Here is a 230,686-nt window from a genome sequence, read left to right on the forward strand (position 1 = left end):
ACCAGACCGTCACCCAGGCCATGCTGCGCAGCCTGGGCTTCACCGTCAGTGTCGCCACCGACGGCGCCCAGGCCGTGCGCAGTGCCGAAAGCCAGGCATTCGAGGCGATTCTCATGGATTGCCGGCTGCCGATCATCGATGGCTACGAGGCCACGCGCCAGATCCGCCGGTTGCCGGGGCGCGACGCAGTACCGATCATCGCCCTGACCGCCAACGCCTTGCAGGGCGACCGCGAAGCCTGCCTGGCCGCCGGCATGAACGACTACCTGGCCAAGCCGTTCAAACGGATTGACCTGCAGCAGATTCTGCAGCGCTGGATGGGCTAGGACCATCTGCGACTGGCGTGAAAGGCGAAAGTGCGGCAGTCTTAGGCACCCGAACATGCCTCGATTGGGGCTTGAATAAAAATTTCAGTGCACAGGTGTACATTCATTTCCCGTGTGCTGTGACTTTCACTACAACGCAATAGTCTATGAGTAGGCTGTCGATTCGAGGCATGACCGCTTCGATCGACCGGGAAGATTTGCCCCACCCTGCCGCAGGGGACTATTGAGGAGCTCGCATGACCAAACAAAACGCCTTTACCCGGGAAGATCTGCTGCGCTGCAGTCGCGGTGAGCTGTTCGGCCCAGGTAACGCGCAACTGCCCGCCCCGAACATGCTGATGGTGGATCGCATCACCCATATCAGCGAAGAGGGTGGCAAGTACGGCAAAGGTGAATTGGTCGCCGAGCTGGATATCACTCCGGACCTGTGGTTCTTCGCCTGCCATTTCGAAGGCGATCCGGTGATGCCGGGCTGCCTGGGCCTCGATGCCATGTGGCAACTGGTCGGTTTCTTCCTCGGCTGGCAGGGTCTGCCGGGCCGTGGTCGCGCCCTGGGTTCGGGCGAAGTGAAGTTCTTTGGTCAGGTCCTGCCGACCGCGAAGAAAATCACCTATAACATTCATATCAAACGCGTCCTCAAGGGCAAGCTGAACATGGCCATTGCCGATGGTTCGGTGGCCGTGGACGGGCGCGAGATCTACACCGCCGAAGGCCTCCGGGTTGGCGTTTTCACCTCCACTGACAACTTCTAAGGGTTATCCGCATGCGCCGCGTCGTTATCACTGGTCTGGGCATCGTTTCGTGCCTGGGCAATGACAAAGAGACCGTCACCGCTAACCTGCGTGCAAGTCGCCCTGGCATCCGGTTCAACCCGGAATACGCCGAAATGGGTCTGCGTAGCCAGGTTTCCGGCTCCATTGACCTCAATCTCGAAGAACTGATCGATCGCAAGATCTACCGTTTCGTCGGCCACGCGGCGGCCTACGCCTACCTGGCCATGAAGGACGCCATCGCTGACTCCGGACTGACCGACGAGCAGGTTTCCAACGTGCGTACCGGCCTGATCGCCGGCTCCGGCGGTGCATCGACCCTGAACCAGATGGAAGCGCTGGACATCCTGCGCGAAAAAGGCGTCAAGCGCGTGGGCCCGTACCGCGTCACCCGCACCATGGGCAGCACCGTTTCGGCGTGCCTGGCCACCCCGTTCAAGATCAAGGGCCTGAACTACTCGATCTCCTCGGCCTGCGCCACCAGTGCCCACTGCATCGGCACCGCCATGGAGCAGATCCAGATGGGCAAGCAGGACATCGTGTTCGCCGGCGGCGGTGAAGAAGAACATTGGAGCCAGTCGTTCCTGTTCGACGCCATGGGCGCCCTGTCCAGCCAGTACAACGACACGCCGGACAAAGCCTCCCGCGCCTACGACGCCAAGCGTGACGGTTTCGTCATCGCCGGCGGTGGCGGCATGGTGGTGGTCGAGGAGCTGGAACACGCCCTGGCCCGTGGCGCGAAGATCTACGCCGAAATCGTGGGCTACGGCGCCACGTCCGACGGCTACGACATGGTCGCGCCAAGCGGTGAAGGCGCCATCCGCTGCATGCAGATGGCCATGTCCACCGTAGACACGCCAATCGACTACCTGAACACCCACGGCACCTCGACCCCGGTCGGCGACGTCGCGGAAATGAAAGGTGTGCGCGAAGTGTTCGGCGACAAGGCCCCGGCCATCAGCTCCACCAAGAGCCTGTCGGGTCACTCCCTGGGCGCCGCTGGCGTTCACGAAGCGATCTACTGCCTGCTGATGATGGAAGGCAAATTCATGGCCGGCTCGGCCAACATCGACGAACTGGATCCGGAAGTGGCCGACATGCCAATCCTGACCAAGACGCGCGAAGACGCCACCATCGACACCGTGATGAGCAACAGCTTCGGCTTCGGCGGCACCAACGCCACCCTGGTCCTCAAGCGCTGGCAGGGCAAGTAAGCCCCACTGCTACGTCACACAGAAAAACGCCCCGACTGGTTCGGGGCGTTTTTTTATGCCGGCTGAACGCAGCGCAGTCCCGCTGTGGGAAGGGTGCATTCACAGCGATTCCCTGTGGGAGCGGGCTTGCTCGCGAAAGCGGTGCATCAGCTACAGACAGGCTGGCTGACACTCCGCCTTCGCGAGCAAGCCCGCTCCCACACTCCAATAGATGAATGGGTATCAGCGCACCACGAACCGCTGCTGCGTCAACAAGCGATCCCCTTGGAACACCATGAACCGCCACTCCCCCGGCACCACCTCATGGCTTTCGGTGAACTCATAGGCCATGACATCCTGTGGCGCACCAGGCACCAGCTTCTGCACGACTTCGAATTTGTCGTGACGCACGCCATCGGGGGTGCGGATCCCCGGAGTGAAGTACAGGAGCGTCAATGGCTGGTCATCCGCGACCTTGCCCGCCAACTGGTAACGCATGCCGAACTTGGTGCCCAGCTTGGCCGGTACGCTCTCGGTCTGGCGGATCTGCTCGTTGCTGCGACGCAGGACCCGCTCCCCCGATTGCAGTTCGGCCTTGGGCCCTTCGAACACGCCGTATTCCACCGGGCCTTCGACACGGACTTCGGCCTGCGCCAGGCCGCAGGTCAACAACAGCGCGACCAGTGCGCTTGAACGGGTGAGGTGCATAGTGCGCTCCTTGATTGAGATGAGCGCGAGGGTATGACGCCGTGGTGACAGGCTGATGACAAAAAGTCATTCTCCATTGCTACAACGCTTGCTCATTTGGGGACGGAGCGCGGCAACACCGCCAGGAAATTATCCCGCGCCACCTTCCTGGCCACGTCTTCCGGCAAGGCATCCAGGAACGGGTCGAAACTGCGCAGCTCCTTGCCCACCTTGTTGAAACGGCCCACCACGTCCGACCCCACCATGAACCGCTCTGGAAAACGCTCTACCAGCTCCACCCAGGCCTGACGGGGCTTGCCTGTCTCGTCCAGCAGATACGGCGTGAGCAGGCTCCAGGACAGGTCGATGTACAGGTTCGGGTAGGATTCCAGCAGCCGGGTCAGGGTCGGCAGGAGAAAATCCAACTGCTTCTGGTGTCGATGGATTTCCTTGCTGGTGCCGGCGTGGGCCCAGATGAAGCGCGTGTGCGGGTGATTGCGCAGCGGCTCTTCGATTTCGGCCAGGTAAAGCGGATTTTTCTCACGCTTGGAGGTGATGTTCGAATGCAGCATCACCGGCAGGTCGTTCTCGGCCGCCAGATGATAGATCCGTGTCATGGCCTCGTTGTTGGCGCGCGGCGTGTCGCCCGAGGTCAATGCCGTGAGGTCGTCATGGCGGGTGAACACTTCGCCGATGCCCTGCCACAGCCCCGGGTACAGGTCGAGCATGCGTTGGATGTGGGCGTCGGAATTCTTGTCGTTGGGGTTGAAGCCCGACAGGAACGGATGGAAATGCGGGCGTTGCTCGGCGGTCAGCTTGCTCACCGCCGCGGCCACGATCACATCGGTGGCGCTGTACCAGTAGGCGTCCGCATCGTCACCGGCGTAGTAGCGCGGGCGCTTGGGCTCGTCTTCGTGCCATTTCTTGGCCACCGGAATGCCGGAGATCATCACATGTTCGATGCGATTGTCGGCCATCGCCTGGAGCAGCTTGGGCATCCCGGCGGTTTCCTGGAAAAAATCGACATAGTGCAGGTGCGCATCGCTGTAGGCGTATTCGCGGGCCAAGACGGCGTTGCTGGACACCGCCAGCAACCCGGCAACCATCAGGCGGGACAAGGACACAGGCAGACTCCAAAGGCCATGAACAGCATAGACCCCTCTCGTCCCGCTCGGGTTCAGCCGCCTGTGCCGTGGAAGGCGATGGCGGGTTATGCTGCGAGCCTCCATTGCTCAACCTGGAAGCCCCATGACCGCCCCCCTGATCGTTCGCCCCCGCGCCGAAGATGTCGAAGGCCAGCCGATCCTGCGTCCGCTGCCGTCCGCCCAATGCCGCAGCGTCGGGCCCTTCGTGTTTTTCGACCACATGCTGCAGACCCGCTACCCGGCTGGTACAGGCATGAACATTCGCCAGCATCCCCACATCGGCCTGTCCACCCTCACCTACCTGTTCGAGGGCCAGTTACAGCACAAGGACAGCCTCGGCTCCGACCAGGTGGTGAACGCCGGGGATGTCAGCTGGATGACCGCCGGCAGCGCCATCGCCCATGTCGAACGCACTCCCGCCCCGTTGCTGGCCAGTGGTTTCAGCCTCCACGGCCTGCAAGTCTGGCTGGCTTCGCCCAAGGCCCACGAACAGGGCCCCGGGCACTACAGCCATCATCCGGCGCACAGCCTGCCGGTCAGCGACAACCTGGGTGTGCGCATCCGCATGATCGCCGGCTCGGGTTTCTGCCTGGAGTCGCCAGTGCCGGTGCTGTCACCGACGCTGTATGCCGAACTGAACCTGCAAACCGCGACGACCCTGCTGATCCCCACCGAACATGAGGAGCGGGCACTGTATGTGTTGAGCGGCGAGGCGCTGCTGGACGGCGAGCCGCTGGAGCCCCATGCGCTGGTGATCCTGCCGGCCGGGCAAACAATGACCCTGTTCGCCGACAGCGACTGCCATGCCGTGCTGTTCGGCGGCACGCCGCTGGACGGGCCGCGACGGATGAACTGGAATTTCGTCTCCAGCGACCCGGCCCGCATCGATGAAGCCCGCCGGCGCTGGGCGGCCGGGGACTGGCCGACAGTGCCAGGGGAAAACGAGCGGATCGAGTTGCCCTGAATCCCATGTTGGATGTCAGGCCCTCTTCGCGAGCAAGCCCGCTCCCACAATGATCGAGCTACCCATACCGTGTGGGTAAGCACAGATCCAATGTGGGAGCGGGCTTGCTCGCGAAGGGGCCAGCCTTGACACTAAAAACGTGCCAAGCCGGGCACAACATCAGCCCTTGAACACTTCGTCCAGCAGGTTATGCATCGACCTGAACGCGCGAGCGGCAACCTTGGCGTTGTACATCATCTTACCCGGGACGTTGGCGTGAGGGTCGGTGAACGAATGCACCGCGCCGCCGTAGCTCAGCAGTTGCCAATCCACACCGGCAGCGGTCATTTCGTCTTCGAAGGCCGGCAGTTGCTCTTTCGGCACCAACGGATCGGCCGCGCCGTGCATCACCAGGACCGCGCTCTTGATATTGTGCGCATCCGCCGGGTTAGGCGTATCCAATGAGCCATGGAACGAGACGGCGGCCTTGAGCGGTGCACCGCTGCGGGCCAGTTCCAGGGCGCAGCAGCCACCGAAGCAGAAGCCGAACGCAGCCAGCCTGGACGTGTCGACCTGCGCCTCGCCCTGGCTTTGCAGTTGCTCGAACGCCGCTTGCATGCGCTTGCGCAGCAGGGCGCGATCATTCTTGAGGGGCATCATCGCCGCCCCGGCCTCGTCGGCATTGCCCGGGCGCACCGTCTGCCCATACAGGTCGGCAATCAATACCACGTAGCCATTGGCCGCCACCGACCGGGCGATCTCTTCGGCCCCTGCCCCCACGCCCATCCAATTGGGCGCCATCAACAACCCCGGACGCGAACCCTGTTGGCTGACGTCGAAGGCCAGGCGACCTTCATAGGTTTGGCCTTCGATCTGATAGACCAGCGGACGAACCGTTACCTGACTCATGATCCACTCCTTTCTAAATGGAACACCAGAAATGAAAAAACCCGCCGAAGCGGGTTTTTCCTGCACTGCTTAAGCTGACAACTCAACCAACAGCTTGTTCAGGCGGCGCACATAGGCCGCCGGGTCCTTCAGGCTGTCGCCCGCCGCCAGGGCGGCCTGGTCGAACAGGATGTGGGAAAGGTCGCCGAAGCGCTCTTCGCTCTGTTCGTTGTCGAGCTTCTCCACAAGCGGGTGGGCCGGGTTGAATTCGAAGATCGGCTTGGAGTCCGGGACTTTCTGGCCGCTGGCTTCGAGGATCTGGCGCATCTGCAGGCCGAGGTCCTGCTCGCCGATGGCCAGGATCGCCGGGGAGTCGGTCAGGCGGTGCGAGACTCGCACTTCGCTGACGGCATCGCCCAGGGCGGTCTTGATCCGCTCGACCAGGCCCTCCTTGCTCTTGGCGACTTCCTCGGCGGCTTTCTTGTCTTCTTCCGAATCCAGGTTGCCGAGGTCCAGGTCGCCCCGCGCCACGTCCACGAAGCTCTTGCCGTCGAACTCGCTGAGGTAGCTCATCAGCCATTCGTCGATGCGGTCGGTCAGCAGCAGCACTTCGATGCCTTTCTTGCGGAAGACTTCCAGGTGCGGGCTGTTCTTGACCTGTGCATAAGTCTCGCCGGTCAGGTAGTAGATCTTGTCCTGCCCTTCCTTGGCGCGAGCCAGGTAATCGGCCAGGCCCACGATCTGCTCGCCGTCGTCACCCTGGGTCGAGGCAAAGCGCAGCAGGCCGGCGATTTTTTCCTTGTTGGCGAAGTCCTCGGCCGGGCCTTCCTTCATCACCTGGCCGAAGTTCTTCCAGAAGCTCTTGTACTGCTCCGGCTCGTTCTTCGCCAGCTTCTCCAGCATGTCCAGGACACGCTTGGTCAGCGCCGACTTCATCGAGTCGATGATCGGATCTTTCTGCAGGATTTCCCGCGAGACGTTCAGCGACAGGTCGTTGGAATCCACCACGCCCTTGATGAAGCGCAGGTACAGCGGCAGGAACGATTCGGCCTGGTCCATCACGAACACACGCTGCACGTACAGCTTCAGGCCGCGTGGCGCTTCGCGCTGGTACAGGTCGAACGGCGCGCGGGCCGGCACGTACAGCAGCGAGTTGTATTCCAACTTGCCTTCGACCTTGTTATGGCTCCAGCTCAGCGGGTTTTCGTAGTCGTGGGCGATGTGCTTGTAGAACTCCTGGTATTCCTCATCCTTCACCTCGGTGCGTGGACGGGTCCACAGGGCACTGGCGCGGTTGACGGTTTCCCACTCCACTTCAGGCTTCTCTTCGCCCTCGGCGGCGGTGACTTCCTTCGGCAGCTCGATGGGCAGCGCGATATGGTCGGAGTACTTCTTGATGATGTTGCGCAGGCGCCAGCCATCGGCGAATTCGTCTTCGCCGGACTTGAGGTGCAGCACGATGCGGGTGCCGCGATCAGCCTTGTCGACGGTGGCGACTTCGAACTCGCCCTCGCCCTTGGACGACCAGTGCACGCCTTCGCTCGCGGCGAGGCCGGCACGGCGGCTGAACACTTCCACGCGATCGGCAACGATGAACGCCGAGTAGAAACCGACGCCGAACTGGCCGATCAGGTGGGAATCCTTCTTCTGGTCGCCCGACAGGTTCTTCATGAAGTCGGCGGTGCCGGACTTGGCGATGGTGCCCAGGTGCGTGATCACCTCTTCGCGGCTCATGCCGATGCCGTTGTCTTCGAGGGTGACGGTCTTGGCGTCCTTGTCGAAGCTCACACGGATTTTCAGTTCGGCGCCACCTTCAAGCAGCTCAGGCTTGGACAGGGCTTCGAAACGTAACTTGTCGACGGCGTCAGAGGCGTTCGAGATCAGCTCGCGAAGGAAAATTTCCTTATTCGAATACAGCGAGTGAATCATCAGGTGCAGCAGTTGCTTCACCTCGGTCTGGAAGCCCAGGGTTTCCTTTTGAGTTTCCACGCTCATGGTCATCAAACTCCAAGTGGATGGTGGTGTCCGCCTCGCTGAGATTGGCGGCGGGATGTCCACAAGGTGGGGGCAACCCGGATGATTTCAAGGGCGATCGGCTTTCCCGGGCTCCTGGATCTTGAAATGCGCCCGAGCGGTGGCGATCGGTTCGGCCTCGACGTCCTGCCAGGCCGTGATCGCGACGTTGGCAACCCGGCGCCCCTGGCGCCAGACCTGGCACCGGGCGTACGTGTCGCGAAACTGGCCGGCGCGCAGGTAATCCAGGGAAAAATCGATGATCTTCGGCACGCTCGGCACGCCGGTGGCGATCAGCAGATGAACGGCCGCCGCCAGCTCCATGAAGCCGGCGATGACCCCACCATGGATCGCCGGGAGTAAAGGGTTACCAATGTTGTCCTGGTTGGCTGGCAGGCGAAACAGCAACCCGTCGCCCTCGCGCGAGCATTCGACGCCAATCAGCTGTGCGTAAGGGATCGAGGCCAGCAGCAGCGCGTAGTCGCCCTGCTCGCAGGCCTGGCGCAGGTGTTCGCGGGTGATCTCGCTCATGGCGTGCCCACCGCGACGGACGGGCTGCGCGGGGGGATGCCCCTGGCATGCTGGCCCAGGCGCATGAACGTGCCCACCACATGGGCGATGGGTTGCTCGGGATCGTCCTGGTAGGCGATTCCACGGGTGAAGATCACATCCGGCGTCACCCGATAGCATTGGGCAAAACCGTAGACGTCCTTGTGGGGTTCGGCGGCGTGCATATAGTCGATGCGCAGGTCCAGGGTCGGGCAGACCTCGAATTGCGGGAGCACGCACAGGGTCGACATGCCGCACGCGGTGTCCATCAGAGACGTCAATGCGCCACCGTGGATGATGCCGGTCAGGGGATTTCCGACGATTCGGGGGCTGAACGGCAGGATCACCGTCAAACCTTCAGGGCTGGCACTGTGCAGTTTCAAACCCAATACCTGGCAATGCCGCAGCGCCGACAAAAAACGTGTCGCACGCTCAAAAACGGGGTCTTCGGCCATGTGATTAATGCTCGGATAAGTGACGAAAGCTGATATCAGCCGTGACCGATAAAGTTCCATTGCACGGCAACGTTATATATCTGTGACAACGCTGGAACTTAATCTCCGGGGCTGTGCTCAAAAGGCCAGTAGTTATTTCCATAAGGAGAAACACCCCATGCGTAAGACTTTAGCTATTGCCTTGATGTTGGCCGCCTCCCTGGGTCTCGCTGCCTGCGATAAAAAATCCGAGGACAAAGCTCAAGATGCCAACCAACACGCTGAGCAAGCTCAGCAAGACATGAACAAAGCACAGGATAAAGTGAACGACGCCGCGAAAGAAAACGCCGAAGCTGCCAAAGATCAGGCCGAAGCGAACAAAGCCGCCGCGCAGGAACAAGCCCCCGCTACAGCGCCTAAAACCAACTGATCCGGTTTTAGCGGCAAAAGAAAACCCGCCTGGTGCGGGTTTTTCTTTGCCTGCCGTTCAGCGAACGAAACCGTTATGCCACGTCCTTGAGGACTTCCGGGGCCGGGACTTCAGTCGGCGTATAGACCATGACATCCAGTACATCGGAGTGAAACTCACGCTGATACAGCACAAACACCACGCCCGCACTCATCAACATGAATAACCAGGGGCTGACGAACCAGGCCAACATGGTCATGCCGAAATAATAAGAGCGCAGGCCGAAGTTGAACTGGTTGGCGGCCATCGAAATAACCCGCGCAGCCCGAAGGGCGAAGGCCTTGCGCTCCTGCTCCGACACATGGCGCTCGCCGATCATCGGCGCCGACCCTACCAAAACCGCCGCGAAGTTGTATTGGCGCATGCACCAGCTGAACGTGAAGAACGCATACACGAACACCAGCGCCAGGCACAGCAACTTGACTTCCGCCATGCCCTGGGACGCCTGCTGCACCATCGGCAGGTCCGCCAGCAACGACACCGCTCGGTCAGACGCCCCCAGGACAGTCAGGATGCCGGCGAGGATGATCAACGTGCTGGAGGCGAAGAAGGACGCGTTGCGCTCCAGGTTGCCGATCACGCTGGCATCGGCGATGCGGTTCTCGCGCAGCAGCATGCGGCGCATCCAGTCCTCGCGGTACAAGTGCATCACACTGGCCAGGCACGCGGTGTCGCGGGCCTTCCAGGTGGCATAGCGGGTATAGCCGGCCCAGCAGATGATGAACCAGGCGGCGGCAAGCAGATGGATCAGGTTGGCTTGGATGAATGACATTCGATTTCCTGTGTGTCCAAAAACATGACGTCTAAAGCCAGACGTATCTTGAAATGCCGACCTTGTGGGAGCGAGCTTGCTCGCGATTGCGGTCCATCAGACACATTGATGTTGGCTGATCTGGCGCTATCGCGAGCAAGCTCGCTCCCACAAGGTTGTGTGCAAGCCTTTCGAGACACTGCTTCGACGTTAGCCCACGAAAAAAGACACCGCACACAAAAAAAATGCCCCGTATCGATTGATACGGGGCATTTCGTCATTGGCGCAAGAGCCGGGTCAGGCCAGCGCTTCGCTGCGCTTGCCCAGCAGCCGGTCGCAGACCACGGCCACCGCCAGGGTCATCACCGACGGCACCAGCCAGGCCAGGCCCTGCTCGCTCAGCGGCAGGTGGGCCAGTTGGGCCGGCATCCAGTCCGCCAGCCCGGCGCCCTTGAGGGCGTCGATCAGGCCAAACAGGAACGACACCAGCATCACCGGGCCAACGATGCGCCCTTGCTCGTGCCAGAAGTCCTTGCAGAAGCTCAGCGCCACCAGCGCGATGCACGGCGGGTAAATCGCCGTGAGCACCGGGATCGAGAATGCGATCAGCTTGGTCAGGCCCAAGTTGGACACCAGCAGCGAAAACGCCGCCAGGATCACCACCAGGGTCTTGTAGGACAGTGGCAGGACGCGGCTGAAATACTCGGCACAAGCGCAGGTCAGGCCAACCGCCGTCACCAGGCATGCCAGGGAGATCAGCACCGCGAGGAAACCGCTGCCCAGGCTGCCGAACGTATGTTGCACGTAGGCATGCAGCACCGCCGCACCGTTGGTCGCCCCCGCCGCCACCTCATGGCTGCCCGAACCCAGGCGGAACAGGCTGACGTAGACCAGCGCCAGGCCCACCCCGGCGATCAACCCGGCAATGATGGCATAGCGGGTGATCAGGGCCGGGGACTCGACGCCCCGGGAACGGATCGCGTTGACGATGACGATGCCGAACACCAGCGCACCCAGGGTATCCATGGTCAGGTAGCCATTGATGAAACCTTGGGAAAACGGCGCCGCGACGTACTCGGGAGTCGCCACGCCGATGTCGCCCGCCGGCAAGGCGAACGCGGCGATGCCCAGCACGGCCAGAGCAATGATCTTCAGCGGCGCGAGAAAGCGCCCGACGGTGTCCAGCAGGCGGCCCGGGTAAAGTGAGATGAAGAACACCAGCAGGAAATACACGGCGCTGTAGAGGAACAACGCCAATGGGCTTTCGCCGGTCAGCGGCGCCAGGCCGACTTCGAACGAAACGGTGGCGGTACGCGGCGTGGCGAACAGCGGACCGACGGCCAGGTAGCACACCGCTGCCAGCAAGCCTCCGGCGATCTTGCCGATGGGGCTGCTCAAGGCATCCATCGCGCCGCCGACCTTGGCCAGGGCAACGACGGTGATGACCGGCAAGCCGACTGCCGTGATCAGAAAGCCCAGCGCCGCCATCCAGACATGAGGCCCGGACTGCAAACCGACGATAGGTGGGAAGATGATGTTGCCAGCCCCGACGAACAGGGCAAATGTCATGAAACCAAGCGCCAGGATATCCTGGCCTTTCAACACTTTCATTTAAGGAAACCACACTACTGAATCGGAATTTAGAGAGGGATTTCCCTTAGGGGTAGAGGGAAATGCTGCCGATCCGCATCAGACCGACCCGTTTAGTACGTCGCCGCCTTGTGGGCCGCGAGCGCAAAAATGGCTGCTAGCCTAACGAATTTGCCTGACAAACGCACTGTTACGGGGCGAAGTATCCGATACACGACATTTTTGTGTCGCGTTTACGTATCTATTTTTCGACTCGCGGCGCAGTCTTCAGGACCCAGCCTGCCCCGTGGCGAGGGAGCTCGCTCCCGCTGGGGTGCGGAGCAGCCCCTACAGGCGAGCGTATCTATCAGACGAAACGCATTGCCTGGTTTACGGCTGCTTCGCAGCCGAGCGGGAGCAAGCTCCCTCGCCACAGGAACCCGCCGCCACAGCACATGAATTCTCAAAGGCCGAAAACGACAAAGGCCACCCGAAGGTGGCCTTTGTTGCTGGAACGAATCAGTCAGCCGAAGCTTACTTCTTCATTTCCCAGCCAGTCAGCTCGGCCAGGGCCTTGCCGATGTCTGCCAGCGAACGCACGGTTTTCACGCCTGCGTCTTGCAGTGCAGCGAATTTCTCGTCTGCAGTGCCTTTGCCGCCAGAGATGATTGCGCCAGCATGGCCCATGCGCTTGCCCGGAGGAGCAGTCACACCAGCGATGTAGGAAACAACCGGCTTGGTCACGTTTGCCTTGATGTAGGCAGCCGCTTCTTCTTCGGCCGAGCCGCCGATCTCACCGATCATGACGATCGCTTCGGTCTTCGGGTCTTCCTGGAACAGCTTCAGGATGTCGATGAAGTTCGAGCCTGGGATCGGGTCACCGCCGATGCCGACGCAAGTCGACTGACCGAAACCGGCGTCAGTGGTCTGCTTGACCGCTTCGTAGGTCAGGGTGCCGGAACGGGAAACGATACCGACCTTGCCTGGCAAGTGAATGTGACCTGGCATGATGCCGATCTTGCATTCGCCTGGAGTGATCACGCCTGGGCAGTTAGGGCCGATCAGGGTGATACCCAGCTCGTCGCACTTGACCTTGGCTTCCAGCATGTCGATGGTCGGGATGCCTTCGGTGATGCAAACGATCAGCTTGATGCCGCCGAACGCTGCTTCAAGGATGGAGTCCTTGCAGAAAGGAGCTGGAACGTAGATCACGCTGGCGGTGGCGCCAGTCGCGGCTACAGCGTCCTTCACGGTGTTGAACACTGGCAGGCCCAGGTGCTCGGTGCCGCCTTTGCCTGGCGTTACGCCGCCAACCATCTTGGTGCCGTATTCGATGGCTTGCTGGGTGTGGAAACTACCTTGCGAACCGGTAATACCCTGGCAGATAACCTTGGTGTCTTTATTGATCAGGACGCTCATTATTTGCCCTCCGCAGCTTTGACAACTTGTTGAGCAGCGTCGGTCAGGCTGGTAGCAGCGATGATGTTCAAACCGCTTTCTGCCAGTACTTTAGCGCCCAGCTCAGCGTTGTTGCCTTCGAGGCGAACAACAACCGGGATTTTCACGCCCACTTCCTTCACGGCGCCGATGATGCCTTCGGCAATCATGTCGCAACGAACGATGCCGCCGAAGATGTTGACCAGTACTGCAGCGACGTTGGTGTCGGACAGGATGATCTTGAACGCTTCGGTTACGCGTTCCTTGGTAGCACCACCGCCTACGTCGAGGAAGTTGGCTGGCTTGCCGCCATGCAGGTTGACGATGTCCATGGTACCCATGGCCAGGCCGGCACCGTTGACCATGCAGCCGATGTTACCTTCCAGGGCCACGTAGTTCAGTTCGAACTTGGCAGCGTGCGCTTCGCGCGGATCGTCCTGGGACGGATCGTGGAAAGTCTTCAGCTTAGGCTGACGGTACATGGCGTTGGCGTCGATGTTGATCTTGGCATCGAGGCAATGCAGGTCGCCGTCAGCCTTGATCACCAGCGGGTTCACTTCCAGCAGCGCCAGGTCGTGGTCCTGGAACAGCTTGGCCAGGCCAACGAAGATCTTGGCGAACTGAGTGACTTGCTTGCCTTCCAGGCCCAGCTGGAAAGCCAGCTCGCGACCCTGGAATGGCTGTGCGCCAACCAGTGGATCGATGGTGGCCTTGAGGATTTTCTCAGGGGTGTCGTGCGCGATCTTCTCGATGTCCACGCCACCTTCGGTGGAGGCCATGAACACGATGCGACGGCTCGAACGGTCAACGACAGCGCCCAGGTACAGCTCTTTAGCGATATCAGTGCACGACTCGACCAGGATCTTGGTGACTGGCTGACCGTTGGCGTCAGTCTGGTAAGTCACCAGACGCTTGCCCAGCCACTGCTGTGCGAAGGCTTTGGCGTCTTCTTTGCTGCGAACCAGCTTGACGCCGCCCGCTTTACCGCGACCACCGGCGTGAACCTGGGCTTTGACAACCCATTCGCTGCCGCCGATTTTGTCGCAAGCTTCTGCTGCCGCTTCCGGGGTGTCTACCGCGTAGCCTGTGGATACTGGCAGGCCGTACTCAGCGAACAGCTGCTTACCCTGATACTCGTGAAGATTCATGCTTATTACCGTCTTCGTTAGGTACTGCGCATTCGGTGCTGCACCATTGAGTGCCGCACCACCTGTGACTGCTGCTTGCGTAGCGTTCCGGTCGCCCGGTTCGGCTACGCAAGACTGCGTCCAGCGGACATTCCGCGGTGAGTCTTGCTCGCAAGGCTCACGACGGGCCGAACCGCCGTGGTTTCTTATTGTTTATTAACGCTTCTTGCGGTTGGCCACGTGGATGGCGCCGCCATTCACGGCCAGGGCCGCTTCGTGCAAGGCTTCGGACAGGGTCGGATGGGAGAAGACCATCATGCCCAGGTCTTCAGCGCTGGTGCCGAATTCCATACCGATCGCGCCTTGCTGTACCAGCTCGGCAGCGCTTGGGCCAATGACGTGAACGCCCAATACGCGGTCCGTCTTGGCATCGGCGATGACTTTCACGAAACCGCCGGTGTCGTTGGCAGCCATGGCACGGCCACTGGCGGCGAACGGGAAGGTGCCGACGTTAACTTCAACGCCTTCGGCTTTCAAGGCCTGCTCGGTTTTACCGACCCATGCGATTTCCGGGTGGGTGTAGATAACCGACGGGATCAGGTCGTAGTTCATCTGGGCCTTGTGGCCCTTGATGCGCTCGACAACCATGATGCCTTCCTCGGACGCCTTGTGCGCCAGCATCATGCCGCGAACCACGTCACCGATGGCGTAGACGCCCGGTACGGTAGTGGCGCAGAAATCGTCAACCTGGATGAAACCACGCTCATCGATTTCAACGCCGCTATCGGCAGCCAGCAGATCGGTGGTCACCGGACGACGGCCGACCGCAACGATCAGTTTGTCGAAAGTGATGGTCTGTTCGCCATCGGCGTCGGTGTAGTTGACCACGACTTCTTCGCCGTTGACTTTCGAACCGGTCACGCGAGCGCCCAGCTTGATGTCCAGGCCTTGCTTGGTCAGGGTCTTCAGCGCTTCCTTGGAGACTGCGGTGTCGGCAGCCATCAGGAAGGTGTCGAGGGCTTCCAGCACGGTCACTTGCGCGCCCAGGCGCGACCATACCGAACCCAGCTCGAGGCCGATCACGCCGGCACCGATGACGCCCAGGCGCTTAGGCACGGACTGGAATTCCAGGGCGCCGGTGGAATCGACGATCACGTTCTGATCGACCGGGGCTGGCGGGATGTCGATCGGGCGCGAGCCCGGTGCCAGGATGACGTTCTCGGCTTCGATGACTTCAACCGAACCGTCTGGCTTGGTCACTTCGACCTTCTTGCCCAGCAGCAGCTTGCCGTGGCCCTGGATCGAGGTTACGCCGTTGGCCTTGAACAGGGTGGCAACACCGCTGGTCAGGTTCTTGACGATGCCAGCCTTGCGGCCAACCATCGCGGCGACGTCCATCTTCACTTCGCCGGTGGAGATGCCGTGGACGTTGAAGCTTTCTTTCGCTTCCTTGTATTTCCAGGAACTGTCCAGCAGCGCCTTGGAAGGAATGCAGCCGACGTTCAGGCAAGTACCGCCGAGGGCCTGTTTGCCCTCCGCGTCGGTGTATTTCTCGATGCAGGCAGTGCTAAGGCCAAGTTGTGCAGCCTTGATGGCCGCTACATAGCCGCCAGGGCCCGCACCAATCACTACCACGTCGAATTTCTGAGTCATGAGTCATTCCTTTTCGAATCAAACCGGACGGCCGCTTGTGGCGACCGTCGTGGGACGAGACCGATTGTTTCAGCAAGAGGCCGGTCGACAGACCGGCCCTCGCGGCGAGATCAGATGTCCAGCAGCAGACGAGCCGGATCTTCAAGCAGGTTCTTGATGGTTACCAGGAAAGTCACGGCTTCTTTACCGTCGATCAGGCGGTGATCGTAGGACAGCGCCAGGTACATCATCGGACGAATCACAACCTGGCCATTGACCGCCATCGGACGCTGGATGATGTTGTGCATACCCAGGATCGCCGCTTGCGGTGGGTTGACGATCGGGGTCGACATCATCGAACCGAATGTACCACCGTTGGTGATGGTGAACGTACCGCCGGTCATCTCGTCGATGGACAGCTTGCCGTCACGGGCCTTCTTGCCGAAGGTGGCGATGCCGCCTTCGATTTCGGCCAGGCTCATCAGCTCGGCGTTACGCAGCACCGGAACCACCAGGCCACGGTCGCTGGAGACCGCGACACCGATGTCGGCATAGCCGTGGTAGACGATGTCGGAACCGTCGATCGACGCGTTGACGGCCGGGAAGCGTTTCAGCGCTTCGGTGGCTGCCTTGACGAAGAACGACATGAAGCCCAGGCGCACGCCGTCGTGGGACTTCTCGAACAGGTCCTTGTACTTCGAACGCAGGGCCATGACTTCGGTCATGTCGACTTCGTTGAAGGTGGTCAGCATGGCCATGTTCGACTGGGCTTCGACCAGGCGCTTGGCCACGGTGGCGCGAACGCGGGTCATCGGTACACGCTTCTCGGTGCGGTCGCCGGCGGCAAACACAGGCGCAGCGGCGGCCGGAGCGGCAGCCTTGGCCGGAGCAGCGGCCGCTGGAGCGGCTTTCTTCGCGGCAACGGCAGCCACGACGTCTTCCTTGGTCACGCGACCGCCTTTGCCGGTGCCGGCAACGGAAGCGATGTTGATGCCGTTTTCTTCAGCGATCTTGCGGGCAGCCGGCGCAGCGACTGGATCGTCTTCGCCGTCGGCAGCCGGAGCAGCAGCCTGGGCGGCGGCCGGCGCGGCAGCAGCGGCCGGAGCAGCGGCGGCAGCGCCACCTTCAACGATCGAGCCCAGCACTTCGTCGGACAGAACGGTGTCGCCTTCGTTCTTGACGATCTCGCCCAGCACGCCGTCGGCGGTCGCCAGGACTTCCAGCACGACCTTGTCGGTCTCGATGTCGACGATCAGTTCGTCACGCTTGATGGCCTCGCCCGGTTTTTTGTGCCAGGTGGCAACGGTGCCATCGGCAACCGATTCCGGGAAAGTGGGGGCTTTGATCTCGATAGCCATTATCTGTGGTTCCTTAAATTCGGTTTCAGGTGCGCGAAGGCATTAAACAGTGAAGGCATCTTGCAGCAGTTTTTCCTGCTGCTCGGCGTGCATCGACGCATAACCACACGCAGGTGCAGCAGAAGCATCACGGCCGGCATATTCCAGGCCCAGGGCCTTGTTATGGTTGCCGATGCTGCGACGCAGGTGATGCTGGCTGCTGTACCACGCGCCCTGGTTCATCGGTTCTTCCTGGCACCACACCACGTGGGTGAGGTTGGTGTAAGGCGCGATGGCCTCCATCAGGTCTTCTTCCGGGAACGGATAGAGCTGCTCGATACGCACGATGGCGATGTCTTCGCGGCCTTCGGCACGACGTTTTTCCAGAAGGTCATAGTAGACCTTGCCGCTGCACAGGATCAGGCGAGTCACCTTGGCCGCGTCCAGCGTGTCGATTTCTGAAATAACGGTCTGGAACGAGCCTTCGGCCAGGTCCTCGAGCGTGGAGATCGCCAGTTTGTGGCGCAACAGCGACTTGGGCGTCAGCACGATCAGCGGCTTGCGCAGCGGACGGATGACCTGGCGACGCAGCAGGTGGTAGATCTGCGCCGGGGTCGTCGGTACGCACACTTGCACGTTGTGCTCGGCGCACAGCTGCAGGTAACGCTCCAGACGTGCCGAGGAGTGCTCCGGCCCCTGCCCTTCATAACCGTGTGGCAACAGCATGGTCAGGCCGCAGAGACGACCCCACTTGTGCTCGCCGCTGGTGATGAACTGGTCGACAACCACCTGGGCACCGTTGGCGAAGTCGCCGAACTGGGCTTCCCAGATCACCAGCGCATTCGGCTCGGTGGTGGAATAACCGTATTCGAACGCCAGGACGGCTTCCTCGGACAGCAGCGAATCGTACAGGTCGAAACGTGGCTGGCCCTTGTACAGGTGTTGCAGCGGAATGTAGGTGCTGGCGTCTTTCTGGTTGTGCAGCGCCGCATGGCGGTGCGAGAAAGTACCGCGGCCTACGTCCTGGCCGGTGATGCGGATCGGGTGACCTTCGAACGCCAGGGTCGCGTACGCCATGGTTTCGGCATAGCCCCAGTTGATCGGCAGGCCGCCGGCTTGCATCTTCTGACGGTCTTCGTAGATCTTGGCGACCTGGCGCTGGACCACGAAGCCTTCCGGGATTTCCAGCAGCTTGGCGGACAGTTCCTGCAAGGTCTTGAGGTCGAAACGCGTGTCGTGACGAGCGGTCCAGGCGTGGCCCAGGTAAGGACGCCAGTCCACGAACAACTCTTTGTTCGGCTCCTTGACCAGGCTTTTCACCACGTGCAGGCCATTGTCCAGGGCGTTGCGATATTCATCGACTTTTTCCTGGACGCGCTCGGCGTTCAGCACGCCGGCCTGGGTCAGGCGCTCGGCATACAGTTCACGGGTGGTGCGCTGCTTGGCGATCTGTTGGTACATCAGCGGCTGGGTGCCACTTGGCTCGTCGGCCTCGTTGTGGCCACGACGACGGTAGCAGACCAGGTCGATCACCACATCGCGCTTGTACTGCATGCGGTAGTCGATGGCCAGCTGGGTCACGAACAGCACGGCTTCCGGATCATCACCATTCACATGGAGGATCGGCGCCTGGATCATTTTCGCGACGTCGGTGGCGTACTCGGTGGAACGCGAGTCCAGCGGGTTGCTGATGGTGAAACCGACCTGGTTGTTGATCACGATGTGCACGGTGCCGCCGGTCTTGAAACCGCGGGTCTGCGACATCTGGAAGGTTTCCATGACCACGCCCTGACCGGCGAATGCCGCGTCACCGTGGATGGAAATCGGCAACACCTTCTCGCCGGTCGGATCGTTGCGACGATCCTGGCGGGCGCGAACCGAACCCTCGACCACCGGGGAAACGATTTCCAGGTGGGACGGGTTGAACGCCATCGCCAGGTGGACTTCGCCACCGGTGGTCATCACGTTGGACGAGAAGCCCTGGTGGTACTTCACGTCGCCGGAACCCAGCTCGACCTTCTTCTTGCCTTCGAACTCGTCGAACAGCTCGCGCGGGTTCTTGCCGAAGGTGTTGACCAGTACGTTCAGGCGACCACGGTGGGCCATGCCGATGACGACTTCCTTGGTGCCGTAGGAACCGGAACGCTGGATCAGCTCGTCAAGCATCGGGATCAGGCTTTCACCACCTTCCAGGCCGAAACGCTTGGTACCTGGGTACTTGGTGCCCAGGTATTTCTCCAGGCCTTCACCGGCCGTGACGCGCTCGAGCAGGTGGCTCTTGATGTCGGCGGAGTAGGTCGGACGGCCACGAACGCTTTCCAGACGCTGCTGGAACCACTGGCGCTGCTCGGAGTCGGTGATGTGCGTGAACTCAGCGCCGATGGTGCGGCAATATGTCTGCTGCAACGCTTCGTGAATTTCGCGTAGGCTCGCTTCCTCTTTGCCGATGAACAGGTCGCCGGCACGGAAGGTCGTATCAAGATCGGCATTGGTCAAGCCGTAATGAGTGATCGACAGGTCTGCAGGTGCAGGACGCTGCCACAGCCCCAGCGGGTCCAGCTGGGCTGCCTGGTGGCCGCGCATCCGGTAGGCCTGGATCAGTCGCAGCACTTCGACTTGCTTCTTCTCGTGCTCACTGCTCACGCTACCGGCAGATACCGGTTGGGCGCGGCGCTGGTTCTTCGCCAGCAGCACGAAATGATCGCGAATCGTCGAGTGCGAAACATCAGTGGCAGAGTTACCGTCAGCCGGCAACTTCTGAAAGTAGGTGCGCCATTCTTCTGGCACAGCGTTAGGGTCGTGCAGGTAGAGCTCGTAGAGCTCTTCCACATAGGCAGCGTTACCACCGGAGAGGTGGGCACTGTTCCACATGCGCTGCATCACGCTTTCTTGCATGCTTGGTCACCCTCGATTAGGGGAACACCACCGGCGAAAACACCGAGCAAACTTGCAGAAGTCCGAGTGCAGCGACTAAAACAAGCCACTTAGGATCACGCTGATAGTCCGGGTACCAGCCCGGATGCCCCTGCTTGTCTCATTTCTTCAAAATAAGAACCGCCGCTTTGTGAGCGGCTGTTCTGGTTATGCTACGACGCGGGTTGAAGCCCGCGCCCTAGCCTCTACGGGTACAGCGGTTCTACGGGTACAGCAGCTGAATCACACGCCGTTTTGCAGCAGCATGTTACGTACGTGACCGATGGCCTTAGTCGGGTTCAGGCCTTTCGGGCAGACGTTGACGCAGTTCATGATCCCGCGGCAGCGGAATACGCTGAACGGGTCATCCAGTGCGGCCAGACGCTCGGACGTCTTGGTGTCACGGCTGTCTGCCAGGAAGCGGTACGCTTGCAGCAGGGCGGCCGGGCCCAGGAATTTGTCCGGGTTCCACCAGAAGGATGGGCACGAGGTCGAGCAGCAGGCGCACAGGATGCACTCGTACAGACCGTCGAGCTTCTCACGCTCTTCCGGGGACTGCAGACGCTCGATGGCCGGAGCCGGCGTGTCGTTCTGCAGGAATGGCTTCACCTTCTCGTATTGCTTGTAGAAGATGCTCATATCGACGACCAGGTCACGGATCACCGGCAAACCTGGCAGCGGACGAACGATCAGCTTGTTGCCCTTCACAACGGCCGACAACGGCGTGATGCAGGCCAGGCCGTTCTTGCCGTTGATGTTCATGCCGTCGGAGCCGCAAACGCCCTCGCGGCAGGAGCGACGGTAGGAGAAGCCCTCGTCCTGTTCCTTGATCAGGGCCAGCACGTCCAGCACCATCAGGTCCTTACCACCGGTATCGACCTGGAAATCCTGCATGAACGGCGCAGCGTCCTGATCAGGGTTGTAGCGATAAACACTGACTTGCAACATAGCGGTCACCCTTAATAAGTCCGGACTTTTGGTTCGAAAGTCGGAACAGTCTTCGGCGAGAAGTTCACGGCACGCTTGGCGACGCGTTTTTCACCCGGGAAGTACAAGGTGTGGCACAGCCAGTTTTCGTCGTCTCGGTCTTCGTAGTCTTCGCGGGCGTGGGCGCCACGGGACTCTTTACGCACTTCTGCGGCGATGGCGGTGGCTTCGGCCACTTCCAGCAGGTTCTGCAACTCCAGCGCTTCGATACGGGCGGTGTTGAACGCCTGCGATTTATCGTTGATCTTCACGTTGGCGATTCGTTCACGCAATTGCGCCAGCTGGGCAATACCCTTCTGCATGTATTCGCCGGTACGGAATACACCGAAGTAGTTCTGCATGCAGCTTTGCAGCTCGCGACGCAGGGTGGCGACGTCTTCGCCATCGGTGCGCTCGTTCAGGGCGGACAGACGGGCCAGGGCCGCGTTGATGTCGGCGTCGGTGGCGTCGTCGTATTCGATACCGTCGCTCAGCGCCTTCTCCAGGTGCAGGCCGGCGGCACGACCGAAGACCACCAGGTCGAGCAGCGAGTTGCCGCCCAGGCGGTTGGCACCGTGGACCGATACGCACGCCACTTCACCCACTGCGAACAGGCCAGGGATGATCTGGTCGACGCCTTCGGCGTTCTGGGTGATTGCCTGGCCATGGATGTTGGTGGCAACGCCGCCCATCATATAGTGGCAGGTTGGAACGACCGGCACCGGCGCGACGACCGGGTCGACGTGGGCGAAGGTCTTGGACAGCTCGCAGATGCCTGGCAGGCGGCTGTGCAGCACTTCCTCGCCCAGGTGGTCGAGCTTGAGCATCACGTGGTCGCCATTCGGGCCGCAACCGTTGCCGGCGATGATTTCCTTGACCATCGAACGGGCAACCACGTCACGACCGGCCAGGTCCTTGGCGTTCGGAGCATAACGCTCCATGAAACGCTCGCCGTGCTTGTTGATCAGGTAGCCGCCTTCACCACGGCAGCCTTCGGTGACCAGTACACCGGCGCCGGCGATGCCGGTCGGGTGGAACTGCCACATTTCGATGTCTTGTACCGGCACGCCAGCACGCAGGGCCATGCCAACGCCGTCACCGGTGTTGATCAGGGCGTTGGTGGTGGAGGCGTAGATACGGCCTGCACCGCCGGTCGCCAGCACGGTGGCCTTGGAACGGATGTAGGTGGTTTCGCCGGTTTCGATGCAGATCGCGATCACGCCGACGAAGGCGCCGTCCTGGTTTTTCACCAGGTCAACGGCGTAGTACTCGTTCAGGAACGTGGTGCCGGCCTTCAGGTTGCCCTGATAAAGGGTGTGCAGCAGCGCGTGACCGGTACGGTCGGAGGCCGCGCAAGTACGGGCAGCCTGCCCGCCCTTGCCGTAGTCCTTGGACTGGCCACCGAACGGACGCTGGTAGATGCGGCCGGTTTCGGTACGGGAGAACGGCAGGCCCATGTGGTCCAGCTCGAACACCGCGGCCGGGCCTTCCTGACACATGTATTCGATAGCGTCCTGGTCACCGATGTAGTCGGAACCCTTGACGGTATCGTACATGTGCCAGCGCCAGTCATCGTTCGGGTCGGCCGAAGCGATGGCGCAGGTGATGCCGCCCTGGGCGGAAACAGTGTGCGAACGAGTCGGGAAAACCTTGGTGATCACGGCAGTCTTGTGACCGCCCTGCGCCAGTTGCAGCGCTGCGCGCATGCCGGCACCGCCGCCACCAATGATGATGGCGTCGAAAGAAATCGTAGGAATGTTAGCCATGAATCAGATACCCCAAAGAATCTGCACACCCCAGACGAAGTACGCGAACATCGCGACGCCGCATACCGCCTGGAAAAGGAAACGTATGGCAGTCGCCGACTTGCCGAACGCCATTTGCGTCAGGTAGTCGGTGGCGATGGTCCACATGCCGACCCAGGCGTGAGCGCCCAGTGCGACAAGGGCCAGCAGACTGAAGATACGCATCCAGTTGTTTGCGAACAGTTCATGCCATTGGGCATAGCCAAGGCCAGGGTTTGCCACGACATATCCGATCAGGAAAATGAAGTAAGCCGCGAGAACGACCGCAGACACACGCTGCGCCATCCAGTCATAAAGGCCCGAACGCGAGAGGTTCGTAACGTTGGTTACCATATCCAGACTCCTGCCAGAACAATCACCACCACGGAAACGGCGATAACGATTTTCGAGCCCAGCTTGCCGCCTTCCAGCGTTTCACCGATGCCCATATCCATGATCAAGTGGCGCACACCGGCAACCAGGTGATACAGCAAGGCGGACAGGATGCCCCAAATCACTAGCTTGGCTAGCGGACTGGTCAGACACGCTTTCACCTGACCGAAGCCTTCTTCCGAGTCGAGCGACTTGTCCAATGCGTAAAGCATGATGGCCAGGCTGACGAAGAGGATGACACCGGAGATACGGTGAAGAATGGACGTGTAAGCAGTGACTGGGAGTTTGATGGTCCTTAGGTCTAGGTTTACAGGTCGTTGGCTTTTCACGGCTTTTTTTTCACACTGAAGAGCCCCTAACAATCAGGGCAAAGTTGTTGCGGCGCGCACTGGTCAGGTACTCACCACCCAGGGAGTGACGACCCCCAAGAAAGCAGGCCCAAAAGCCCCTGGCGGTCGGTGGCCGAGTATAGACAGTTAGGCTACTAATGACAACGCGTTCACCTTCCCCTAATAGCGCATTGCACATACCAGACAAAAGGCGTAAACGGCAGGTAATTTCGCGGAAAAAGTCCGGTTAAAGCCTTCTGGAGCAAGACTTTAGGCAAATTGACTTTCGGATTTATCTCACTATAGTGGTGCGGGCCCTGCGTGGGGGGTCTGTCTGATGATTCCAAGCATTAATAGGAGGCCACATGGCTGACAAAAAAGCGCAGTTGATCATCGAGGGCGCAGCCCCCGTCGAGCTGCCCATTTTAACCGGCACCGTTGGTCCCGATGTAATCGACGTACGGGGCCTGACGGCCACGGGCCGTTTCACCTTTGACCCAGGTTTCATGTCGACCGCCTCGTGCGAGTCGAAAATCACCTACATCGACGGCGACAACGGCATCCTGCTGCACCGCGGCTACCCGATCGAGCAACTGGCTGAAAAATCGGACTACCTGGAAACCTGCTACCTGCTGCTCAACGGCGAGCTGCCAACCGCAGAGCAAAAGGCCCAGTTCGTCAGCACCGTGAAGAACCACACCATGGTTCACGAGCAGCTGAAGACCTTCTTCAACGGCTTCCGTCGCGATGCCCACCCGATGGCCGTCATGTGCGGCGTTGTCGGCGCCCTCTCGGCCTTCTACCACGACTCCCTGGACATCAATAACCCCCAGCATCGCGAAATCTCCGCGATCCGCCTGGTGGCCAAGATGCCGACCCTGGCGGCCATGGTCTACAAGTACTCCATGGGCCAGCCCATGATGTACCCGCGCAACGACCTGAACTATGCAGAAAACTTCCTGCACATGATGTTCAACACCCCGTGCGAGATCAAACCGATCAGCCCGGTGCTCGCCAAGGCCATGGACCGGATCTTCATCCTCCACGCCGACCACGAGCAGAACGCCTCCACGTCCACCGTACGCCTGGCCGGCTCGTCGGGTGCCAACCCGTTCGCCTGTATCGCCGCCGGTATCGCGGCACTCTGGGGCCCGGCCCACGGCGGTGCCAACGAAGCGGTACTGACCATGCTCGATGAAATCGGCGATGTCTCGAACATCGACAAGTTCATCGCCAAGGCCAAGGACAAGAACGATCCGTTCAAGCTGATGGGCTTCGGTCACCGGGTCTACAAGAACCGCGACCCGCGCGCCACCGTCATGAAGCAGACCTGCGACGAAGTGCTCAAGGAACTGGGGATCAAGAACGATCCGCAACTCGAACTGGCCATGCGCCTGGAAGAGATCGCCCTGACCGACCCGTACTTCATCGAGCGCTCGCTGTACCCGAACGTCGACTTCTACTCGGGGATCATCCTCAAGGCGATCGGCATTCCAACCAGCATGTTCACCGTGATCTTCGCCCTGGCGCGGACCGTCGGCTGGATCTCCCACTGGAAGGAAATGCTCTCCAGCCCGTACAAGATCGGCCGCCCGCGCCAGCTGTACACCGGCTACGAGTCGCGTGACATCACCAAGCTGGAAGATCGGCACTAAACCCCAGCCAGAAAAAACGGCCTCTTGAAGAGGCCGTTTTTTTTGGGCTGGGGTTTAGAGCTGCAAGCTGCAAGCTGCAAGCTGCAAGCAAAAAAAATACCCCTGCCTCTCAACAGGGGTATTTTCCTACGCTGCACCGCATCTAACTTGCAGCTTGAAGCTTGAAGCTCGCAACTGCTTCTTAGTGATTTACCGCCCCACTCGCCCCCAGGCCCGTCTGCGAACGCACGAACTGCGGGAAGAACAGCGCCCGCTCGTTGGCCGCTTCAGCCGACTTGTCGGTGATGGAGAAGAACCAGATGCCCACGAAGGCAATGGCCATCGAGAACAGCGCCGGGTACTCGTACGGGTAGATCGGCTTCTCGTGACCCATGATCTGCACCCAGATGGTCGGGCCCAGGATCATCAGGCCCACGGCACTGACCAGGCCCAGCCAGCCGCCGATCATGGCGCCACGGGTGGTCAGCTTCTTCCAGTACATCGAAAGCAGCAGCACCGGGAAGTTGCAGCTCGCCGCGATGGAGAACGCCAGGCCCACCATGAACGCGATGTTCTGCTTCTCGAACAGGATGCCCAGGGCGATTGCCAGCACCGCCAGGGCGATGGTGGTGATCTTCGAGACGCGAATCTCGTCCTTTTCGTTGGCCTTGCCTTTCTTGATCACGCTGGCGTACAGGTCGTGGGACACCGCCGAAGCGCCTGCCAGCGTCAAGCCGGCCACCACCGCCAGGATGGTCGCGAAGGCGACCGCCGAGATAAAGCCGAGGAAAATACTGCCACCCACCGCGTCGGCCAGGTGCACCGCCGCCATGTTGTTGCCACCGAGCAAGGCACCTGCCGCGTCCTTGAAGGCCGGGTTGGTGCTGACCAGCAGGATCGCGCCGAAGCCGATGATGAAGGTCAGGATGTAGAAGTAGCCGATGAAGCCTGTGGCGTACAGCACGCTCTTGCGCGCTTCCTTGGCGTCACTCACGGTGAAGAAGCGCATCAGGATATGCGGCAGGCCAGCGGTACCGAACATCAGCGCCAGACCCAGGGAGAAGGCCGAAACCGGATCCTTCACCAGGCCACCCGGGCTCATGATCGCTTCACCTTTAGGGTGAACCTTGACCGCTTCGGAGAACAGCATGTTGAAATCGAAGTTCACGTGCTTCATGACCATCAAGGCCATGAACGAAGCACCCGACAGCAACAGCACTGCCTTGATGATCTGTACCCAGGTGGTGGCCAGCATGCCGCCGAACAGCACGTAGAGGCACATCAGGATGCCCACCAGGATCACCGCGACGTGGTAGTCCAGGCCGAACAGCAGCTGGATCAGCTTGCCGGCGCCCACCATCTGCGCGATCAGGTAGAACGCCACGACCACCAGCGAGCCGCTGGCCGACAGGGTCCGGATCTGCTTCTGCCCCAGGCGATAGGACGCCACGTCGGCGAAGGTGTATTTACCCAGGTTACGCAGGCGCTCGGCGATCAGGAACAGAATGATCGGCCAGCCCACCAGGAAGCCGATCGAGTAGATCAGGCCGTCGTAGCCGGAAGCGAATACCAGGGCGGAAATCCCCAGGAAGGATGCCGCCGACATGTAGTCACCGGCAATCGCCAGGCCGTTCTGGAAACCGGTGATCCGGCCGCCAGCGGCGTAGTAGTCACTGGCCGACTTGCTGCGCTTGGACGCCCAGTAAGTGATGCACAGGGTCAGGCCGACGAAGGCCACGAACATGATGATGGCCGAGACGTTGAGCGGTTGTTTCTGCACGGCCCCGGTCAGGGCCTCAGCCGCCCAGGCACCCGGGGCGAACGCTGCAATGCTCGAGAGAGCCAGTAGACGCCGGATCATTGCTGAGCCTCCTTGAGAATCGCATTGTTCAGGTCGTCGAACTCGCCATTGGCACGTCGCACGTAGATACCGGTCAGGATGAAAGCCGAGATAATCAGGCCGACACCGATGGGAATGCCCCAGGTGATCGTCGACTCGGGCGCGATCTTGGCCCCGAGCACGTGTGGCCCGTAGGCAATCAGTAGGATGAATCCGGCGTACAGCCCTAGCATGATCGCCGAGAGAATCCAGGCGAACCTTTCCCTTTTTCTCACCAGCTCCTTGAAGCGCGGGCTGTTTTGAATCGAGAGGTAAATGCTGTCGTTCATTGTTTTTATCCTCGCAGCACAATTTAAGTTGGAACGACTCTACTCTATGCGGCCCAAGGCCAGGTTCCAGACGACCTTAGTATTAGAACGACATGACGGTTTTGCCAGTTTCCCGCAAACTTTTGCCATGGCTCTTCTGTGGGAGCGAGCTTGCTCGCGATTGCGGTCGCACATTCAATATAAATGCAAGCAGATATACCGCTATCGCGAGCAAGCTCGCTCCCACTGGAAATTGGCAAGACCGAAAGGTTGCAGACATAAAAAAACCGCATGACACGACGTCATGCGGCTTTCGGGATCACTGGATCAGGCGGATTACTTGCCAGTCCAATCCTTGACGCGGTCCGGGTGCTTGGCGACCCAGTCCTTGGCAGCGGCTTCAGGCTTGGCACCCTCCTGGATGGCCAGCATGACTTCACCGATTTCGTCTTTCGAAGCCCACTGGAATTTCTTCAGGAAGGCAGCCACTTCCGGCGCTTTGGTGTCCAGTTCCTTGCTACCGATGCTGTTCACGGTCTCAGCCGCGCCGTAGACGCCTTTCGGGTCTTCCAGGAAGCGCAGTTTCCACTTGGCGAACATCCAGTGCGGTACCCAGCCGGTCACGGCGATGGATTCGTTCTTCTTCTCGGCACGGGTCAGCTCGGCGATCATGCCGGCGCCGGAACTGGCCTTGAGTTGGTAGCCGGTCAGGTCGTAGTCCTTGATGGCCTGCTCGGTCTTGAGCATCACGCCTGAACCGGCGTCGATGCCGACGATGCGTTTCTTGAAGGAGTCGTCGGTCTTCAGGTCCTCGAGGGACTTGGCCTTGACGTATTCAGGCACGATCAGGCCGATCTTGGCGTCCTTGAAGTTGGGACCGTAGTCGACCACCTGGTCCTTGTTCTTGGCCCAGTAGTCGCCGTGCGTCACCGGCAGCCAGGCCGAGAGCATGGCGTCGAGCTTGCCGGTAGCCACGCCTTGCCACATGATCCCGGTCGCCACCGCTTGCAGCTTCACGTCGTAGCCCAGCTTCTGCTTGATGACTTCGGCCGCGACGTGCGTGGTCGCGACGCTGTCGGACCAGCCGTCAACGTAGCCGATGCTCAGGGTTTTGGTTTCGGCACTGGCCAGTGTGGAGCTGATCGCCAGTACCAGTGCGGCACCTGCGCCCAAGAGTCGTCGCATCTTCATCGTTACTTCCCCGAAAGTGCTGCGCCCGACGGATGCCGAGCAGCGTCAACGTGTTGTTATGGTCACAGCGCCCCCATCACGCTCGCTCACCCAAACCGGTTCGAACGCCAGTGGAGTACTGACGCGTCGATCATCAACCTGCGCCGATCCGTATCCTGCTCTGTCAGCGACCTCGATAAACCGAGAAACGACATCAGAACGCCAGCTGCGACACGCAGCGCCCAACTAGCCATCACCGGGGCCGAACGTGTATCGTCCCGCTACTATTGCACCCACTGCGCGCCTGTTTCGTGCCGATCATGGCACTTGGCTTCGCTTCGGTGGTCATAGGCTGCGAACCTCATTCGGCACCTTCCTCTTAGGGATCTCGTCATGCTCCGTTCCTTGCGCTTCGCTGCCCTCTTCGGCGGCCTTATCCTGAGTGCGTCCGCGCTGGCGGCAGATATTGACGCCGCCAGTTATGGCTACCCCTTGACCAACCCGTTCGAGGCGACCATTGCCACCACCCCGCCGGACCTGCGCCCGGAGTTGCCGCTGATCGAGGACATCAATCAGTCCGACCACAGCCTGAAACTGCGCCCGGAACGCGAGTTCATCCTGCCGGACAACTTCTGGCCGGTGAAAAGCCTCACCTACCGCCTGGCCACCCAGGACAAGCCGGCACCGCTGATCTTCCTGATCGCCGGCACCGGCGCGCGCTACGACAGCAGCCTCAACGAATACCTCAAGCGCCTCTACTACAAGGCCGGCTACCACGTGGTGCAGCTGTCATCGCCCACCAGCTTCGACTTCATGAGCGCGGCTTCACGCTTCGCCACACCGGGCATTTCCAAGGAAGACGCCGAGGACATGTACCGGGTGATGCAGGCCGTGCGTGCGCAAAACCCCAAGCTGCCGGTGACCGAGTATTACCTCACCGGTTATAGCCTGGGCGCACTGGATGCGGCCTTCGTCGCGCACCTGGACGAAACCCGGCGCAGCTTCAACTTCAAGAAAGTCCTGTTGCTCAACCCGCCGGTGAACCTCTACACCTCGATCACCAACCTGGACAAGCTGGTGCAGACCCAGGTCAAGGGCATCAACAGCACCACCACCTTTTATGAGCTGGTGCTGAACAAGCTGACCCGCTACTTCCAGCAAAAAGGCTACATCGACCTCAACGACGCCCTGCTCTACGACTTCCAGCAATCCAAGCAACACCTGAGCAACGAGCAGATGGCGATGCTGATCGGCACGTCGTTCCGCTTCTCGGCGGCCGACATCGCGTTCACGTCGGACCTGATCAACCGTCGCGGCCTGATCATCCCGCCCAAGTTCCCGATCACCGAAAGCACCAGCCTGACGCCGTTCCTCAAGCGCGCACTGCAATGCGACTTCGACTGCTACCTCACCGAGCAGGTGATCCCGATGTGGCGCGCGCGCACCGACGGCGGCAGCCTGTTGCAACTGGTCGACCAGGTCAGCCTGTATGCATTGAAGGATTACCTGCAGGCCAGTTCGAAGATCGCTGTCATGCACAACGCCGACGACGTCATCCTCGGCCCGGGCGACCTGGGCTTCCTGCGCAAGACCTTTGGCGATCGCCTGACGGTTTATCCACTGGGCGGCCACTGCGGCAACCTTAACTACCGCGTCAACAGCGACGCCATGCTGGAGTTCTTCCGTGGCTAAATATCTCCTGCTTATTGCGGCGCTCCTGGGGGCGGGCATGGTGCACGCCGACGACGGCAAGACCGCTGCGCCAGCGGTGGTGGACCCGGATGGCTTCAAGGAACCACTGACCAAGCTCAAGTTCAACCCGGGGCTGGACCAGCGCGAATTCGAGCGCTCGACCCTCAACGCCCTGAACGTGTACGACCCGCTGGAATCCTGGAACCGCCGGGTCTACCACTTCAACTACCGCTTCGACCAATGGGTGTTCCTGCCCGTCGTCGATGGCTACCGCTACATCACCCCGAGCTTCGTGCGCACCGGGGTCAGCAACTTTTTCAACAACCTGGGCGACGTGCCGAACCTGATGAACAGCCTGCTGCAGTTCAAGGGCAAGCGTTCGATGGAAACCACCGCGCGGCTGCTGCTCAACACCACCGTCGGCATTGCCGGCCTGTGGGACCCGGCCACCGCCATGGGCCTGCCGCGCCAGAGCGAAGACTTCGGCCAGACCCTGGGCTTCTACGGCGTGCCGGCCGGCGCGTATTTCGTGCTGCCGATCTTCGGCCCGTCGAACCTGCGCGACACCTCGGGCTTGCTGGTGGACTACACCGCCGAATCGGCGATCAACTTCCTGAACGTCGCCGAAGTCAGCGCCAACCACCCGGAACTGCTGCTCCTGCGAGGCGTGGACAAGCGTTACCAGACCAGCTTCCGCTACGGCCAGCTGAACTCGCCGTTCGAGTATGAAAAAGTCCGCTACGTGTACACGGAGTCGCGCAAGTTGCAGATTGCCGAGTAAATCCCGGTACACCTAAAACTACTGTGGGAGCGAGCTTGCTCGCGATAGCGGTCTTTCAGGCAACGAAGAAGTTGAATGTCAGGCCCTCATCGCGAGCAAGCTCGCTCCCACAGTTTTTGTTTTGCGTTGCCAGGTCTAGCCCTTCAACGCTTTCCAGATCTTGCCCACTGCCATCACCCCCGCCAACACCACCGCACCCGCCACGATCCCCGCCACCGCATTGAGCAACATCGGCACGATGAACCCCGCGCCGCCGGCGCTGGCCGCCACACCTTCGATCCAGTGGTGCACCACCGGCACACCGTGGGTGAGGATGCCGCCGCCCACCAGGAACATCGCCGCCGTGCCGATCACCGACAGGCTTTTCATCATGTAGGGCGCGGCGCGCAGGATGGCGCCGCCGATACGCTGGGCGGCCTGCCCCGGCTTTTGTGTCAGCCAGAGCCCCAGGTCGTCGAGCTTGACGATCCCCGCCACCAGGCCATAGACGCCGGCGGTCATGACAATGGCGATGCCGGAAAGCACGATCACCTGCTGGGTCAGCGTGGCATCGACCACCGTACCCAGGGTGATGGCGATGATTTCCGCCGAGAGGATGAAATCGGTGCGCACCGCGCCCTTGATCTTGTCCTTTTCGAAAGCCACCAGGTCGACCGCCGGGTCAGCCACTGCCTGGGCCAACTGCGCGTGTCCGGCCTGGTCCTCGGCGGGGCTGTGAAGAAACTTGTGGGCCAGCTTTTCAAAGCCCTCGAAGCACAGGTAGGCACCGCCCACCATCAGCAGCGGCGTCACCAGCCAGGGCACGAAGGCACTGATCGCCAACGCCGAGGGCACCAGGATCAACTTGTTGATGAACGAGCCCTTGGCCACGGCCCAGACCACCGGCAGTTCCCGCTCGGCACGCACGCCAGAGACTTGCTGGGCGTTGAGCGCCAGGTCGTCGCCCAGCACACCGGCGGTTTTCTTGGCGGCCATCTTGGTCATCAACGCTACGTCGTCGAGCACGGTGGCGATGTCGTCGATCAGTACCAGCAAACTGCTTCCAGCCATGGAGGGGCTCCTTGAACAATAATGCCGCGCAGCATACCGCGAGCCGCGGCCCTCGGGGCATTCTTGAGCGCCGCGCGAGGCCGGTGCTACCATGCGCCACCGCCAGAACAGGCAAGGAACCCCTGGGTTTATGAGCACTATCCGCGAGCGCAACAAAGAACTGATCCTGCGTGCCGCCAGCGAGGAATTTGCCGACAAGGGCTTCGCCGCGACCAAGACCAGCGACATCGCGGCCAAGGCCGGCCTGCCCAAACCCAACGTCTACTACTATTTCAAATCCAAGGAAAACCTCTACCGCGAGGTCCTGGAAAGCATCATCGAGCCGATCCTCCAGGCGTCCACCCCTTTCAATGCCGACGGCGTACCGAGTGAAGTGCTCAGCCACTACATTCGCTCCAAGATCCGCATCTCCCGCGACCTGCCCTTCGCCTCGAAGGTCTTCGCCAGCGAAATCATGCACGGCGCCCCCCACCTGAGCCCCGACCTGGTGGAACAACTCAACGCCCAGGCCCGGCACAACATCGACTGCATCCAGACCTGGATCAACCGCGGCCAGATCGCCCCCATCGACCCCAACCACCTGATGTTCAGCATCTGGGCCGCCACCCAGACCTACGCTGATTTCGACTGGCAGATCACCGCCATCACCGGCAAGGCGAAGCTGGATGAAGCCGATTACGAAGCGGCGGCGCAGACGATTACCCGGTTGGTGTTGAAAGGGTGTGAGGTGGGCTGATACATCGAGTCGCTGCCTATTCGCGAGCAAGCCCGCTCCCACAGGTGCTGATGGTTGATACGAAAGATATGGACACCGCAACCCCCTGTGGGAGCGGGCTTGCTCGCGAATGGGCCGACTCGATTCAAGCTCAAACCCAGATCGCATCCCACAAAGGATAGTCGCCAAACCGTTTGACCAAACCGGCCCGCAATGGGTTGGCCACGACATACCGGGCAAGCTTGACCAGATTTTCTTCCCGTCGCAGCGCCCGGTCATGGTAGCCCTGCTGCCAGAGACTCCCCGTTCTCCCAGACTTCTCGTTGACGCCCCTGACACTTAAAGATTTCACCTGACACATCAACTGCCCTAAAGAGCCGCGATGCAGTTGGATCAACCAATGAAAATGGTCAGGCATTACGACGAAAGCCAACGAGTCTGCAATGCCACATTTCTCTATTGCCCTGAACTGGTGGATAACTATTCTGCCCAGACCGTAGTCCCTGAAAACAGGTTCGCGCTCCAACGTGTTGGCTGTCAGCAGATAGATGCGATTTGGCTCTGCCCATCGACCGATGCGCAGGCGATGCGAAGCTGAACGTGCAGGCATTCCATCGAGTCCTTTCCTGGATGAAGTCCTGAAAGGCTAGCTTTGGAATTGGAGAATCCTGGGGCCAACCTTTAGCCGGATGTGTCTGGTCGATCGCCTTCGCGAGCAAGCCCGCTCCCACAGGGGGTTTCTGGTGTTCATACATTTTGTGTCCACTAACCTGTGGGAGCGGGCTTGCTCGCGAAGGCGTTCGTCAACTCACCACCGCATCAAGCGCTCATCCCCACATCCGCTCCCAACCCCAACGCCTCGACAGCTCTCACCGCGCACTGCTCATCCACATCCGAAACATCACCACTCACACCAATCGCCCCTAACACCCTCCCGTCCTGATCCCTGATCAACACCCCACCCGGAACCGGTACCACGCTGCCCTGCCCCAGGCTGTTCAGCGCGGCAATGAAGGCCGGGCGTTGTTGGGCGTCCTGGGCCAGCAGGCGCGAGCCCTTGCCCAGGGCGATGGCGCCCCAGGCCTTGCCGATGGCGATGTGGGGACGAAGCAGGCTCGCGCCGTCTTCGCGTTGCAGGGCGATCAGGTGGCCGCCGCTGTCGAGGATGGCGACGGTCAGGGGGGCGGCACTGATTTCGCGGCCGGCGGCAAGGGTTTGGCCGGCCAGGTTGACGGCGACGTTCAAGGTTAGAGCGCTCATGGGTGCTGTCCTTTTTTTGTGATGGGAGAGCCTTTCGGGTTTCACTTCAAGCAAAACCGAACACCACAAATAGAACACAACAAAATATATTTTTGTATACAATAATTATCACAAAGCCCCTACACTGACGAAAAACACCCTTCCCCGTGGGCTTTCGACGAATAAAACAGGCGCTTGAGAAAATGGATTGACCTGCGCCGCTTAGCGTGAATACACTCGACGCACAGCCACTTGTATACAATTACAAAACGTAAGAGGCACAAAACCATGAGCAAAATGAGAGCAATCGAAGCCGCCGTCCTGGTGATGCGCCGTGAAGGCGTGGACACCGCCTTCGGCATCCCGGGTGCGGCGATCAACCCGCTGTACTCTGCCCTGCAAAAAGTGGGCGGCATCGATCACGTCCTCGCTCGCCATGTGGAAGGTGCCTCGCACATGGCCGAGGGCTACACCCGCACCAAAGCGGGCAACATCGGCGTGTGCATCGGCACCTCGGGCCCGGCCGGTACCGACATGGTCACCGGTCTCTACAGCGCCAGCGCCGACTCCATCCCGATCCTGTGCATCACCGGCCAGGCCCCCCGCGCCCGCCTGCACAAGGAAGACTTCCAGGCCGTGGACATCACCAGCATCGTCAAGCCGGTGACCAAGTGGGCGACCACCGTCCTGGAGCCTGGCCAGGTGCCCTACGCGTTCCAGAAAGCCTTCTATGAAATGCGTTCCGGTCGCCCGGGCCCGGTGCTGATCGACCTGCCCTTCGACGTGCAGATGGCCGAGATCGAATTCGACATCGACGCCTACCAACCGCTGCCCCTGGCCAAGCCTGCCGCCAACCGCGTGCAGATCGAGAAGGCGCTGAGCCTGCTGAACCAGGCCGAGCGGCCATTGCTGGTAGCGGGCGGCGGCATCATCAACGCCGATGCCAGTGAGCTGCTGGTGGAGTTCGCCGAGCTGACCGGCATCCCGGTCATCCCGACCTTGATGGGCTGGGGCACGATCCCCGACGATCACCCGCTGATGGTCGGCATGGTCGGCCTGCAGACATCCCACCGCTACGGCAACGCGACGCTGCTCAAGTCCGACGTGGTGCTGGGCGTCGGCAACCGCTGGGCCAACCGTCACACCGGCTCGGTGGATGTCTACACCGAGGGCCGCACCTTCATTCACGTGGACATCGAGCCCACGCAGATCGGCCGGGTATTCACACCTGACCTGGGCATCGTTTCCGACGCAGCCTCGGCCCTGACCTTGTTCATCGAAGTCGCCCGCCAGTGGCAAGCCGCCGGCAAGTTGAAGGACCGCAGCGCCTGGGTGCAGGACTGCCAGCAACGCAAGGCGAGCCTGCAGCGCAAGACCCACTTCGACAACGTGCCGGTCAAGCCCCAGCGCGTGTACGAGGAAATGAACCAGGTGTTCGGCAAGGACACCTGCTACGTCAGCACCATCGGTCTGTCGCAGATCGCCGGCGCGCAATTCCTGCATGTCTACAAGCCGCGCCACTGGATCAACTGCGGCCAGGCAGGCCCCTTGGGCTGGACCATTCCGGCCGCGCTCGGGGTGGTCAAGGCTGATCCGAGCCGCAAGGTCGTGGCGCTGTCGGGCGACTATGATTTCCAGTTCATGATCGAAGAGCTGGCGGTGGGCGCGCAGTTCAAGCTGCCGTACATCCATGTGGTGGTGAACAACTCTTACCTGGGCCTGATTCGCCAGGCGCAACGCGGGTTCGACATGGACTACTGCGTGCAGCTGTCCTTCGATAACCTCAACGCGCCAGAGCTCAACGGTTATGGCGTGGACCACATCGCCGTGGCCGAGGGCCTGGGGTGCAAGGCGTTGCGGGTGTTCGAGCCGTCCGGCATCCAGCCGGCGCTGCGCCAGGCCCAGGCCATGATCGAGGAGTTCAAGGTGCCGGTGATTGTCGAGGTTATCCTGGAGCGGGTGACCAACATTTCCATGGGCACCGAGATCAACGCCGTCAACGAATTCGAAGACCTGGCGCTGGTGGGCAACGATGCGCCGACGGCCATTTCGTTGCTTGACTGACACTGACGCCTCCACAGGCACTGCTGTTCATGAAGGACATCACCGGACCTGTGGCGAGGGAGCTTGCTCCCGCTGGCTGCGCAGCAGCCCATTTTGTGAGTGCTTTGCACTCAAGCGGGAGCAAGCTCCCTCGCCACAAGGGTCCCTACACCTCTACAGGAGATTGTCATGCCGCGTTTCGCCGCCAACCTGTCCATGCTGTTCACCGAGCAGAATTTCCTCGCCCGTTTCGAAGCGGCCGCCAAGGCCGGTTTCAGCGGGGTCGAGTACCTGTTCCCCTACGACTACAGCAGCGCCGAACTCAAGGCGCAGCTTGACGCCCATGGCCTGACCCAAGTGCTGTTCAACCTGCCGGCCGGCGACTGGGCCAAGGGCGAACGCGGCATTGCCTGCCTGCCGGACCGGGTCGAGGAGTTCCGCGCCGGTGTCGACCTGGCGATCGCCTATGCCCAGGTGCTGGGCAACACCCAGGTCAATTGCCTGGCCGGGATCCGCCCGCAGAACTGTGACGAGGCCCTGGTGCAGAAAACCTTCGTCGCCAACCTCAAGTACGCGGCCGAGAAGCTGCAAGCCAAGGGCATCAAACTGGTGATGGAAGCCATCAACACCCGCGACATCCCCGGCTTCTACCTGAACAACACCGCCCAGGCCCTGTCGATCCGCGAGCAGGTGGGCAGCGCCAACCTGTTCCTGCAATACGACATCTATCACATGCAGATCATGGAAGGCGACCTGGCCCGGACCCTGGCCGCGCACCTGGGCGAGATCAACCACGTGCAACTGGCGGACAACCCCGGACGCCATGAGCCGGGCACCGGCGAGATCAACTATCGCTTCCTGTTCGAACACCTGGACAGCATCGGTTATGCCGGTTGGGTCGGCTGCGAATACAAGCCCCTGACCACCACCGAAGCGGGACTGGGCTGGCTGAAAACCCATAACGCGATCTGATGCCGCGCGAGCTTTTGTGGCGAGGGAGCTTGCTCCCGCTCGGCTGCGAAGCAGACGCATGATTTTACCCGGCACGATTTCTGGGGCCGCTTCGCGACCCAGCGGGAGCAAGCTCCCTCGCCACAGAAACACCGGGCCCTAGACAACAAGAGGATTTTCCCCATGGCTAAAATCGGATTCATCGGCACCGGCATCATGGGCCACCCCATGGCATTGAACCTGCAAAAGGCCGGTCACAGCCTGTTGCTGTCCCAGCACCACGACGCGGCCCCGGCCGACCTGCTGGCCGGCGGCGCGGTGGCGCTGGCCAACCCACGGGAAGTGGCCCAGGAAGCCGAGTTCATCATCGTGATGGTCCCGGACACCCCTCAGGTCGAGGACGTGCTGTTCCGCGCCGATGGCGTGGCAGCTGGCGTCGGCGCGGGCAAGGTGGTGATCGACATGAGTTCGATCTCCCCCACCGCCACCAAGGCGTTCGCGGCGAAGATCAATGAACAAGGCGCGCAGTACCTCGATGCGCCAGTGTCTGGCGGCGAAGTCGGCGCCAAGGCGGCCACCCTGAGCATCATGGTCGGCGGCGACAGCGCGGCGTTCGAACGCGCCCTGCCGCTTTTCCAGGCCATGGGCAAGAACATCACCCTGGTGGGCGGCAACGGCGACGGCCAGACCGCCAAGGTGGCGAACCAGATCATCGTCGCCCTGAACATCCAGGCCGTGGCCGAGGCATTGCTGTTCGCCGCGAAGAACGGCGCCGATCCGGCCAAGGTCCGTGAGGCCCTGATGGGCGGCTTCGCCTCGTCGAAGATCCTGGAAGTGCACGGCGAACGCATGATCAAGGGCACCTTCGACCCAGGCTTCCGCATCAGCCTGCACCAGAAGGACCTGAACCTGGCCCTGCAAGGCGCCCGGGAGTTGAACATCAACCTGCCCAACACCGCCAACGCCCAGCAAGTGTTCAGCACCTGCGCGGCCCTCGGCGGCGGCAACTGGGATCACTCGGCGCTGATCAAGGGCCTAGAGCACATGGCGAATTTCTCGATCCGCGATAACTGATCCACCACAAAACCCTGTGGGAGCGAGCTTGCTCGCGAAGGTGTGTCAGCCACACATATGCCGTCTGGCACACCGCCTTCGCGAGCAAGCCCGCTCCCACAAGGGTTTCGCGCTGAATTCGAATAACAAGAACTCCGGGAGCCCGCCATGTCGGTCGATCCGCAACAATTGCTGCGCGAGCTGTTTGCCACGGCCATCGACGCGGCGCATCCGCAGCACGTCCTTGAACAATACCTGCCCCGCGACCGCAGCGGCCGGGTGATCGTCATCGGTGCCGGCAAGGCTGCCGCCGCCATGGCCCAGGTGGTCGAGCGCTGCTGGGAGGGCGAGGTCTCGGGCCTGGTGGTAACCCGCTACGGCCATGGCGCGCCCTGCGAGAAAATCGAAGTGGTGGAAGCCGCCCACCCGGTGCCCGATGCAGCCGGCCTGGCGGTTGCCCGGCGAGTGCTGGAACTGGTCAGTCACCTGACCGAGGACGACCGGGTGATTCTCCTGCTGTCCGGTGGAGGCTCGGCATTGCTGGCACTGCCCGCGGCCGGCATCACCCTGGCCGACAAGCAATCGATCAACAAGGCCCTGCTCAAGTCCGGCGCCACCATCGGCGAGATGAACTGCGTGCGCAAGCACCTCTCGGCGATCAAGGGCGGGCGCCTGGGCAAGGCCTGCTGGCCGGCAACGGTCTACACCTATGCGATTTCCGATGTGCCCGGGGACCTCGCCACGGTCATCGCCTCCGGCCCTACCGTGGCCGATCCGAGCACCTCCGCCGAGGCCCTAGCGATCCTCAAGCGTTACCACATCGAGGTCCCCGCCTCCGTGCGCACCTGGCTGCAAAGCCCGGAGTCGGAAACCGTCAAGCCTGGCGACCCGAGCCTGGCCCGCAGCCATTTCCAGCTGATCGCCCGGCCCCAGCAGTCCCTCGAAGCCGCGGCCGTGAAAGCCCGTCAGGCCGGCTTCAGCCCGTTGATCCTCGGCGACCTGGAAGGCGAATCCCGGGAGGTGGCGAAGGTCCATGCCGGCATCGCCCGGCAGATCGCCCTGCACGGCCAGCCCTTGCCGGCCCCGTGCGTGATCCTGTCCGGCGGCGAAACCACGGTCACCGTGCGCGGCCATGGCCGGGGTGGCCGCAATGCCGAATTCCTCCTGAGCCTGACCGACAACCTCAAGGGGTATCCCGGCATCTATGCCCTGGCCGGCGACACCGACGGCATCGACGGCTCCGAGGACAACGCCGGCGCCCTCATGACCCCGGACAGCTATCGCCGCGCCGCCGAACTGGGCCTGAACGCCAGCGATGAATTGGACGACAACAACGGCTACGGCTACTTCGCCGCGCTGGACGGGCTGATCATCACCGAGCCGACCCGCACCAACGTCAACGACTTTCGCGCCATCCTGATTCTCGAGGCCCCCAAACATGACGCCTGACAAGAAGGTCAAGATCCTCGCCACACTCGGCCCCGCGACCCGTGGCATCGATGACATCCGCGACCTGGTGCAGGCCGGCGTGAACATCTTCCGCCTGAACTTCAGCCACGGCGACCACGCCGATCACGCCCAGCGCTACCGCTGGATTCGTGACGTCGAACGGCAGTTGAACTACCCGCTGGGTATCCTGATGGACCTGCAAGGCCCGAAACTGCGGGTCGGCCAGTTTGCCGACGGCAAGGTGCTGCTGCAACGCGGCCAGGCCCTGCGCCTGGACATGGACCCAACGCCGGGCGATCAACGCCGGGTCAACCTGCCCCACCCGGAAATCATCGCGGCCCTGGAGCCCGGCATGGACCTGCTGCTGGACGACGGCAAGTTGCGCCTGCGGGTGACGGCCCGACACAGCGACGCCATCGACACCGAAGTGCTCAACGGCGGCGAGCTGTCCGACCGCAAGGGCGTGAATGTGCCCCAGGCCGTGCTCGACCTGAGTCCGCTGACCCAAAAGGACCGGCGCGACTTGAGCTTCGGCCTGGAGCTTGGCGTGGACTGGGTGGCACTGTCGTTCGTCCAGCGTCCCGACGACATCCGCGAAGCCCGGGCCCTGATCGGGGACAAGGCGTTCCTGATGGCGAAGATCGAGAAACCATCGGCGGTGAACCAACTGCGGGAAATCGCTGAACTGTGCGACGCGATCATGGTTGCCCGCGGTGACCTGGGCGTCGAAGTGCCAGCCGAAAGCGTGCCGCAGATCCAGAAAAGCATCATCGGCACTTGCCGCGCCCTCGGCAAACCGGTGGTGGTCGCCACGCAGATGCTCGAGTCGATGCGGTTCTCGCCGGCGCCGACCCGCGCCGAGGTCACCGATGTGGCCAACGCCGTGGCCGAAGGGGCCGACGCGGTGATGCTCTCGGCGGAAACCGCGTCGGGCGACTACCCCCTCGAGGCGGTGCAGATGATGAGCAAGATCATCCGCCAGGTGGAAAACGGCCCCGACTACCCGGCGCAACTGGACGTCAGCCGGCCGAAAGCCGAGGCCACGGTGTCGGACGCCATCAGTTGTGCCATCCGCCGCATCAGCAGCATCCTGCCGGTGGCGGTGCTGGTGAACTACAGCGAGTCGGGCGCCTCCAGCCTGCGGGCGGCGCGGGAGCGGCCAACGGTGCCGATCCTCAACCTCACGCCGAATCTCGCCGCCGCGCGCCGCCTGACGGTGGCCTGGGGCGTGCACTCGGTGGTCAACGACCGGCTGCGGCAAGTGGACGAGGTCTGCTCCACCGCCCTGGAAATCGCCCAGGCCCAAGGCATGGCCCAGCGTGGCGACACCCTGCTGATCACCGCAGGCGTGCCGTTCGGGCAACCGGGGTCGACCAACTCGTTGCGTATCGAGACGTTGATCTAGCGCCTGTACTGGCCTCTTCGCGAGCAAGCCCGCTCCCACAAGGACGTCACCGCCCCGTGGTAAGTGATGGACCTTGAGTAAACAGCGTTACGCTCCGATAGGGGCTTGGTGAACGCTGCGGCGGGCTTGCTCGCGAAGGGATCACCCTGGTTTAGCAGACACACAACCATGCCCAACACCCACTGCCCCGACTGGGCCACCGCCCTGCTCAACGGCTTCAGCCAGATTTTCCTCCAGCGCCATCCCCTGTGCGGCCTGTTGTGCCTGCTGGCGATCCTGCTTGGCGCCCCGGCCTTGTTCGCAGGGGCGTTGCTCGGCGGCGTGGCCGGGTTGCTCACGGCCCAGCGGCGCGGCTACCCCAAGGCGGATCGGCAAGCCGGACTGTTCAGCTACAACGGCATCCTGCTGGGGTTGTTGTTGGGCCTCACCTTGCCCGGGTCCATCCTGTTGCCGCCGTTGGTCATCGCCGGCGGCGGTCTCGGCGCGATGCTGACCCAGCAATGGCTCAAGCGAACCCGCAGCCCCCGCAGCCTGCTCGCCTACACAGCGCCGTTCGTGGGACTGGGCTGGCTGCTGCTGGCGTTCGCCACGCCGCCAGCGTCGCCCCCCCCGGCGGCCCTGACGTTGCCCAACCTGCTGGCCGCGCCGTTGAACGGATTGAGCCAGGTCATGCTGCTCGACGGCCCATGGGCCGGGGCACTGATTGCCCTGGGCCTGTTGCTCGCCAACCGACGCGCCGCAGGCTGGGCCCTGTTCGGTTCGGTCGCCGGCCTGGGCGGCGCCCTGCTGCACCCTGACCACGCCGCCGCCCTGTCCGGCCTGGCCGGCTACAATCCGGCGCTGGTGGCTTTGGCCCTCAGCCCGCACCGCCGCCGGCCGTGGCTGCCGTTGACGGGCATCCTGCTGGCGATCCTGCTCACGCCGGGCTTCGGCGCCCTCGGCCTGGCGCCGCTGACGGCCCCTTTCATCCTGGCCTGCTGGCTGGTCCAGGCCAGCCGTCGCACCTGGCACCAGGCCCGTCTCGATGCTGCGCCTTGCGCTCTGCGGGGCAATCACCCTAGGCTTCGCTGATTCCGAGATCAGGCGATGGGTATGGACAGCAACAACAATTGGCGTGAACGCCTCTACATCATGATTTTCCAGACCGACACCGTGGCCGGCCGGCGTTTCGACAGCACCTTGTTGTTGATCATCCTCGCCAGCCTGGTGATCGTGATGCTCGACAGCATCGACAGCGTGCATCAGGACTATGCGTCCGTGCTGGCCGGCATCGAATGGGGCTTTACCTTCATCTTCATCGTCGAGTACGGCTTGCGCCTGTATTGCTCGCCCAAGCCGCTGCGCTATGCCTTCAGTTTCTATGGGCTGGTGGATCTGCTGGCGATCGTGCCGGGGATCCTGGCGCTGTACTACAGCGATGCCCAGTACCTGCTGATCATTCGTATCATCCGCATGCTGCGGATCTTCCGCGTGCTCAAGCTCAGCCCCTACCTCAAGCAGGCCAACTACCTGATGGCGGCATTGCGGGGCAGCAAGCAGAAGATCATCGTGTTCCTGGTCAGCGTCTCGACCCTGGTGACGGTGTTCGGCACCTTGATGTATGTCATCGAAGGCCCCGAGCACGGCTTCACCAGCATTCCCAAGGGCATCTATTGGGCTATCGTGACACTGACCACCGTGGGCTTCGGCGACATCGTGCCCAAGACGCCGCTGGGCCAGGTGGTGTCCTCCATGGTGATGATCACGGGTTACTCGATCATCGCCGTGCCCACCGGCATTTTCACCGCCGAACTGGCCACCGCCATGCGCGGCGATCAGCTCAAGCATGACTGCCCGGTGTGCAACAAGAACAGCCATGAACAGGCGGCGGCCTTTTGTGCCCGTTGTGGCAACGCGCTGTTCAAGAAATTGGAATAAGCAAAGTACTTTTAAATGCTTGAAGACCTATGCGCTTGCGGCTAGTTTGCCCGGCACTCCCCGTCCCAATAAAAAGGAATTCGCAGTGAAGAACTTCTTTGGCGCCTCCCTTCTCGCCGCCGGCCTGGCCTTCGGCAACCTGGCCCATGGCGCCCCGACCCTGCTCAACGTTTCCTACGACGTGATGCGCGATTTCTACAAGGACTACAACGCGGCCTTCCAGAAACACTGGCAAGCCGAGCACAACGAAAACATCGCCGTGCAGATGTCCTTCGGCGGCTCCAGCAAGCAGGCGCGCTCAGTGATCGACGGGTTGCCGGCGGATGTCATCACCATGAACATGGCCACCGACATCAACGCCCTGGCGGACAACGGCAAGCTGGTCCCGGACAACTGGGTCACCCGCCTGCCGAACAACAGCGCCCCGTTCACCTCGGCCACGGTGTTCATCGTGCGCAAGGGCAACCCCAAGGCGCTGAAAGACTGGCCCGACCTGCTCAAGGACGGCGTGCAGGTGATCGTGCCCAACCCGAAAACCTCCGGCAACGGCCGCTACACCTACCTGTCGGCCTGGGGCTATGTCCTCAAGAACGGCGGTGACGAGAACAAGGCCAAGGACTTCGTCGGCAAGCTGTTCAAGCAGGCACCGGTGCTGGATACCGGCGGCCGCGCCGCCACCACCACGTTCATGACCAACCAGATCGGCGATGTGCTGGTGACCTTTGAAAACGAAGCGGAAATGATCGCCCGGGAGTTCGGCCGCGACCAGTTCGAAGTGGTCTACCCCAGTGTCTCCGCCGAAGCCGAGCCACCGGTGAGCGTGGTGGACAAAGTGGTCGAGAAGAAAGGCTCCCGCGCCGCGGCCGAGGCCTACCTCAAGTACCTCTGGTCGCCGGAAGGCCAGGAAATCGCCGCCGCCAACTACCTGCGCCCACGGGACCCGGCCGTGTTGGCCAAGTACACCGACCGCTTCCCGAAAGTGGATTTCCTGTCGGTGGAAAAGACCTTCGGCGACTGGCGCACCGTGCAGAAGACCCACTTCAATGACGGCGGGATTTTCGACCAGATCTATAGCGGCCAGTAAAGCACCGCAAATCCCCGTGGCGAGGGAGCTTGCTCCCGCTGGAGCGCGCAGCGGTCCCCAGCTTTTTGGGGGCCGCTACGCAGCCCAGCGGGAGCAAGCTCCCTCGCCACGACGATCATCGACACCCGATCGGTCCGCCAGACGATTATCAACACCAGGCATGTCTGTTATCAGCCTCAAAGCCTGTCCCTGGGCGCCATAACGCTTTAGCCTCTCGCCATCCCACCTGTTGACTGACGAGTTTGCCATGAGTGCCCATCCCCCCACCCTGCACGCCGGCGCCAGCCTGACGCGAGGCATGGTCCTGCTCTTTGCCTTCTGCTGTGGCGCCATCGTCGCCAACCTCTACTACGCCCAACCCATCATCGAACTGATCGCCCCCGACGTGGGCCTGAGCAGCACCATGGCCAGCCTGATCGTCTCGCTGACCCAGATCGGTTATGCCCTGGGGTTGTTTTTCCTGGTGCCATTGGGTGACTTGCTGGAAAACCGCCGCCTGATGATCGTCACCACCTTCGTATCGATTGCCAGCCTGCTGGGCGCGGCGTTCACCGACCAGCCCAACGTGTTCCTGCTGGTCTCGCTGCTGGTGGGCTTCAGTTCGGTGTCGGTGCAGGTACTGATCCCCCTGGCGGCGCACCTGGCCCCGGAGCAAACCCGCGGGCGTGTCGTGGGCGGCATCATGGGCGGCTTGCTGCTGGGGATACTGCTGGCGCGGCCGGTGGCGAGCGTGGTGGCCGACCACTTCGGCTGGCGCGCGATGTTCATGATCGCGGCTGCCTTGATGGCAGCCATCAGCATCGTCCTGGCGCTGACCGTGCCCAAGCGCCAGCCCGACCATCGTGCCTCCTATGGTCAGTTGCTGCGCTCGCTCGGCACCCTGCTACGCCAGCAACCGCTGTTGCGCCAGCGCGCGCTTTACCAGGCCGGCATGTTCGCCACCTTCAGCCTGTTCTGGACCGCCGCGCCGTTGGAGCTGGCACGCAACCATGGCTTGTCCCAGTCCGAAATCGCCTTGTTCGCCCTCGTCGGTGCCCTGGGTGCCATCGCTGCGCCCATTGCCGGTCGCCTGGCGGATGCCGGCCATACCCGCGTGGCTTCGCTGCTGGCGATGCTGTTCGCCAGCCTGAGCTTCCTGCCGGCGTTCATCCATCCGCTCTACAGCGTCATCGGCCTGGCCGTCACCGGCGTGGTCCTGGATTTCTGCGTGCAAATGAACATGGTGCTGGGCCAACGCACCATCTACACCCTCGATGCCAAAAGCCGCAGCCGTCTGAATGCGCTGTACATGACCAGCATCTTCGTCGGTGGCGCGTTCGGTTCATCGATTGCCAGCGCGGTGTACGAACACGGTGGCTGGCTGTGGGTGGTGATTGTCGGCAGTGCATTCCCGCTGCTGGTGCTGCTGAGCTTCTTGAGTGCTTCGCGCAAGGCATCCCTGGCGACGGCTTGAGGATCGAGCGGCAAAAAAAATGCCCGGGCGCCATCGCGACCGGGCATTTTTCATCGAGGGTCAGACCCGTACATTGCCACGCGGCCCGGCGATCGCCCAGATGATCAGGCCCAGCACTGGCAACAGCAGGATCAGCAGCACCCACAGGACTTTCATCCCCACTTCAGCACCGCTCTTGAGCACATTGATGATCGCCCAGATATCGAGCGCCAGGATAATCAGGCCGATCAGGCCATTGAAGGTGGAACCCATGGTGTCGCTCCCTAATAGTGATAGCCACACTTAGGATAGCTGGGCCGCGCCAAGGGTTCCGTTTATTGCCTCAGACGTGGACCGCGACCTTGAGGGCTTCCAGGGCCGGCGCAGCGGCGATGCCCACTTGCGCGCACAATTGCAGCACCCGCGGCACGTCGTCGCCGAACACCAGCACCATCTGCAACTCATCGTCCAGCAGTTGGCTGAAGTTCATCAGCACATAGCCGCCGCTTTCCTTGCTCAGGCTGCTCATCTGGATCTGGATGCGGTTGAGGGCGGTCAGCGCCTCGGTTTTCGCCAGTTGCTTGGGCTTGAGGTTGAACGCCACGCCAGGGCCGAACGAGGCGACGATCTGTTCGAACAGTTCGACGTAGGTGTCGGCCTGGAACAGCACGGTATCCGGCAGGCTGCCCACCACGACCCACTCACCCAGCGGAATCGGGAAGGTGTCGTCGTAGTTGACGTCCGGATTGGCCGCCAGGAAAGCCGCCGGATCGGCGTAGGCCTGGGCCGCTTCGTCGGCGATTCGCGCAATGTCAGCCTCGCCGAGGCAGCCGGAGCTGATTTTGCTGATGAGTTCGACGAGGGCGGCTTTCATGGGGTGGGTCCTGTGGATGAGGGGATGCGAGGGCGCGCAGGATACTCCATCGCGTCCCTGGCGTCAGGCAGTTGTGGCGAGGGAGCTTGCTCCCGTTGGGCTGCGAAGCAGCCCTGGCGTCAGCGCTCGTAATCCAACAGAGGTGCCCCGTTCATTTGCGTTACGACTGCTACGCAGCCGAGCGGGAGCAAGCTCCCTCGCCACACAATCAACGGCCTGCGCCCCCAACCGCCAGTACCGTCCGAGGCGTCAGCCCAACAACTTCTCCAACTGCGCCGTCGTGTCCACCGCGCCCATGGTCCGGGCGGCGTCCAGGGCCGAGGCGCCGTTGGCGTCCTTGGCTCGCGGATCGGCCCCCTTGCTGATCAGGTAGTCGACGATTTCCACTCGATTGAACATCGCCGCCATCATCAACGCGGTGCGACCGTCGAAGGATGAGCCCTCCACCTGCGCGCCACCGTCCACCAGCGCCGACACCACGGCCAGGTCGCCCTTGAACGCCGCGCCGGCAATCGGGCTCTGGCCGTTATCGTTGCGCACTTCCGGGTCGGCCTTGTGTTCCAGCAAGACTTTTACCGTTTCCACATGCCCGTGGTAGGCGGCCAGCATCAGCAAGGTGTCGCCCTTGTGGTTGCGCAGGTTGGGCGGCAGGCCCTTGCTCAGCAACGCAGCCATCATGGCGGCGTCACCCTGGCGGGCGACGTTGAACACCTGCTCGGCAAACTCCGCAGCCTCTTCCGGGGTCATCTGGCGGCTTGTATCGGACATGGGTCACTCCCTTTGGGCATTCGCAAAGCGGCTAGTTTCCCGACGGACCCGGACCCTGTCATCCCTTTTTTCTCTGTACCGCCGATAGCCAGGATCAATAGCGCCATTGCCCGCCCTGGATCTGGTCGGCCAGCGACCGGTCCACCCGCACGTAGGTCGTGGTGCCGGGCAGCCACGCATAGACCGGCTCGTCACCGGTGACGCAAGGGTCGAACGCTTCAGCCTTGAGGCGAGTCTTCTGGTACTTGAAGGTGCAGGTGGTGTCCATTTTCACCTTGATGCGCAGGAACAGTGGCACCGCGTACGCCGGCAACTTGCCGTGCAGGAATTGCAGCAGCTCGCTGAAATCCAGGGTCGCCAGGGATTCGGACGGGGTAATCGCCGCCATGCCGGCCCGGCCGTTGGTACCCTGGATCTCCACGCCATAGGCCACCGCCTCGGCCACTTGCGGATGTTGCAGCAGCACGTTTTCCACTTCCGTGGTGGAGACGTTCTCGCCCTTCCAGCGGTACGTGTCGCCGAGGCGATCGACGAACTGCCCATGGCCGAAGCCGATGTTGCGCAGCAGGTCGCCGGTGTTGAAGTAACGATCGCCAGGCGCGAAGACATCCCGGTAGATGATCTTCTCGGTCTTGGCCGGGTCGGTGTAGCCGTCCAGCGGTGCCTTGTCGTCGATCCGTGCCAGCAACAGGCCCGGTTGGCCCTTGGGGACTTTCTGCATGCGCCCTTGCAGGTTGCGCAAAGGCAGGCCGCTGTCGTGGTCGTATTGCACCAGCTCCCAGCCCATCAGCGAGAAGCCGACCGTGTTGTCGAAATTCAGGACGTTGGTGAAGCCGATGTTGCCGTCGCTGGCCGCGTACAGCTCGCAGACGTGTTCGACACCAAAGCGCGACTTGAAGGTTGACCAGGCCCCCGGTCGCAAGCCGTTGCCGACCATTTTCTTCACCCCGTGCCGGCGGTCCTCGCTGCCGGCAGGCTGGTCGATCAGGTAACGGCACAGCTCGCCGACATAGCCCAGGGTGGTCGCCCGGTAACGACGCACATCGTTCCAGAACTGGCTGGCGCTGAACTTGCGCCGGATCGCCAGGGCCGAGGCTCCGCAGATCGCCGCGCCCCAGCACACGCACAGGCCCGTGGCGTGGTACAGCGGCAAGGTGCAATACAGGACATCGTCGGGCTGCATGTCCAGGGCAATCAAACCGAAGCTGGTGGAGGTGCGCATCCAGCGCCCATGGCGAAACACCCCGGCCTTCGGCAAGCCCGTGGTGCCCGAGGTGTAGAGATAGAAGCAAGGGTCGTTGAAGAACACCTGTCGACTGCACGCCGGGTTTTCGGCGCACGCGTCATTGCTGCCAGTCATCAGGTCGACGAACCCGGGCGCAACACCGGCGCTGTCCTCGTCCGCCACCCACCAGGTTCGAGCCTGCGGCAGCCCGACACGGCGGCGCACGTCGTCGAACGCCGCGACCCGTTCCTCGCCCACCACGATGGCGACGGGCGCAACGAGGGCCAGGCTGTGTACCAGGGCGTCTCCCACCTGGGCGGTATTGACCATGGCGCTGACTGCGCCGACCTTCGCCACCGCCAGCACGGTGATCAACAACTGGGGCCGGTTCTCGATGAACACCGCCACGCAGTCGCCCTTCCCGATGCCCTGCGCCAACAGGTAGTGGGCGATGCGATTGGCCTGCTCATTGACCTGTGCATAACTCAACACGGTATCGCCATACAGCAGCGCCGCGCCCCGGGGGTTGCGTTGGGCGGCCTGTTCGAAGCACCAGCCCAGGCCGCAAGGCTGGGTCGGGTCCTGGACGTTGGCCAACTTCATGCCCTTGACGATTCGCGGCACGACCCTGGCAATGGCGGGCAACTTGCGCAACATCATGCCCCAGGTGATGGCATCGCCGGTTGTCCGACTCATGGTGTTCTTCCCTGTCCGACCCTGTGGGCCTGTTTTTGTGTTGGCGGGGACTGCAGCTCGATTGCGCTCGAAAGTACGCCTGGGCTAGCGACGCTGTACATGCGGTTTTTGCAATGTTTTGTATCTGCAAAACAGCCGCAGGCGAAGCGGGAGCGCCGGGAGGGCAATTGGTTCCCAAAAAGTTGGTTCCACCCCGCAAAATGCAGGATGCACGATGGCTATTCATGCAAGATGCACGAAACCAAAAATCGAATATTTTTTTAAGCTGTTGTTTTTAAAGTATTTTTTAAATCAAGCGAGGCTGGCACAGACACTGCAACTACCCCTCCACGGTTTGCTAACAAGACCATGGAGCAGTCAAATATGAACATGATTCAAGAGAAGTTCGCGTCCCTGTTTTCCAACTATGAAGTGACCACCCAAGCCCGCCCGGATGGCGGCATCCTGCTGACCTTGCGCAACAGCGAAGGCAAACTGTTCAAGCGCACGATTTCCTATGCCCAGCTGCATGCCGGCGACCAGCTGTCTTGGGCCATCAGCGCAATCCGCCGCGACCTGGCCGAACAAGCCAGCGAGTTGCCACAGATTGCCATGCTGCAAAGCCAGCACCGTTTCGCCCTGCCGACCTATCACAGCGCCTGATCCTGGCCCCTCAGGAACCAGCAGAAACACCCCTTTGTGGGAGCGATCCCGCTCGCGAAGACGGAACATCAGCCAGCCTATCCGCCGACTGACCCACCGCTTTCGAGCAGGCTCGCTCCCACGGTTTTTTAGTCTTCCAGGCGCGGGAACCGGCCGGCAATGTCGTTGCCGGTGAATTGCGCATCGGCGCACTCGGCGTTCGCCAGGCGAAGCGCAATGAAATGCGGTTGCTCGCCCATGTCGAACCAGCGCGGCATTCCAGCCGGCAAGGTAATCAGGTCATTCTTTTCGCACAGCACGGCGTAGACGTAATCGTCGATGTGCAGAGCGAACAGCCCACGACCCGCGACGAAAAATCGTACTTCCTCTTCTGCCTGGCTGTGCTCGTCAAGGAACCGGGCGTGCAGCTCGGCGTCTTGCCGATCCTCACGGGTCACGCGCATGACCTGCACCGAGGCGTAGCCGCGCTCGGTCATCAGGGCATCGATCGAGTGGCTGTAGGCCGCGATGATGTCTTCCTGGCGAGCGCCGGGGGGAATGCTCGCCGCAGGCTGCCACCGATCGAAGCGAACGCCCTGTTCGGCCAGGGTCGCGACGATGTCTTCGAAGTGAGTCAGCACCTTGTTCGGCAGATCGGGGGTCGAGACGTGGTAGACGGACAGGCTGCTCATGACAATGGCTCCAGGAAAATAATGGTTCGAAGGCTCATGGCCGGTGCTCTTGCATGCGTGTCGCAATGATAACGGCAGCAGCAAGGGCAGCGAGACTGGCCAGGCTGAATGTCCAACTGGCGCCCAGGGCGTTCCAGCTGTAGCCGGAATACAAGGCACCCAATGCCCCGCCGGTGCCGGCCAACGCCGCATACAGCGCCTGGCCCTGGCCCTGCTGGCGAGGGCCGAAACTGCGTTGCACGAAATGGATGGCCGCGGCGTGGAAACTGCCGAAGGTCGCCGCGTGCAGCACCTGGGCGAACAACAGCACCCAGAGAAACTCCGCCAACGAACCCAGCAGCAACCAGCGCAACGCCGCCAACAGGAAACTGGCCAGCAGCACACGGCGCACCGAAAATCGCGCCAGGATCCGGCTCATCAGCAGGAACACCAGCACTTCCGCCACCACGCCGACCGCCCAGAGCAGGCCAATCAGCCCACGGCTGTAGCCCAACTGCTCCAGGTGCAATGTCAGGAAGGTGTAATACGGCCCATGGCTGACCTGCATCAGGCCCACGCAGATGTAGAACGCTAGCACGCCGGGGTTGCGCAATTGCCGCACGAAGCCCTCCCCCGCCACCCGCGGCCCCTGCAACGGCTGGGCGTTGGGGACCCAGAAGCTGGCGAGCACGATACCGGCCATGATCAGCACTAGCGCCACCGGGTAGATGTCCAGGCTCAGCCATTGGAACAACCGCCCCAGCAACACCACCGTGATGATGAAGCCGATGGAACCCCACAGGCGGATCTGGCTATAGCGCGAAGCCTGCCCGCTCAAGTGCGCAAGGGTGATGACTTCGAACTGCGGCAGCACCGCGTGCCAGAAGAACGCATGCAACGCCATCACCATCGCCAGCCAGGCGTAGCTTTTGTCGATGAAGATCAGCGAAAAGGCCAACAACGTGCAGAGGGCGCCAAAGCGCACGATGGCCAGGCGTCGGCCGGTGTAATCTCCCAGCCAACCCCAGATATTCGGCGCCACGCAGCGCATCAGCATGGGGATCGCCACCAGTTCACCAATGCGCGCCGCGTTGAACCCCAGGTGATCGAAGTACAGCGCCAGGAACGGCGCCGTCGAACCGAGCAACGCGAAATAGAACAGGTAGAAACTGGAGAGCCGCCAGTACGGCACTGCCGCCATGGTCGTCAGGCCACGGCGGCCGGCAGGTCAGCCATCAAAGCTGACCCAGCACCGGGGTGCTCACCCGTACATCGGCGTTCTGGCCACGATGGCGCAGCAGGTGATCCATCAGCACGATCGCCATCATGGCCTCGGCGATCGGCGTGGCACGGATGCCGACACAGGGGTCATGACGGCCCTTGGTGATGACGTCCACGGGGTTGCCCTGGGTGTCGATGGAGCGGCCCGGCGTGGTGATGCTGGACGTGGGCTTCAACGCCAGGTGCGCGACGATCGGCTGGCCCGAGGAAATGCCGCCGAGGATCCCGCCGGCGTTGTTGCTGAGGAAGCCCTGCGGGGTCAGCTCATCGCGGTGCTCCGTGCCCCGTTGGGCGACGCAGGCGAAACCGGCGCCGATCTCTACGCCTTTCACCGCGTTGATGCTCATCAGCGCGTGGGCCAACTCGGCGTCGAGGCGGTCGAAGATCGGCTCGCCGAGGCCGGGCATGACCCCTTCGGCCACCACGGTGATCTTCGCGCCCACCGAATCCTGGGCACGACGCAGTTGGTCCATGTAGGCCTCCAGTTCCGGCACCTTGTCCGGGTCGGGGCAGAAGAACGCGTTCTGCTCCACCGAGTCCCAGGTCTTGAACGGGATTTCGATCGGGCCCAACTGGCTCATGTAGCCGCGGATGACGATGCCCTGGCTGGCCAGGTATTTCTTGGCGATGGCCCCGGCCGCCACGCGCATGGCGGTTTCCCGGGCCGAACTGCGGCCGCCGCCACGGTAGTCGCGCTCACCGTACTTGTGATGGTAGGTGTAGTCGGCATGGGCCGGGCGAAACAGGTCCTTGATGGCCGAGTAGTCCTTGGACTTCTGGTCGGTGTTGCGGATCAGCAGGCCGATGGCGCAGCCGGTGGTGCGCCCTTCGAAGACGCCAGACAAGATTTCGACCTCATCGGCTTCCTGGCGCTGGGTGGTGTGGCGGCTGGTGCCGGGCTTGCGGCGGTCGAGGTCACGCTGCAGGTCCTCCAGGGCAATCTCCAGGCCCGGCGGGCAGCCGTCGACAATGGCGACCAACGCCGGGCCATGGCTTTCGCCCGCGGTGGTGACGGTGAACAGCTTGCCGTAGGTATTGCCGGACATGCAGGGTGCTCCGTGAAATCGCTGAGAAACTCAACCTTGGATTCGTAGTGGACGCCAGTATACGCAGGCTCCCCGCGTAGTTCATCCTCGAACCTTCTCGGTCGGCGCCAGTCCAACCGGCACCTTCGCAACTAATGGCGTGATGATGTTAAACCTGCTTGTCTTGAGCGTTACCCTGTTCATCGGCCTGTTTTCCGGCCTGGCCCAGGCCACGGTGCTGCAACGTCCGATCAGCCTCGATACGGGCAACGGCGAACTGTTCGGCTCGCTGCTGCTGCCCAAGTCCGACACGCCGGTGCCGGTGGTCCTGATCATTTCCGGGTCCGGCCCGACCGATCGCGACGGCAACAACCCGGAGGGCGGGCGCAACGACAGCCTCAAGCGCCTGGCCTGGCTCCTGGCCAGGCACGACATTGCCAGCGTGCGCTACGACAAGCGGGGGGTGGCCGCCAGCCTGGCCGCGACGCCGGACGAGCGTAACCTGAGCGTCGAAGCCTACGTGGCCGATGCCGTGGCCTGGAGCCGCAAGCTGGCCGCCGATCCGCGAATGGGCCCGGTGATTCTGCTGGGTCACAGCGAAGGCGCCTTGATCGCCAGCCTCGCCGCACCCCAGGCCAACGCCGCGGGCGTGATTTCGTTGTCCGGCAGCGCCCGCCCCATCGACCAGCTCCTGCGCCAACAACTGGCCAGCCGCCTGCCGGCACCTTTGATGTTGCGCAGTAACGAATTGCTCGACAGCCTCAAGGCCGGCCGGCCCGACGCGAACGTGCCGCCTGCGTTGCAAGTGATTTTCCGCCCCAGCGTGCAGCCGTACCTGATCTCGCTGTTCCGCCAGGACCCGGCCCAGGCGTTCGCGGCGCTGAAGGTGCCCGCCCTGATCATCCAGGGCAGCCATGACATCCAGGTCAGTGTCGACGATGCCCGGCAGTTGAAAGCCGCCAAGCCCGACGCCGAACTGGCGCTGGTCGAGGGCATGAATCATGTCCTGCGCATCGTGCCCAAGGACGTGAAACAACAACTGGCTTCCTACAAGGACCCCAACCGTCCCCTGGCCGCTGAACTGGGCACGCGCATCCCGGCGTTCATTCGCTCGATCGCTACCCGTTAAACGCTTTTAGCCCTCCAGTCCCGGCGAAAACGGCCGATAAACCGGTGTCGGGCAGCGCAATCGCTGCCGACCCGCCGGCCAGGACAGGATTTGCCGTTATGACTGAAACACCCACTTCACCCGATACCGAAGCCCCTACTGAAGCGACCGCCACGCCTGCGGAGCAGTTGCCTTGGGCGGACGTGCAAGCCGAGCATCACAAAATGCTCCGGCTGGCCCCGCTCAAGACCGACCGCGCCACCGGTGCGCGCCCGCTGCGCTTCGTCGAATTCAGCTATGCCGAACGCCACAGCAAGGAGCGCAGCCTGTTGCGCTTGAGCATCAAGTTGCCCGGCCAGCGCGTGCGCAAGGAACAGAATCACCTGGATGTCTGGGCCGATCACGTCGAAAAGCGCCTGACCTTTTCCCCGGACAACCTGCAGATCGAGCCGATGAACCGTGGCATCGGCCGCTTCCTCGCCGCCCATGGCATCACCTGGGCGAAGAAACGCTGGTCGGGCTACCGGGTCGAAGGCAGCGACCTGAACAACAAGGACGCGCTGAACGAAGACACTCGCCTGCGCCGTGACCGTTTTCTCAAGGCCCAGGGTTTCGAAGTGGTCTACGCCGACGCCCAGCACCTCAAGGGCAGCGTCAAGGCGACCCACGTCGGCGACCTGGTGGGAGACTGGAATACCGAGAAGCTGCAGCTCGTGGAGATCCTCGAAGCCGCGCAGATGTTGCAACAGGCCGAGCAGAACCTGGCGGAACAGGAAGTCCGGCTCAAGCAGCAGGAAGAGAAGGTCAACAAGTTCAAGCGCGAAGACACCGGCCTGCGCTTCACCATCACCTGCCTGGTGGCATTTGCCATGTTCCAGGCGGGATTATTGATTTGGATTGCGACGCGGCATTGATGACCGGCTGGGAGGGGGCTGGCAAGCTCCCTCGCCACAAAAAGCGATCGGCAATCCAGAAGATCAAACCCGTGAAGCGAACAGCCCCTGGTGCTGGCGGCACTGCTCGGCGCTGAGCATGAACACGCCATGGCCGCCCCGCTCGAAGTCCAGCCAGGCGAAATCGACCTCAGGGTACAGCGCCTCGACGTGGACCTGGCTGTTGCCCACCTCGACGATCAGCAAGCCCTTCTCGGTCAGATGATCAGCCGCCTCGGCCAGCATCCGCCGGACCAGGTTCAAGCCATCCTCGCCACAGGCCAGGCCCAGCGCCGGCTCGTGCTGGTATTCCTGGGGCATGTCGGCGAAATCCTGCGCGTCGACGTAGGGCGGGTTCGACACGATCAGGTCAAAACGTTGCCCCGGCAGGCCGTCGAAGCCATCACCCTGGACCGTGAACACCCGCTCGTCGACGCCATGGCGCTCGATGTTCTGGTTCGCCACCTCCAGCGCTTCGAACGACAGGTCGGCCAGCACCACTTCGGCTTCCGGGAACTCGTAGGCGCAGGCAATCCCGATGCAGCCGGAACCGGTGCACAGGTCGAGGATTCGCGCAGGCGCCTGGCCCAACCAGGGCTCGAAACGTTTTTCGATCAGCTCGCCAATCGGCGAACGCGGGACGAGTACGCGCTCGTCGACAATGAACGACATCCCGCAGAACCAGGCCTCGCCCAACAGATAGGCCGCCGGGATGCGCTCGTCGATACGCCGGCGCAACAGGCGCTGCAGATGGACCAGTTCCTCGTCTTCGAGGCGGCAATCCAGGTAGCTATCGGCAATTTCCCACGGCAGGTGGAGTGCGCCCAACACTAGTTGGCGGGCTTCATCCCAGGCGTTGTCGGTGCCATGGCCGAAAAACAGATCCTCCCCATGGAAACGGCTGACGGCCCAACGGATATGGTCGCGCAGGGTGCGAAGGCGGGAAGTGATCACGGCGGCAAACTCCAGAAAAATCGACGGGCGAGTCTACCAGTCAAACACGCCCCACCCAAACACGCCTCAAAGACGAAAGAAAAACTCCGAGGCATTCGTAGGATCTATCCGTTTTTTGCGCAACCTATTGAACAAGACGAGCATCTTGACAAGGCTGTAGGCCAGCAACGGCGCCGCTTGCAATCGAAGCGATTCACAGAACCGCTCAGCCAGAGGACAATGTCGCAAAAGCCCCACCCGAAGGAGCCCCAGAATGTCCGTTCCAAAAACGATGTTTCAACTCAGCGGCCGCGGCTACGCAGCAGCCAACCTGAGTCAAGCGACCCTGATCATCATCGATGCCCAGAAGGAATACCTCGCCGGCCCCTTGGCCCTGAGCGGCATGGATGAAGCAGTCGCGAACATCAAGCAGCTACTCGGCGCGGCCCGGGCAGCCGGTCGGCCGATCGTGCATGTGCGCCACCTGGGCACCCATGGCGGGCTGTTCGATCCACAAGGCGAACGCGGCGAGTTCATTCCGGGCCTCGAGCCCCAGGACGACGAAACCATCATCGGCAAGCTGCTGCCCAGCGCCTTCCACGGCACCGAACTGAAGAAACGCCTGGAGGAGTTCGGCCCCCTGGACCTGATCGTCTGCGGCTTCATGAGCCACTCCAGCGTCAGTACCACCGTGCGCGCGGCCAAGAACCTGGGCTTTCGCTGCACCCTGGTGGAAGATGCTTGCGCCACCCGCGACCTGCCGCACAAGGGCGGCGTGCTCAGCGCCGAGCATGTGCACCAGACCGAAATGGCGATCATGGCGGACAACTTCGCCACCCTGGCCCTGACCCGGGACTTCATCTGATCGATCCTTCGATGAGCGGCCACTTTCGCCGCTCATCCGTAAAAGCCTCTCATTTGCCTCAATTGCCCTGGTGTCAGGAACAACCCGAACATCTTCCGGTCGAAGGGCCGATACCCATTGAGGAAGATCGGAATGAAGTTATCCGATGGTTTTGACGCACGTCGCTTGCGGCCCAAAGGCCCGAGCAACTGGCGATTTCGTATTGGCGCGGCGATCGCTGCGCTGCTGGCAACACTTGGTGTCCTGCTGGCCATGGCCGGTGCCGCCAGCCTGCTGGGCCGTCCGCCCGCGCTGGGCGACTTGAACGCCACCCCGCTCGGTTCGGCCATCATCCTGGCGGTCGGCCTGCTCGTCCTGTGGCTGGGCGTCTGGCTCTGGCGCCGCTGCCGCCGTCGCGCCCGTCAATCCCTGGAGCTGGCCATGGCTCCGCACCTGATGAAAAAACACGACTGAGCCGCCATCCGACGTTTTGTCGCGCCTGATCCCGCCAGAGTTGGGTAAACTGGCCGGCTTCGCGGAGGCTGACATGCAAGACGACGACTTTTCCCTGTTCAAAAGTGCGATCCAGGGCGTAAAACCGATCAAACACGACCGTGCCGAGACCGGCAAGCCCAAGGCCGATCGCGCCCAGATCGCCAAGCTGCGCCAAGCCGCCACCGTGCGCAACGATGCCACGACCGTGGACGGCCTGTCCGACCAGTTCGTGATCGACGTCGGCCCCGAAGACGAACTGATGTGGGCGCGCGACGGCGTCCAGGAAAGCCAGATGCGCAAGCTGAAGGTCGGCCAGATCCCTTTCGAGGGCAGCCTCGACCTGCACGGCATGAGCGTCGAAAAGGCCCGGGAAACCCTCTGGGCCTTCCTGGCCGAAGCCACCCGGTTCGAAATCCGCTGCGTGCGCGTCACCCACGGCAAGGCCGTGCGCCTGGACGGCAAGCGGCCGATGATCAAGAGCCACGTCAACACCTGGCTGCGCCAGCACCCTCAAGTGCTGGGTTTCACCTCCTGCCAGGCGAAACATGGCGGTGCCGGGGCGGTCTACGTGATGCTCAAGCGCACCATGATGGAAGGTCGCGACGAGTAGCCCGGAAAATATCCAGACGTCTAAATCGCTAGAAAATCTTTTCCCACGGGACGTTTCCAGCTAAATATCCAGTTGCGACTACTAGCCCGAGTAAGCAAAGCAAAACGAACCGCCAGGCAGGCATTTTGATAGCTAGCAATAAAATCGAGCGTATAACTTTGCTGATGTCCAACCCTGCACTCCTCTTGATCCTGACGGGGTTGAAACAAAACAAACCCGACACGTTTTGAGCATCCGGGATTTGCTTTATGGCCCGGCGATCCTTCGATCCTCACCGAGCTTGCGTGTCGGTTTCCCGACTATTTAATAGTCCCTGCTCAGTGCGCAGTTTCGTCCTTGATTGGTAGCCAAACCTTTTAATCAAGTTTAAAGAATCAGGTTTGGTCTTCTAAATGAGCTACCGCGCTGAAGATCCAGCCGTCCTTGGCACTGACTCCGTCCAGAGAGTTGCCCTTAAACCGCTGATTATCCAGAAGAGAAAAAACCGCCCGAAGGCGGCTGGAAATAATTTAAGAGCTCAGAACGTTGGATCTGTTTTTCGAGACTTGCCTACCCGTCGTCGCGATGGGGTAGTACTTTTCCAGACCCCTAATATCAGTCAGTTCTCGTCTCGAAACTTTTTCGCCAGTATCCCAAGCCTAGTCATCACGGCATCAACTTTCGCCTTGTCATGGGCATACGGCGCGAAGAACGCAAGGATCATGTATCGATCTTCGTATAGCTCGCCTTGTACGTAGACAAGAGCCGCGTCCAGCTGTGGCCGCTTTATGTCGCATTTTCTATAGGCCTGCCGATCAGTAGCCCTGAATGTCTGGGGTGGAAGAGCGATGTGAATATGTCGCAACTGACCGGATCGAGCCGCCGCGGGCTCGTGATACGGCTGATCACATCCCATATAACTCGGGAGCGTCTGGCCTTTGCTAGCCATACAGGCCGTGAAGTCTCTAACTATCTGATCTAGTAAAAAAGGATGGCCTGCGAGCGCCGATTCGATATCAGCCCGCAATTCAGGATGAACTTCGACTTGGATAGCCACTATCCGGCTTGATCGATCAGGCGTTTAGTAGTGCGAGCGGTGAGGGCTTTCAGCCCCTCCAGGTCGATATCGCTTTCAAGGACATCTGGAGTGGTGGTGCGTTGCCGGATCAGAGAGTCATTCATGGCCGCAACCGAGCGAGCTTTCGCTACCGCCCGAATCAGCCTGCTGAAGTCTTTCTCTCGACCGACCGGAGTGCCGAAATCACGGAGCTTCTTCTCAGCGAATCGCAAGTTATCCGCAATCAAGCCAAAAGGCTGATCCTCCAGATAGCGTTCCGGAACGTTATCCTGGCACAAAATAGTCGTGTACTTGGCCATGTCGGCTTCGAGTTTGCCTAGCTCGGCGACAGCTTTTTGCACAAGATCCTGCACCCGTTTTGCTGCGGCCGGCTGCTTGGCTGGGCTTACTGGCGCTCTGGCTGGCACGCTCATCTCAGCAAACGCCATTTGGTCTGTCATAACCAAGCATGCTGCAGCCATAGCCATGGCCATGGTCGGCCCCGACCAAGAGCCTTTGCTTTGAACCGTTACGGCGGTCATAAACGTCACCAAACCTGCGAAATTGCTCAAATACTATACAGAGAAGCCAAGCGCTGATGCTATGGCATCGTGTAGCCGGTAGTAAAGCCAACCAGGCGAGCGCGTGCTTGACAAAACATTTCGAGGCACCGTTCATCGCGTTGCAGAGCTGGGCAAGACGGCGATACAACTGCCAGCATACATACGCTACCATGTGCTCCATGGCAGGTATGAACCTTGAGTTCATTGCGAATCAGCCCAGTTACAGCAACCGCTGTTGACGACTTACACCCGATAAACCGAATTCCAGTGAAGATTGGAGAGCGAGTCGGGCAGCTGGAGCACAGCCTGATTGGTAAAAATTGGTACAGACAGAATCCGTACCCCTCTAGAACCCATACGGAATAACGCTCTGTGACACTGGAACAGAATTACACCGCGATTCTCGGCCAACTGGGCGAGGACGTCTCCCGCGAGGGCCTGCTCGATACGCCCAAGCGCGCTGCGAAGGCCATGCAGTACCTCTGCCGCGGCTACGAACAGACCCTGGAAGAAGTCACCAACGGTGCCTTGTTCAGCTCTGACAACAGCGAAATGGTGCTGGTCAAGGACATCGAGTTGTACTCGCTGTGCGAACACCACCTGTTGCCTTTCATCGGCAAGGCCCATGTCGCCTACATCCCGAGCGGCAAGGTGCTGGGGCTGTCGAAGGTCGCGCGCATCGTCGACATGTACGCACGTCGCCTGCAGATCCAGGAAAACCTCAGCCGCCAGATCGCCGATGCGATCCAGCAGGTGACCGGCGCCCTGGGCGTGGCGGTGGTGATCGAGGCCAAGCACATGTGCATGATGATGCGCGGCGTGGAAAAGCAGAATTCCTCGATGATCACCTCGGTGATGCTTGGCGAGTTCCGCGAAAATGCCGCGACGCGCATGGAATTCCTCAGCCTCATCAAGTAAACCGTTTCGCGAAGAAAACCGGCATCGATGGCCGGTTTTTTTTCGCCCGTGAAAATCAGGTAAGCTGCGCGCCCTCTTCCCGTGCCACGAGACTTATACCGTGATCGTCAAAGCGCTTCGAGTTGGCCTGGGCCAACTGATCATCTTCATCGACTTCATCACCCGTCCCGGCAAGAAACAACGCCCGGCGCAAGCCCAGGCGCAGGTCGACCAGGCTGCCCGCGGCTTGACGCTGTTCCAGTTCCACGCCTGCCCGTTCTGCGTGAAGACCCGCCGCACCCTGCGCCGCCTGAACGTGCCGGTGGCGTTGCGCGATGCGAAGAACAACGCACAGGATCGCCAGACGCTGCTGGAGCAAGGCGGCAAGATCAAAGTGCCGTGCCTGCGTATTGAAGAAGATGGCCAGACCACCTGGATGTATGAATCCAAGGTGATCATCGAGTATCTGGATAAGCGGTTTTCGGCAGTCTGATGATTTTGCAGTGAATGCTGGGCCTCTTCGCGGGCAAGCCCGCTCCCACAACGGTTCAGTGTGAATGCAGGATTTTATTCACATCCATTCCTGTGGGAGCGGGCTTGCCCGCGAAGAGGCCCGCACAGCCCCCGCAAAACTGCGCGTTATCAAGCCGCCTGCGCAGCCAGCGCCGCCCGCACCACCCCCGCCAATCTACGCAACCCTTCATCCAGTCGCGCCGGGTCAATGTGGCTGAAGTTCAGGCGCAGGTGCCCCGGATGCTGGTCCGGCTCGGGGAAGAACGGCTCCCCGGGCATGAACGCGACGTCGGCCGCCAGCGCGGTGGCGAGCAACGTGCGGGTGTCCAGCGGTTGCTTGAGGGTCAGCCAGAAAAACAGCCCGCCCTGGGGTACGTTCCAATCGGCGATGTCGCAAAAGTGCGTTTGCAGCGCCGCCTGGAACCGATCACGCCGGTCCCGGTAAAAATCCCTCAACTCACTCAAATGATGACGGTACTGCTCGGTGCCGATCCATTGCAGCGCCTGCCACTGGCCGATGCGATTGGTGTGCAGGTCAGCCGACTGCTTGAGCCGCAGCAGGTGCGGGAACAGATCCGGACTGGCGATCAGGTACCCCACCCGTAGCCCCGGCAGCAGGGTTTTCGACACGGTGCCGGTGTAGATCCAACTGGCGTTCTTCAGGCGACTGGCAATCGGCGTAGCACTGGCACCGTCGAAGGTCAGTTCACGGTACGGCTCGTCTTCCACCAGGGTGACCCCGAACTCGTCCAGCAGCGCCGCCACGGCATCGCGCTTGGCCTCGCTGTAGCGTACCGCCGACGGATTCTGGAACGTCGGGATCAGGTAGATGAACGCGGGCCGATGCCGCTCCAGTCGGGCGCGCAGCGCGTGCAGGTCGGGGCCATCGGTCTCCAGGGGCACGGTGATGCAAGCGGCACCGAACAACTGGAAAATCTGCAGCGCCGCCAGGTACGTCGGCGCTTCCAGCAGCACTTCGGTGCCCACGTCGATGTGCAACTTGGCCGTGAGGTCGAGGGTTTGCTGGGAGCCGCTGACCACCAGCACCTGGCTCGCTTCACAGGCCAGGCCCAGCGAACGCGCCTGCGCTGCCAGGGCTTCGCGCAGCGCCGGCTCACCTTCGCTCATGCCGTATTGGCCCATGGACAGCGGCATGGCAGCCCACTCCACCTTCGGCAACATGGCTTCGGCCGGCAGGCCACCGGCGAACGACATCACTTCAGGGCGCTGCGCCGCGGCGAGGATTTCTCGGATCAAGGAGCTTTTGAGGCGCGAGACACGTTCGGAAAAAGCCATGGAGTCACCTGTAGCCGGTCGCTGGGAAAATGAGTCAAACTGGTTGACCGAAATTACCTCGCTCTTTCTGGATACGTCAATATGCTTGACCTTAAAAACCCGACTTCACAGCAAATGGCCATGGAAGCGTTCTTCTTCGGTTACCAGGCGTTCACCGCCAAGGCCGATGAAATGCTTGAGCGCCGCGGATTGAGCAGGGTCCATCAGCGCATCGTTTTCTTCATTGCCCGCTACCCGTCGTTGAGCGTGAAAGAACTGCTGGCGCTACTCGGCGTCAGCAAGCAGGCGTTGAACATGCCGTTGCGCCAGTTGATGGAAATGCATCTGGTCAACAGCCTCGCCTCCGAGACCGACAAGCGTAAGCGGCTGCTGGAATTGACGTCCGAGGGCGAGCGGTTCGAGCAGGCGCTGCGACGTGAGCAGGTGAAATTGCTGGAGCGGGTGTTCGCCGAGGCCGGGGAGACCGCGGTCAATGGCTGGCTCGCGGTTAACCAGGCGCTCGGCAAGGGGCCTGCGGACTGATTCCGGCCCGCAGTTTTCCGGGCTGACGCTTTCGCGAGCCTGCTCGCGAACGCCGATATATCCTTCTCCCCCCGTTTTTTAGTCCACAACACAAAAAACATTATTTGCTTTATTTGTATACAAAAGCATAATTCGCTTCGTGCGAGTTCCTGACCAATAGGTCAACAAAACGTCGCCAGCCTTACCTGCCTCAAAGCCTCGCAGCCCTCCTCAGGGTCTGCGGTGCTGGAAATAACAATAAAACTGTTGAGGAGTACTCGCTGTGGAAAGCCGCAAACCCGAAGCCCAGACGCTGGACCTCTCGCCGCCATCACGCAGTGGCTGGCTGGAGCGCATCTTCAAACTCAGCGTGCACGGCACCACGGTGAAGACCGAATTGATTGCCGGCCTGACGACCTTCATCACCATGGCCTACATCATTTTCGTCAACCCCAACATCATGGCCGACGCCGGCATCGATCACGGCGCCGCGTTTGTCGCCACCTGCATCGCCGCCGCGCTGGGGTGCCTGTTGATGGGGCTGTACGCCAACTGGCCGGTGGGCCTGGCGCCAGGCATGGGTCTGAACGCATTCTTCACCTACACCGTGGTCGGCACCATGGGCTACAACTGGGAAACCGCGTTGGGCGCGGTGTTCATTTCCGGTGTGTTGTTCATGTTCCTGACCCTGTCGCGGGTGCGCGAGTGGCTGCTCAACAGCATTCCGGTAAGCCTGCGGTTCGCCATGGGCGCCGGGGTCGGCTTGTTCCTTGGGTTGATCGGCCTGAAAACCGCCGGGATCGTCGTCGACAGCCCGGCGACCCTGATCAAGCTCGGCTCGCTGCGTGAACCCGGCCCGCTGCTGGCCGCCGTGTGCTTCCTGATGATCGCGGTGCTCAGTTACCATCGGGTGTTCGGCGCGATCCTGATCAGCATCATTGCCGTGACTCTGGCCGGCTGGGGCCTGGGGCTGGTGCACTACAACGGCGTGATGTCGACGCCGCCGAGCCTGGCGCCGACCTGGATGGCCATGGACGTGGCCGGCGTGTTCAACATCAGCATGATCAGCGTGGTGCTGGCCTTCCTGTTCGTGCACATGTTCGACACCGCCGGCACCTTGATGGGCGTTGCCCAGCGCGCCGGGCTGGTGAAGGCCGACGGCAAGATCGAAAACCTGTCCCGCGCCCTGAAGGCCGACAGCGCCTCCAGTGTCTTCGGCGCCATGGTCGGCGTGCCGCCCGTGACCAGCTACGTAGAAAGCGCCGCCGGTGTGGCCGCGGGTGGTCGCACGGGGCTTACCGCCGTGACCGTCGGTGTGCTATTTATTGCCGCGATGTTCTTCGCGCCACTGGCGGGGATGATCCCGGCCTACGCCACCGCCGGCGCGCTGATCTACGTCGCCATGCTGATGATGGGCGGCATGGCGCACATCGAATGGGACGAACCGACCGACAGCATCCCGGCCATTGTCACGGCCATCATGATGCCTCTGACATTCTCGGTGGCCGACGGCATCGCACTGGGCTTCATCACCTATGTGGTGCTCAAGGCCGGCACCGGCAAGCACAAGGACATTTCCGTCAGCCTGTGGGTGCTCTGCGCGATCTTCATCGCCAAGTTCATCTTCTTGTAAGCGGCCCCCTTATCCACCGCCTCACCCTTGGGTGAGGCTTTTGTACATCAGGAGCAAAGCAATGAATCTGGAAACCTGGCTGTTGTTCAGTGGCGCCGCGCTGGTGGTGATCCTCATCCCCGGGCCCCTGTCGCTGTTGATGATCGGCAACAGCCTGAACTACGGCCTGCGACGCTCGTACCCGGCATTCCTTGGCGGGGTGATTGCCTCGATCTGCCTGCTGAGCGCTTCGGCGCTGGGGCTCGGCGCATTGCTGCTGGCCTCGGAAAAACTCTTCAGCGGCCTGAAAATCGCCGGCGCGCTGTACCTGTTCTACCTGGCCTGGCAGAGCTGGCAGCAATCGCGCCAGCCCTCCCAGGGCGCCGAGGTGCCCCAGGCCGCCGCCGTGCCGCGCTTTCGCGCACTGTTCGGCCGGGCCTTCGTGTTGGGCGCCAGCAACCCGAAGGACATCCTGTTCTTCGCCGCCTTCCTGCCGCAGTTTCTGAGCGCCGAACAGCCGTTCCTGCCCCAACTGTTGATCATGATCGCCACCTGGACCGTCCTCGACCTGCTGTGCAAGCTGGCCTACGGGCTCGGCGCCCACGGTGCGGCGCGGTACCTGCGCACGGGCAAGGGCCAGAGCTGGTTCAACCGCATCAGTGCCGGCCTGTTCGGTGGCGCGGGCGCGGCATCGCTGATGTCCGCCCACTGAGCGTCGTTCACCACGGATGGCCTGCGCCCTTCGAGCCCAGACCTTGGCAAAACATGGCAACAACCCATCGATATACACCCCAGGGAAAACACCTTACATAGAAGGCCATTCACGTACCGTTGAACAAGGAAGTTCACCATGGCCGAGGTTACCCCGCCCCACTCCGCCCCTGACGACCACGGTGTCGTTGTCACGGACCTGGGTCTGCACACGAATGAACACAGCCCCCAGACACTCGATTTTCGGGCAGCCGATACGACGCCGCCCAGCCCCGAAGACGCCCACAGGCACGCCCAGCTCAAGGTCGTCGATCAACTTTACGGCCCGCTCCACATCGGCTCCGTAACCGTCACCCGTTCAGCCCTGGACGCACTGGGTGCGACGACCGATGGGCAGCCGCTGAACGGTGACAACACGTTCTTTCGCATCCCCAGCCGCTTTTTCCTGGATTCACTGCAGCTCGACCCGGATGCCCTCGAAACCCGCCTGACACTCACCGCCGATGCCAACGACTATCGCCTGCCCACCCTGCTCTTCGAAATGGCCAGCCTGCGGTCCCGGGCCGCGCGCCCATTGCTGGGGCAACCCAGGCAAATCCAGGTTGAGCCGGGCAGCAACCGGAGTACGCTGGAGCGGCTCTTGAAACTGGCCCAGAACCTCGACAGCCGTGGCCTGGCGCAACAGTCGCTGAGCTGGTTGAGCCAGACCAAGAGCCATGTGCTCATTCCTACCGGCCTGGGCCTCCAGGCTTTCGGTATCTATAGCGGCCTGCGAGGCCTGCAAGACGCCATCCGCGACCAGGACGCCTACCAGACGCTGTTCAACGGTGCCAGCGTGAGCGCCGAGGTGGCGTCCATCGGCGTCGAGGCACTGGTGACCCGACAAGCCACCCAGATGATCAAGGCCGGCCAACGCTCTCTGGAGGACTTCGGCAAGACCATGTTCGCCATCCGCCTGGCCCGTGGAAGTGGCCTGATTGCCAGCGTACTGACCCTGCCTTTCGACATCATCGCCGCCGTCGACGCCTTCAAGACCGCCGCCTCCGCCACCGGCAGCGAGGCCACCGATCACTACGTCAGCGCCGCGTTGAGCGTCACCAGCGCCGCCATGGCCGTGACCCTGGGTGTCGCCGCGCTGGCCGGGTTCACCTCGGCCGGACCCGCGGGCCTGGCCGCAGGGCTGATTCTGGTGGTTGGCTCACAAATCTGGGGCGCCATCCGTCAAGTCGATGAAATCGACGACTACCTGCAGCTCACCGTCCATGAACGCTTGCGTACGGGCTGGTTCGCCTTCTGGATGATCAGCCCGGATGACGAAATCCGTGATCGCTACCTGGTCGCCAAGGCCACCGCCGAGCACACCCAACGACTCCAGGCCAACGCCTTGAAGCTGCTCAGGGGGCCGTTGAAGGACAGTACCGAGGCAATCGTGAACGGCACGTTCACCGTGGAACTCGAACCGGTGACCTACAACACCTGGAACTGGTGGACCGGCAAGCGCCAGCCGGCGACGACCGTGCGCCCGCGGATCCAGGACAGCGATGACACGATCGATGCACGCGACGGCGTCACCGCCGAGACGCCCGGTGCCGTCATTGAAGCAGCGGAGGATCACAAAGGCATTCATTGGTACATCGGCGGTGGCAACGACACCCTCCTGGGCGCAGAAAACAAACCCAACGTGTTCCATTACGCCAGCGGTCTGAAAACGCTGACCGGCGGGACGAAAGATGACGTGTTCATTTTCGAGGGCTCGCCGCAGATCCTCGCGCAGGAACCGGCGCCTTCGCCCAATCGCCTGGTGGGCGGCGCGGGCAGCGACACGCTGATCCTGGCCGGCCGAAACAGCAACTCCCCGGCGCCGCGACTGGGTTATCACGTCGACCTGGAGGCCGGGCAAGTCAGCGTCATCGCCGGAGCGGCGAGCGGCGCCTACCGCGCGACCGTCCTGGAAGGCATCGAACACGTCGAGATCCGTGAGGGCGGCACCAGCGTCATCAAGGGAACGGCCGGCTCGAACACCCTCAAGTCCCGCGGCCACGATTCAATCGAGGCCGGCGCCGGGGATGACCGGATTTTCATCCTCGGCGCCAGCAACCGCAACGCAGATGGCGGCCCGGGGGCCGACGTCTATGCCATCGCCCATCGCCCCGGCCATGTCTGGATCAGCGAAGACGGTGTGGACCACAGCATCATCGCCCTGGACTGGCGCGCGGACCTGATCGAAAGCTGGGCCATCGAAGCGGGCAACCTGGTGATGACGGCCTGCTTCGATGCAAACGACTGGGACGTTCGCACTGTGACCGTCAACAATGTCTACAGCGACACGGCCTACCCAAGGGCACTGCAAAACAGCCGGCTGACCTTCGTCACCCAGGACGGCTTCCATTGGGTGCCCGACCTGCCCGACACCCTCGAGGATGGCAACCGGCTCGCCGTCGAAGCCATCATGGTGCAGCAAGGCACACCGCGAAACCCGAGCATCCTGAATGATCACAGCGAGCTGTCGATCGCCCACGACAGAGACACCAGCCATTACGTGTCCCGGCGAGTGGAGCTCACCACCCTTAACGTCAGGCACAAAAGTGACTGCTCCACCACGCTTCACCTGGACTACAGCCACGCGGCGTTGACCCGGATCGAGGCCCACTACAACGCCCATGTCACCCAGGACGACGAAGGGGACAGCGTCAGGTACGGCGAATGTGGCCTGACGCTGCACTTTGGCAAAAACCGGGTCGTGCTGAACAATCTGGCCAGTTCCGACGAGCGCTACACCGCGCGCGACAAGCCAACCGGGCGCCGGGCCTTTTCCGCCCTGGTGTCGCAGCACGTGTTCATCCTGGTCATGAATGACGGCGCGTCATACCGCCTGGCCCAACCCACTCCCGACTACGGCCTGTTGCTGGACAAGCGCTTCATCCACAAAGCCCCCGTGAGCTGGAAAACCGAAGCGCCCCAGGCGCTCACGCCCACCCGAAAGCGTTACGCCTACCTCCAACCCCTGGATAAAACGCCCCATTACATGGGCCACCGGGCGACCTGCGCCAAGCTCACGGCCTCTGCGCACCAAAGCGGTGTCGAAGTCCTGATCGGCCAGGGCGCGACGTACCTGGTTCACCTGAGCCCGAACGTGACGCTGCGCCTGTCCACGCCGGGCGCGCTGGCCAATGCCAACCCCCGCTTGCCCCATGCCTCCACCTGGGAGCTCGATGCCACGGCCCTCGGCCAGGTCGAGATCACCCTCGCGTCCAACCGGTTGCACATCGGCGCAACGGTCATCCATCTACCTGCCCATGAAGCGCAAGACCTGGTCGACCGGATACGGGTGATTACCGCGCAGGGCGTCGTCTATGGCGTCGACAGCCTGTTCGAGCGGGTCTACGTCGAATCGCTGGATGGCCGCTACCTGGCGCCCATGATCGATGCCGACGCGCCATTGCCTAGCGAACTGGCCAAGCTGTCGTCCGAGTCCTTGAAGGTGTCCCACATGGCCCTCAAGGACGGTTCACCCGGCACCTTGAGTTATCACCTTCAGGCTCGTCAATGGCGCCTTGATACGGACCCCTCGCGGGTCATCACGGCGCATCAGCTGAAAAAGACCGAGCTGTGCGACCACCATCTCCAGGTCTATCAGGACCTCGTCCGCGAAGGCCTCAGCCAGCACCCACCCCTGGGCGACAACGCCCTGCGCCTGTTGCGGGAACAGTGCGTGAAACTGGTGGAGGGCTTCACGCTGAGCAGGTCGCTGATGCTGGCCTACGCCGTCAGCCTGAGCCCGACGTTCGGCGCAGAACTCCCCTATTCCACCTGGGTTCGCACGCTCGATGCGGTGCTATCCGAGCAATCGCCGTCTTGATGCGGATTTTGCCGAAGGTTCGTTCGAGCGCCATATCTATGTAGTGCACCCGCCTGCTCTTTTTCACTGAACATCTTCAAGGCCCCAGCCTGTCAGCGCGACAGGCCGCAGGCTCGACCATTTTGTTCAACTCAAGAGCAGACACATTCCATGAGTCCAAAACGCCCTATCCGGCCTACGGTGCCAGGCCAACCGCCCGAAGCGCCCCACAGCCAGCGCGACACGCAGGCACAAACATTGCCCAGGAACCCCGTCAGGGGAGATGGCGTTGAGACGACCTCCAGTTCGTCATCGGGAAGCGACACCCAGGCGCCAGAGCCTCTGCACAGCCCTGTCCATCTCTCCGACATCAGTTCACCGGCGCCCGTCGACACGCTGCCCGGCGCCCTGTCGCTGGACCCCTACTACCTTTCGCCGGAACTGGTGCCCCTGTTATCAGCGCCCGACGCCACCTCGGGCATCCGCACATTCAGGACACGCACGTACGTCGAACTGGAAGAAGGCGGGACGGTGCTGCTGGGCCACGATGCCGAAGGCCACCACAGGGCCCGCTCCAGCGCCGAGCTGGTCGCCTCCGGGCCACGCCTGGAACAAGTGGCAGGCAGCCTGCTGTGGCGGCGGGTTGCCGTTGCGGTCGAGTCGGACAGCAGCGACGCCTCGCTGACCATGACCTTGCACAGCCTGTCGGACGATGATTCATACGAAGCGACGGCGCCCAAGCGCCAGCGCACGACTCCGGCACCGACACCGCAAAACGAAGCCAGCGTAGAACCCCCGCCAGTGTTCAGGCCGGAGTGGGCGTTCAAGCCAACGCTCGCACTGCCCCAGTTCATCACCGTGAGCGGTGTCCACTACAAGGTGATGAGCCGCATGGACGCGCGGGAATTCCCGATCCTGTACATCCAGCCGCCCCTGCATCCGGCCTATGATTTCGATGTGCTGGAGGCCATTCTCAGGCACACGCCCGAAGAACAGCCCAGGGCCGTGATACGTGTTCCGCCGCACGATCACTGGGAAATCGACGCCCGGCTGCCGTTCGAAAAAACATTGACGGCTCACGTCAGGGACATTTTTCCGGAGGTCACCACCGTTACCCTGGAAAACATCGCCAGGAGGCAGTTCGAACTGGCCAACAGCTCCCCGTATGCCGACGCCGCAGGACTGACCGCTCTGCGGCAGATTTTCCACAGCTGGAAACACGCCACTCCTTCCCCTCACCCGCAATGGAGCGATCCGTTGCTGATGCTGTCGACGCTTCCCACCACGGCAGGAATCACCAACACCTCCCGCGCCATCGACCTGCCCGCCCCGTCCTCGACAGGTGCATTAAACCGGCTGGACTTCGACCCCATGCGGTTCAGGCAGCAGTGGGAATACTTTCTCTCGACCTACTCGACCATAGACTTCAAGCGCTTCATGGCCGGCCTGTTGACCCGCAATGGTTACACGGTCATGGAGCCCAACAACTTCAACAGTTTTCCGGCATTGGTCTTTCGACGCACGGGGCACGACTATCTGTTTTTCATGAGCCTGCACCGCACCCGGATCCCGAAGCTGTCCTTGCCCACGCACAACAACCCCAACACAACCGGCATGAACCTGGAAACCCAGGTCGGCGACGCCGCCGCGCAAGCCGTCAAGGACGCCCACGAGGCCAACAGGATCGTCTGGCTCAAGGGTGGTTCGCAGATCCTGCCAGGCGTCGCCGACACCGTCTTCATCATCCGCGATGACAACGCCCGGCTGTAAACCTGCAAGCAAAAAAAAGCCCGCAGTGTGGGCGGGCGAAAAACCAGGGAAGCTACATGCGCAATGGCTTCCAGGACCAGGCTGCTGCTTGGGGTCAGCTGCCTCGATAAGTTGAATAGGCATACGGCGAAATCAGCAGGGGCACGTGGTAGTGCTCCTGCTCGGCTGAAATGCCGAAGCGCAACACCACCACGTCGAGGAAAGCCGGATCGGGCAGTTGCACCCCCCGGGCGCGGTAGTAGTCACCGGCGTGGAACTGCAACTGATAGACCCCCGAACGGTAGTCATCCCCTTGCAGCAGCGGCGCGTCGCAACGGCCATCGCTGTTGGTCAGCGCGCTGGCGACCTGCTGCAGGTGCGAGCCTTCCACGCGGTACAGTTCAATCTTGATCGAACTGCCCGGGCAGCCATGTGCAGCATCCAAAACGTGAGTAGTCAAACGTCCCATTGATTGTGCGCGCCTCGCTGCAGGGCAGTCCGGCCCGACGCCTCCTGATCGGTTGAAAGACAGGCCGCACCGTTTCGGAGCACGAACGGGCGCGGCGATGAGCGAATTAAGACACTTTAAAAGAAAATTGTACACAATAAAAAACAGAAACTTTTCCGCCGACTCCATCGTCCCTGGGTCCGCGCCAATCTGCCGCCAAACCAGCAGATACGCTAAGCTTCTATCGGTTAATTGACCAAACGGGCAGATTTCTTGCAGTGTAGGCCTATACCGGGCAAGTGCGAAAATTGCGAAAATTCAGGCTTACAAACTGCACATAAAGTTGTATACAATCACTCCATCGTCGTGACGCCAGCCCAAGATCCATCACCGGGGCGCCACCTACATGGTTCGAACAAGAAGGAAGACTGCAGTGAGCGCTGACTACCCACGCGACCTGATCGGTTACGGCAGTAACCCTCCCCATCCCCAGTGGCCGGGCAATGCCCGTATCGCCCTGTCCTTCGTCCTCAACTACGAGGAAGGTGGCGAGCGCAACATCCTGCATGGCGACAAGGAATCCGAAGCGTTCCTGTCGGAGATGGTCGCGGCGCAACCGCTGCAGGGCGAGCGCAACATGAGCATGGAGTCGCTGTACGAGTATGGCAGCCGTGCCGGTGTCTGGCGGATCCTCAAGCTGTTCAAGTCATTCGACATCCCGCTGACCATCTTCGCCGTGGCCATGGCCGCCCAGCGCCATCCGGACGTGATCCGCGCCATGGTCGCCGCCGGTCACGAGATCTGCAGCCATGGCTACCGCTGGATCGACTACCAGTACATGAACGAAGCCCAGGAACGCGAGCACATGCTCGAAGCGATCCGCATCCTCACCGAAATCACCGGCGAACGTCCATTGGGCTGGTACACCGGGCGCACCGGTCCCAACACCCGTCGGCTGGTGATGGAAGAAGGCGGTTTCCTCTATGACAGCGACACCTACGACGATGACCTGCCCTACTGGGAACCCAACACCCCCAACGGCAAGCCGCACCTGGTGATCCCGTACACCCTCGACACCAATGACATGCGCTTCACCCAGGTGCAGGGGTTCAACAACGGCGACGACTTCTTCCAGTACCTCAAGGACGCCTTCGACGTGCTGTATGCCGAAGGCGCCGAAGCGCCGAAGATGCTCTCCATCGGCCTGCACTGCCGCCTGATCGGCCGCCCCGCCCGCCTTGCCTCGCTCAAGCGTTTCCTCGAATACGCCAAGCGCCACGAGCAGGTCTGGTTCAGCCGCCGCGTCGACATCGCCCGTCACTGGCAACAGGTCCATCCCTGCCCCGGCGCATCGAAGCCAGGAGCGTCGAAATGACCGCGTTCCAGACCCTCAAGCCGTCCACCCTGAGCCGCGAAGCCTTCATCGAGGCCTTCGCCGACATCTATGAACATTCGCCATGGGTGGCCGAGAAGGCGTTCGACCTGGGCCAGGATCCGTCGATCGACCAGATCGAAACCCTGCACCAGCGCATGAGCGACATCCTTTTGAGCGCCGATCACGCCAGCCAACTGGCCCTGATCAACGCTCACCCGGACCTGGCCGGCAAAGCGGCCGTCCAGGGCCAACTGACCGAAGCCAGCACGCATGAACAGGCCGGCGCCGGTATCCACCAATGCACCAGCGAAGAGTTCCAGCGCTTCACCGAGCTGAACGACGCCTACAAGGCCAAGTTCAGGTTTCCCTTCATCATGGCGGTAAAAGGCAGCAACCGGCACCAGATCCTCGCGGCATTCGAAACGCGCATCCACAACCCGGTAGACACCGAGTTCAAGTGCGCGCTGGCGGAGATCAACAAAATCGCGTTGTTCCGATTACTGACCCTTTAGCGAGCAGCCACCTCCAGGGCTTGCAAGCATCCCCAGCCAACTTATTCAAAGGCAGACAAGAAGAATGAAAGCTTACGCCGTACCTTTCGAGAAGTTCGTCAACCTGGCCGACGCCCGTCTCGGCACCAAGATCATCTCGGTCACCGACGACTGGTTCGCCGACGCCAATCGCCTGTTCCAACCGACCCCGGCCGTCTGGAAAGAGGGCGTGTTCGATGACAATGGCAAATGGATGGACGGCTGGGAATCGCGTCGCAAGCGCTTCGAAGGCTACGACAGCGCCGTGATCCGCCTGGGCGTGGCCGGCACCATCAAGGGCGTGGACATCGACACTTCATTCTTCACCGGCAACTACCCGCCGTCGGCATCCCTGGAAGCCTGTTTCCTGGCCGAAGGCGAGCCGGACGACAACACCCAGTGGACTGAAGTGCTGTCGGCCGTCGAACTGCAAGGCAACAGCCACCACTACCACGAGATCAGTAACGACCAGGCGTTCAGCCACCTGCGCTTCAACATCTACCCCGATGGCGGCGTGGCCCGGCTGCGGGTCTACGGCATTCCGCATCGCGACTGGTCGGCGGTGGGCGACAACGAACAGATCGACCTGGCCGCCGCCCTCAATGGCGGTCGCGCCCTGGCCTGCTCCGACGAACACTTCGGCCGCATGAGCAACATCCTCAACCCAGGCCGTGGCGTCAACATGGGCGACGGCTGGGAAACCGCCCGGCGTCGCACCCCAGGCAATGACTGGGTGATCGTCGCCCTGGGCCATGCCGGCATCGTCGAGAAAGTGATCGTCGACACCCTGCACTTCAAGGGCAACTACCCGGACAGCTGCTCGATCCAGGGCGCGTTCGTCAAGGGCGGCACCGACAGCCAGATCGAAACCCAGTCGCTGTTCTGGCGCGAACTGCTGCCGAGCCAGAAACTGGAAATGCACGCCGAACACACCTTCGCCGAGCAGATCAAGGCCCTGGGGCCGATCACCCACATCCGCCTGAATGTGTTCCCGGATGGTGGGGTGAGCCGCCTGCGCGTGCTTGGCAAGGTCGCGAAGTAAACTCCGCACCCGTGGCGAGGGAGCTTGCTCCCGCTGGGTTGCAGGGCAACCCCAAGCTTTGAAAAGGGATTGCTGCGCAGTCCAGCGGGAGCAAGCTCCCTCGCCACAAAAGCTGAACCAACAACACAGAATTTTGGATTGAGAAAACCAGCATGCGCACACTCAAGATCGAACCCTTGACCAAAGAAGCCTTCGCCCCGTTCGGTGACGTGATCGAAACCGACGGCAGCGATCACTTCATGATCAACAATGGTTCGACCATGCGCTTCCATCGCCTGGCGACGGTTGAAACCGCGCTGCCGGACGACAAGGCGATCATCAGCATCTTCCGCGCCGACGCGCTGCAGATGCCGTTGACCGTGCGCATGCTGGAGCGTCATCCGCTGGGCAGCCAGGCCTTCATTCCGCTGCTCGGCAACCCCTTTCTGATCGTGGTCGCGCCACTTGGCGATGCACCTGTATCAGGCTTGGCCCGTGCCTTCGTCACCAACGGCAGGCAGGGCATCAATTACCATCGCGGCGTCTGGCACCACCCGGTGCTGACGATCGAAAAGCGGGATGACTTCCTGGTGGTTGATCGCAGTGGCACAGGCAATAACTGCGATGAGCATTTCTTCATAGAGGATGAGTGTTTGATCCTCGATCCCCACCAATAAGAGAAGCGTCCGATCACGCGAAAACAAGCGTGACGGGCGAGAGGTAAAGACTGTGGAAGCACATATGCTGGAATGGCTGAACCTGAGCGTTCGCTGGGTTCATATGATCACTGGCGTGGCCTGGATCGGCGCGTCGTTCTACTTCGTCTGGCTGGAAAACAACCTCAACCGCGTCAACCCCAGGAGCGGCCTGGCCGGCGACCTGTGGGCCATCCACGGTGGCGGCATCTATCACCTGGAAAAATACAAACTCGCGCCACCGGCCATGCCGGACAACCTGCACTGGTTCAAGTGGGAAGCCTACTTCACCTGGATGTCGGGCATCGCGCTGCTGTGCGTGGTGTTCTACTGGAACCCGACCGTCTACCTGCTGGCACCGGGCAGCAGCCTGAGCGGCCCGCAAGGCGTGGCCCTGGGCCTCGGCTCGTTGCTCGCCGGCTGGTTCATCTATTCGTTTCTCTGCGACTCGGCCCTGGGCAAGCGCCCCGCCCTGCTCGGCGGGATCCTGTTCGTGCTGCTGATCGCGGCGGCCTATGGCTTCAGCAAGGTGTTCAGTGGTCGTGGTGCCTACCTGCACGTCGGCGCGGTGATCGGCACGATCATGGTCGGCAACGTGTTCCGCATCATCATGCCGGCCCAGCGCGCCCTGGTGGCCGCCATCGCCGAGAACCGCACGCCCGATCCGGCCCTGCCGGCCAAGGGGTTGCTGCGCTCGCGCCATAACAACTACTTCACCCTGCCGGTGCTGTTCATCATGATCAGCAACCACTTCCCGAGCACCTACGGCAGCCCATACAACTGGCTGATCCTGGCCGGTATCGCCGTGGCCGCGGTGTTGGTGCGTCATTACTTCAACACCCGCCACGACAGCAACCGGTTTGCCTGGACGTTGCCGGTCGGCGCCCTGGCGATGATTTGCCTGGCGTATGTCACCGGGCCCAAGCCTCCATCGAGCGCCCCGGAGGTCGCCAAGGCCCCGGCGACCATCGAGTATCAGCCACTGCCGGAAACCGCCGTGGGCGGGGGTGCCAAGCCGGCGACCACGCCGGCCGCACCGGCGGCACAACCTGCCCAGGCCTCCAACGTCCAGGGCCCGTCGTTCGAGAAGGTCCACAACGTGATCCAGGAGCGCTGCTCGGTCTGTCACTCGGCCAAGCCCACCAGCCCGTTGTTCAGCGCGGCACCGGCCGGGGTGATGTTCGACACGCCGCAGCAGATCAAGGAACAGGCCGCGCGCATCCAGGCCCAGGCCGTGACCAACCAGATCATGCCCCTGGGCAACATCACCCAGATGACCCAGCAGGAACGTGACCTGATCGGCGCCTGGATCAACCAGGGCGCGCAGACCCACTGAAGACCGCGCCACGCGATACCGCTGACGGGCAGCCGGCACACGACCGGCCGCCCGCCAGCGACGGCCTGCCTCAACAATAAAAACAAGAGGAAAGCACCGGATGATCCAACCCTGCCTCCCTGCCCCAGGCCCGTCGTCCAGGCGCCGCCGCACGGCACTTGAGCCCGTCGAGACAAGCCCGTATCCTGCGCGCCCGTTCGACCCCGAACGCCTCATAACAATACTCAGACCCTGACCCACACGCCCGCGTGTTCCAACGCTGCGCGCAGGCGTCCTGAAATCCCTTTTCGACTGTTGCAACACGGCTGATCGAGCCTTCGCCGCCATGGCGGAACAGGCACGACGCTCGCTGTCAGCGCTTCTCACGAGCAAAAAGCTGACCGAACGGATGTTTTAATTCCGTGAAAAAAGGCGCCACACCAGAGCGCTGACTGAAAAAAGCGGTACCAACTTACCTTTGGGAGCAAACCGAATGAAACGCACGTGCACCAGCCTGATCGTCACAGGATCCTTGCTGGCCGGCGGCCAGGCCATGGCCGACGACCTGTTCCAGTGGCAGAACAACAGCCTGACCTACCTGTACGGCAAGGATTTCCAGGTCAACCCGCGCATCCAGCAGACCGTGACCTTCGAGCACGCCGATGCCTGGAAATACGGGGACAACTTCTTCTTCCTCGACCGGATCTTCTACAACGGCAAGGAAGACGGCCAGGCGGGACCGAACACCTACTACGGCGAGTTCAGCCCACGCCTGTCGTTCGGCAAGATCTTCGACCAGAAACTGGAACTGGGCCCGATCAAGGACGTGCTGCTGGCGATGACGTATGAGTTCGGCGAAGGCGACAACGAGTCCTACCTGATCGGCCCGGGCTTCGACCTGGCGATTCCCGGCTTCGATTACTTCCAGCTGAACTTCTACAACCGCCAGACCGAAGGCCCACGCGCCGGCGACAACGTCTGGCAAATCACCCCGGTCTGGGCCTACACCCTTCCCGTGGGCTCGTCCGACATCCTGATCGACGGTTTCATCGACTGGGTAGTCGACAACGACCGCAATTCCAAAGGCACCTATCACGCCAACCTGCACATCAACCCGCAGATCAAATACGACCTGGGCAAGGCCCTGAAGCTGGGCGACAAGCAGTTGTACGTGGGGGTGGAATATGACTACTGGAAGAACAAGTACGGGATCGAAGACAGCGAAGGGTTCAAGACCAACCAGAGCAACACCAGCTTTTTGCTGAAGTATCACTTCTGATATTCAGCCCGCAGCTAATCCCCCTGTGGGAGCGGGCTTGCTCGCGAAGACGGCAGCACATCCGGCCTGGATGCAAGCTGACCCGACGCTTTCGCGAGCAAGCCCGCTCCCACAGGGATTCTGAGTTGACTGACCTTCTTTGTCATTCCTGAGCCAACCGCAAAAACCGACTCAACGCCTCGCGTTGGGCCAGCGCATCCTGGCGGCCCAGCTCGATCAGTTCGCTGCAATACCCCGCCTCGAACAACAGGTAGCTCAGCACGCCCGCGCCGCTGGTCTTGGTCGCGCCCGGGCCGCGCAGGAATACCCGCAGCGCACGAGGCAGCTCCTGGCGATGGCGCGCGGCGATTTCGTCGATGGGCTGGCTCGGGGAAATCACCAGCACGTCCACGGGTGCCGCCCCCAGGGCATGAGCCGGGACGTCGTCGGGCAACAGGTGGCTGAAGCCGTTCAAACGTTGAAGCAACTCGATGTCGCTTTCCAGGCTGTCGATGAAGGTACTGTTGAGCATGTGCCCACCGATCTGCGCCAGGGTCGGTTGCAGGCCGGTGTAGCTTCGCTCCGAGGGGGTTTGCCCGCCAGCGCCCCGAGGGTTGCCGCTGACGCCGATGACCAGCACGCGGTTGGCGCCCAGGTGCAGGGCCGGGCTGATCGGCGCCGATTGCCGCACCGCACCGTCGCCGAAATACTGCGGGCCGATCTTGACCGGCGCGAACAACAGCGGGATCGCCGAGCTGGCCAGCAGGTGCTCCACCGACAACAGCGCCGGCACGCCAATGCGCCGATGCCGCAGCCAGGCATCGATGGTGCCGCGGCCCTGGTAGAACGTCACGGCCTGGCCGGATTCATAGCCGAAGGCCGTCACCGCCACCGCCCGCAGTTGTTGCTCGGCGATGGCCTGCTCGATGCCCGAGGCGTGGAACTGTGCCTCCAGCAGCGCCCGCAAGGGCGAACTGTCGATCAGCGCCACCGGCAACTTGGCCCCCAGGCCCAGCAAGCTGTGGGTGATGAAGCGTGTCGCCTGGCCCAGCACGCCGCGCCAGTCGCTGCGCATGACCTGGTGGCTGCGCACCGTTCGCCAGAATGCTGTCAGCCGTTCGATGGCGCTCTTGAAGTCCATCGCCCCGCTCGCCAGGCTGACGGCGTTGATCGCCCCCGCCGACGTGCCGACGATCACCGGAAAGGGATTTTGCCCGCCCTCGGGCAGCAACTCGGCAATCGCCGCCAACACCCCCACTTGATACGCTGCCCGAGCCCCGCCACCGGAAAGAATCAAACCTGTAACGGGTTCAGCTGGGGTCATCGCCATGCTCCGTGCTCAAGGGATATCAAAAAAAACTCAGCCGCGTTTGTCGTACAGCTTGGGCTCGCCCGGTGGGCGGCTCTTGAAGCGCCGGTGGGCCCAGAGGTACTGCTCGGGACAATCGCGCACCGATTGCTCGACCCATTGATTGATGCGGATGCAATCGGCTTCCTCGCTCTCCCCTGGGAAATCCGCCAGCGGCGCCTGGATCACCAGGCGATAACCGCTGCCATCGGCCAGGCGCTCCTGGGTGAACGGCACGACCAGCGCCTTGCCCAGGCGGGCGAACTTGGTGGTCGCGGTCACCGTTGCCGCCTGGATACCAAAGAGTGGCACAAACACGCTTTGCTTGGCGCCGTAATCCTGATCCGGCGCGTACCAGATCGCCCGGCCGGCACGCAGCAGCTTGAGCATGCCGCGCACGTCGTCACGCTCCACCGCCAGGGAATCGAGGTTGTGCCGCTCGCGGCCTCGGCGCTGAATGAAGTCGAACAGCGGGTTCTTGTGTTCGCGGTACATGCCATCGATGGTGTGCTGCTGGCCGAGCAAGGCTGCGCCGATTTCAAGCGTGGTGAAGTGCAGCGCCATCAGGATCACGCCCTTGCCTTCGCGCTGGGCCTGCTTGAGGTGCTCCAGCCCCTCGACATGGGCCAGCCTGGCCAGGCGCGAACGCGACCACCACCAGCTCATGGCCATTTCGAAGAAGGCAATGCCGGTGGACGCGAAGTTTTCCTTGAGCAGGCGCTTGCGCTCGGCAGCGGACTTTTCCGGGAAACACAGCTCCAGGTTGCGGCGGGCAATGCGCCGTCTGTCGCCGGCGGCCCGGTACATCAGTGCACCCAATGCACGACCGACCCGCAGCAGCAACGGATACGGCAGCTGGACGACCAGCCACAACAGCCCCAGGCCGCACCACAGCAGCCAGAAACGCGGATGAAAAAAAGCAGCTCGAAAACGCGGGCGATCCATTACAGCTTCCACAAAGACATGGGCCGCGCATTCTACATCGTTCGACCCGGCTTGCGGCTCGCGGACGATCTCGTTATAAGTCTCGGCACTTTTAGCGACAAGTCGTTGTACACCGACCATGAGCCAAACCGAACCGCTAGACCAAGATCCCGTGTTCCAGTTGAAGGGCAGCATGCTCGCCATTACGGTGCTGGAGCTGGCCCGCAACGACCTGGAGAGCCTTGACCGGCAGTTGGCGGCAAAAGTCGCCCAGGCACCGAATTTCTTCAGCAACGCCCCGCTGGTGCTGGCCCTGGACAAGCTGCCGCCCGGCGAAGGCGCGGTGGACCTGCCAGGCCTGATGCGCGTGTGCCGCCATCACGGCCTGCGCACCCTGGCCATCCGCGCCAGCCGCATCGAGGACATCGCCGCCGCCATCGCCGTGGACATTCCGGTGCTGCCGCCGTCCGGTGCCCGCGAGCGGGTGCTGGAACTGAGCCCGGTCGACACCAGGAAAACCCCGGAAAAACCACCCGAGCCAACCGTCAAGCCGACACGGGTCATCACCTCGCCCGTACGCGGCGGGCAACAGATTTATGCCCAGGGTGGCGATCTGGTCATCGTCTCGTCGGTCAGCCCGGGTGCGGAACTTCTGGCCGATGGCAACATCCATGTATACGGCCCGATGCGCGGTCGCGCACTGGCCGGCGTCAAGGGCGATACCAAGGCCAGGATCTTCTGTCAGCAATTGAGCGCTGAACTGGTTTCCATCGCCGGACAATACAAGGTCTCCGAAGACCTGCGCCGCGACCCGCTGTGGGGCGCCGGCGTACAGATCAGCCTGTCGGGCGACGTGTTGAACATCATTCGGCTTTAACGGATACTGCCGCATTTTCCAAGCATCTCTAAAACGTAGCGAAAACGGCTTAAACGACGCAGGAAACAGGACCAGGCAGTATTTACCGGAGGTAAATCCCGCCCCCGTCCGATTCCCGCCAGGCCTGTCCACTTGCAGCAGTTTTCCAGAGATGTTTTTCAGGGGCTGACAAAGTCCTTTTTCCTTAGGGGTGAAACACCTTGGCCAAGATTCTCGTGGTTACATCCGGCAAGGGTGGTGTGGGTAAGACCACCACCAGCGCCGCTATCGGTACCGGCCTCGCTCTGCGCGGGCACAAGACAGTCATCGTCGACTTCGACGTCGGCCTGCGTAACCTCGACCTGATCATGGGTTGCGAGCGTCGCGTGGTCTATGACTTCGTCAACGTGGTCAACGGCGAAGCGAACCTGCAACAGGCCCTGATCAAGGACAAGCGCCTTGAGAACCTCTACGTGCTGGCCGCCAGCCAGACCCGTGACAAGGACGCGCTGACCCAGGAAGGCGTGGAAAAAGTCCTGATGCAACTCAAGGAAGACTTCGAGTTCGTGGTCTGCGACTCCCCGGCCGGTATCGAGAAAGGCGCCCACCTGGCCATGTACTTCGCCGACGAGGCGATCGTGGTGACCAACCCGGAAGTGTCGTCGGTACGTGACTCCGACCGCATGCTGGGCCTGCTGGCGAGCAAATCGCGCCGCGCCGAAAACGGCGAAGAGCCGATCAAGGAACACCTGCTGCTGACCCGCTACAACCCGCAACGGGTCAGCGACGGCGAAATGCTCGGCGTCGAAGACGTCAAGGAAATCCTCGCCGTGACCCTGCTGGGTGTGATTCCCGAATCCCAGGCCGTACTCAAGGCTTCCAACTCGGGCGTGCCCGTGATTCTTGACGACCAGAGCGACGCCGGCCAGGCGTACAGCGATGCCGTCGATCGCCTGCTGGGCAAGACCGTGGAGCATCGATTCCTCGATGTAACGAAGAAAGGTTTCTTCGAGCGCCTGTTTGGAGGTAGGTAATGAATCTTTTTGACTTCTTTCGTGCCAACAAAAAGCCCAGTACCGCCTCGGTCGCGAAAGAGCGTCTACAGATCATCGTGGCGCACGAACGCGGCCAACGCAGCACCCCTGACTACCTGCCGGCCTTGCAGAAGGAACTGGTGGAAGTGATCCGCAAGTACGTCAACATCGGTAGCGATGACGTGCACGTGGCACTTGAAAGCCAGGGCAGTTGCTCGATTCTGGAACTCAATATCACCCTGCCGGATCGCTGATAGATCCTGCGGGAGCCACGGCGGCTCGGGTCCCCACAGCCTTTTTTGTGGGAGCGAGCTTGCTCGCGAACGCGGTTTTCCAGACACATTGATCTTGAATGTGCCACCGCCTTCGCGAGCAAGCTCGCTCCCACGAGGGCCGGGCCCGAGCCGCCGTTGGCGTTTGTAAAGAGACTGTCTGCAATGCCCCTGTCCAACATTCGCATCATCCACCAGGACGCCGCCGTGCTGGTGGTCGACAAGCCGACCCTGCTGCTGTCCGTGCCCGGTCGGGCCGACGACAACAAGGACTGCCTGATCACCCGCCTGCAGGAAAACGGCTATCCGGAAGCGCGAATCGTGCACCGACTGGACTGGGAAACCTCCGGCATCATCCTGCTGGCCCGCGACCCGGACAGCCATCGCGAACTGTCCCGGCAGTTTCATGACCGCGAAACCGAAAAAGCCTACACCGCCCTGTGCTGGGGCCAACCGGCGCTGGACAGTGGCAGCATCGACCTGCCGCTGCGCTACGACCCGCCGACCAAGCCTCGCCACGTGGTGGACCACGAACACGGCAAGCACGCCCTGACGTTCTGGCGCGTGCTGGAGCGCTGCGGCGACTGGTGCCGGGTCGAACTGACCCCCATCACCGGGCGCTCGCACCAGTTGCGCGTGCACATGCTCTCCATCGGTCATCCGTTGCTGGGCGACGGGCTCTACGCCCACCCGCAAGCCCTGGCCGCCTGGCCACGCCTGTGCCTGCACGCCAGCATGCTGAGCTTCACCCATCCACTGAGCGGCGAACGCCTGCGCTTCGAATGCCCGGCACCCTTCTGAGCACCGCGGTACACAACAGATGGCTCCCCTCGATTTAAGGTTTGGCAATCCGGTTATGGCTCTACACGAAACCCCTGTCGACAAAGTCCCCCACCAGTTGCTCTACCTGGTCTACGGCGACCAGGACGTCTACCGCCACGAGGCCAAGTTCAGCATCCTGACCGCCCTGGCCCACGGCAAGCCGTCGACCCTGCCGCGCATCCGGGTTCTCACTGACCGCCCCGAGGACTTCCAGGGCTGGCCGGTCGAGACCCTTGCCCTGAGCGCCGAACGGCTGGCGCAATGGCAGGGCGAGCATGGCTACATTCACCGTCGTAAGGCTTGCGCCATCGCAGCGGGCCTGACGCTGGCGCAAAAGACCCTGTTCGTCGACACCGATACGCTGTTCCTCGACGACCCCGACCTGTTGTTCCAGCAGATCCAGCCGGGGCAGTACCTGATGGACAGCTTCGAGTACGACTGGGACTACGTCTGCGAGCGCGAGGATTACCGTCGACTGGGCACGCACCTGGCCGCCCACGGCGTGAACCGGGGCAACGGCTTCAAGCTCTACAACAGCGGTTTGTGCGGCGTGACCGACAACGATGCAGGCCTGCTGGCCCAGGCCATCGAACGGATCGATCAGTGGACCGAAGGCGGCTTCGACATCCACACCATCGAGCAGATCGCCATTTCGTTCGGCTTGCGACACGCGACCGTGCGCGAAACCAGGCGGCAGGTGTATCACTACTTCGCCGAGAAGCGCTTCTTCCACACCATGCAGGCACACTTCTTCGCCCAGCACGGCGAAGCCTTCAGGCCAGCGCTGGTGGAGCGTTGCCATGAAGTACCGCGCAGCAAGCCGTTCCCGACGGCCTGGCGGCGTCTGACAATCAAGTGGAAGTTGCGCAACCAGCGCGGCGCGGCGCGCAAGATCGGCCGCGACCTGTTGTATGGCAGCGCGGCGCCGAGCCATCCGTACTACGACCTCTGCCGGCATCACTGGTGGGATTCGGCCGCACGGGAAATTCAGCGCCTGGACCCACAGCGCCAGCAGCGGCTGTTTGGCCAATTGGAACGCTGGCCACGGGACCTGCCGGAACCGTCCAGGCCACAGGACAAGGCCCTGATCATGGCTCACCTGCGCGAGCGAGTCGCCACTTCGGGCTGATGGCGAGCAAGACCCCGGCGAGGCTCGCATCGCCGGGATTGTGCCTGCAATGCAGACGGTCGATGGGGTAAACTGCCGCCCATTGCTGTCTGGAGTTACTTATGCGCGCAGAGTTGAACCAGGGCCTGATCGACTTCCTCAAGGCCTCCCCCACCCCTTTCCATGCCACCGCCAGCCTTGCCCAACGCCTGGAGGCGGCGGGTTACCAGCGCCTGGACGAACGCGACACCTGGACCACCGAGGCCAACGGTCGCTACTACGTCACGCGCAACGACTCCTCGATCATCGCCTTCAAGCTGGGTCGCAACGCCCCGCTGCATGACGGCATTCGCCTGGTCGGCGCCCACACCGACAGCCCGTGCCTGCGGGTCAAGCCGCAACCGGAACTGCAACGCCATGGGTTCTGGCAACTGGGTGTGGAAGTCTACGGCGGCGCGTTGCTGGCGCCGTGGTTCGACCGCGACCTGTCCCTGGCCGGGCGCGTGACCTTCCGCCGCGATGGCAAGGTCGAGAGCCAGCTGATCGACTTCAAGGCACCGATCGCGACGATTCCGAACCTGGCCATCCACCTCAATCGCGAAGCCAACCAGGGCTGGGCCATCAACCCGCAGAACGAGCTACCGCCGATCCTCGCCCAGTTCGCCGGCGACGAACGCGTCGACTTCCGCGCCGTGCTCACCGATCAACTGGCCCGCGAACACGGCCTGAACGCCGACGTGGTGCTCGATTACGAGTTGAGTTTCTACGACACCCAAAGTGCCGCGGTCATTGGTCTGCACGGCGATTTCATTGCCGGCGCGCGCCTGGACAACCTGCTGTCGTGCTATGCGGGGCTGCAAGCCTTGCTCAATGCCGACACCGAAGAAACCTGCGTGCTGGTGTGCAACGACCACGAGGAAGTCGGCTCTTGCTCGGCGTGTGGCGCCGACGGGCCGATGCTGGAACAGACCCTGCGTCGCTTGCTGCCGGAAGGTGAAGAGTTCGTACGCACCATTCAGAAATCCCTGCTGGTGTCGGCCGACAACGCCCACGGCGTACACCCCAACTATGCCGACAAGCACGACGCCAACCACGGCCCCAAGCTCAACGCCGGGCCGGTGATCAAGGTCAACAGCAACCAGCGCTACGCCACCAACAGCGAAACCGCCGGGTTCTTCCGCCACCTGTGCATGGCCGAAGAAGTCCCGGTGCAAAGCTTCGTGGTGCGCAGCGACATGGGCTGCGGCTCGACCATCGGCCCGATCACCGCCAGCCAGTTGGGCGTGCGCACCGTGGACATCGGCCTGCCGACCTTCGCCATGCACTCGATCCGCGAACTGTGCGGCAGCCATGACCTGGCGCACCTGGTGAAGGTGTTGAGCGCGTTCTATGCGTCTCGCGAATTGCCCTGATCAGAACGATTCCCTGTGGCGAGGGGATTTATCCCCGTTGGGCTGCGCAGCAGCCCTAAAACCAGCCACCTCGGTGTGTCAGGTCCCATCAAGTGGCTGCTATTGGGGCTGCTGCGCAGCCCAACGGGGATAAATCCCCTCGCCACAACAGCGTTCGACCCAAGGCACTGACTGGGATCATCACACCCCAGCCAAACCCCAACTAGACTGACCTTATCGCCCTCTCCGACAAGGCCGTCGCCATGATCTCGATGTCTGCTTTCAATGCCATGCTGGTGCCGATCATCGCCGGCATGATCCTGCTGGCCATCGGTTTCAACTTCCGTGACAAGAACGTCGGCGTGTTTGCCATGTGGATCGGCATGCTGCTGATCCTCGCCACGGTGGTGTTCAAGATCCTGACCAAGCTCAACGAGTCGCTCTGACCTTGCCCTCAGGTCTGCGCCGGTTGCTCCGGCACGTCGACGCCGACATGGATCGCATCGTGTCGCCAGAACTCCAGGTCGCAGTCGATCAGCCGCTGATGCTGGTCGTAGTTGACCCGAGCAATGCGCAACCCGGGGCTGCCCACCGACACCTTCAGCGCCGCCGCGGCTTCCGGTTGCAATGAGGTGGGCACGATTTCGAACTTCACCCGACCGTAGTGCAGGTCGTAGTGCCGGGCGTACAGCTCGGTCATGGACTGGTTGAGGTCGAATTCGAGGATGCCCGGAAAGTACTGCGGGTTCAGGTAATGCTCGACGTACAACACCAGGCGCTCATCGATACGCCGCGCCCGGCAGATCTGGATCACGCTCGACAGCGCCGGCAACTGCAACCAGGCACACACCGCCGCCGAGGCCGGTTGCAGGCGCGCCGAGATCACCTGGGTGGAAGGCACCCGCCCTTGCGCCGTGACCATGGCGTGGAAATGGCTGCGCTGCATCAGGTTGTAGGCCAGCCGAGGGGGCGAGACGAACCAGCCCCGGCGCTCTTCCCGATAAATCTGCCCCTGGGCTTCCAGCTGTAGCAAGGCTTCACGCACGGTAATGCGCGTGGTGCCAAACAACTCACTGAGCTTGCGCTCGGCCGGCAGCTTGCTACCCGGCGCCAGTAACCCATGGTCGAGCTGCTCTTGCAGGACCTGTCCGATGGCTGTCACCGCCTTGGTTGCATCGATGCGCATCAACGTTACCTATCTGGACTAGACCAGCACTGTTCCGGGGCGCGATCGTCCATCTGGCGACCCCGCTGCTTCTTCCAGCAAGCCTAGGCATTGCACATGACTGGCAGATGACAAAGGCGCCGAACGGTAGGCCTTGCACTGTGCAAACAACCGGCCAAGTCCTTTCAGATCAGCTGTTTAACCATGGTCTACGCTTACTCGGTGGCCAACCCGCACGCACCTGGGATTTGCCGGCCCCCGCGGCGCCGACATCAAAATGTCACAGGGCTCGCCTACATTGGCTCAGGTATTGCTGACCTAGACCAACACAACCGCAATCGCAGCGTAGAAAACGCCCATAGGAGCTTCGGATGAAACAGCTTTTCCTGGCATCACTGTTAGGCTCGACCATTGCCATGTGCACCGCCGCCATGGCCGCTGATACCGATCTGAAAACGTTGGAAGCCGCTGCGAAAGCGGAAGGCGCCGTCAACAGCGTCGGCATGCCCGATGACTGGGCGAACTGGAAAGGCACCTGGGAAGACCTGGCGAAACAATACGGCCTCAAGCACGTTGACACCGACATGAGCTCGGCCCAGGAAATCGCCAAGTTCGCCGCCGAGAAAGACAACGCCAGCGCCGACATCGGCGATGTCGGTGCCGCCTTCGGCCCTATCGCGGTCAAGCAGCGCGTGGTCCAACCCTACAAGCCAAGCACCTGGGACCAGGTCCCGGCCTGGGCCAAGGACCAGGATGGCAACTGGGCGCTGGCCTACACCGGCACCATCGCATTCATCGTCAACAAGAAACTGCTGCACGGCTCCGACGTACCGACCAAGTGGGCTGACCTGAAGGGCGGCAAGTACAAGGTCTCCATTGGTGACGTGAGCACCGCCGCCCAGGCCGCCAACGGCGTGCTGGCCGCCGCACTGGCCAACGGTGGCGACGAGAAGAACCTGCAACCGGCCCTGCTGATGTTTGCCGAGATTGCCAAGCAAGGTCGCCTGTCCATGGCCAACCCGACCATCGCCACGATGGAAAAGGGTGAAGTGGAAGTCGGCGTGGTCTGGGACTTCAACGGCCTGAGCTACAAGGCCAAGATGGCCAACCCGGATGACTACGTCGTGCTGATCCCGTCCGATGGTTCGGTCATCTCCGGCTACACCACCATCATCAACAAATACGCCAAGCACCCGAACGCCGCCAAGCTGACCCGCGAATACATCTTCAGCGACGCCGGCCAGATCAACCTGGCCAAGGGCAACGCCCGGCCGATCCGCGCCGAGCACCTGACCCTGCCGGAAGAGGTCAAGGCCAAGCTGTTGCCGAACGAGCAGTACAAGCACGTCACGCCAATCAAGGACGCCGACGCCTGGGAGAAAACCTCCAAGGCCCTGCCACAGAAATGGCAGGAAGAAGTGATCATCAATATGCAGTGAGGCGCTAGTCAGCCCCGCTCGGATATCCAACGGAGATCCAATTGTGGGAGCGAGCTTGCTCGCGATAGCGGTGTATCAGCCAGCATTGATGTCGACTGACACGCCCTCATCGCGAGCAAGCTCGCTCCCACATTGGACCTGCGGTGAATCCGAGCTTTCTGGTGTCCATCCGGAGTTTTGGTATCCATGAAGCACAACGTCATCCTGGTGCTGCTCGACGGCCTCAATTACGAAGTCGCCCGGCACGCCATGGGACATTTGCAGGCTTATGTCGGCGCAGGACGCGCGGCGCTGTACAAACTGGAATGTGAACTGCCGGCCCTGTCCCGCCCACTCTACGAATGCATCCTCACCGGCGTCGCGCCCATCGACAGCGGTATCGTGCACAACAACGTCTCGCGCCTGTCCAACCAGCGCAGCATCTTCCACTACGCCACCGACGCGGGCCTGAGCACGGCGGCCGCGGCCTACCACTGGATCAGCGAGCTCTACAACGCCTCACCGTTCGCAGCCGGTCGGGATCGGCATGTCGAGAACCCCGGGCTGCCCATTCAATACGGGCATTTCTACTGGAATGACCACTACCCCGACTCGCACCTGTTCGCCGACGCCGAACACCTGCGCCAACGCCACCAGCCGAACTTCCTGCTGGTGCACCCGATGAACATCGACGACGCCGGGCACCAGCACGGCCTCGACACGCCGCAGTACCGCAACAGCGCCCGCTCGGCCGACATCAACCTGGCGGTCTACCTGCAAGCCTGGCTCGACGCTGGCTACCAGGTGCTGGTGACCGCCGACCACGGCATGAACAATGACCGCTCCCACAACGGCCTGCTGGCCGAAGAACGGGAAGTGCCGCTGTTCGTCCTCGGTGACGGCTTCAGCCTCGACCCCGCCGCGACGCCCCGGCAGCTCGAACTGTGCGGCACCGTGTGCCAGTTGCTCGGCATCGACCACGACAAACCCTATTGCCAGGAATTACTCAAGTGAACGCCATGACGCGCGGCAAATGGCTGGCAGCGTTGTGCCTGGTGCCCTTCGCGATTTTCTTCATCGTGTTCCAGATCGCCCCGCTGCTCTGGGTGCTGGTCAACAGCCTGGAATCGGAAGAGTTCGGCTGGGGCCTGGCCAACTTCAGCAAGATCTTCAGCTCCAAGTTCTACCTGCAGGCGATCCAGCACAGCCTGGAGATCAGTTTCTGGTCCAGCGTATTCGGCATCATCATCGCCGTGCTCGGCAGCTACTCCCTGCGCCGGGTCGATTCGCGGCTGCGCAACTTCGTCAACGCCTTCGCCAACATGACCAGCAACTTCGCCGGCGTGCCCCTGGCCTTCGCCTTCATCATCCTGCTCGGCTTCAACGGCAGCATCACCCTCATGCTCAAGCAGGCGGGGATCATCGAGGACTTCAACCTGTATTCGAAAACCGGGCTGATCATCCTCTACACCTACTTCCAGATCCCCCTGGGTGTGCTGCTGCTCTATCCGGCCTTCGACGCGTTGCGCGAAGACTGGCGCGAGTCCGCCGAACTGCTGGGCGCCAACGGCTGGCAGTTCTGGCGGCACATCGGCTTGCCGGTGCTGACCCCGGCGTTGCTGGGCACGTTCGTGATCCTGCTGGCCAACGCCCTGGGCGCCTACGCCACGGTCTATGCGCTGACCACCGGTAACTTCAACGTCCTGCCGATCCGCATCGCCGCGATGGTTTCCGGCGACATCTCCCTGGACCCGAACCTGGCCAGCGCCCTGGCCGTGGTGCTGGTGGCGCTGATGACCCTGGTGACCATCGTCCATCAGTTGCTACTCAAGAGGAGCTACCATGTCTCGCGCTGAATCGAGCCCCGCCGGGCTTTATCATCGGGCGGTGGTGTACCTGCTGTTCGCCGTCCTGCTGCTGCCCCTGGCCGGCACGCTGGTGTACTCCATCGCCAGCAGTTGGTCGGCCACCGTGCTGCCGGCGGGCTTCACCTTCAAGTGGTACGTGCAGCTGTGGAGCGACCCGCGCTTTCTCAGCGCCTTCGGCCAGTCGCTGATCGTCTGCGTGGGCGCGCTGGTGCTGTCGGTGGTGCTGATCCTGCCGCTGCTGTTCGTGGTGCATTACCACTTCCCGAAACTCGATGCGCTGATGAACATCCTCATCCTGCTGCCCTTCGCGGTGCCGCCGGTGGTGTCGTCGGTAGGGCTGCTGCAACTCTACGGCTCCGGGCCGCTGGCGATGGTCGGCACGCCCTGGATCCTGATCGGTTGCTACTTCACCGTCGCCCTGCCCTTCATGTACCGGGCGATCACCAACAACCTGCAAGCCATCAACCTGCGTGACCTGATGGACGCCGCCCAACTGCTCGGCGCCAGCACGTTCCAGGCGGCCGTGCTGGTGGTGCTGCCAAACCTGCGCAAGGGCTTGATGGTAGCGCTGCTGCTGTCGTTCTCGTTCCTCTTCGGCGAGTTCGTGTTTGCCAACATCCTCGTTGGCACCCGCTATGAAACCTTGCAGGTTTACCTCAACAACATGCGCAACAGCAGCGGACACTTCACCAGCGCGCTGGTGATTTCCTACTTCTTCTTCGTACTGGTCCTGACCTGGGCGGCCAACATCTTGAACAAGGACAAAAGCCAATGAGCTACGTCAGCGTCCAACACCTGCAAAAGACCTACGCCGGCACGCCGGTGTTCAGCGACATCAACTGCCAGGTCGGCCAGGGCGAGTTCGTCACCCTGCTCGGCCCGTCCGGCTGCGGCAAGTCCACGCTGTTGCGCTGCATCGCCGGCCTGACCGCCGTGGACGCCGGCCAGATCCTGCTGGACGGCCAGGACATCGTCCCACTGAGCCCGCAGAAGCGCGGGATCGGCATGGTGTTCCAGAGCTACGCCCTGTTCCCCAACATGACCGTCGAACAGAACGTCGCCTTCGGCCTGCGCATGCAAAAGGTCGAGGCCCAGGACAGCCGCCAGCGGGTGCTGGAGATCCTGCGCCTGGTGGAGTTGCACGATTTCGCCGCGCGCTATCCCCATCAGTTGTCCGGTGGCCAATGCCAGCGTGTCGCCCTGGCCCGCTCCCTGGTGACCCGCCCGCGCCTGTTGCTGCTGGACGAACCGCTGTCGGCCCTGGATGCGCGGATTCGCAAGCACCTGCGCGAACAGATCCGTCAGATCCAGCGCGAACTCGGCCTGACCACAATCTTCGTCACACACGACCAGGAAGAAGCACTGACCATGTCTGATCGGATTTTCCTGATGAACCAGGGAAAGATCGTACAGAGCGGCGATGCCGAAACCCTGTATACGGCGCCCGTCGATGTGTTCGCCGCCGGCTTCATCGGCAACTACAACCTGTTGGACGCCGACAGCGCCAGCCGCCTGTTGCAGCGGCCAGTGAACGGGCGCATCGCCATTCGCCCGGAAGCCATCGAGCTGAGTCGCAACGGCGAACCGAACGCACTGATCCGTAGCCACAGCCTGCTCGGCAACGTGATCCGCTATCGGGTCGAGGCCCGTGGCGTGGAACTGGTGGTGGACGTGCTCAATCGCTCGGCCGCCGACCTGCACCCTGATGGCGCCCGCCTGGCGCTTTCCATCGATCCGTCGGCCCTGTGTGAGGTAGCCTGATGGCCTTGTTGATTCTGAAGAGAGAAGCGCGCTGATGGCCCTGGCAATTTTTGATCTGGACGAAACCCTGATCCACGGCGACTGCGCCACCCTCTGGAGCGAACAGATGGGACGCCTGGGCTGGGTCGATCCCGAGTCGTTCATGCGGCGCAACAACGAACTGATGGACGCCTACAGCCACGGCAAGCTGCGCATGGAAGCGTACATGGACTTCAGCCTGGAACCGATGATCGGCCGCACGCCGGAGGAAATCGAACACCTGGTGGCGCCGTGGGTGGAGGACGTCATCGAGCCGATCATCTTCAGCGACGCCACCCGCACCATCGCCGAACACCGCAAGGCTGGCGACCGGATCCTGGTGATCTCGGCCTCGGGCACGCACCTGGTCAAGCCGATTGCCGAACGCCTGGGCATCGACGAGGTCCTGGCGATCGAGCTTGAAGTGGCCCATGGGGTCTACAGCGGCAAGACCGTGGGCACCCTGACCTACCGCGAAGGCAAGATCACCCGGCTGCTGGACTGGCTGGACGCCGAGGAAGAAAACCTCGAAGGCGCCAGCTTCTACTCCGACTCACGCAACGACCTGCCGTTGTTGCAGCGGGTGGACCATCCCCATGTGGTCAACCCGGACCCGGTCCTGAAGGCCCATGCCGAAGCCGCCGGATGGCCGATTCACACCTGGAAGTAAATGCTTTCAGAGTCTGTGACGCACCTGTGGGAGCGAGCCTGCTCGCGATAGCGTCGGGTCAGCAATGGATGATTTGACTGATACACCGCTATCGCGAGCAAGCTCGCTCCCACAAGGACCAGCGTGGCTTCCATGCCTTGCCCTAGTACGCGCAAGACACCTGCATCGCGTTGAGGGCCGTATCATCGCCGTTGCCTTGGTCGGGTTCCACCCGGGTCCGAAACCCATTCACTTTCCCGCCACCAGGGCCGTCGAGGCAACGGTAGAATCTGGTCCAGTCCCCCCATGCGGCGGGCGGGTCACCGACCAGGGTTTGCGAGCCACAATCCATCTTGATATTGCCGGCGGCGGTATCGTCCTTCGAGCCCTTTTCCTTGTCCAGGCCCTGAAACCGCTCCACCTGAATGGCAAACCCTATGACAGGATGTTCGCGGCAAACGTGATCCTTGCCCCAGCTTCCCCACTTTCCTTCAAGGCTCTGGATGTAGGTTGGCGTTCCCGTGGCGCTGCTCTTGCAGATCAGCTGGATCGCATTCAAGGCGGTATCATCGCCGTTGCCCTGATAGGGCTCACTCTTGAGCCGGAAGCCCCAGACATATTGCCTCTGCGGGCAATACGCCGTAGGTCCCCAATTTCCCCATTGGCCTTGTTCCGAAGTATCCGGAGGCACTCTTCCGGTCTCTTGTCCCTGGGCGCCCTCATAGGCCAACAGGGAAAGCGTGAAAACCAGCATGCGCAAAGCGGCGTAATCGGACATGACAGAGCCCTGCCTGGATCGGGAAAAGACTGGCCAGAGAGACCTTCTCTCGCCTCGACTCTAGAGTCAGGCATTTGAGAGCGTCTACTGTCAGATCCGACAGGGTGTACGCCTATCCAATGTGCCGAATCAGCCCAGGCTCCCATCGATCACCAGCACCAGTTTCCCCGACACCGTGTTGGTCGCCAGTTCCTTGAACGCCGCTTCGGCATCCTCGATGGCAAAGGTGCGGGCCAACTGCGGACTCAAGCGACCCTCGGCGAACAGCGGCCAGACCTGCTGGCCCAACTCGCTGATCAGGTCGGCCTTGAACTGATCGTCGCGGCTGCGCAGGGTCGAGCCGAGCAACTGGATGCGCTTGCCCAACACCTGGCCCAGGTCGAACTCGGCCGTGCGACCGCCCATGAGCCCGATCATGACCCAGCGCCCGTCAACTGACAAAAGTTTCACGTTGAGCTGGGCATAGCTCGCCCCCACCGGATCGAGGATCACGTTGAAGGGGCCAAGGTCGTTCAGCCGCTCGATATCATCGGTGCGCACCACGCCGCCCTGGGCGCCCAACGCTTGGCAATAGGCCAGTCGATCAGCCGAGCCGACACTGACCCAGCACGGGTTGCCGAACGCCTTGCATAGCTGGATCGCGGCCGAACCAACGCCGCTGGCGCCCGCGTGCAACAGCACTTTTTCACCCGGCTTGAGCGCCGCCAGTTGAAACAGATTCAGCCACGCGGTGCTGTAGACCTCAGGCAGCGCGGCGGCTTCAGCCAAAGACAGGCCTTCGGGCACCGGCAACACATGGCGACCGTCGACCACCACTTCCTCGGCCATGCCGCCGCCGGCCAGCAACGCGCAGACGCGGTCGCCCACCTGCCAGGAGGCGCCCGGGCCGACCTCGCTGATCACCCCGGAACATTCCAGCCCCAACACCTGGCTGGCACCGGGCGGCGGCGGATAATGCCCGGCTTTTTGCAACAAATCGGCTCGATTCAAGCCAGCCGCCGCCACACGAATGCGCACTTGTCCTACATCGCACACGGGACTTGGCTCATCCGCCCATACCACTTGGCCTTCAACGCCTTGCAATGCTTTCACGGTGCCTCCATAGTGAGTCTCGACTGGGCCCGCTGCTGTAACGCCGGGCTTTCTTGCATTATGCGCCCGGGCCACATGGAACCGGCGACTTCAAAGACGGCCTAATATGCGTTATCAATTGTCCCTGCGTCGAATCAGCATGAAGCAACTGTTCCCCAGCACCGCCCTCGCGCTTGTCATTGGCCTCGGCCTGTTGCCACTGTCGAGCGATACGTTCGCAGCCAACAGCTGGGACAAGCTTCAGCCTGATCGCGACGAGGTGATCGCCAGCCTTAACGTCGTCGAATTGCTCAAGCGTCATCACTACAGCAAACCGCCGCTCGATGACGCGCGCTCGGTCATCATCTATGACAGCTACCTGAAGCTGCTTGATCCCTCGCGCAGTTATTTCCTGGCCAGCGATATCGCCGAATTCGACAAGTGGAAAACCCAGTTCGACGACTTCCTCAAGAGCGGCGACCTGAACGCCGGGTTCATCATCTACAAGCGTTACCTGGACCGCGTGAAGTCGCGCCTGGACTACGCCTTGGCCGAGCTGAACAAGGGCGTCGACAAGATCGACTTCAATGCCAAGGAAACCTTGCTGGTGGACCGCAAGGACGCCCCTTGGCTCAAGAGCACCGCCGAACTCGATGACCTGTGGCGCAAACGCGTCAAGGACGAGGTGCTGCGCATGAAGATCGCCGGCAAGGAGCCCAAGCAGATCCAGGAAACCCTGACCAAGCGCTACAAGAACCAGTTGGCCCGCCTGGACCAGACCCGTGCCGAAGACATCTTCCAGGCGTACATCAACACCTTCGCCATGTCCTACGACCCGCACACCAATTATCTGTCGCCGGATAACGCGGAAAACTTCGACATCAACATGAGCCTGTCCCTGGAAGGCATCGGCGCCGTGCTGCAAAGCGACAACGACCAGGTCAAGATCGTGCGCCTGGTACCAGCCGGCCCGGCGGACAAGACCAAACAGGTCGCCCCGGCGGACAAGATCATCGGGGTGGCCCAGGGCAACAAGGAAATGGTCGACGTGGTCGGCTGGCGCCTGGACGAAGTGGTCAAGCTGATCCGTGGCCCGAAAGGCTCGGTGGTGCGCCTGGAAGTCATCCCGGCGAGCAATGCACCGAACGACCAGACCAGCAAGATCGTGTCCATCACCCGTGAAGCGGTGAAGCTGGAAGAGCAGGCGGCGAAGAAGTCGATCCTCAACCTCAAGCAGGACGGCAAGGACTACAAGCTCGGCGTCATCGAGATCCCGGCCTTCTATCTGGACTTCAAGGCGTTCCGCGCCGGCGACCCGAACTACAAGAGCACCACCCGCGACGTCAAGAAGCTGCTGACCGAGCTGCAGAAAGACAAGGTCGACGGCGTGGTCATCGACCTGCGCAACAACGGCGGCGGCTCCTTGCAGGAAGCCACCGAGTTGACCAGCCTGTTCATCGACAAGGGCCCGACCGTACTGGTGCGTAACGCCGACGGCCGGGTGGATGTGCTGGAAGATGAAAACCCAGGTGCGTTCTACAAAGGCCCGATGGCGTTGCTGGTCAATCGCCTGTCCGCCTCGGCCTCGGAGATTTTCGCCGGCGCCATGCAGGACTACCACCGTGCACTGATCATCGGCGGCCAGACCTTCGGCAAGGGCACGGTGCAGACCATCCAGCCGCTCAATCATGGTGAGCTGAAACTGACCCTGGCGAAGTTCTACCGGGTTTCCGGCCAGAGCACCCAGCATCAGGGCGTGCTGCCTGACATCGATTACCCGTCGATCATCGACACCAAGGAAATCGGTGAAAGCGCCCTGCCCGAGGCGATGCCGTGGGACACCATCAAGCCGGCGATCAAGCCCGAGCTTGACCCGTTCAAGCCGTTCCTGGCCCAGCTCAAGGCCGAGCATGACAGCCGCACGGCTCAGGACGCGGAGTTCGTGTTCATCCGTGACAAGCTGGCCCTGGCGCAGAAATTGATGCTGGAGAAAACCGTCTCCCTCAACGAAGCCGACCGTCGCGCACAACACGCCGATATCGAGGCCAAGCAACTGGCCATGGAAAACCTGCGTCGCAAGGCCAAGGGCGAAGAGCCGCTCAAGGAACTGAAGAAAGAAGACGAGGACCTGATCACCGAGCCGGAAAAAACCAAGCCGGAAGACGATGCCTACCTGAGCGAGACCGGGCGGATCCTGCTGGATTACCTGAAACTCAACACGGCGATCGCCAAACACTGAAGATGATGGCCATTTAATGGTGACACTCGTCGAGCTGTCATCAAACTGACATCAGTCTGTCGTGAAATACAGGACTGGGCGCCCCGGCAGGGGTCGCCCGGTCCTTTTTTTATCGCCAGAGATCGCCATGACCACGACAGAACAGCTGAGTGCCTTGAGTTCAATTCTGGCTCAAAGCGGTTTGCACAGCCTGTTCCAACCCATCATCTGCCTCTCTGAACGACGCATCATCGGCTATGAAGCCCTCACGCGCGGCCCCTCGAACAGCCCGCTGCACTCCCCCATCGCCCTGCTCTCCGTCGCCCGCCAGGCCGGGCGTCTCAGCGAACTGGAACTGGCCTGCCGCCGCAGCGCCTGCCAGCGCTTCAACGAGCAAAAGCTGCCGGGCAAGCTGTTTCTCAACGTCTCGCCCGAATCCTTGCTGGAATCGGCCCATGAGACCGGGCGCACGCTGCAACTGCTACAGGATTTCGGCATCCCGCCCAGCCAGGTGGTGATCGAACTGACCGAACAAACCCCCATCGATGATTTCCAACTGCTGCAGACCGCCCTGCATCACTACCGGGCGATGGGGTTTTCCATTGCCCTGGACGACCTGGGCGCCGGCTATTCGAGCCTGCGGCTGTGGTCCGAATTGCGCCCCGACTATGTGAAGATCGACCGGCATTTCATCGACGGCATTCACCAGGATGCGCTCAAACGCGAGTTCGTCGGCTCGATCCTGAAGATCGCCCGCACCTCGCGGGCCCAGGTGATTGCCGAAGGGATAGAACTGCCGGAAGAACTGGCGGTGCTGATCGAAATGGGCGTCGACCTGGTCCAGGGTTACCTGCTCGCCCGCCCCCATGAACAGCCTTCACGCGATGCCCGGGCGTTGATGCCCCGCCAGGACGGCGGCGCGGTGACGCTGACCGATGAAGTCAACGACCTCGGCGCGTTGCTCAACGAACAACCGGCCGTGGCTCACAACACACCGACGGCCATCGTGCTGGACGCGTTCCGGCGCCAGGCCAATCTCAATTCCCTGGCCGTGCTGGACGACCAGGGCCAGCCCTGCGGCATCGTTCATCGCCATTCACTCTCGGACGCCCTGCTCAAGCCCTTCGCCACCGACCTGTTCGCCCGCAAGCCCATCAGTCGGCTGATGAGCGATGATTTTCTCGCGGTGGAGTTGAACCAGTCGCTGCAGCAAGTCAGCCGCCTCATCACCAGCCGGGCCCGACAGCGCATCGAAGAAGACTTCATCATCACCCTCAATGGCGGCTACATGGGCCTGGGCCGGGTGATCGACGTGCTTAAGCTGATCACCGAACTGAAGATCCAACAGGCTCGCTACGCCAACCCGCTAACCCTGCTGCCGGGCAACGTACCGATCCAGCAATGCCTGACGCGCCTGCTCCAGCAGCGCCAAGAGTCGGTGATCTGCTACGTGGACATCGACAGCTTCAAACCCTTCAACGACATCTACGGCTACGGCCGCGGCGACGAAGTGCTGCTGTGCCTGGCCCAATGCCTGAACGAACGCATCGACCCCAGTCGCGACTTCGTCGGCCACATCGGCGGCGACGACTTCCTCCTGGTCCTCGGCCCGGAAGACTGGCGCAAACGCCTGGACCAGCTACTCAGCGACTTCCAGACTCACTGTCGCCGCTTCTACCGCCCGGAACACCTGGAAGCCGGCTGTTTCACGGCGTTGAATCGACAGGGCGTACGCCAGGAGTTTGCACTGCTGTCGTTGTCCATCGGCGTCGTGCACCTGCGCTCGGACGCCTGCGAGGCGTTGGATGCCAGCCAACTGGCGGAACTGGCTTCGCAGGCGAAGCATCATGCCAAGGAGATTTTGGGGGGGAGTGTGTATTTGGTTGATGGTTTGGTTGAGCGGGAGGCTGTAGTGGAGTTGGGGTTATCGGTTTGAGCGGATTCCCCACTGCCGCCCTCGGCCCGAACGCCTGACACTAACCTTGTGGCGAGGGAGCTTGCTCCCGCTGGGCTGCGTAGCAGCCCCTTCTGAACAACACCTCGGTGTGTCTGGTAGATCGAGTAGGCTATTTTGGGGCCGCTTCGCAGCCCAGCGGGAGGAAGCTCCCTCGCCACAAAGTGGATTGGTGGCGCATGTTAGTTAAACAATAGAAAAACTCAACTTCTTCCTCTAAACTACCAGCATCAGCCATTTTCCTTATCTGAACTACCAGTTTGCAGGGTCTTCTTGGCTGGCTTTATCAAGCTCTTCGCTCCACTCTTCTGCTAGATATTTATAGATATCCTCAAAGAAAACTCTGGAATCCTCCATTTCATCCCATCCCGGTGGAAGGGCTGAATGTGAAACCACTTCGTGTTCGAACGCTTCACCAAAGTCATATGCCGGATCGTCGAGTGCAATTGCAAGTACACCAAAAAACAAAAACTTGTGACGATAACTCAGCTTCCTAAAACGATGAACCACGTATTTATAAATCAGCTCTTTCCGATCTCTGGCACAATCGACATTATACTGCGACAGCTCCTCCCCCAAAGACTCTTCGCAATCATATATTTCGAAGCCGCCGAGAAAATGACTTATCTGAGGATCATAGGGCCGATCAAGAAACGGATGCATCAACATTAAAACCTCCTACAGGATAAGCAGTGATCGGACGTAGTGTTTCGTAATCGAACCTGACTTCAAATACATTAATTTCACTTTGAAATATTGGATTCTCTCTATCATTTATATTGGGTATATACCCCTGCCCAACCTTGGGCAAATACATACGCACTACTGGATTCCCTCTCTTGTCTTCCCCCGTAAAACGTGGAAGCCCTCTTTCCTCTCGGCTCAGTGCCTCATTTATGGCTTGATGCTGTATTCGAAAACTATTGAACTTGGTACTACAGTTAGCGTACCACTGCCTTGGCTTGGGGGATTTTACATTTCCGGCGCGGCTTTCTGTTGAACTTTCATTAGGTGTATACGAACCATATTTTCTAAACTTTCTCAACTTCAATTTCTCTATGACTTTAGGCTTATGGAGCATTCTCTGAGTGATAGCGCTTGAGGCAGCTCAGCAATACTTCCATAAAGTGTCGCCGCTCATGAATTTCTTGATCAAAATATGTATCCACATCTTCAAACAAATCATCAAAACTATCGCCAATCTCCAGATAATAGCTGATTGTTTCAATATACTTACTCTGCGCGCCGGATGGATAACGCAAAAACTCCGGCTTAAGCAAAATATCAAACAACTCACAGAGCTCGGAATCGACATTTATGTTTTTTGAAACTATCAGCGCCTCCCGCTTTTCGTCACAAACATTCTCAATATTAAATACAAACAACAACCCGATCAGCGGCATCATGCTTGGTTTGGGTTTCATTTTTTCGGCCCTGTATAAGCTGTTATTGGATCACCATTTTCATTCAATATAGCTATCGCATGATCGCATGATCGCATGTATTGTATTATAAACCGTCTCGGTTATATTTCCTCTCCAATCGGTCACCCAAAATCGACTGACTTAGTACTTTCAAACAAATCATTACGCCTAAAAACGAGCATCACCCTATATTGCGTTCAATTGATATCTAGAACCATATCAGGGACAAACCACGACTAAGAGTTGATTGGCAAAGCTAGTCTCTTGATCCTGGCCTGCCGCTGAATCTTCTGAATTTCCTCCTATTTCTTGCTTACCCCCATCAAATATTCTCATTACCTACACATAGTCCCAAGTAGATCTATCTTCAGCTTCAGCTTTGCGGAGATCGTCTGCCCATACTTTACTTGCGAACTTATATATATCTTCAAAAAAAACCCTAGGATTGTTCATTGTATCCCACCCGTTAGGGAGCGATGAGCAGGCCTGATCATCATGTTCCAATAGGGCCTGAAAGTCATAACTGCTATCTCGCAGCGCATCTTCTAAGCTTTTATAAAGGAGAAATTTTTGTCTATAGGTAATTCGCCAACTCTTGGTTAGCGAATAGTTTAGAATTAAAACCTCTCGATCCAGCGGATTATTTGGATCAAACTTCTCAAGCTCTTCACCTAACGTTTCCTCCCGATCGTATATATCGAAACAACCTAAAAAATATGCAGGTGTTGGCATGTAAGGCCGGCCAGTACTAGGATCAACCAATTTACATCTCCTATTTAATTGGGTACAGCGTAAATGGGGCTTCGGTATCCCGATCAAACTTCATTTCTATACGATTCATTTTTACCAGCTTCGGATTGGTTGGATCCTTAGGATTTGGAATATACCCCTCTCCTGCACCCGGAAAATCCGCTCGTAGATATTTGCTTCCGCTCTTATCCATTAGTAGCACATGACCGCTATTTTTCTTTGACATTGCTAACTCATAAGCTTTTAACTGTAACTCCCAACTGTAAAATCTCGAACTTGGATTCCCTTTCCTATGCCAAGGAGTCTTGCCGGTAATGGGATCCGTACCATCAATTGCTCGCCGCTTCCACTTCTGGTCTGGAACCGCTGGACTATGCTTACCAACCATGTGCATGCCTTGTTCCCTGTCTAAACGTCTGACCTCTTTCTCAGCCAACTCAGCAGCGGTTGGCTTTGGCAACCGCGGCTCACCCTCATCTACCCAGACCTTATCCGCCGGATCCTGCTCCCCAACCGCCGGTCTGCACCCGCCCTTCCCCGGACAATCCACCAGCCCCAACGGATCCACCCACCCCGTCGGGTTCAGAGTGTATCGATACCCATTGAGCCCGCCCGCCAACTTACTCGGGTCGGGTGTCAGGTAGCGGCCGGTCTCGGGATTGTAGTAGCGATGCCGGTTGTAGTGCAGGCCGCTTTCCGGGTCGAAGTATTGGCCCTGGAAACGCAGGGGCTGCTCGAGTTGTTCGCCGCCGCCGTGCTCGAGTGCGATGAGTTTGCCGTAGCCGGTGTAGCGCGCCGACCAGACCACTTCGCCGGCGTGGTTGGTCAATTCCTGGGGGGTGCCCAGGTGGTCGAGGTGGTAGTGGAACGGGCAGGCGTTCAGGCCCTTGCCGTCGAGCATCGCCAGAGGGCGGAAGGTGCCGGGTTCGTAGAGGTAGCTGCGGTGGTGGCGCGGGCTGCTTTCGGCGACGATCTGGTCGCCTTGCCAGAAAAACTCCGTGGTCAGGCCGTCCACGGTCTTGCTGATGCGTCGGCCGAAGGCGTCGTAGCGGTAGGACGTTTCGCGACCGTCCGCCGTGGTAACGCCGATCAGGCGATGCTGGCAATCGTAGCGATAGTCGGCGACAAGGCTGGGGACGTTGCCACGGCGCTCGCGGATCAGGTTTCCAAAGGCGTCGTAGTCGTAGTGGCGGTCTCCCTCCGTCAGCAGGCGGTTGCCCTTGAGGGTGGTCGGGCCCGGACGGTCGTGCAGCAGCACGTTGCCGGCCGGGTCGTGGGCAAAGCGTTCCGGCGGGTCGGTATGGGAATACTGGATGCTGACCAGGCGATCCAGCGGGTCGTACTGGTAGTGGCGGCGATTGCGGTGGTTGGCCAGGCTTTCAAGGTTGCCCTTGGCGTCGTAGGCATAATCGCGCCAGAACAACTGCTGCTGGTGTTGCCACACAGTCTGGGCCTTGAGGCGACCCTGCTCGTCGTAACCGTATTCGCTGAGCAACAGGCCCTGTTGGCGTTGCACTTCCCGGCCGCCCTGGAATCGATGGTCGGTGAGTCGCTTGCCATTGAGGTCGATGGCGGTCAGCGCACCGCCCTTGGCGTGGTGGAAGTCGAGCTGGCTGTGATCCGGCAGGCGCAGGTGGTTGAGGCGCCCGCAGAGGTCGTAGCGATAGCGCAGGGTGCCCCAGCCCTGGTGTTCGGCGACCAACCGGTCCTGGGCGTCGTATTCGAAGGCCAGCGGATGATCGGTGCCGTCATCGACCTGCACCAGCCGGCCCCGGCCGTCGTAGCGATAGTGGATCGCCTGGCCGTCGGCCAAGGTCTTGACCAGCAATCGCCCGGTCGCATCGCGCTGGTAAGCGGTGACCCATTGCGTGCCGTCCTCGCCGTGCTCGGTTTTCTCCAGCAGGTGGCCGTTGAGGTCATAGACGTAGGCAGTACGCTGCCCGTCGAAACCGACTTGTTGTCGGATCAAACCGTTGGGCGTGTAGTCCAGCCGATATTTTTCGCCGGATTCGTTTTCGATTTCCGTCAGCAACAGCCGCGCCGAGTCGTAGCGGTACTTCAGTTCGCTGCCATCGGGATTGCGCCGGCGGCTGACCAGGTGCAGGTCATCGGCGTATTCGTAACGGGTGACACGCCCCAGTTCGTCGCGCTCGGAGGTAACCTTGCCGTAGGCGTTGTAGGTCCAGGCCCGGTTGGCGCCGTTGGGCAGGGTCGTCTTGAGCAGACGGCCCACGGGGTCCCACTGGTAATGCGTGAGGGCGCCGTGTTCGTCCTGGCGGGTCAGTAAGCGCCCCAGCACATCGTAGGAAAAACGCCGGCGACTGCCGTCGGGCATGACCTCTTCCGTCAGTTGGCCGAGCGGGTTCCAGGCGAAGTCATGAAAACTGCCGTCAGGGTGGCTGATCTCCACCAGGCAGCCGCGGGCATCGTATTTGTAGAAAGTGCTGTTTCCTTCGGGGTCGATGGACCTGACCACGTCGCCCTGAGCGTTACGCCGGTAAGTCCAGACAGACCTGTCGCGGCCTGTGCCTTGGGTGCGGGCGTGCAGGAAACCGTTGCGGTACTCGTAGGAGGTGGGCTCATCCATAGGCGGAATCAGCGCCACCAGTTGACCGACTTCGTCGTAGCGATATTCGGTGACGGCCCCTAGTGGATCCTGTTCGGCCACCAATCGGCCTTGTTCGTCATAGGCCTTGAGATGTTCGGCACCATCGGGCTCGACCTTGCGCACCAACCGCGCGCGGTCATCGTGGACGTACACTTCTTCACTGCCGTCGAGGTGCCGGACCGTGACGCTGCCGTCGTCGCCCCAGGTGTAGCGGCTGTCCATCTGTGCGAACGAAGCCCAGTGCCGTACGCAGCGGGCCGCCTGCCCGACGCCCTGCCACTCCCAGTAGAAACTCGCGCCACCGGCCAGTTGTCGCTGGAGGATGATGTGCTGGTCGTCATAGTCGTAGCGTTCGCTTTCACCTGCTGCATTGGTCGCTTCGATCAGTCGGAAACGTCCGTCATAGCGGTAGGACGCCAATGTCTGCTCAGTTCGCCAAGGGTCATCCAGGGTGGTGGCGGGCTGAAAAGACTGGTAATCGACGGCCATCAGGTGCCGCTGTTGATAACGCAGGCGCAGCGCGCGGCCGGCGCCGTTGTCCAGGCGGCAGATGTCGCCGTAAATGTTGCGCTGGATCGTCAGGCGGTTGTCGTAGCGGTCGCTGAGGGCGGCCAGGTGACCGTCGCGAAAATGCAGGAAAGGCGCCCGTTCGCCCGGTTGGGCGATGATCAGTTCGTCGGGCTCGCTGCCCAGGTAAATGGCCGCCCGCGCCAGGCTGTTATGGATGGCCGGGCGCCGGGCATTGGGCCGTGGGAACGTGGTGCGGCGGTTTTCCTGATCGATCCAGGTGACCTGCTCATCCTCCAGTTGCAGGCGATGCGCCAGGGCATGGCTCCAGCCGCGCCCCAGGCCGATGTCCAGTTCAACGGCGCTGGTGCGGTACAGGCGGGTGAAGATAAACGGCAAGCGCCCCTCGAGCGTGCCGTCCTCCAGGGTCAACAGCTCTTCGCCAGTGACCATCGACACCGGGCACCCGCTGGTACGGGTCAGGGCCGCGCTGTCGGCGCTGTCACCGTTGGGGTTCTTCGATTGGGCGGGGACATCGTCGTGGACTTCGTTTTTTTTCAGCGTGGTGTTGCGCTGGGCGTCCCAACGCAGTTGCATCCGCCCCTTTTTCACCGCGCTGGCAACGCCTCGGGCCGCGACGGTCTTGTAGCGGTCCACATAGACGATGAAGCCGTTGACCACGGCGAACATCGCGCTGACGAAGCGCTGGGCGGCTGCCAGCACACGTTCCCCCACGCGAACCAGGCGCAGCGACAGGTAAGCGATTGCGGCACCCGCGCCGGCAAAGGTCAGGACGACCCCGATCAGCAGGTCAATCACCAGTTGCACCGCCCCCATCGCCATGGCCTCGGCGGTTGCGCCGGCGACTTCGCTGGGCGGCAACATCTCCAGCCAGAGGCTGGCGGTGCGCACCAGCAGAAACAGCGCCGCTTCGTCGCTGGCCAGCATTTGCAGCTTGGCCATCACCTGCGGCGCGTCCTGCGCCAGGTCTTGCAACTGCGCGGCACTGGCGCCCAGGCGGTCAGGGAACCGGGCAGGATCCTTGAGGATGTCGCTGAGCAGGGTGATGCTGTCCCACACGCTTTCAATCGCTGCCCAACTGCCGGCAAGCAGGCCATTGCCGACCGCCGCCGCCGAGTTGGCCGCAGACTGCTGCGCCCACTGAGGCTTGAACCCCTGCCACTCGCCGCGCAGCCAGTCCGTGAGCTCCTTGCTCAGGCCATCGTAGGAAGAAAACAGGGCCTGGAGCTGCGCCGGTGAAACTTCGTCCTGGACATGCACCCGATAGCGCTTGCCCGCCTCGCCGTTGAAGGTGCCCAGGCCCTGGGCATCCAGGGTGACCGGCGTGACCTCGCCGGTGTCCACCGCTACCACGTGCACCACGATGTCGCCCAACGGAATGTCGTACACCGACTCCAGCTTGCTCTCGATGGTCATCACCCCGCCCTGTGGGCATTGGGTGACCGTGGAGAGAAAATCTTCGTCGCCGGTGCTCACCGCGGTGAGGCTGTCGCCGAAGCGGATCAGTCGCTCCATGCCCATCAGCGAGGGCACGTCGGCGGCATGACTGGCCCGGTCCGCAGCCCGGCTGTACCAGCGTTCGAGCTGTTCGCGGTAGACCGTCAGGGTGTCCTTGAAGCTGTCGAGCGCCTGCTCGACGCGACTCACCTGGTCCATCAGGCCATCGCTCGTTCAAGGATCAGCAGACAAAAACAGTCGAACATGGGCAGACGTCTCGCAGCGCTCAGGGAGCGCGAGACTTTGCCGGGGATAAAAAGGGAAATAAGTCAGGAAATACAGCAGGGACTGTAGGCCGATTCTCTAAATACACGCATCCAGAACAACCCGCAGTGGCGGCGCTCGCGCAAACGGCGAGCGCCCGGCAAGCTTGGATAACCTAACGGTCGCCGGCTTCGAGCGCTTTGAGCTTGTCCTCGGCCAACGGGTGCCCGGCCTTGGCTGCCAAGGCCCACCAGCGGGCGGCTTCAGCCGGATCCGGCGCCTTGCTGGCGCTGCCGGCCAGGCTGATCACGCCAACCTGATAGGCCGCCTTGCCATCCCCCGCCAGGGCCGCCAGCCGCAGCAGGCGCAGGCCTTCCTCACGTGCGCCAAGCCCCTGGCCACGGAACGTCAGGATATGCCCGTAGAAACTTTGCGCCCCTGCGTCACCCAGGTTCGCCATGCGCGCGAACTGGCCTTCGAGCCAAGCCCAGCCACGCGGCTGGCGGACGAACCATGACCAGTGAAACAAGCGTCGCGCCAGCCAATAGCCGGCCCGCGCCTTGAGTCGCCAGAGCACTCAGGCCTCCGCCGATTCGGGGTATTCGTATTCAAACACTCGGACCACTTCCGAGGCGTGCCAGGACGCGGCGGCCACACCATCGGAAGGCCCGGAAAACCGGCCCAGGCGCTCGACGCATTCGAAGAAACCGGTGCGCGGCAACCGGCTGGCGCCCTGGCTGATCACCAGCGAGCTGCGCAGCGGTTGTTCCGCCCGGGCGTCCAGTGCCGCCAGGTGCTCCAGGGCGGCGGTCAAGGTCTGCATTGCCGGGCTGGGCAGCTGCAAGCGCTCCAGCAAGGCGCGGTACGTCAACAAATGGCGCTGGCGGCGCGCCTGGTCCAACTCCCCCAACAACCCATCCCAATGTTGCCGACTGATGCGTACACTCACGACTCGTCCCTCCAACCCGGCACCGTCAACTCCCAGGCCAGACTGCGCCGAATCGCGGCATCGGGCTGACGCTCGCCGCTCTCGATCAAGGCCAGATAAGACGGGCTGATACCTACCGTGCGGGCCAGCGCCTCGATGGCGATGCCCTTCCCTTCGCGCAAACTGCGTAATTGATCCAGGCCAGGGAGAACCTGGTCGGGTGCCGCCGCGTGCCGGACAGAAGCTTCGCGCGACGGTGCTTGATCGAGGCCGGCGGCCTTCAACAACGACTGATACTGATCCCACGGCAAAACCGCGTACTCGGGCTCTCCGTCGCGGGTGATTATTTGAATATCCATGTCTACCCCGTAGGACAACAACACTTAGCGAGTCAGCCTTTTTCCTTGGAAGTGTAATCCTAAATGACGGCTGAGGTCGCGGGGCGATGAATTCTCTGGGGCAAGCGGCGCGGGATCAGGATTTTTCGTGGCGCTGGAGCTGGAGTTGCTCCGGCGTATCGGGCAGCCTTTCGACCCGGGCCAGCTTCTCGGGGGATTGTCGGTAACGCCAGGCCCGGAACGCTTCGAGTTCGGTGTCGAGGGTTTTCATGACCCAGGCCAGTACGGCGATGTCGTCGAACATGCCAAACATCGGCAGGATGTCCGGGATGGCGTCCAGCGGGCTGAGGAAATACATGAGCCCCGCCACCACCGACAACATCGACTTGGCGCTGACGGCCCGGTACTCGCCCCGCCAATAGGCCAGGCACAAGGCCTGCAACAGGCGCAGGTCCTCTTTGAGCTTGCCTAGCCGGCCACCCTCCCGGGCGCCTTTGCTGGCGACGGCGAACAACAGGGTGGGCAAACGACCACGGGCCAGCAGACGCCCGGCCAGCGGTAGAAATCGCGCAAAATTCCACGGCGCCTTCATTTTTTCTCCCACTGAAATGTTATCCACACAAATTGTGGATAACCTTGTGAACAGAGCTGCATTTCGCCGCTGAAGCCCCCGTATCATAAGGCCCCGGCTCAGATCGGGCGTTTTTTACTCACTAAAAAAAACCCAATATTTCATTGACTTGACCGGCTGTCTACGGCTAGCACAGCGCCCGTATTGCCTATGACTGTAGCCTGCGAGGTGCGTTCGGTTTTTTTAAATTTCCAATGCCCGGATGCAACAACGCCCCGCATGAGCGAGGCGTTGTCTTGGCGCAGACGCGATTACTTGGCAGCGTCTTCCTTGGCCGGATCCTTGATCGCCAGCAGCTCCAGGTCGAACACCAGGACCGAGTTGGCCGGGATCGCCGGGCTCGGGCTCTGGGCACCGTAGGCCAGGTCACTTGGGATGTACAGCTTGTACTTCTCGCCGACGTGCATCAATTGCAGGCCTTCGACCCAACCCGGGATCACGCCGCTGACCGGCAGATCGATCGGGCTGCCACGCTCGACGGAACTGTCGAACACGGTGCCATTGGTCAGCTTGCCGGTGTAGTGCACTGTCACCACGTCAGTCGGCTTAGGCTGCGGGCCATCGGCTTTCTTGACCACTTCATACTGCAGGCCGGAAGCGGTGGTGGTCACGCCAGCTTTCTTGCCGTTTTCCTCGAGGAATTTCTTGCCGGCCGCTGCCGACTCCTCGCTCATCTTGGCCATGCGCTCTTCGGCACGTTTTTGCAGTGCGGCAAAAGCCTCGACCAGTTCTTCGTCTTTCAGCTTCTGTTCTTTCTTGCCGACGGCATCTTCAATGCCCTGGGCAACCGCTTTGGAGTCCAGGTCATCCATACCTTCCTGAGCCAGGCTCTTGCCCATGTTCAGGCCGATCCCGTAGGAAGCTTTCTGCGCCGGGGTTTTCAGCTCTACGCTGGTCTGCGAATCGCAACCCGCGAGTACCAGGCCAACCAGGGCCACCGCCGCCGCCAACCGATGCTGTTTCATGCTATTTCCTTGTTCATGCGCCTAAAGGGCAATCGAGTAAAGCCGCGAGCTTATCAGGCGGCCACGACCAATGGCTACCGGCATGTGAGCCACAAAGCGAGGATAAGTTCAGGTCGGCAAACGCTTTTTAATCCTCGGCAGATGAAGGCTCTGTCATCTGTTACCTACACAGACAAATGAGCACCTCGCCGCAACGCAAAGGATAATGGCCACTTGCCCGTAAAGCGGCACTGAGGCATAAGGGCATATCAAAAAAACAAGGACGTTATCGTGCGCCTTCTCTCTCGTCTTCTCTGGCTGCTCCTCGCGCTGCTGGTCATTGCCGTGGCCGTGGTCCTGTACTACGTTGCCAACCCTCGCCTGCCGTTCTACACGCCCGTCGAAAAGGTGCACTACCTGGATCAATGGAGCGCCGCCGAGCGTCAGACCTACTACTTCACCCCCCAAGGCACCCAGGTGAAAGGCCTGCGCTACAACTGGTTCACCGCCCTCGAACTGCCGTTTTCGCAACAGCGGTTCGCTTCGCCTGAGTACCTGGCGCGTTTCGGCTTCCTGGTGGACCCGGCGCAGAAAGCCTCGCCCGATAACCCCGGCAACCTGCCAGTGGGTTTCGCCCGGCATCAGAACCTGGGCGGTACCGACGAATACCTGGACATCACTTGCGCGGCCTGCCACACCGGTGAACTGCGCTTCAAGGGCCAGGCGATACGGATCGATGGCGGTTCGGCACAACACGTCCTGCCCTCCAGCGTGCCGACGTTGCGCGGCGGCAGTTTCGGACAGGCACTGGTCGCCAGTCTTGTTTCTACTTATTACAACCCGTGGAAATTCGAACGTTTCGCCCGCCAGGTCCTGGGTAACGACTACGACGCCGGTCATGAAGACCTGCGCAACGCGTTCAAGGCCTCCCTCGACACCTTCTTGCGGGTGGCCTGGAATGACACCCATCGCGGCCTCTACCCGACCGAAGAAGGTCCCGGCCGTACCGACGCCTTTGGCCGCATTGCCAACGCCAGCTTCGGCGACGCCATTTCGCCGGCCAACTACCGGGTGGCCAACGCCCCGGTGGATTACCCGCAGTTGTGGGAAATGTGGACGTTCGACTGGGTGCAATGGAATGGCTCGGCCCAGCAACCGATGGCCCGCAACGTCGGCGAGGCGCTGGGCGTTGGCGCCACGTTGAGTTTCTTCGACGCCCAGGGCAAACCGCTGCAAGGCGACGCGCGCTACCCTTCCAGCGTACGCGTACGCGACCTGAACAAGATCGAAGAGACCTTGCAACTGCTCAAGCCACCCGCGTGGCCGGAGTCGCTGCTGGGCGCGATCGACAAACCCCTGGCCGCCAAGGGCCGCGCCCTGTTCAACGAAAATTGTGCAGGCTGCCATGTGCCCCAGGTGATCCAGGGGCCCGACCGGCCGGTGCAACAACTGCACATGCTGCCCGTGCAGGTGATCGGCACCGACCCGGGCACCGCCAATAACATCGCCGACCACCGCTTCGACCTGACCAGCCTGCAGTGGGATCCGGCCGAGCTGGCGAAGCTTGAGGTGCAACTGCACCCGACCCCGAAAGAGCCGCTGGACCTGAGCCAGCTCTCGGTCGCCAAGGGCTTGGCTTATGTCACCGCGTTCGTCGAGAACCGCGCCTACCGCGACGCCGGCGTCACCCCCGCCGAGCGTCCGGCCCTGGACGGTTTCGGCCTGCCCATCGGCGTGCGCGAGCTGCGCGCCTACAAGGCCCGGCCACTGGCGGGCGTCTGGGCCACGCCACCGTTCCTGCACAACGGCTCGGTGCCGACGATCTACCAACTGCTGTCGCCCCAGGACGAGCGGGCCACCACTTTTTATAAAGGCAACTTCGAGTACGACCCGCGACACCTCGGTTATCGCACCGAAGCCTTCCCCAACGGTTTCCTCTTCGACACCCGCATAACCGGCAATCACAACAGCGGTCATGAGTTCCGCGCCGGTGAAAAGGGCAACGGCGTCATTGGCCGGCTGTTGCAACCGCAGGAACGCTGGGCTTTGCTGGAATACCTGAAAGTGCTGGGCGGACCGCTGGAGTCGCAACTGTAATGATGAACCTCACCCGCAAAAGGATTTCTCCATGTTGACCACGCTCTGGCTGCGCCTCGGTGCCTTCTTGGGCAAGACGCTCCTGTGGCTGCTGGGCCTCGGGCTGCTCGGCTGGGCACTGGCGACGGCCTGGTACGCCTGGCACCACAGCGGCCCGGTGCCTGACCAGGAGCAGGTACCGCCCGGCGAAGCCGCCATGACCCAGGAAATCATCCAGACGGCGATCCGCATCGTCGATCAGCACCGCGAAGGCACGCGCTACCTGCGCGACGCCCACGCCAAGGCGCACGGCTGCGTCATGGCCGAGGTGCAGGTGCCAAACGATCTGCCGGCCGTGTTGCGCCAGGGTGTGTTCGCCGAGCCGGGCAAGGTCTGGCAAGCGACGATGCGCCTGTCCAATGGCAACGCTTACCCTCAATTCGACAGCCTGCGGGATGCGCGCGGGATGGCGATCAAGCTGCTGGACGTGCCCGGCAAGCAACTGCTGGATGACCGCCAATCACACGGCGAACAGGATTTCGTGATGTTCAACCATCCGAACTTCTTCGTCAGCGATGTCGCCGAGTACCGTCAGAATGTGGCTGCCCAGGCCGATGGAAAGAAAGCCATGGCCTTCTTTCCGAGCGTGGATCCGCGCAGTTGGCAGATTCGCCATCTGTTCATCGCCCTGGCGACCCTTTCACCGCCACCGGCCAGCCCGACCCAGACCACGTACTTTTCGGTATCGCCCTACAAGTTCGGCACGGCCAATGCGAAGTTTCGCGTGGCGCCAGACCCGGACAGTTGCCCGACCTATACCCTGCCCGCGCAGAACCAGGCATTGCCCAACTTCCTGCGCAGCGCCCTCAATCAGCAGTTATCCACAGACCGCGTGCCGGCGTGCTTTGTCTTGCAGGTCCAGCGCCAGGACCCGCGCAAGTACATGCCGATCGAAGACACCAGCATTGAATGGCGCGAAAGTGATGCCCCGTTCGAGACCGTTGCGCGCATCAAGGTGCCCGCCCAGGACTTCGACACCCCCAAGCTGAACCTGGCCTGTGATAACCAGTCGTTCAATCCGTGGTTCGGCCTGGAGGCGCACCGCCCCATCGGTGGTATCAACCGTCTGCGCAAAGCGGTGTATGAAGCCGTCAGCGATTACCGGCACAGTCGCAATGCCGAGCAGTAGACACGCAAAGCATTCTGTCGAGGCGCTCCCGCGCTGAGCGTGGGAACGCCCTCTTGATAAACGTCAGGCAACAAAAAGCCCGCTCAATGAGCGGGCTTTTTTGTGGGTGACCTGGCGTTCAGTGCTCCAGGTGACCGAATATGGCGCAGCGGACGGGACTCGAACCCGCGACCCCCGGCGTGACAGGCCGGTATTCTAACCGACTGAACTACCGCTGCGCGTAACATTGAAAGTTGGTGGGTGATGACGGGATCGAACCGCCGACATTCTGCTTGTAAGGCAGACGCTCTCCCGGCTGAGCTAATCACCCTGCACTTTCGATGCGGGGCGCATTCTCTCACAGTTTTTTGTAACGTGCTGATTTAATTGCAAAATTCAGCAAAAAAACTGAAGAACACGCACCGCGTAAACCACAGACAGCAAAAAGCCCGCGTTAGCGGGCTTTTCGGGGTGACCTGGCGTTCAGTGTTCCAGGTAACCAAATATGGCGCAGCGGACGGGACTCGAACCCGCGACCCCCGGCGTGACAGGCCGGTATTCTAACCGACTGAACTACCGCTGCGCGTAACACTTGAAACGAATGGTGGGTGATGACGGGATCGAACCGCCGACATTCTGCTTGTAAGGCAGACGCTCTCCCGGCTGAGCTAATCACCCTTCGCTTTCGGTGTGGCGCGCATTCTACGGAGCACTCTTCAAGCTGGCAAGCACTTTTTAAATTAATTTTTTCAGGCCTTCCAAAGGCTTAGCGAAGGGTTGGCCTATGGCGCCGCGCAGAGAATAATGCCCCCCTTTGTATAAAGGAGAGACTCACCCCATGTGGTTCAAGAACCTGCTTATCTATCGCCTGACCCAAGATCTGCCTGTTGATGCCGAGGCGTTGGAAACTGCACTGGCCAGCAAACTGGCGCGTCCATGTGCAAGCCAGGAGTTGACCACGTACGGTTTCGTCGCGCCGTTTGGCAAAGGCGAAGACGCGCCGCTGGTGCATGTCAGCCAGGACTTCCTGCTGATTGCCGCTCGCAAGGAAGAACGCATTCTGCCGGGCAGCGTCGTACGCGATGCCCTGAAGGAAAAGGTCGAGGAAATCGAGGCCGAGCAAATGCGCAAGGTCTATAAGAAGGAGCGTGACCAACTCAAGGATGAAATCATTCAGGCGTTCCTGCCACGTGCCTTCATTCGCCGCTCGTCCACCTTCGCCGCCATCGCGCCGAAGCAAGGGCTGATCCTGGTGAACTCCGCCAGCCCGAAACGCGCCGAAGACCTGCTGTCGACCCTGCGTGAAGTCATCGGCACCCTGCCCGTGCGCCCGCTGACGGTCAAAATGGCCCCGACCGCCATCATGACCGACTGGGTCAAGACCCAGAAGGCTGCCGACGATTTCTTCGTGCTGGACGAATGCGAACTGCGCGACACCCACGAAGACGGCGGGATCGTGCGTTGCAAGCGCCAGGACCTGACCAGCGACGAGATCCAGTTGCACCTGAACACCGGCAAGGTGGTCACGCAACTGTCCCTGGCCTGGCAGGACAAACTGTCCTTCGTGCTCGACGACAAGATGGTGGTCAAGCGCCTGAAGTTCGAAGACCTGTTGCAGGACCAGGCCGAGCAGGATGGCGGCGACGAAGCCCTCGGCCAATTGGACGCCAGCTTCACGCTGATGATGTTGACTTTCGGCGAGTTCCTGCCGGCGTTGGTCGAGGCGCTGGGCGGGGAAGAGATTCCGCAGGGGATCTGACGGCTGATGACTTCTAGTGTGGGAGCGGGCTTGCTCGCGAAGGCGGTGTGTCAGACAGCAATTTCTCAGCTGACACACCGCCTTCGCGAGCAAGCCCGCTCCCACAATGGTTTCGTGTAATCCACTAATAACAAGGATCTGGCCATGCGCGCATTGGCAGCATTGAGCCGCTTCGTCGGCAATACCTTCGCTTATTGGGTACTGATTTTCGCGGTGGTGGCGTTCCTGCTACCGGCCTGGTTCATCGGCCTGAAAGGCGCCATCGTGCCGCTGCTGGGGCTGGTGATGTTCGGCATGGGCCTGACCCTCAAACTCGAAGACTTCGCCGAGGTCGCCCGTCATCCCTGGCGCGTGGCCCTGGGCGTGGTGGCGCATTTCGTGATCATGCCCGGCGTGGCGTGGTTGCTCTGCCAGGTGTTCCACCTGCCGCCGGAAATCGCCGTCGGCGTCATCCTGGTGGGGTGCTGCCCGAGCGGCACCTCGTCCAATGTCATGACCTGGCTGGCCCGTGGCGACCTGGCCCTGTCGGTCGCCATCGCCGCCGTCACCACCCTGCTCGCGCCGCTGCTGACGCCGGCACTGATCTGGCTGCTGGCTTCGGCCTGGCTGCCGGTGTCGTTCATGGAGCTGTTCTGGTCGATCCTGCAAGTGGTGTTGCTGCCGATCGTCCTGGGCGTGGTCGCACAACGCCTGCTGGGGGACAAGGTTCGCCACGCGGTGGAAGTGTTGCCCCTGGTGTCGGTGGTGAGCATCGTCATCATCGTCACTGCGGTCGTTGCCGCCAGCCAGGCGAAAATAGCCGAATCGGGCCTGCTGATCATGGCGGTGGTGATGCTGCACAACAGCTTCGGCTTCCTGCTGGGCTATTTCACCGGCCACCTGTTCAAGCTACCGCTGGCCCAGCGTAAATCCCTGGCGCTGGAAGTGGGCATGCAGAACTCCGGGTTGGGAGCAGCCCTGGCCAGCGCGCATTTTTCGCCGTTAGCGGCGGTGCCCAGTGCGTTGTTCAGCGTCTGGCACAACATCTCCGGGGCCTTGCTCTCCACTTATTTCCGGCGCATGAGCGAAAAGCAGGACCGCGAGGCGCTCGCCGCGAAGCAGGCGGTGGATTGAACGCAGGCTTGATCGAGTGCTCGAGAATGGGCACTCTACCCCTTGAGCGCGGGGACGACCCCGCCACTTGAATCGTCCGTCGATCAAGTCTCAATCCGGGGACGACCCCATCTTCGATGGAGGTTTGCGATGTCCTGGATCATTCTGTTTTTTGCCGGCCTGGCCGAAGTTGGCTGGGCGGTCGGCCTGAAGTACACCGACGGTTTCAGCCGCCCGCTCCCCACTGCACTGACGATTGCCGCCATGGTGATCAGCCTCGGCCTGCTCGGCCTGGCCATGAAGGAATTGCCCCTGGGCACGGCCTATGCGATCTGGACCGGGGTCGGCGCCGTGGGCACGGTCATCGCCGGGATCATTCTGTTTGGTGAGTCGATGGCGCTGGTTCGGTTGGCCAGCGTGGCGCTAATCGTGGCGGGGCTGATCGGGCTGAAGGTCAGCGCATAATCGTTGAGGGAGCGAGCTTGCTCGCGAACGCGGTGTATCAGTTAACCATTATGTCGACTGATACATCGCTATCGCGAGCAAGCTCGCTCCCACAGGAGCTCTGTGCTACCTGACACTCCCGCGCAACTCGCCTACCAACGCCTGCAACTTGGCCGGCTCCGCCAGCTCCACCGCCACTGCCGGCCCTGCCACCAGGGTCACACGCGACCACAACCGGCGAAACAGCCCCTTGGCCGGGTCACGACTGAAGAAGCTGCCCCACAGGCCCTGCAATGCCAGCGGAATCACCGGCACCGGGGTTTCCTGGAGAATGCGGGTCAGGCCGCTCTTGAACTCATTGATCTCACCATCGGCGGTCAGTTTGCCTTCCGGGAAGATGCACACCAATTCGCCCTCCGCGAGGTACTGGGCGATGCGCTTGAAGGCCTTTTCGTAGATGTGGATGTCTTCCTGGCGCCCGGCAATCGGAATCGTCCCGGCCGTGCGGAAGATGAAGTTCAGCACCGGCAGGTTGTAGATCTTGTAGTACATCACGAAGCGAATCGGCCGACGCACCGCGCCGCCAATCAGCAAGGCATCGACGAACGACACGTGGTTGCAGACCAGCAACGCCGCGCCTTCATCGGGAATCGCGTCCAGGTTGCGATGCTCCACGCGGTACATCGAATGGCTCAGCAGCCAGATCATGAAGCGCATGCTGAACTCGGGCACGATTTTGAAGATGTAGGCGTTTACGCCGACGTTGAGCAGCGACACCACCAGGAACAGCTGCGGGATCGACAGCTTGGCGACGCTCAGCAACACGATGGACACGATGGCCGACACCACCATGAACAAGGCATTGAGAATGTTGTTGGCGGCGATCACCCGGGCCCGCTCGTTTTCGGCGGTGCGGGACTGGATCAGCGCGTACAACGGCACGATGTAGAAGCCACCGAAGACACCGAGGCCGAGGATGTCGATCAGCACCAGCCAGGCATGACCGAAGCCGAGCACCTCGAGCCAGCCATGCCCCTGGACGCTGTCGGGAATCCCGCCGGAGTGCCACCACAGCAACAGCCCGAACACCGTCAACCCGAACGAACCGAACGGCACCAGGCCGATCTCGACCTTGCGCCCGGAGAGCCGCTCACAGAGCATCGACCCCAGCGCGATCCCCACCGAGAACACCGTCAGGATCAGGGTGACCACGGTTTCATCACCGTGCATCCACTCTTTGGCGTAGGCCGGGATTTGCGTCAGGTAGATCGCCCCGACGAACCAAAACCACGAGTTGCCGACAATCGAACGGGACACCGCCGGGGTTTGCCCCAGGCCCAGTTTCAGGGTGGCCCAGGATTGGCTGAAGATGTTCCAGTTCAGGCGCATCTGCGGCGAGGCCGCCGCCGCGCGCGGGATGCTGCGGCTGGCCAGGTAGCCGAGCACGGCGATGCCGACGATGGCGCTCGACACCACCGGCGCGTAATGCGCCGAGGACATCATGATCCCCGCGCCGATGGTGCCGGCGAGGATCGCCAGGAAGGTGCCCATTTCCACCAGGCCATTGCCGCCGACCAGCTCATCCTCACGCAAGGCTTGCGGCAGGATCGAATATTTCACCGGGCCGAACAGCGCCGAATGGGTGCCCATGGCGAACAGCGCCACCAGCATCAGCGACAGGTGATCGAACAGAAAACCCACCGCGCCGACCGCCATGATGACGATCTCGCCCAGCTTGATCAGGCGGATCAACGCATCCTTGGCGAATTTTTCCCCAAACTGCCCAGCCAGAGCCGAGAACAGGAAGAACGGCAGGATGAACAGCAACGCACACAGGTTGACCCAAATCGAACGGTCGCCCTCGATGGTCAGCCGATAAAGGATCGCGAGAATCAGCGACTGCTTGAACACGTTGTCGTTGAACGCACCCAGGGACTGGGTGATGAAGAACGGCAGGAAACGCCGCGTGCGTAGCAAGGTGAACTGCGAGGGGTGACTCATCTTCCGTGTTCCTGAGTGGCCTGGACGCTTATTGGAATAACGTTTTTCGATCCAGGCCACACATTACCCCACGCCATGCATGGCTTGGAGAGGCGCGGCGATTATTTTGCCAATCCGGCAATGCACGGTGACACAAACAGCTCGCCGTGCCAGGCCCCCATCACCGTGCGCCGGCCGACAATCAGCCACATCAGCGCCAGCAACACCACCAGCACGCTGCCGAACACGTCGAAGAAACCCAACCCCAACAGGTCCGCCAGTTTCAGGGTGGTCAGCGCATACACCCCCAAGGGAAAGGTAAAGCCCCACCAACCGAGATTGAACGGGATGCCCTCACGCAGGTATCGCGCGGTGATCAGCAGGGCCATCAACATCCACCAGAACCCCAGCCCCCACAGGGTGATGCCCGCCACCAAACCGAGTCCGGCGGCGATTTCACCCACGCCTGGCAGGCCATTGGCAGCGAAGATCAACGGAGCCTCGCCACCCAGCAGCAACATGCCCAGGGCACCGGTGCCGATTGGGCCAAGGGCCAGCCAGCTCGACGCCGCCATGTTTTCGTGAGGCAGTTTGTGCAAGGCCATGCGCAGTAGCAGGATCGTCAGGATGCTGAACGCCACCGGCAGGGAAAAGGCCCAGAGCACGTAGCTGGTGATCAACATGATCAGTTGCGCGTGGGCGTCGGCCAAGTGCGGCGCCAACAGCCCGCCGCTGGCGGCGGCGACTTCAGCGGCCACCACCGGCAGCAGCCATACCGCGGTCATCTGGTCGATCCGGTGCTCCTGGCGAGTGAACATCAGGAAGGGAATCAGCACACCGCAGGCCAGGGACATGGCTACGTCAACCCACCACAGCGCTTGCGCCAACGGCACCACGGCGTCACCCCAGCGTGGCAGCCCGAACACCAGCAGGCCGTTGATGAGGGTCGCCAGCCCCATGGGAATGGTACCGAAGAACATCGAAACCGTTGAGTGGCCGAAAATCCGTCGCGCTTCGTCGAAGAACAACAGCCAACGGGCCGCATACAGCCCGGCGAACAGGATGAACAGCAGCGTATTGAACACCCACAACCCTTCACCCACCACACGCAAGGCCGGCACGCTCCCCGGCCATTGCGCCAAGGCCAGCGCCAGCACGCCGGTGCCCATGGTGACGGCGAACCAGTTGGGGGTGAATTGGCGAATGGCTTCCAGTGGCCTGGGCAAATGGCTCAGGGGACGCAAGCGGGTCTTGGCGGCACAGCATGGCATGGCAGAACTCCTGTCCTCGGTTGAGGTGAGGCCATGCTATAGCCGACTCGAATATCTATATAACGGGTAATTTCTCTATCTGTTATCGATTTTGCAAATACCTTCAGGCACTGCTTCCAGTCTTTATGGCCACGGTTTGCGATTGGCGCAGCAAACCCCACAGTGCAGCGACCGCCAGCACGATCAACACAGCGCCATAGCCATCGGTGGTCGGGATCAGTCCGAACACGCGCACCAGGTTTCCGGCCAGCAGCGAAGGCAGGCTGAATGCCAGGTAACTGAGGACATAGAACGCCGACATCAAGCCGGCGCGTTCATGGGGCAAGGCCAGCGGCATGAGGCTGCGCAGCGCGCCGAGAAAGCCCCCGCCAAAACCGCTGCCGGTCACTAGCGTGCCGATGAAGAACAGCGCCAGGCTGGCGCTGTGAGCCGCGAGCAACACCAAGGCCAGGCCGATCACCAGCAAACCGGCCGATAGGCGCAGGATTCTCTCGGCCGCCTGGTTACGCAGCGTGAAGATGGACAGCGCGCCGCTGAGTGTCAGGACGGCCACCAGTGCACCGCCGATCAGGTTGGAGGTCGATCCCGTCGCGGCCCGCACCAAGGACGGCGCCAAGGACAGGTAGAACCCGCCCACCGCCCAGGCCGACAGGTTCAAGGGCAGCGTCAACCAGAGGGCTCGACGCGCTTGCACCGGCACATGCAAGCTCGGGCGCAGGGAACGCCAGGCGCCTGGTTGTGGGCTGACGCTTTCGACCAGGCGCCAGAGATAGATCGCCTGGCCCAGGAACAGCCCCAGCAGCAGCCAGTATGTCAGTTGCAGCGGCAGCGGCGCGAACTCCGCGAGCAGGCCGCAGCCCAATGCCCCGCACGCCATGCCCAGCAAGGGCGCGACACTGGTGATCAGCGGCCCCTGGCGACGGTCGAAGTCTAGCAACGCAGCGCCCAGCACGCTGGTGGCCATGCCCGTGGCGAAGCCCTGGATCAACCGGGCGCCGATCAGCCAGCCGATGCTGCCGGCATTGATGAACAACAACATGGCCACGATGTTGAGCAGCAGGGCCGCGAAGATCACCGGCTTGCGCCCCAGGTAATCCGACAGCGACCCTACGATCAGCAGGGCCGCCAGCAGACTGAACGCATAGACCCCGAAGATCAGCGTCAGCACCGCCGCAGAAAACTGCAATTGTTCTTGATAGAGGTGATACAGCGGCGTCGGCGCGCTGGACGCGGCGAGAAAACCGAGCAAGGTAAGCGCCAGGAACATCAGGCTCGCTCGCGTTGAAGCTGGACGGGACATGGGCACGCTCCATCAAATCCACAAAAGCTAATAATTTGCTTTTGTGGAGTCTGCACTCGCCCCCTGCTTAAAGCAAATTCTTTGTGTTAAGGTCCGCCTCATGGCTATCAAAGAAGGTTTACGCCCCGGCGGCAGAAGCGCCCGGGTACAGGAATCGATTCATTCGGCGGTCCGCGACCTGCTGCAAACGCAGGACCGCGCCACCCTGACCGTGCCGCAAATTGCTGCGCGCGCGGGGGTGACGCCGTCTACCATCTACCGGCGTTGGGGAGACCTGGCGGCGCTGCTGGCCGACGTTGCCATCGCCCGCATGCGGCCCGACAGTGAGCCGGCCAATACCGGCAGCCTGCGCGGCGACCTACGCGCCTGGGCCGAACAGTACCTGGACGAAATGAGCTCCGAACCGGGTCGCAACATGATGCGCGACATCCAGGCCTGCGCCACGCCGGGGCACTGCGTGGGCATCATCGGCGCTCAGTTGCAGGTCATCTTCGACCGCTACCCCGACGAACCCAACCCGGGTGTCGAACGGTGGATCAACCTGGTGGTGGCACCGACAGTGTTCCGCATCCTCTTTGCTACCGCACCACTTGAGGTTGGGGAGTTGTATCGGTTAGTGGATATGGCTTTGGCTCAGTAAGACCGCCATCGCGAGCAAGCTCGCTCCCACATTGGGTCCTGGGCGAACATAGATTTTGCGTTCGTGGCAGATCAAATGTGGGAGCGAGCTTGCTCGCGATGAGGCCCTACCCTGCATAACCTAAGAGTCCCCCCGCCCGCGACAGCCCGCCACGCCTCGACCTTGGTCGACACTGACGAACCCGAGCGGGCATGCGAGACTGTCCTGCCGGGCCCGAGTCCCGGTGTCTTTGTCCGGGAGTCTCCATGTCGTTGTCCAGCGGGCTGATCGCCGTTGTCGCCCTGGCCTATATGGCCATCATGTTCGCCATCGCCTTCTACGGCGACCGCCGCAGCACGCCGCTGCCGCCGCGGGTGCGCGCCTGGGTCTACAGCCTGTCGCTGGCGGTGTACTGCACCAGTTGGACGTTCTTCGGCGCCGTGGGCCAGGCCGCCGAACAGCTCTGGTCGTTCCTGCCGATCTACCTCGGGCCGATCCTGCTGCTGGTGCTGGCGCCGTGGGTCTTGCAAAAGATGGTGATGATCAGCAAACAGGAGAACATCACCTCCATCGCCGACTTCATCGCCGCCCGCTACGGCAAGTCCCAATCCCTGGCGGTGGTGGTGGCGCTGATCTGCCTGGTGGGCGTGCTGCCGTACATTGCCTTGCAGCTCAAGGGCATCGTCCTGGGTGTGAACCTGTTGATCGGTGCCGGCGCCGACGCCATGGGCACGCGCGCCCAGGACACTGCGCTGATCGTCTCGCTGATCCTGGCGCTGTTCACCATCGTGTTCGGGACCCGCAACCTGGACGCCACCGAACACCACCGCGGCATGGTGCTGGCGATTGCCTTCGAGTCCCTGGTGAAGTTGTTCGCCTTCCTGGCGGTCGGCGCGTTCGTGACGTACGGCCTCTACGACGGCTTCGACGACCTGTTCGACCAGGCGATGCTCGCACCACGGCTGGAGCAATACTGGAAGGAAACCATCAACTGGCCGTCCATGGTGGTACAGACCGGCGTGGCGATGATGGCGATCATCTGCCTGCCGCGACAATTCCACGTGACCGTGGTGGAGAACATCGAGCCCCAGGACCTGCGCCTGGCCAAATGGGTGTTCCCCGCCTACCTGGCCCTCGCCGCGCTGTTCGTGGTGCCCATCGCCCTGGCCGGGCAAATGATGCTGCCGCGATCGGTGCTGCCGGACTCATTCGTCATCAGCCTGCCTTTGGCACAGGCCCATCCGGCGCTGGCGTTGCTGGCGTTCATCGGCGGCGCCTCGGCAGCCACCGGCATGGTGATTGTCGCCAGCGTGGCGCTCTCCACCATGGTCTCCAACGACATGCTGCTGCCCTGGCTGCTGCGCCGCAACAACGCCGAGCGGCCCTTCGAGGTGTTCCGCCAGTGGATGCTGTCGGTGCGTCGCGTGAGCATCGTGGTGATCCTGTTGCTGGCCTATGTCAGCTACCGGCTGCTGGGCTCGACCGCGAGCCTGGCGACCATCGGCCAGATTGCCTTCGCCGCCGTCACGCAACTGGCCCCCGCCATGCTGGGCGCGCTGTACTGGAAACAGGCCAACCGGCGCGGTGTGTTCGCCGGCCTCGCCAGCGGGATTTTCCTGTGGTTCTACACCCTGGTGCTGCCGATCGCCGCCCACAGCCTCGGCTGGTCCCTGGACAGTTTCCCGGGCCTGGCCTGGCTGCACGGCAACCCGTTGAACCTGCCGATCAGCCCGTTGACCCAGGGCGTGGTGCTGTCCCTGGCCGGCAACTTCACCCTGTTTGCCTGGGTCTCGGTGCTGTCGCGCACCCGCGTGTCGGAACACTGGCAAGCCGGACGCTTTATCGGCCAGGAAATCAGCGCCCGCCCCAACGCCCGCTCGATGCTGGCGGTGCGCATCGAAGACCTGTTGCAACTGGCCGCCCGCTTCGTGGGCGAGGAACGGGCCCGGCAGAGCTTCATCCGCTTCGCCTACCGCCAGGGCAAGGGCTTCAACCCGAACCAGAATGCCGACAACGAATGGATCGCCCACACCGAACGCCTGCTGGCCGGTGTCCTCGGTGCCTCGTCGACGCGGGCGGTGGTCAAGGCCGCGATCGAAGGCCGCGAGATGCAACTCGAAGACGTCGTGCGCATCGCCGACGAAGCCTCGGAAGTGCTGCAATTCAACCGCGCACTCTTGCAAGGCGCCATCGAGAACATCACCCAGGGCATCAGCGTGGTCGATCAGTCGCTGCGGTTGGTGGCGTGGAACCGCCGCTACCTGGAACTGTTCAACTACCCGGACGGCTTGATCAGCGTCGGTCGGCCCATTGCCGACATCATCCGCTACAACGCCGAACGCGGCCTTTGCGGCCCCGGCGAGGCGGAGGTGCACGTCGCCCGGCGTTTGCACTGGATGCGCCAGGGTCGCGCCCACACGTCCGAACGGATGTTCCCCAACGGGCGGGTCATCGAGCTGATCGGCAACCCGATGCCTGGCGGCGGCTTCGTCATGAGCTTCACCGACATCACCGCGTTCCGCGAGGCCGAACAGGCGTTGACCGAGGCCAACGAGGGCCTGGAGCAGCGGGTGGCCGAGCGCACCTGGGAACTGTCGCAACTGAACCTGGCGCTGACCGACGCGAAAAGCACCGCTGAAGCGGCCAACCAATCGAAGACCCGCTTCCTCGCCGCCGTCAGCCATGACCTGATGCAGCCGCTCAACGCCGCACGCCTGTTCTCCGCCGCGCTGTCCCACCAGCACGACGGCCTGCCGAGCGAAGCCCGGCAACTGGTGCAACACCTGGACAGTTCGCTGCGCTCGGCCGAAGACCTGATCACCGACCTGCTGGACATTTCCCGCCTGGAGAACGGCAAGATCAATCCCGAGCGCAAGCCGTTCGTCCTCAATGACCTGTTCGACACCCTCGGCGCGGAATTCACCGTCCTGGCCCAAGAACAGGGCCTGAAGTTCCGGGTGCGCGGCTCGCGACTGCGCATCGACAGCGACATCAAGCTGCTGCGGCGCATCCTGCAAAACTTCCTCACCAACGCCTTCCGCTACGCCAAGGGGCCGGTGTTGCTGGGCGCCCGGCGACGCAACGGCGAGCTGTGCCTGGAAGTCTGGGACCGCGGGCCGGGTATCGCCGAGGATAAACAGCAAGTCATCTTCGAAGAATTCAAACGCCTGGACAGCCACCAGACCCGCGCCGAAAAAGGCCTGGGGCTGGGCTTGGCGATCGCCGACGGGCTATGCCGCGTGCTCGGCCACACCCTGCGCGTGCGCTCCTGGCCCGGCCAAGGCAGCGTATTCAGCGTCAGCGTGCCCCTGGCCGCGGCCCAGGCCAGCGCACCTGGCGCGGTGGTCGAACCCAACGGCCATCTGCCCAGCGGCGCGCGGGTGCTGTGCGTCGATAACGAAGACAGCATCCTGATCGGCATGAACAGCCTGCTGACGCGCTGGGGTTGCCAGGTGTGGACCGCGCGCAACCGTGACGAATGCGAGCATTGGCTGGCCCAGGGAGACCGGCCGCAACTGGCGCTGGTGGATTTTCACCTGGACGGCGGTGAGACCGGCACCGAGCTGATGGCCTGGTTGCGCACGCGCCTGGGCGAACCGGTGCCCGGGGTGGTGATCAGCGCCGACGGCCGGCCGGAAACGGTGGCCCAGGTGCACGCCGCAGGCCTGGATTACCTGGCCAAGCCGGTGAAACCAGCGGCATTGAGGGCGTTGTTGAGTCGGCATTTGCCGTTGTAGGTACTGGAGTTCTTCAGCCGAGCACTGAGCCTGTGGCGAGGGGATTTATCCCCGTTGGGTTGCGCAGCGACCCCAGTCCTGGGCACTGCGATGCAGCAGATGAACCATACAAGCCGGTTTACGACTGCTGCGCAGCCGAACGGGGATAAATCCCCTCGCCACAGGTTTTGCACCAAGCCCAAGGATTTCATCAATCCTGGGTTTCTTCCGGCAACTCCGGCAACCCATCCCCATCCGTCATCGCCCGCTCCAGCAAATCGGCCGGCAGGTTCTTGCTGGCCCGGGCGCCGAGGAGCTTGAGTTGTTCGCTGCGGCTGATCAGGTTGCCGCGCCCTTGCGTCAGCTTGTTGCGTGCGGCGCTGTAGGCCTTGTCCAACTGCTGCAGACGACTGCCGATCTCGTCCAGGTCCTGGATGAACAACACGAACTTGTCGTACAGCCACCCGGCCCGTTCGGCGATTTCCCGGGCGTTCTGGCTCTGGCGTTCCTGTTTCCACAAGCTGTCGATCACCCGCAACGTCGCCAGCAAAGTGGTCGGGCTGACGATCACGATGTTGCGGTCAAAGGCCTCCTGGAACAGGTTCGGCTCGGCTTGCAGGGCAGCGGAAAACGCCGCCTCGATCGGCACGAACAACAACACGAAATCCAGGCTGTGCAAACCGTCCAGGCGCTTGTAATCCTTGCCGGCCAGGCCTTTGACGTGGGCACGCAACGACCCCACGTGTTGCTTGAGGGCGAGCAGGCCAATGGCGTCATCCTCGGCGGCCACATACTGTTGGTAAGCCGTGAGGCTGACCTTGGAATCGACCACCACTTGCTTGTCGCCAGGCAGATAAATCAGTACGTCAGGCTGGAAGCGCTCACCATCCGGGCCCTTGAGGCTGACCTGGGTCTGGTACTCGCGACCTTTTTCCAGGCCGGCGTGTTCGAGCACCCGCTCCAGGATCAGCTCGCCCCAGTTGCCCTGGGTTTTCTGGCCCTTGAGCGCGCGTGTGAGGTTGGTAGCCTCGTCGCTCAGGCGCAGGTTCAGCTGTTGCAGCCGCTCCAGCTCCTTGCCCAGCGAGAACCGCTCCCGCGCCTCGGCCTGGTAACTCTCCTCGACGCGTTTTTCGAAGGACTGGATGCGCTCCTTCAAGGGGTCGAGCAATTGGCCCAGGCGTTGTTGGCTGGTTTCGGCGAAGCGCTGTTCACGCTCATCGAAGATTTTCCCGGCCAGCTCGGCAAATTGTGCCCGCAGTGCGTCCCGCGAACCTTGCAGGTCATCCAGGCGTTGCTGATGGCTTTCCTGTTGCTCACGCAGCTCGGCTTGCAGCGACGCCGCCTGGGCATCGAGGCGGCGCAGTTCCGCTTCCTTGTTGGCACGTTCCAGGTTCCAGGCGTGGGCTGCGTCGCGAGCGTTGTCCCGCTCGATCTGCAACAGCTCGACTTCCCGGGACGCAGCGGCAAGCTCGGCCTGCTTGGCAGAGTTGGCCTGGCTGAGGTCGCTGATCTCGTCGCGGCAGGCATCGAGCTGGGCGTTGAGGCCGTCGTGGGCCATGTGCGCGGTGGCCAGGCGCTCTTCCAGCAAGGCCTGTTCGGCCTGCGCGGTGCTCGCCTGGCGTTGCAGGTGCCAGGCCAGGCCCAGCAACGGCACTGCCGCGCCCGCCAGGCCGAACAACAGGCTGGTCAAATCCATCGCCATGACAATTCCCGCGTAAGAGATAAAGCCCGAAGGTTACCCAAGCTGGCGGGGCATTGCCCAGCGCGGTCTTGAATTTCAGTCGTCGATTTCACCGAGGGCCTGACGGGCGCGAGAATCGCCGGCCCGGGCAGCCTGGCGCAACAGGTCATGCCCGATCCGCCGATCCCGGGCGTTTCCGCATTCACGGCACATCAACTGTCCAAGACGACTTTGCGCGGCGACCACCCCTTCACGGGCCGGTTGCTTGAGCAAACGACCGGCCAAGTGCTTGACGCTGGGGTTTTCTCCCAGGCGCGGGCTGTCGAGCAGCCATTCGGCAACCCGCATCGAAATGCGCTTGGTTGGGGTAACACTGAGAGGGGTACCGGTAACAGGATTTGATACGGAGCGAAACTTCATAAAGCACTGCGGGACAGATCGAAAGGCGCGCCACTCTACTCCTTTTTTCCCACGGGTAAAGTCGAAAAAAACCGGCACGCCCGTGCTAGAGCAAGCGCTTGGGACAATCCACAGAAGCTGTGGATAACTCAGTGGACAACCCCCCTCGAACTCGCCGAAAGCCCTGTGGAACGGGGCCTGCGCTCAAACTGACGATTTTTTCACCAGTAAAAAAAAGCGATGTTTTTCATTGACTTAAATTTTCGATGCAGGCACTGGCAAGGGTTTGTTTCGACATGACAGTACGGTGACAAGTGGTGCAGCAAGTGTGCACAAGTAACACCCGAAGCGGTTATAAGCGCCTGCTTTTTTGTGTCATCGCGCAGTGGAAGCTGGGGATAACCCTGGTGTAACCCACGGCGGGCATGGCCTCGAGCCATCAGCGAACACTGCGCCGTTTGTGCTAGAGTTAGTGCCCCTTCGCCCTGTCTCTGCGGGCATTTGAATATTTTTTAACCAATTCCCTTTCCTTCGGTCATTCGATCCGTTACTATCCGCGGCGTTAGTACCAAGCTGAAAGTCAATTCCGGGTCGAACACTTCTCTGCGGTCAGCCATCCCAACACGGACGCCTGACCGAAAAAAAGAGACCGGCCCCCTCGATGGTTTCCAGGTAACGCTTGCGCCAACACAGCCTTTGATCGAATGCGAAGGGTGTTGCCAGGCTCACTGCTCTGACCGAACCAACCTGCAAATTGATCAGGATCTTCACCCCGGGCCCAGAACCTTTGCCCCTGATGTGTTGCCTGCCCTCCTAAGTACCTACCTGCCAGCCCAAGCGCGCACTGTCTATAGCGCTCAAACTGGCTGCTTTGTTCCAGTCGGGTTCTTCGTTCGACCAATGGTGGTCGACGTTACTGGAACGTTTTAACGTTGCACGGTTCTTAACCGTGTCATTTGTAGGAACACCCATAACATGTCGACTCAAATCCAGACCCAGGATGCCATCCGCACCCTAACCAACGCTTTTGCCCCAATGAACTGCCTGATCATGGCCGCTCGCAAAGGCTGCTTCAGCTTCACCGTGGTCAACGAACACGGCATCGCCCGTCACAGCGAACGCCTGTATCCCGATCAGTACTCCAGCGCAGAACCGCTGCAGGCCGTGATCGAGCGTACTCGTCAGGCACTGGTTGCCTGATTCGCCGCCAAGGCTGACACCTCAAAGGCCCCGCCCAGAAAGCGGGGCTTTTTATTGCCTCATCATTCCCACGCTGGGCGCGCAAACGCCTCGGCCAATGCCCAACATTCAGCCGTGCTAAGCCGGGAAAAGCGAAACGGCGTAAGCACCAAGGGATATAAGGGTTATAACCGTTGGCCGAAGATGTTTTAAAAACAGTCCTTTACAGCGCAAATATGACACTAGACTTCAACTCAAGCGGCATGATCCGCTTCCGGCGGAGCCTGAACCGATCCACCGCTGCCAAGCCCACACCCTTCAGGCTCCGCCCTTTTCACGCTTCGAGGGTCTTATGGGTATCGCTGCCAGCGAACTGTGTCGATATGTGATCCGCCCGACGCTCCTCTACCTGGAGCGCCACAGCGCAACGGCGGAATCCTTGTTACTGGGCATTGCCGCCAGCCAATCGGGCCTCGGCTCTGCACTGCACGACCGGCGCGGGCACGGCCTGTATCGCATCACCGAACCCCGCCACCGGGCGCTGTGGGACCATTACCTGGCGCTGGACCCGGAACGCGCCAGCCTGGTCCGTGGCCTGGCCAGCCAGCACGCCTTTCTCAGCGGCCCGCACCTGGAACTGACCGTCAACCTGCGCTACGCCACCGCCATCGCCTGGCTGCTGGTGGAAGAACAGAACACCGCCCTGCCCGACGCCGACGATCTGCTCGGCATGGCCCGCATCTGGCGCCAGACCTTTCACCCGCAGGGGCGCCTGCGAGACTTCACCTTCGCTTGGCAAAACTGCGTTTCATCCATGAATCCGGTCGCTTGCTGATGGGGAATTTGGAAACTTCCTACAACGGACGTAAATCTGGTCGGATTGTCCTACAAAACCGCTCTAAATCAAGCCATACAGGCTATAGCGCTTGGACGAAAATGTTGGTAATTTTCGCCCCGGTGACCATCAGGAGTTCTAACAATGAAAAAAATCATGCTCAAAACCACCCTTGGCCTTGCCGTTACCTTGGCATCCACTCAACTTTTCGCCAGTGGCTTTGCCTTGAACGAACAAAGCATCAGTGGCATGGGCACTGGTTTCGCCGGTCGTTCTTCTGCTGCCGATGATGCGAGCACCGTGTTCGGCAACCCTGCTGGCATGTCGCGCCTCAAGCGCCAGCAAGTGACCGGCGGCTTCGCGGCTATTGATGCCTCCACCGATATCGACGATGCCAGCGGCACTCACGCCGGCACCAACAAGGGCGACATGGTCCCGCTCACCGGCGTTCCGATGGGCTTCTACGTCAAACCGATCGATGACCAATGGGCCTTCGGCCTCGGTGTGTACGCACCGTTCGGCCTCATCACCGATTATGAAAACGGCTTCCAGGGCGGCAACTTCGGCAGCAAGAGCGAAGTGAAGGTCGTGACCTTCCAGCCTACCGTCAGCTATGCCTTCAACGACAAGGTCTCGATCGGCTTCGGTCCGACCGTCAACCGTATTTCCGGCGCGCTGGAATCGACCCTGACCACCCCACTGTCGCCGAATGACGGTGATGTGAAAATCAAGGGCGACGACATCGGCTACGGCTACAACATCGGCTTGCTGGTCCAGGCGACCGACACCACGCGCGTCGGCCTGACCTACCACTCCAAGGTCAAGTACAAGCTCGAAGGTCACACTGAAGTGAACCCAGGCGCCGGTACCCCTGCCTTCCTGCTCAACAACGGCCGCTACGACGCATCGCTGGATATCACCACCCCGGAATCGGTGGACTTCTCGGTGACCCAGGAGATCAACGATGCCTGGAAGGTCTATGCCGGCAGCACCTGGACCCGTTGGAGCCGCCTGAAAGAAATTACCGTGAACAACGAAGGCGTAACGGCAGCTGGCGGCGCCCTGGCCCCTGCGTTCCTGGGCAGCATCACCGAAGAACAGAACTGGCACGACACCTGGGCCTACGCCATCGGTACCTCCTACCAGTTGAACAAACAGTGGGTCCTGCGTACCGGCCTGTCCTTCGACCAGTCGCCTACCAACAATGAAGACCGCTCGCCACGCATCCCAACCGGCGACCGGACCATCTTCAGCCTGGGTGCTGGCTGGAGCCCGACTGACGACCTGACCATCGATGTGGCGTATTCCTACCTCAAGGAGGAAAAAGTCAGCATCAATCAAACCAACGCCCTGGGCCAATCCTACAGCGCTGAATACAAAAACAGCGCCAACGGCTTCGGTGTCGGTGCAACCTACCGCTTCTGATGGTTCACGGCGAAGCTGAACCCTCCGCCGACTGAAGCAAAAAAAGCCCCGCACTCTGCAAAGACGCGGGGCTTTTTCGTGGCCGGCGATCAGGGCTTGGAGGCGATGGCGGCTTCCACGGCCTTGATGAACTCGGGGTCATCGGGCTTGATGCGGCTGGAGAAACTGGCGACGACCTTGCCCTGGCGGTCGACGACGTACTTGTAGAAATTCCATTTCGGCGCGCCAGACTGTTCCGCCAGGTGCCTGAACAACGGGATGGCGTCGGCGCCGCGCACCGGTTGCGGCTCGGTCATGGTGAAGGTCACGCCGTAATTGACGTAGCACACCTTGGCCGTTTCAGCGCCGTCCTTGGACTCCTGCTTGAAGTCATTGGAGGGCACGCCCAGCACTTGCAGCCCTTGGTCCTTGTAGCGCTGGTTCAGCGCCTCGAGGCCTTTGAACTGTGGGGCGAAACCGCAGAAGCTGGCGGTGTTGACCACCACCAGCGGCTTGCCGGCGAAGCGCTGGCACAGGTCGATGGTTTCCTTGGCCCGCAGCTTGGGCAAGGAGCCCTCCAGCAACGGTGGGCAATCGGCGGCCCATAGGGGGCCGGCTACGGCCAGTAGGAGCGTCGGAACAGCAAGCCAGCGCATCAGCATGTCGGCATTTCCTTATAGGCATTCAGCCTACGACGTTACTCGCCGAGCCCGACCTCGTCCATCGTTCAACAGGTTCCCATGCCCAATTGCATCAACGCCAGGCCGCCCTGCTGCCAGCCCCACCAGGCGAAGGTCAGCAGCAAGCCGGCGCCGAGCGCCACCAACCACGGGCCGACGCGGCTCATGCGGCACCGGCCTGAACTTGCAGGCGCGCCACCGGACGTTCACGCACAGGCCAGTTCAATGCCGCCGCCAGCAGGCTGAGGAGGATCGACACCTGCCAGATCAAGTCATAGCTGCCGGTGCGGTCGTATACCACCCCACCCAGCCAGCCGCCGAGGAACGAACCCAACTGGTGGAACAGGAACACGATCCCACCCAACATCGAGAGATTTCGCACACCGAACAAGGTGGCGACGGTGCCGTTGGTCAACGGCACCGTGGACAGCCACAGCAAGCCCATCGCCATGCCGAACAGATAGGCCGTGGTGGTGGTCACCGGCAGCCACAGGAACAGGCCGATCACCACGGCCCGCAACAGGTACAACCCGGTCAACAAGCGCGGCTTGGACATGCGCCCGCCCAGCCAACCGGCGGTGTAGGTGCCGAAGATGTTGAACAGGCCCACCAAGGCCAGCACCGTCGTGCCAACGCTGGCGGCCAAATGCTGGTCCACCAGGTAGGCCGGCAAATGCACGCCGATGAACACCACCTGGAAACCACAGACGAAAAACCCCAGGGCCAGCAGCCAGAACCCCGAATGACTGCACGCCTCGCGCAGCGCTTCGGACAAGGTTTGCTCGGGGCCGGTCACCGGCAACGGCGCGTCCTTGAGCATGCTCACCAACGGCACGATCAATGCCACCAGCAGGCCCAGCACCAACAAGGCAGCCGACCACCCCAGCCAACCGATCAGCCCCAACGTGCCCGGCAACATGGCGAACTGGCCGAAGGAACCGGCGGCACTGGCGATGCCCATGCCCAGGCTGCGTTTCTCCGGCGGTACGGCCCGGCCGACCACGCCCAGGATCACCGAGAACGAGGTGCCGGACAGGCCGATGCCGATCAACAATCCCGCGCTCAACGACAACGACCAGGCCGAATCCGACAGCCCCATGAACACCAGGCCGAGGGCATACAGGACGCCCCCGACCAGCACCACTTTCGCCGCGCCGAAACGGTCGGCCAACGCCCCGGTGAAGGGCTGCGCCATGCCCCAGATCAGGTTCTGCAAGGCGATGGCAAAGGCGAACACCCCACGCCCCCAGCCGAACTCGGCGCTCATGGGTGAGAGGAACAGGCCGAAGCCATGCCGCACGCCCAGGGACAACGCCAGGATCAGCGCGCTGCCCACGAGGACCCAACCACAGGTACGCCACATCGATGTCATTATTATTCTCCGCTCGCGGGTATATACCCGCTTGTATTCGAACGAACCGGCGTTACGCCAGTTCGTCCAGCAAGGCCAGCAACGCCGTGCGCTTCTCAGCGCCCAGCTTATCGATCAAGCGTTGTTGCGCCGCCTCCCAGGCCGGCAGCGCTGCCGCCAGCCGGGCATGCCCGGCGTCGGTCAGCACGACAATGCGGTTACGCAGGTCCTCGCCCTCGGCCAGCCTCACCAGGCCCTCGCCCTCCAACACCCGCAGGTTACGCCCCAGGGTGCTGCGGTCCAGGCCCATGGCCTCGGCCAGGGAAGAAATACTCGGTTGATCCAGGCGAGCCAGGTTGCTCAGCAAAGAATACTGGGCAACGTTGATCCCGAAGCCATCGAGAGCGCCGTCGTAATACCTGCTGACGCCACGGGCGGCACGACGCAGGTTGATGCACAAGCATTGGGAAGGAAGCATGGGTGCGTGTATATACCCGCGATGGACTGATTGCAAATTTAAAATCAAGGTTGAGAAGACCCGTTGCTCACGAGGTCCAGCCAGCAAAGCGTAAAAATTCCTACAATATCAATCGCTTCAGCTGACAGCCTTTTCGACAATTCATCATTAGAGTCCTCGCACCTGTCATGTCTGACAGGTTTCAGGGATTTTGAATCGAGCTATAACGAACCCGTGCCTCCAGCCCTACGGGGTCTGAAGGCGGGACGTGCGAACCATGCCATCCAGTAGTAGGAAGATTCCGCCGCCCCCACGCCATCAATGAGGATGAATGGGAGATTTCGCTCATGTACCACACCACCGCTGTTTCAGCCCCCTCATCGCCCTATCAGGCCCGCTTCCAACCTACGGAGAGCAAGCCCGCTCAGAAAATCTGCCTTACCAACCGGGAAAGAGAGTTCCTGCAATGGAGCGAGGCCGGTAAATCTTCCTGGGAAATCGCCGTAATCGTCGATTGCAGCGAAGCCAACGTTAATTACCACTTCAACAATATCCGCCGAAAATTCGGCGTCAGTTCGCGTCACCTCGCGGGGAAAATCGCGCGCGAACAAGGCTTGCTCTAAGTGCCCGGACGTCTGCCTCCCAGCGCCCGGGCTGTTGACGGACCCTGTCGAGAACTCAATGCATCCGAACCACACGCCTGTACACCGCGACACCCCCAGCCTCTGGACCTGTGACGATACGCGAGTGTCGCACAGGCACCCTGCCGATAAGCCGGTTCGCATCATCCTCGCCGACGATCACCCGGTCGTGCTGGCCGGCATCGAAATGACCTTGGTGCAACTCGGGTTTGCCATCGTTGCCACCGCCCGCAATCCCGATGAACTGATCCAGCACCTGCAACGCACTCCCTGTGACCTGGTGATCAGCGATTATTCGATGCCGGATGGACAGTTCCCGGACGGGCTGGCCTTGATGGGTTACCTGAAGCGGCATCATCACGGCTGCCCGCTGATCGTGATCACCATGCTGCGCAATACTTCCGTGCTGCAGGCCCTGCTCAATGGCGGCGTGAACGGCTTGTTCGACAAACGCAGCCCACTGCGCAACCTGAAGCGAGCGATCCTGGCGGTCATCCAGGGACAACGCTATGTATGCCCAGGTTTCGCGGCGCTCGTGCAAGCCCAACCCCTGGCGGTCGCCGGACCCGAAGCGGCATCGGTGAGCCTGTCGGAACGAGAACTGGAGGTGGTAAGGCTGTTCGTGCGGGGGATGTCCGGCCGACAGATCGCGGCCCAGCTCAATCGCAGCGAAAAAACCATCAGTCGACAGAAACGCACCGCCATGGACAAGTTGGGGCTTGGCCATGACGGTGGGTTGGTGGAGTTTGCTCGGGTGAGTGGGTTGGGATAAGGCTCAGCAAGACTGGGGTGTCGAACTCATGCTGAATTAGACATCGAAACTGGGAGGCAACAACTTACCTAATGCCTTCCAGTTCAAGTACCCACCTCTCAATTAAACTCACTCAGTCCATATCGCGAAACCTACCCCCCCTATCCCTCCATACAACACGCGCAACCGTTTGGCGAACATTAAGGCCAAATTCGGAATCGTAATTCACTATAAGATCGGTCGTTATTATCTTAGAACCGTGCGCAGTTGTCCCGACCTCATTGCCCGGTTCACTTAGCAGTAGAGCCTTTTTATAAGCTTTGGGATATTTTTTCAGATTTCGCAACTGCCTTGCTTTTTGCTTTGCCTGTATCTCAGCTGGCGTTCTAGGCCGGCGCAATGGATCTTTTTGTTTCACTGCCGTACCTTCAACTGGCCTGGTAGCCCCCAAATCAGCCCTACCTGGCGGAGGATTGGCGCCTGCTGCTGGGATCTCTGTCTCCAAGCGGGGAGGAGGTTTGCCCACGGAATATGACGAACCATCATATAAAGGGTTAGTTGAAGTATTTGTTCCAGGCTGCACAAACCGGCCTTGATAAGCAGGATCCGCCACGTTAAAAGCCGAAGCCTGGCTAGCAGCCGGAGATTTAGGTTTGAAGCCAAATATTTTCTTTACCCACGTCCAAACACCAAAATGCCCCGTCGGATCCACGAAATTAACCGGATCCCCCAAGCAATAAGCATAGGCATTCAGCCCTCCCTCTCCAAACGGGCTCCAGCTGTCCGGGCTATGAAACCTCAGCAAACACGGATTGAAAGCCCTGTAGCCACTGCCCAACAAATACCACCCGGTCTCATCCCTGACCTCACCGTTGAAGCCCATGCGCCCACCCACCGGCTGTGCACCATCGCGATCACCATAAGCGCTGTAGGCAATTGCGCTGACCTCGCCCTCGTCTACTTCCCGGAGCACGCTCCCGCTTTGATCACTGGCCAGCAGCAACGACTTTGGGAGCGCACCCTCCTGCCGCTCCGCGAGGGGCACGCCTTCGACCGACACATAGGTCCTGCTCTGCGCGGCGCCAACGGAATTGACCGGTTTGCCATCGCGGTAAAACTGCTGCTCGCGATCAGTATCATTGGCGCTGACCGACAATTGATCGCCGCCGTCATACCCGTAGGTTCTGGTGTCATCCGAGCCGGAACCGCTCACTTCGACCAAACGGGACAGCAGATCATAGACCAAGGTCCGCCCTTCTTCGTCCTTGATCAGGTTGCCGTTGGCATCGTATTCCAACTCGATATCCGGGTAATCGGCATGACTGTTGGTGACGCGTGTCAGTTGAACCGGGTCCAGGTTTTCGTAGAAGAAACGCGCGGTGTTGCTTTCGCTGGCCTGGCCTTTCTTGAAGGTCGTGCGAACTTCTTCGTGATTATCCAAGGCATCGAAGAAAAATAGTTGCCGGGACATCGGGTTGCCGAAAGGATCCGCCGGCACTTGCGGGCCTTCGCAACGGTATTCCTCAAGACGTCCGCGCAGTTCGTATCGATAGGTCTCGTTACGAAGCACGGTTTCGCCCACGCTCGCGCCTTCGCTCAACTCACGCTGTTCGATCTGATCCAGACTATTCCAGCATTGCTTCAACCAGGACCGGCTGCCGTTAAGGTGGAAAGTGCGCAATGTTTCACGCCCCTGTGCATCATACTCAAGCTCGATGGTCGCGCTGGTGTTGGCTGCGTCCACCGTGGCGATACGCGCCATCAGACCCTGATCGTTATAGGTAAAGTCGCTGCGGATATAGCTGTTGGCGCCCGGCTCGGCGAGTTGGGTATGGGTCAACCTGCCATTGGTGCGGTCGTACTCGAACGACTGAACCTGCCCTGTGACATCGTGATAACGAATCAGTCTTCCGAGCCGGCTGTGGACATAGGTCATTTCATACGGCTCGGCGACATCCGTCACAGTACGCGTTTCGGTTTTTATCTGGCCTTGATCGTCGTAAGTTCGTCCCAACTCGATATCGATTTCCGACGAGCTGACGAGCCGCGCATCTCGCGGATCGTAGCCATAAGTCGCTTTGATCGGCGCGGGCACTTGTTTCAGGCGGCCGATGGTTTCTTCCCCCGCGACGGCGTTCCGGGTCAGCGGCTCATCCGTCAGCTCATAAGCGTACGCGTAGTGGATCACATCACCACTGGGCTGAATGACGCGATTGGCTTTGCTATACGTGGTGTCGTACTCATGCCGGGTGATCCGCCCTCCGGTTATCGACTGGCTGATCCGCTCCAGGCTGTCGAACGCCTGCGTGCCCAGCTCCGTATTGCCGACCTTGATCAGGGTGGGCAGATCGTTGCGGCTATGGCCAGCGTATTCACGTACGACCTTGTCCTGGGTCGGCAACGTGGTTTCAAGCATGCGATCGAAAACGTCGTAGCTGTAGGACGTCTTGTAGCCCGCCGCGTTTTCTTCCTGAGCCGTACGGCCCAGGCCGTCATACAGATAGCCGTGAATACCGAGGGAGTTTCCGGCAAGGTCGAAACGCTCGACCTTGACCGGCTTTTCCAGGCGATTGGTGGTCGTGACGGTCTGGCCCTGGCCGTGCGTCCACTCCGTGGTGGTAAAGGCAATCGGATCCTGCACGGTGTATTGGGTTACGCCTGCCGGGTCGGTACTGCTGGATTGCTCGCCCCAATCATCGAATGCGTAAGTGGTTTTCAACGCAAGGGGAGTGAGCTCCAGCCAGTCGATTTCCTGCTCTTCGATCAATTGACCCAATGCGTTGTAGGTCGAGCGGTAAATGTCTCGAAATGCGCCGCCCGAGAAGTCCGCGTCCTGCTGTTCTTCCCTGACCGCCCTGTTCAACCCATCGAACCAGGTGCGAGTCTTGAGACCCTTGACGCTCTCGACCTCCTGGAAAGCCTGCCCGGTAACCGGTGCCTGGTCTTTATCCGCCGGGCGGATAAGCGTGTAGCTGTAACTACGCGTGGCCGCGTAGTCCGGATCATCGGGCGCGACCGTTTCCGTCAGCACCCGTACCAGGGCGTCATAGGTCATGCGGATCCTGATGTCCTTGTCCCGGGTCAGCAAGGGCTCACCATTGAGCAGCGAGCGCTCGGCGCTGACGACCTTGACCAGATTGTCATGGCCGGTGAATGTCTCGGTCGTCTCGAACACGGTTTCACCGAGAAGAATGTCGTTGCCGTTGGTTGCCTTGTTACTTTTCGCTTTTTCCTCGTCCGTCCTGATCCGGTATTCGTAACCGGTCGTTGAAACGTAGTCGCGGCCCTCCCCCACCAAGCTGACGGTTTTGAGTCGCTCAAGCCCATGGATCAATGGATCGACCGGAGTGTTGAAATACTCATGGCGGGTGGTCTCCAACAACACTTCGGTCTGACCAACGACTTGCTGCTGGCTTTCCTCGGATACGACCACCGACGGTACGCGGATATAAACGTCATCCAGCGCCGGCAATTCGACATAGCTGTAGCGAGTCCGAAGGGTCGGCGCACCAGCTTGCAGGTCGGGCACTAGTTCCGGATCCGTCGCCGGGCTGACCGTTGTGTGCTCGATATGTTTGACGAAGCCGTAGGGATCCTCCGGACACTTGCCGGGAATTCCGCCAGCCGGATAGTAGGTGGTCGCCTCGGTGACGCCACTGGGTTGCACGCTCAGGGTCTGGTTGCCGTGGATGTCATACTCACTGCGCTCGACATCTTCTCGCCACTTACGCGCATCATCGGTCAACTCCCAGCGAGTCATCACCTCTTTGGGCAACTGGCACTGACGCGGTTGTGCATCGAACGCCAACTTATCGTCTTCATCGGCGTAGTAACGGGTCTTTTGGGTCTGTTGATGCGTGCCCTGCAAGGTGGTCTCCGAGACCAGCAAGTGGAAGCGGTTGAACTTACGGGTCACGCTGCGAACCGTATCGGTTCCGACCATCAATGCTTCGGTAGACTCGTACTCGTAGGCGTCGAGCATCTTATACAGGTTATCCAGACCATCCTCGCTCCACCCGATGCCACTGTTGAAACCCAGAAAATTATGGCCATTGGCACTGTAGGTGTATTTCACCGTGATGGGCCCCTGGCCGCCGCCAGGGTCGGTGACATGGTCGGTCACCCTGGGCAACTTACGCTGTTCATTACCGCTACCGGGAAGGCCGTGCCCATCATCGTTGTACTGGACAGTTTCGTGGGCGCCCAAGGGTGTCCAGACTGCGCTGATGCAATCCAGACCTTTCTCCGGGCGGTATTCGAAGCGCCAACCGGCATTCTCGGTCGTCGGCAAGGTAATCCGGTCGACGCGACCATCCTTCATGTTCAGGACCACCTCGGCCAGCGCCGTGCCATTGACGGGCTTGTAGCCGATGTGGACGGCATTGGTGATGAGGTTGCGGGTAATTTCAAGCAGCAGGCCGGTGTCGTCGCGAATAGTGCGCAGCATCGGCGCGCCAGCGACAGTCACGTAGTCCAGGGTGATCTCATGCCCCTGCTCGGAGTACATTTTCACCGGCATCGCCACCTGGGGGCTGGCCCCCTTGAGCTCCAGTATTTCCACCAGCCCGGACTTATGGACGATCTTGAACTGGTCATCCGGCAATTGAAAAAACTGAAAATCCTCGATCTTCTGTTCTTTCATGCGCTTACGATTGGCCACGCCTTCGTACGGGCCGGTCACCTTGAATGTCTGTCCCGAGTACACCGAGACGATCTGGGTACTTGGGGTGTACTGGCTTAGCGCAAGATTCCAACCGGTGCCAAATCCACTGTCATTGGTATTCAACGGGTTGTAGTTGAGTGTCAGAGGCACCAATGGCCCGCGCAGGTAATTACTTAGTAATTCTGGCAACGATAATGACACGGTATAAAAACCGGTTCGCGGATCGACGCCCGTCTGGACAAAACTCAAAAAGTTGAAGGCATTGGAGTGCACAGCAGTAGACGCAGTCATCGTTAACCTCACAAACAGCTCAATAAGCAGTGATAGGCGAGCGAAGGCACGCTCATTCAGTGCTTACTTGAATGCAGCGAACTTCGCTTGAACTTCCAACTTCACGAGAAGGGCCCGCGAATACTCGGGCCCGTTGTCGCTCTAACCATCAAGATGGTCGACATACAATCGATTGCGGTCTGACGATTTGAAACCAATGGCAAGTTTGTGATGGTTACCTTCATCATCGGTCAGGTAAACCTTCAGTTTCTGAGACCGTAATGGGTATAGTTTCACCCGTTGGTCCTGTCGAACACCGTCGGCATGTTCGCAGCGAAACAAACCGATCCGGAACTTGCCTTCGTCCAGCGCCTCACCCGGTTCCATCTCGGTTTTGAGTGGTAAGCCCAGGTGCTCGACCAACAGCGGGTCATAACGCATGACATTGGCATCGTTAGGCTTGGCCGGATCATTGAAGCCATAGCCGGTGTAACTGAACATGGTTTCATTGGGGGCGGGACTCTCCCATTGCACGATCGACTGCAGCCCTCGCACTTCAGCCGTCATGAAATCCACACCGACCTGACCCGAGCGACGATACGTCAACGCCCAGTAATCGATCGTCTTCAAGTACCAGTCGAAATCATAATCACCGTCCGAATCACTGCCGCCGCCCCCGTCCACACGCTTACGTATCAATGCATAGTCATCGATGTTGGGAGTGGGCGAGGGCATGGGTTCAAGGGTGATAATCCCATCGGTATGCCCCGGGTCACGGTCCGAACGCCAGGGGTTTCCCAACGAATCATTAAAAACCGCATAAAAATGGGTCGTCTGTCCGGAATGCCCTACCAAGAACAAGTTCACTCGATCCGTTATTGCCGTCGTCCCGCCAGGTTGCGTTTGTGCTGCAGGTGGCCCAGCGTAAGGTTTATAACGATTGGCGATCCTCGTCTGCGCCCACAGTCTATGGGTGACCGGAATATCGTCCTTCTCTATACCGTCTTGCAACGCCGGCACCTCGGGGACGTATTGGTTCGAGGAGACATAGACCATCTTCAGCGAGTCCATTTCTTCCTGGGTCAACCTGGCGCCATTGGTTTCAATCACGGCTTCCAGGGGCAGTTGCTGATAACCGTTGGCGAACAATCGCAGGGAGCGCAATGCCTCCAGGCTGAACTTCGAAAGGCCCGTCCAGCCAGGCTCTTCATTGTGGGTGGCCAGTTTTACGATGCTGTAGCCAGCATACAGAAGCATCCCCGCGCCGAAGATTTCGCACCGGACAATGGCATAGGGCCGAACGGCGGTCGCTGGAGCGGTATAGACCCCAGCGTTGCTGATCGTTCCCTCGCCGATCACCTGCCAGATACGCTCCACCGCTTCGGGAGCACCTGACTTCTCGGTGAATGTTATGGTTCCAGAGCGACGCACATCACTGGCAAATCGCGGTTCTATTTCCAGCGTTGGCGCCCCCCGGGTCAACACCACCGAGGCCTCGACCGACTCGCCCAGGCCATCTTCGACAGCGATGGTGTCGACGACGGTGAACTCGGGCAACTGCAGCAACTGAGCAGCGGAAGGGGGGGTATAGACGGCACTGCTGCCTTGTGCAGACAGTGTTCCATAAGTGGGCTGCCGCCAGGTCAGCGTCGTGCCGCTCAGGGCCGTCGCGACGAAGGTCACGGTATTCGTCGTCTGCCCCTCGATACGCGACACGACTGCCGGGGAAATCTTCATCGACTGGGTCGTTACCAGTAACAAGGCCTGGACTTCATGAATCAACCGCGTCTGAGGATCGACATAGGTGGCCTTAACGATGTTGCGCACCAGCTCCCTGCCCAGGTTGGCGGCGGAGACGGGTCGGTAAACGCCGGTCACCGGGTCGATCATACCGGCCGACGTATTCGAGTTGAGGCTGCTGACGCTCCACTCGACATCCGTCGCGACCCCATCGAGGTAAGCCTTGTATTCGACAGGCCCGCCGCCGGCTTTCACTACATGCACGCCAGGCTCTATGGTCAGCGATGTCCTGGAGGGGTCCAGGCTGCCGAATATCACCAGGTCTTTGGGCTCACGGCGGGTATGCTCCACGAATACGTTTTTTTCCCCAGGGAACAACAGGCTGTGGATCAGTTCCAGCTTCTCGTTATCGGATCGACTGACATACTCCTGGGCCAACACGATGGTGGCCGAATAGTCACCGTCATCGGGTATCAGGTAAGGAAAGCGTTCCGGGGAGGGAATCTCCCCGCCATGCTCGCTGCCCCGAAGCTTGACCATGACCACCACGGCGCCGTCGGCCGCATTTTTCGCGCCTGCCACTTCGGCACCAGGGGCTCGCTGGGTCAGCACGATGAAGTTGGTCGGGGTCAGGTCGCTGCCGCCCTTCAGATCAAGGATGCCCAGGACATACACCTGCCGTTCGGGCGGCAATGCCTTGAAGCGCTGGTCGAAGTACTCTCCGAGCTTCTCCCGGCTGGCCGCCGGCCCGGCGAGGTTGCAGGAAAACTTCGTGCCCTTGGACAAATCCAGCGTCACCCGGCCCAGGCGATCGACCACGCCCACCACCAGGGACAGGTCCAGCTCCACCGTCAGCGTATAACCGTGGGCTTCGGTGATGTCGAACTCATACAACAAACCACGGTTTTTTTCATGAACGCTGAAATTGCCGCCCAGAATACTCAACGTCAGCTTTGCCTTGGAGGTATCCAGGCGTGCGGGCTCGAACGACAGCAAAGGCTTGCCCAGCAGGACATTGGTCATCACACCATATTCGGTACCGGTGGCGTTCAGGTCCATCGTGCCGGAAAACACAGGTAGATAGCCGGTGCCGTCGTATTTCTCCAGCCATTGTTGCTGGAGTATCCGGTTGAGTTTCTCGCGATTGAAGACACATACCGCCCCCCAACCACGCGTGATCGAGCCTTCTTTCATTTTTTCAACAATGTCGGCAAGGGAATTACTGGCCATTTTGAGCGTCCTCGGCGAGTGCAGCGATGTTATCCAGATATCCTTTGGCCTTTTTGCGGACGTCAGTGTCCAGGTTGGTAGCTTCGAACTTGTCGTAGACCTCCCCGAGCAAGCTGCTCAGTTCATCGAAAGCGGAAGTTTGCGGGATTTCCGGTTGGGCTGGTTTTGGCGGAAGGGAGGCGAGAGGTAAAGGCAGTATGATGAACCCGTCGAACGTCATGCCCATCAAGTCGAGCAGCACGGTAATCAAGACAAACTGGCTGTTGGTCGTTTCACTGGCGGTGAATATCATGGTTGCAGGATCGATCGACCCAGCACCAGCGGGTAGGCAGGACCACGTCAAATACTGCGGGTCTGGATTCTGAGCGTTGAATGTTGGAATCAACTTCGTTTGGTTGGGGGGTAACCCTTGCAAATCGAAATCGATCACTATCATGGGCAAGCGATGCTTGAGCACTACCAGGGACGTCTGCTGTTGAGCGGTAGCGACGTTCTCCACGACGATTTCATCCACCGTAAAAGACGGGGAGCCGGTATCCTGCTTCGGTGGGGCGCGGTAAGTATTTTCCCCATTTTCATCAGCCCTTTCGTCGATGTCTCCGTCGCCATTGACACGCCACTTCAGCGCACCGCTCATGCTATGGGCGGAGAATTTACGGGTTTCGGGTTGCGCGCCTGAGGAAGCATTGCAGATCTCGATCAGGGGATTGAGGGTGATAGCCCTTGCCACCACCGTGACCAGCGCCCTGCTGATATGGCGGTCGCTGCCGCTACCGGGCCCGGTGGCAATGATCTTGACCCGTTTATAGGTCCCGTGGATGTCCGCCAATGGCGGCGCGGTATAGAGGCCGTTGGCGTCAATTCGCCCGGCCCCCGTGGCATTGCCGTCCAGATCCTCTACACGCCAAGTGACCCCTGAAATCTGGGGTTCGGTCCTGAACTGACGGGTTCCACCGTAGCCCAGCATGACTTCCACAGGGTCGATGGAGAACGTGGTCAAGCGGGGGTTGATCGCCCCGAACATGACCATTTCCCCGGTCAGATCGAGCGTCTTGAGTTGTACGGCATCTTCGGAGTTGAAAAAAAGTGTATGCAAGACAAAAACGTCGATGTCTTCCAGCCCATTGAATAGCGTCATCGCTGCGTTAGCGACATTTTCGCCCACACGAAACTTGAACTGGTCAGACTTCATGAAGTCCCTTACATCTGCGGGAAACTCCCCGAGCTCCGTATCATCCACTTGTAAATAGGTCTGATACTCTCTCAATTTCACTTCAAGTCGGCGCGAGCTCGGATCTATCGCAAAATTGTACTTAGCACTGAAGCCGAGCCCCATATTGAATGACTTTGCACCATTCAGATAAAAATTCATCTGACGCAGCCTATGCTCGCTTCCCATACCCACTTCAAAATAAGGCTCGCCACCGGCAGTATGATAAAGCGTCATGGTCAGCAAACTATCGGCATCTATATAGATGGGTATCGTGTAACCAAAAAAAGTCAAATATCGGCTACCAACTATGACTTGAAACTCCGGAACTTTTAAATAACCTTCAGTCCCTTCCTTAGCCTTGATCCTGAGCGTGAAACCCTGGCCATTGGTATCTCCCACGAACTCAGCCGTGGGCGCCTCGAATGCTCGCGCCGTCCCCTTACCAATAATGCCGTGCATGAAAAAACGACTGCCAAATATCACCAATGTATTGAGGTCAGATCGGTCAATGGGCAAGGGATAAGCCCAATCCTCTCCAGGGAAACCACCCTGCGGTTCGTCGTCCATGGCGATACGCACTTCGACGGCACCGTTGCCGAAATTCGCCGCCCCCCGCGTCGCCGCCCCTTGTTCCATGATGGTGCGCAGCTTGAATGACTGAGGTTTCATGAACTCCTGGGTGGTGTGTGCCAATTTCCCCAGGGAAAAAGTCCGTTTCTGCGGGTCGGCCTCCTTGAACTTGCGCTTGAAGAAAGCCCCGGCCATCCGCCGCTGATGCTCGATCCGATCGCCCTTCACCTCCCAGATATAGAGTTGGGACTCGGGCAGGCCCAAGTCCAGCACGACCTCGCCGTCCTTGTTCACCGTGCCCTGGATGTCTTTGAGCGGTACCCGGTTGGCCTCCAGTTTCGGATAGTCCAACGGGTCGAAAGAGCTGATCCGGTTGACCTGGGCAAAGCCTGCCAAATCGTCCAGCGATACGTTCTTGCCGCCGACTACCGCCATGCTCATGTTGACTTCGGCCGACGTTGTGTCGGGGTTGTTCTCGAAACTCAAGCGCGGTGCATCGGTGACATAGTCAATCAGCCAGCTCCAAGTGGTTTCCGATGACCCATACGCTTCATTGATGGGGGGCATGATAGAATGCTTGTCATGCTTCTCGATGTATTCCTGCAACAGCAACTGGTTGCACTTGCCCCGGTCGTACGCCACCAGCGCACTCCACTCACTGGTACGAGGTTTTAATTTGGCCCATTCCAGGTACTCATCAAGTGTTTTTCGGATCCCGGCCATGGTTTTCATCCTCTTTTAATTAAATGAAACGGCTCGACTGGACATAGGTGTCCGGACACCCTGTGCACAGGCAACTGCCCCTGTACTGGCGTGTAGGGCTTCCGGGGCAGGCTTGGGCGGAAACGGCGCAAGCGGCAACGGAAGGATGGTGAACCCATCGAACTCGATGCCGCCAAGTTCCATGAGCACCGTGATCAGAACGAACTGGCCTGCGCCCTGCTCGTTGGCGGTAAACAGGCCGGTGGTGGAATCAATGGACCCGGCCTCGGGGGGCATACATCTCCATGTCAAGGGCGCCGGTGGCGGCTGCCCGCCCACCAGGGCCGTCAACTGGGCTTGGTTGGGCAATACACCACTAAGGTCGACATTCAACGCCATCGCTTGCCGGTGATGATTCACAACGATCAAGGAACGTTGTCGTTGGCCGGTCGTGATGTTTTCAACGACCACTTCATCCACGGTGAACGTGGGGACACCTGGCGCTCGTACCGGCGGGGCGTGGTAGGTATTTTTCCCTTCGGCATTGGCCGTTTCATTGATGCGGCCATCACCCTCGACACGCCACCTCAAGGTGCCGCCAGCGCTGTGGGCCGACAGCTCCCGGGTGTCGGGAGCGGCATTGCAGGTATCGATCAATGGATTGAGGGTAATCGCCCGGGCCACTACGGTGATCAACGCCCTGCTGATGTGCCGCTCACTGCCTTGGCCAGGAGCGGTCGCGATGACCTTGATCCGTTTGTAGGTGCCTTGGATATCCGCCAGCGAAGGAGCGATGTAGGCGCCGGTCTGCGCATTCATTTGCCCGACACCGCAGGTGTTGCCGTCAAGATCCTCGACCGTCCAAGTGACCCCAGGTGTCGAGGGTAAGGTCTTGAACAGTTGGGGCTGGCCGTGGCTCAAGAGGGCCTGCACAGGATCGATCGTAAACGCGGATGCACGAGGACTGATCGAACCCAACAGGATCATTTCACCGGTCAGGTTGGCGGTCTTGAGCTGTACGGCATCCTCGGCATTGAAATAAAGCGTGTTCAACGTGAACAGGTCGATCTCGTCAAGGCCGTTAAATATTTGCAGCGCCTTGAGCGCAACGAGATTACCCAGGCTATTGGCGAACTCAATGCTGCGCACATAGCTGGCGACACTCGGGGGCAACAGCAGGTTAGGAATAAAATCTACATAGGCGTTAAACGAGTTCAGGTTCACATCCAGCCGGCGCGAGGTAGGATCGAGAGTAAAGCGGTAGATGGAACTCATGCCGAAACCCAGTGAACAGCGATAACGAATGCCATTCATCTTGCATACGATCGAGCTTTTCGAATTTTGCGCGCCCATGCCCACTTCCAGGCGTGGCGAACCGTCCGCACCCCGGTACAGGCTCATCGTGAGGCGGTGATCCTGGTTGATGTAGATCGGTACTCTGTAATCGAGGAACGTCAGGGTCTTACCGTTGGCGGTGACCTCCAACGGCGGGACCTCCAGATATCCACCACTTACCGGCCTTACCCCCAGCCATTCGACGAAGCCTTTCGCATCCGTCCTGCTGTCGAACCGGGCTTGCGGAACGTTGAAGGCCCGGGCCGTGCCCTTGCCGATCACGCCATGCATGAAAAAATGGCTGCCCAATATCGTCAACGTATCGAGATCAGACCGGTCGGAGGGCAACGGATAAACCCAGTCCTGTCCCGGTGAGCCACCTGCGGGCTCATCATCCATGGCAATGCGCATCTCCAGGGCGCCGTCGCCGAAATTCGCCGCGCCACGGGAAGCGGCGCCCTCTTGCATCACCGTGCGCAGCCTGAATTTCTGCGGTTTCATGAAGGCTTGGTTGGTGGGGGCCAGCATCCCCAGGGTAAAGGTTCGTCGGGCTAGGTCGGCTTCCTGGAACTTGCGTTTGAAGAAGGCGCCGGCCATGCGCCGTTCATCCTCCGTTCGCTCCCCTGTCACGCGCCAGTCGTGGCGCTGGGAATCGGGATCGCCCAAGTCCAACAACACTTTTCCAGCCTGGTTGACGCTGCCCTGGACGTCCTTGAGCAACACTCGCTCGGCCTCCAGGCATGGATAATCCAAGGGGTCGAAGGCACTGATATTCGTGATCCGGGCGTAGCCAGCGCTGTCGTCCAGGGTGACTTTCTTCCCGCCCACAATGGCTATGCTCAGGTTGACCTCGGCCACATTCGAAGCAGGATCGTTCTCGAAGCTCAGACGCGGGGCATCGGTGACATAATCGAGTAGCCAATGCCAGGTGGTTTCCGAGCTCCTGTAGGCTTCATTGATAGGGGGCATCACCGATTGTTGGTGATGTTTTTCGATGTACTCCTGCAACAACAGTTGGTTGCACTTGTTCCGGTCATAGGCAATCAATGCGCTCCACTCACTCGTACGGGGTTTGAGTGCGGCCCATTGCAGGTACTGTGCAAGTGTTTTCCGAGGCGCGGACATGATGCCTATGCTCTTCCCAGGGGGCGAAGTGAGTGACTCATCGAACGGACCTGAATCATCAAGTCGCCAATACGAACGTGGCGGGCTCGTATACGGTTTCCGCCCCTTGTTCATAGGTGAGGGTGACTTGCACACGCACACTTCCAAGTTTCAAAGGCTGGAAAGCAGAGGCCGCGAGCGTCGTCGAAATGGACCGGCCCGTGGCTTCCGGGCCGGTGACCGAATGGTTTGTAAAGATGGAAACGGTCAGCGGCTCATCATTGCTGTCCTTGCCCTCAATGACTGCGTTGACGATCTGGCCTTGGCGCATATATGGCCAACCCGGCAAGGTGAACAATTCACCCCCGGCGGGAATCCGGCTGATATGAATCGTGCCGTTGGTCTGCTGGGCTTGCGCCGATTGGATGGTTGGATAACGGCCTTTATCGATCGGCAATATGCGAACAGTGAACACTTGCGAAGGGACAGGTCCCGGATCTCCGTCCTGCAGAACGGTGTAATAAACCCGCACCGCCTTGCCCAGGTTGGCGGGAATATATTCCGGCGGAATATTGTAAGTTCGCCCACCCGAGGTCACGGGTGCCAGGGCAACATACTTGCCGCCGGTACCGTAACCGTCCCAATGCACTTTGACTTCGTCGTCCGGGCCGTAATTGGCGAGCGGGTCTATATCGATGGTCACACCGGACGCGCTCAGGCTCAGGACATCCAGCACGCCTTCGCCCGGTACCGGGTCGTCCGGGTCGGGTCGGGCGTTCTTGACGATGACCATCGGCAAGTCCAACGGCGTACGCACGTTGGCCTGGTACGGTGTGGCAGAAAGTGCGGTGCCGATCCAGGCGTATTCATAGCGCAGGTCGATTCCCGCGCCTTGGCTGGCGCCGAGCCATTTAGGGTCCAGCAGAAACTCGAAAAAACCCTTGTCCAGGGTCGACGCATCGACACTGGCCCGCAGCACCAGTGGCATCACACCGGTGGCTGACGAAGTGGCATGGCAGAGCAGTTCATCGCCGATGCTCATGCCGGGATATCCCTCGATGCGCAACGGCAAACCATCGGGAAACAGCAGCGGATTGATCGTACTGCCGTCATGCCCTTCGATGGTCAAGGCCGGCAGCAGCGCCGTGTTCGGAGCGCTAAGTTGCAAGGTTTGCCGGGCAGAGAACGTGGTTGCCTGGGCCGTACCGACGTACTGGATGCCGTAGTGCAGCTCAATGGAACCGTCTTCGACCCGCAGCAGATCGGAACGGTTGAGAAACAGGCCCAGGGGTTTACCCGCCTCGCCTTCCTGGATCACTTTCGGGTAGGCCAACGCTGGCGTGTATTCGCTGCCGTCGGGGTAGAACCTGCGGCAGTGCAAGGTGACCGTATCGCCCACCGCCATTGCCTGGTACGGCACCACCCAAGGCGTGATGATCGAATCCACCGCGTTCAGATCCAGGTGCAGGTCATGGGAATCCTTGATCTGGACCACTGGCAGTGCGATGACCGCCCTGGGGCGACGGCCGATGAAAAAGAACCGACGCAACGACTCGTCCCCCGGGGCCCCTCCCGGCTTTTTCACGCGATACGAATAAAACACACTGCCGTTGCGCAGCGCGTTCAGGACGCTGTACTCGATCATCACCGGCATGCCGTCGGGTGTGAGGGCATCGTCACGCACCTCGGTCTCATCGTTGAATTTGTCGATGATTTCACCGTGCTCGCCACAGCCGAACCAGCTGATGACGATTATGTCGGCGTCGGCGATCGTGTCGTACTTGACGAACGTTTCCAGATCCTGTCCCCCAAGACTGTCCAGGTCGAGAGCATTGTCCGGCCCCAACGTGGGGATGGTCGGCATTGGATTGGAGTCGGCTTGCGTCCGGATCGTCATGCTTCAGCGTCCTTATGCTTGGAGGGGCTGGGTCACTGTTTTTCGGTTTCTTTCTCCATAGGTGTACGCCCGAACGAGGGGGTTTGGAACTATCAGAAGTGTTAGGTTTGCGGCGGTGGATTTTCTGTTAGCGTTTTATGGACGCTTCACTTCATAAACCTTGGCAGCCAGGAAAAGGATTTATAGAAATGAATACTTTTAGACGAGGTTTTCCAGCTCTTTTCATTAGTCTTCTTATCTCCGGCTCCGCGTTGGCAAATGATCCTGGCACTAGCGATTCTACTGTTGAAAGTTCCGGGGTGGTAAAAGTTCGAGAGAATGATGGTGTTCGCGAATGCAGTATCCCAACTACTCCTGGAGACCATCATGTCAAAGACTATGGTTGTACAAATGACCAGGCGTATACGGTTCGTTTTGTCAACGTACCTTCTGCGCTGCATATAACCTTCTTTGACAATTCCGTACATGGATACTGCCAAAAAGATAAAAGCTGGGAAATAGAGGTTCGTACCCTCAAGAACCCCACCACTACAGACGATTATTTAAACCTCTCGGCAATGTACGGAGTCCCTGATAACACACTCATCGCGCCCGGTGTACTGAAAGTAAGAAGGCGCGATGGCGGCCCCATCAACGGTAGGCTGACTTGCGTACGCGTTGAAGAAGGAAAGTAAAAAATAACTCTAAAAGAGACCGTATTCATGGCCGCCAACACCGCCGTCCACTCCACCGCGTTCAACTTCCTCAGCTTCGTCAGATCCGGAGTCGACGCCCGCACCGGCCTGTACACCGTTTCCCTGTCACTACCGGAAGTGAAGACCTGCGAACTCAGCGGCCCCGTCATTCCGCTGTCGTTGAACTTCAATCCGTTGAATACCACCGATGCCGGCTTTGGCGTGGGCTGGGAGTTGGCCCTGACCCAATACGAACCCAGCACCCAGATCATTTCGGTGCATTCCGGAGAAACCTTCAGGGTGACGGGCCCTTATCCCGGTTTCGCCGATCGCTTGCGGATGAAAGAGCAGAAGATAGAGAACTTCAAGCTGTTCTCCCTGCCCGACAACCGGTTCAAAGTGGTCCACAAATCAGGACTTGTGGAAATCCTCGAACCCAAGGGCGCCACGCCCCAGGTGGCCGTGCCGGTGAAGATCTATTCCGCGCAAGGGCATGAGGTCACCCTTGAATACATCTCCGCCAATGGCAAGCCGATGCTCAGCGCGATGCGCGACAATACGGGCGCCGTGCTGCGGGTCACGCGCGAAACGGACAAGAATACCGTCACGTTCGCCCTGGGCATCGTCAATGGCACGCCTTCAGCCCAGGTGCTACTGAACCTCAAAAGCGATCGCGTCGATCGGATCACCCTGCCGACCACCGAGGGAGCCGGCTGGCGCTTCGAATACCGGCGGGAGAAAGGCCTGGACTGCATCAGCGAAGTCTGGACGCCACTGGGTGCCCATGAAACCGTCCTGTATAACGACAACGGTCATGGTTTCCCTGGCAACGACACGCAACGCAAATTACCCAGGGTGACCGACCACACCCTCGACCCGGGCGGTGGTAATCCGCCAACGGTCCTGAAATACACCTACAGCCCCGAGGGTCACAACTTTCTGGGCTTTGGCAGCGGCGTCGACTGGGATGACGATGGCCTGGACAACCTGTTCAAAGTCCTCAAGCCCTATTTCTACACCACGACTGAAAGCCTGATGGAGGGGACCGATACGGTGCGCAGCATCACCCGCACCTTCAACCGCTTCCACTTGCAGACCCAGGAAATCATCGCCCAAGGCAATCATCAGAAAACCATCCGGACCCGCTACTACGCCGACGATGACGACAAGCTGTCCTTTGACAACCAGCCACGGCAATGCCAATTGGCAAAAGCAACATCGACGCTATGGTCGATCAGTGACGACCCGCGTTTCTGGCGCATGGACCGGGAATTCAGCGAGTACGACATCCATGGCAATCAGACACTGCAGGTGGCGTCCAGCGGCATGACCGAAAGAATCAGCTATTACCCGGCTGAAGGCGTCAATGGTCTCTGCCCCCCAGACCCCCACGGTTTTGTGCGACATGTGCATGAGAAGACCGTAACGCCCGCCAGCAACCCCGAGCAGATCGCAGACCTTGCGCCCGGCGCGCCAACCCTGCGCACCCGGTTTCGGTATGAGTCCTTGCCACCTATCACCCCTGTCAACGCAAGCCCGATCACGGAACGCTGGTTGTGCGTCGTAGAGGAGCGTCTGTACGAAGTGCCTGATACGCCAGGCTCACCCTCCAACTCCCTGGCTCAGGAACCGATGGAGCGCCAGCTTTCCCTGACGGTCTTCGACTACATCGATGCGCCCGCCAACTCACTGACTCATGGCCGCCGTTCGCGCCAGGCCATTACGATGGGCGACGACAACGGGCCCACGTCATTTATCGACTACAGCTACACCAAGAACACCGCGAACCTGTCGTTACGCACCGAACAACGCTCTTCGACGGATTTCGACAGTACTGAACGCACGGTGGTGGACGAGCGCTCGATGCTCAACGGCGAACCGTTGCTGGTCACCGAAAACGGCATCCAGCACAGTTATCGCTACGACGCCCTGAACCGGGTGCTGAGCGAAACCCAGGCCCCCGACAGCGAATACTCCGCCTCGCGACGCTACAGCTACCGTTTGATCCGCCCTGCCGACGCCGGGCAGAACCCGGTCACGACCCAGGCGTACCAGCAACTGGAAGACGTCAAGGGCGTCAGGGTGCGCACTCACTTCGACGGGCTGAGCCGGGTCGTGCGCGAGGAAATGGAAGATCCCGATCACTCCAACGCCAGCTTCCGCGATATCTACACCGCGAAATACAACGCCAAGGGCTTCTTGATCGAAGAAACCGAAATCGACTGGCTGGAGACCACCGACCTGCGCCTGACCACGTCGTATACCTACGACCTGTGGGGGCTAGAGGACAGCCTGACCCGGCCCGACGGGGTCAAACAATGGACGCTCAACAACCCGATAGCCTTCACCACCGAAGAATGGATCGACGGCACCGCCCGCACCCGTACCGTCACCAATCGTTTCGACAAACCGGAGCGCATTGAACAAGTCGGGGTGGATGGACGCCTCATCAGCCAGACCGCGTATCAGTACGATGGACTCGGCAACTGCACCCAGGAGATCGACGAGCTCGGCCAGATCACGCGCTACCACTACGATGCTTCCGCCCGACTGACCAGCACCACCCTGCCCGACCTGACGATCATCCATAACACCTACGCTGCGCACTCCCCTGCCGAGCTGCGAACCGCAATTGAGGTCGAACCGGGCAATATCCAGATGCCCTTTCGCCAGGTCGGCGCGCAACAGTTCGATGGCCTGGATCGGCTGGTAAGCCTCACGGTAGGCCCCAGGACCCAGCAGTTGGTGTACGACGCCGGCCACTACCAACCCAAACACCGCGTCACGCCATCTGGTAACCAGATCGACTATCAATACAAGCTCGGCTTGAGCGAAACACCGACGCTGATCAGCACGCCCGATGATGAGTCCTCTTTCGAAATCGATCTGTTGGACGCCCGGCTCGACAGCTCGAAGAACAGCCAGGGCGAATACCAGTTCTCCTACGATGAGGCGGGACGCCTCATCGGCGAGAGCTGGACCGATGCCGTCGACAACAAAACCTACACCACCCGTTACAAGACCTCGCTCAAGGGCAGGCGCTTGAGCCGCACCGACATTGGCAACCACCAGACCCGGATGGATTACGACCCGCACAACGGACGGTTGCGTGGCATTGAACAAGGTCAGTTGCAGGCCGCGTTCGAATACGACGGGATCGGTCGTCTGTTCCGCACTACCAGTACCGACAAGACGAGCGGCAATACGCTGACCACCACCTTGGAGTTCGATGAACGCGGACGCGAAACCTTGCGCACCCTGGTGCTACTGGACGCACAAGGCCAACCGCTCGAAGCCGAACGCACCCTCGAATTGACTTATCTGGCCGACAGCAACGTGCAGAGCCGACACCTGAAGGTCGGCGGTGCCAGCGCCCTGCTGGAGACCTACAGTTACGATCTGCGCGGGCGCCTGGAGCGTTACCGGTGCTCGGGCAGCGACCTGCCCACGGACCGTTACGGCAACGCAATTATCAGCCAGTACTTCGAATTCGATGCCCTGGACAACATTATTTTTACGCGAACGGTCTTCAGCGACGGCCGGCTGGACATCGCCCATTTCACCTTTGCCGAAGATGACCCTTGCCAACTGGTCAGCGCTAGCCACAGTCACCCTGACTATCAGCACTTGGAAAGCCGTTTCAGCTACGACCCGGACGGCAACCTGGAACACGACGAGTTGGGCAAACGGCTGAGCTATGACAGCCTGGGGCGCCTGGTGCAAGTCAAGACGGCGGCAGGCGTCTCTCTGACGGCGTACCGCTATGACCCCCATGACCAATTGCAGGCGATTACCCCGCAAGGCGAGGCCCAGACCCTGCGTTTTTATCAGGGGACGCGCCTCACCGATACCCTGCACGATAATCATCATGTGCAGTTCCTCTACCATGAAGGCCAGCCCTTGGGCCAACAGACACCCGGTGACAACGACCAGACCCTGCTGTTGCTGACCGACGCCAAACGTTCGGTCATCGCCGAAAACCAGGGCAGCGAGGTGCGCAGTACCGTCTACGGTGCTTATGGCGAACGTGACGAAAATACCGCCATGCAAAGTCTGCTGGCCTTCAACGGCGAAGCGCTGGAAAGCACCGGATGGTATTTGCTGGGCAATGGCTATCGGGTCTACAACCCGAGCCTGATGCGCTTTCACAGCCCTGACGCCCTCAGTCCGTTCGGCGCCGGTGGCTTGAACTGCTATATGTATTGCGCCGGCAACCCGATCGTCTTCAGCGACCCGACAGGGCACGAGGCCCAGGGGCAGCTCCTCGATAACCCTTGGGTCAGCGCTGGCGCAGGGGTATTCACCATGCTCCTGGGTATTGCCATCTCCGTCCTGACACTTGACCCCGCTCCTTTCATCGCCGCAGTGGCGACCGCTGCCGGAGTGTCGTCGCAAACCGCCACGATAGCGACAGTGGCAGTGACTACGGCCGTCAACTCTTTGATAGTACCCACTGCGGTGGGCTCATCGGTCGCAGCGATAGGGGTGGATGTCGGATCGATGTTTATGCAGGATCCAGGCCTCGCCAGAGCTGCCATGTGGGCGGGAACAGCTATCGGAACAATTGGGATACCCAAGTTCAAGGTACCGACAATAAAGGTACCGGCGATAAAAGCACCGACGATAAAACCACCGACAAACTGGATACTGAAAGCACGGCAGCCGCAGCAATTGCGCAAACCGCTGCCACCCGCAAAACGAAGAGTATGGGAAGAAGGCTTCCCCACGCCAACAGCGCGTCCCTCTCAACGTGTAGATACCCCTCCCGTTTCTAAGGCCCCTACCCCCAGAGAGGGTCCAAGTCGGGCAGGCTCTTTAACCGTTGACGACAATTCAGTGTCCGTCACTCAGAGCGTGGAATCGCTAGGCAGCAGCGGTCCAACTCGGACAAGAGCCAGCGGCGAACTTCCTTCTGCCGTGAAAGATCTGTTAGCGAGAGACCAAGCCCTCCTGGAACGGAATGTAGTCTCAGGCGGCCAAATGTGGTACGCAGGTAGGCGAGCGGGCATGGCAGCCGAGATCGTGGGTATCCATATTGTCAACGCCAAACCCACCGCCTGACTCCAGGCCCTCTCGGAGGGCCTGGGTCCTGAATGAAACATCATCCAACAAAGTGCCACCTTCACCCCGCGATAAGTGAGAGTTCTCTCATATCCCCCTCGCCCCACCCCTTCCTAGAATCCGCCCCCGAGACACCGCCCGAACGGCGATGTCTCGCCTGCACCCTCCTGTCTTATCAAGGATTCGAATCAGATGAAAATCTCTGTACTGGCCGCCTCCCTGGGCCTGGTCGCCGCCGTGGCCGGCCATTCGGCGTTTGCCGCCACCAGCACTGGCCAAGTCAATTTCACCGGCATCATCAACGCCAATACCTGCCCCATCGACCCGATCGATCCGGGTACCGGCGCGCCGGGCCCGATCAACCTGGGCAGCGTTGCGGCCGTCGATTTCGGTGGGGTCGCCGATGCCGAGGCCGGTGGCCGCGAGTTTGCCCTGCGGGTCAAGGACGGGGCCGCCTGTGGTTTCGGTGCCAGTGATACCGCGCGGGTGACCTTCACCAGCACCCACGGCAACGCCGGCACCGGTGGCCGTTACTACGCGATCCAGATGGGCGGCGCCACCGGTGTTGCCCTGACCATCAAGGATGACGACAACACACACATCGACAGCGGCACGCCCTCCAAGGCCTATCCGCTGAACGCCACCGGTGAAACACGGATGATGTTCAGCGCCCGCTACCGCTCGACCAGCGCGACGGTGGTGCCCGGCCCGGTCATCGCCAACATCAACTTCGTCGCGACCTACCCGTAATGCCGGGCCCCGGGTCGCAAGGCCGACGGTCGTGCGACCCGGGGCATCGTTCGCCGAGCCATGAACGCCGCATCGACAGGGATCAACCATGTTTGCATCATTCAAGAAAACCCGCGCTGCCCGGGCGGTGCTCCTGTGCGCCTTGACCGCGCTGGCGTATGCCTCTTCCAGTCACGCCTCCTTGACACTGAGCACCACCCGCGTGATTTTCGACAGCGACAAACGCAGCGTCTCGCTGACCGTCGCCAACCCCAGCGACAAAGTGTTCGCAGTGCAGTCGTGGGTCAACACCCGCGCCGACGATACCACCACGGTCGTGCCGTTCCTGACGTCGCCCCTGCTGTTCAGCATTGGCCCCGGCAAGGAACAGCACGTGCAGATCAACGGCCTGCCCAACACGCTGCCCGATGACCGCGAAAGCCTGTTCTACTTCAATGCCCAGGAAATCCCCCAAGCCGAAGCGGGCATGACCAATGTGCTCAACGTCGCCATCCGCACGCGCATCAAGTTCTTTTACCGCCCTGCCGGGCTCAAGCAAAACCCGAGCGAACGCCTCAAGGATCTGCAGTGGTCCCTACGTTCGGTAGACGGCCAGACCAGTCTGCTGCTGCACAATCCGACCCCCTTCCACTACACCTTCCAGCGCCTGGAAGTCAGCGGCGGTGGGCGCTCGAAAGCCATCACGGAACCCACCATGGCCGCGCCGTTCAGCCATGAGGTTTATCCCTTGGTGGGCTTAAAGGCTGGTATCGCTGCGCAGGTGTCCTTCACCACCATCAATGACTACGGCGGCATCACACCGCTCGTGACCATGCCCCTCGGGCAGGACCGCTAACGCCCGCCTTCGCATTGCCAGGACACATGACCATGATCAGATCTTCCGAAGGTCGACGCGCGCGCGCGCGCCTGCGTCTGGCCCATTACCTGTTGGCCGGTGGCAGCGGTGTGCTGATTGGCACCGGGCAAGCGATGGCCCAGGCCCACACCGCATTTGTGTCGGGCTTCATGCGACAGGGGCCTGACCAAGCCGCTGACGCCGGCCAATTGGCCTTGCAGGCCATCGCCAACGAACAAGGCGTGCTGCCGGGTCGCTATCGGGTGCAGGTCAGGCTTAACCAGCAATTCATGGGTGAGCACGACATCGAGTTCATCGAGGCTGATTCAGCCGCCCTCTCGCCCTGCCTGAATCGCGTCCTGCTCGATCAGTTCGGCGTGAACGTCGAAGGTGTCGCTGATGCGAAATTACTCGAGCACGCGTGCATCGATTTGCCACGTCTGATTGCCGGTGCCCGCAGCGATTTCGATGCAGGGCTCCTGCAGCTCGACCTGTCTGTGCCGCAGCTCGCCATGCGCCGCAAAACAGCCGGGTATGTCGACCCGCAACGTTGGGACTACGGCATCAACGCGGCGTTTCTCAACTATCAGGTTTCGGCACAACAGGGCACTACCCGCTACGCGGGGCATAACGACAGCCAGGACCTGCTGCTCAACGGTGGCATCAACCTGGGAGCATGGCGCCTGCGCACCAACCAGAGCGCACGCCAGGACAGCGCAGGCGGCAGCCACTGGACACGCGCCTACACCTACGCTCAGCGCGACTTGCCTGGCATGCACGCGAACCTGACGCTGGGTGAGGCCTTCAGCGGCGGCGACGTGTTCAAGAGCGTTGCGCTCAAGGGTGTGATGCTCAACTCGGATTCGGGCATGCTGCCCGATGTCCTGCAGAATTATTCGCCTGTCGTACGCGGCGTGGCCTTCAGCCGGGCGCGCCTGGAAGTGCGCCAGGGCGGTTTTCCGATCTATGCCACCTATGTCAGCGCCGGCCCGTTCGAAATCGACGACCTGAACACCGGGGGCGGCAGCGGCGAACTGGAAATCATCCTCACCGAGGCCGACGGCCAGGTCCGGCGCTTCACCCAGCCTTATGCCTCCCTGGGGAACCTGCTGCGGGAAAACGTCTGGAAATACAGCGCCGCCATCGGTCGCTACAACGCCACCGGACACATCGATGCCCCTTTACTCTGGCAAGGCACGCTGGCGGCCGGCATCGGTTGGGGGGCGACCCTCTACGGCGGACTTCAAGCGAGCGAGTACTACCAGGCCGCCAATCTGGGGGCGGCCAGGGATTGGGGGGCGATGGGCGCCCTGGCACTGGACGTGACCCGCTCCAGCGCCGACATCAATACCCAGGACAACGGTTCCGTACAAGGCTTGAGTTATGCGATCAAGTACGGCAAGACCTTTGACTCACGGATCAGCCTGCGCTTTGCCGGTTACCGCTACTCCACCGAAGGCTATCGCGATTTCGATGAGGCCGTGCGCCAGCGCAGCCTGGACTCAACGTTCCGAGGCAGTCGGCGCAGTCGCCTGGAGGCTTCCCTCTACCAGGGCCTGGGCCAACAAAGCTCCCTGGGCCTGACACTGTCCCAGGAGGATTTCTGGCGCAGCGACTATCAGCTTCGCCAGTTTCAATTCAACTTCAATACCCGCCATCAAGGCGTGAACTACAGCCTGTACGCCGGCCAATCGTTGCGCAGCAGCCAACAGTCGAGCGATCGGCAAATGGGCTTGAGCGTGTCCTTCCCCCTGGACATCGGCCACACCAGCTCCGTCAACCTGGACCTGCAGAAAACCGGCCAGACCTTGAGCCAACGCGCCAGTGTGACCGGCAGCATGGATCAGAACCGCCTCGGTTATCGTGCCGGGGTCGTCAATGAGGACGGTCGCCAGCAAGCCGCCGAACTGTCGATGAGCTACCAGATGCCCGCCGGCAATGTCGGCGCGGGGCTGAACTACGGCAGCGCCTACCGCAACCTGTCGGTCAACGCCGCCGGCGCCGTAGTGATGCATGGCGACGGGGTCGAGTTCGGCCCCTACCTGGGGGAAACCGCCGGCTTGGTTGAAGTGCCCGGCGTGAAGAATGTCGGCATCGTCAGTTCACCGGGAGTGCGGACCAATGCCCGCGGTTATGCCCTGGTGCCGTATCTGCGCCCTTACCGGGTCAACCAGATCGAACTGGACACCGACGAACTGGGGCCGGACATCGATCTGGACAATGGCACGACCCAGGTCGTGCCTCGACGAGGAGCACTGGTCAAGCATTCGTTCGCCGCCCGCAGCGTCCAACGCGTGGTCATCACCGCAACCTTCCAGGGGCGCCCGCTGCCGTTCGGTGCCCAGGTCAAGGATGCGCGAGGCCAGACCGTCGCCGTGGTCGGTCAGGGGGGCGTGGCGCTGCTCAACACCGACGGCCATCCGCAGGCGCTCGACGTGGCCTGGGGCGACGAACCCGGGCAGCAATGCCGCCTGTCCATCGCTCCCCAGGACATGACGCTGTCCCAGGGCTATCGCTTGCAATCAGCCGACTGCCAATGACGCACTTCATCCAGGCGGTTGTCGTCGCTGCAACTGACGCCGTTATTAATCGCAGGAAACCTATTTGATGAAATCAGCATCAGGACCTTTGTTCGCCATGATCGGCGTACTGGCTGGCTGCCAATTAACTCAATCCGCCCAGGCCAACACGTGTCGCTGGGACGCCGCACCGGGCCCGATTAATTATCAAGCCAACCTGGGCACGGTCTATGTACCCCGTGACGCAAGTATCGGCAGTGTCATCGGTGTCATTGACCAATTCGTCTTCAGCAACAGCCCCGGCCCCTCTATCACTTGCAACAACGACGGCAGCGTAACGCTGGACTTCAATGCCTTGAACGTGGCGCCCCTGGAACATCGGGTCCGCAGCCTGTTGGGCGGTGCGGGCAGCAGCGACAAGATACTGGCAACCAACGTACCGGGCGTCGGTGCACGCATTACGCTGGACGCCGGGTTCGATGGACAGTCAGGTAACGCGTTCGTACCGATCGGCAGCCCGGTGGTGCCGTTCGATGCGCGATTGGCCCAGAACCTGATCGTCCCGTTCAACCTGTCCAGGCTCAGGAGCAAGGTTACCCTGATCAAGACCGGCCCCATCGCGCCCGGTCCCCAGGTGGTGAACCGCCATATGTTCGACGGGTATTTTTCCACGATTGGAAAGGGCTTCGGCTACAGCTTGAACGCAACGGTCATGCAGGCCCAATGCGCGGTGGGCGCCAACCCGGTGAGCGTCGACCCGGTGCCGCTGGGTGATTGGCAGGTCTCGGACTTCACTCACCCAGGCTTCACCACGCCGCCAAGCCGATTCACCATCACCTTGTCCAATTGCGAGGCGGACCCGACCCAGGCCAACCAGGCCAATGCCCACATTCGCCTGGACGGCGCCGATGGTTCGCTGCCTGAAGGTGACGGCAGCAACGGCGTGTTCAGCCTGGGCAACGGCTCGACCGCCAGCGGCGTGGCCATCCAGGTATTACGCGGCGACGGTGTGACACCCGTACCCCTGGGCACGGATGTGTCCTTTGGAGCGATTGAAGACGGACGCAACAAAAGCCTCGACTTCAGCGCGAACTTCTACCAGACCGGCAACATCGGGCAAGTCGCGCCAGGCATTGCCCGAGGAGCCTTGAGCTTCACGATCACCTTCCAATAACGCACCTATCCCCACACAGAAGGCCTGGGCCGGGCACAGGCTTCTGCCGCCCGGATCACTCAAGCAGCGTAGGGGTCAATGTATCGAACCGGATCCAGTTGGCACCTTGATCAAAACTGACCTTGGTCTCGACGGTGAATTTCTGATTCGCCACAAGAGACGACATGAACCTCTGCGATACCTTCACATGAATGCCCGCAGACACTTGTGCCGGCAAGACCTGATGCGCATTGAGGACGACCTCGCTCACAGTCTGGGCATTGGCATTCCTGCCCGTGACCGTGACGGTCACCAGACTGGCCTCGCTTATAAAGGCCCACGCTCGCTGATGAACGGGCAACCCCGCCGCGGGGATGCTTGTCTTGGAAACGGGATCGGTAAAGGGAGACTCAAGCTGCGGCACATGGAATCTGTGGGTCGGGTATGAGAGAACCTGCAGCGTCAACGTCCCGGATTTTTTTTTCGAAGTGTCCGCCAGGACTACGTCGTAATACACCGGCAGTTGCTTGTTGAACGCCGCGGCGATATTGGCCGCCGGCACGCGCACCTGTTTGGTCCCCCATGGCACGGGAATGGCGATCGCCCCCACCGTGCCCGGCTCGCCAAATTGCATGTGGACGACGTCATCGTCGTAGTAGACGGCGTCGTCAGGGATCTGCGCCGTAGCACCGGCAACGGCTTTCTGTGGATCCAGGTCCGCATACTCGGCAGGGCTGCCTTCGGCCTGAGTGATCCACGGCCGTGGAACGAAATGCGGCGCGCGCACCACTGAGACCAGTATGGATACCGCCGTGGACTCGACGGATCGATTGCCCGCCCGGTCGGTCACGTGATAGGAAATCGAGCGCATGCCGTCGCCCATGGCGCGTATCAGCGCCTCGGGAAACTCAAGGTGAATGGGGTCTTCGTAATTATCCCGGTCGAGGTCCTTGGTGACCTCCTGGTAGTGACCATTGTTCTCGTTCAACCACTTGGCGGTGATCCTGTCGCCAGGGGCCGGCTCGTCCAGGTATGAGGGGACCGTCACGGTGACGACCCCGTTATGCTCGTCGAGGTACTGTTCGGAGAGGCCGTTCTGGATGAGGTCCGGATCGATCAACAACGAGTCGTTGAACGCCAGGACAGGTGCCTGGGTATCGAGCGTGATCACCAGTTCCAGGGAGTTGTCGGGCTCGCCGTTGTAGGCCTTTGCCGTGTAACGCAATCGACGCCGCCCGTCGTTGTTGCGCAACAGCCTGGCGGGCACCGTCACATAACGGTCCGAGGCCTCGATCGGGGCATTCCAGGTACGGCAATCGATCGAAATGTCATCAAGAAACAACTCAACCGATTCCTCACCCTTCTCCGGATCAGAGTATTCCCAGAGTTCGAACCAGACTTTCAGGTCGTCGTGGGTGGCGGCTTCCGGCAGCAGATTGAGTTGGCCGCCGGGGATGTTGTCGAGCAATTCCACCACGCTGGGCTCAGGCAATGTTCGGGAAGCATTCGAAGATGTTGTGTTTGCTGGCTCGCTCATGAACAGGACTCCTCAATAAAACGCGAGGACCACGGCCACCGCCGTCCTCCTCGCATCGTGTCAGGAACCTTGAACGCGTCGTGCTGCGTCAGCCCATCGAATTACCAGCTATAACGCACGCCCACGTTGGCTCCCCATGGTTGGTCGATCTTATTGCCGTTGCTGTAATCGAAATCGGCGTGGACCGACACCTTGTCGGTCAAGCTCATGGCCACCCCCGCACCCAGTTCGCCACGAGAACCGGAGAGGTCGTTGTTGAACGCGTTATCGTTGACCTTCACTTCGTTGTTCTTGGCGAATTCGTGTGCGTAGGCGGCACGAAGATAAGGCTGCACCACTTTGCCTTCGCCCAGGTTGAAGTTACGCCCGACCGTCGCGCCGACTTTGCCCAACAGCGAATGCGTGCGGTCGCCTTCGGCGGACAAACCGTTGTCCAGGTCGTAATCCTTGCCCTGGATGATCACGCCCGACAATTGCGTATAGGGTTCGACGAAATAGTCGTCAGCCAACTTGATGTGGCGGCCAAACTCCAGGGATGCACCGACGCCATGGCTGTCATAGTTGCCCTTGGTCTTCTTGCCGTCGCTGAGCTGGACCTTGGATTCATTCTGGAAGCGGTTGAACTTGAGCACGCCGTCGAAGTAGTAACCACTCTCGTCATCCAGCCAAGTGGTGTAGGCACCGAGGTAGTAACTGTCGACTTCGCCCGTCGTCCCGCGATTCAAGTCCAGGTCAGATTTGCTGTAGCCACCCAACACCCCCACCAACCATTGGCCATCACCCATCGGCAACGGTGCGTCGGCACCGAACGACAGGCCCTGTTGGGTTTGTTTGTAAGCCACCCCGGAACTGGCGTTGACATCGAACTTGTTGCCGTAGGTCCGAATCCACCCACCGGCCTTGCCCTGGTCCCTGCGCACTTCGCCCATGCGGCTGCGCAAGGTGGAAAGCTCGCCGTACCAGACCGTGGGAGCGGCATTGAACAGTGCGATCACCGATTGGGTGCCGGGGCTGATGATTTTCGAAGCAGTGTTCAGGTACCAGTCGTTGTCACCTTGCTTGATCAGGTTGTAGGAGTAGGCACCCAGGTCCACTTCGCCACCGTACAAGGAAAACTGGGCATCGCCACCGCCGATGTGAACCACCGGAATGGAAGCGGCCGTGCCCGGCTCCGAACCACTGCTGTCCAGTGCCACCAGATGGTTGCCGGTGGCTGTTCCGGTCACGGTCAGCGTATCGACCTGGCCCGTGGCAAAGTTGGTATGCATAAAGAACGTGCCGTTGCCCGACAGCTCGCCCACGGTCAGTTTGAAGAACTCCCCAGGGTTGCCGAACTGGATGCCGCCACCGTTCATGGAGAGCTTTTCCACTTCGCCATCGCCGACCATGATCCAGCGGGCTTCGTTGTTGACCGCCAGGCTCTGGACGTTTTCCAGGCGACCGGTGAGCGTCGCAAAATTGTCGAAAACCACATCAGCGCTGCTGCCTTGCTCCACGATGATGTCACCGATCAACTGACTGTTATCGGCCTTGAAGTTCGCCGAAGAGCCATTGACCACTTCCACCAGCTTGCCGTTGCCGCCCACCAGGGTCGAGCCGTTGTTGACTTCGATATTCACCCGTTCGTTGTTGGTCTGGGTCTGGCCGTCGACGAGGATCGCCGAGCCGGCCAGGCCTTCGACGTGGGAGTTGTTCAGGATCAAAGCGTTGTCGGCGGACAGGTTCAGGTCAGCGAACAGGTACACTCCGTTGCGCCCCCCCACGATGGCGCTGTCGGTGGCGGAAATCCTGCCGCCGAAACTTTGCACGCCGGAGCCATTGGCGTTGCTGCCAGTCACGATGGAACCGGCCTCGAGAATCAATTGGCTGCGGGCGCTGACGAGGGCCCCCACTCGCCCACCGATGATCTCGCTGTCGCTGACCACCGCGGTAGATCCACCAGTGGCTGCTGTTGCCAGACGCAGCCCGACGTTGCTGCTGACGACTTTACTGCCGTTGGCGATGTTCGCTTCGCTGCCCGCCAATTCGACGCCGTGGGCATTGCCTTGAGCGGTAACCTGGGTATCGCTCAGATTGATCGTCGACCCGCCGGATGCACTGATCTGGTAAGTCGTGGCGCCATTGGCCGTCAGCTTGCTTTCGGTCTCCACCAGGTAATCGTCAGGCGCCGTGTTGGCATCGAGGGTCTTGGACGCACCGTTTTCGATGAGCGTCTGCGCCAGGCCGGTCGGGCTGAGCAGCAATAACGGCGCGAGGGTCACGAGCTTGAGGAAACGCGCAAGTGGCGTGATAGAGAATGCGTGGCTGACGGGCATGGATAACTCCTGGATGAACAAGCTGTCTGGCAACCGTCAAGCCTGGCGTTTTACTGCCTGGACCCGGACGATCAAAAGGCGGCAATCCTAAGCACTCGCTTCCCGGATATATGTAGGATTTATCCCTGCATTCGTGAGACTTTTCTCATTACATCCGTATGAAATATCAATGTAGCGCCCCTGCCATGCGTCCGCATCAGCGTGCAGACCCGGGCGAGCAAACGCCCGGGTACCGCTTGAAAGTCAAGGCTTCGGTGGCCTTGGGATTTCGCACGGCGTGTTCGGCATGTGGAAAGCCGTGATGATGGTCAGAGGCTCCGATTCAATTTTTTCCGTGCCGTCATGGTGGGAGTACTGGACTTTCACCCGCCCCCTGCGATTCGTTGCCGCGTTCTCGTCATAAAGCGGCAGGATGTGCGTCACATACGGTTCTACTCGCCGAATGAAGCCGGTAAGCGGTGTACCGGCATCGCCCAGTGTGTAGTTTCGCGTGAATATCGCACCGGTGATCGGGTCCTCCGGGTCGTTCAGAAACTCCCCTCTCATGGGGGTGAAGACGAACTCGATTTCGTCGCCATCCTTGAGCAATCCGGTGAGGTCAGGGATCGCGACCTGGAGCGCGCCATCGTCATCAAGCGCCGAGCAGCCTGGATAAAGGTTAGAGATGGTGGGAAAACTCGCAGGCGGCAGTTCAACCGCAATGGCATTGACGTTGACCAGGGTTGGAGTGGATTCCAGATCGTTCTCGATGCCTGCCGCGCTCAATTGATAGTGCACCGGCACCTCGAGGCCATTGCCACCGTCCTTGATGTAGGTCCAGGGGATATCGACGGTTTGCTCAGTGCCCGGCGTATGAATCGAATCATCGAAGGTTAACTGGGCTTCAACGACACGCGCGCCATTCCAGAAGAAATCGATGACATGGCCGTTGACCGCCTCGGCGTACCAGGTAAAGGTGAATCTCGCCAGGTTGTTCTTGTCGGCCCGCGTCAACTCGTTGGTCCGGCTGCCATCCATATTCTTGACCACACCTAGCAACAGGCTTGGATGCACCGGATCCGGCCAGTCGATAGGCGGCCAGGGGATCCAGGGGATCGGTACCTGGAAGTTGACGTCGATATCGATGTCTTCAGGTCCGAACAGCCGGCTTTTACGCACGACGTGATAACTGATGTTGGTCTCCTTGTCGCCCGTGGTGTTCTGGCCGTATTCCTGAAGCATGAGGAGTTTCGGCTCCACCGGAATCTCGATCCTGGCCGGCGGGTTAGGTCCAACGGAAACGTCCTCCAGCGTCGTCCCCCCCCACTTCAATCGAATGAAGTCATAGTTCTTGTGATTGTCATACAGGGGGATCCAGACACTCACCCCCGACAACGCATGCTCGACCACCAACGGCCCCGGATCCGCTTGGGGGACCTCCGGTGCTTGCAGGTTGGCCGGTAGCGGTCCGAAAGTGAGGCTTATTTTCTGCCAAAGCGACAGCACGCTGGTATTGGTCGCCTTGTCGATCAAAACGTAGATGAACACGCATTCGGCATCGCCAAACTCACGCACGAGGTCGCCATCGATTTCTATCTCGGTGTCCGTGATGCCTGGGGCGGGGACATTTTCCAAGAAAATCGGGGTAAGCCCGGTGGGTTCGTCAGGAATGTGGGCAGCGTCCACCAGATAAACGGCGATTCGATCAGTCGCTTGCCAATCGGCATAACCAGGGATCGTGGCCTTCAGCTTGCTGCCCGGGGACAGGTTGTCGTCATCGAGGTAGGTGGTTGCGAAGGTCAATGCTTGCGGCGGAGCACGGTCGTAAGGTGGCACTCGGTCGCAAAAGAGTGGGGTTGTAGGGGATGGGTCTGGTTCGGTTCCGTTATAGGTGTAATGGTCATATCTCACGCGGCAGGGGGAGTTTAGTGGAAGATCCTCGATCGGGATGAGCATTGGGTAGGGGAAGGTTTCCGGAAACTCGGTACCGCCCGCGGGTATGACGAATTCGTGTTCTGCCACGACCTCGAAACGACCGGCGCCAGTGCGATCGAACATTACCTTGATTGTCTCCGGGGTTTCCGGAGGTGGAAGGGTAGACCACTCAGGAATTTTCACTCTCAACCCGTTACTCAGACTGGGGCCGTTGAGCAGACCCGTACTGATGTCCATTATGGGATGATCAATGATTATGGAATGCTCGCCCAACCCCGCCTGGTGCTCGGTGCGCTCCCTGAGATAAGTGCTGTTTGCCTCACGTCGCGCCCGTTTATTACCTGCATTTGCCATGCTATCGCTCTCCCATTGACGACGTTCAGCCATTGAGACGCCAATGGCCATCCAAATTCCTGGCAGACCGATAACACCGGACACGACACAACCCTTCCCATCGCTCTGCGTGGCAGCTAAGGCCTTGAGCGAATTAAGCACCGGTTCTCAACGAGGCGATACTGTCAGAGTTGACAGGTCACCCAGCCCGGTTCAACCCAACACCACCCCCACCAACACCGCCACCTCCAGCAACTCCAACAACGCCCCCGCCGTATCCCCGGTGCAGCCCCCCAGCCGGTTCACCATCATCCGGCGCACGCCGATGAACACCGCCGCGACCACCAGCAGGGCCAGCACACCCAACCATCCCGCCAGCCACACGCAGCCCAGCGCAGCGCCCAGCAACACCCGCCAACCGGCGCGCCGTGGGAGATGATCGGCCAATGCCTGCCCCAACCCACCGGCGCGCACGTAAGGCGTGGTCAGAAACAAAGCGAGCAACGCGCCGCGCCCCAATACCGGGACGATGAGCAGCGCCAGGGACTGGCCTTGCTCGATCAGCGCCAGCAGCGCGGTGAATTTGAGCAGCAGTACCAGCACCAGCGTGATGACGGCGATCGGTCCGCTGCGTGGGTCTTTCATGATGAGCAAGGTGCGTTCACGGTCGCCGAAGCCGCCGAGCCAGGCATCGGCGCTGTCGGCCAGGCCGTCGAGGTGCAGGCCGCCGCTGAGCAGGACCCAGGCGCTCAACAGCAATGCGGCGTGAAGCGGTGGCGGCGACCCACCCAGCAGCGCATCGAGCAACCAGAGCAGGCCGCCGAACAACAACCCTACCAACGGATAGAACAGCAATGAGCGGCCCAGTTGTTCGGGCTCGGGCATGCCCGGCAAGCGCACTGGCAGACTGCTGAGAAATTGCAGGGCGATCCAGAACGGCAGCATCGGCTCAGGCCTCTTCCGTCAAGGTCGGGCCGGACGTCACCCGCAGGGCGAACAACGCGCCGTGGCCGACCTCGACATTGAGCAGTTGTTCGCGCGGCAGGCCCCGGGCCTGGGCCAGCAGCAAGCGCATCACGCCACCGTGGCTGACCAGCAGGACCCGCTGTCCGGCATAGGCGCAGTGCAAGCGTTCGATGGCCGCCAGGACACGACTGGAAAACGCCAGCACCGGCTCACCGTCGGGGGGCGTGAAGCCATAGGGGTCGGCCCAGAATCGGCCCAGGGCGTCGGCATCGGTGTCCATCAACGCCGCCGCGCTGCGCCCTTCCCAGGCGCCAAAATGCAGTTCCTGCAGGTCCTTGTCCACCTGCACCGGCACGCCGAGGCGGGCACCGAGCTGCTCGGCGAAACGGGCGCAACGTTGCAGTGGCGAACTCACCAGCCGATCCCACGGGCCGCCCGTTTCGACCGCCGCGTGCATCTGCGCCCAGCCCTTGGCGGTCAGGGCATCGTCGAGGCTGCCGCGCAAGCCGCCACCCAACTCGGTTTCGCCATGGCGCAGCAGGTCCAGGTGCAAGATCATGCCGGGCGGTCCGCCACGGCCGCTTCGGCAAACGTCGCCATCTGCCCGTGCAGGTCACAGGCCAGGCGCAACAACGGCACCGCCAGCGCCGCGCCACTGCCCTCGCCCAGGCGCAGGCCGAGGTCGAGCAGCGGTTCGGCGCCGAGGGTTTCCAGCACATGGCGATGGCCGGGCTCGGCGCCGCGATGGCTGAACAGCAGCCATGGCCGACATTCAGGGTTCAGGCGCACCGCCACCAGCGCGGCGACGCTGCAAATGAAGCCGTCCACCAGCGCCGCGACACCCTGCTGGGCGCATGCCAGGTAAGCCCCGGCCAACGCGGCGATTTCAAACCCGCCGAGGTTGAACAGCGTCTGCAACGGGTCGTGGCGCTGGGCCGCGTGCAACGCCAGGGCACGTTCGATCACCTGGGCCTTGCGATTGACACCGGCTGCGTCCAATCCGGTGCCGGGCCCGACCAGATGCGCCACCGGGCAATCGAGCAAGGCGCAGGCCAAGGCGCTGGCGGCCGTGGTGTTGCCGATGCCCATCTCGCCGCCGATGAACAACTGGCTGCCGGCGGCGACAGCCCGCAACACACTGTCGCGTCCGGCCTGCAATGCCTGCTCACCCTGGGCCACGGTCATGGCCGGGCCCAGGGCGAAGTTCGCCGTGCCAGGCCCGACGCGCAGATGGCGTACACCGGGCAGGTCCAGCGCCGGCGTCACCGTACCCAGGTCCACCACCTCCAGCGTGGCTCCCAACTGCCGCGCCAGGACGCTGATCGCCGCCCCGCCGCTGACGAAGTTGAGCAGCATCTGCCCGGTGACTTCCTGGGGAAACGCCGACACACCTTCGGCCACCACGCCATGGTCACCGGCGAAAATCGCAATCGACACGGCCTCCAGCCTCGGCTTGACCTGTCCTTGCAGCCCCGCCAGCTGCACCGCGACCGTTTCCAGTTGCCCGAGGGAGCCGGCCGGCTTGGTCAATTGTTGCTGACGGGCCGCGGCCTGTTCCAGGGCCTGGGTGTCGAGGGGCTTGCACGGGTCCCGCCACCAGCGGTGATTCATAACGCACTACCTTTGAGAGTCAGGGGCAGGCCGGCGACGGTCAGCACGACGCGCTGACAACGTTCGGCCAGGGCTTGATGCAGCCAACCGGCTTCATCGACGTAACGGCGAGTCAGCTCGCCCAGCGGCACGACACCCATGCCGGTTTCGTTGCTGACAAAAATGATTTCACCGGGCAGCGCAGCGAGGCTGTCCAGCAGGGCCTCGCGTTCGGTGTTCAATTGTTCGGGGTTGTCGAGCATCAGCAGGTTGGTCAGCCACAGGGTCAGGCAGTCCACCAGCAGGCAGCGACCAGGCGCGGCGTGTTCTCGCAGCACTCGGGCCAGGGCCAGCGGCTCTTCCACCAGCACCCATTCGGCCGGGCGCCGGGCACGGTGCTGGGCGACGCGGGTGCTCATCTCGCCGTCCAGGGGTTGGCTGGTGGCGATGTAGGTCACGGGCAATTGGCTGTCGGCGGCGAGTTTTTCTGCCAGGCGGCTTTTGCCGGAGCGGGCGCCGCCGAGGATGAGTTGGAGCATGGTGCATTACCTTCAAAATTGGCGCCGTGACGGCTGGCCTCATCGCGAGCAAGCTCGCTCCCACAGGAGATTGTGAACACCGTCCCATTGTGGGAGCGAGCTTGCTCGCGATGAGGGCCTCACAATCACCCTAGATCCCACAGAGTTCACGCAACACCCCAACATCCAGATGCTGCTCCACCAGGTCCGCCAACCGCTCGATGTCCCGCTCGCGCAACCCGTGGTAATCCACCGCCTGTACCTCCGCCAAACCGGCCCAACGCAACAAGGCGCTGCTGGCCGCAGGCGATTCGAACAATCCATGCAGGTAGGTGCCGAAAATCTGCCCGTCGAGGCTCTGGGCGCCATCGCAACGGCCATCATCCAGTTGCACCGCTGGGTGTTCCAAGGCTGGGCCTGTGGTCACGCCCGCGTGGATCTCATAGCCGCGGACCTCGGCGTCTTCCAGAGTCAGCCGTCCTCGCACATTGCGCAGTTGCTTCTCGCATTCCAGCGTCGTTTCAACGTCCAGCAAACCCAGGCCGGCACTGGAGCCCGCCGCACCTTCCAGGCCCAACGGGTCGTGGACCTGCTCGCCGAGCATCTGCAAGCCGCCGCAAATGCCCAACAGCTTGCCGCCGTAACGCAGATGCCGCTGCAACGCGGCTTCCCAGCCGTTGGCGCGCAGGTAGGCCAAGTCGCTGCGCACGCTTTTGGAGCCCGGCAGGATGATCAGGTCGGCCGGCGGGATCGCCTGGCCGGGGCCAATGAATTGCAGGTCGACCTGCGGGTGCAGGCGCAGCGGATCGAAGTCGGTGTGATTGCTGATGCGCGGCAGCACCGGCACCACCACCTTGAGCACCTGTTCGACCTTGTCGGCCTGGCGCTGGTCGAGGCCGTCCTCGGCTTCCAGGTGCAGGTCCATCACGTAGGGCAACACGCCCACCACCGGTTTACCGGTACGCGCTTCGAGCCAGTCCAGCCCCGGTTGCAACAAGGCGATGTCGCCACGAAAGCGGTTGATGACGAAGCCCTTGACCCGCGCCTGTTCGCTGGGCGACAGCAACTCCAGGGTGCCCACCAGATGGGCGAACACCCCGCCGCGATTGATATCGGCGATCAGCAGCACGGGGCAGTCCACCGCCTCGGCAAAGCCCATGTTGGCGATGTCGCCGGCGCGCAGGTTGATCTCCGCCGGCGACCCGGCACCCTCCACCATCACCACCGGGTAGGCCGCGCTCAAGCGCGCGTGGGAAGCCAGCACCGCCTGCATCGCGATGGCCTTGTAATCGTGGTAGGCCACGGCGTTCATGCTGGTGACGGCGCGGCCATGGATGATCACCTGGGCGCCGGTGTCGCTGTTGGGCTTGAGCAGCACCGGGTTCATGTCGGTGTGCGGCTCAAGGCCGGCAGCCTGGGCCTGCACCGCCTGGGCGCGGCCGATCTCGCCGCCGTCGGCCGTCACCGCGCTGTTGAGGGCCATGTTCTGCGGCTTGAACGGCACCACGCTGATGCCTTGGCGCCGAACCCAGCGGCACAGCGCCGTGACCAGGGTACTTTTGCCGGCATCGGAGGTGGTGCCTTGCACCATCAGGGTGGTCATGGAGTGTCCTTGGCGTAGGCCTCTAAAGCCTGTTCGAGGCGCAGGAATTCGCGGTCATCGGCCGGGAGCCCGAAGCGCAGGCTGCTGGTGTTCACGAACACGCGCAGGAGAATGCCGCGCCGGGCCATGAACCCGTGAAGCGGTTGGGCGTGTTCGGTCACCAGCCATTGGAACAATCCGCAACCGCCCTGGGGCTTGAAGCCATGCCGCTCCAGCGTGGAGGCCAGGCGCTGGCTGGTGTGCTCACAACGTTGGCGCTGGCGCAGTTGGGCGGCGGTGTCCAGCAGGCACGTCTGGCCCAGCACCCGGGTCGGCCCGCTGACGGCCCACGGCCCGACTTGTTCGGCGAGCAGCCTGAGCAAATGCCGCTCGGCCAGGACAAACCCCAGGCGCACCCCGGCCAGGCCAAAAAACTTGCCGAAGGAACGCAGCACGATCAGCCCGACCTGATGGCTGTGCCTGGCCAGGCTGTGTTGCGGGGTGACATCCATGAAGGCTTCGTCCACCACCAGCCAGCCACCGCGCTGGGCCAGCCGGGCGTGCCAGTCCAGCAGGCGCTCGGGGTCCAGGCTCACGCCGGTGGGGTTGTTCGGGTTGACCACCACCAACACGTCGAGGCTGTCGAGGAAGAAATCCACTTCGGCTTCGAGCACTTCGCGCACGATGTAGCCGCTGCGACGCCAGGCTTCGGCGTGCTCGGCATAGCACGGTGATAACACGCCGACCTTGCCGGCCCGGCGCAAGCGCGGCAGCAGTTGGATCGCCATCTGCGAACCGGCCACCGGCAACACCTGCGCCGCACCATAGTAGTCGCAGGCTGCCTGCTCCAGGCCGTCGTCGGTCTCCGGCAAACGAGCCCAGGCGCGCGGCGGTATCGGCGGAATGTCGAATGGCCACGGCGCAAGGCCACTGGACAAGTCGAGCCAGTCAGCCTCGGCGATGCCATAGTGCAGGGCCGCGTTGCGCAGGCGCCCACCGTGCTCAAGCATAGAACTCAGCTCCCAGGCAAAGAATCAGCAACCACAACCATACCCCCCGCTGGACCAATTGCCAGCCGCGATCGATGGAGTCGGCACTCGCCGGCACGCCCTCGCCCAGCGGCGGGCGCTGGTGCAGTTCGCCGTGATACACCGCCGCCCCGCCCAGCTCGACCCCCAGGGCACCGGCACCGGCGGCCATCACCGGCCCGGCATTCGGACTGTCCCAGGTCGGGCCCTGGCGGCGCCAGCACGTGAGCGCCAGGCGGGTCTTGCCGAGCAGCGCGTAGGTCAGCGCCACCAAACGCGCCGGGATGTAGTTGAGCAAGTCATCGATTTTTGCCGCCGCCCAACCGAAGCGCTCGAAGCGTTCGTTGCGGTAGCCCCACATGGCGTCGAGGGTGTTGCTCAACCGGTACAACACCACGCCAGGCGCGCCGGCCACGGCGAACCAGAACAGCGCGGCGAACACTGCGTCGCTGCCGTTTTCCAGGACCGATTCGGTGGCGGCGCGGGCCACGGCGGTTTCGTCCAGCTCGCGGGTTTCGCGGCTGACCAGGTAGCCGACGCGCTGGCGCGCCTTTTCGAGATCGCCGCTGCGCAACGCCTGGGCCACCGGTTCGACGTGCTCACCGAGGCTGCGCAGGCCAAGGGCGCAGTACAACGCCAGGATCTCCACCAGCCACCCCACCATCGGTGCCCAGGACAGTGCCGTGGCAAGCAATGTCAGCGGCACCACGGCGATGATCCAGGCCGTCACCCCATGGCTGCGCCAGCCACGCCCTCCAGCATTGAAACGCCGTTCGATACGCTCGGCGAAACCGCCGAATGCCACCAGTGGATGGCCGCGCCGGGGCTCGCCCAGCAGCGCATCCAGGGCCACCGCGGCGGCACTGAGCAACGCCACGCTCATGGGCTCACTCCCCAACGGTTTTCATACAGCAGTTCATTCAGCGGGCGCGGCTGCGCCCAGCCTTCGAGGGCGAGCATCGGCGCCGGATAAAACCCCTCGACCGGGCCCAGGCAGAGGATCGCCAGCGGCTTGGCGCCGGCGGGCAAGCCCAGCAGATCGGCCAGGGCCTGGGGCTCGAACAGCGACACCCAGCCCATCCCCAGCCCTTCGGCGCGGGAGGCCAGCCACAGGTTCTGGATCGCGCAGGACAGCGAGGCCAGGTCCATTTCCGGCAAGGTCCGGCGACCGAAGATGTGCCGCTCGCGGCCGTCCATCAACGCTGCCACCAACACTTCGGCGCAATCGTTGATGCCTTCGACCTTGAGTTTCATGAACGCATCGCTGCGCTCGCCCAGGGCCTCGGCGGTGCGCACGCGCTCCTGCTCCACCAGCCGGTGGATGTCGCGGCGCAAGGCGCGGTCGCTGATGCGGATGAAGCGCCAGGGTTGCATCAGGCCGACGCTGGGCGCTTGGTGCGCAGCCTCCAGCAAGCGGCGCAACAAGGCCGGCTCGACCGTGCCGCCGCTGAAATGGCGCATGTCGCGGCGCTCGCCGATGGCGCGGTAGACAGCGTCGCGTTCGGCCTGGGAGAAAGCGGTGTCGGTCATGGGCTCTTCGCGAGCAAGCCCGCTCCCACAGGGGTCAGGTGTTCAAATGTGGGAGCGGGCTTGCCCGCGAAGGCGGCCTCAAGATCAGGCGCAAACAACGCGGCAATCGCCCGCGGATTGGACGGAAAATAAAAATGCACATAGGAAGCCGTCATCCGTCCTTGCCGGAAAACCGCTTCCGCGCCACGCCCGCCATTGGGACTGTGCCCCCGGGCAATCGGCGCAAGCTCGGTGCTGGTCAACGAATGATGATAAGTGTGCCCGCGCAAGGTGCCTTCCGGCAGCTCCACCGATTGCAGCGCCAGGGCCGCCAGGCGTTTTTGCATCTGCGCTTCGCCGGCCAGCAAGCCCAGCAGTTCAGCGCGGGTGCCGTCGACGTCGGTCAAGGAATCCAGCAGATAGAGCATGCCACCGCACTCCGCGAGCAATGGCTTGCCGGCTGAATGATGAGCCCGGATCGCCGCCAGCATCGAGGCATTTTCAGCCAACGCAACGTGGTGCAGCTCGGGGTAACCGCCGGGCAAGTAAAGACTGTCAGCCTCAGGCAGCTCGGTGTCATGAATCGGCGAAAAGAAGTGCAATTGCGCGCCCATGGCCCGCAGCAGGTCGAGGCTCGCGCCGTAGGTGAAGGCAAACGCCTCGTCGCGGGCCACGGCAATGCGCACACCGTCGAGCCACAGCTCGGGGTTGATGACTTCAGGCGCGGCGAACTCGACGGCGGGCGGCAACGCGACCTCGCAACTGCCGGCCAGGGCATCGGCGGCGGCATCGAGACGCAGGTCGAGGTCATTCAACTCGCTGGCCTGGACCAGCCCGAGGTGGCGACTGGGCAACTCGATGCCGGTTTCCCGCGACAGCGCCCCGTACCAACGCAGGCCTTCGGTCACGCTGCCTTCGAGCAACTGCGCGTGGCGCAAGGTGCCGACACGGTTGGCCAGCACCCCGGCGAATGGCAGGTCCGGCTGGTAAAGCGCCAGGCCCAGGGCCAGGGCGCCGAACGTCTGGGCCATGGCCGTGCCATCGATCACCGCCAGCACCGGCACGCCAAAGTGCCGCGCCAGGTCGGCACTGGACGGGGTGCCGTCGAACAACCCCATCACCCCTTCGATCAGAATCAGGTCCGCCTCGGCGGCGGCTTCCCATAGCAGTCGCCGGCTTTCCTGCTCGCCGACCATCCACATGTCCAACTGGTAGACCGGCGCGCCGCTGGCACGCTCGAGGATCATCGGGTCGAGGAAGTCCGGGCCGCACTTGAAGACGCGCACCTTGCGCCCCCGATTGCGATGCAGGCGCGCCAGGGCGGCAGTGACGGTGGTCTTGCCTTGGCCCGAAGCGGGGGCCGCGATCAGCACCGCCGGACAGTGGCGGCTCAGGGCGACATCACTCACAGTTCGACGCCCTTCTGCGCCTTGATCCCGGCCTGGAACGCATGCTTGATCATGCCCATCTCGGTCACGGTGTCGGCCAGCTCGATCATCTCAGGCTTGGCGCCGCGTCCGGTCACTACGACATGCTGCATCGGCGGACGCGCCTGCAAATCACTGAGCACCTGATCGAGGTCGAGGTAACCGTGCTTGAGGGCGATGTTCAACTCGTCGAGCACCACCAGGCCGATGGCCGGATCGCTGAGCAATTGCCGCGAGACGGCCCAGGCCGCTTCGGCGGCGGCGATGTCGCGCTGGCGGTCCTGGGTTTCCCAGGTGAAGCCTTCGCCCATGACGTGAAAGCGCACCTGCTCGGGGAAACGGCGGAAAAACAGTTCCTCGCCGGTGCTGTTGCGCCCCTTGATGAACTGCACCACGCCGCATTGCATGCCGTGGCCCATGGCCCGGGCCAGCATGCCGAACGCCGAGCTGCTCTTGCCCTTGCCGTTGCCGGTCAGCACCAGCAGCAGGCCGCATTCATTCGGCGAGTTGGCGATGCGTTCGTCGATCACCGCCTTCTTGCGCAGCATGCGCGCCAGGTGGCGCTCGTCGCGATCGGGCGCGTCAATGTGGGGGGAACCGGACATGGGGGAAGCCTCCGTTGGGATGGAATAACGGCGGGCAGGCACGAAAAAGGACGGCAACAAAGCCTGGCATCGCCCACCGTGACGCCGTTGGATGAATCAGGCCGGTCTCCGGGCTCATGAGCGGCGTGTGCCGGGCTGCGCGCCTTCCCATGGCTAGGCTATGTAACTACTTCGTACACATCCTAGGACACAGTGGCCTGTGGGCAACCTTGACTCATTTACCGTTGCGGGGGCAGCGCCGGGTTCGTGTGCACTCACCGGCTTCCCTGTTTCACTCTGTCGGCCATGGCCACAAAGCACCTGAAACAAGCGGCGAAGGTTAGAGGGTTGGGGGTGGAGCGTCAATTAAAGCTGGTTTACCGGTCATTGGCCCGGATCAATAAAGTGACGCCAATCTTGTGTCAGGCTGCAGCAAGTGATATCAAATAGACATTACCCCGATATCACAAGAATAAGAGGGCAAAATGTATGCAAGGCATGATCATCAGCAATCCGAAGCTGGAATTCCTGCGCCCGATGCTGGAGCGCTGGTTTGACTGCATCGACCGCTACAACGCCCTGCGCGGCGATAACGACACGCCCTACTGGCACGATGAAAAGGCCAACCTCGGATTGCTGTCGGCTGCGGCTTGGATGGCCGAGATGGTCACGCTGCAAGACACCCCCACCCGCAAGCAAAACGAAGAAGGCGAACGCAACGCCAGCGCCGATCTGTTCATTGCCAGCAGCGAGGAGCGCGCCTTCATCCAGGCCACCCAGCGCTGGCCCAAGGTCAGCCACCTGAACCTGACCCAGCCTCTGGCCGAAATCACCAGCGATGCCAAGCGCATCAGCTATGCCAGCGACTTGAAGCTCGGCTGCCTGTTCGTGGCGCCGCAAAAAGCCCAGCAGAGCGCCACGCCGGAAGAATTGCAGGACATGCTCGACGACCTGCAGAAGGAAAACACCTGCGCCGTGGCCTGGTACTTCCCCTACGCCTATCGCAAGTTGCGCAACGAGAGCGGCCATTACCATCCGGGCATTGCCGTGCTGTTCAAGCAGGCCCACGGCTGATGGGTTGAACCATACGGGCATCTACGCTTCTCTATGAATAACCACATGCATTCATAGGGAAGCCAGCATGCTCAAGCCACCCCATTTACTGATCCTCGCCCTTGCCGTCGGGCTCGCCGCCTGTGGCGAGTCTTCTACCTTGCAGGTGTCCGACGGCACCGGCCCGGCGCCGAAACTGCCCGAGCCGAACAAGACCCTGATTCCCACCGTCAACATCGCCGAAGCCATCGGCTGGCCACAGGGTGCCAAGCCGACCGCGGCCCCGGGCCTGCAAGTGGGCGCATTCGCCCAAGGGCTGGACCATCCGCGCTGGCTCTACGTCCTGCCCAATGGCGATGTGCTGGTGGCCGAGACCAACGCCCCGCCCAAACCGGATGACGCCAAGGGCATCCGTGGCTGGGTGATGAAGAAGGTCATGGGCCGCGCCGGTGCCGGGGTGCCCAGCCCCAACCGCATCACGCTGCTGCGTGACGCCAATCACGATGGCGTCGCCGAGACCCGCACCGTCTTCCTGGAGAACCTCAACTCGCCGTTCGGCATGACCCTGGTGGGCAATGACCTGTACGTGGCCGACACGGACCGGCTGATTCGCTTCCCCTACAAGGAAGGCGACACGCAAATCACCGCTCAGCCGACCAAGGTCGTCGACCTGCCCGGCGGCACCCTCAACCATCACTGGACCAAGAACGTCATCGCCAGTCGCGACGGCAGCAAGCTGTACGTCACCACGGGCTCGAACAGCAACGTGGCGGAGAACGGCATGGAGGCCGAAGAAGGCCGGGCGGCGATCTGGGAAGTCGATCGGGCCAGCGGCAGCCACCGCATCTTCGCTTCGGGCCTGCGCAACCCCAACGGCCTGGCCTGGGAGCCGAGCAGCGGCGCGCTGTGGACGGCGGTGAACGAGCGGGATGAGATCGGCAGCGACCTGGTGCCGGACTACATCACCTCGGTCAAGGACGGCGCCTTCTATGGCTGGCCCTACAGCTACTACGGGCAGAACGTCGATGTGCGCGTCGAACCGCAGAACCCGGCGCTGGTGGCCAAGGCCATCGCCCCGGACTACGCCGTCGGCCCCCACACCGCCTCACTGGGCCTGACCTTCGCCGAAGGCAGCCACTTGCCCGCGCCCTTCACCGAAGGTGCCTTCATCGGCCAGCACGGTTCCTGGAACCGCAAGCCTCACAGTGGCTATAAAGTGATTTTCGTACCGTTCAGCGGCGGCAAGCCGGTAGGACAACCGGTGGATGTGCTGACCGGATTCCTCAATGCCGACGAAAAAGCCCAGGGCCGGCCGGTAGGCGTGGTAATCGATAAACAGGGCGGGCTGTTGGTGGCTGACGACGTGGGGAACAAGATCTGGCGGGTGTCGGGTAAGTAACGCCGCTCACCTTTGTGGCGAGGGGATTTATCCCCGTTGGGCTGCGCAGCAGCCCTAAAAATAGCTGCCTAACCGCGAGAACCCGACACAACGGGGTTTCCGGCTTTAGGACTGCTTCGCAGCCCAACGGGGATAAATCCCCTCGCCACAAAGGTCAGCGCAACCACTCAGGGATTACGCGCCAGATGCTCCGGCTGCAATACCCGCTTGGCACCCAGGTAGGCTTTCTGCCAATAGGCCTTGGACAGGCTGTCGAGCTTGACCGTCCCGCCTGTGGCCGGCGCATGCACGAAACGCCCCTCCCCCACATAGATCCCCGCATGGCTGACCTGTGAGCCGCCATTGGTGGCGAAGAAAACCAGGTCACCGGTCTGCAACGCCTCCTTGCCGACGTCCGGCGCGCGCATGCCGATCATTTCGCGCGTGGAGCGCGGCAACGAGATACCGGCGGCGTCGCGATAGACGTAGCCGATCAGGCCACTGCAATCAAACCCCGAATCCGGCGTATTGCCGCCCCAGCGATACGGCGTGCCCACCAGGCCCAACGCCCGGAAGAGCACGTCTTCAGCGGCCGGGGAAAAGGTTTGTGAGGGGGCAAAGACCACCGGAGCCCGTACCGGCGCGGGTGGCGGAGTACGGCTGGCGCAAGCGCTGAGCAGCGCGGCGAGACACATGAGAGCAAGGCGGGCCGACGTCGACATATGCAGAACAATCCTGATCTGGATGCGGCTTTTCTGCCGTGGGCATGAAAACAAATCCGCCTGCGAGGTACGCAGGCGGATTGCCATCAATCAATGATCATGGATTCTAGCGGCTATGAGGCAAACTTCAAGTAAGACTTTAAGTTTGCCTTACAAACTGTGCGCTTACTTGCGAGCGGTGACCACAGTCGGAGCCATGGCGAGGGCGCGCTTGGCTTCGATGAAGGTCTTGCTCCAGTAGCTGTCGCCCAGGCTGTCGATTCGCACGCCGCCGCTGCGGCGGCTGCTGGAATGGATGAACTGGTTGTCGCCCAGGTAGATACCGGCGTGGCTGACGCGCCCGCGACGGCCGCTGGTGCTGAAGAACAGCAGGTCACCAGGTTCCAGTTGATTGCGCGCTACCAGCGGGGCGTTCACGTTGATCATTTCCCGCGTCGAACGTGGCAGGCTCATGCCGGCCTCTTCGCGGAACAGGTAGCCGATGAAACCGCTGCAATCGAAGCCGGCTTCGGAGGTGCCGCCAAAGCGGTAACGGGTGCCGATCAACGACATGCCGCGTTCCAGGATGCTGTCGGCCAGCACCGGAAGCTGGTAAGGCTTGTTGCCGGCGAACGCTGCCAGCTCTTTGTCGTTGGCCATCTCTTCCTGGAAGGACACGGAGGAAGACTGGGCGGTAACGGTGTTCTGAACCTGTGGTTGTTGTACTTGCTGAGACACTGGAGTGTGGGCAGCGCAACCGAACAACAGGGTAACGAGTGCGAGAGGCACGAGGGGTGCGAAGCGATTTAGCATGGGCACGACCGTGGCTGAAGTAGTAAAGATGGCGAGACTATGCCCTCTATCAACCTCATTTGCAAATTCAATCGATGAAAATGTGACTTCCCGGTTTTGCGTTTACATCTAAGCGCTTAAGCCCATTTTGAAAGTCACGTGGCCTGCAACCCAGCAGGACCGCGGGTTTCGTCGCGTCCGGACACGGCCAAGGGCCACTACAGACAACGGTTCTACCAGCCCAAAGTTTCTTTCAAAAAAGGAATAGTCAGCTTGCGCTGAGCCTGGAGGGAAGCCTGGTCGAGGCGCTCGAGCAATTCGAACAGCGCGCTCATGCTGCGGGTGCCACGGGTGAGGATGAAATGCCCGACTTCGTCGGTCAGGTGCAGGCCACGACGGGAAGCGCGCAACTGCAAGGCACGCAGCTTGTCCTCATCGGACAGCGGGCGCATCTGGAAAATCAGTGCCAGGGTGAGCCGGGACTTGAGATCCGCCAGCTTCACTGGCAGCTCCCGTGGCGACGTCGAGGCGGCGATCAGCAAGCGCCGTCCGCTGTCACGCAAGCGGTTGAACAGATGGAACAGGGCTTCTTCCCAGTCGGCCTTGCCGGCAACGGCCTGGAGATCGTCCAGGCAGACCAGTTCGTACTGTTCAAGGTTGTCGAGGATTTCCACACCGCGGTCCAGCAACTCGGCCAGCGGCAGGTACACCGCCGGCTCGCCCAACTGCTCGAACCGCAGGCAAGCGGCCTGCAACAGGTGCGTGCGCCCTACTCCGTCCTTGCCCCACAGATAAATCAGACTCTCGGTCCAGCCAGCGTCGGCTTCGCAAAGCCGCTCGACATAGCCGAGTGCAGCGGCATTGGCGCCTGGGTAGTAGTTGATAAAGGTGGCGTCATCACGCAGACGCACACCTAGGGGCAGCTGAATCGGTTTCATGCTGACTGAGCGGCTGCGGGGAGCCGCGAGTGGCCTCTGTGTAAAGTTGGCAAAGTTTATACCCGTGGCGCGGACCGCACAATGCGCCGGACCACGAGCAAAATCAAAGGTTTGCAGCGACAGCACCAAGGATCGACGGTTTTCCTGACGTTGTTCCTACAGCTCGGGGTCTTCGGTGCCGCTGTAGATGTCCGAATCCTTGTACAGGTCGTGCATGTGTCGCACCAGCACCATGATCACCGCCGCCACCGGTAGCGCCAGCAGGATTCCGGTGAAGCCGAACAACTCGCCGCCCGCCAGGATCGCGAAGATCACCGCCACCGGATGCAGGCCGATCCGGTCGCCCACCAGCAACGGTGTCAGCACCATGCCTTCCAGCGCCTGGCCCACCATGAACACCGTCACAATGCCCACCATGGGGTACAGGTCGCCGCCGAACTGGAACAACCCGGCAATCAATGCCGCGCCGATACCGATCACGAAGCCCATGTACGGCACGATGGCCGCCAACCCGGCGATCATGCCGATCAACAGGCCCAGTTCCAGCCCTACCAGCATCAACCCGGCCGCATAGATGAAGCCCAGCGCGACCATCACCAGCAGTTGCCCACGCACGAACGCCCCCAGCACCTCGTGGCATTCGCCGGTCAGGGCCATGATGTGTTCTTCGCGATGACGAGGCAGCAGGCTGCGGATCTTCGCCATCATCAGGTCCCAGTCCCGCAACAGGTAGAAGGCCACCACCGGAATCAGCACCACGTTCGCCAGCCAGCCGATCAGCGCCAGGCTCGAGGCCGTGGCCTGGCTCAGCACCACGCCGACGATGTCGGTGGTCTGGCCCATGTGCTCGCTGATCGCCGCCTTGACCTTGTCGAACTTCCAGAAGCCGTCCGCCAGCCCCAGCTTCGACTGCACCCAAGGCATCGCGGTGTGCTGCAACCAGTCCAGCATCTGCGGGGCCAACTCATACAGGCGCACCAACTGCTTGGCGAGCATCGGGACCAGCACCAACAACAAGGCGCTGACAATCAAGGTGAACAGGGCGAACACCGCCACCACGCCCCAGGTTCGCGACAGGCCGAATTTTTCCAGGCGATCGACCACCGGATCGAACAGATAGGCCAGCAGCAACGCAACCAGGAACGGCGTGAGGATCGGGTGCAGCAGATAGATGAATGCAAACAGCAGGGCGACCCCACCCAACCAGAACCAACGCCGCGTATCACCCATGAACCACTCCTAGCTATATAAAGAAAGAAAACCTACCAGCGGAAACGCAGATTGGCGGTTGGCGCCGGCGCAGGCGCCGCTACCGGGGCCGCGCCATCGACGGCGGGTGGCGTCTGTGGTGCGGGTGCCGGGGCTTCACCGGCCGGGACCTCTTGCAGTTTCGCCAGGGCCAATTGCGCCTTCAACTGGTCGGCACTGCCGTTGACCCGATAGAGGACCCGGTCAGCGTCGACCCGCTGCAACTGCCCAGCGAACGGTTCGAGCAGGCGCGACAGCGCCGCGTAGCGCTCAAGGTTCATGCCCTGCACTTCCAGCAGTTGCTCGCTGGCCAGGCCCGGCTTGGCGACGAAGCGCGGCGCCAGGCGTTGGCTCACCGCCAGCATGACCGCGTCGGCCAGCGCCGCCGGATCGGCCCCTTGGGCCGTGCCTTGCTCGCGCTGGTCGCCCAGCCACAGGCGCCAGGTGCCGTGCCACTGCCCGCCCTCTTCCTTGGCATGGACTGCCAGCAACGCATCCGCCGCGTAACGCTCCGACGCTGCCTGCAACGGCGCCGGGTCGGTGCCTTCCAGGTTCGGCGCGGTGGCGACGATCTGCTCGCTCAGGTCCGCCAGCGGCAGGTGCAACGCCAGGCCCCGATGTTGCGCGGCACGCCGTAGTGGCGCCGCGCTGGCCTGGCCATCACCCACCAGGCTGGAGCCCTCGACCGAATCGTTCAGCCACCAGCCCAGGATCGACGGCCGGTTCGCGCTCCACAGCGACAACCCCGCCGAGCGCAGCGCACGGTCGGTGCTCGCCGGGTCGAAGTCGACCTTCAGGCTTTCCGGAGGGCCCGCGTCGTAGCCGTACTGGAGAATGATTTGCTGCGGGTCCTTGCGGACCGCCGCCAGGCCGGGATTCTGTGCGGCCTTGGCGTCGCCGGTCAGGCGCAGCACCAGCGTGTCCAGGGCGCGCAGCGTCGCCTGGTTGCGCTCCTCCGGCGTCTGGTTGCTGACCGGCTCGAATACTTGATAGAGGCCATTGACGGTTTCGGCATGGCTCGCCAGGCTGATCAGCGACAGGCAACCCACGGACAAGAATTTGAACAAACGCATGGAAGATTCCCGGACATAACGGCTGGAACAGGCCGTGTGGAGAAGATTGAGCATGGCTGTGACCACGGCATCGGGCAAAACATTCACCCACCCGATGGAAGTTTCGCACTGTCATCACCATAGCCGGTTACCGCTCCACCTTATACAGCCGCGTCGCGCAGTACCAAAATAAGAAATATCGGTTTTTTTCCGTGGATATGTCCCTGCCCGTCGGCGCGAGGATGGCCGCTGCCCCACAAGCCTGATAAAATCGCGCGCCTTCGCAGACCGGCAACCGTCGGGCATCCGGAATAATTCGTACAACGGTTATTCAATGGCCCCGGCAGTCGGTCGTTACCCAGAAATCCCCCCTAAAGGCCTGGATCATGAGCAAGCAACCCTCCCTGAGCTACAAGGACGCCGGTGTAGACATCGACGCCGGTGAAGCATTGGTCGAACGCATCAAGAGCGTCGCCAAGCGCACTGCGCGCCCGGAAGTCATGGGCGGCCTGGGCGGTTTCGGCGCCCTCTGCGAGATCCCGGCCGGCTACAAGCAACCGGTGCTGGTGTCGGGCACTGACGGCGTCGGCACCAAGCTGCGCCTGGCCTTGAACCTGAACAAGCACGACAGCATCGGCATCGACCTGGTCGCCATGTGCGTGAACGACCTGGTGGTCTGCGGCGCCGAGCCACTGTTCTTCCTCGATTACTATGCCACCGGCAAGCTGAACGTCGACACCGCCGCCCAGGTCGTGACCGGCATCGGTGCCGGCTGCGAACTGTCGGGTTGCTCCCTGGTGGGCGGCGAAACGGCTGAAATGCCTGGCATGTACGAAGGCGAAGACTACGACCTGGCCGGCTTCTGCGTCGGCGTGGTCGAGAAAGCCGAGATCATCGACGGCTCGAAAGTCGCCGCCGGCGATGCCCTGCTTGCCCTGCCGTCTTCCGGCCCGCACTCCAACGGCTACTCGCTGATCCGCAAGATCATCGAAGTCTCGGGTGCCGACATCGAGAACACCCAGCTCGACGGCAAGCCGCTGACCGACCTGCTGATGGCCCCGACCCGCATCTACGTCAAGCCTCTGCTCAAGCTGATCAAGGACACGGGCGCCGTCAAGGCCATGGCCCACATCACCGGTGGCGGCCTGCTGGACAACATCCCGCGCGTGCTGCCAAAAGGCGCCCAGGCCGTGGTCGACGTGGCGAGCTGGACCCGCCCGGCGGTGTTCGACTGGCTGCAGGAAAAAGGCAACGTCGACGAAACCGAGATGCACCGCGTGCTGAACTGCGGCGTGGGCATGGTCATCTGCGTGGCCCAGGAGCACGTCGAAACCGCCCTGAACGTGCTGCGTGAAGCCGGCGAACAGCCTTGGGTGATCGGCCAGATCGCCACCGCCGCCGAAGGCGCTGCCCAGGTCGAGCTGCAAAACCTCAAGGCGCACTGATGCACGAACGGATGCCTGCAACCTGTAACGTCGTGGTGCTGCTGTCCGGCACCGGCAGTAACCTGCAGGCCCTGATCGACAGCACGCGGACCGGCGACAGCCCGGTCCGTATCCGCGCGGTGATTTCCAACCGCGCCGACGCCTACGGCCTGCAACGCGCCCGGGACGCGGGTATCGACACCTGCGTCCTCGATCACAAGGCCTTCGAAGGCCGCGAAGCCTTCGACGCCGCGCTGATCGAACAGATCGACACCTTCAATCCGCAACTGGTGGTGCTGGCCGGCTTCATGCGCATCCTCAGCGCCGGCTTCGTGCGGCACTACCAGGGCCGCTTGTTCAACATCCATCCCTCGCTGCTGCCCAAATACAAAGGGTTACACACTCACCAGCGTGCCCTGGAGGCCGGAGACACGGAACACGGCTGCTCCGTGCACTTCGTCACCGAGGAACTCGATGGCGGACCACTGGTCGTACAGGCAGTAATACCGGTAGAGTTGCACGACACGCCGCAAAGCCTGGCGCAACGGGTTCACGCCCGGGAGCACCAGATCTACCCGATGGCCGTGCGTTGGTTTGCCGAAGGACGGCTTACCCTCGACGATCGTGGGGCCTCACTGGACGGCCAGTTGCTCGCCGCCAGCGGCCATTTGATTCGACACTAGGAGATTTTATGCGTCGCGCCCTGCTCTTCGCTTGCGCTCTGCTTGCCCTGCCCCTGGCACAGGCTTCGGAACTTCAACCGTTCTCCGCCAGCTACACCGCCGACTGGAAACAGCTGCCCATGAGCGGCACCGCCGAACGCAGCCTGACCAAGGAAGCCAACGGCACCTGGAAGCTGAGCTTCAAGGCTTCGATGATGATCGCCAGCCTGACCGAAGAAAGCACCCTGACCCTGGACAAGGACACCCTGCTGCCCCAGTCCTACCACTTCGAACGCGGTGGCCTGGGCAAGGCCAAGAAGGCCGACCTGGACTTCGACTGGAACACCAAGATGGTCACCGGCACCGACCGTGGCGATGCAGTCAAGCTGCCGCTCAACCGGGGCATGGTCGACAAGTCCACCTATCAACTGGCCTTGCAGCACGACGTCGCGGCCGGCAAGAAAAGCATGAGTTATCAGGTGGTCGACGATGGCGAAGTCGACACCTATGACTTCCGCGTGCTGGGTTCGGAAAAAGTCGAGACCAAGGCCGGCCAGATCGACGCGATCAAGGTCGAGCGCGTGCGCGACCCGACGCAAAGCAAGCGCATCACCGTGCTCTGGTTCGCCAAGGACTGGGACTACCTGCTGGTGCGCCTGCAACAGGTCGAGACCGACGGCAAGGAGTACAACATCATGCTCCAGGACGGTACGGTCAACGGGAAGGCTGTGAAAGGCAGCTGATCCATACCGCGATCAAGAGAGCCCCGCCAACGCGGGGCTTTTTGTTGCCTGGATTTCATGACCACCCAATGACCCTGTGGGAGCGGGCTTGCTCGCGAAAGCAGTGTGTCAAACAACATTGAGGTCGACTGACACTCCGCCTTCGCGAGCAAGCCCGCTCCCACAGGGTTGCGCTTTCACTCAAGGTTTACCGCTACAACATGAAAATTTCTTCATGAAAAACCACCTGCGACCGAATGCCGCGCCCTGCCTGGCCTGCAGGACTGCTGCACTTTTCATGAAAACTTCTTAACGCTTCCAGGCATTTACTTAGCTGGCTATCCAAATCTATAACAAAGTCCTGCACACGCCTTGCTGCAGATGACAGAGATTGGAGCTTGCAAGATGACTGTGAAAGTAAATGAACGCGATGATGCCCACATGTCTCACGAAGCCATTGCGGCGGGTATCCGGATCTGGGATGTGCATCAACAGGATTTGCTGGTGGGGATGTTCCACTCGGAGACCGAGGCGAACCGTTACAAGGCCGAGCTGGAATACCAGGAAATGACGCGCTCGCGGGAGACGGCTGAATCCTGAGATCAGCGCTGAACACTTGTGGGAGCGGGCTTGCTCGCGATAGCAGTGGGTCAGTCGACACAATCGTTGCCTGACACACCGTCTTCGCGGGCAAGCCCGCTCCCACAGGTTCCGCGTTTACCTCGCCGTCCGGCTTACCACATCAAATCATCAGGAATCTGATACGCCGCGTACGGATCGTCCGCGTCCACTTCTTCGGTCTGGGTGTTGAGCTGGACGATGCGCTTGGGGTCGCGCTCCTGAATCTTCAGGGCCGCCTCGCGCGGAATCACTTCGTAGCCGCCGGCATGATGGACGATCGCCAGCGAGCCGCTGCTCAGCTTGTTGCGCATCAGGGCGTTGACCGAGAGGCGCTTGACCTTCTTGTCGTCGACGAAGTTGTAGTAATCCTCGGTGTTCAGCTTCGGCAGGCGCGAGACTTCGATCAACTGCTTGATCTGCGCGGCCCGGGCCTTCTGCTCGGCTTTTTCCTGCTGCTGGCGATTAAGCTCCTGGTCGCGCTTGACCTTCTCGGCCATGGCTTCCTGGGCGGCACGCTGTTGGGAGTCATCGAGCTCGATCTGGCCTTTGTGGGCCAGGCGCTGCTGCTTCTGTTTCTCTTTGCCGACCTGCTTGGCCTGCTTTTGGTTGACCAGCCCTGCTTTGAGCAACTGGTCGCGAAGGGAAAGGCTCATGGTGCTTACTCACTTAGGCAACGGCCTCAGCCACAGCTGGGCAAATTCTTTTCCTGACGTTTGGCTTCGCCCCACAAGGCGTCCAACTCTTCGAGGGTGCAATCTTCCATGGGACGGCGGGTGTCGCGCAATGCCTGTTCGATAAATCGGAACCGCCGCTCGAACTTGCCAATGGCGCCGCGCAAGGCTGTTTCCGGGTCCACCTTGAGGTGGCGGGCCAGGTTCACCACGCTGAACAGCAGGTCGCCGATCTCGTCGCTGATGGCCGCCGCGTCGTTGTCGGCCATGGCTTCAAGCACTTCGTCCAGCTCCTCCCGGACCTTGTCGAGCACCGGCAACGGGCCGGGCCAGTCGAAACCGACCTGGGCGGCACGCTTCTGCAATTTCGCCGAGCGCGACAGCGCCGGCAAGGCACCGGGCACATCGTCGAGCAACGACAATTGCTCGGGCGCCAAGGCTTTCTCGGCCCGCTCCTCTGCCTTGATCGCTTCCCAACGCTGCTTGACCTGTTCTTCATTCAGGCGCGGCACATCCAGCGGCGCGTATAGGTCGCCAGTGGGAAACACATGGGGATGGCGACGAATCAGCTTGCGGGTGATGCTGTCGACAACGCCAGCGAATTCGAAACGGTTTTCTTCCCGCGCCAACTGGCTGTAATACACCACCTGGAACAGCAGGTCGCCCAACTCTCCCTGCAAATGATCGAAGTCCCCGCGCTCGATGGCATCGGCCACTTCATAGGCTTCTTCCAGGGTGTGGGGGACGATGGTTGCGTAGGTTTGCTTGACGTCCCACGGGCAGCCGTATTGCGGATCCCGCAGGCGGTTCATCAGGTGGAGCAGGTCTTCAAGGCTGTACATCAATCCATCCCATCCAATGAATCTCTGTGGGAGCGAGCTTGCTCGCGATGGCGCCTTTTCAGTCACTGCATCTTTGACTGCCAGACCCTCATCGCGAGCAAGCTCGCTCCCACATTTTTGATCGCGCCGGACCTTTAACCCGGCGTCCGATTACGCCGGGTCTCGATGATGTTCGGCAACTGGGAAATCCGCCCCAACAACCGCCCCAGCGCATCCAGCCCCGGAATCTCGATGGTCAGGGACATCAGCGCCGTGTTGTCCTCCTTGTTCGAGCGGGTGTTGACCGCCAGCACGTTGATCCGCTCATTGAGCAACACCTGGGACACGTCACGCAGCAGACCGGAGCGGTCGTAGGCGCGGATGACGATGTCCACCGGGTAGGTGAGCACCGGCACCGGTCCCCAACTGACCTGGATGATCCGCTCCGGCTCGCGGCCGGCCAGTTGCAGCACCGAGGCGCAATCCTGGCGGTGGATGCTGACGCCACGGCCCTGGGTGATGTAGCCGACGATCGCGTCCCCCGGCAACGGCTGGCAGCAGCCGGCCATCTGGGTCATCAGGTTGCCCACGCCCTGGATCTGGATGTCGCCGCGCTTGCCGGGCTTGTAGCCGGTGGCCTTGCGCGGGATCAGCTCCAGTTGCTCGTTGCCGCGTTCCGGCTCCACCAGTTGCTGGGCCAGGTTGACCAGTTGCGCCAGGCGCAGGTCGCCAGCACCGAGGGCGGCGAACATGTCTTCGGCGGTTTTCATGTTGGCCTTTTCGGCCAGCTTGTCGAAATCCACCTGGGGCAGGCCCAGGCGACTGAGTTCGCGCTCGATCAGGGTCTTGCCGGCGGCGACGTTCTGGTCGCGGGCCTGCAACTTGAACCAGTGGACGATCTTCGCCCGTGCCCGCGAAGTCGTGATGTAGCCCAGGTTCGGGTTCAGCCAGTCGCGGCTCGGCGTACCGTGCTTGCTGGTGATGATCTCGACCTGCTCGCCGGTCTGCAGGCTGTAGTTGAGCGGCACGATCCGCCCGTTGATCTTGGCGCCACGGCAGTTGTGGCCGATCTCGGTGTGGACCCGGTAGGCAAAGTCCAGCGGCGTCGCGCCCTTGGGCAGGTCGATGGCGTGGCCGTCGGGGGTGAAGATGTAGACCCGGTCCGGCTCGATGTCCACGCGCAGTTGTTCCGCCAGGCCACCGATGTCGCCCAGTTCCTCATGCCACTCAAGGACCTGGCGCAGCCAGGAGATTTTCTCTTCGTAGTGGTTGGACCCGGACTTGACGTCGGTGCCCTTGTATTTCCAGTGCGCGCAAACACCCAGCTCGGCTTCCTCGTGCATGGCGTGGGTGCGGATCTGCACTTCCAGCACCTTGCCCTCGGGGCCGATCACCGCGGTGTGCAGCGAGCGATAGCCGTTTTCCTTGGGGTTGGCGATGTAGTCGTCGAATTCCTTGGGGATGTGCCGCCACAAGGTGTGGACGATCCCCAGCGCGGTGTAGCAATCGCGCATTTCCGGGACCAGCACCCGAACGGCGCGAACGTCGTAGATCTGGCTGAATTCCAGGCCCTTGCGCTGCATTTTGCGCCAGATCGAATAGATGTGCTTGGCCCGGCCGCTGATGTCGGCTTCCACGCCGGTGGCCTGCAGCTCTTCGCGCAACTGGGTCATCACGTCGGTGATGAAGCGCTCGCGGTCCAGGCGCCGCTCATGCAACAGCTTGGCGATCTGCTTGTACTGATCCGGCTCCAGGTAGCGGAAAGACAGGTCTTCCAGCTCCCACTTGATATGACCGATGCCGAGGCGGTGGGCCAGGGGCGCATAGATGTCGAACACCTCCCGGGCGACCCGGTTGCGCTTTTCATCGTCCGCCGCCTTGACGGCGCGGATGGCGCACGTGCGCTCGGCCAGCTTGATCAGCGCGACGCGCACGTCATCGACCATCGCCACGAGCATCTTGCGCAGGTTCTCCACCTGGCCCTGGGTGCCCAGGACCATGGAGTGGCGCGGGCTGAGACTGGCGCTGATAGCGGCCATGCGCAACACGCCGTCGATCAGCTTGGCGACCACCGGGCCGAAGCGCTGGCTGACCACCGAGAGCTGGATCTGGCCTTCGCGCACGCCGCGGTACAAGACCGCCGCCACCAGCGAATCCTGGTCGAGCTTGAGGTCGGCAAGGATCTCGGCGATCTCAAGCCCCGTCTGGAAACTCGAGGTGCCCTCGGACCAGAGGTTCTTCGCCGCATTGTGTTGTTGCTCGGCCTCACGAGCGAACTCGCAGGCCTCTTTCAAGGCTTCACGATCGAGCACCATGTCGATACTGACCGTGTGATCGAGCCAAGCCTCGAGATTGATACTGCCGTCGGTGTTGATCGGCTGGTGCGCTCTCACCTGTACCATCTTTGCTTACCTTCCCTACGACGCAGATTCAATGCGTCAACATCGCTGACCTTCATTGCCCGTGTGTCCGCCCAGGACCGTGGCGGGGTGGCACGAACGGGTCAGTCGGACAAGCCATCCTGGCTCGCTTCAAATAACGCCATGGCCTCGACATGCGCCGTCTGAGGAAACATATCGAGAATCCCGGCACGTTTTAACCGGTAGCCCTGCTTGATCAGTTCGACCGTGTCCCGGGCCAAAGTTGCCGGGTTGCACGATACATAAACCAACCGTTTGGCGCCCAGGGACGCCAGCTTGCGTACCACCTCGAAAGCGCCGTCACGGGGTGGGTCCAAGAGTACCGCAGAAAAGCCTTCGCCGATCCACTGCGCAGCCATCAGGGGCTGGGATAAATCGGCCTGAAAAAAGGCAGTGTTATTCAAATTGTTGCTGACAGCGTTGGCCGCCGCACGGTCCACCATGGTCTGCACGCCTTCCACGGCTACCACTTCACGCACCGTCCGGGCCAGCGGCAAAGCGAAATTGCCCAGGCCGCAGAACAGGTCCAGCACCCGCTCATCGGGCTGCGGCGCCAGCCATTGCAAGGCCTGAACGATCATCGCCTCATTGACGTGAGCGTTCACCTGGATGAAATCCCCCGGCCGGTAGGCCAGCTCCAGCGCCCAGGTGTCCAGGCGGTAACCCAGGGCCTGGCCCGGCGCCACCGGTTGCGGCTCGCCCTCGCCGTGCAGCCACAGCTGGGCCTGATGGAAGTCGCAAAAATCCTTGAGGATCGTCAGGTCGGCCTCGGACAGCGGCGCCATGTGCCGCAGCAGCACTGCCAGGGACGAACCGGCGAACAACTCCACATGTCCCAGCGCCTGGGGTTTGCTCAAGCGCCTGAGCATGTCCGGCAAGCGGCTCATGATCGGCTGCAAGGGCTGTACCAGCACCGGGCAATCATCGATGGCGACGATGTCCTGGCTGCCAGCGGCGCGAAACCCCACCTCGAGTCGTTTCGCCTTCTGATCCCAGCGCACGGCCACGCGGGCACGGCGCCGATAAGCGAATTCGGCGCCACTCAGTGGCGCGGCCCATTGCTCCGGTTCCACACCGGCCACCCGCGACAATTGCTCGGCGAGCATGCGCTGTTTCAGGGCAAGCTGTTCGGCGTGGGGCAGATGCTGGACGCTGCAACCGCCACAGCGACCGGCGTGCACGCAAGGCGCCGGACGCCGCAGTTCACTGGGCAGGAACACACGCTCGGTGCGGGCCTCGACCACTTTGCCGTGGGCCCCCAGCACCCGTGCCTCGACCTCTTCGCCGGCCAGCGCGCCGATGACGAACCAGGTGCGCCCGTCGACAAAGGCGATGCCCCGGCCATCGTTGGCCAGGCGCTCGATGGTCAGGCGCTGCTTTTTACCGGTGGGCACTTGCGGGGCCCGGCTTCCACCGCTGGGCTGGAAGCGCAGGCCTCTTTCTTGCTTGGCCATCAGTTGGGCGCGTCGAAAATGCCGGTCGACAGGTAGCGGTCGCCGCGGTCGCAGATGATCGCGACGATCACCGCGTTTTCAACCTCCTTCGACAAGCGCAGCATGCCTGCCACGGCACCGCCCGAAGAGACGCCGCAGAAAATGCCCTCCTCGCGCGCCAGGCGACGAGTCACGTCTTCGGCTTCGGCCTGGGCCATGTCGATGATGCGGTCCACACGATCGGCCTGGTAGATCTTCGGCAGGTATTCCTCGGGCCAGCGACGGATGCCGGGGATGGCCGCGCCTTCCATCGGCTGCAGGCCGATGATCTGCACGTTCGGGTTCTGTTCCTTCAAATAGCGCGAGGTGCCCATGATGGTGCCGGTGGTGCCCATCGAGCTGACGAAATGAGTGATGCTGCCGCCGGTCTGGCGCCAGATCTCGGGGCCGGTGGTGGTGTAGTGGGCCTCGGGGTTATCGCCGTTGGCGAACTGGTCGAGCACCTTGCCACGGCCCTCGGCCTGCATGCGTTCGGCCAGGTCCCGGGCACCTTCCATGCCTTGCTCCTGGGTGACCAGGATCAGCTCCGCACCGTAGGCGGTCATGGCCGCCTTGCGCTCGGCGCTCGAGTTGTCGGGCATGATCAGGATCATCTTGTAGCCCTTGATCGCGGCCGCCATGGCCAGGGCGATGCCGGTGTTGCCGGAGGTCGCCTCGATCAGCGTGTCACCCGGCCGGATCTGCCCGCGCAATTCACCACGGGTGATCATCGACAATGCCGGCCGGTCCTTGACCGAACCCGCCGGGTTGTTGCCTTCGAGCTTGAGCAAAAGCGTATTGCTGGTGGCGCCGGGCAAGCGCTGCAAACGGACCAGCGGAGTGTTGCCGACGCAATCGGCGATGGTGGGGTACTGCAAAGTCATGGCGTATTCGCAATCCGGGCTGCGGGGGCGCCTATCATACCGGCAAACCCGGCGAGGCCATATCACGCAAAGTGAGGTGGTTATGGCTTATGGGAATAAGCGCATAAGCTGCAAGCTGCAAGCTGCAAGCTGCAAGCTGCAAGCTGCAAGCAAGGAGCGCAGTGCACACATTTTTTTGTGGCGAGGGGATTTATCCCCGTTGGGGCGCGAAGCGGCCCCCGATAACCGATCTGACACACCGAGGACTCAGGCCTGAGGGCTGCTTCGCAGCCCAGCGGGGCGGTGCGACGTTTCGCTAAATCCCCTCGCCACAGGGGCCGTGCAGGGCTCACTGGCGATTAGCAGCAGGTTAAGGCGTAATCCCTTTCTCGCGTTCTCGGCCCACATCCCCCCGCCCTGACGCAGCACCGCATTGCGCGCGATGCTCAGGCCCAACCCGAAACCACCGTCCCCCGGACGGGAGCCGTCGAGGCGGATGAAGGGGTCGAAGATGCGTGAAAGATCCTGCTCGGCCACCCCGCCGCCCTCGTCCTCCAGCCACAGATGCCAGTGGGCGCCGTCGCGTTGGCCGGCCAACCGCACGACGCCGCCGGGCGGTGAGTGGCGGATGGCGTTGCGCAAGACGTTTTCCAGGGCCTGGGCCAGGGTGTTGAGGTTGCCCTGGACCCAGCAATCGGCAGGCACGCTGCAATGCAGTTGGTCAGCGGGCCAGCCGCTTTCGTAGCAGGCATTTTCGCTGAGCATTTCCCACAGCGCCTGGACCTGGATCGCCTCGCCTGGCAACGGCGCGCGCTCGGTGTCGAGCCAGGCCAGTTGCAACGTGTCGTCCACCAGCCGCTGCATGCCGGCGACTTCCCGCGCAACGCGTTCGCGCAGTTGCGGCAGCGCCTGCTCGCTTTCGCTGGCCACCTGCAAGCGGCTGAGCGGCGTGCGCAGTTCATGGGACAGGTCGCGCAACAGCTGTTGTTGCAGGGCAACCGTGGATTGCAGGCGCTCGGACATGTGATCGAAGGCGCGTCCCAGCTCGCCCAGTTCATCGGTCCGGTTGGTCGTGTGGCTGGACAGGCGCACGTTCAATTGGTCGGCCCGCCAGGCGTTGGCCTGTTCGCGCAGTTGGTTGAGCGGCACCACCAGCAGGCGATACAGGCCCACACATAGCAGCAGGGTGAACAAGCCCGGAATCACGCCGTTGGTGATCACGCGCCAGAACACCCGGTACTGCCCTGGCAGGAAACGCTCTGGCAGCTCGATCACCAGGCTACCGACGGACGGGTCACCGGGAAACGGCACCCGCAGCCACGGACGGCCCTTCTTGTGGATCGGCCAGTCGAGCCCGCGCAGGAACGTCAGGCGTTGGGTTTCACTGTCGGTCAGCGGGCGGTCGCCGAGCGATTGCAAGTCACCGCCAATGACCCCGACCCAACTCGCTTCCCGCTGCTGCATGCCTTGCAGCCATTGCTCGACGCCCGCCTGCTGGCCGGCAGACCAGGCTTGCTCGGCCTCGGCGGCATAATGGCTCAGTGTGTGGCGGGCTTCGTCAGAGAGGAACTGGTTGCGCACCTCCATGTAGCGGCCCCAGGACCAACTCAGCCAGATCATCAGCAGACAGAACGCCACCAGCAGGCACGCCAGTTTCCAGAACAGCGAGTGCCGGCCCGGCAGGTCAGACCATTTCATCGTCGGCACTCAACACGTAGCCCTTGCCCCACACCGTGCGCACCTGGCGCGCGCTGTAGTCGATCGCCTTGAGCTTGCGCCGGATCTGGCTGACGTGCATGTCCAGGCTGCGGTCGTGGGGGGCGTAGCCGCGTTGCAACACATGCTGATAAAGGAAGGCCTTGCTCAACACTTCATCGCCGCTGCGCTGCAGGACATCGAGCAGGCGGTATTCGCTGCGGGTCAGGCCGGCCCATTGCCCGCCGACGTGTACATCGCCACGCTCTTCGTCGAAGGCCAGGTCCCGGGCCTGGCGACCGCTCGCCGCCAGCGCCGGTCGTCGGTCCAGCGCCACCCGCCGCAGGATGGCTTCGATACGCACGTGCAGCTCTGCCATGCTGAAGGGCTTGGGCAAGTAATCGTCGGCGCCCAGGCGAAAGCCACTGATGCGATCAGCCTCGGCCCCCAGCGCCGACATCAACAGCACCGGGGTCGAGTGGCTCTGGCGCAGGCGGGTCAGCGCCGCGAGGCCATCCAGGCCCGGCAACAGGATGTCCATCAGCACCACGTCGAAAGCCTGCTGGCAGGCGATGTCCAGGCCTTCCTGGCCATTCTGGCACCAGGTCACGTCGAACCCGCTGCGGCCCAGGTGCTCATGCACGTAGGCGCCCAGCACGGGATCGTCTTCGATGGACAGGATGCGCGGGTGAACGGCGGAAGTGGGAGTCATGACTATCTGCAAATAATTCTCAGTTGGCGATTATTCAAGATCAACCCCCAAGAGGCAACCACCGTCTACGCCCTTCGCCCGGCGGCCGCGATGCGCGGCGACTTGAATTTTACGAAGATTGCCCGCCTGCAAATCGCTACACTGCGCAGGTACTGCGTGCCGGATGCGCGCAACGCTTAATCGAACCGCTGGATGCAGGAGACAAGTGTGCTCAAGAAACTGGGAATCAAAGGCCGCGTGCTGTTGCTGACCCTGTTGCCGACCAGCCTGATGGCGCTGGTTTTGGGCGGCTATTTCACCTGGATGCAGCAATCTGACCTGCATGCCCAGTTGCTGCAACGTGGCGAAATGATCGCTGAACAACTGGCCCCGCTGGTCGCCCCCGCCATGAGCCGGCAAGACACCGAGCTGCTGGAGCGCATCGCCACCCAGTCGTTGGAACAAACCGACGTACGCGCCGTGACCTTCCTCGCCCCCGACCGCTCGCCGCTGGCCCACGCCGGCCCGACCATGCTCAACCGGGCGCCTGAGGGCAACAGCACGCAATTGCTGCAACGCACCGGCAACGACGCCACGCGCTACCTGCTGCCGGTCTTCGGCAAGCACCGCAACCTGGCGGGCGAACTGATTCCCGAAGAAGCCGACCGCCTGCTGGGCTGGGTCGAGCTGGAGCTGTCCCACAGCGGCATGTTATTGCGCGGTTATCGCAGCCTCTTCGCCAGCCTGTTGCTGATTGCCGCCGGCCTGGGCCTGACCGCGCTGCTGGCCCTGCGCATGGGCCGCACGATCAACCGCCCGTTGAGCCAGATCAAGCAGGCCGTGGCCCAGCTCAAGGACGGTCACCTGGAAACCCGCCTGCCGCCCTTGGGCAGCCAGGAGCTGGACGAACTGGCGTCGGGCATCAACCGCATGGCCGGCACCTTGCAGAACGCCCAGGAAGAACTGCAGCACAGCATCGACCAGGCCACCGAGGACGTGCGCCAGAACCTGGAAACCATCGAGATCCAGAACATCGAGCTGGACCTGGCGCGCAAGGAAGCCCTGGAAGCGAGCCGGATCAAATCCGAATTCCTGGCGAACATGAGCCATGAGATCCGCACCCCGCTCAACGGCATCCTCGGCTTCACACATCTCTTGCAGAAAAGCGAGCTGACCCCACGCCAGCTCGACTACCTGGGCACCATCGAAAAATCCGCCGACAGCCTGCTGGGCATCATCAACGAGATCCTCGACTTCTCGAAGATCGAGGCCGGCAAGCTGGTGCTCGACAACATCCCGTTCAACCTGCGGGACCTGCTGCAAGACACCCTGACCATCCTCGCCCCCGCCGCCCATGCCAAGCAGCTGGAGCTGGTGAGCCTGGTGTACCGCGACACGCCGTTGTCGCTGGTGGGCGATCCGTTGCGCCTCAAGCAGATCCTCACCAACCTGGTGAGCAACGCCATCAAGTTCACCCGCGAGGGCACCATCGTCGCCCGGGCCATGCTCGAAGACGAACACGAAGACAGCGTGCAGTTGCGCATCAGCATCCAGGACACCGGCATCGGCCTGTCCGCCCAGGACGTGCGGGCGCTGTTCCAGGCGTTCAGCCAGGCCGACAATTCACTGTCGCGCCAGCCGGGCGGCACCGGGCTGGGCCTGGTGATTTCCAAGCGCCTGGTGGAACAGATGGGCGGCGAGATCGGCGTGGACAGCACGCCGGGCGAAGGCTCGGAGTTCTGGATCAGCCTGCGCCTGCCCAAGACCCGCGACGACGCCGAGGACCTGCCCGGCCCGCCGTTGCTGGGCCGACGCGTGGCGCTGCTGGAAAACCACGAGCTGGCGCGCCAGGCCTTGCAACACCAGCTCGAGGACTGCGGCCTGCACGTCACGCCCTTCAACACCCTGGAAAGCCTGACCAACGGCGTCACCGTCGCCCACCCGACCGACCAGGCGTTCGACCTGGCCGTGCTGGGCATCACCAGCAACGACATGCCGCCGGAACGCCTCAACCAGCACATCTGGGACCTCGAACACCTGGGCTGCAAGGTGCTGGTGCTGTGCCCCACCACCGAACAGACGCTCTACCACCTCTCGGTGCCCAACCCCCACAGCCAGTTGCAGGCCAAGCCCGCCTGCACCCGCAAGTTGCGCCGCTCGCTGTCCGACCTGGTGAACCCACGGCCAACCCGCAGCGAGCCGAACGAGCCGGTGGCCAGCCGCGCGCCCAAAGTGCTGTGCGTGGATGACAACCCGGCCAACCTGTTGCTGGTGCAGACCCTGCTCGAAGACATGGGGGCCAAGGTGCTGGCGGTGGAAAGCGGCTATGCCGCGGTCAAGGCCGTGCAAAAGGAAACCTACGACCTGGTGCTGATGGATGTGCAGATGCCCGGCATGGACGGGCGCCAGAGCACCGAGGCGATCCGCCAGTGGGAAAGCGAGCGCCACTGCACGCCGCTGCCGATCGTCGCCCTCACCGCCCATGCCATGGCCAACGAAAAGCGCGCTCTGCTGCAAAGCGGCATGGACGACTACCTGACCAAACCCATCAGCGAACGGCAACTGGCCCAGGTGGTGCTCAAATGGACCGGCCTGGCCTTGCGCAATCAGTCGCCGGAGCGCCACGGCGACGCCCAGACCGGCGGTGAACTGCTGGTGCTCGACCACGAGGAGGGCCTGCGCCTGGCCGCCGGCAAGGCCGACCTGGCGGCGGACATGCTGGCGATGTTGCTGGCGTCCCTGGAAGCCGACCGCGAAGCGATCCGCCAGGCCAGCGAGGCCAACGATCACAACGCCTTGATCGAACGAGTCCATCGCCTGCACGGGGCGACGCGCTACTGCGGGGTTCCGCAACTGCGCGCCGCCTGCCAGCGCAGCGAAACCCTGCTCAAGCAACAGGACCCCAAAGCCGCCGCCGCCCTGGAAGAACTGGAGCGCGCCATCAATCGGCTGGCGAGCGAGGCCCGTATCAGCGCCTGACCCAGCGCAATAACCGTCGGGGCCATCACGGCTAAGCTGATGCCATCCAAGCCTCAGGAGGCCGCCATGCGTGTGATTCTTTTCAGCAGCCAGACTTACGACCGCGACAGTTTCAGCAAGGCTGTAGCCCCCGCCGGCCTTGAACTGCAGTTCCAGCCGGCGCGCTTGAACCTGGACACCGTCGCCCTGGCCGAACACCACGAAGTGGTCTGCGCCTTCATCAACGACGACCTCAGCGCCCCGGTGCTGGAGCGGCTGGCAAGCGGCGGGACCCGGCTGATCGCCCTGCGCTCGGCCGGCTACAACCATGTCGACCTGATGGCCGCCCAGCGCCTGGGGCTGGCCATCGTCCGGGTGCCTGCCTACTCGCCCCACGCCGTCGCCGAACATGCGGTGGCGCTGATCATGGCCCTCAATCGCTGCCTGCACCGCGCCTACAACCGTACCCGCGACGGTAACTTCAGCCTGCATGGCCTCACCGGCTTCGATCTGGTGGGCAAGACCGTCGGGGTGATCGGCACCGGGCAGATCGGCGCGACGTTCGCGCGAATCATGGCCGGCTTCGGTTGCCGGTTACTGGCTTACGACCCCTACCCCAATGCCCAGCTCGAAGCGCTGGGCGCCCATTACTTGCCGCTGCCGCAACTGTTGGAACAGGCGCAGATCATCAGCCTGCACTGCCCGCTCAACGAACAGAGCCGCCACTTGATCAACGCCCAGTCCCTGGCCGCGATGCAACGCGGCGCCATGCTGATCAACACCGGGCGCGGCGGGCTGGTGGATACGCCGGCGCTGATCGAAGCGCTGAAGAGCGGTCAGTTGGGCTACCTGGGGCTGGATGTCTATGAAGAAGAGGCCCAACTGTTCTTCAAGGACCGCTCCGACCAGCCCTTGCAGGACGATGTCCTGGCCCGGCTGCTGACTTTTCCCAACGTGATCGTCACCGCCCACCAGGCCTTCCTGACCCATGAAGCGCTGGCGGCGATTGCCATGACCACCCTGGACAACATCGCCGCCTGGGCGGCTGGCACGCCACAGAACCTGGTAGATGGCTGACCTGCTCTATCAGCCAACACATAACTCCCACAGGATGGAGTTTCGTCGGCAAGACTCGTGGTTGCCCATCCCCAGCCATGCCCCCGTGCTAGCATGTCGCGCCTATTTGGAGGACCCATGGCCGAACACGATTTCCGCTACACCCTGATGAACCCGCAGCACACCCTGACCGAAGTCCGCGCCTTGGCGCCGGGCCGCTATCAGGTCACCGGCAACGGCGGTTCGATCCAGGCCAACGATGTCTTGCTGGTCACCCTCAAGGGTAGCAAGGACCTGTCCATGCGACTGACCGTGGACACCGTCCGGCACCTGCTCAAGCCCATGGGCCAATGGACTGCCATGACTACCGGCCCTGTGTTCGGCGAACTGGCGATTCACACCTGGCAGGTCAACTGCGACGGCTGCGCCAAGGCACTGAGCTTCGAGTTCGCCGTCGATGCCCAGCTGGGCGTCAAGGCCCAGAAGCCAGCCGCCAACGCGCGTATCGCCGAGTTGGGCTGGACCACGGTCGGTGAAAAACACCTGTGCCCGAAATGCCAGGAAGCAGCCTGATGAAACACACGGCCCTGGCCGCGTTGATCGGCATGAGCCTGATGGGTTGCGCCGCTGAACCTGTGCAACTGCAGCACAATCGCAGCTACATCCTGGAGTGGATCGGCGAACGGCCGTTGATGGACTACAGCCACCTGACCATCACCCTCGGCGACGATGGTCGCGCCTATGGCAACGGCGGCTGCAACCACTGGTTTGCCGCCTACACCCTGGAAGGCCACCGCTTGAACTTCGGCAAGATCGGCAGCACCCGCAAGCTCTGCGCCCCGGCCGTGATGGAGCAGGAAGGCCGCTTCTTGCAGGCGCTGGAAAAGGTCGAGCGCTGGGACATCGCGCCCAACGAGCAGATGCGCTTCTGGCCCGCCCAGGGCAAGCCGCTGCGCTGGTGGCTGGAAGAAGGCTGAGACCGCCCCCCTGTGGCGAGGGAGCTTGCTCCCGCTGGACTGCGCAGCAGGCCCTGAGTCTAGCCGGCACATCGCGGTTGGCAGATGGATTGGGGCTGCTTCTCAGCCCAGCGGGAGCAAGCTCCCTCGCCACAAAAGCGCATCTTAGGCTATTTGAGCGCCTGCAACGCCTCCAGCTTCGCCATCACCCCCGCCGCCGTCTGCTCCCCGAGCAACTGCTCGCGCAGCTTGCCCTGGTTGTCGATGATGTAGGTCACCGGCAGCCCTTCACTGCGTGGCAGGTCGAAGATCTCGGCCGGGTCGCGAGCCAATACGGTGAAGCGGATGCCCATCTTGTCGCTGGCGCTCTTGAGCTCCTCGCCCTGCACCTGGTCGAAATTGACCCCGAACACGCCGACGTTGCGGCCCTTGAGCTGGTCGGCCAGGGCATTGAACTCGGGAATTTCGGTGCGGCACGGCGCGCACCACTCCGCCCAGTAGTTGAGCACCAGCCATTGCTTGTCCAGCCGCTGCGAGGCGACGGCCTGGCCGTTCTGGTCTACCCCGTAGTCGTTGCCGCAGCCGGCGAGCAACAAAATGCCCATGAATGTCATTGCCGCCGTCAGTCGCCTTACCATGTGCCGATCCTTGTCTGAATGTGAGCTGCCGCGACCCGTTGCCTCTGTTGGGTGCTTGGGGCCTCGCGGCACAGTAGAATAGCCGCCACCTTACGCAAGATGCGACCCGCTCATGACCGATCTGACGCTTTATCACAACCCGCGCTGCTCGAAATCCCGCGGTGCGCTGGAACTGTTGGAGGCCCGCGGCCTGACGCCCACCGTGGTCCGCTACCTGGAAACCCCACTGGACGCCGCGCAACTGGAACGCCTGCTGGGCAAGCTCGGCATTACCGCCCGGCAACTGCTGCGCACCGGTGAAGAGGCCTACACAGACCTGAACCTGGCCGACGAAAGCCTGAGCCAGGCGCAGTTGATCGCCGCCATCGCCGCCCACCCGAAACTCATGGAACGGCCCATCCTGGAAACCGCCGACAAGGCCGTGATCGGTCGTCCGCCGGAGAAGATCCTGGAGATCCTGCCGTGAGCACACCGTACATCCTGGTGTTGTATTACAGCCGCAGCGGCTCGACCCATGAGATGGCCCGGCAGATTGCCCGTGGCATCGAGCAGGCCGGGCTGGAAGCCAGGCTGCGCACGGTGCCGGCGATTTCCACCGAATGTGAAGCGGTGTCGCCGGACATCCCCGAGCAAGGCCCGCTTTACGCCACTCTCGATGACCTCAAGCACTGCGCCGGCCTGGCCTTGGGCAGCCCGACCCGTTTCGGCAACATGGCCGCGCCGTTGAAGTATTTCCTCGACGGCACCAGCAACCTGTGGCTGACCGGCGCCCTGGTGGGCAAGCCGGCCGGGGTGTTCACGTCCACGGCCAGCCTGCATGGCGGCCAGGAAACCACCCTGCTTTCGATGATGCTGCCGCTGTTGCACCACGGCATGCTGATTACCGGCCTGCCCTACAGCGAGTCGGCGCTGATCGACACCGAAGGCGGCGGCACGCCCTATGGGCCGAGCCATCACGCGGGAAGCGACGGCAAGCGCGGCCTGAACGAACACGAAGTCGCGCTGTGCCGGGCCCTGGGTTCGCGCCTGGCGAAGACGGCACAGTTGCTGGAGAAAGGCCGTGGCTAAGAAGCCCAAGATCCTGCCGCCCATTGCGTGGCTGGAACCGCGGGTGCGCATCGCCCGCCTCCTCAGCCTGCTGTGCTTCTTTGGCCTGGTGGGGTTACTCAGCGCCTATTACCTGCTGATCGCTGACCTGCACGGTGCGCGGCCCTGGGTCATCCTGCTGATCGAGCTGGTGCCGCTGCTGATCCTCGCCCCCGGCATGCTCACCGGCAGCGCCCGCGGCCACTCGTGGATGTGCTTCGTGGTGAACCTGTACTTCATCAAGGGCGCGCTGGCGGCCTATGACCCGAACCGGCAACTGTTCGGCCTGCTGGAAATGGCGGCGAGCCTGGCGGTGTTCTGCTCGGCGTTGTTGTATGTGCGGTGGCGGTTTCAGTTGAACCGGCGGTTGGCGGGGGAAGGCGAGGTCCCTGTCGCCTGAGAGGCCGCCATCGCGAGCAAGCTCGCTCCCACATGAGGTCTGTGGTGTTCACAAATCCCCTGTGGGAGCGAGCTTGCTCGCGATGGGCGCGACGCGGTCTCAATGATTGACGGTGTAGGCCAGCATCATCGAAATCTGCGACATCGGCCGTCCGCCGCTCTCTTCATGCCAGCGGTTGAAGGCATTCTGCACCGTCGCCAGGTCCCGCAGGCTGGTGGGGACTTTGTCGATGATCTCCTGGGCATTGAGCGCGGCCACCACGTCATAACTCGGTACAAAGGTGTCCTTGCCCATCATCCGCAGGAAGCGCGGCGCCGACAGGCCGCCCAGTTGATGGCCGTGTTTCTTCAGGTAGGTCCACAGGCCGACGATGTCGGTCACCGGCCAGTCGGCGATCAGCGCACCGAAGCTGCCTTTTTCGTGGGCCACATCCAGGATCAGTTGGGCGTTGCGCGGCACGCTCTTGAGCTTGCCCAGGTGGCGGATGATCCGTGCGTCCTGCATCAGTCGCTCCAGGTGCTCGGCACTCATGAGCACGACTTTTTCCGGGTCGAACTTGAAGAACACCTCTTCGAACGCCGGCCACTTGGCATCCACCAGGCTGTGCTTGAGGCCCGCGCGAAAGACCCGCAGCGCCAGGGTCGAGAGGTAGCGGTCGTCACTGATCTTGCGCAATTGCGCCGGGGTCTTGGGAACAGGCAGGTGGGCTTCCAGTTCAGCCGCCGAACCGAAGCGGTTCAGACAATACTCGTGCAGCCACTTGTAATCGCGCATGCCCTCTCCTGGGGTCAGAAATGAAAACGGCGCTCGCGAGCGCCGTGAAACAGAGGCCTTGGCCGTGTCAGAGGTTCACCACGTTGACGAAGCGCGGCGTGGCGTTTTCGTCGATGCGCAGGCTGGTGAAGTCGAACAGGTTGCGATCCGCCAGTTGCGATGGGACAACGTTCTGCAGGCCTCGGAAGATGCTCTCGGTACGCCCTGGGGTCTTGCGTTCCCATTCCTGGAGCATTTCCTTGACCACCTGGCGCTGCAGGTTCTCCTGGGAACCGCAGAGGTTGCAGGGGATGATCGGGAATTGCTTGAAGTCCGAATAGGCCTGGATGTCCTTCTCGTTGCAATAGGCCAGCGGCCGGATCACCACGTTGCGCCCGTCATCGGCCCGCAGCTTGGGCGGCATGGCCTTGAGCGTGCCGTTGTAGAACATGTTCAGGAAGAACGTCTCGACGATGTCGTCGCGGTGGTGCCCCAGGGCCATCTTGGTCGCGCCGATCTCGTCGGCGAAGGTGTAGAGCGTCCCGCGCCGCAGGCGTGAACACAACGAGCAGGTGGTCTTGCCTTCGGGAATCAGTTCCTTGACCACCGAATAGGTGTCTTTCTCGACGATGTGGTATTCCACGCCCAGCGACTCGAGGTAGGCCGGCAGCACGTGCTCGGGGAAACCGGGCTGCTTCTGGTCCATGTTCACGGCGACGATGTCGAACTTGATCGGGGCAACCTTCTGCAAGTGCATCAGCACATCGAGCAAGGTGTAGCTGTCCTTGCCGCCGGACAGGCAGACCATGACCTTGTCACCGTCCTCGATCATGTTGAAATCGGCGACCGCCTCACCGGCCAGGCGGCGCAAGCGCTTTTGCAGTTTGTTCTGGTTGACCGTAAGAGTGCCCATGACGCGAAATCCGTGAGGTGTGACGAAAGGCCGGCATTTTACGCAAAAAATCCCGAATGTGGCACCGTCCCCTGTGGCGAGGGAGCTTGCTCCCGCTGGGCTGTACAGCAGCCCCTGAGCTTTAGCCGACACATCGCGGGTGGCAGATGCATTGGGGGGCTGCTTCGCACCCCAGCGGGAGCAAGCTCCCTCGCCACGGGGATTTCCTACAGGCCTAGGTGTGCACAGACCCATCGGCGATTAACACCCCGCCCCACAGCGCAATTTGCTCTAAGCCTCCCATCCCGCTGGCGATAACTCCTTTCTATACTGCGGCATAAGGTCGCACACACATACAGACCTTTACTTACTTGGCCATTTGGCCCGTAGGCGCTCCGTTGGGGGGCGATGGCAATAACAAAGGAGTGACTGACTATGATCCATCATGTCGTGGGACTCTTTACCCACCCTGATCAAGAATGGAAGGAGATCCGTGGCGATCAGGAGGAAAGCATCAGCCACATGTACCTGACCCACACGCTGATCCTGGCGGCCATCCCCGCCATATCGGCGTTCATCGGTACCACGCAGGTGGGCTGGGTCATCGGCAACCGCCCTCCGGTGATGCTGACGCAGGAAAGCGCGCTGTGGATGACGGTCATGTCATACCTGGCGATGCTGGGCGGCGTGGCGGTGATGGGCGCCTTCATCCACTGGATGGCCCGCACCTACGACGCCAACCCGAGCCTGGCCCGTTGTGTCGCGTTTGCCACCTACACGGCAACCCCTTTGTTCATCGGTGGCCTGGCGGCGCTCTACCCGCACATGTGGCTGGGGATGATCGTCGGCACGGCGGCCATCTGCTACACGGTCTACCTGCTGTACGTGGGCCTGCCGACCTTCATGAACATTCCCCAGGACGAAGGCTTCCTCTTCTCCAGCTCGGTGCTTGCCGTCGGCCTGGTGGTGCTGGTTGCCATCATGGCGTTCACGGTGATCGTCTGGGGCCTGGGCGTTGGCCCGGTGTATACCAATTAACCGCAAGAAGCCCCTCCGATAACAAGCAATCCTGCCAACACAGGCCGCCGCAAGGCGGCCTTCCTGTGTTGGCAATGACGAAAACGACCGCTGGGCGCCCCGGCGATTCGCAACGGTCGATGCTTGCGGCATACTCGGGTTTCTGGAGACCCGTACAGCATGCTCGAGCAACTCAATACCCGCGTCGAAGAGTGTTACCAACAAGCCGAAGCCTTTTTCAAACGTCCTTTCAAACGCCCGGTGGTCAGCTTCAAATTGCGTGGCCAGAAAGCCGGGGTCGCTCACCTGCATGAGAACCTGCTGCGCTTCAACCCACAGTTGTACCGGGAAAACGCCGATGACTTCCTCAAGCAGACCGTTGCCCACGAAGTCGCACACCTGATCGCCCACCAACTGTTTGGCGAGCGCATCCAGCCCCATGGCGAAGAGTGGCAACTGATCATGCGCGGGGTGTACGAACTGCCGCCCAATCGCTGTCACACCTACGCCATCAAACGCCGCAGCGTGACTCGCTACATCTACAAATGCCCGTGCGACGGCAGCGACTTCCCGTTCTCAGCCCAGCGCCACAGCCTGGTACGCCAGGGACGCAGGTACTTGTGTCGCAGTTGCCGGGGGACGTTGGTGTTCAGTGGGGAGACGCGGGTGGAATAGCCTGATTTTGCGGTGCCTGGACTGACCTCTTCGCGAGCAAGCCCGCTCCCACAGGGGACTTGTGTACACCGTAGGTCCGATGTGGGAGCGGGCTTGCTCGCGAAGGGGCCCTAAAAAGCACTACAAAATCACCTTGTCACCGCGCAATTGGGCAATCTGCTGCGCACTAAACCCCAGCTCCCCCAACACCTGGTCCGTATGCTCCCCAACCTTCGCGCCAATGTGCCGGGGCGCGGGCAGCCCATCCGAAAATTTCAGCGGACACGCCATCTGGGCCTGGTGCGAACCATCGCCCCGAGGCACCTGGGTCACCACCTCGCGCGCCTGCAACTGCGGGTGCTGCAACGCTTCGTCCAACCCCAGCACCGGCTCGACACAGGCATCGATGCCCGCGAACAACCGGCACAACTCGGCGAAATCATGTTTTTCGAACTCGACCTGCAGCGCCTGCTTGAGCGCCCGCTGTTGCGCGGGGTCGGGCGAGAGGCCCTGGGTCGCCAGTTCCGGTCGCCCCAAGGCCTCGCACAGGGCCTGCATGAAACCCGGCTCCAGGCTGCCCACCGACATCCAGCGGCCCTCCCGCGTGCGGTAATAGTCATAGAAACTGCCGCCATTGAGCATCTGGCTTTCAAACCCTGGCACCTGACCGCAGGCCAGGTACCCGGCACCGGCCAGGGCGTTCAGGCTGAAGACACAGTCGGTCATGCTGATGTCCAGGTGCTGGCCCCGCCCGGTCTGCTGCCGGGCGATCACCGCCGCCAACAGCCCGATCACCCCGTGCAGCGAGCCACCGGCGATATCGGCTGCCTGGATCCCCAGCGGCAGCGGCCCGCTGTCGGCGCGGCCGGTGTGGCTGGCCAGGCCTGCCACGGCCAGGTAGTTGATGTCGTGGCCGGCGCGTTCCTTGTACGGCCCGGTCTGGCCGTAGCCGGTGATCGACACGTAGATCAGCCGCGGGTTGATGGCCTTCAGCGCTTCGTATCCCAGGCCCAGTCGCTCCATGACCCCGGGCCGGAACTGCTCCAGTAGGATGTCGTGGTCGGCGAGCAAGGCCTCGATCACCGCCAGCGCCTGTGGTTGCTTGAGGTCCAGGGCGAGGCTGCGCTTGTTGCGGTTGAGGTACGCGTGGCTGGCCGACATCCCGTGGTCATGGGGCGGCAGCATCCGCAACAGATCCGCACGGGTCGGCGACTCGATGCGCAGCACCTCGGCGCCCATGTCGGCCAGCAGCAACGAGGCGAACGGGCCGGGCAGCAGGGTCGAAAAGTCCAGAACCTTGAGCGATGCCAGTGGGCCTTGCATGAGCGATCTCCGAGGGGTGATGGCTCAAGCCTAGGCAGGGATGAGAGGCGGGGCAATTACCGCGGGTGTTGTTTGGGGTGACCAATGCGCTCAAGAAGCGAGCCGTGGCGAGGGAGCAAGCTCCCTCGCCACAGGGGATGCAGTGGCCTTTTCGTCAGTCATGAAAAAACCCGCCGAGGCGGGTCTTTTCAGTGCAGGCTGACGCTTACTTCACAGCGCCCGGTGCTTCGGCTGCCGCAATCTGCTCGTCCTCTTCGCGGACGTCGGAGATGCCGCGACCACCGGAAGCCAGTTCGGCGTGCAGTTGGTCTTCGTCCAGTTCCTTGACCCACTTGGCAACCACGACCGTGGCAACGGCGTTGCCCACCAGGTTGGTCAGGGCGCGGGCTTCGGACATGAAGCGGTCGATACCCAGGATCAGCGCCAGGCCAGCCACCGGCAGGTGACCCACGGCCGACAGGGTGGCGGCCAGTACGATGAAGCCGCTACCGGTCACACCGGCGGCCCCTTTGGACGACAGCAGCAACACCAGCAGCAGGGTGATCTGGTGGGTGATGTCCATGTGGGTATCGGTGGCCTGGGCGATGAACACCGCGGCCATGGTCAGGTAGATCGAAGTACCGTCCAGGTTGAACGAGTAGCCGGTCGGGATGACCAGGCCAACGACAGACTTCTTGGCGCCCAGGCGTTCCATCTTGATCAGCATGCGTGGCAGGGCCGATTCCGACGAGGAGGTGCCCAGCACGATCAGCAGCTCTTCACGGATGTAGCGAACCAGCTTGATCACGCTGAAGCCGTGGATGCGGCAGATGGCACCCAGCACGACCAGCACGAACACCACGCAGGTGATGTAGAAGCAGATCATCAGCTGGCCCAGTTGCACCAGCGAACCGACACCGTAGGCACCGATGGTGAAGGCCATGGCACCGAATGCACCCAGGGGCGCCAGTTTCATGATCATGTTGATGATGATGAACATGACGTGGGCGAAGCGGTCGATGAAGTCCAGGACCGGCTTGCCGTAGGCGCCCAGGCGATGCAGGGCGAAACCGAAGATCACCGAGAACATCAGCACTTGCAGGATGTCGCCGTTGGCGAACGCGCCGACGATGGTGTTCGGGATCACGTTGAGGATGAAGGCAACGATGCTCTGGTCTTTACCGGCGGAGATGAAGCCGGCGATCTTGCTGGTGTCCAGGGTCGACACGTCGATGTGCATGCCGTTACCCGGTTGCACGACGTTGACCACGACCAGGCCGATCAGCAGGGCGATGGTGGAGACGATCTCGAAGTACAGCAGCGCATAGCCGCCAGTTTTGCCGACCGACTTCATGTTCTGCATGCCGGCGATACCGCTGACGACGGTACAGAAGATGATCGGGGCGATGACCATTTTGATCAGTTTGATGAACCCGTCACCGAACGGCTTGAGGGCAACACCGGTCTGCGGGTAGAAGTGGCCGAGCAAAATACCGATGGCAATGGCTACGATCACCTGGAAATACAGGGATTTGTACAGGGGCTGACGAGTCGTCATGGCAAACCTTCCTCAAGCGTCCCGTGCGACAACATCCACCTGTCGTCCACGAAACCTCAATCTGCGAACCCTCCTGCACTGGAGGGATTTGTTTTGTCGGCTGCACGCGGCAGACCTACCTAACGCATCGCAAAGCGCGTGCCATTTTTGCGAAACCTCCTACATCCGGTATAGCAGACGGGATGGCGCATTCCACAAGGGTTTAAACATGGCGTGTAAGGTGGCGGATTTCCGCCTGATGGCCGCTTCCCGCTCCGGAATTTGGCGGATATCCGCCTTGTCCAGGTCCGTCGCGCTGCTACCATCGCCGGCTTAACGGACGGATTTCTTGCCATGCGCCAACGCACGATCGCCAGCCATTTCGCCCGCGCAGCCCTGGGTGGCGCGCGCCGGCAAGGCTTCGATTACCTTCCCCTGCTGCAACAGTTGGGCATCAGCTCCCAATTGCTGGAGGAGTCACGGGCGCGCATCGCGCCGGAACAGTTCGCGCGCCTGTTGCAGGCGCTGTGGCAACAACTGGACGATGAATACCTGGGGTTCGGCCGGGCGCCGAGTAAACCCGGGACGTTTGCAATGATGTGCCACGCGTTGATCCACTGCCGAACCCTGGGCAAGGCGCTCCAGCGCGGCCTGCTGTTCTACGGCCTGTTCCCCGACGCCCCGCGCCTGTCGCTGGAAGCCGAAGGCGAGCGGGTCCGGCTGGTGCTGGACGACTCGACGCTGTGGGACCCGGATCACTTCCTGAGCGAAAGCCTGCTGGTGATCTGGCATCGCCTCGGCAGTTGGTTGATTGGCCAGCGGATCGGCCTGGAACAGGCGACGTTCGGCTACGCGAAGCCCGCCCACGCGGCCGAGTACGACTTGCTGTTCCCCTGTCCGTTGGTGTTCGGGGCTCCCAGCAGCAGCTTGTTGTTCCACAGCCGCTACCTGGACATGCCGTTGCTGCAGGACGAACGTACCCTCAAGCATTTTCTCGAACGCTCCCCCGCCGACCTGCTGTCGCGCCCCGACGATGGCCACAGCCTGAGCAGCCAGCTGCGGCGCCTGCTCAGCCGCGACACGGCACGCTGGCCCGACCTGGACACCGTGGCGAGCCACCTGCACATCAGCCCCCAGACGCTGCGTCGGCACCTGCGCGAGGAAGGCACCAGTTTCCAGGCGCTCAAGGACCAATTGCGGCGGGATATCGCCATCTATCATCTGGGACATGCGCAGCTGTCATTGCAGGAGATTGCCGAGCAGTTGGGGTTCTCGGAACCGTCGGCGTTTCATCGGGCGTTCAAGAAGTGGACGGGGGTGACACCGGGGGCTTATCGGGAGCAGGAGAACTAGGGGGTAACATCCAACCTCTGTGGCGTGCTGCCGGCCCCTGTGGCGAGGGAGCTTGCTCCCGTTGGGCTGCGAAGCGGCCCTAAAAACTTGCGAGCGCTGCGCACTCGAGCGGGAGCAAGCTCCCTCGCCACAGGCCCCGCCGACACAGCAAAAATGTCAGTCACACCACCGGAAAATGAATCCGGAACGCCGCGCCGCCCAGTTCCGAATCCCCCAGGGTCAACGTGGCGCCGTAGCTTTCGATGATGTCCTTGACCACCGCCAGGCCAATCCCCTGCCCCGGGTGCTGGCGGTCCAGCCGTTCGCCACGCTGGAGGATCCGCGCCCGCTGGTCCGGCGGCACGCCTGGCCCGTCGTCCTCGACACACAGCTCCATGCCGCCGAGGGTCTGGTGCACGCTGACCCGCACCTCACCCAGGCATAGCCGGTAAGCGTTTTCCAACAGGTTGCCGAGCATCTCCAGCAAGGCGCCCTGCTCGATCGGCACCTGGCAGTGCTCCGGCAGGTCGAAACCGACGTTGACCCGTTTGTCGCGGTAGACCTTGTCCAGGGTGTCGCACAGGCTCTGCAATACCGGACGCAGGCGCACCTGATGACGCACCAGCCCGCTCTTGCGCAGGCTGGCCCGTTGCAACTGGTAACCGATCTGCTGGCTCATGCGTTCGATCTGGCTTTGCAGCACCCAGGCCTGTCCACGCTCCTCGGGGCGCCGAGCCATGTCTTCGCTGACGCCCTGCAACACCGCCAGCGGGGTTTTCAGGCTGTGGGCCAGGTCGTCGAGGGAGTCACGATAACGGCTGCGCTGCTCGCGTTCGCTGTACAACAGGCGGTTGAGAGAACCGGTCAGGCGCAGCAACTCCCGCGGATGCTCGGTGCTAAGACTTTCCCGGGCGCCGCTTTCGATTTCGTCCAGCTCCTGGCTCAGGCGCCGCAACGCCCGAAGGCCCCAGGTCAGGCCGATCCACAACAGCGCCAGCAATACCAGCAGGGCCGCGCCAAAACCCAGGTAGAGATTGTCCCGCAGGCCTTGCAGGGTCACCTCGTAGTCGCGGACCGGTTGCAGGGTGACAATACTGAAGGCCGCGTTCTGCCCGCCGAGCAGTTGGATCTCGACGTCATAGACGAAAAACTCCTGGCCATCGTTCTCGCGGATTCGCGCGAACTGGTTGCCCTGGCCGTCGTAGCGCGGCGTGTAGTTGATGTTTTCTTCCCGCGTGGCCTTCGAGCGCCACACCAATCGCCCGTCGCGGTCATAGATGTAGCCCAGCAACCGGGCATCGGCGAGGTTGAAGCGCTCGTCGGGCAGTTGCGTCGGCATCTTCAAGCGGTTGTTTTCCACCCGGGCGGCGGAAATCAGCGTGGTCACGTCCGACGCCAGGCGCTGCTCGATGGACTCCTGCAACGCCAGGCTGAACGCACCTTGCATCGCCGGCAGCAGCGCCAGCATGAACAACACCGCCAGGGTCATGGCGGCCAGCATCAAGCGCAGGCGTAGCGAACGAATCACTGGCAGCGCTCGTTGAACAGGTAGCCCAGCCCGCGCACGGTGTCGATCGGCTTGAAGCCACCGGGGGCCTCCAGCTTGCGGCGCAGGCGCCCGACCAGCACTTCGATGACATTCGGATCGCGCTCGTCGTCATCGGGATACAGCTGTTCCATCAAGCGGTCCTTGGCGACCACCTGCTGGTGATGACGCATCAGGTACTCGAGGATGCGGTACTCGTAGGCGGTCAGGGCCAGGGGTTCTTCGTCGAGGGACGCCTGCTTGCGGTTGAGGTCCAGCAGCAATGGCCCGGCAACGATGGTCGACTGGGTGAAGCCGCTGGAGCGCCGCAACAGCGCATTCAGGCGGGCTTCCAGCTCTTCGAACTGGAAGGGCTTGACCACATAGTCGTCGGCCCCGGCGGCCAGGCCCTCGACCTTGTCCTGCCAGTTGCCGCGGGCGGTCAGGATCAGGATCGGGAACGTCTTGTCCTGGGAACGCAGCCGGCGGATCAGCTCCAGGCCGCTGATGCCCGGCAGGCCGAGGTCGACGACGGCCAGGTCATGGTTGAATTCCGCGACCTGGTACAAGGCCTCCTCGGCATTGGCGACGGCCTGCACCACGTGGCCGCTGTCGGTGAGACGGGTTTGCAGGTGATGACGCAGCAGAGCCTCGTCTTCGACGACCAGTAATTTCATGAAGCCTCTCCCCAGGCAAATCAAACGATCCAGTGCTGTATACCGCAACGAAAGGCGCCGGATCGTCTTGGGCCGATCCGGCGGGATACGCTCACCCCACGCCGCTTAGAACGTGTAGTTGGCCGACAGGTAGGTCTGAGCGCTGCTGGTCAGGTCCAGCGAGCCGACCTTGTCGCCGCCGTGGGGGCTCATCTCGGTGCTGGCGTTGCTGCGCAAGTAACGGTAACCCAGTTCTACCGAGGTGTTCTGCGAAATTTGTTGCAGGACGCCGCCCTGCAAGCCCACGGCGTAACCGATGTCGCTGTCGCGGCTGTAGCCGGGGGAATCCTGGGTCAGCTTGGTCAGGCCCGCTGTGCCACCGCCGAACAGCTTGGTGGTGCTGGTGACCGGATAGAACACGTCGTAGCTGCCCAGCAGGTTTTCCTGGCGCAGCTTGATGCCGTTGTGAGTACCCGAGACATTGTCATAGGTGGCGTAGTAGCGACCCTGATCGTTCTGCTTGCCCAGGCGAATGCCATAGGTGGTGTCTTTACCGATGATGCCGTCGGCGTTCGGGTGGTTCAGGTTGTCGTTCAAGGCATCGGACTTCTTGACCTTGTCGCTGGTCTGGCCCAGGGTCAGGCTGGCGAAATTGTCATCGGCGTGGGCCATGGCGCTGGCGCCCAGCACGGTGAAAGCCAGCAGCAGTTTCTTCATCGCAGTCATGATCAAATTCCTTTCAAGCGTGGGTGGTGGGTGAAGTCGCAGTCACGTTAACCAGCGGTCCCTGAACACCCCTTGAACGTTCTCTGAACCTTGGCTGAATGAATCGGCTAGAGTGTCTTGTCCCATACGCCCCCCTCTCAAGGAGATCCACCATGCGCAGGTTGCTTGCCGTTGCACTTCTGGCCCTCAGTGGCATGAGCCACGCCGCTGTCCAGACCCAGGAGATTCCCTACACCAGTGCCGACGGCACGAAGCTGATCGGCTATTACGCTTTCGACGACGCCGTCAAAGGACCGCGCCCGGGCGTGGTGGTGGTGCACGAGTGGTGGGGGCTGAACGATTACGCCAAGCGTCGCGCCCGTGACCTCGCCGGCCTGGGCTACAGTGCCCTGGCCATCGACATGTACGGCGATGGCAAGAACACCGAGCATCCGAAGGACGCCATGGCGTTCATGCAGGCCGCGCTCAAGGATGGCAAGGCCGCCAGTGCGCGCTTCCAGGCCGGGCTCGACCTGCTGAAGAAGCAGCCCCAGACCGACCCGGACAAACTCGCCGCCATTGGTTACTGCTTCGGCGGCAAGGTGGTGCTGGACGCCGCGCGCCAGGGCGTGCCGCTGGCCGGCGTGGTGAGTTTCCACGGTGCCCTGGTGACCAATACCCCGGCCACGCCCGGCAGCGTCAAGGCCAAGGTGCTGGTCGAGCACGGCGCGCTGGACAGCATGGTCACTGAGGAGAACGTGAAGGCGTTCAAGAGCGAGATGGACAAGGCCGGCGCCGACTATAAGTTCGTCAGCCTCGACGGTGCCAAGCACGGCTTCAGCAACCCTGACGCCGACCGCCTGAGCCACGGCGAGCACGGCGGGCCGGACATTGGCTACAACAAGTCGGCCGACGAAAAATCGTGGGCGGACATGCAGGCGTTCTTCAAGAAAATCTTCGATTGATCCTGTAGATCCGTGGCGAGGGAGCTTGCTCCCTCGCCACAAAAGCCTTGTTCACTCAGGGCATCATTGCTCCCACTACCCAGCTCCCGGGCAACCCGGCAAAATGCCCGCCATGAACGCACTCCCCACCCTACCCGCCTGCTGCTCGCCCCTGGATGAACACTGGCCGTTGCCCGAACCCCTGCCCGGTACGGTGCTGCTGAGCACCCGCTTCGATCCAGCACGGCTGGGCGCGGATGACTTCCTGAACAGCGCCATCGAGCCGCCGGCGAGCATCCAGCGTTCGGTGGCCAAGCGCCAGGCCGAATTCCTCGCCGGGCGCATCTGTGCCCGGGCCGCTTTGCAACGGCTCGATGGCCAGCCTTGCGTGCCGGCCATTGGCGAAGACCGGGCCCCGGTGTGGCCGGCCCATGTCAGCGGCTCGATCACCCACAGCAACGGCCACGCGGCCGCCATCGTCGCCAGGAAAACCCACTGGCGAGGACTCGGCATGGACCTGGAAAACCTGCTGGAACCCGAGCGCGCCGAGCGCCTGTGCGGTGAAATCCTCACCCCACCCGAGCTGCTGCGCATGGCCACCCTAAGCCGCGATGACCGGGCCCTGCTCGTGACCCTGACCTTTTCCGTGAAGGAAAGCCTGTTCAAGGCGCTGTACCCCCTCGTTGGGCAACGCTTTTATTTCGAGCATGCCGAGGTGCTGGATTGGACGCGCGATGGACAAGTGCACCTGCGCCTGCTGACGGACCTGTCGACCGAATGGCGCCATGGCAGTGAGCTGCAGGCGCAGTTTGGGGTGCGGGATGGGCAGTTATTGAGCCTGGTGGGGATCAAGGCCTGAGGTTGTTGGGTTTGGGAAGGCCTCATCGCGAGCAAGCTCGCTCCCACAGGTCGAGCGCGCGCCAATGTGGGAGCGAGCTTGCTCGCGATGAGGCCAGTACAGACACCCCACCTATCAAGACCGATCCTGATGCCGCGGCCAGCTCAAGCTGAAACATGCCCCGCCCAGGCTCTTGCTCTTGCCGATCAACGCCCGGCCGTCGTGCCAGTGGATGATCCGCCGCACGATCGACAGGCCCAGACCATGCCCGCCCGAAGCGCGGGCGCGGCTGTCGTCCAGGCGCAGGAAGGGCTTGAAGATGCGCTCCCAGGCCGCCTCCGGCACGCCTGGCCCGTCATCCTCCACGTCCACCCGACAACGTAACTGGCCCACCTGGTAGCTGACGGTCACCCGCGAGCTGGCGTGGCGCATGGCGTTGCCCACCAGGTTCTGCAAGGCCCGGTGCAGGAACCGTGGCTCGGCCTCGACCCAGGCGCCGTCACAATCGGCGGCCGACAGGCATAGCCCGCGCTCGACGGTGATACCAGCGCGCAACGGGCCCAGTTCATCGATCACCTGATTGACCAGCGCGTCCAGGTCGACCCGCTGGAAATTCAACGCCGGCGAACCCTGCTCCAACCGGGCGTAGGTCAGCATCTCGTCCACCAGCCGGTCGAGGTCTTCGATGTCGTGGTCCATGCCCGCCAGGTATTTGTCCCGGGCCTGGGGCGTGGAGGCCGTGCCGAGCATTTCCAGGCCGAAGCGCAGGCGCGCCACCGGGGTGCGCAGTTCGTGGGACACCGCTCGCACCAGCTCACGTTGGATCGCCAACAGTTGTTGCAAGTGCTCGGCCATGCCGTTGAACGCAGCGGCCAGGCGCCCGACCGAGTCGGCGCCGCGAGCCGGCACCCGGGTTTCCAGGCTGCCCTGGGCGATTTGCGTAGCGGCCGACTCCAGGCCACGCAGGCGCCGCTCCAGTTGACGCACCAGCAGGTAGACGATCAGGCCAATCAGGCTCAACCCCAACGCCGCGATCAGCACCAGCCATTGCGGCGGATAAGGGTTCATCTGGTACAGCGGCCCGATCTCCAGGACCCACGGCGTGCCGACCATGCCGGCGAACACGCGGATCGAATCGCCGCCCTTGCCCAAGGCCATCACCGTATCGCCCTCGGACACCCGGCGGCGCTGGTCTTCGTCCATGTCCGCCTGCTCGGCGGTCATGAGGCGCAAATCGAAACCAAAGCCTTTTTCCTCCTTGAGTTGGGCGAGCCTCCGGGGTTGCTCGGCCACCGGGTAGCGCACCAGTTCGTCGGCCAACAGGTAGATGGTCGCCCGCGCCAGTTGCTCGCTGATCTGCTGGACTTCCCCCACCAGCACCAATTGCTCGCCATCGCTGACCAGGCGGTAGACCTTCGCCGCGTGGGGCCCGGTCTGCTCGACCAACGCCTGGCCCCGCAGCACGCGGGTGCGTTGACTGAGGTCCAGGTGGGTCTGGGTGAATGTCTGCACCGTCAGGGGAATGCCCAGCAGGCGCTCCCAGACCAGCAGCGCTCGGTGCCGTTCGGTGTCGTTCATCGGCCGCAGGTTGTCGGCCATCAACGAGAACGTGCCGTGGGCCAGGCGCTCGCGGTATTGCTCGCTGCGGGCCTGGTTGAGCAGGTGCAGGGCCAGCACGCCCAGCACCGCCACCAGCACCAGGGCCGCGCACATGCCGCCATAGATACGCAGGAAGATCGAGTTCACGGCGCCGCGTCTACACAGGCTTCGGGCACGAACAGGTAGCCTTTGCTGCGCACGGTCTTGATCAGCCGTGGATGGTCCGGGTCGTCGCCGATCTTGGGACGGATGCGCGAAATGCGTACGTCGATGGACCGGTCCTGGCCGTCATAGCCGATGCCGCGCAGCGCGGTGAAGATTTCTTCCCGGGACAGGATGCGCCCGGCGTTCGACACCAGCAGCCACAGCAGGTCGAACTCGGCGCTGGTCAATTCGATGCCATTGCCCTGCAACCAGGCTTCGCGCAGGGCATTGTCCACCACCAGCGGGCCGAACTCCAGGCGGCGCGGCTTTTGCGTGGCGGACGGTTCCGGCTCACTGCGTCGCAGCAGGGCCTGGATCCGCGCCAGCAGCAGGCGCGGGCGCACAGGCTTGCAGACGTAATCGTCGGCGCCCAGGTCCAGGCCCTGGATCTGGTCGGTGTCGTCAGTGCGGGCCGTGAGCATCAGGATCGGTCCGTCATACTGCTCGCGCACCTTGCGGCAGATGCTCAGGCCGTCTTCGCCGGGCAGCATCAGGTCGAGGATCACCAGGTCCGGTTGTTCGGCAATGATCCGCGCCGCCGCCACCGCCCCATCGCCCTCGATGGCGACGCGCAAGCCGTTGCTTTCGAGGTACTCACGGGTCAGCTCGGCCAGACGCTGGTCATCCTCGACGATCAATACCTGCCAGGCTTCTTGTTCCACTGGGGGCCTCGTCTTGCTGTGAGTATAAAAAAGAAGGATCAGCACTTACCTGTGGCGAGGGAGCTTGCTCCCGCTCGATTGCGCAGCAATCGCAAAAAGCGGGGCCGCTTCGCAGCCCAGCGGGAGCAAGCTCCCTCGCCACAACAGTGCTCGCTCCAAAGGTTCGAATACAGCCCCCTCTTTTTGTCATATCAAAGGAGGATAAACATGCCAGCACACCGGCCGATTGTATAAACGCCACCCCCGGAGAAAACAAGCCATTAAATGCGTGCGGTCAGCCGGGATTTGTGTGGTAACGTCCGCGCCCGCAAAAACCACCGGACTGTTTTCGGCTGGTTGAAAACGATGAAAAAAGCCTCGCTCCAGCTAGGTCGCGGCCTACAGCGTAGTTCCATGTTTCGCACACAAATTACGCACAGGCTTATCCACAGGTAGTACGTTGCATCACCCCCCAAAACGCATTATCTTGTAGCCCGCCGCGCAAAAAACCCTACATGTAGGGGTTCAGGCCAAAAACCAAACACTAGTTGGACAGAGATTTCAAGCGCTTTTCTTGCTTCTGTCCAACTGAAGCACCGCGTTTCCCCAAGCCCAGACCGCCCCTGCGGATGGCGACCGTTTCGAGGTCGAAAACGACCACAACGGTACGGGTGTTGCAGTCCATTGCTGCCACCCGCAAATCCGGTTCCGAGCCCCGGCTCGCAACCCGAGAACTTCGGATGGAAACAGCGCCATACGCCTGTTTCCTACTGTCCCGAAGTTGTTATACCCGGCGCGCCAGCCGGTTGTAGTGCTTCAGGACGGAACGGTGGGCACCGTGATGGTGCCCAAACAAACATAGAGACTGTGGAGACACCCATGCACACCGACACAACTCGCGAGAACCCGCAGGGCACCGCGCCGCTGGCCGCCGATTCGAGCCCGGATCTGTCCGCCACCGCACCGGGCCAACTGCGTGTGATCAAGCGTAACGGCACTGTCGTCGCTTACACCGATGACAAGATCACCGTCGCCATCACCAAGGCCTTCCTCGCAGTTGAAGGTGGCACCGCCGCCGCTTCGTCGCGAATCCACGACACCGTGGCCCGCCTGACCGAACAGGTCACCGCGACCTTCAAGCGTCGCATGCCATCGGGCGGCACCATCCACATCGAGGAAATCCAGGACCAGGTCGAACTGGCCCTGATGCGTGCCGGCGAGCAGAAAGTGGCCCGCGACTACGTGATCTACCGTGACTCCCGCGCCAAGGAACGCGCCACCCGCGCCCCCAGCGAAGCCCCGGTACAAGCCCACCCGTCGATCCGCATCGCCCGCACCGATGGCAGCCTGGCACCGCTGGACATGGGTCGCCTGAACACCATCGTCACCGAAGCCTGCGAAGGCCTGGAAGAAGTCGACGGCGACCTGATCCAGCGCGAAACCCTGAAGAACCTCTACGATGGCGTCGCCCTCAAGGACGTCAACACCGCCCTGGTCATGACCGCGCGGACCCTGGTGGAGCGCGAGCCGAACTACTCCTTCGTCACCGCCCGCCTGCTGATGGACACCCTGCGTGCCGAAGGCCTGAGCTTCCTGAACGTCGCCGAGAGCGCTACCCACCACGAGATGGCCGACCTGTACGCCAAGGCGCTGCCGGCCTACGTGGCCAAGGGTATCGAATTCGAACTGCTGAACCCGGTGCTGGCGTCCTTCGACCTGGAAAAACTCGGCAAGGCGATCAACCACGAGCGTGACCAGCAGTTCACCTACCTGGGCCTGCAAACCCTGTACGACCGTTACTTCATCCACAAGGACGGTATCCGCTTCGAACTGCCGCAGATCTTCTTCATGCGCGTGGCCATGGGCCTGGCCATCGAAGAGAAGCAGAAAGAAGACCGTGCCATCGAGTTCTACAACCTGCTGTCGTCCTTCGACTACATGGCGTCGACCCCGACCCTGTTCAACGCCGGCACCCTGCGTCCACAGTTGTCCAGCTGCTACCTGACCACCGTTCCGGACGACCTGTCGGGCATCTACGGCGCGATCCACGACAACGCCATGCTGTCGAAATTCGCCGGCGGCCTGGGCAACGACTGGACCCCGGTGCGCGCATTGGGCTCGTACATCAAGGGCACCAACGGCAAATCCCAGGGCGTCGTGCCGTTCCTCAAGGTGGTCAACGACACCGCCGTCGCGGTCAACCAGGGCGGCAAGCGCAAAGGCGCGGTCTGTGCGTACCTGGAAACCTGGCACATGGACATCGAAGAGTTCATCGAGCTGCGCAAGAACACCGGTGACGATCGCCGTCGTACCCACGACATGAACACTGCCAACTGGATCCCTGACCTGTTCATGAAGCGCGTCTTCGACGACGGCAAGTGGACCCTGTTTTCGCCGTCCGAAGTACCGGACCTGCACGACCTGACCGGCAAGGCCTTCGAAGAGCGCTACGAGTACTACGAAGCCCTGACCGAGTACAACAAGATCAAGTTGTTCAAGGTCGTCCAGGCCAAGGACCTGTGGCGCAAGATGCTCTCGATGCTGTTCGAGACCGGCCACCCATGGCTGACCTTCAAGGATCCGTGCAACCTGCGCAGCCCGCAGCAGCACGTGGGCGTGGTCCACAGCTCGAACCTGTGCACCGAGATCACCCTGAACACCAACAAGGACGAGATCGCCGTCTGCAACCTGGGCTCGATCAACCTGCCGAACCACATCGTCGACGGCAAGCTGGACACCGCCAAGCTGCAACGCACCGTGAACACCGCCGTGCGCATGCTCGACAACGTGATCGACATCAACTACTACTCGGTCCCACAGGCGAAGAACTCCAACTTCAAGCACCGTCCGGTCGGCCTGGGCATCATGGGCTTCCAGGATGCGCTGTACCTGCAACACATCCCGTACGGTTCCGATGCCGCGGTCGAGTTCGCCGACAAGTCCATGGAAGCGGTCAGCTACTACGCGATCCAGGCGTCCTGCGACCTGGCCGACGAGCGCGGTGCCTACGAGACGTTCCAGGGCTCGCTGTGGTCCAAGGGCATCCTGCCGCTGGACTCGCAACAGATCCTGATCGCGTCCCGTGGCGAGAAGTACATCGACGTTGACCTGAACGAATCCCTGGACTGGGCACCGGTTCGCGCCCGTGTTCAGAAAGGCATCCGTAACTCCAACATCATGGCCATCGCCCCGACCGCCACCATCGCCAACATCACCGGCGTGTCGCAGTCGATCGAACCGACCTACCAGAACCTGTACGTGAAATCGAACCTGTCGGGCGAGTTCACCGTGATCAACCCCTACCTGGTCCGTGACCTCAAGGCCCGTGGCCTGTGGGACTCGGTCATGATCAACGACCTGAAGTACTACGACGGTTCGGTGCAGCAGATCGAGCGCATCCCGCAGGAACTCAAGGCGCTCTACGCCACCGCGTTCGAAGTGGACACCAAGTGGATCGTCGACGCCGCCAGCCGTCGCCAGAAGTGGATCGACCAGGCTCAGTCGCTGAACCTGTACATCGCCGGCGCCTCGGGCAAGAAGCTGGACGTGACCTACCGCATGGCCTGGTACCGTGGCCTGAAGACCACCTACTACCTCCGTGCCCTGGCCGCTACCAGCACCGAGAAGTCGACCATCAACACCGGCAAGCTGAACGCTGTTTCCAGCGGCGGCAACCACGGTGACGACTCGGTCCTGGCCGCTCCCGCCGGCCCGGCGCCAGTGCCAAAGGCCTGCGCGATCGACGAGCCGGATTGCGAAGCTTGCCAATAAGCTGAGCCGGCGGGCGTTGCAAAGCGCCCGCTGAAAGAAGCCCCCGATAGACCGCTGGTTTATCGGGGGTTTTCTTTTGTCTGGAGGAAAGTAGCGCCTGACCTGGCCCCATCGCGAGCAAGCTCGCTCCCACAAGGGAACGCATTCCAATGTGGGAGCGGGCTTGCTCGCGAAGGCGTCGGTACATCCAACAATTGTCATTGACTGAACCACCGCTTTCGCGAGCAAGCCCGCTCCCACAGGGATCTGAATGAACACAGGTCTATTCGCGATACGGCCAAAACAAGCGGAGCAGAAAAAAGCCCCTCTTGCGAGGGGCTCCTTGTGCAGCCTTCAAGCCACCTGAGGCATCAGGTCATCTGAATGATGGTCTGCATGATGGTGCTTTGGGTGGAGATGGTCTTGGCGTTCGCCTGGTAGTTGCTCTGCGCCTTGATCAGCTCGACCAGTTCGTTGGTCAGGTTGACGTTGGACTCTTCCAGGGAGTTGGAGACGATCGAACCCAGGGTGCCAGTGGTTGGAGCGTCGTAGCCCGGGATACCCGAGTCGAAGGTTTCCTTCCAACTGGTGCCACCTACCGGTTGCAGGCCCTGCTCGTTGGTGAAGCTGGCAAGGGCGAGCTGGCCGATCGGCTTGGTCTGGTTGTTGCTGAAGTTGGCCAGCAATACGCCGCTGCCGTCGATGGTCAGGTTGGTGATCTGGCCGGTGGCGTAGCCGTTCTGGGTCGGAATCGAACGCGCAGTGTCGGCGTTGAACTGCGTGGTGTTGGTCATCGAGATCGTGATGCTTGGCGCACTCGCAGCTCCATTGGCCGCCCACACGCCGTTGGTCACGGTGCCCGGCACCCAGCCCGTCAGCACCAGGTCGTTGTTGATGGTCGCAGGAGGCGTGCTCACCTGGGTCAGCTTGCCGCTCGAATCGAAGGTCATGGTCGAAGGCACCGGTGCGGTCGCCCCCGTCGTGGTCGGCAAGCTGCCGTTGAGGTTACGACCGTCGATCAGCGTATAGACGTTCCAGGTGTTGCCAGCCGTCTTGACCATGTACTGGTCCATGGAGTGCTGGTTGCCCTGGGTGTCATAGACCGGGGTGGTGAACTGCTTGGTGAAGGTCGCCGTGTCGCTCGGGTTGAACGCCGCGGTGATCGCCGGCGCCGTCGAGTTCAGGTTGATGGTCGACGACACCAGGCTGGTCGCTTGCGGCGGCAGGTTGGAGGTGTCGATGCGCAGGTCGGTCAGGATGCCGTTCTGGATCTTGCCGTTGGCGTCCACACCGTAGCCTTGCAGGCGCGAAGTGCCATCGGTGTTGGTGATGAAGCCTTCCTTGTCGGTCTTGAAGGTACCGGCACGGGTGTAGCTCAGCGAACCGTCGTTGCTCAGGACGAAGAAGCCCTGGCCCTGGATGCCCATGTCCAGCACGTTGCCGGTGTTGTTGACGTCACCCTGGCCGAACTGTTGGGAAACGTTGGCCAGGCGCACGCCGTTGCCGACGGTCTTGCTGCCCGAACCCAGCTTGGTGGCCGAGTAGACATCTTCGAATTCCGCGCGAGACGATTTGAAACCGGTGGTCGCCACGTTGGCGATGTTGTTGCCGGTAACGTCCAGCTGCTTGTTGGCTGCATAGAGACCGCTAAGGCCGATGTTGAAAGACATTTTCCACTCCTTTGCCGGGTTAGTCGGCTCTTACATACCAATAGTTTGTACTTTGGACAGGGCGATGCTGCCCAGCCCGGCGAGGTTGAGCATCAACTCACCGCCCGTCTGGCTGATCGTCACGCTGCTGACCGTTGCCGGCAGGTTGGTGATCAGCGACGTGGCCTGGCCGTCGATAGTCGTCGAGGCCGCGAAGGTATAAGTGCCCGACTCGACCGTCGTGCCCGCGTCGTTCTTGCCATCCCAGATGAAGGCGGAGTTGCCGGCCTTCTGGCTGCCCAGGTCGATGGTGCGCACGGTCTTGCCGTCCTTGTCGACGATCTTGACCGCGACGGAGGAAACCGATGCCGGAACCACCACCGTGCCGTTGAGGCTCTTGGAGGTATCGACCACGGCCTTGTCGCCCGGGGCAATGACCGAGCGCCCGACCAGCGACGACGCCTGCAAGGCTTGGGACGAGTTGTAGTTGCCGGCGATACCGCTCACCGTCTGGTTGAGGGTGGTGATGCCTTCCAGGCTGCTGAACTGCGCCAGTTGGGCCACGAACTCGCCGTTGTCCTGGGGCTCCAGCGGGTTCTGGTTTTTCAGCTGGGTAACGAGCAGTTGCAGGAACGCATCCTTGCCCAGCTCCTTCTTGCCGGTCGCCGCGCTGGTGGCCGAGGTCAGGCTGTCGCTGGCGCTAGTGGTCTTGACCGACGAGTTCGCCAGGATCTCGTTGAGACTCAGACCACCGGTGGTGTTGGTAACACTCATGTGACTCGCCCCTTATCACTGACCGAGGGTCAGGACCTTCTGCATCATGGTTTTGGCGGTGTTCATCATTTCGGCGTTGGTCTGGAACGAACGACTGGCGGAAATCATGTCGGCCATTTCCTCGACGACGTTGACGTTCGGGTAGTAGACGTAACCCTTGGCGTCGGCAGCCGGATGGTTAGGCTCGTAACGTGCTTCGAGGTTGCTCTGGTCTTCGACCACGCCCAACACCTGCACGCCCTGCCCGGCCGCGTCCTGCTCCTGGAACAGCGAGTCGCTGCCGCCGTTCTGGCCAGCCTGGAACATGGTGGCGAACACCGGGTGACGAGCACGGTAGGTCTGGTCGATGCTCGACGACACGGTCTCGGCGTTGGCGATGTTACTGGCGACGGTGTTCAGGCGAGTGGTCTGGGCACTCATGGCACTGCCGGCGATGTTGAATACGCTCGCGATCGACATGGATTACTCTCCGCGCAGGGCCGATACCAGCCCTTTGAATTTGCTGTTGAGCAGCGTGAAGCTGGCCTGGAAGTTCACGGAGTTCTCCGCGTAGTTGGACTGTTCCAGTTGAGCGTCCACGGTGTTCTGGTCGATGGACGGTTGCATCGGCGTGCGATACATCAGCGACTCGTCGCCATTGCCCAGGCCCTCGGCCTCGATATGACGGCTGTTGGTCATGTTCAGGGCGAAGCTGCCGTTCTTGGTCTTCTCGTTCTGCTCGGCGAGCACTTTGGAGAAGTCCAGATCCCGGGCCTTGTAGTTCGGGGTATCGGCGTTGGCGATGTTGTTGGCCAGGACTTCGGCACGCTGGGCGCGGAAGCTCAGGGCCTTTTCATGGATACCGAGCGCTTTATCGAAGCTGATGCTCATGGCACAAACCTTTGGGTGACCAATGTACGTACGATGGCTATAGCAAGCGTCGTGCCACTTTCCAAAAGCCCATAAACCGGGGCTTTGCGGGCAGCGGCAAGGCGGCAATGCCAGAAAAGCGGCAATGGGCTTCCGCTTGGCTGCCGCTTTTCTGCCGCTCTCAGCGTCAACGGCGATTAATGGTGGGAGCGGGCTTGCCGCGAAAGCGGTGTATCAGTCGGCATCAATGTCTCTATTGGATCGCCTTCGCGGGCAAGCCCGCTCCCACAGGAGATTGGGGGGATTTGATGAAAGGTGGCAGGCAAAAAAAGGGAGCCTTAAAGGGCTCCCGTTTTTTGACACACCGGCCAATCACTTCGCCTGGTAGATGATCCCCGGGCTGCACTGGACCATCTGGTAATGATCCGGCAAGCCGTTCAACGCCTCGGAAGCCCCGAGGAACAGGTAGCCACCGGGCTTCAGGGTGCCGTGGATACGCATCAGGATGTCCTTCTTCACTTCGGCCGAGAAGTAGATCAGCACGTTGCGGCAGAACACGATGTCGAACTTGCCCAGGCTGGCATAGCTGTCCAGCAGGTTGAACGAGCGGAACTCCACCCGATTCTTGATCGGTGCCTTGACCACCCAACGCCCCGGCCCCTTCGGATCGAAGTAGCGCTGCAAGCGATCGGGCGACAGGCCGCGACCGATGGCCAGGCTGTCGTACTCGCCGGTCTTGCAGTTGTTGAGCATGGTCCCGGACAGGTCGGTGGCGACGATCTGCACGCCCCCCTTCAACTGGCCGATGTTGGTCCGCTCGAACTCGTCGATGGACATCGACAGCGAATACGGCTCCTGTCCCGACGAGCAGGCCGCCGACCAGATCCGCAGGCGCTGGCCCGGACTGGCCTTGATGGCCGCCGGCAGCACTTTGTTCTTCAACACCTCGAACGGATAGGTGTCGCGAAACCACAAGGTTTCGTTGGTGGTCATGGCGTCCACCACCATCTCGCGCAAGCCACTGCGCGGCTGGGTCTGGATGCGCTGCACCAGCTCGCCCAACGTCTTGAGGCCCTGTTGCTCCATCAATTTGTTGAGACGGCTCGACACCAGGTATTGCTTGTTTTCACCAAGCAATATGCCACAGGCTTTTTCCAGGAAGACCCGGAACTGTTCGAAATCCAAATTACCCGTAGACAAGATACCGCCTCTTTCATTGTATTGATGTGCCGGGCGCACAATGCGCCCGACCTTTTATTCTACTGACTTGATTCGATCGACCACCCGGGACGCCAGGTCATCGGGCCGGAATTTTGCCAGGAAATCGTCGGCACCGACCTTCTTGACCATCGCCTGGTTGAACACCCCGGACAACGACGTGTGCAAGATGATATGCAGTTTCTGCATACGCGGGTCGCTGCGGATCTCCGAAGTGAGGGTGTACCCGTCCATCTCCGGCATCTCGATGTCGGAGATCATCATCAGGAACTCCTCTTCCGGCTTCTTGCCCTCGTCGACCAGCGTGCGCAGGTAATCCAGCGCCTGCCGACCGTCGTTCAATGCAATCACCTCGACGCCGATGGTTTGCAGGCAACGGGTCACCTGCTTGCGCGCCACCGACGAATCATCCACGGTCAGCACCCGCAGCGAAATCGCCTTGTGCTGGGTTTCGGCATCCACCACACCCTGGGAAATCGTTTCCGTGGTCGGCGCCACTTCGGCGAGGATTTTCTCCACGTCGATGATTTCCACCAACTGGCTATCGACCCGGGTCACCGCCGTCAGGTAGTGATCGCGACCGGTGCCCTTGGGCGGCGGATGGATCTCCTCCCAGTTCATGTTGACGATGCGTTCCACCGAGCGCACCAGGAAACCCTGGGTCTTGGTGTTGTACTCGGTGATGATCACGAACGGATTGCTCTGGTCCATCAACCGCCCCGAACCGGTCGCCATCGCCAGGTCGAGGATGGGGATGGTCGCTCCCCGAATGTTTGCCACACCGCACACCACGGGACTGGACTTGGGCATCAGGGTCAGCTTGGGGCATTGCAGCACCTCGCGCACCTTGAATACGTTGATCCCGTACAACTGCTGGCCGTCGAGACGGAACAGCAACAGCTCCAGGCGATTCTGACCGACCAGCTGTGTCCGCTGGTTTACCGAGTCCATTACTCCCGCCATGCCCTGACTCCTACCTAACGCTAATGGGTCCGACGCGCATTCATCACTAAACGGCACGGGGCTTGCTATTCAACCGGCATGAACGCACAAACGACATTTTCTCGACGCCTGACCACTCACTGCCGCCACTGGCTCGGTGCACTGTTGGCTGCCTGCCTGTTCACCTGGGGCAACCCGGCTCTCGCGGAGGCTCCGGTTACCTTGCCTGATCTCCTTATCGGCGTCACTCAAGGCTTTCTTGAATTCACCGTAGAAGACTATCTGGCAACCAGTCAAACCGAAGGTCGCTACGAAATCGAAGTCAACCAGCTCGACCCACGCCTGCGCATGCCGATGTGCGACAAGGAATTGACTGCCTCGCTGGAAAGCCCGGCCCGCCCGCTGGGCCGCGTCACGGTGAAGGTGCGCTGCGACAGCGCCGCGCCCTGGACGGTGTTCGTGCCCGCCCAGGTGCGCCTGTTTCGTGAAATCGTCACGACCACTCGTCCGCTCAAGCGGGCCGGGATCGTCGAGCCGCAGGACGTGGTGCTGCGCGAACGTGACGTCAGCCAGATCAGCCAGGGCTTCCTGACGTCGGTGGATGAGGCCATCGGGCAGAAACTTGTCCGACCAATGGTCGCCGACCAGGTCATCACCCAGGTGCACCTGGAACAGGCCGAAGTGGTCCGCAAGGGCGACCAGGTGGTCATCACCGCCCGCAGCGGCACCCTGGCCGTGCGAATGCCCGGCGAGGCCCTGTCCAACGGCGGCATGCGCGAGCAGATCCGAGTGAAGAACCTCAACTCCCAACGGGTGATCAAGGCTCAGGTCATCGCCCCCGGCCAGGTGGAAGTGGCCATGTAGTACTTTACGCAGGCAGGTAGAAAGCTGGCGCTTGACCTCGCTGTTCCCTAGACTGTGCCTTACGCAAAGGCAAGCGCAGACGTGCGCACGTTCATTGGATAAATGAGCCTAAAGTTTTTTTAGGGATGGCCGAAAACATGGCAAGCGTCCAAATATCCAGAGGTTTTCTACCATGGTCATCGACTTCAATCGTTTAAACAGCTCTTCACCGTTGACAGGCACTACGCGTACCAGCGCCAGCAAGGAAGCCGACAAATCCGCGCCGTTGTCTACGCCGGCCGAACAAGTCAGCAATGGAGAGTCGGTTCACCTCAGCAATGAGGCTCAGCAGTTGCAGAAGGTCACTGACAAGCTGCGCGATCAACCTGTCGTCGACAACGCCCGCGTGGCCGAGTTGAAAGCAGCCATCGCCGATGGCAGCTATAAAGTCGACAGCAACCGCGTAGCCAGCAAACTGCTCAACTTCGAAGCCCAGCGCTAGGCCGCCGCCTGCGCCAGGCTTTTGGACGCTTAAGACCTAAGGCCAGCCATGCACGACACGACTTTATTGCAACTGATCATCGACGACTTTGTCCCAGCGCAACAATTGCTGGAACTGCTGCAGACCGAATCACTGGCGCTGCACGGTCGCGACATGCCCTTGCTGGAAAACATCCTGGCACAGAAGCAGGCATTGATCATTTTGCTCGACCAGCATGGCCGCAAGCGCAGCGAGATCCTCGCCAGCCTCAACCTGCCCGCCAGCCCCGACGGCCTCGAGCAGTTGGCCAGCCAGTCGTCGATCGGCGACCAGCTCCTCGCCCAGAGCGCTGTCCTGACTGACCTGCTCGCCCAATGCCAGGCCGCCAACGCGCGCAATGGCCAGTCGATCCAGGTCCAGCAGGCCGCCACCGCCAATCAGTTGCGCATCCTCAATGGCGGTGAAATCCCGACGCTGTATGACGCTCGCGGTTCGACCGCCAAGATGGTCAAGCACCGCCCGCTCAGCCAGGCATGAAACGAACCATGCCGGCGCTCTATCAACGCGCGATACATGCTGGCAAAATGCTGGCTCTTTGTAGTCGTATTTTGCCTGGAGATTGACCCACCGTGTTCAATGCCTCAAACGCGGATGATGCTCCGCAACCGCCCAAGGTCCTTACCACGCCCCTGGAAATCTCCGGCAACCTGCGGATGCTGCAAGATAGCCATGACCCGCTGATCATCACCTTCCACGAACGCACCCAACGCTTCCAGAGCTACCTGGTGGACGTGAACCGCGAGAACAACTCCCTCGCCCTCGACGAAATGATCCCCCGGGACGGTGAACGGTTCCTGCTGGCGGGCGAGCCATTTCGCGTCGAGGGCTTCCACGACGGCGTGCGCATCGCCTGGGAAAGCAACGGCCCGCTGACCATCAGCGACACCAGCGACGGCCGCTGCTACCGCGGCGCCCTGCCTGACGAAGTGGTCTATCATCAACGTCGCAACGCCTTTCGTGCCGCCCTGAAGCTGGCACAACTGGTGGACGTCGAACTGGGCGGCGAAAAGCTCAAGGCGGCAGTAAACGGCAAGTTGCTGGACATTTCCGCCACCGGCTGCAAGCTGCGCTTTGACGGCGACATCACCGAACGCCTGCAACTGGGCCAGGTCTACGAGCGCTTCATCGCTGCCCTGCCCTTCGGCAACATGACGGCCCCGGTCGAATTGCGCTACCTGCATTTCGAAGAAAGGATCAACACCACCTTCGCTGGCGTGCGCTTCCACAACATCAGCGGCCTGGTGCAGCGCCAGGTCGAGCGGTTCGTCTACCAGCTCCAGCGCGAAGCCCGTCGTTTCGACAAAGATGATCTCTGATCCGCCGCATTAAAAAAACGGGCAGCCCCTTGCGGTGACTGCCCGTTTTTTTATGCGCGATTACGGCCTGGCTTGAGTAAAGCTGGGGGCCTGCGGCTCGTCATCGGCCGCTTCGGCTTCTGCAACCGGTTCAGGCTCGGGCTCAGGCTCGGGCTCAACGTCCGATGCGGCCGGCGCCTGCATCTGCTCCTGCACCACCTGCTCATCCACCCGAGGGTCAAGGCACGCTACCAGCGGCGAGCTCGACATGCTGTCGGGCATGGCCACGTGGTGCAGCGGAGCGTCGTCGACCTGGTGCAGGTTGGTGACCGCTTTCGGCCGAATCCGCCACACCAGTATCAAGGCGAAGAAGGCGGAAAACGCATACAGCATGTGGCTGCCGAACAGCTTCATCAGTACCCCGGCCACCAACGGCCCGATACTGGCACCGACGCCATAGGTCACCAACAGCATCGCCGTCAGCGACACTCGCCGATCCGCCTCGACGTGGTCATTGGAGAACGCCACCGCCAGCGGATACAGGCAGAACTGGACCAGCGAGCAGAAGAACCCGGAGATGAACAGCACTTCCAGCGGCACACTCGACAGGATCGCCAATGGCATCGCACAGATTGCCAGGGCCAATGCAAAGCAGCGGATCAGCAACGCCCGGTCGTAGCGATCGGACAGCCAGCCCAAGGGCCACTGCACCAGCAGGCCGGCGAAGATGCAGCTCCCCATGAACAGGCCGACCTGCTCGGTCGACAGGCCCTGCTGGGAGGCATACAACGGCGCCAGGCCATAGAAGGAACCGACGATCAACCCCGAGCCCAACACCGTGCTGAGCGACTGCGGGACGCGCTTGATGAAGAACCGCGGCTCCATCGGCGCCGGACGCAGCGGCGCCGGGTGAATCCGTCGGGTCAGCGCCACCGGCACCAGGCACAAGGTGAAGCACAGCGCCACCAGCATCAGCAATTCCAGGCCCAGGGCCGGATGGATCACCAGGATCAACTGGCCCAGCACCATCCCCAGGTACGAGGCGATCATGTAACCGCTGAACACCACCCCGCGCTGCTTGGCGTCGGCCTGCTCGTTGAGCCAGCTCTCGATGACCATGTACTGGCACATCATGCCGAGGCCGACAATCATCCGCAGCACGATCCAGGCCGGCAGCCAGTTCACCAGCCCGTGGCCCAGGACTGCCGCCCCGACGATCCCGGCGCAGGCCGAGTAGGCGCGGATATGCCCGACGCGGGCAATCAGCCGATGGCCGATCTTGCCGCCCAGCACCAGGCCGAAATAGTTGGCCGCCATCAGCGCACCGACCCACAGGCTGTCCACGTGGTCGGCGGCCAGGCGCAAGGCCAGGTAGGTACTCAAGAGGCCCGAGCCGATCAACATCATCAGCGAGGCGAAATAAAGCGCTCGAAAAGGTTTCCAGACTTGGCGCATCGGCGTTCCGAGCGGCTCCTTGAGGTGGGGTAAGGGCTACCCTTGAAGATAGCCCGGATACAACGATTCGTTATGCCTGGGCCGCCAGAATGCGGCGTTCCCAGGGTGTGATCTCATCGAAGAAGCTGGCCAGCTCAAGGGTCTTCGAAGCAACGTAGCCTTCGATGAACTCCTCACTGAACAGTTCCTTCGCCAGATGACTACGTTTCAGACGCTCCAACGCGGCATGCAAGGTACATGGCAGCGAGAGATTATCCGGCACGTCGAATTCACCCTGGATCGCCTCGCTGGGCTCCAGGCGATTTTCGATGCCATGCAGCCCGGCGGCCAGGCTCGCGGCGATCGCCAGGTACGGGTTGGCATCCGCCCCGGGCAAGCGATTCTCGACCCGACGGGCGACCGGTGAACTGGCGGGGATCCGCAGCCCGGCCGAACGGTTGTCGTGGGACCAGCAGGCATTGTTCGGCGAGGCGCACGGCTGGTAGAGGCGCTGGTAGGAGTTCACGTTCGGCGCAAACAGGGCGGTGAAGTCGGCCAGGCCGGCCTGTTGCCCACCGATGAAATGCCGGAAAGTGGCCGTCGGCTCGCCAGCCTCGTCACTGAAGACGTTGCGACCGCTGCCCAGTTCCACGACGCTCTGGTGGATGTGCATCGAACTGCCCGGCGTATTCGCCAGGGGCTTGGCCATGCAGACCACGATCAGCCCATGCTTGAGGGCCACTTCCTTGAGCAGGTGCTTGAACAGGAAAGTCTGGTCGGCCAGCAGCAGCGGGTCGCCATGGAGCAGGTTGATCTCGAACTGGCTCACGCCCATTTCGTGCATGAACGTATCGCGGGGCAGGCCCAGTGCCGCCATGCAGGCGTACACCTCATTGAAGAAAGGTCGCAGGCCATTGTTGGAACTGACACTGAACGCCGAATGCCCGTCCTCGCGTCGCCCATCCAGGCCCAGCGGCGGCTGGAACGGCTGGGTCGGGTCCGGGTTGGGCGCGAACACGAAAAACTCCAGCTCGGTCGCCACGACCGGCGCCAGGCCACGGGCGGCATAACGCGCGATCACGGCCTTGAGTTGGCCGCGCGTGGAAAGTCTTGAGCTTTCACCGGTCAGCTCATCGGCATCGCAAATCGCCAGGGCGCGAGGCTGTTGGCTCCAGGGCAGGCGGTGGATCTGTTGCGGGTCGGCCACCAGGGCCAGGTCGCCGTCGTCGCTGCCGTAAAATCGCGCCGCCGGGTAACCGCCCATGATGCATTGCAGCAGCACCCCCCGCGCCAGCTGCAACCGTCGGCCCTCGAGGAACCCTTCGGCGGTCATCACCTTGCCTCGCGGCACGCCGTTCAAATCCGGCGTAACGCATTCAATCTCATCAATGCCCGTCAATCGCTGCGCGAGTGAACACTGGCCATCGGTCGTCATGACGCAATCCTTGTTATATGCGAGCCGCGAACGGCAACCCGTACAAAATAGGCTTCGGCTGTTCGGAATATCAAGCAGGCTGGACGAATAAAAACCGTCAGAAAATACACAGCCTACACCGTAGGAGCGAACCTGCTCACGAAGGCAGTCTGTCAGCCTTTGCGTAGCGACTGATGCACCGCCTTCGCGAGCAAGCTCGCTCCCACAGAGGGGTTATGCGCAAGGAATGCCTCAGGGCAGGTAGATCCGGAACACCGCGCCGCCCAGCACACCGCCATTGGCGATCTCGGTTCGCCCGCTCACGCCGCCGCGCTGGTGCAGCCCGGCGATACGCGCCGCGAAGTACAGGCCCAGCCCGGTGCTGCCGCTGCTGTGGTTGATGCCTTGCACGTACTCAGCCTGGCGTTCGATCATCTCGGCCGGATAGCCCTCGCCGTCATCGTTGATGGTCAGCACCAACTGCCCGGCCTCATCGCTCGCGCTGATCAACAAGGCCTGGCGCCCATGGCGAATGGCGTTGGTGATGCAATTGTCGAGCACCGACGCAATCAACTCGCGGTCGAAAAAGCCCAGCGGGCTGAGGGGGTCGACTTCATAGGTGGCCATGATCCCGCGGCTGCGGAACACGTCCTCATGGCCGGCCAGTTGCGCCTCGATGAAATCGTCCAACTCGTGGTAGGCCGGATGCAGGGGCAACTGGTTGACGCCGAGCTTGTACAGCCCCAGCAGTTGCACCAGCAACCCATTGAGGTGGGCGAATTCGAAGTCCATGACGCCCTGCTCCGGGGTCTGGCGCTCGGCGTCGGGCAAGCGCTCGAGCCACTGCGCATGCGCCTGCATGAGCAGGGTCAGGGAGTTCTTCATGTCATGCACGGTCGACGCGATCACCGTGGAAAAATCGAGTGCCTGTTCGCTGTCATTCATCGCCAAACGCCTTGCTTCGCAGTTTCTGGTAACGCGCAAACCGCGCGTCGGTGTCGGGCATCATGCCCACCAGCTTCAGACAAGCGCGGCACTCCTGCAGCAGTTCCGATTCCACGCTGGTATCGGTGCCGTGCAGCAGGGACTGCGCCATGTTCAGGGCAATACTGATGTTCTTCGGCTGCATCTTCAGGGCGCGGCGGAACAGCTCCCGCGCCTCCGGCAAGGCGCCGGTCTTGTAGACGCGCACGCCTTCGCGGTTCAGCTCGGCCGCCGCATTGCCCTGGTTGAGGATGTTCGGGTCGTCGGTGAGCTTGGCGATGCCTTGCATCACCGTCGGGTCATCGCCGTAGATTTCCGCGCAGTTTTTGAGCATCGACTCGCCGGCGCTGGCCTGACCAAGCATTTGCAGTTGCTTGGCCACCAACAAGGCCGCCTCCGCGCTCATGAACTGCTCCATGCCGTCGAGGCGCTGCAAGGCCTGCTCGGTGAGCTTCTCGGCGGTTTCGGCATCGTTGAGCAGCAGGCTCGTGGCTTTCATCAGGCGCGCCCGGACCTGCAGGCCCGGGTCGTTGAGGTTTTCCTTCGCCACGGCGCTGAGGGTCGTGTTGATCTCCAGCCGCGTGCGCGTATCGAGGCCCTTTTCGCTGCCCTTGCTGATCAACGCATGAGCCAGGCCCAGGTTGGTCTCCGGATCCTTGAAGCGCGACTGCGCGCCCTGCCCGACCGCCTGGCGATAGGCCCTGGACGCGGTGTCGTAGTCTTCGTTGGTCATCGCCAGCTTGCCCAGCAGCGCTTGTCGACGCACCGCCAGGGGCGACAGGCGAACCGCCTCTTCCAGCACCCGCTGCGCCTGTTTCGTGTCGCCTTCGGCCACCAGCACATCGGCCATGCCGTCGTACAAGGCCGGCATCATCGGAAAGGTTTTCA

At 61.7% G+C, this 230,686-nt stretch carries 199 protein-coding genes, 4 tRNA genes and 1 riboswitch (2 of these 204 cut by a window edge); of the genes, 93 read left to right on the forward strand and 110 right to left on the reverse strand.

What is annotated here, in order from left to right:
- The 3 genes from V3H56_RS19475 to fabB all read left to right on the forward strand — a co-directional run.
- On the forward strand, positions 1-326 hold the final stretch of the coding sequence (locus V3H56_RS19475; protein WP_047736451.1) for an ATP-binding protein. The gene continues 1,576 nt to the left of window position 1, outside the view; the window shows 326 of its 1,902 coding nt (coding positions 1,577-1,902); its start codon lies beyond the left edge, outside the window; its stop codon occupies positions 324-326.
- 236 nt (positions 327-562) lie between these two features.
- The gene (gene fabA / locus V3H56_RS19480; RefSeq protein WP_003204400.1) at positions 563-1,078 is read left to right on the forward strand and encodes a 3-hydroxyacyl-[acyl-carrier-protein] dehydratase FabA; all 516 of its coding nucleotides are present in this window, start codon (positions 563-565) and stop codon (positions 1,076-1,078) included.
- 11 nt (positions 1,079-1,089) lie between these two features.
- Complete coding sequence (gene fabB / locus V3H56_RS19485) at positions 1,090-2,310, forward strand: beta-ketoacyl-ACP synthase I (protein ID WP_042732937.1); 1,221 nt, start codon at positions 1,090-1,092, stop codon at positions 2,308-2,310.
- 222 nt (positions 2,311-2,532) lie between these two features.
- Here fabB and V3H56_RS19490 read toward each other — a convergent pair whose 3' ends face one another.
- Together V3H56_RS19490 and V3H56_RS19495 are read right to left on the reverse strand one after the other, a co-directional pair.
- Positions 2,533-2,997, reverse strand: a complete 465-nt coding sequence (locus V3H56_RS19490; protein ID WP_042732938.1) for a DUF3859 domain-containing protein — start codon at positions 2,995-2,997, stop codon at positions 2,533-2,535.
- A gap of 92 nt (positions 2,998-3,089) precedes the next feature.
- Positions 3,090-4,082 carry an amidohydrolase family protein gene (locus tag V3H56_RS19495; RefSeq protein WP_162489264.1) on the reverse strand — a complete coding sequence of 331 codons (993 nt, stop codon included), beginning with the start codon at positions 4,080-4,082 and terminating at the stop codon, positions 3,090-3,092.
- A 142-nt stretch (positions 4,083-4,224) separates the two neighbouring features.
- Between V3H56_RS19495 and V3H56_RS19500 the strand changes: the two genes are divergently transcribed.
- Complete coding sequence (locus V3H56_RS19500; protein WP_047736453.1) at positions 4,225-5,085, forward strand: pirin family protein; 861 nt, start codon at positions 4,225-4,227, stop codon at positions 5,083-5,085.
- 159 nt (positions 5,086-5,244) lie between these two features.
- Here V3H56_RS19500 and V3H56_RS19505 read toward each other — a convergent pair whose 3' ends face one another.
- The 4 genes from V3H56_RS19505 to V3H56_RS19520 all read right to left on the reverse strand — a co-directional run bounded on the left by V3H56_RS19505 (position 5,245) and on the right by V3H56_RS19520 (position 8,969).
- Positions 5,245-5,973 (reverse strand): dienelactone hydrolase family protein, encoded by a 729-nt coding sequence (locus tag V3H56_RS19505; protein WP_047736454.1) that lies wholly within the window; start codon positions 5,971-5,973, stop codon positions 5,245-5,247.
- A gap of 69 nt (positions 5,974-6,042) precedes the next feature.
- Positions 6,043-7,947, reverse strand: coding sequence for a molecular chaperone HtpG (gene htpG, locus V3H56_RS19510; protein WP_042732024.1), 1,905 nt, complete (start codon positions 7,945-7,947; stop codon positions 6,043-6,045).
- An 87-nt stretch (positions 7,948-8,034) separates the two neighbouring features.
- Complete coding sequence (locus V3H56_RS19515; RefSeq protein ID WP_042732020.1) at positions 8,035-8,496, reverse strand: PaaI family thioesterase; 462 nt, start codon at positions 8,494-8,496, stop codon at positions 8,035-8,037.
- Entirely contained in the window at positions 8,493-8,969 is a 477-nt protein-coding gene (locus V3H56_RS19520) for a PaaI family thioesterase (protein WP_042732019.1), read from the reverse strand. The genes V3H56_RS19515 and V3H56_RS19520 overlap by 4 nt, the downstream gene beginning before the upstream one ends.
- A gap of 157 nt (positions 8,970-9,126) precedes the next feature.
- On the opposite strand from V3H56_RS19520, the gene V3H56_RS19525 reads away from it, so the two are divergent.
- Positions 9,127-9,378 (forward strand): hypothetical protein, encoded by a 252-nt coding sequence (locus V3H56_RS19525; RefSeq protein WP_041024944.1) that lies wholly within the window; start codon positions 9,127-9,129, stop codon positions 9,376-9,378.
- A 73-nt stretch (positions 9,379-9,451) separates the two neighbouring features.
- Here the strand turns inward: V3H56_RS19525 and V3H56_RS19530 are convergent, their stop codons facing one another.
- The 11 genes from V3H56_RS19530 to sdhC all read right to left on the reverse strand — a co-directional run bounded on the left by V3H56_RS19530 (position 9,452) and on the right by sdhC (position 23,655).
- Positions 9,452-10,189, reverse strand: coding sequence for a DUF599 family protein (locus V3H56_RS19530; protein ID WP_042732018.1), 738 nt, complete (start codon positions 10,187-10,189; stop codon positions 9,452-9,454).
- A gap of 276 nt (positions 10,190-10,465) precedes the next feature.
- Entirely contained in the window at positions 10,466-11,779 is a 1,314-nt protein-coding gene (gene brnQ, locus V3H56_RS19535) for a branched-chain amino acid transport system II carrier protein (protein ID WP_047736455.1), read from the reverse strand.
- Positions 11,780-12,271: 492 nt separating this feature from the next.
- Positions 12,272-13,156: a succinate--CoA ligase subunit alpha gene (gene sucD / locus V3H56_RS19540; protein WP_003179236.1), complete on the reverse strand. Its 885-nt coding sequence runs from the start codon at positions 13,154-13,156 to the stop codon at positions 12,272-12,274.
- Positions 13,156-14,322, reverse strand: coding sequence for an ADP-forming succinate--CoA ligase subunit beta (gene sucC, locus V3H56_RS19545; RefSeq protein ID WP_003179235.1), 1,167 nt, complete (start codon positions 14,320-14,322; stop codon positions 13,156-13,158). The genes sucD and sucC overlap by 1 nt, the downstream gene beginning before the upstream one ends.
- 195 nt (positions 14,323-14,517) lie before the next feature.
- Positions 14,518-15,954, reverse strand: a complete 1,437-nt coding sequence (gene lpdA / locus V3H56_RS19550) for a dihydrolipoyl dehydrogenase (protein ID WP_047736456.1) — start codon at positions 15,952-15,954, stop codon at positions 14,518-14,520.
- A gap of 110 nt (positions 15,955-16,064) precedes the next feature.
- On the reverse strand, positions 16,065-17,291 hold the full coding sequence (gene odhB / locus V3H56_RS19555; protein ID WP_338473774.1) for a 2-oxoglutarate dehydrogenase complex dihydrolipoyllysine-residue succinyltransferase: 1,227 nt from the start codon (positions 17,289-17,291) through the stop codon (positions 16,065-16,067).
- Positions 17,292-17,333: 42 nt separating this feature from the next.
- A complete protein-coding gene (locus tag V3H56_RS19560) occupies positions 17,334-20,165 on the reverse strand; it encodes a 2-oxoglutarate dehydrogenase E1 component (RefSeq protein ID WP_042731940.1) in 2,832 nt (943 codons plus the stop codon).
- A 261-nt stretch (positions 20,166-20,426) separates the two neighbouring features.
- Positions 20,427-21,131, reverse strand: coding sequence for a succinate dehydrogenase iron-sulfur subunit (locus tag V3H56_RS19565; protein WP_039594133.1), 705 nt, complete (start codon positions 21,129-21,131; stop codon positions 20,427-20,429).
- A gap of 11 nt (positions 21,132-21,142) precedes the next feature.
- Positions 21,143-22,915, reverse strand: coding sequence for a succinate dehydrogenase flavoprotein subunit (sdhA, locus tag V3H56_RS19570; protein WP_042731479.1), 1,773 nt, complete (start codon positions 22,913-22,915; stop codon positions 21,143-21,145).
- A 3-nt stretch (positions 22,916-22,918) separates the two neighbouring features.
- Positions 22,919-23,287: a succinate dehydrogenase, hydrophobic membrane anchor protein gene (sdhD, locus tag V3H56_RS19575; RefSeq protein WP_042731480.1), complete on the reverse strand. Its 369-nt coding sequence runs from the start codon at positions 23,285-23,287 to the stop codon at positions 22,919-22,921.
- The gene (sdhC, locus tag V3H56_RS19580) at positions 23,281-23,655 is read right to left on the reverse strand and encodes a succinate dehydrogenase, cytochrome b556 subunit (protein ID WP_024780620.1); all 375 of its coding nucleotides are present in this window, start codon (positions 23,653-23,655) and stop codon (positions 23,281-23,283) included. The genes sdhD and sdhC overlap by 7 nt, the downstream gene beginning before the upstream one ends.
- 365 nt (positions 23,656-24,020) lie before the next feature.
- Between sdhC and gltA the strand changes: the two genes are divergently transcribed.
- Positions 24,021-25,310 (forward strand): citrate synthase, encoded by a 1,290-nt coding sequence (gene gltA / locus V3H56_RS19585; protein WP_053146079.1) that lies wholly within the window; start codon positions 24,021-24,023, stop codon positions 25,308-25,310.
- Positions 25,311-25,491: 181 nt separating this feature from the next.
- Here the strand turns inward: gltA and V3H56_RS19590 are convergent, their stop codons facing one another.
- The 3 genes from V3H56_RS19590 to V3H56_RS19600 all read right to left on the reverse strand — a co-directional run bounded on the left by V3H56_RS19590 (position 25,492) and on the right by V3H56_RS19600 (position 28,628).
- Positions 25,492-27,150 carry a cation acetate symporter gene (locus tag V3H56_RS19590; RefSeq protein WP_042731482.1) on the reverse strand — a complete coding sequence of 553 codons (1,659 nt, stop codon included), beginning with the start codon at positions 27,148-27,150 and terminating at the stop codon, positions 25,492-25,494.
- Positions 27,147-27,458, reverse strand: coding sequence for a DUF485 domain-containing protein (locus V3H56_RS19595; protein WP_042731483.1), 312 nt, complete (start codon positions 27,456-27,458; stop codon positions 27,147-27,149). Before V3H56_RS19595 ends, V3H56_RS19590 begins: the two co-directional genes overlap by 4 nt.
- A gap of 315 nt (positions 27,459-27,773) precedes the next feature.
- Positions 27,774-28,628 carry a glycine betaine ABC transporter substrate-binding protein gene (locus V3H56_RS19600; protein ID WP_042731484.1) on the reverse strand — a complete coding sequence of 285 codons (855 nt, stop codon included), beginning with the start codon at positions 28,626-28,628 and terminating at the stop codon, positions 27,774-27,776.
- A 372-nt stretch (positions 28,629-29,000) separates the two neighbouring features.
- On the opposite strand from V3H56_RS19600, the gene V3H56_RS19605 reads away from it, so the two are divergent.
- Complete coding sequence (locus V3H56_RS19605; protein ID WP_042731485.1) at positions 29,001-30,299, forward strand: serine/threonine protein kinase; 1,299 nt, start codon at positions 29,001-29,003, stop codon at positions 30,297-30,299.
- The gene (locus V3H56_RS19610) at positions 30,292-31,080 is read left to right on the forward strand and encodes a VacJ family lipoprotein (RefSeq protein WP_042731486.1); all 789 of its coding nucleotides are present in this window, start codon (positions 30,292-30,294) and stop codon (positions 31,078-31,080) included. The genes V3H56_RS19605 and V3H56_RS19610 overlap by 8 nt, the downstream gene beginning before the upstream one ends.
- A gap of 135 nt (positions 31,081-31,215) precedes the next feature.
- Here V3H56_RS19610 and V3H56_RS19615 read toward each other — a convergent pair whose 3' ends face one another.
- Positions 31,216-32,130 carry a DUF808 domain-containing protein gene (locus V3H56_RS19615; protein ID WP_053146073.1) on the reverse strand — a complete coding sequence of 305 codons (915 nt, stop codon included), beginning with the start codon at positions 32,128-32,130 and terminating at the stop codon, positions 31,216-31,218.
- Between the two features lie 130 nt (positions 32,131-32,260).
- Here V3H56_RS19615 and V3H56_RS19620 point away from each other — a divergent pair, with 130 nt between their 5' ends.
- Entirely contained in the window at positions 32,261-32,866 is a 606-nt protein-coding gene (locus V3H56_RS19620) for a TetR/AcrR family transcriptional regulator (RefSeq protein ID WP_042732390.1), read from the forward strand.
- Positions 32,867-32,996: 130 nt separating this feature from the next.
- On the opposite strand, the gene V3H56_RS19625 is transcribed toward V3H56_RS19620, so the two are convergent.
- Both V3H56_RS19625 and V3H56_RS19630 read right to left on the reverse strand, forming a co-directional pair.
- Positions 32,997-33,455 (reverse strand): transposase, encoded by a 459-nt coding sequence (locus tag V3H56_RS19625; protein WP_042732391.1) that lies wholly within the window; start codon positions 33,453-33,455, stop codon positions 32,997-32,999.
- A gap of 209 nt (positions 33,456-33,664) precedes the next feature.
- The gene (locus tag V3H56_RS19630; RefSeq protein WP_047736460.1) at positions 33,665-34,105 is read right to left on the reverse strand and encodes a heme-binding protein; all 441 of its coding nucleotides are present in this window, start codon (positions 34,103-34,105) and stop codon (positions 33,665-33,667) included.
- A gap of 267 nt (positions 34,106-34,372) precedes the next feature.
- Here V3H56_RS19630 and gcl point away from each other — a divergent pair, with 267 nt between their 5' ends.
- From gcl to V3H56_RS19675, 9 genes are all read left to right on the forward strand, one after another.
- Positions 34,373-36,148 (forward strand): glyoxylate carboligase, encoded by a 1,776-nt coding sequence (gene gcl, locus V3H56_RS19635; protein WP_042732393.1) that lies wholly within the window; start codon positions 34,373-34,375, stop codon positions 36,146-36,148.
- Between the two features lie 168 nt (positions 36,149-36,316).
- A complete protein-coding gene (gene hyi / locus V3H56_RS19640; protein ID WP_338473775.1) occupies positions 36,317-37,099 on the forward strand; it encodes a hydroxypyruvate isomerase in 783 nt (260 codons plus the stop codon).
- Positions 37,100-37,261: 162 nt separating this feature from the next.
- Positions 37,262-38,152 carry a 2-hydroxy-3-oxopropionate reductase gene (locus V3H56_RS19645; protein WP_042731747.1) on the forward strand — a complete coding sequence of 297 codons (891 nt, stop codon included), beginning with the start codon at positions 37,262-37,264 and terminating at the stop codon, positions 38,150-38,152.
- Positions 38,153-38,299: 147 nt separating this feature from the next.
- Complete coding sequence (locus tag V3H56_RS19650) at positions 38,300-39,580, forward strand: glycerate kinase (protein ID WP_338473776.1); 1,281 nt, start codon at positions 38,300-38,302, stop codon at positions 39,578-39,580.
- Positions 39,570-40,985, forward strand: coding sequence for a pyruvate kinase (pyk, locus tag V3H56_RS19655; RefSeq protein ID WP_338473777.1), 1,416 nt, complete (start codon positions 39,570-39,572; stop codon positions 40,983-40,985). Before V3H56_RS19650 ends, pyk begins: the two co-directional genes overlap by 11 nt.
- A 168-nt stretch (positions 40,986-41,153) precedes the next feature.
- A complete protein-coding gene (locus V3H56_RS19660; protein ID WP_338473778.1) occupies positions 41,154-42,056 on the forward strand; it encodes an urea transporter in 903 nt (300 codons plus the stop codon).
- A 21-nt stretch (positions 42,057-42,077) separates the two neighbouring features.
- Entirely contained in the window at positions 42,078-42,902 is an 825-nt protein-coding gene (locus V3H56_RS19665; RefSeq protein WP_042731743.1) for an ion transporter, read from the forward strand.
- Positions 42,903-42,987: 85 nt separating this feature from the next.
- A complete protein-coding gene (locus V3H56_RS19670; RefSeq protein WP_338473779.1) occupies positions 42,988-43,986 on the forward strand; it encodes a sulfate ABC transporter substrate-binding protein in 999 nt (332 codons plus the stop codon).
- 247 nt (positions 43,987-44,233) lie between these two features.
- On the forward strand, positions 44,234-45,439 hold the full coding sequence (locus V3H56_RS19675; protein ID WP_047736467.1) for an MFS transporter: 1,206 nt from the start codon (positions 44,234-44,236) through the stop codon (positions 45,437-45,439).
- A gap of 60 nt (positions 45,440-45,499) precedes the next feature.
- Here V3H56_RS19675 and V3H56_RS19680 read toward each other — a convergent pair whose 3' ends face one another.
- From V3H56_RS19680 to V3H56_RS19695, 4 genes are all read right to left on the reverse strand, one after another.
- Positions 45,500-45,691, reverse strand: a complete 192-nt coding sequence (locus V3H56_RS19680; protein ID WP_042731740.1) for a PLDc N-terminal domain-containing protein — start codon at positions 45,689-45,691, stop codon at positions 45,500-45,502.
- Between the two features lie 70 nt (positions 45,692-45,761).
- A complete protein-coding gene (locus tag V3H56_RS19685) occupies positions 45,762-46,292 on the reverse strand; it encodes a hypothetical protein (protein ID WP_047736468.1) in 531 nt (176 codons plus the stop codon).
- Positions 46,293-46,541: 249 nt separating this feature from the next.
- Positions 46,542-47,060, reverse strand: coding sequence for an ankyrin repeat domain-containing protein (locus V3H56_RS19690; RefSeq protein WP_042732340.1), 519 nt, complete (start codon positions 47,058-47,060; stop codon positions 46,542-46,544).
- A 94-nt stretch (positions 47,061-47,154) separates the two neighbouring features.
- Positions 47,155-48,981: a long-chain-acyl-CoA synthetase gene (locus tag V3H56_RS19695; RefSeq protein ID WP_047736469.1), complete on the reverse strand. Its 1,827-nt coding sequence runs from the start codon at positions 48,979-48,981 to the stop codon at positions 47,155-47,157.
- A gap of 363 nt (positions 48,982-49,344) precedes the next feature.
- Here V3H56_RS19695 and V3H56_RS19700 point away from each other — a divergent pair, with 363 nt between their 5' ends.
- Positions 49,345-49,623 carry a DUF3509 domain-containing protein gene (locus V3H56_RS19700; RefSeq protein ID WP_042732342.1) on the forward strand — a complete coding sequence of 93 codons (279 nt, stop codon included), beginning with the start codon at positions 49,345-49,347 and terminating at the stop codon, positions 49,621-49,623.
- 128 nt (positions 49,624-49,751) lie between these two features.
- Here the strand turns inward: V3H56_RS19700 and V3H56_RS19705 are convergent, their stop codons facing one another.
- From V3H56_RS19705 to aroC, 3 genes are read right to left on the reverse strand one after another with little or no spacing between them, the layout of a single operon-like run.
- A complete protein-coding gene (locus V3H56_RS19705; protein WP_047736470.1) occupies positions 49,752-50,294 on the reverse strand; it encodes an acireductone dioxygenase in 543 nt (180 codons plus the stop codon).
- A gap of 34 nt (positions 50,295-50,328) precedes the next feature.
- Positions 50,329-51,474, reverse strand: coding sequence for an MFS transporter (locus V3H56_RS19710; protein WP_042732344.1), 1,146 nt, complete (start codon positions 51,472-51,474; stop codon positions 50,329-50,331).
- Between the two features lie 34 nt (positions 51,475-51,508).
- Entirely contained in the window at positions 51,509-52,600 is a 1,092-nt protein-coding gene (aroC, locus tag V3H56_RS19715; protein WP_338473780.1) for a chorismate synthase, read from the reverse strand.
- A 142-nt stretch (positions 52,601-52,742) separates the two neighbouring features.
- On the opposite strand from aroC, the gene V3H56_RS19720 reads away from it, so the two are divergent.
- Complete coding sequence (locus V3H56_RS19720; RefSeq protein WP_047736472.1) at positions 52,743-53,708, forward strand: alpha/beta fold hydrolase; 966 nt, start codon at positions 52,743-52,745, stop codon at positions 53,706-53,708.
- Between the two features lie 98 nt (positions 53,709-53,806).
- Positions 53,807-54,601, forward strand: coding sequence for a hypothetical protein (locus V3H56_RS19725; protein WP_338473781.1), 795 nt, complete (start codon positions 53,807-53,809; stop codon positions 54,599-54,601).
- A 63-nt stretch (positions 54,602-54,664) separates the two neighbouring features.
- On the opposite strand, the gene prmB is transcribed toward V3H56_RS19725, so the two are convergent.
- The gene (prmB, locus tag V3H56_RS19730) at positions 54,665-55,573 is read right to left on the reverse strand and encodes a 50S ribosomal protein L3 N(5)-glutamine methyltransferase (RefSeq protein WP_047736474.1); all 909 of its coding nucleotides are present in this window, start codon (positions 55,571-55,573) and stop codon (positions 54,665-54,667) included.
- A gap of 253 nt (positions 55,574-55,826) precedes the next feature.
- Between prmB and V3H56_RS19735 the strand changes: the two genes are divergently transcribed.
- From V3H56_RS19735 to V3H56_RS19745, 3 genes are all read left to right on the forward strand, one after another.
- A complete protein-coding gene (locus V3H56_RS19735) occupies positions 55,827-56,417 on the forward strand; it encodes a cysteine hydrolase family protein (protein WP_042732309.1) in 591 nt (196 codons plus the stop codon).
- A gap of 132 nt (positions 56,418-56,549) precedes the next feature.
- Entirely contained in the window at positions 56,550-56,870 is a 321-nt protein-coding gene (locus V3H56_RS19740; protein WP_042732310.1) for a hypothetical protein, read from the forward strand.
- 73 nt (positions 56,871-56,943) lie between these two features.
- Positions 56,944-57,501 carry a Smr/MutS family protein gene (locus V3H56_RS19745; protein ID WP_042732313.1) on the forward strand — a complete coding sequence of 186 codons (558 nt, stop codon included), beginning with the start codon at positions 56,944-56,946 and terminating at the stop codon, positions 57,499-57,501.
- Positions 57,502-58,536: 1,035 nt separating this feature from the next.
- Here V3H56_RS19745 and V3H56_RS19750 read toward each other — a convergent pair.
- The gene (locus tag V3H56_RS19750; protein WP_047736475.1) at positions 58,537-59,079 is read right to left on the reverse strand and encodes a hypothetical protein; all 543 of its coding nucleotides are present in this window, start codon (positions 59,077-59,079) and stop codon (positions 58,537-58,539) included.
- Positions 59,080-59,472: 393 nt separating this feature from the next.
- Between V3H56_RS19750 and folE the strand changes: the two genes are divergently transcribed.
- The gene (folE, locus tag V3H56_RS19755) at positions 59,473-60,018 is read left to right on the forward strand and encodes a GTP cyclohydrolase I FolE (RefSeq protein WP_047736476.1); all 546 of its coding nucleotides are present in this window, start codon (positions 59,473-59,475) and stop codon (positions 60,016-60,018) included.
- 100 nt (positions 60,019-60,118) lie between these two features.
- Positions 60,119-60,490 carry a glutathione S-transferase N-terminal domain-containing protein gene (locus tag V3H56_RS19760; protein WP_042732312.1) on the forward strand — a complete coding sequence of 124 codons (372 nt, stop codon included), beginning with the start codon at positions 60,119-60,121 and terminating at the stop codon, positions 60,488-60,490.
- A gap of 149 nt (positions 60,491-60,639) precedes the next feature.
- Here V3H56_RS19760 and V3H56_RS19765 read toward each other — a convergent pair whose 3' ends face one another.
- Positions 60,640-61,806 (reverse strand): PLP-dependent aminotransferase family protein, encoded by a 1,167-nt coding sequence (locus V3H56_RS19765; protein ID WP_047736477.1) that lies wholly within the window; start codon positions 61,804-61,806, stop codon positions 60,640-60,642.
- 81 nt (positions 61,807-61,887) lie between these two features.
- On the opposite strand from V3H56_RS19765, the gene V3H56_RS19770 reads away from it, so the two are divergent.
- The 5 genes from V3H56_RS19770 to V3H56_RS19790 all read left to right on the forward strand — a co-directional run bounded on the left by V3H56_RS19770 (position 61,888) and on the right by V3H56_RS19790 (position 70,238).
- On the forward strand, positions 61,888-62,328 hold the full coding sequence (locus tag V3H56_RS19770) for a MarR family transcriptional regulator (protein WP_047736478.1): 441 nt from the start codon (positions 61,888-61,890) through the stop codon (positions 62,326-62,328).
- A gap of 262 nt (positions 62,329-62,590) precedes the next feature.
- The gene (locus tag V3H56_RS19775) at positions 62,591-63,940 is read left to right on the forward strand and encodes an NCS2 family permease (protein ID WP_047736479.1); all 1,350 of its coding nucleotides are present in this window, start codon (positions 62,591-62,593) and stop codon (positions 63,938-63,940) included.
- Positions 63,941-64,001: 61 nt separating this feature from the next.
- Positions 64,002-64,631 (forward strand): LysE family translocator, encoded by a 630-nt coding sequence (locus V3H56_RS19780; RefSeq protein WP_047736480.1) that lies wholly within the window; start codon positions 64,002-64,004, stop codon positions 64,629-64,631.
- A 138-nt stretch (positions 64,632-64,769) separates the two neighbouring features.
- Entirely contained in the window at positions 64,770-68,489 is a 3,720-nt protein-coding gene (locus tag V3H56_RS19785; protein WP_053007381.1) for a calcium-binding protein, read from the forward strand.
- 150 nt (positions 68,490-68,639) lie between these two features.
- Entirely contained in the window at positions 68,640-70,238 is a 1,599-nt protein-coding gene (locus tag V3H56_RS19790) for a hypothetical protein (RefSeq protein ID WP_338473782.1), read from the forward strand.
- A 94-nt stretch (positions 70,239-70,332) separates the two neighbouring features.
- Here V3H56_RS19790 and uraH read toward each other — a convergent pair whose 3' ends face one another.
- Positions 70,333-70,686: a hydroxyisourate hydrolase gene (gene uraH, locus V3H56_RS19795; RefSeq protein ID WP_042732411.1), complete on the reverse strand. Its 354-nt coding sequence runs from the start codon at positions 70,684-70,686 to the stop codon at positions 70,333-70,335.
- Between the two features lie 412 nt (positions 70,687-71,098).
- On the opposite strand from uraH, the gene puuE reads away from it, so the two are divergent.
- The 6 genes from puuE (at position 71,099) to V3H56_RS19825 (ending at position 76,880) form a co-directional block, all read left to right on the forward strand.
- Positions 71,099-72,040 carry an allantoinase PuuE gene (puuE, locus tag V3H56_RS19800; protein ID WP_042732410.1) on the forward strand — a complete coding sequence of 314 codons (942 nt, stop codon included), beginning with the start codon at positions 71,099-71,101 and terminating at the stop codon, positions 72,038-72,040.
- Positions 72,037-72,552 (forward strand): 2-oxo-4-hydroxy-4-carboxy-5-ureidoimidazoline decarboxylase, encoded by a 516-nt coding sequence (gene uraD, locus V3H56_RS19805; RefSeq protein WP_042732409.1) that lies wholly within the window; start codon positions 72,037-72,039, stop codon positions 72,550-72,552. The genes puuE and uraD overlap by 4 nt, the downstream gene beginning before the upstream one ends.
- A 64-nt stretch (positions 72,553-72,616) precedes the next feature.
- Entirely contained in the window at positions 72,617-73,612 is a 996-nt protein-coding gene (gene alc / locus V3H56_RS19810; protein ID WP_338473783.1) for an allantoicase, read from the forward strand.
- Positions 73,613-73,764: 152 nt separating this feature from the next.
- On the forward strand, positions 73,765-74,268 hold the full coding sequence (locus V3H56_RS19815; protein WP_053146020.1) for an ureidoglycolate lyase: 504 nt from the start codon (positions 73,765-73,767) through the stop codon (positions 74,266-74,268).
- Between the two features lie 52 nt (positions 74,269-74,320).
- Positions 74,321-75,622 (forward strand): urate hydroxylase PuuD, encoded by a 1,302-nt coding sequence (locus V3H56_RS19820; RefSeq protein ID WP_123578376.1) that lies wholly within the window; start codon positions 74,321-74,323, stop codon positions 75,620-75,622.
- 472 nt (positions 75,623-76,094) lie between these two features.
- On the forward strand, positions 76,095-76,880 hold the full coding sequence (locus V3H56_RS19825; RefSeq protein WP_338473784.1) for an outer membrane protein OmpK: 786 nt from the start codon (positions 76,095-76,097) through the stop codon (positions 76,878-76,880).
- Positions 76,881-77,022: 142 nt separating this feature from the next.
- Here the strand turns inward: V3H56_RS19825 and V3H56_RS19830 are convergent, their stop codons facing one another.
- Together V3H56_RS19830 and V3H56_RS19835 are read right to left on the reverse strand one after the other, a co-directional pair.
- The gene (locus V3H56_RS19830; protein ID WP_042728957.1) at positions 77,023-78,183 is read right to left on the reverse strand and encodes a patatin-like phospholipase family protein; all 1,161 of its coding nucleotides are present in this window, start codon (positions 78,181-78,183) and stop codon (positions 77,023-77,025) included.
- A 36-nt stretch (positions 78,184-78,219) separates the two neighbouring features.
- Positions 78,220-79,152, reverse strand: coding sequence for a lipid A biosynthesis lauroyl acyltransferase (locus V3H56_RS19835; RefSeq protein ID WP_042728956.1), 933 nt, complete (start codon positions 79,150-79,152; stop codon positions 78,220-78,222).
- Between the two features lie 118 nt (positions 79,153-79,270).
- Here V3H56_RS19835 and minC point away from each other — a divergent pair, with 118 nt between their 5' ends.
- The 7 genes from minC to V3H56_RS19870 all read left to right on the forward strand — a co-directional run bounded on the left by minC (position 79,271) and on the right by V3H56_RS19870 (position 85,060).
- On the forward strand, positions 79,271-80,008 hold the full coding sequence (minC, locus tag V3H56_RS19840; RefSeq protein ID WP_042728955.1) for a septum site-determining protein MinC: 738 nt from the start codon (positions 79,271-79,273) through the stop codon (positions 80,006-80,008).
- Positions 80,009-80,208: 200 nt separating this feature from the next.
- Positions 80,209-81,021 (forward strand): septum site-determining protein MinD, encoded by an 813-nt coding sequence (gene minD / locus V3H56_RS19845; RefSeq protein ID WP_042728954.1) that lies wholly within the window; start codon positions 80,209-80,211, stop codon positions 81,019-81,021.
- Positions 81,021-81,275: a cell division topological specificity factor MinE gene (minE, locus tag V3H56_RS19850; protein ID WP_003179111.1), complete on the forward strand. Its 255-nt coding sequence runs from the start codon at positions 81,021-81,023 to the stop codon at positions 81,273-81,275. The genes minD and minE overlap by 1 nt, the downstream gene beginning before the upstream one ends.
- Before the next feature lie 183 nt (positions 81,276-81,458).
- Positions 81,459-82,094, forward strand: a complete 636-nt coding sequence (locus tag V3H56_RS19855) for an RluA family pseudouridine synthase (protein WP_042728953.1) — start codon at positions 81,459-81,461, stop codon at positions 82,092-82,094.
- Between the two features lie 55 nt (positions 82,095-82,149).
- Positions 82,150-83,244 carry a hypothetical protein gene (locus V3H56_RS19860; RefSeq protein WP_042728952.1) on the forward strand — a complete coding sequence of 365 codons (1,095 nt, stop codon included), beginning with the start codon at positions 82,150-82,152 and terminating at the stop codon, positions 83,242-83,244.
- 101 nt (positions 83,245-83,345) lie between these two features.
- Complete coding sequence (locus V3H56_RS19865) at positions 83,346-84,635, forward strand: M18 family aminopeptidase (RefSeq protein ID WP_042728951.1); 1,290 nt, start codon at positions 83,346-83,348, stop codon at positions 84,633-84,635.
- Positions 84,636-84,877: 242 nt separating this feature from the next.
- A complete protein-coding gene (locus V3H56_RS19870; RefSeq protein WP_003179103.1) occupies positions 84,878-85,060 on the forward strand; it encodes a hypothetical protein in 183 nt (60 codons plus the stop codon).
- An 8-nt stretch (positions 85,061-85,068) separates the two neighbouring features.
- Here V3H56_RS19870 and V3H56_RS19875 read toward each other — a convergent pair whose 3' ends face one another.
- Positions 85,069-85,800 (reverse strand): UTRA domain-containing protein, encoded by a 732-nt coding sequence (locus V3H56_RS19875; protein ID WP_042728950.1) that lies wholly within the window; start codon positions 85,798-85,800, stop codon positions 85,069-85,071.
- A 350-nt stretch (positions 85,801-86,150) separates the two neighbouring features.
- Here V3H56_RS19875 and V3H56_RS19880 point away from each other — a divergent pair, with 350 nt between their 5' ends.
- From V3H56_RS19880 to V3H56_RS19905, 6 genes are all read left to right on the forward strand, one after another.
- A complete protein-coding gene (locus V3H56_RS19880) occupies positions 86,151-87,218 on the forward strand; it encodes an ABC transporter substrate-binding protein (protein WP_338473785.1) in 1,068 nt (355 codons plus the stop codon).
- Positions 87,219-87,404: 186 nt separating this feature from the next.
- Positions 87,405-88,211 carry an alkaline phosphatase family protein gene (locus tag V3H56_RS19885; RefSeq protein WP_047736487.1) on the forward strand — a complete coding sequence of 269 codons (807 nt, stop codon included), beginning with the start codon at positions 87,405-87,407 and terminating at the stop codon, positions 88,209-88,211.
- 5 nt (positions 88,212-88,216) lie between these two features.
- A complete protein-coding gene (locus V3H56_RS19890; protein WP_161796101.1) occupies positions 88,217-89,053 on the forward strand; it encodes an ABC transporter permease subunit in 837 nt (278 codons plus the stop codon).
- Positions 89,040-89,840, forward strand: coding sequence for an ABC transporter permease (locus V3H56_RS19895; RefSeq protein WP_047736488.1), 801 nt, complete (start codon positions 89,040-89,042; stop codon positions 89,838-89,840). Before V3H56_RS19890 ends, V3H56_RS19895 begins: the two co-directional genes overlap by 14 nt.
- Complete coding sequence (locus V3H56_RS19900; protein WP_338473786.1) at positions 89,837-90,826, forward strand: ABC transporter ATP-binding protein; 990 nt, start codon at positions 89,837-89,839, stop codon at positions 90,824-90,826. The genes V3H56_RS19895 and V3H56_RS19900 overlap by 4 nt, the downstream gene beginning before the upstream one ends.
- Before the next feature lie 34 nt (positions 90,827-90,860).
- Positions 90,861-91,514 carry an HAD family hydrolase gene (locus tag V3H56_RS19905; RefSeq protein ID WP_042728944.1) on the forward strand — a complete coding sequence of 218 codons (654 nt, stop codon included), beginning with the start codon at positions 90,861-90,863 and terminating at the stop codon, positions 91,512-91,514.
- A gap of 142 nt (positions 91,515-91,656) precedes the next feature.
- Here the strand turns inward: V3H56_RS19905 and V3H56_RS19910 are convergent, their stop codons facing one another.
- Complete coding sequence (locus V3H56_RS19910; RefSeq protein ID WP_047736490.1) at positions 91,657-92,271, reverse strand: hypothetical protein; 615 nt, start codon at positions 92,269-92,271, stop codon at positions 91,657-91,659.
- Positions 92,272-92,400: 129 nt separating this feature from the next.
- Positions 92,401-93,363, reverse strand: a complete 963-nt coding sequence (locus V3H56_RS19915) for a zinc-binding dehydrogenase (protein ID WP_047736491.1) — start codon at positions 93,361-93,363, stop codon at positions 92,401-92,403.
- Positions 93,364-93,502: 139 nt separating this feature from the next.
- Between V3H56_RS19915 and V3H56_RS19920 the strand changes: the two genes are divergently transcribed.
- Both V3H56_RS19920 and V3H56_RS19925 read left to right on the forward strand, forming a co-directional pair.
- A complete protein-coding gene (locus V3H56_RS19920) occupies positions 93,503-95,581 on the forward strand; it encodes a carboxy terminal-processing peptidase (RefSeq protein ID WP_185057641.1) in 2,079 nt (692 codons plus the stop codon).
- Between the two features lie 127 nt (positions 95,582-95,708).
- A complete protein-coding gene (locus V3H56_RS19925) occupies positions 95,709-97,496 on the forward strand; it encodes a bifunctional diguanylate cyclase/phosphodiesterase (RefSeq protein ID WP_338473787.1) in 1,788 nt (595 codons plus the stop codon).
- A 270-nt stretch (positions 97,497-97,766) separates the two neighbouring features.
- On the opposite strand, the gene V3H56_RS19930 is transcribed toward V3H56_RS19925, so the two are convergent.
- The 9 genes from V3H56_RS19930 to V3H56_RS19970 all read right to left on the reverse strand — a co-directional run bounded on the left by V3H56_RS19930 (position 97,767) and on the right by V3H56_RS19970 (position 107,387).
- Positions 97,767-98,183 (reverse strand): hypothetical protein, encoded by a 417-nt coding sequence (locus V3H56_RS19930; protein ID WP_338473788.1) that lies wholly within the window; start codon positions 98,181-98,183, stop codon positions 97,767-97,769.
- A gap of 401 nt (positions 98,184-98,584) precedes the next feature.
- The gene (locus V3H56_RS19935) at positions 98,585-98,938 is read right to left on the reverse strand and encodes a hypothetical protein (RefSeq protein ID WP_212802914.1); all 354 of its coding nucleotides are present in this window, start codon (positions 98,936-98,938) and stop codon (positions 98,585-98,587) included.
- Positions 98,939-99,277: 339 nt separating this feature from the next.
- Positions 99,278-99,700, reverse strand: a complete 423-nt coding sequence (locus V3H56_RS19940) for a hypothetical protein (RefSeq protein ID WP_244868239.1) — start codon at positions 99,698-99,700, stop codon at positions 99,278-99,280.
- 10 nt (positions 99,701-99,710) lie between these two features.
- Positions 99,711-104,480 (reverse strand): RHS repeat-associated core domain-containing protein, encoded by a 4,770-nt coding sequence (locus V3H56_RS19945; RefSeq protein ID WP_338473789.1) that lies wholly within the window; start codon positions 104,478-104,480, stop codon positions 99,711-99,713.
- Positions 104,481-104,700: 220 nt separating this feature from the next.
- Positions 104,701-105,102 (reverse strand): sel1 repeat family protein, encoded by a 402-nt coding sequence (locus tag V3H56_RS19950; RefSeq protein ID WP_123578379.1) that lies wholly within the window; start codon positions 105,100-105,102, stop codon positions 104,701-104,703.
- Complete coding sequence (locus V3H56_RS19955; RefSeq protein WP_003179080.1) at positions 105,103-105,474, reverse strand: hypothetical protein; 372 nt, start codon at positions 105,472-105,474, stop codon at positions 105,103-105,105.
- Positions 105,471-105,812, reverse strand: coding sequence for a helix-turn-helix transcriptional regulator (locus V3H56_RS19960; protein ID WP_042728960.1), 342 nt, complete (start codon positions 105,810-105,812; stop codon positions 105,471-105,473). The genes V3H56_RS19955 and V3H56_RS19960 overlap by 4 nt, the downstream gene beginning before the upstream one ends.
- Before the next feature lie 115 nt (positions 105,813-105,927).
- Positions 105,928-106,383: a YkvA family protein gene (locus tag V3H56_RS19965; RefSeq protein ID WP_053145990.1), complete on the reverse strand. Its 456-nt coding sequence runs from the start codon at positions 106,381-106,383 to the stop codon at positions 105,928-105,930.
- A gap of 290 nt (positions 106,384-106,673) precedes the next feature.
- Entirely contained in the window at positions 106,674-107,387 is a 714-nt protein-coding gene (locus V3H56_RS19970) for an FKBP-type peptidyl-prolyl cis-trans isomerase (RefSeq protein ID WP_003204577.1), read from the reverse strand.
- Positions 107,388-107,657: 270 nt separating this feature from the next.
- Here V3H56_RS19970 and V3H56_RS19975 point away from each other — a divergent pair, with 270 nt between their 5' ends.
- Positions 107,658-109,463 (forward strand): di-heme-cytochrome C peroxidase, encoded by a 1,806-nt coding sequence (locus tag V3H56_RS19975; RefSeq protein ID WP_338473790.1) that lies wholly within the window; start codon positions 107,658-107,660, stop codon positions 109,461-109,463.
- A gap of 31 nt (positions 109,464-109,494) precedes the next feature.
- The gene (locus V3H56_RS19980; RefSeq protein WP_042732578.1) at positions 109,495-110,631 is read left to right on the forward strand and encodes a catalase family protein; all 1,137 of its coding nucleotides are present in this window, start codon (positions 109,495-109,497) and stop codon (positions 110,629-110,631) included.
- Positions 110,632-110,772: 141 nt separating this feature from the next.
- On the opposite strand, the gene V3H56_RS19985 is transcribed toward V3H56_RS19980, so the two are convergent.
- The 4 genes from V3H56_RS19985 to V3H56_RS20000 all read right to left on the reverse strand — a co-directional run bounded on the left by V3H56_RS19985 (position 110,773) and on the right by V3H56_RS20000 (position 111,288).
- Positions 110,773-110,849, reverse strand: a tRNA-Asp gene (locus tag V3H56_RS19985).
- Between the two features lie 16 nt (positions 110,850-110,865).
- Positions 110,866-110,941, reverse strand: a tRNA-Val gene (locus tag V3H56_RS19990).
- Positions 110,942-111,116: 175 nt separating this feature from the next.
- Positions 111,117-111,193, reverse strand: a tRNA-Asp gene (locus V3H56_RS19995).
- Positions 111,194-111,212: 19 nt separating this feature from the next.
- Positions 111,213-111,288, reverse strand: a tRNA-Val gene (locus V3H56_RS20000).
- 160 nt (positions 111,289-111,448) lie between these two features.
- On the opposite strand from V3H56_RS20000, the gene rdgC reads away from it, so the two are divergent.
- From rdgC to sugE, 3 genes are all read left to right on the forward strand, one after another.
- Complete coding sequence (gene rdgC, locus V3H56_RS20005; RefSeq protein WP_042732579.1) at positions 111,449-112,369, forward strand: recombination-associated protein RdgC; 921 nt, start codon at positions 111,449-111,451, stop codon at positions 112,367-112,369.
- A 144-nt stretch (positions 112,370-112,513) separates the two neighbouring features.
- The gene (locus V3H56_RS20010) at positions 112,514-113,482 is read left to right on the forward strand and encodes a bile acid:sodium symporter family protein (RefSeq protein WP_042732580.1); all 969 of its coding nucleotides are present in this window, start codon (positions 112,514-112,516) and stop codon (positions 113,480-113,482) included.
- A gap of 129 nt (positions 113,483-113,611) precedes the next feature.
- Entirely contained in the window at positions 113,612-113,926 is a 315-nt protein-coding gene (gene sugE / locus V3H56_RS20015) for a quaternary ammonium compound efflux SMR transporter SugE (protein ID WP_042732581.1), read from the forward strand.
- A gap of 105 nt (positions 113,927-114,031) precedes the next feature.
- Here sugE and V3H56_RS20020 read toward each other — a convergent pair whose 3' ends face one another.
- From V3H56_RS20020 to V3H56_RS20030, 3 genes are all read right to left on the reverse strand, one after another.
- Positions 114,032-115,906, reverse strand: a complete 1,875-nt coding sequence (locus V3H56_RS20020) for an MFS transporter (protein WP_047736499.1) — start codon at positions 115,904-115,906, stop codon at positions 114,032-114,034.
- 101 nt (positions 115,907-116,007) lie between these two features.
- On the reverse strand, positions 116,008-117,156 hold the full coding sequence (locus tag V3H56_RS20025; RefSeq protein ID WP_042732028.1) for a TDT family transporter: 1,149 nt from the start codon (positions 117,154-117,156) through the stop codon (positions 116,008-116,010).
- A 103-nt stretch (positions 117,157-117,259) separates the two neighbouring features.
- A complete protein-coding gene (locus V3H56_RS20030; protein ID WP_338473791.1) occupies positions 117,260-118,456 on the reverse strand; it encodes an MFS transporter in 1,197 nt (398 codons plus the stop codon).
- Positions 118,457-118,556: 100 nt separating this feature from the next.
- Here V3H56_RS20030 and V3H56_RS20035 point away from each other — a divergent pair, with 100 nt between their 5' ends.
- Together V3H56_RS20035 and V3H56_RS20040 are read left to right on the forward strand one after the other, a co-directional pair.
- Positions 118,557-119,096, forward strand: coding sequence for a TetR/AcrR family transcriptional regulator (locus V3H56_RS20035; RefSeq protein ID WP_042732026.1), 540 nt, complete (start codon positions 118,557-118,559; stop codon positions 119,094-119,096).
- A 245-nt stretch (positions 119,097-119,341) separates the two neighbouring features.
- Positions 119,342-122,812 (forward strand): PAS domain-containing hybrid sensor histidine kinase/response regulator, encoded by a 3,471-nt coding sequence (locus V3H56_RS20040; protein ID WP_047736504.1) that lies wholly within the window; start codon positions 119,342-119,344, stop codon positions 122,810-122,812.
- A 190-nt stretch (positions 122,813-123,002) separates the two neighbouring features.
- On the opposite strand, the gene rmuC is transcribed toward V3H56_RS20040, so the two are convergent.
- Both rmuC and V3H56_RS20050 read right to left on the reverse strand, forming a co-directional pair.
- Entirely contained in the window at positions 123,003-124,379 is a 1,377-nt protein-coding gene (rmuC, locus tag V3H56_RS20045) for a DNA recombination protein RmuC (protein ID WP_338474791.1), read from the reverse strand.
- Between the two features lie 189 nt (positions 124,380-124,568).
- A complete protein-coding gene (locus V3H56_RS20050) occupies positions 124,569-124,892 on the reverse strand; it encodes a sel1 repeat family protein (RefSeq protein WP_338473792.1) in 324 nt (107 codons plus the stop codon).
- Between the two features lie 954 nt (positions 124,893-125,846).
- Between V3H56_RS20050 and V3H56_RS20055 the strand changes: the two genes are divergently transcribed.
- The 3 genes from V3H56_RS20055 to V3H56_RS20065 all read left to right on the forward strand — a co-directional run bounded on the left by V3H56_RS20055 (position 125,847) and on the right by V3H56_RS20065 (position 128,310).
- A complete protein-coding gene (locus V3H56_RS20055) occupies positions 125,847-126,071 on the forward strand; it encodes a hypothetical protein (RefSeq protein ID WP_016773719.1) in 225 nt (74 codons plus the stop codon).
- A gap of 331 nt (positions 126,072-126,402) precedes the next feature.
- The gene (locus tag V3H56_RS20060; protein ID WP_042730078.1) at positions 126,403-126,885 is read left to right on the forward strand and encodes a hypothetical protein; all 483 of its coding nucleotides are present in this window, start codon (positions 126,403-126,405) and stop codon (positions 126,883-126,885) included.
- 144 nt (positions 126,886-127,029) lie between these two features.
- Positions 127,030-128,310 (forward strand): outer membrane protein transport protein, encoded by a 1,281-nt coding sequence (locus tag V3H56_RS20065; RefSeq protein ID WP_042730079.1) that lies wholly within the window; start codon positions 127,030-127,032, stop codon positions 128,308-128,310.
- 89 nt (positions 128,311-128,399) lie between these two features.
- Here V3H56_RS20065 and V3H56_RS20070 read toward each other — a convergent pair whose 3' ends face one another.
- The 3 genes from V3H56_RS20070 to V3H56_RS20080 form a co-directional block, all read right to left on the reverse strand.
- On the reverse strand, positions 128,400-128,951 hold the full coding sequence (locus tag V3H56_RS20070) for a glutathione peroxidase (protein WP_047736510.1): 552 nt from the start codon (positions 128,949-128,951) through the stop codon (positions 128,400-128,402).
- A 181-nt stretch (positions 128,952-129,132) separates the two neighbouring features.
- Entirely contained in the window at positions 129,133-130,341 is a 1,209-nt protein-coding gene (locus V3H56_RS20075) for an MFS transporter (protein WP_042730081.1), read from the reverse strand.
- 52 nt (positions 130,342-130,393) lie between these two features.
- Positions 130,394-130,798, reverse strand: coding sequence for a MarR family transcriptional regulator (locus V3H56_RS20080; RefSeq protein ID WP_338473793.1), 405 nt, complete (start codon positions 130,796-130,798; stop codon positions 130,394-130,396).
- Positions 130,799-131,124: 326 nt separating this feature from the next.
- On the opposite strand from V3H56_RS20080, the gene V3H56_RS20085 reads away from it, so the two are divergent.
- Positions 131,125-131,400, forward strand: a complete 276-nt coding sequence (locus V3H56_RS20085; protein ID WP_047736512.1) for a LuxR family transcriptional regulator — start codon at positions 131,125-131,127, stop codon at positions 131,398-131,400.
- A gap of 124 nt (positions 131,401-131,524) precedes the next feature.
- On the forward strand, positions 131,525-132,190 hold the full coding sequence (locus V3H56_RS20090) for a response regulator transcription factor (RefSeq protein WP_047736513.1): 666 nt from the start codon (positions 131,525-131,527) through the stop codon (positions 132,188-132,190).
- Positions 132,191-132,302: 112 nt separating this feature from the next.
- On the opposite strand, the gene V3H56_RS20095 is transcribed toward V3H56_RS20090, so the two are convergent.
- The 5 genes from V3H56_RS20095 to V3H56_RS20115 all read right to left on the reverse strand — a co-directional run bounded on the left by V3H56_RS20095 (position 132,303) and on the right by V3H56_RS20115 (position 146,893).
- Positions 132,303-137,123 (reverse strand): RHS repeat-associated core domain-containing protein, encoded by a 4,821-nt coding sequence (locus tag V3H56_RS20095; protein ID WP_338473794.1) that lies wholly within the window; start codon positions 137,121-137,123, stop codon positions 132,303-132,305.
- 141 nt (positions 137,124-137,264) lie between these two features.
- Entirely contained in the window at positions 137,265-140,072 is a 2,808-nt protein-coding gene (locus V3H56_RS20100) for a hypothetical protein (protein ID WP_338473795.1), read from the reverse strand.
- A complete protein-coding gene (locus V3H56_RS20105; protein ID WP_338473796.1) occupies positions 140,062-142,578 on the reverse strand; it encodes a hypothetical protein in 2,517 nt (838 codons plus the stop codon). The genes V3H56_RS20100 and V3H56_RS20105 overlap by 11 nt, the downstream gene beginning before the upstream one ends.
- A 15-nt stretch (positions 142,579-142,593) precedes the next feature.
- Entirely contained in the window at positions 142,594-145,017 is a 2,424-nt protein-coding gene (locus tag V3H56_RS20110; protein WP_144419402.1) for a hypothetical protein, read from the reverse strand.
- Positions 145,018-145,075: 58 nt separating this feature from the next.
- Entirely contained in the window at positions 145,076-146,893 is a 1,818-nt protein-coding gene (locus V3H56_RS20115) for a hypothetical protein (RefSeq protein WP_338473797.1), read from the reverse strand.
- Positions 146,894-147,081: 188 nt separating this feature from the next.
- Here V3H56_RS20115 and V3H56_RS20120 point away from each other — a divergent pair, with 188 nt between their 5' ends.
- From V3H56_RS20120 to V3H56_RS20145, 6 genes are all read left to right on the forward strand, one after another.
- Positions 147,082-147,567: a hypothetical protein gene (locus V3H56_RS20120; protein ID WP_144419403.1), complete on the forward strand. Its 486-nt coding sequence runs from the start codon at positions 147,082-147,084 to the stop codon at positions 147,565-147,567.
- 27 nt (positions 147,568-147,594) lie between these two features.
- The gene (locus V3H56_RS20125; RefSeq protein ID WP_338473798.1) at positions 147,595-152,628 is read left to right on the forward strand and encodes an RHS repeat-associated core domain-containing protein; all 5,034 of its coding nucleotides are present in this window, start codon (positions 147,595-147,597) and stop codon (positions 152,626-152,628) included.
- A 192-nt stretch (positions 152,629-152,820) separates the two neighbouring features.
- A complete protein-coding gene (locus V3H56_RS20130; protein ID WP_047736519.1) occupies positions 152,821-153,378 on the forward strand; it encodes a fimbrial protein in 558 nt (185 codons plus the stop codon).
- Positions 153,379-153,466: 88 nt separating this feature from the next.
- Positions 153,467-154,213, forward strand: a complete 747-nt coding sequence (locus V3H56_RS20135) for a molecular chaperone (RefSeq protein WP_338473799.1) — start codon at positions 153,467-153,469, stop codon at positions 154,211-154,213.
- A gap of 32 nt (positions 154,214-154,245) precedes the next feature.
- On the forward strand, positions 154,246-156,753 hold the full coding sequence (locus tag V3H56_RS20140; protein ID WP_338473800.1) for a fimbria/pilus outer membrane usher protein: 2,508 nt from the start codon (positions 154,246-154,248) through the stop codon (positions 156,751-156,753).
- A gap of 67 nt (positions 156,754-156,820) precedes the next feature.
- Complete coding sequence (locus V3H56_RS20145; RefSeq protein ID WP_338473801.1) at positions 156,821-157,906, forward strand: fimbrial protein; 1,086 nt, start codon at positions 156,821-156,823, stop codon at positions 157,904-157,906.
- A 55-nt stretch (positions 157,907-157,961) separates the two neighbouring features.
- Here the strand turns inward: V3H56_RS20145 and V3H56_RS20150 are convergent, their stop codons facing one another.
- From V3H56_RS20150 to cobO, 13 genes are all read right to left on the reverse strand, one after another.
- Positions 157,962-159,422 carry a hypothetical protein gene (locus V3H56_RS20150; RefSeq protein WP_338473802.1) on the reverse strand — a complete coding sequence of 487 codons (1,461 nt, stop codon included), beginning with the start codon at positions 159,420-159,422 and terminating at the stop codon, positions 157,962-157,964.
- 101 nt (positions 159,423-159,523) lie between these two features.
- Positions 159,524-161,737 carry an autotransporter outer membrane beta-barrel domain-containing protein gene (locus V3H56_RS20155; protein WP_338473803.1) on the reverse strand — a complete coding sequence of 738 codons (2,214 nt, stop codon included), beginning with the start codon at positions 161,735-161,737 and terminating at the stop codon, positions 159,524-159,526.
- Positions 161,738-161,980: 243 nt separating this feature from the next.
- On the reverse strand, positions 161,981-164,056 hold the full coding sequence (locus tag V3H56_RS20160; RefSeq protein WP_338473804.1) for a hypothetical protein: 2,076 nt from the start codon (positions 164,054-164,056) through the stop codon (positions 161,981-161,983).
- Positions 164,057-164,197: 141 nt separating this feature from the next.
- Positions 164,198-164,929 (reverse strand): adenosylcobinamide-GDP ribazoletransferase, encoded by a 732-nt coding sequence (locus tag V3H56_RS20165; RefSeq protein WP_338473805.1) that lies wholly within the window; start codon positions 164,927-164,929, stop codon positions 164,198-164,200.
- 4 nt (positions 164,930-164,933) lie between these two features.
- Positions 164,934-165,509 (reverse strand): alpha-ribazole phosphatase family protein, encoded by a 576-nt coding sequence (gene cobC, locus V3H56_RS20170; RefSeq protein ID WP_042728550.1) that lies wholly within the window; start codon positions 165,507-165,509, stop codon positions 164,934-164,936.
- Positions 165,506-166,561: a nicotinate-nucleotide--dimethylbenzimidazole phosphoribosyltransferase gene (gene cobT / locus V3H56_RS20175; RefSeq protein WP_338473806.1), complete on the reverse strand. Its 1,056-nt coding sequence runs from the start codon at positions 166,559-166,561 to the stop codon at positions 165,506-165,508. Before cobT ends, cobC begins: the two co-directional genes overlap by 4 nt.
- Entirely contained in the window at positions 166,558-167,079 is a 522-nt protein-coding gene (gene cobU, locus V3H56_RS20180) for a bifunctional adenosylcobinamide kinase/adenosylcobinamide-phosphate guanylyltransferase (protein WP_338473807.1), read from the reverse strand. The genes cobT and cobU overlap by 4 nt, the downstream gene beginning before the upstream one ends.
- Before the next feature lie 130 nt (positions 167,080-167,209).
- On the reverse strand, positions 167,210-168,661 hold the full coding sequence (locus V3H56_RS20185; protein WP_338473808.1) for a cobyric acid synthase: 1,452 nt from the start codon (positions 168,659-168,661) through the stop codon (positions 167,210-167,212).
- Positions 168,658-169,650: a threonine-phosphate decarboxylase CobD gene (gene cobD, locus V3H56_RS20190; protein ID WP_047736527.1), complete on the reverse strand. Its 993-nt coding sequence runs from the start codon at positions 169,648-169,650 to the stop codon at positions 168,658-168,660. The genes V3H56_RS20185 and cobD overlap by 4 nt, the downstream gene beginning before the upstream one ends.
- Entirely contained in the window at positions 169,643-170,551 is a 909-nt protein-coding gene (gene cbiB, locus V3H56_RS20195; protein WP_042728545.1) for an adenosylcobinamide-phosphate synthase CbiB, read from the reverse strand. Before cbiB ends, cobD begins: the two co-directional genes overlap by 8 nt.
- Positions 170,548-171,198 carry a 5,6-dimethylbenzimidazole synthase gene (bluB, locus tag V3H56_RS20200; protein WP_047736528.1) on the reverse strand — a complete coding sequence of 217 codons (651 nt, stop codon included), beginning with the start codon at positions 171,196-171,198 and terminating at the stop codon, positions 170,548-170,550. The genes cbiB and bluB overlap by 4 nt, the downstream gene beginning before the upstream one ends.
- Entirely contained in the window at positions 171,195-172,586 is a 1,392-nt protein-coding gene (locus tag V3H56_RS20205; protein WP_338473809.1) for a cobyrinate a,c-diamide synthase, read from the reverse strand. Before V3H56_RS20205 ends, bluB begins: the two co-directional genes overlap by 4 nt.
- Entirely contained in the window at positions 172,583-173,209 is a 627-nt protein-coding gene (gene cobO / locus V3H56_RS20210; protein WP_042728542.1) for a cob(I)yrinic acid a,c-diamide adenosyltransferase, read from the reverse strand. The genes V3H56_RS20205 and cobO overlap by 4 nt, the downstream gene beginning before the upstream one ends.
- Positions 173,210-173,290: 81 nt before the next feature.
- A riboswitch (cobalamin riboswitch) is annotated at positions 173,291-173,528 on the reverse strand.
- 149 nt (positions 173,529-173,677) lie between these two features.
- Here cobO and V3H56_RS20215 point away from each other — a divergent pair.
- Positions 173,678-174,262 (forward strand): hypothetical protein, encoded by a 585-nt coding sequence (locus tag V3H56_RS20215; protein ID WP_047736529.1) that lies wholly within the window; start codon positions 173,678-173,680, stop codon positions 174,260-174,262.
- Between the two features lie 67 nt (positions 174,263-174,329).
- Positions 174,330-175,640 carry a sorbosone dehydrogenase family protein gene (locus tag V3H56_RS20220; RefSeq protein ID WP_338473810.1) on the forward strand — a complete coding sequence of 437 codons (1,311 nt, stop codon included), beginning with the start codon at positions 174,330-174,332 and terminating at the stop codon, positions 175,638-175,640.
- 167 nt (positions 175,641-175,807) lie between these two features.
- Here the strand turns inward: V3H56_RS20220 and V3H56_RS20225 are convergent, their stop codons facing one another.
- From V3H56_RS20225 to V3H56_RS20245, 5 genes are all read right to left on the reverse strand, one after another.
- Entirely contained in the window at positions 175,808-176,341 is a 534-nt protein-coding gene (locus V3H56_RS20225; protein WP_047739478.1) for a C40 family peptidase, read from the reverse strand.
- A 165-nt stretch (positions 176,342-176,506) separates the two neighbouring features.
- Entirely contained in the window at positions 176,507-177,133 is a 627-nt protein-coding gene (locus tag V3H56_RS20230; protein ID WP_042728539.1) for an NlpC/P60 family protein, read from the reverse strand.
- A 212-nt stretch (positions 177,134-177,345) separates the two neighbouring features.
- A complete protein-coding gene (gene hda / locus V3H56_RS20235; RefSeq protein ID WP_003178999.1) occupies positions 177,346-178,050 on the reverse strand; it encodes a DnaA regulatory inactivator Hda in 705 nt (234 codons plus the stop codon).
- Between the two features lie 156 nt (positions 178,051-178,206).
- Entirely contained in the window at positions 178,207-179,280 is a 1,074-nt protein-coding gene (locus V3H56_RS20240) for an AI-2E family transporter (RefSeq protein ID WP_338473811.1), read from the reverse strand.
- 32 nt (positions 179,281-179,312) lie between these two features.
- The gene (locus tag V3H56_RS20245; protein WP_338473812.1) at positions 179,313-180,371 is read right to left on the reverse strand and encodes a DUF2066 domain-containing protein; all 1,059 of its coding nucleotides are present in this window, start codon (positions 180,369-180,371) and stop codon (positions 179,313-179,315) included.
- 365 nt (positions 180,372-180,736) lie between these two features.
- Between V3H56_RS20245 and purM the strand changes: the two genes are divergently transcribed.
- The 4 genes from purM (at position 180,737) to V3H56_RS20265 (ending at position 183,758) form a co-directional block, all read left to right on the forward strand.
- Positions 180,737-181,795, forward strand: a complete 1,059-nt coding sequence (gene purM / locus V3H56_RS20250; RefSeq protein ID WP_042728535.1) for a phosphoribosylformylglycinamidine cyclo-ligase — start codon at positions 180,737-180,739, stop codon at positions 181,793-181,795.
- Positions 181,796-181,806: 11 nt separating this feature from the next.
- Positions 181,807-182,457 carry a phosphoribosylglycinamide formyltransferase gene (purN, locus tag V3H56_RS20255; RefSeq protein ID WP_042728552.1) on the forward strand — a complete coding sequence of 217 codons (651 nt, stop codon included), beginning with the start codon at positions 181,807-181,809 and terminating at the stop codon, positions 182,455-182,457.
- A gap of 8 nt (positions 182,458-182,465) precedes the next feature.
- Positions 182,466-183,179: a DUF3108 domain-containing protein gene (locus tag V3H56_RS20260; RefSeq protein WP_042728534.1), complete on the forward strand. Its 714-nt coding sequence runs from the start codon at positions 182,466-182,468 to the stop codon at positions 183,177-183,179.
- Between the two features lie 384 nt (positions 183,180-183,563).
- Complete coding sequence (locus V3H56_RS20265) at positions 183,564-183,758, forward strand: hypothetical protein (RefSeq protein ID WP_042728533.1); 195 nt, start codon at positions 183,564-183,566, stop codon at positions 183,756-183,758.
- A 134-nt stretch (positions 183,759-183,892) separates the two neighbouring features.
- Here V3H56_RS20265 and V3H56_RS20270 read toward each other — a convergent pair whose 3' ends face one another.
- From V3H56_RS20270 to V3H56_RS20300, 7 genes are all read right to left on the reverse strand, one after another.
- On the reverse strand, positions 183,893-184,432 hold the full coding sequence (locus V3H56_RS20270) for a DUF2058 domain-containing protein (RefSeq protein ID WP_042728532.1): 540 nt from the start codon (positions 184,430-184,432) through the stop codon (positions 183,893-183,895).
- A 26-nt stretch (positions 184,433-184,458) separates the two neighbouring features.
- Positions 184,459-185,292: a nucleoside triphosphate pyrophosphohydrolase gene (gene mazG / locus V3H56_RS20275; protein WP_338473813.1), complete on the reverse strand. Its 834-nt coding sequence runs from the start codon at positions 185,290-185,292 to the stop codon at positions 184,459-184,461.
- Between the two features lie 134 nt (positions 185,293-185,426).
- The gene (relA, locus tag V3H56_RS20280) at positions 185,427-187,673 is read right to left on the reverse strand and encodes a GTP diphosphokinase (RefSeq protein WP_042728530.1); all 2,247 of its coding nucleotides are present in this window, start codon (positions 187,671-187,673) and stop codon (positions 185,427-185,429) included.
- A 101-nt stretch (positions 187,674-187,774) separates the two neighbouring features.
- Positions 187,775-189,145: a 23S rRNA (uracil(1939)-C(5))-methyltransferase RlmD gene (gene rlmD, locus V3H56_RS20285; RefSeq protein ID WP_338473814.1), complete on the reverse strand. Its 1,371-nt coding sequence runs from the start codon at positions 189,143-189,145 to the stop codon at positions 187,775-187,777.
- Positions 189,145-190,047: a cysteine synthase CysM gene (cysM, locus tag V3H56_RS20290; protein ID WP_042728528.1), complete on the reverse strand. Its 903-nt coding sequence runs from the start codon at positions 190,045-190,047 to the stop codon at positions 189,145-189,147. Before cysM ends, rlmD begins: the two co-directional genes overlap by 1 nt.
- Before the next feature lie 246 nt (positions 190,048-190,293).
- Entirely contained in the window at positions 190,294-191,724 is a 1,431-nt protein-coding gene (locus tag V3H56_RS20295; RefSeq protein ID WP_047736537.1) for a sensor histidine kinase, read from the reverse strand.
- On the reverse strand, positions 191,711-192,433 hold the full coding sequence (locus tag V3H56_RS20300; protein WP_042728526.1) for a response regulator transcription factor: 723 nt from the start codon (positions 192,431-192,433) through the stop codon (positions 191,711-191,713). The genes V3H56_RS20295 and V3H56_RS20300 overlap by 14 nt, the downstream gene beginning before the upstream one ends.
- Positions 192,434-192,640: 207 nt before the next feature.
- On the opposite strand from V3H56_RS20300, the gene V3H56_RS20305 reads away from it, so the two are divergent.
- The 4 genes from V3H56_RS20305 to V3H56_RS20320 all read left to right on the forward strand — a co-directional run bounded on the left by V3H56_RS20305 (position 192,641) and on the right by V3H56_RS20320 (position 197,403).
- Complete coding sequence (locus tag V3H56_RS20305; RefSeq protein WP_047736539.1) at positions 192,641-195,391, forward strand: response regulator; 2,751 nt, start codon at positions 192,641-192,643, stop codon at positions 195,389-195,391.
- A gap of 66 nt (positions 195,392-195,457) precedes the next feature.
- On the forward strand, positions 195,458-196,447 hold the full coding sequence (locus V3H56_RS20310; RefSeq protein ID WP_338473815.1) for a 2-hydroxyacid dehydrogenase: 990 nt from the start codon (positions 195,458-195,460) through the stop codon (positions 196,445-196,447).
- A 117-nt stretch (positions 196,448-196,564) separates the two neighbouring features.
- Positions 196,565-196,999 carry a hypothetical protein gene (locus tag V3H56_RS20315; RefSeq protein WP_042728522.1) on the forward strand — a complete coding sequence of 145 codons (435 nt, stop codon included), beginning with the start codon at positions 196,565-196,567 and terminating at the stop codon, positions 196,997-196,999.
- Complete coding sequence (locus tag V3H56_RS20320) at positions 196,999-197,403, forward strand: META domain-containing protein (RefSeq protein ID WP_042728521.1); 405 nt, start codon at positions 196,999-197,001, stop codon at positions 197,401-197,403. Before V3H56_RS20315 ends, V3H56_RS20320 begins: the two co-directional genes overlap by 1 nt.
- Before the next feature lie 149 nt (positions 197,404-197,552).
- Here V3H56_RS20320 and V3H56_RS20325 read toward each other — a convergent pair whose 3' ends face one another.
- The gene (locus V3H56_RS20325; protein WP_047736541.1) at positions 197,553-198,020 is read right to left on the reverse strand and encodes a TlpA disulfide reductase family protein; all 468 of its coding nucleotides are present in this window, start codon (positions 198,018-198,020) and stop codon (positions 197,553-197,555) included.
- 112 nt (positions 198,021-198,132) lie between these two features.
- Between V3H56_RS20325 and arsC the strand changes: the two genes are divergently transcribed.
- Genes arsC through V3H56_RS20340 form a run of 3 tightly spaced genes read left to right on the forward strand, consistent with a single transcriptional unit; the run spans position 198,133 to position 199,506 of the window.
- Positions 198,133-198,486, forward strand: a complete 354-nt coding sequence (gene arsC / locus V3H56_RS20330) for an arsenate reductase (glutaredoxin) (RefSeq protein ID WP_047736542.1) — start codon at positions 198,133-198,135, stop codon at positions 198,484-198,486.
- Complete coding sequence (gene wrbA, locus V3H56_RS20335) at positions 198,483-199,088, forward strand: NAD(P)H:quinone oxidoreductase (protein WP_047736543.1); 606 nt, start codon at positions 198,483-198,485, stop codon at positions 199,086-199,088. Before arsC ends, wrbA begins: the two co-directional genes overlap by 4 nt.
- The gene (locus tag V3H56_RS20340; RefSeq protein WP_047736544.1) at positions 199,081-199,506 is read left to right on the forward strand and encodes a DUF2069 domain-containing protein; all 426 of its coding nucleotides are present in this window, start codon (positions 199,081-199,083) and stop codon (positions 199,504-199,506) included. The genes wrbA and V3H56_RS20340 overlap by 8 nt, the downstream gene beginning before the upstream one ends.
- A gap of 99 nt (positions 199,507-199,605) precedes the next feature.
- On the opposite strand, the gene V3H56_RS20345 is transcribed toward V3H56_RS20340, so the two are convergent.
- Both V3H56_RS20345 and ttcA read right to left on the reverse strand, forming a co-directional pair.
- Positions 199,606-200,280 carry a DNA-3-methyladenine glycosylase I gene (locus tag V3H56_RS20345; protein WP_338473816.1) on the reverse strand — a complete coding sequence of 225 codons (675 nt, stop codon included), beginning with the start codon at positions 200,278-200,280 and terminating at the stop codon, positions 199,606-199,608.
- 67 nt (positions 200,281-200,347) lie between these two features.
- Positions 200,348-201,172, reverse strand: coding sequence for a tRNA 2-thiocytidine(32) synthetase TtcA (gene ttcA, locus V3H56_RS20350; protein ID WP_053145881.1), 825 nt, complete (start codon positions 201,170-201,172; stop codon positions 200,348-200,350).
- 414 nt (positions 201,173-201,586) lie between these two features.
- On the opposite strand from ttcA, the gene V3H56_RS20355 reads away from it, so the two are divergent.
- Positions 201,587-202,189, forward strand: coding sequence for a Yip1 family protein (locus tag V3H56_RS20355; protein WP_047736546.1), 603 nt, complete (start codon positions 201,587-201,589; stop codon positions 202,187-202,189).
- 159 nt (positions 202,190-202,348) lie between these two features.
- Positions 202,349-202,843, forward strand: a complete 495-nt coding sequence (locus V3H56_RS20360; RefSeq protein ID WP_042731779.1) for a SprT family zinc-dependent metalloprotease — start codon at positions 202,349-202,351, stop codon at positions 202,841-202,843.
- A 120-nt stretch (positions 202,844-202,963) separates the two neighbouring features.
- Here the strand turns inward: V3H56_RS20360 and V3H56_RS20365 are convergent, their stop codons facing one another.
- On the reverse strand, positions 202,964-204,145 hold the full coding sequence (locus V3H56_RS20365; protein WP_338473817.1) for a CaiB/BaiF CoA-transferase family protein: 1,182 nt from the start codon (positions 204,143-204,145) through the stop codon (positions 202,964-202,966).
- Positions 204,146-204,350: 205 nt separating this feature from the next.
- Positions 204,351-205,682, reverse strand: coding sequence for a dicarboxylate/amino acid:cation symporter (locus V3H56_RS20370; protein ID WP_042731781.1), 1,332 nt, complete (start codon positions 205,680-205,682; stop codon positions 204,351-204,353).
- 333 nt (positions 205,683-206,015) lie between these two features.
- Between V3H56_RS20370 and V3H56_RS20375 the strand changes: the two genes are divergently transcribed.
- The gene (locus V3H56_RS20375) at positions 206,016-207,014 is read left to right on the forward strand and encodes an AraC family transcriptional regulator (RefSeq protein ID WP_338473818.1); all 999 of its coding nucleotides are present in this window, start codon (positions 206,016-206,018) and stop codon (positions 207,012-207,014) included.
- Positions 207,015-207,174: 160 nt separating this feature from the next.
- Here V3H56_RS20375 and V3H56_RS20380 read toward each other — a convergent pair whose 3' ends face one another.
- From V3H56_RS20380 to V3H56_RS20390, 3 genes are all read right to left on the reverse strand, one after another.
- Positions 207,175-208,521, reverse strand: a complete 1,347-nt coding sequence (locus tag V3H56_RS20380) for an ATP-binding protein (RefSeq protein WP_338473819.1) — start codon at positions 208,519-208,521, stop codon at positions 207,175-207,177.
- Positions 208,518-209,195 carry a response regulator gene (locus tag V3H56_RS20385; protein ID WP_047736550.1) on the reverse strand — a complete coding sequence of 226 codons (678 nt, stop codon included), beginning with the start codon at positions 209,193-209,195 and terminating at the stop codon, positions 208,518-208,520. Before V3H56_RS20385 ends, V3H56_RS20380 begins: the two co-directional genes overlap by 4 nt.
- Before the next feature lie 105 nt (positions 209,196-209,300).
- Entirely contained in the window at positions 209,301-209,900 is a 600-nt protein-coding gene (locus V3H56_RS20390; protein ID WP_042731785.1) for a membrane protein, read from the reverse strand.
- A gap of 152 nt (positions 209,901-210,052) precedes the next feature.
- Between V3H56_RS20390 and V3H56_RS20395 the strand changes: the two genes are divergently transcribed.
- A complete protein-coding gene (locus V3H56_RS20395; RefSeq protein WP_042731786.1) occupies positions 210,053-210,844 on the forward strand; it encodes a dienelactone hydrolase family protein in 792 nt (263 codons plus the stop codon).
- A gap of 112 nt (positions 210,845-210,956) precedes the next feature.
- Positions 210,957-211,682, forward strand: a complete 726-nt coding sequence (locus tag V3H56_RS20400) for a 4'-phosphopantetheinyl transferase (RefSeq protein ID WP_338473820.1) — start codon at positions 210,957-210,959, stop codon at positions 211,680-211,682.
- Positions 211,683-211,796: 114 nt separating this feature from the next.
- On the opposite strand, the gene V3H56_RS20405 is transcribed toward V3H56_RS20400, so the two are convergent.
- Both V3H56_RS20405 and V3H56_RS20410 read right to left on the reverse strand, forming a co-directional pair.
- Complete coding sequence (locus tag V3H56_RS20405; RefSeq protein ID WP_338473821.1) at positions 211,797-213,407, reverse strand: ATP-binding protein; 1,611 nt, start codon at positions 213,405-213,407, stop codon at positions 211,797-211,799.
- Complete coding sequence (locus tag V3H56_RS20410; protein ID WP_042729792.1) at positions 213,404-214,126, reverse strand: response regulator transcription factor; 723 nt, start codon at positions 214,124-214,126, stop codon at positions 213,404-213,406. Before V3H56_RS20410 ends, V3H56_RS20405 begins: the two co-directional genes overlap by 4 nt.
- 858 nt (positions 214,127-214,984) lie before the next feature.
- Here V3H56_RS20410 and V3H56_RS20415 point away from each other — a divergent pair.
- Positions 214,985-217,876: a ribonucleoside-diphosphate reductase subunit alpha gene (locus tag V3H56_RS20415; protein WP_338473822.1), complete on the forward strand. Its 2,892-nt coding sequence runs from the start codon at positions 214,985-214,987 to the stop codon at positions 217,874-217,876.
- Between the two features lie 350 nt (positions 217,877-218,226).
- On the opposite strand, the gene flgE is transcribed toward V3H56_RS20415, so the two are convergent.
- From flgE to V3H56_RS20445, 6 genes are all read right to left on the reverse strand, one after another.
- Positions 218,227-219,525: a flagellar hook protein FlgE gene (flgE, locus tag V3H56_RS20420; protein ID WP_042729794.1), complete on the reverse strand. Its 1,299-nt coding sequence runs from the start codon at positions 219,523-219,525 to the stop codon at positions 218,227-218,229.
- Positions 219,526-219,555: 30 nt separating this feature from the next.
- Positions 219,556-220,278, reverse strand: coding sequence for a flagellar hook assembly protein FlgD (flgD, locus tag V3H56_RS20425; RefSeq protein WP_042729795.1), 723 nt, complete (start codon positions 220,276-220,278; stop codon positions 219,556-219,558).
- 15 nt (positions 220,279-220,293) lie between these two features.
- On the reverse strand, positions 220,294-220,737 hold the full coding sequence (gene flgC, locus V3H56_RS20430) for a flagellar basal body rod protein FlgC (protein ID WP_042729796.1): 444 nt from the start codon (positions 220,735-220,737) through the stop codon (positions 220,294-220,296).
- Between the two features lie 3 nt (positions 220,738-220,740).
- A complete protein-coding gene (flgB, locus tag V3H56_RS20435; RefSeq protein ID WP_304554500.1) occupies positions 220,741-221,148 on the reverse strand; it encodes a flagellar basal body rod protein FlgB in 408 nt (135 codons plus the stop codon).
- Between the two features lie 351 nt (positions 221,149-221,499).
- Positions 221,500-222,327 carry a protein-glutamate O-methyltransferase CheR gene (gene cheR / locus V3H56_RS20440; RefSeq protein WP_042729798.1) on the reverse strand — a complete coding sequence of 276 codons (828 nt, stop codon included), beginning with the start codon at positions 222,325-222,327 and terminating at the stop codon, positions 221,500-221,502.
- 54 nt (positions 222,328-222,381) lie between these two features.
- Positions 222,382-223,308 carry a chemotaxis protein CheV gene (locus V3H56_RS20445; protein WP_042729799.1) on the reverse strand — a complete coding sequence of 309 codons (927 nt, stop codon included), beginning with the start codon at positions 223,306-223,308 and terminating at the stop codon, positions 222,382-222,384.
- 78 nt (positions 223,309-223,386) lie between these two features.
- Between V3H56_RS20445 and flgA the strand changes: the two genes are divergently transcribed.
- The 4 genes from flgA to V3H56_RS20465 all read left to right on the forward strand — a co-directional run bounded on the left by flgA (position 223,387) and on the right by V3H56_RS20465 (position 225,987).
- Complete coding sequence (flgA, locus tag V3H56_RS20450; RefSeq protein WP_042729800.1) at positions 223,387-224,151, forward strand: flagellar basal body P-ring formation chaperone FlgA; 765 nt, start codon at positions 223,387-223,389, stop codon at positions 224,149-224,151.
- A 172-nt stretch (positions 224,152-224,323) separates the two neighbouring features.
- Positions 224,324-224,632, forward strand: a complete 309-nt coding sequence (gene flgM / locus V3H56_RS20455) for a flagellar biosynthesis anti-sigma factor FlgM (RefSeq protein WP_042729801.1) — start codon at positions 224,324-224,326, stop codon at positions 224,630-224,632.
- Between the two features lie 48 nt (positions 224,633-224,680).
- Entirely contained in the window at positions 224,681-225,148 is a 468-nt protein-coding gene (locus V3H56_RS20460) for a flagellar protein FlgN (protein WP_042729802.1), read from the forward strand.
- 92 nt (positions 225,149-225,240) lie between these two features.
- The gene (locus V3H56_RS20465; protein WP_042729803.1) at positions 225,241-225,987 is read left to right on the forward strand and encodes a flagellar brake protein; all 747 of its coding nucleotides are present in this window, start codon (positions 225,241-225,243) and stop codon (positions 225,985-225,987) included.
- Between the two features lie 60 nt (positions 225,988-226,047).
- Here the strand turns inward: V3H56_RS20465 and V3H56_RS20470 are convergent, their stop codons facing one another.
- The 4 genes from V3H56_RS20470 to V3H56_RS20485 all read right to left on the reverse strand — a co-directional run.
- Complete coding sequence (locus tag V3H56_RS20470) at positions 226,048-227,421, reverse strand: MFS transporter (RefSeq protein WP_338473823.1); 1,374 nt, start codon at positions 227,419-227,421, stop codon at positions 226,048-226,050.
- 70 nt (positions 227,422-227,491) lie between these two features.
- Positions 227,492-228,733, reverse strand: coding sequence for a glutamine synthetase family protein (locus V3H56_RS20475; protein ID WP_185057643.1), 1,242 nt, complete (start codon positions 228,731-228,733; stop codon positions 227,492-227,494).
- A 333-nt stretch (positions 228,734-229,066) separates the two neighbouring features.
- Positions 229,067-229,759, reverse strand: a complete 693-nt coding sequence (locus V3H56_RS20480) for a HAMP domain-containing sensor histidine kinase (RefSeq protein ID WP_042729806.1) — start codon at positions 229,757-229,759, stop codon at positions 229,067-229,069.
- Positions 229,752-230,686, reverse strand: partial view of a tetratricopeptide repeat-containing response regulator gene (locus V3H56_RS20485; protein WP_042729807.1) — the 3' portion only. The gene runs 673 nt beyond the window's last position; the window shows 935 of its 1,608 coding nt (coding positions 674-1,608); the start codon falls outside the window, past its right edge — the gene reads right to left on this strand; it ends in the stop codon at positions 229,752-229,754. Before V3H56_RS20485 ends, V3H56_RS20480 begins: the two co-directional genes overlap by 8 nt.

This window comes from Pseudomonas sp. MS646, assembly GCF_036693845.1.
Lineage (GTDB): Bacteria > Pseudomonadota > Gammaproteobacteria > Pseudomonadales > Pseudomonadaceae > Aquipseudomonas > Aquipseudomonas chlororaphis_E.

What these genes read in the sequence shown, in the direction of transcription:
- V3H56_RS19720 (WP_047736472.1), top strand. Translation starts at nt 52,743, where the DNA reads ATGATGTTAAACCTGCTTGTCTTGAGCGTTACCCTGTTCATCGGCCTG.
- V3H56_RS19495 (WP_162489264.1), bottom strand. Translation starts at nt 4,082, where the DNA reads ATGGTTGCCGGGTTGCTGGCGGTGTCCAGCAACGCCGTCTTGGCCCGC.
- sdhD (WP_042731480.1), bottom strand. Translation starts at nt 23,287, where the DNA reads ATGGTAACCAACGTTACGAACCTCTCGCGTTCGGGCCTTTATGACTGG.
- V3H56_RS20070 (WP_047736510.1), bottom strand. Translation starts at nt 128,951, where the DNA reads ATGCTGATGCGCTGGCTTGCTGTTCCGACGCTCCTACTGGCCGTAGCC.
- uraH (WP_042732411.1), bottom strand. Translation starts at nt 70,686, where the DNA reads ATGGGACGTTTGACTACTCACGTTTTGGATGCTGCACATGGCTGCCCG.
- V3H56_RS20270 (WP_042728532.1), bottom strand. Translation starts at nt 184,432, where the DNA reads ATGAGCCTTTCCCTTCGCGACCAGTTGCTCAAAGCAGGGCTGGTCAAC.
- minC (WP_042728955.1), top strand. Translation starts at nt 79,271, where the DNA reads ATGAGCCAAACCGAACCGCTAGACCAAGATCCCGTGTTCCAGTTGAAG.
- V3H56_RS19895 (WP_047736488.1), top strand. Translation starts at nt 89,040, where the DNA reads ATGTCTCGCGCTGAATCGAGCCCCGCCGGGCTTTATCATCGGGCGGTG.
- V3H56_RS20300 (WP_042728526.1), bottom strand. Translation starts at nt 192,433, where the DNA reads ATGACTCCCACTTCCGCCGTTCACCCGCGCATCCTGTCCATCGAAGAC.
- rlmD (WP_338473814.1), bottom strand. Translation starts at nt 189,145, where the DNA reads ATGGCCAAGCAAGAAAGAGGCCTGCGCTTCCAGCCCAGCGGTGGAAGC.
- sucD (WP_003179236.1), bottom strand. Translation starts at nt 13,156, where the DNA reads ATGAGCGTCCTGATCAATAAAGACACCAAGGTTATCTGCCAGGGTATT.
- V3H56_RS19740 (WP_042732310.1), top strand. Translation starts at nt 56,550, where the DNA reads ATGAAGTTATCCGATGGTTTTGACGCACGTCGCTTGCGGCCCAAAGGC.
- V3H56_RS20135 (WP_338473799.1), top strand. Translation starts at nt 153,467, where the DNA reads ATGTTTGCATCATTCAAGAAAACCCGCGCTGCCCGGGCGGTGCTCCTG.
- V3H56_RS19520 (WP_042732019.1), bottom strand. Translation starts at nt 8,969, where the DNA reads ATGGCCGAAGACCCCGTTTTTGAGCGTGCGACACGTTTTTTGTCGGCG.
- V3H56_RS20145 (WP_338473801.1), top strand. Translation starts at nt 156,821, where the DNA reads ATGAAATCAGCATCAGGACCTTTGTTCGCCATGATCGGCGTACTGGCT.
- V3H56_RS19860 (WP_042728952.1), top strand. Translation starts at nt 82,150, where the DNA reads ATGGCTCTACACGAAACCCCTGTCGACAAAGTCCCCCACCAGTTGCTC.
- V3H56_RS20105 (WP_338473796.1), bottom strand. Translation starts at nt 142,578, where the DNA reads ATGGCCGGGATCCGAAAAACACTTGATGAGTACCTGGAATGGGCCAAA.
- V3H56_RS19630 (WP_047736460.1), bottom strand. Translation starts at nt 34,105, where the DNA reads ATGAGCGCTCTAACCTTGAACGTCGCCGTCAACCTGGCCGGCCAAACC.
- V3H56_RS20150 (WP_338473802.1), bottom strand. Translation starts at nt 159,422, where the DNA reads ATGAGCGAGCCAGCAAACACAACATCTTCGAATGCTTCCCGAACATTG.
- V3H56_RS20085 (WP_047736512.1), top strand. Translation starts at nt 131,125, where the DNA reads ATGTACCACACCACCGCTGTTTCAGCCCCCTCATCGCCCTATCAGGCC.
- flgC (WP_042729796.1), bottom strand. Translation starts at nt 220,737, where the DNA reads ATGTCGATCGCGAGCGTATTCAACATCGCCGGCAGTGCCATGAGTGCC.
- V3H56_RS20160 (WP_338473804.1), bottom strand. Translation starts at nt 164,056, where the DNA reads ATGGCCATTGGCGTCTCAATGGCTGAACGTCGTCAATGGGAGAGCGAT.
- V3H56_RS19750 (WP_047736475.1), bottom strand. Translation starts at nt 59,079, where the DNA reads ATGACCGCCGTAACGGTTCAAAGCAAAGGCTCTTGGTCGGGGCCGACC.
- V3H56_RS20155 (WP_338473803.1), bottom strand. Translation starts at nt 161,737, where the DNA reads ATGCCCGTCAGCCACGCATTCTCTATCACGCCACTTGCGCGTTTCCTC.
- cysM (WP_042728528.1), bottom strand. Translation starts at nt 190,047, where the DNA reads ATGACTTTGCAGTACCCCACCATCGCCGATTGCGTCGGCAACACTCCG.
- lpdA (WP_047736456.1), bottom strand. Translation starts at nt 15,954, where the DNA reads ATGACTCAGAAATTCGACGTGGTAGTGATTGGTGCGGGCCCTGGCGGC.
- V3H56_RS19600 (WP_042731484.1), bottom strand. Translation starts at nt 28,628, where the DNA reads ATGAAGATGCGACGACTCTTGGGCGCAGGTGCCGCACTGGTACTGGCG.
- V3H56_RS19505 (WP_047736454.1), bottom strand. Translation starts at nt 5,973, where the DNA reads ATGAGTCAGGTAACGGTTCGTCCGCTGGTCTATCAGATCGAAGGCCAA.
- V3H56_RS20110 (WP_144419402.1), bottom strand. Translation starts at nt 145,017, where the DNA reads ATGTCCGCGCCTCGGAAAACACTTGCACAGTACCTGCAATGGGCCGCA.
- cobO (WP_042728542.1), bottom strand. Translation starts at nt 173,209, where the DNA reads ATGTCCGGTTCCCCCCACATTGACGCGCCCGATCGCGACGAGCGCCAC.
- cobD (WP_047736527.1), bottom strand. Translation starts at nt 169,650, where the DNA reads ATGCTTGAGCACGGTGGGCGCCTGCGCAACGCGGCCCTGCACTATGGC.
- V3H56_RS19500 (WP_047736453.1), top strand. Translation starts at nt 4,225, where the DNA reads ATGACCGCCCCCCTGATCGTTCGCCCCCGCGCCGAAGATGTCGAAGGC.
- V3H56_RS20120 (WP_144419403.1), top strand. Translation starts at nt 147,082, where the DNA reads ATGAATACTTTTAGACGAGGTTTTCCAGCTCTTTTCATTAGTCTTCTT.
- V3H56_RS19960 (WP_042728960.1), bottom strand. Translation starts at nt 105,812, where the DNA reads ATGGATATTCAAATAATCACCCGCGACGGAGAGCCCGAGTACGCGGTT.
- V3H56_RS19855 (WP_042728953.1), top strand. Translation starts at nt 81,459, where the DNA reads ATGCCCCTGTCCAACATTCGCATCATCCACCAGGACGCCGCCGTGCTG.
- brnQ (WP_047736455.1), bottom strand. Translation starts at nt 11,779, where the DNA reads ATGAAAGTGTTGAAAGGCCAGGATATCCTGGCGCTTGGTTTCATGACA.
- alc (WP_338473783.1), top strand. Translation starts at nt 72,617, where the DNA reads ATGAAAGCTTACGCCGTACCTTTCGAGAAGTTCGTCAACCTGGCCGAC.
- V3H56_RS19870 (WP_003179103.1), top strand. Translation starts at nt 84,878, where the DNA reads ATGATCTCGATGTCTGCTTTCAATGCCATGCTGGTGCCGATCATCGCC.
- V3H56_RS20075 (WP_042730081.1), bottom strand. Translation starts at nt 130,341, where the DNA reads ATGACATCGATGTGGCGTACCTGTGGTTGGGTCCTCGTGGGCAGCGCG.
- sucC (WP_003179235.1), bottom strand. Translation starts at nt 14,322, where the DNA reads ATGAATCTTCACGAGTATCAGGGTAAGCAGCTGTTCGCTGAGTACGGC.
- V3H56_RS19910 (WP_047736490.1), bottom strand. Translation starts at nt 92,271, where the DNA reads ATGTCCGATTACGCCGCTTTGCGCATGCTGGTTTTCACGCTTTCCCTG.
- V3H56_RS20390 (WP_042731785.1), bottom strand. Translation starts at nt 209,900, where the DNA reads ATGACTGCGATGAAGAAACTGCTGCTGGCTTTCACCGTGCTGGGCGCC.
- V3H56_RS19700 (WP_042732342.1), top strand. Translation starts at nt 49,345, where the DNA reads ATGAACATGATTCAAGAGAAGTTCGCGTCCCTGTTTTCCAACTATGAA.
- V3H56_RS20230 (WP_042728539.1), bottom strand. Translation starts at nt 177,133, where the DNA reads ATGCTAAATCGCTTCGCACCCCTCGTGCCTCTCGCACTCGTTACCCTG.
- V3H56_RS20140 (WP_338473800.1), top strand. Translation starts at nt 154,246, where the DNA reads ATGATCAGATCTTCCGAAGGTCGACGCGCGCGCGCGCGCCTGCGTCTG.
- V3H56_RS19745 (WP_042732313.1), top strand. Translation starts at nt 56,944, where the DNA reads ATGCAAGACGACGACTTTTCCCTGTTCAAAAGTGCGATCCAGGGCGTA.
- relA (WP_042728530.1), bottom strand. Translation starts at nt 187,673, where the DNA reads ATGGTACAGGTGAGAGCGCACCAGCCGATCAACACCGACGGCAGTATC.
- htpG (WP_042732024.1), bottom strand. Translation starts at nt 7,947, where the DNA reads ATGAGCGTGGAAACTCAAAAGGAAACCCTGGGCTTCCAGACCGAGGTG.
- V3H56_RS19875 (WP_042728950.1), bottom strand. Translation starts at nt 85,800, where the DNA reads ATGCGCATCGATGCAACCAAGGCGGTGACAGCCATCGGACAGGTCCTG.
- sugE (WP_042732581.1), top strand. Translation starts at nt 113,612, where the DNA reads ATGTCCTGGATCATTCTGTTTTTTGCCGGCCTGGCCGAAGTTGGCTGG.
- V3H56_RS19965 (WP_053145990.1), bottom strand. Translation starts at nt 106,383, where the DNA reads ATGAAGGCGCCGTGGAATTTTGCGCGATTTCTACCGCTGGCCGGGCGT.
- fabA (WP_003204400.1), top strand. Translation starts at nt 563, where the DNA reads ATGACCAAACAAAACGCCTTTACCCGGGAAGATCTGCTGCGCTGCAGT.
- V3H56_RS20125 (WP_338473798.1), top strand. Translation starts at nt 147,595, where the DNA reads ATGGCCGCCAACACCGCCGTCCACTCCACCGCGTTCAACTTCCTCAGC.
- V3H56_RS19515 (WP_042732020.1), bottom strand. Translation starts at nt 8,496, where the DNA reads ATGAGCGAGATCACCCGCGAACACCTGCGCCAGGCCTGCGAGCAGGGC.
- V3H56_RS20400 (WP_338473820.1), top strand. Translation starts at nt 210,957, where the DNA reads ATGAACGCACTCCCCACCCTACCCGCCTGCTGCTCGCCCCTGGATGAA.
- V3H56_RS19830 (WP_042728957.1), bottom strand. Translation starts at nt 78,183, where the DNA reads ATGACCCCAGCTGAACCCGTTACAGGTTTGATTCTTTCCGGTGGCGGG.
- V3H56_RS19705 (WP_047736470.1), bottom strand. Translation starts at nt 50,294, where the DNA reads ATGAGCAGCCTGTCCGTCTACCACGTCTCGACCCCCGATCTGCCGAAC.
- V3H56_RS20320 (WP_042728521.1), top strand. Translation starts at nt 196,999, where the DNA reads ATGAAACACACGGCCCTGGCCGCGTTGATCGGCATGAGCCTGATGGGT.
- V3H56_RS19620 (WP_042732390.1), top strand. Translation starts at nt 32,261, where the DNA reads ATGAGCACTATCCGCGAGCGCAACAAAGAACTGATCCTGCGTGCCGCC.
- V3H56_RS20055 (WP_016773719.1), top strand. Translation starts at nt 125,847, where the DNA reads ATGTCGACTCAAATCCAGACCCAGGATGCCATCCGCACCCTAACCAAC.
- V3H56_RS20220 (WP_338473810.1), top strand. Translation starts at nt 174,330, where the DNA reads ATGCTCAAGCCACCCCATTTACTGATCCTCGCCCTTGCCGTCGGGCTC.
- V3H56_RS19680 (WP_042731740.1), bottom strand. Translation starts at nt 45,691, where the DNA reads ATGGGTTCCACCTTCAATGGCCTGATCGGCCTGATTATCCTGGCGCTC.
- V3H56_RS20080 (WP_338473793.1), bottom strand. Translation starts at nt 130,798, where the DNA reads ATGCTTCCTTCCCAATGCTTGTGCATCAACCTGCGTCGTGCCGCCCGT.
- V3H56_RS20260 (WP_042728534.1), top strand. Translation starts at nt 182,466, where the DNA reads ATGCGTCGCGCCCTGCTCTTCGCTTGCGCTCTGCTTGCCCTGCCCCTG.
- V3H56_RS19785 (WP_053007381.1), top strand. Translation starts at nt 64,770, where the DNA reads ATGGCCGAGGTTACCCCGCCCCACTCCGCCCCTGACGACCACGGTGTC.
- V3H56_RS19560 (WP_042731940.1), bottom strand. Translation starts at nt 20,165, where the DNA reads ATGCAAGAAAGCGTGATGCAGCGCATGTGGAACAGTGCCCACCTCTCC.
- V3H56_RS20355 (WP_047736546.1), top strand. Translation starts at nt 201,587, where the DNA reads ATGATCCATCATGTCGTGGGACTCTTTACCCACCCTGATCAAGAATGG.
- V3H56_RS20480 (WP_042729806.1), bottom strand. Translation starts at nt 229,759, where the DNA reads ATGAATGACAGCGAACAGGCACTCGATTTTTCCACGGTGATCGCGTCG.
- V3H56_RS19605 (WP_042731485.1), top strand. Translation starts at nt 29,001, where the DNA reads ATGCTCCGTTCCTTGCGCTTCGCTGCCCTCTTCGGCGGCCTTATCCTG.
- purM (WP_042728535.1), top strand. Translation starts at nt 180,737, where the DNA reads ATGAGCAAGCAACCCTCCCTGAGCTACAAGGACGCCGGTGTAGACATC.
- V3H56_RS19815 (WP_053146020.1), top strand. Translation starts at nt 73,765, where the DNA reads ATGCGCACACTCAAGATCGAACCCTTGACCAAAGAAGCCTTCGCCCCG.
- V3H56_RS20375 (WP_338473818.1), top strand. Translation starts at nt 206,016, where the DNA reads ATGCGCCAACGCACGATCGCCAGCCATTTCGCCCGCGCAGCCCTGGGT.
- V3H56_RS20325 (WP_047736541.1), bottom strand. Translation starts at nt 198,020, where the DNA reads ATGGTAAGGCGACTGACGGCGGCAATGACATTCATGGGCATTTTGTTG.
- V3H56_RS19935 (WP_212802914.1), bottom strand. Translation starts at nt 98,938, where the DNA reads ATGAAACCCAAACCAAGCATGATGCCGCTGATCGGGTTGTTGTTTGTA.
- aroC (WP_338473780.1), bottom strand. Translation starts at nt 52,600, where the DNA reads ATGTCCGGCAATACCTACGGCAAGCTGTTCACCGTCACCACCGCGGGC.
- V3H56_RS20035 (WP_042732026.1), top strand. Translation starts at nt 118,557, where the DNA reads ATGGCTATCAAAGAAGGTTTACGCCCCGGCGGCAGAAGCGCCCGGGTA.
- cbiB (WP_042728545.1), bottom strand. Translation starts at nt 170,551, where the DNA reads ATGAGCGTGGCGTTGCTCAGTGCCGCCGCGGTGGCCCTGGATGCGCTG.
- V3H56_RS19900 (WP_338473786.1), top strand. Translation starts at nt 89,837, where the DNA reads ATGAGCTACGTCAGCGTCCAACACCTGCAAAAGACCTACGCCGGCACG.
- V3H56_RS20010 (WP_042732580.1), top strand. Translation starts at nt 112,514, where the DNA reads ATGCGCGCATTGGCAGCATTGAGCCGCTTCGTCGGCAATACCTTCGCT.
- V3H56_RS20030 (WP_338473791.1), bottom strand. Translation starts at nt 118,456, where the DNA reads ATGTCCCGTCCAGCTTCAACGCGAGCGAGCCTGATGTTCCTGGCGCTT.
- rdgC (WP_042732579.1), top strand. Translation starts at nt 111,449, where the DNA reads ATGTGGTTCAAGAACCTGCTTATCTATCGCCTGACCCAAGATCTGCCT.
- V3H56_RS19885 (WP_047736487.1), top strand. Translation starts at nt 87,405, where the DNA reads ATGAAGCACAACGTCATCCTGGTGCTGCTCGACGGCCTCAATTACGAA.
- flgM (WP_042729801.1), top strand. Translation starts at nt 224,324, where the DNA reads ATGGTCATCGACTTCAATCGTTTAAACAGCTCTTCACCGTTGACAGGC.
- fabB (WP_042732937.1), top strand. Translation starts at nt 1,090, where the DNA reads ATGCGCCGCGTCGTTATCACTGGTCTGGGCATCGTTTCGTGCCTGGGC.
- V3H56_RS20310 (WP_338473815.1), top strand. Translation starts at nt 195,458, where the DNA reads ATGCGTGTGATTCTTTTCAGCAGCCAGACTTACGACCGCGACAGTTTC.
- purN (WP_042728552.1), top strand. Translation starts at nt 181,807, where the DNA reads ATGCCTGCAACCTGTAACGTCGTGGTGCTGCTGTCCGGCACCGGCAGT.
- V3H56_RS19880 (WP_338473785.1), top strand. Translation starts at nt 86,151, where the DNA reads ATGAAACAGCTTTTCCTGGCATCACTGTTAGGCTCGACCATTGCCATG.
- V3H56_RS20415 (WP_338473822.1), top strand. Translation starts at nt 214,985, where the DNA reads ATGCACACCGACACAACTCGCGAGAACCCGCAGGGCACCGCGCCGCTG.
- V3H56_RS19835 (WP_042728956.1), bottom strand. Translation starts at nt 79,152, where the DNA reads ATGGATCGCCCGCGTTTTCGAGCTGCTTTTTTTCATCCGCGTTTCTGG.
- V3H56_RS19890 (WP_161796101.1), top strand. Translation starts at nt 88,217, where the DNA reads ATGACGCGCGGCAAATGGCTGGCAGCGTTGTGCCTGGTGCCCTTCGCG.
- V3H56_RS20460 (WP_042729802.1), top strand. Translation starts at nt 224,681, where the DNA reads ATGCACGACACGACTTTATTGCAACTGATCATCGACGACTTTGTCCCA.
- V3H56_RS19645 (WP_042731747.1), top strand. Translation starts at nt 37,262, where the DNA reads ATGGCTAAAATCGGATTCATCGGCACCGGCATCATGGGCCACCCCATG.
- V3H56_RS19595 (WP_042731483.1), bottom strand. Translation starts at nt 27,458, where the DNA reads ATGAACGACAGCATTTACCTCTCGATTCAAAACAGCCCGCGCTTCAAG.
- V3H56_RS19690 (WP_042732340.1), bottom strand. Translation starts at nt 47,060, where the DNA reads ATGTCCGATACAAGCCGCCAGATGACCCCGGAAGAGGCTGCGGAGTTT.
- cobT (WP_338473806.1), bottom strand. Translation starts at nt 166,561, where the DNA reads ATGAATCACCGCTGGTGGCGGGACCCGTGCAAGCCCCTCGACACCCAG.
- V3H56_RS19735 (WP_042732309.1), top strand. Translation starts at nt 55,827, where the DNA reads ATGTCCGTTCCAAAAACGATGTTTCAACTCAGCGGCCGCGGCTACGCA.
- V3H56_RS20295 (WP_047736537.1), bottom strand. Translation starts at nt 191,724, where the DNA reads ATGAAATGGTCTGACCTGCCGGGCCGGCACTCGCTGTTCTGGAAACTG.
- V3H56_RS20020 (WP_047736499.1), bottom strand. Translation starts at nt 115,906, where the DNA reads ATGAGTCACCCCTCGCAGTTCACCTTGCTACGCACGCGGCGTTTCCTG.
- uraD (WP_042732409.1), top strand. Translation starts at nt 72,037, where the DNA reads ATGACCGCGTTCCAGACCCTCAAGCCGTCCACCCTGAGCCGCGAAGCC.
- bluB (WP_047736528.1), bottom strand. Translation starts at nt 171,198, where the DNA reads ATGACCGACACCGCTTTCTCCCAGGCCGAACGCGACGCTGTCTACCGC.
- gcl (WP_042732393.1), top strand. Translation starts at nt 34,373, where the DNA reads ATGAGCAAAATGAGAGCAATCGAAGCCGCCGTCCTGGTGATGCGCCGT.
- V3H56_RS19675 (WP_047736467.1), top strand. Translation starts at nt 44,234, where the DNA reads ATGAGTGCCCATCCCCCCACCCTGCACGCCGGCGCCAGCCTGACGCGA.
- V3H56_RS19825 (WP_338473784.1), top strand. Translation starts at nt 76,095, where the DNA reads ATGAAACGCACGTGCACCAGCCTGATCGTCACAGGATCCTTGCTGGCC.
- arsC (WP_047736542.1), top strand. Translation starts at nt 198,133, where the DNA reads ATGACCGATCTGACGCTTTATCACAACCCGCGCTGCTCGAAATCCCGC.
- flgA (WP_042729800.1), top strand. Translation starts at nt 223,387, where the DNA reads ATGAACGCACAAACGACATTTTCTCGACGCCTGACCACTCACTGCCGC.
- V3H56_RS19765 (WP_047736477.1), bottom strand. Translation starts at nt 61,806, where the DNA reads ATGGCTTTTTCCGAACGTGTCTCGCGCCTCAAAAGCTCCTTGATCCGA.
- V3H56_RS20060 (WP_042730078.1), top strand. Translation starts at nt 126,403, where the DNA reads ATGGGTATCGCTGCCAGCGAACTGTGTCGATATGTGATCCGCCCGACG.
- V3H56_RS19970 (WP_003204577.1), bottom strand. Translation starts at nt 107,387, where the DNA reads ATGAAACAGCATCGGTTGGCGGCGGCGGTGGCCCTGGTTGGCCTGGTA.
- V3H56_RS19780 (WP_047736480.1), top strand. Translation starts at nt 64,002, where the DNA reads ATGAATCTGGAAACCTGGCTGTTGTTCAGTGGCGCCGCGCTGGTGGTG.
- V3H56_RS20470 (WP_338473823.1), bottom strand. Translation starts at nt 227,421, where the DNA reads ATGCGCCAAGTCTGGAAACCTTTTCGAGCGCTTTATTTCGCCTCGCTG.
- mazG (WP_338473813.1), bottom strand. Translation starts at nt 185,292, where the DNA reads ATGTACAGCCTTGAAGACCTGCTCCACCTGATGAACCGCCTGCGGGAT.
- V3H56_RS19660 (WP_338473778.1), top strand. Translation starts at nt 41,154, where the DNA reads ATGCCCAACACCCACTGCCCCGACTGGGCCACCGCCCTGCTCAACGGC.
- V3H56_RS20115 (WP_338473797.1), bottom strand. Translation starts at nt 146,893, where the DNA reads ATGACGATCCGGACGCAAGCCGACTCCAATCCAATGCCGACCATCCCC.
- flgD (WP_042729795.1), bottom strand. Translation starts at nt 220,278, where the DNA reads ATGAGTGTTACCAACACCACCGGTGGTCTGAGTCTCAACGAGATCCTG.
- V3H56_RS20100 (WP_338473795.1), bottom strand. Translation starts at nt 140,072, where the DNA reads ATGGCCAGTAATTCCCTTGCCGACATTGTTGAAAAAATGAAAGAAGGC.
- V3H56_RS19525 (WP_041024944.1), top strand. Translation starts at nt 9,127, where the DNA reads ATGCGTAAGACTTTAGCTATTGCCTTGATGTTGGCCGCCTCCCTGGGT.
- V3H56_RS20225 (WP_047739478.1), bottom strand. Translation starts at nt 176,341, where the DNA reads ATGTCGACGTCGGCCCGCCTTGCTCTCATGTGTCTCGCCGCGCTGCTC.
- V3H56_RS20185 (WP_338473808.1), bottom strand. Translation starts at nt 168,661, where the DNA reads ATGACCACCCTGATGGTGCAAGGCACCACCTCCGATGCCGGCAAAAGT.
- V3H56_RS19665 (WP_042731743.1), top strand. Translation starts at nt 42,078, where the DNA reads ATGGACAGCAACAACAATTGGCGTGAACGCCTCTACATCATGATTTTC.
- V3H56_RS19565 (WP_039594133.1), bottom strand. Translation starts at nt 21,131, where the DNA reads ATGTTGCAAGTCAGTGTTTATCGCTACAACCCTGATCAGGACGCTGCG.
- V3H56_RS19790 (WP_338473782.1), top strand. Translation starts at nt 68,640, where the DNA reads ATGAGTCCAAAACGCCCTATCCGGCCTACGGTGCCAGGCCAACCGCCC.
- sdhA (WP_042731479.1), bottom strand. Translation starts at nt 22,915, where the DNA reads ATGGCTAACATTCCTACGATTTCTTTCGACGCCATCATCATTGGTGGC.
- V3H56_RS20040 (WP_047736504.1), top strand. Translation starts at nt 119,342, where the DNA reads ATGTCGTTGTCCAGCGGGCTGATCGCCGTTGTCGCCCTGGCCTATATG.
- V3H56_RS19865 (WP_042728951.1), top strand. Translation starts at nt 83,346, where the DNA reads ATGCGCGCAGAGTTGAACCAGGGCCTGATCGACTTCCTCAAGGCCTCC.
- odhB (WP_338473774.1), bottom strand. Translation starts at nt 17,291, where the DNA reads ATGGCTATCGAGATCAAAGCCCCCACTTTCCCGGAATCGGTTGCCGAT.
- V3H56_RS19945 (WP_338473789.1), bottom strand. Translation starts at nt 104,480, where the DNA reads ATGGACCAGGTGAGTCGCGTCGAGCAGGCGCTCGACAGCTTCAAGGAC.
- V3H56_RS19920 (WP_185057641.1), top strand. Translation starts at nt 93,503, where the DNA reads ATGAAGCAACTGTTCCCCAGCACCGCCCTCGCGCTTGTCATTGGCCTC.
- cobC (WP_042728550.1), bottom strand. Translation starts at nt 165,509, where the DNA reads ATGATCTTGCACCTGGACCTGCTGCGCCATGGCGAAACCGAGTTGGGT.
- V3H56_RS20265 (WP_042728533.1), top strand. Translation starts at nt 183,564, where the DNA reads ATGACTGTGAAAGTAAATGAACGCGATGATGCCCACATGTCTCACGAA.
- hda (WP_003178999.1), bottom strand. Translation starts at nt 178,050, where the DNA reads ATGAAACCGATTCAGCTGCCCCTAGGTGTGCGTCTGCGTGATGACGCC.
- V3H56_RS20315 (WP_042728522.1), top strand. Translation starts at nt 196,565, where the DNA reads ATGGCCGAACACGATTTCCGCTACACCCTGATGAACCCGCAGCACACC.
- V3H56_RS19615 (WP_053146073.1), bottom strand. Translation starts at nt 32,130, where the DNA reads ATGGCTGGAAGCAGTTTGCTGGTACTGATCGACGACATCGCCACCGTG.
- pyk (WP_338473777.1), top strand. Translation starts at nt 39,570, where the DNA reads ATGACGCCTGACAAGAAGGTCAAGATCCTCGCCACACTCGGCCCCGCG.
- V3H56_RS20445 (WP_042729799.1), bottom strand. Translation starts at nt 223,308, where the DNA reads ATGGCGGGAGTAATGGACTCGGTAAACCAGCGGACACAGCTGGTCGGT.
- V3H56_RS20065 (WP_042730079.1), top strand. Translation starts at nt 127,030, where the DNA reads ATGAAAAAAATCATGCTCAAAACCACCCTTGGCCTTGCCGTTACCTTG.
- V3H56_RS19625 (WP_042732391.1), bottom strand. Translation starts at nt 33,455, where the DNA reads ATGCCTGCACGTTCAGCTTCGCATCGCCTGCGCATCGGTCGATGGGCA.
- V3H56_RS19725 (WP_338473781.1), top strand. Translation starts at nt 53,807, where the DNA reads ATGACTGAAACACCCACTTCACCCGATACCGAAGCCCCTACTGAAGCG.
- V3H56_RS19770 (WP_047736478.1), top strand. Translation starts at nt 61,888, where the DNA reads ATGCTTGACCTTAAAAACCCGACTTCACAGCAAATGGCCATGGAAGCG.
- V3H56_RS19710 (WP_042732344.1), bottom strand. Translation starts at nt 51,474, where the DNA reads ATGGCGGCAGTGCCGTACTGGCGGCTCTCCAGTTTCTACCTGTTCTAT.
- V3H56_RS19905 (WP_042728944.1), top strand. Translation starts at nt 90,861, where the DNA reads ATGGCCCTGGCAATTTTTGATCTGGACGAAACCCTGATCCACGGCGAC.
- V3H56_RS20130 (WP_047736519.1), top strand. Translation starts at nt 152,821, where the DNA reads ATGAAAATCTCTGTACTGGCCGCCTCCCTGGGCCTGGTCGCCGCCGTG.
- V3H56_RS20165 (WP_338473805.1), bottom strand. Translation starts at nt 164,929, where the DNA reads ATGCTGCCGTTCTGGATCGCCCTGCAATTTCTCAGCAGTCTGCCAGTG.
- gltA (WP_053146079.1), top strand. Translation starts at nt 24,021, where the DNA reads ATGGCTGACAAAAAAGCGCAGTTGATCATCGAGGGCGCAGCCCCCGTC.
- V3H56_RS20395 (WP_042731786.1), top strand. Translation starts at nt 210,053, where the DNA reads ATGCGCAGGTTGCTTGCCGTTGCACTTCTGGCCCTCAGTGGCATGAGC.
- V3H56_RS19590 (WP_042731482.1), bottom strand. Translation starts at nt 27,150, where the DNA reads ATGATCCGGCGTCTACTGGCTCTCTCGAGCATTGCAGCGTTCGCCCCG.
- V3H56_RS19685 (WP_047736468.1), bottom strand. Translation starts at nt 46,292, where the DNA reads ATGAAAGCCGCCCTCGTCGAACTCATCAGCAAAATCAGCTCCGGCTGC.
- V3H56_RS20365 (WP_338473817.1), bottom strand. Translation starts at nt 204,145, where the DNA reads ATGCAAGGCCCACTGGCATCGCTCAAGGTTCTGGACTTTTCGACCCTG.
- V3H56_RS20215 (WP_047736529.1), top strand. Translation starts at nt 173,678, where the DNA reads ATGCAAGGCATGATCATCAGCAATCCGAAGCTGGAATTCCTGCGCCCG.
- ttcA (WP_053145881.1), bottom strand. Translation starts at nt 201,172, where the DNA reads ATGGGCACTCTTACGGTCAACCAGAACAAACTGCAAAAGCGCTTGCGC.
- V3H56_RS19980 (WP_042732578.1), top strand. Translation starts at nt 109,495, where the DNA reads ATGTTGACCACGCTCTGGCTGCGCCTCGGTGCCTTCTTGGGCAAGACG.
- V3H56_RS20475 (WP_185057643.1), bottom strand. Translation starts at nt 228,733, where the DNA reads ATGACCGCCGAAGGGTTCCTCGAGGGCCGACGGTTGCAGCTGGCGCGG.
- V3H56_RS20240 (WP_338473811.1), bottom strand. Translation starts at nt 179,280, where the DNA reads ATGGGTGATACGCGGCGTTGGTTCTGGTTGGGTGGGGTCGCCCTGCTG.
- V3H56_RS19530 (WP_042732018.1), bottom strand. Translation starts at nt 10,189, where the DNA reads ATGTCATTCATCCAAGCCAACCTGATCCATCTGCTTGCCGCCGCCTGG.
- V3H56_RS20025 (WP_042732028.1), bottom strand. Translation starts at nt 117,156, where the DNA reads ATGCCATGCTGTGCCGCCAAGACCCGCTTGCGTCCCCTGAGCCATTTG.
- flgE (WP_042729794.1), bottom strand. Translation starts at nt 219,525, where the DNA reads ATGTCTTTCAACATCGGCCTTAGCGGTCTCTATGCAGCCAACAAGCAG.
- V3H56_RS19925 (WP_338473787.1), top strand. Translation starts at nt 95,709, where the DNA reads ATGACCACGACAGAACAGCTGAGTGCCTTGAGTTCAATTCTGGCTCAA.
- V3H56_RS20050 (WP_338473792.1), bottom strand. Translation starts at nt 124,892, where the DNA reads ATGAAGTTTCGCTCCGTATCAAATCCTGTTACCGGTACCCCTCTCAGT.
- cobU (WP_338473807.1), bottom strand. Translation starts at nt 167,079, where the DNA reads ATGCTCCAACTCATCCTCGGCGGCGCCCGCTCCGGCAAAAGCCGCCTG.
- V3H56_RS20245 (WP_338473812.1), bottom strand. Translation starts at nt 180,371, where the DNA reads ATGCGTTTGTTCAAATTCTTGTCCGTGGGTTGCCTGTCGCTGATCAGC.
- flgB (WP_304554500.1), bottom strand. Translation starts at nt 221,148, where the DNA reads ATGAGCATCAGCTTCGATAAAGCGCTCGGTATCCATGAAAAGGCCCTG.
- V3H56_RS20360 (WP_042731779.1), top strand. Translation starts at nt 202,349, where the DNA reads ATGCTCGAGCAACTCAATACCCGCGTCGAAGAGTGTTACCAACAAGCC.
- V3H56_RS19695 (WP_047736469.1), bottom strand. Translation starts at nt 48,981, where the DNA reads ATGAGTCGGACAACCGGCGATGCCATCACCTGGGGCATGATGTTGCGC.
- V3H56_RS20370 (WP_042731781.1), bottom strand. Translation starts at nt 205,682, where the DNA reads ATGACGACTCGTCAGCCCCTGTACAAATCCCTGTATTTCCAGGTGATC.
- V3H56_RS20345 (WP_338473816.1), bottom strand. Translation starts at nt 200,280, where the DNA reads ATGCGCGATTACAAGTGGCTGCACGAGTATTGTCTGAACCGCTTCGGT.
- V3H56_RS20095 (WP_338473794.1), bottom strand. Translation starts at nt 137,123, where the DNA reads ATGACTGCGTCTACTGCTGTGCACTCCAATGCCTTCAACTTTTTGAGT.
- minE (WP_003179111.1), top strand. Translation starts at nt 81,021, where the DNA reads ATGAATCTTTTTGACTTCTTTCGTGCCAACAAAAAGCCCAGTACCGCC.
- V3H56_RS20385 (WP_047736550.1), bottom strand. Translation starts at nt 209,195, where the DNA reads ATGAAATTACTGGTCGTCGAAGACGAGGCTCTGCTGCGTCATCACCTG.
- hyi (WP_338473775.1), top strand. Translation starts at nt 36,317, where the DNA reads ATGCCGCGTTTCGCCGCCAACCTGTCCATGCTGTTCACCGAGCAGAAT.
- V3H56_RS19930 (WP_338473788.1), bottom strand. Translation starts at nt 98,183, where the DNA reads ATGTTGATGCATCCGTTTCTTGATCGGCCCTATGATCCTCAGATAAGT.
- V3H56_RS19650 (WP_338473776.1), top strand. Translation starts at nt 38,300, where the DNA reads ATGTCGGTCGATCCGCAACAATTGCTGCGCGAGCTGTTTGCCACGGCC.
- V3H56_RS19490 (WP_042732938.1), bottom strand. Translation starts at nt 2,997, where the DNA reads ATGCACCTCACCCGTTCAAGCGCACTGGTCGCGCTGTTGTTGACCTGC.